Genomic DNA, 222,787 nt, shown 5'->3' with positions numbered 1-222,787 from the left:
TGCGGCGATGCCCCGGTCTTTCCGGGCGACATCATCGTGGGCGATGCGGATTGCGTGATCGTCATTCCGGCCGAAATGGCCGACGAGATCGCCGACGAGGCCGTCGAGATGACCGCCTATGAGGATTTCGTGGTCGAACGGGTCAAGGACGGCGCGGCGATCATCGGGCTTTATCCCTGCACCAAGGATGAGCATCGAGAGGCGTTCGAGCGTTGGCGCAAGGAAAACAACCGCTAGGACGCGTTTCTTTTCGCCCGCCCGAATGCACCGGCCGGCTTGGCGTCAAGCCCGCCAGAAATCCCTTCGCAAATCCCCGGCATTTGTTAACCTGTCTGCCGGGGAGTGGAATCATGGCGCGGAAATCTCACGCCGACTTCGTGGCCGAACAGTCACAATCCGCAAGTGCGGCCTCGTCGCTGGTGTCATCCTGGCGGCGCTCGCTGGTGAAATATGGGCTCGACCCGGCAGAGACCCGGTTGCCCGGACGGGCCACGGCTGCCGAGTTATCTGATCGGATCGCGGCGATGGAATGGGTGGTGAACCTCGCCGCACCGCAGCTCGACCAGCTTTATGATCTGGTCGGCTTGTCGGGTTGCAATGTGCTGCTGACCGATGCGCGGGGGCTGGTTCTGGCACAGCGCGTGCGCGACGGCGACGCCATGCAGTTCCGCGAGTGGGGGCTGTCGGAGGGCTTTGACTGGTCCGAGGCCGCTCAGGGCACGAACGGCATCGGCACCTGCCTTGCCGAGGGCCGCGCCCTGACCATCGCCGGCGAGGAACATTTTCATACCCGTAATACCGCGATGACCTGCATGGATGCGCCGATCTTCGGTCCCGACGGGCATCTTATCGCCGCGCTCGATGTCAGCTCGGCGCGGGCTGGCGGGGACGAGTTCCACCGCCTGATCGAGGCACATGTTGCCCGCACGGCATCCGCCATCGAGGCGATGCTGTTCCGCGCCAGCTTTCCTGCCGCGCGGATCATCGTTGCGGGCGAAGATCGCGGCGGCGCGGCCGCGCTGATCGCCGTTGACAGGGATGACCTGACCATCGGCGCCACTCGCGCCGCCCGCAAGGTGCTGGGTCTGCCGCGAGAGGGCGATATCCCGGCCCGCCCTGCCGTCGATCTGTTGCAGTGGGATGATGAGATGCGTGGCTTCGACAAGGGCGAGCGCGCCGCGATTGCGCGCGCTCTCGCCCGCAGCGGTGGCAATGTTTCTGCCGCGGCGCGGGCGCTGAAGATTGGGCGCGCAACGCTGTATCGGCGCATGGCGCGGCTCGGTCTCGACCAGAAATAGGGCCGGACTGTCTCGCCGCTGAGACAATTTCCGGGACACACTGCCTTCCGGCTGATTGAGCGAATCCCGGCCCGTCCCCATCCTTGATCCGGACCCGGCCTGAAACCCGCCGGGATATGAGGAGGAGGACTGAACATGGCCAATGACCAGCCAAAGAACATGACCGGCGAAAGCGCCGTTCCATTCGCCAGCCGCTATAACAATTTCATCGGCGGCGAATTCGTGGCCCCGCGCTCGGGAAAATACTTCAACAACGTCACACCCGTCACCGGCGCCGAAATCGGAGAGATCGCGCGGTCTAACGCGGATGATGTGGAACTTGCGCTCGACGCCGCCCACAAGGCGCGCGAGGGCTGGGGCAACAGCTCTGCGACCGAGCGCAGCAACATGCTGCTCAAGATCGCCGATCGGATGGAACAGAACCTGGAAAAGCTCGCCACCGCCGAGACCTGGGACAACGGCAAACCGATCCGCGAGACCATGGCTGCCGACATCCCGCTGGCGATCGACCATTTCCGCTATTTCGCCGGCGCGATCCGCGCGCAGGAGGGTGGCATCTCGGAAATCGATCATGACACGCTGGCCTATCATTATCATGAGCCGTTGGGCGTGGTCGGCCAGATCATCCCGTGGAACTTCCCGATCCTGATGGCGACATGGAAGCTCGCACCCGCGCTTGCAGCGGGGAACTGCGTGGTGCTGAAGCCGGCCGAACAGACGCCCGCCAGCATCATGGTTCTGGCCGAGCTGATCGCCGATATCCTGCCGCCGGGTGTGCTGAACATCGTCAACGGTTTCGGGCTGGAGGCCGGCAAGCCGCTCGCCTCGAACCCGCGCATCGCCAAGATCGCCTTCACCGGCGAAACGACGACGGGCCGGCTGATCATGCAATACGCCGCCGAAAACCTGATCCCGGTGACGCTGGAACTGGGCGGGAAATCCCCGAATATCTTTTTTGAGGACGTGGCCCGCGAGGATGACGACTTCTTCGACAAGGCGCTTGAGGGCTTCGCCATGTTCGCGCTGAACCAGGGCGAGGTCTGCACCTGCCCGTCCCGCGCGCTGATCCAGGAATCGATCTATGACCGGTTCATGGAAAAGGCCGTGAAGCGTGTCGAGGCCATACAGCAAGGCGATCCGCGCGCCGAAGGCACGATGATCGGCGCTCAGGCGTCTTCGGAGCAGCAAGAGAAAATCCTGTCCTATCTCGACATTGGCAAGAAGGAGGGTGCCGAGGTGCTGACCGGCGGCGAGGCTGCCGATCTGGGGGGCGAGCTGTCGAATGGCTATTACGTCAAGCCGACGATCTTCAAGGGAAACAACAAGATGCGTGTTTTCCAGGAAGAAATCTTCGGCCCCGTCGTATCCGTTGCGACCTTCAAGACCAAGGAAGAGGCGATCGAGATCGCCAATGACACGCTTTACGGCCTCGGCGCCGGGGTGTGGAGCCGTGAGGCCAATACCTGCTATCGCGCAGGCCGTGCGATCAAGGCGGGCCGCGTCTGGACCAATTGCTATCACGCCTATCCGGCCCATGCGGCCTTCGGAGGCTATAAGCAGTCCGGCATCGGGCGCGAAAATCACCGGATGATGCTGGATCACTATCAGCAGACCAAGAATCTTCTGGTCAGCTATAGCCCCAAGAAGCTGGGGTTCTTCTGATGCAGCTTTCGGGGCGGGCCTTTGCGCTCGCCCCGGTTACGGCAACTCTTGCGGGTCCTGCGACGTTATTCAGGGTTAAGGCAGCATTGCGGGTCAAAGCCATGCCCAAGGATCAGGACAGTTCCATCGTCGATGCAGAGGACGCGGCGGTCAGCGCCGGCCTGCTGTATGTGAATGACGACATGCCGGGCATCACGCGTGTCCGGGCCGGGAAGGGGTTTTCCTATCGCGACGCGAAGGGCAACACGATCCGTGACAAGGCCGAGCGCAAGCGGCTGGCCGCGCTTGCCATTCCGCCGGCCTATGAGGATGTCTGGATCTGCCCCGATCCGCGTGGCCATATCCAGGCCACCGGGCGTGACGCGAAGGGTCGCAAGCAGTATCGCTATCACCCGGAATTCCGCGAGCTGCGCGACTCGGCCAAATACGATCACATGCTGGATTTCGCGGCGGCGCTGCCCAAGATCCGCAGCAAGGTCCGCGACGACATGGGAAAGCGTGGCCTGCCGGCTGAAAAGATGCTCGCGACCATCGTGTGGCTTTTGGAAAACACCATGATCCGCGTCGGCAATACCGGCTATGCCAAGGACAACAAGTCACACGGTCTGACCACGCTGCGTGACCGGCATGTCAGCTTTGACGGCTCGGAAATCCGGTTTCGCTTCAAGGGCAAGGGCGGCAAGGAATGGGATCTGGATATCCGCAACAAGCGTGTCGCCAAGATCGTCCGCGCCGCGCAGGATATTCCCGGCCAGCATCTGTTCCAGTATCTCGACGAGGATGGCGCGCGCCACGAGATCGACTCCGGCGACGTGAATGATTACCTGCGCGAGGTGTCGGGACGTGAGGTCACGGCGAAGGACTTCCGCACCTGGACGGGCACGGTGCTGGCGGCGCTCGCCCTGTCCGAATTTGAAAAAGCCGACAGCGAGACCGCCGCCAAGGCCAATGTCCGCGATGCCATCGAGGACGTTGCGGCACGGCTTGGCAACACGCCCGCGATCTGCCGGAAATGCTATGTCCACCCCCAGATTATCGACGCCTATATGGCGCAAGAACTGAAGCTCGAACTGCGCGACAAGATCGCTGACGACCTGAAAAAGCCCGGACTGCGGCCCGAGGAAAAGCAGGTTCTCAAATTCCTGAAGCAGAGGTTGAAGACATGAGCACCGTCACCGCCACCGAAGCCGCGCTTGAATTGCTGGATGAGATCATCGCCGAGCACGGCCCGGTCCTGTTTCACCAGTCGGGCGGCTGCTGCGACGGCTCGTCGCCGATGTGCTATCCGGCGGGCGATTTCAAGATTGGCGAGCGGGATGTGAAGATCGGCGATATCGGCGGCATGCCTTTCTATATCTCGGCGTCGCAATACGAGACCTGGAAGCACACCGATCTGATCATCGACGTGGTGGCGGGGCGCGGCGGCATGTTCAGCCTTGATAACGGGCGTGAGAAACGGTTTCTCACCCGCTCGGAAGTCTGCGCCGTGCCGGATCAGCCCGCCGAGCGATAGCTCGCGCGATCCGCACAACGAAAAACTCGCCTTATCCGCCGGTTATCCGATATCGCCAGCCGCGCCGACGCTTGACCCCACCGGCGCCGGGAACTAACCCGAGGCTGACGCTTCGCCAGCATCCCTCCGGTTTCAGCCCGAAAAGGCCCGACAGATGGACAGCCCAATTCGCGGCATCATCCTCAAATGCATGAGCGTGACCGTCTTCACCGTCATGGCGGCCCTCGTCAAGGCTACGTCGGAGGGTGGTCTCGGCGTGCCGCCGGGGCAGCAGGTGTTTTTCCGGTCCTTCTTCGCGATCCCGGTCATTCTGCTGTGGCTCGTCTGGCGGGGCGACCTGTCGGTCGGGCTGCGCACCCGTCGGCCGATGGGGCATTTCTATCGCGGCATCGCAGGCACCGCGGCAATGGGATGCAATTTCTGGGCGCTCGGGCTGTTGGCCTTTCCAGAGGCCATCGCCATCGGCTATGCCGCGCCGCTTTTGGTGGTCATCTTTGCGGCGATGTTTCTGGGCGAGAATGTGCGGCTGTTCCGGCTGTCCATGGTGGCGCTCGGGCTCAGCGGCGTGCTGATCGTGCTGAGCCCGCAGCTCGGTCTAGGCGACAGCGCGCGCGACGTGACCCGCACGCTTGGCGCGGTGCTGGCGCTCAGCGGGGCGGGCTGCGCGGCCCTGGCGCAGATCTTCATTCGCAGGATGGTCCACGAGGAACAGACCTCTGCCATCGTGTTCTGGTTTTCGGTGACCTCGTCGCTGCTTGCTCTGACGACATTGCCTTTCGGCTGGGTCATGCCCGACGCGCAGACCGCGGCACTTCTGGTGACGACAGGGATACTCGGCGGTCTTGGACAGATCTTCCTCACCTCGGCTTACCGCTTCGGCGAGGCGTCGCTGATCGCGCCGTTCGAATATGTCTCGATGCTTCTGTCGGTGGCGATCGGCTGGGTGTTCTTTGACGAGATCGCGACGCCCACCATGCTGGCGGGGGCCTCGCTGGTGATCCTTGCCGGGATCATCATCATCTGGCGCGAGCGGCAACTGGGGCTGGAACGGGATCGTCAGCGCAAGGCAATGACGCCCTGAGCCGCCTGCCGCCGCATACTGCCACAACGCACCGGCCTACGCCCCTTCATCCCAGAGCCGCACCAGCTCGGCCGCACGTTCGGAGACGGTCTCGGCGGTGTCTCCGGGACGATACAGCCCCGAGCCGACGCCGATCCCGGCAGCCCCGGCGGCACGCCAATCGGGCAGGGTCTCGGCATTGACGCCGCCCACCGCATAGCAGGCCGTGCCTGCGGGCAGCACCGCCTTCATCGCCTTCAGCCCGGCCGGGCCGATCAGCTCTCCGGGGAACAGCTTCAACCCGGTGGCGCCCGCGTCGAGCGCGGCGAACGCCTCGGTCGGGGTCATGATGCCGGGCCAGCTTGCCATCCCCGCAGCGACGGTGGCGCGGATCACCGCGGGATTGCAGTTGGGCGAGACAGCCAGATGACCGCCAAGCCCGGCCAGCCGCGCAACCTCGTCGGTGGTCAGAACCGTCCCCGCCCCGATCCGCGCCTCGGTCCCGTGCGTCCGCAGCATCCGCGCAATGCTGTCAAAGGCATCGGGAGAGTTCAGCGGCACCTCGATCGTGGTCACGCCTGCCGCGATCAGCGCGCCGGCGACGGGCAGCGCTTCCTCCGGGGTGATGCCGCGCAGAATGGCGATGATGGGGCGGGTCATGTCATGTCCTCTTGCTGACGCCAGGCGGCCAGAAGCCCGGCGCGGGTTGCGGTGTCGGCATCGCCCACCACCGGGGCGGCGCCCTGCGCGGTCAGCGCGGTCTCATACAGCCTCGCAAGCCCCGAATTGCCAAGGATCAGCACCTGCTGGCCCAGCCAATGCGGCCGGGCGGCACCCAGATCCAGCCCGATCAGCGTGCCTGACAGGTGGGCCGAGGCCTCTGCCGGGTTGGCCGTGCCGATCAGCCCCGCGGCGCGCAGCCGGAACAGCCGTGCCCAGGCCTGATGCGGCTGGCTGAGCGCGGTGGCGACCGCATCGGCAAAGGCGGTGCCGTCATCCTCGCCCCCGGTGCCGTCGAGGCTGTGTCGCAGCACCGATTGCCGCGACAGCAGCGCGAAGATCTCGCCGGTCATGACGGTCTGGAAATGCACGATCTCGCCGGCCGAGATCCGCGCCCATTTGGTATGGGTGCCGGGCAGGCAGATCACCCCATCGAAATCGGGTTTGGCGGCGAGAAGGCCGGCGATCTGGGTTTCCTCGCCGCGCATCACATCGGGCGGGTCGCTTTGCATGACCCCGCTGGCGATCAGAACCTTTCGTCCGCCCGGATCGCCGGGCACGGCGTTCAAGGCGGGGATGGCGGGGCAGGGTACGGCGCGATAAGGCGCCTCGATCCAGCCTTGCCGCGCGCCGACCATGCCACAGGCGAGGACGGGCACGGAAGGCCAGCCCTCGCTCAGCCGGGCCAGCTCGGCCGCGAATTGATCCGCGCCGCTCAGCGTGCCCATGCCCTTGTCCGAGCCACGCGCCTCGAGCATATCGGCGCCGCGCATCGCCCAGATCCGCAGATTCGAGGTGCCCCAATCGGCGGCGATCCACTCTGCTTCAGCCGCATTCACAGCAGCACCTGCGGCTCCGCCAGCCCCGGCACATCGGCGCGGACCAGATAGGTCAGCCCCTCATCCGGGCCGGGATCACTCATCTTCTCGGTCGCTGTGGTGACCAGCAGATCCCGCATGTCTGCGCCGCCGAATGCCGGGCAAGAGGACTGGCTTCCGGCCACTGCGATCCGGTTCAGCTCGTGCCCTGCCGCATCGAAGCGGATCACCGCCGCAGCCCCCCAGCAGGCGACGCAGAACGCGCCCTCGCTGTCGATCATCGCGCCGTCAGGCCGCAGGCTCTGCCCGGACAGGTCCAGGTAAAGCTCGGGCGCGCCATCGGGCCAGCCGTCCTTGTCCAATGCCACGCGCCAGACCTTGCCCTCGGACGTGTCCGAGAAATGCGCCGTCCCCCCATCAGCCGTAAAACACATCGCGTTGGTGGTGCTGATCCCCGAATAAAGCTTGCGCAGCTCGCCCCGATAATAGCGATAGATACTGCCCTGCTTCTTCTGCCCGGCCCGGCCCATTGTGCCGATCCAGAAACCGCCCTGTCGGTCGGCGCGGCCATCATTGCAGCGATTATCGGGACGGTCCGCCTCCAGATCGACGACATGGCTCAGCGCGCCGTCGCGCAGATCGAGCACCGAGAGGTCGGTCTCGGTCGCCACCAGAAGCCGGTCGCGGTCCACCCAGCCCGCCGCCGATGCGATGCGATCGAAGCGCCATTCCAGCGGGTTGTCCTCCTCTCGCGACAAAAGCCGCTGTCCGAGGATGTCGAACCAGAAGAATTGCCGCCGCTCGGGATGCCAGAGCGGCCCCTCGCCAAGTGTGCAGACCCGGTCATCATAAACCGCCATGCGCGTGTCTCCTGTCGGTTGTCGGTCCAGAAAAGTGGTAGCGCTTTGGCGGTAGGGTGCAACCCCGACGTTCATCAGCCCGCCGAAGCGACCATCCGCAATTCGATCCCGCCAGCCAGCGTCTCGCCCGGAGCGAGCACCCGCATCCCCTTGGCCCCTTGCAGGCGCAGCGCGTCGGGAAGATGGGACATCGGTTCAAGACAGAAAAAGCTGCGATCCTCTTCGGGCGCATAGACCATCAGCGTGGAAAACACTGGATCCGCCGCGATCCGCAGTGAGATGTTGCGTTCTGGCCAGTCGATCCGGGCCTGCCCGTCCCAGCCTTCGAAAGCATTATCCAGCGGCGTGTCGGGCAGGGGTTTCGGCGCTGAAAAATCGAAATCGGCTGGGATTGCCGTCCGTGTTTCCGGCGTCTTGTCGGCTCCCTGCGTCCAGAAGGTGCGCGCATCGAACCCGATCCGCGCGCCGTCATTCGGGAAATAGGGGTGAAACCCGATCCCGAATGGCAGGGCGACCGGTCCCTCGTTGCGCAGGCTCAGCGACAGGCGCAGAGCGGGGCCGTCCAGCTCGATCCGCTGCTCGGCATGATAGTGATGCGGACCGTGCTGCGGGTGGAGATGGTCGAGGGTCAGGCGCAGCTCTTTGCTATCTACCTCCTGTGCGCTCCACTCCTCCAGCCAGCCATCCCCGTGCAGGTAGAGAGGCTCGTCCGTGTTGGGCCGCATGACGTAATCCACCCCGTCATGATGGAAAAGGTTACCGCCGATCCGGTTGCCAAGCGGCACCAGCGGAAAACAGGCGGCACGGCGCACATCGAACGGGCCACTCAAACCACGCAGGAGCGGCTCGCCCGAGGCGGTCAGCAATTCGGTCAGCGCGCCGCCCCTGCGCGAGACATGGAGGACGAGATCGTCATTGCGCAGAACAAGCATGGGCTGGCCCTCCTTTGATCGGGCTGCGGTCTCTCTGCCGCGTCCCTCAGCGGGGCTGCGCCTGTGGCTGCGGCGTCGGCTCGTCGTCGAATTTATCCTTCCGCCCGAGCAGACGGCGCATCAGCACGTAAAAGAGCGGCGCGAAGAGAATGCCGAACACCGTCGCCATCAGCGTCCCGCCCAGCACGGTCGAGCCGATCGCGTTGCGGCCCGCCGCCCCCGCGCCCGAGGACAGGACCAGCGGTGTCACCCCGAGCGAGAAGGCGATCGAGGTCATCAGGATCGGCCGGAAACGCTGCCGCGCGGCCTCGACAACCGCCTTGAACAGCGGCTTGCCGGCAACGGATTGCTCGCGCGCAAATTCCACGATCAGGATCGCGTTCTTGCCGGTTAGACCGATCACGGTCAGAAGCCCGACCTGGAAGAACACACCATTGTCGAACCCGCCCAGATACGCCCCCAGAAGTGCGCCCAGAACCCCGATGGGCATGACCAGGATGACGGCGAGCGGGATCGACCAGCTTTCGTAAAGCGCGGCCAGGCATAGGAACACCGCTGCCAGCGACAGCGCATAGAGCAGCATGGTCTGGTCGCCGGATTCGCGTTCCTCCAGTGACAGCCCGGTCCAGGCGACGTCGAACCCGGTCGGAAGCTGCCCGGCCAGCCGCTCGATCTCGGCCATGGCGTCGCCGGTGCTTACGCCCGGCATCGGGCTGCCCTGTATCTGCATCGAGGGCACGCCGTTATAGCGGTTCAGCCCCTGCGGTCCGAAGGTCCACTCGCCTTCCGCGAAATTCGAGAACGGCACCAGACCGCCGGTCGCGTTGCGCACCCGCCATTTGTCCAGATCCGACGGCGTGGCCCGGCTTGTCGCCTCACCCTGCACATAGACTTTCTTGATCCGCCCGCGATCCACGAAGTCGTTCACATATGATCCGGTCCAGGCCACTTGCAGCAGATTGGCCACATCGGTGGCGCTGATCCCCATCGCCCCGGCCTTGCGCCAGTCGATATTCAACTGGAACTGGCTCGCGTCTTCCAGCCCCGAGGGGCGGGTCTGGGTGATCATCTCGCTCTGTGCGGCCATGCCCAGCATCTGGTTCCGCGCTTCCAGCAACTGCTCGTGGCTCTGACCGCCTCGCGCCTGAAGATAGAAATCGAAGCCTGACACGTTCCCCAGCTCGATCACCGCAGGCGGCACGACCGGGAACACCATGGCGTCGCGGATCTGGCTGAGGGCGCCATAGGCTCGCCCGGCTATGGCCTGCACGGACTGGGCGGGATCGGTGCGTTCCTCCCAATCCTTCAGCCGCACGAAGGCCATGCCGACATTCTGTCCCTGTCCGGCAAAGCTGAACCCGACCACGCCGAACATCGAATCTACCGATTCCGCCTCTGCGTTCAGGAAATAATCCTGCACCTGGTCGAGCACGTCACCGGTGCGCTCGGCAGTGGCGCCGGTCGGTGCCTGGATCAGCACGAACATGATGCCCTGATCCTCTTCGGGCAGGAAGCCCTGCGGCGTGCGCAGGAACAGCAGCACCATCACCGCCGCCATGCCGATATAGACGAGAAGCATCCGCAGCGGGCGGCGGACCAGCCAGCCAACCGCCGAGGTATAGCCGTTGGTGGTCGAATCGAAGCCGCGATTGAACAGCCCGAACAGCCCACCGCGCTTGCCATGGCTGGGTTTCAGCATCGATGCGCACAGCGCCGGCGTCAGCGTCAGCGCGACCACCACCGACAAAGCCATGGCCGAGACGATGGTGATCGCGAATTGCTGATAGATCACCCCCGTCGAGCCACCGAAAAACGCCATCGGCACGAATACTGCCGAGAGGACGAGCGCGATGCCGATCAGCGCCCCTGTGATCTGACCCATCGACTTGCGCGTCGCCTCGCGCGGGTCGAGCCCTTCTTCCTCCATGATGCGCTCGACATTTTCCACCACCACGATGGCATCATCGACCAGCAGACCGATTGCCAGCACCATGGCCAGCATGGTCAGCGTGTTGATGGTAAATCCGAACACCGCCATGATGCCGAATGTCCCAAGCAGCACGATGGGCACGGCCAGCGTCGGGATCAGCGTCGCGCGCCAGTTCTGCAGGAACACATACATCACCAGGAAGACCAGCACGATCGCCTCGATCAGCGTCTTGACCACCTCCTCGATCGAGATCTCGACGAAGGGCGAAGTGTCAAAGGGGATCACGTATTCGACACCCTCGGGGAAGAACTCGGCGAATTCCTCCATCCGGTCCTTGACCAGCTCTGCCGTGTCGAGCGCGTTGGCCCCCGGCGCGAGGCTCAGCGCCATGCCGGAAGAGGGGCGGCCGTTATAGGTCGCGTTGGCGACATAGGATTCAGCCCCGATCTCGACCCGCGCCACGTCCTGCAACAGCACCAGACCGCCATCTTCCTGCGCACGCAGCACGATCTGGCGGAACTCCTCGGGTGTCGACAGCAGTGACTGGGCCGTCACCGTCGCGTTGAGTTGCTGGCCCTCGACGGTGGGCAGCGCCCCGAACGCCCCCGCGGAAATCTGGGTATTCTGCGCCGAGACCGCCGCAACCACGTCCGAGGGCGTCATCTCATAGGCGGCCAGCTTGGACGGGTCCAGCCAGATCCGCATCGCATATTGCGCGCCGAAAACCTGAACCGAGCCGATCCCCTCGATCCGGCTCAGATCGTCGACGAGATTGGTCACCATGTAATCGGCAAGATCCGCGTCGTCGTAATCCTCGTTCCCGATCAGACCGATCACCATCAGAAAGCCCGAGGTGGCCTTTTCGACCGAGATTCCCTGACGCTGAACGGGTTCCGGCAGAAGCGAGGTCGCCTGGCTCAGCTTGTTCTGCACCTGCACCTGCGCGATATCGACATCGGTGCCGGTCTCGAAGGTCAGCGTCGTCGAAGACGTGCCCGCCGAGGTCGAGCTGGAGGACATGTAGCGCATCCCGTCCAGCCCGGTCATTTGCTGCTCGATGATCTGGGTCACCGTATTCGACACGGTCTCGGCCGAGGCACCGGGGTAATTCGCGCGGATCGAGACGGAGGGCGGCGCGATCTGCGGATATTGCGCCACCGGAAGCGACAGGATCGAGAGCACCCCGATCCCCATGATGATAATCGAGATGACCCAAGCGAAAACCGGGCGGTCGATAAAGAAACGGGCCATGATCTTGCCTTCGATGATCCGGGCGGACCCGGCTTAATTTGCGCTTTCAGCGTCGGCGTCGTCGGTCTCGGTGGCTGTGCCGTCATCGGTCTGCGCCGGCTCTTCCGGCGCCGTCTCAGCCGGAGTTTCCTCCGCAGGTTCTGCCTCGGCTCGGCCCTCGCTCGCCGCATTCTCGGCAGGGGCCTCCGCCGCAGAGGCTTCCCCTTCTGTCTCGGCGCGCTCTTCCGGGGTCACGGTCATGCCCGCGCCGATGCGCTGAAACCCGGCAACCACCACCCGGTCGCCCTCGGCCAGCCCCTCGCGCACGACCCAATCGCTGCCGCGATCCTGCACGATGTCCAGCATCCGCTCCTCAATGACGTTCTCGGCATTGACCACATAGGCGACGGGGCGGCCGCGCCGGTCGCGCGTCACCGCCTCTTGCGGGGCGAGGATCACGCCCCGAAGCTCGGCCTGGGGGATCACGGCCTGCACATACATCCCGGGCAGCAACAGCCTGTCGGGATTGTCGAATTCCATGCGCAGCGTGACCACGCCCGTGGTCTCATCCACGCGCGGCTCGGCGGCGGTCAGCGAGCCCGTATGTTCGTAATCCGTCCCGTCGGCCAGTTGCAGCGTGACCGTCCGGTCGGATTGGCTGGACAGCGCTGCCTGTGCGCCCTGGCGCTGCCAGCGGACGATCTCGGCGGCGGACTGGGTCACATCGACCTTCACCGGGTCGATCCGGCGGATCACCGCCAGCGGCGTCGCTTGGCTGGCGGTCACGAGCGCCCCCTGCGAGGCCTGAGCCAGACCGATCACCCCATCCAGAGGCGCGGTGATCGTGGTCCGGTCCAGGTCGATCTCGGCTGCCTGAAGCTGCGCCTCGGCGGCACTCACCTGCGCCTGCGCCGCGTCGCGTGCCGCGATGGCGCTGTCTTCATTCTGCTGGCTGGCGACATTCCGGTCTCGCAGCGAGCCGATACGCTCGGCCTCACGGGTAGCTTCATCGGCATTGGCCTGCGCCTGCGCCAGCGCCGCCTCGGCCTGCGCCACGGCGGCCTCATAGCTGCGCGGATCGATGCGATACAGCGGGTCACCCGCCGCGACGACGCTGCCTTCCTCGAACAGTCGCTCGGTAATGAGGCCATTGACCTGAGGCCGCAGCTCTGCCTCGGCAGAGGCGATCACCCGCCCAGGCAGGGAGGAGGTCAACGTCACATCCTGCGCCGAGAGCGTGACGATGGTGACGGCGGGCGGCGGCGCTTCGCCTCCCGGTTGTTCCTGCGCCGTGGCGGCACCGGCCAATATCGCGCCGACAAAAACCGCGGCGCTCAGAGAATTCTGGAGAAATGTCATACTGTCACAACCGATGCCGAGGACTGGAACCGGACAGCGACTGGCGGGTTTTCGCCTCACGGCACCATCACGGTCATGTGCAATCTATTCTGGCGAGCGGGCAGGCGCAATCCGATTTGCCCGACGGATTTTTCAATCAAATCAAGCCTGAATATAAATAGGGTTAACTTTCGCCGATTATGTGGGTGAACGAGCGCCGCAGAAGAATGTTGTATATTTGGTTAGGTTTATCGCATAGGTTGTAAGGACGACGTGACAGGTCGTATAGCGCCTGCTAATAGAGAATCGTTGTTATGGGCGCTGTCCCGTCGATTCGACCGTCACCACGGTTTGCAGTCTGAAGAACGCAACTCCTCGCGGGCCCGATCCTGTCCGCGTCTCTGACGGGACCCCGTCGGGAGCCGGAATTCTTCATCTGCCGTCGGCTGTTGTTTTGCCCGAGTTAGGTTTGTTTGGAGGAAGGTTTTCATGGCCTCGACGACGTATCAGATGCTGTATCTCGGCCAGTTGGCCGATATGGACCCGACAGAGACGACGACCTTCCTCGGATACACAATTCCGAGCTATATCGCTGAAGACGCGGCTGAGGTACTTGGCGGGCAGAGCTTCGGGACGCCCAGCAATCCGCTTTTCAGTGAGAGCACTCAAGTCACGCTGAACGACAATGATGACAGTGGCCGGGTCGAGTTCAATCACAATGACGGCGGCGATACGCTCGAGAACATCACCTATGAGCGTGATGGCCAGCCAATCACTTCGCAGATCGATTCCGGCGTTCTCGTCAATAATGTCACTGTGGTGCAGGCCATCGGCGGGGGCAGAACTCGGACCATCGAGGTGGATGTTCGTATTATTCAGGACGTCAACGGCAATCTCTTCCTGACGCCACCCATTGCCGAAGGCGCGAATGCCAACGAAGTCGATCTGACCGAGTTTCCGATTATCTCACTAAGCATTCCCGAGAATCCGGTCGTCACGTCGAATTTCCGCGGCGTATCCTCAGACCGCGAGGCGCTGCCCTTCAAGGATGGCTATGTCGACGGCACTGATAATGATGACCTGATTGACGCGAATTACGAAGACGCAGACGGCGACAAGGTCGATTCCAACGACGCGATCCTTCCCGGCGATGTGGATGACGAGGATTACATCCGCGCCGGTGCCGGGAACGATACCGTCTATGCGGGCAATGACAACGACACCGTGCTCGGCGGCAGCGGGGATGACGATCTCTACGGCCAGGGCGGCGATGACACCATTCTGGGTGGCACCGGGGACGACCTTCTGGATGGCGGCGCCGGCAACGACACGCTGGAAGGCCAGGATGGCAGCGACACGCTGCAAGGCGGCGACGGCACCGACAGCCTGCTGGGCGGCGCCGATGACGACTCGCTTTCCGGCGGGGCAGGGGCAGACAGCCTCGATGGGGGCGACGGGAATGACACGCTGGATGGCGGCGACGGGGCGGATTCGCTCTATGGCGGCTATGGCTACGATACCTTCGTGGCGGGCGACGGTGACACGATCCAGGATTTCCGCACCGGAGATGAGCACGACATCACCAACGGCGACCAGACCGACAACGATTTCGTCGATCTGAGCGGTTACTACAACGAGGACAATCTCGCCCTCATCAATGCCGAGCGCGAGGCGAACGGGCTGGAGCCCTATCGCAACCCGCTGCAATGGCTGCGCGCAGATCAGGACGATGACGGCGTTCTGAACGATCTCGCTGGTCAGACCGTGGGCGGCACGACGCTGCCCGAGCTTGAGCTGACCATCGTGCAGGGCGAAGACGACGTCCCCGGCCACGAGCTGACCTATGACAATACCAGTGTCGTCTGCTTCAGTGCGGATGCCGCGATTTCGACCTCGCGCGGCGACCGCCGTGCCGGAGATCTGAAGATCGGCGATATCGTCCACACCAGCGACGCCGGACCGCAGCCGATCCGCTGGATCGGCAAGCGCCATCTCGGCGCGGGCGAGCTTGCCGAAAACCCGCATCTCCGCCCGATCCGCATCCGCAAGGGCGCTTTGGGCCAGGGGCTGCCCCATAACGATCTGTGCCTGTCGCCGCAGCACCGCGTCCTTGTCCGCTCGAAGATCGCGCATCGCATGTTCGGCGCGCGCGAGGTTCTTGTGGCGGCCAAGCAGCTTTGCCAGATCGACGGGATCGATATTGCCGAGGATATGGAAGAGGTCACCTATGTCCATTTCCTCTTCGACGATCACCAGATCGTGCTGGCCAACGGTGCCGAGGCGGAATCGCTGCATACCGGCCCCGAGGCGCTGAAATCCATCGGTCCTGCGGCGGTGGAAGAGGTCTTTGCCATCTTCCCAGAGCTACGTCATGGCAGCGAAAGGGACGCGGCGCGGATCCTCGCATCGGGCCGCAAGGGCCGCAAGCTAGCCGTGCGCCATGCCGAACATAATCAGCCGCTGCTGCACTGACGCCGCGCGAGTGTATGTTGGAAAAGGCCGGGGTTTGCTTCCGGCCTTTTCGCTTTGCCAGGCTCAGCCGGTGGCGGCCCCGTCCAGAAGTCTGTCCAGCGTCGCAATCTCTTCATCGCTCAGCGTGATGCCGTCCCGCTCCGAAATCTCTCGTGCGGCAAATCGCCGTTCCGAAGGCAGACGCGCCCCCTGATCGGAAATCGCCCGCAGCAGCGTTTCGGCCCGAGCAAAGGGATCGCCAGGCCGACCGGCGGCAAAACGTTCGGGCGACATGGCGAGGATCAGCTCGCCGTGATGTGGGAGCAAGCTGGTCGTGCCGCCCAGCCAGTCCAGAGCCTCGGGGCTGGTCAGATCGCCGATCATCGCCCCGGCCAGCAGTTCGATCATGATCGAGATGGCCGAGCCCTTATGCGCACCGAAAGGCAGCATCGCCCCATCAAGCGCGGCCTCGGGGTCGGTGGTGGGCCGCCCGTCTCGATCGACAGCCCAGCCTTCCGGCAGTGGCTTGCCATCCTGCCGGTGCAACTCGACCTCGCCGCGCGCGACGATCGAGGTGGCGAAGTCGAAAACGAAGGGCGGGCGGCCGGGGCGCGGCCAGCCGAAGGCGAAGGGGTTGGTCCCTAATACAGGCGCGCTCCCGCCCGCGGGTGCGACGGTCGCATAGCTGGGACACATCGCCATTGCCGCCAGCCCCTGCGCCGTCAGCGCCTCGATTTCGGGCCAGAGCGCCGAAAAATGCGTGCAGTCATTGATGACGAGCGCGGCGATCCCCTGCGCCTTCGCGCGCTCGGCGAGGATCGGCGCGCCGATTGCGAAAGAGGCGGGCGAAAAGCCCCCGCCGGCATTGACGCGGATCACCGCGCTTCCATCATCGACCAGCTCGGGCGCGGCATCGGGATCGACCTTGCCCGCCTTCAGCGTCTTCAGGCATCCGGCAATGCGATAAACACCGTGCGACTTGCAGTTGTCCCGCTCTCCGGCGGTGATGACGGCGGCAACGCTTTTGGCCTGAATTGGCGAAAGACCGGCGCGGCGGAAGATCTCCGTGACTTTGCCGTTCAGCGTCTCGATGGTCAGGGTCTGACTCATGCGGTGGCTCCGGTTCCGGGCAGGGTGCGCCTCATCTAAAGCCGCGGCACGGGGACAGGCAACCATGCCACGCATTTTCTGCATACATATTGTATTTTGAGATTGCTTCGTGCTGTCGCTGGGCGGATAAATCTCACAAGGCCCGTTCCGGGCCACGAGGCGACAGGGAAGTCCATGGCGCAGCCGGATGTCATCGTGATCGGAGCCGGAGTGATCGGCCTGTCCGCCGCGCTTAAATTGCAGGCGCGGGGGCGGGCCGTCATGGTGATCGACCGCGAGGGTCCGGCGGCAGGTGCCTCTGCCGGGAATGCCGGGGCGTTTGCCTTCAGTGACATCCTGCCGCTTGCCTCGCCGGGCATCCTTCGGCAGGCCCCGAAATGGCTGCTCGATCCGCTTGGGCCGCTGAGCGTGCCGCCGGGCTATGCGCTGCGCATCGCGCCGTGGATGTTCCGCTTCTGGCGGGCCTGCGCCCCGCACCGGGTGGCCGCATCCACCGCCGCGCAGACCGCGTTGATGGATCTGTCGCGCGACGCGCTGCGCCCCTTCCTCGCTGCGACCGGCACCGCGCATATGCTGCACCGGCGCGGCAATCTTCAGCTCTACGAGACCGAGGCCGAGTTCCGCGCCTCGTTGCCCGGCTGGCGAGCGCGCGACGATCACGGCATTGCCTATCGGCACATGACCCCGGAAGAGATGGCCGAACTGCAACCCGGTATCTCGCCGCGTTTCACCCGCGGGACCTTCATCCCGGAATGGTATTCGATCTCGGACCCGAAAGACTATGTGCTGCGTCTCGCCGAGCGCTTCCGCGACAATGGCGGCCAAATCGCGCGGGCAGAGATCACCGTGCTGCATGTGGACCCCGATGCGATTCGTGCCGGAGACCATCGCGCCGCCCATATCGTCATCGCCGCGGGCGCGCATTCGCATCATCTCGCCCGGAGCCTTGGCGAAGGCATCCCCTTGGAAACCGAGCGCGGCTATAACACCACATTGCCGCCCGGCGCATTCGATCTGCGCACGCAGCTGACCTTCGGCGGGCACGGCTTTGTCGTCTCGCCTCTGGAAACCGGCATCCGCGTCGGTGGGGCGGTCGAACTCGGCGGGCTGTCCGCCCCGCCGAACTTCAAGCGCGCCGAGGGGATGCTGGCCCGCGCCCGTTCCTTCCTGCCCGGTCTGGCTATCGAGGGCGGACGGCAATGGATGGGGTTCCGCCCCTCGCTGCCCGACAGCCTGCCCGTGATCGGCAATTCCCCGGCGACGCCGCGCGTGACATATGCGTTCGGTCACGGCCATCTGGGCCTGACCCAATCGGCCGGCACCGCCCGGCTGGTCGCCGATCTGGTCACCGGCCAGCCCGCCGCGATTGACCTCGCCCCGTTCTCTCCTGCACGGTTCTGACCCATGACCAACTACAGCTTTTCCTGCATCGACGGCCATACCTGCGGCAATCCGGTCCGCCTTGTCTCGGGCGGCGCACCCAGGCTGGACGGCGCCGACATGCTGGAAAAACGCGCCCATTTCCTGCGCGAATTCGACTGGATCCGCACCGGTCTGATGTTCGAGCCGCGCGGCCATGACATGATGTCGGGCAGCATCCTTTATCCGCCGACGCGGCCCGATTGCGACGTGGCGGTGCTGTTCATCGAAACCTCGGGCTGCCTGCCCATGTGCGGCCACGGCACCATCGGCACCATCACCATGGGGATCGAGAACGGCCTGATCCAGCCCCGCGAGCCGGGGCGGCTGTCCATCGAGACCCCGGCGGGCAAGGTGGATATCGCCTATACCCAGCAGGGCCGTTTCGTTGAAGAGGTGCGGCTGACCAATGTCCCCGCATTCCTCTATGCCGAGGGGCTGACGGCCGAGCTTGACGGTCTGGGGGAAATCACCGTCGATGTCGCCTATGGCGGCAATTTCTACGCCATTGTCGAGCCGCAGACCCTGTATCGCGACATGGCCGATTTCACCGCCGGGGAACTGGTCGGGCTGTCGCCGAAGCTGCGCGCGGCGCTGAACGCGAGATACGATTTCAGCCATCCCGAGGATCCCCGCATTCACGGGCTGTCCCATATCCTCTGGACCGGCGCGCCGCGGACCGAGGGCGCCCATGCCCGAAACGCGGTGTTCTATGGCGACAAGGCGATCGACCGCTCGCCCTGTGGCACCGGCACCTCGGCGCGGATGGCACAGCTTGCCGCGAAGGGAAGGCTGAAACCGGGCGACGAATTCCACCACGAATCCATCATCGGCTCAATCTTCAAGGGCCGGATCGAGGCTGAAACCGAAATCGCGGGCCGCCCCGCCATCATCCCTTCGGTCGCCGGATGGGCGCGGATGACGGGCTATAACACCATCTTTATCGACGACCGCGACCCCTTCGCTCACGGCTTCGTGGTCGTCTGAGCCTCTGCCGCCGAAAGGAACCCCCGATGCGCAGCAGCAAGACCATTCACGTCATCTCGGCCCATGCCGAGAGAGAGGTTGGCGACGTGATCGTGGGCGGCGTACTGCCCCCTCCGGGAGACACGGTCTGGCAACAGTCGCGTTGGATCGCGCGCGATGCGACGCTGCGCAATTTCATGCTGAACGAACCGCGCGGCGGCGTCTTCCGCCATGTGAACCTGCTGGTGCCGCCCAAACATCCCGAGGCCGACGCGGCGTTTATCATCATGGAGCCGGAGGATACCCCGCCCATGTCGGGTTCCAACTCGATCTGCGTTGCCACGGTGCTGCTCGATGCCGGGCTGATCCCGATGACCGAGCCCGAAACCCGGCTGACGCTGGAAGCGCCTGGCGGCCTCGTGCGGGTGCGGGCCGAATGCCGTGACGGCAAGGCACAGCGGATCTTCGTTGAGAATCTGCCCAGCTTCGCCGCGTCGCTGGATCAGGTGCTGGAGGTCGAGGGCGTCGGCAGCCTCGGTGTCGATACCGCCTTTGGCGGCGACAGCTTCGTGGTGGTGGACGCCGCGTCGATGGGCTTTGCGATGACGCCGGACGAGGCGCATGATATCGCGCGGCTCGGCGTGCGGATCACGGATGCGGCGAATGAACAGATGCAGTTCCGCCATCCGACCCTCGCGGACTGGACGCATTTCAGCTTCTGCCTGTTCGCCGGAGCGCTGAGCCGTGACGAGACCGGGCTCAGGGCCGCGTCTGCCGTGGCAATCCAGCCGGGCAAGGTAGACCGCTCACCGACCGGCACGGCGCTGTCGGCGCGCATGGCGCTTCTGCATGCGCGCGGCCAGATGGCAGAGGGCGACCGCCTGACCGCTGTGTCGCTGATCGGCTCTCGCTTCGGCGGGCGGATCACGGGCACCACGACGCTCGGCGACCGGCCGGCGATCATCCCGGAAATCGCGGGTCGCGGCTGGATCACCGGCACGCATCAGCACATGCTGGACCCTGACGATCCCTGGCCCGAGGGCTATCGGCTCAGCGACACATGGGGCGCGAGATGAGCCGCCGCGATTGCAGAAGGACCGACCGATGACACAGAAACAGCCGCCCCGCCCCGAGCGCCGTCGCGGCGAAGGCGTCCGCTATGTCTACGAGATCCTCCGCGATGAGATCATCGACCTGACGCTGGAACCCGGCAGCCCCATCGACGAGATCCAGCTTTCGGAACGGCTCGCCATGTCGCGCACCCCGATCCGAGAGGCGCTCGTGCGGCTGGCGGCGGACGGGCTTGTGACGACACTGCCCAACCGCTCGACGGTGGTGTCGAATATCGATTTTCTGAACATGCATCATTTCTTCGATGCGCTCACGCTGATGTATCGCGTGACGACGCGGCTCGCCGCCGAGAACCGGAGCGAGGCCGACCTGACCGCAATCCGCGCCCATCAAGCAGAATTCGCGCAGGCGCTCGCGGATCGCGACGCGTTGCGGATGATCGCCACCAATCGCGATTTCCATGCCGCCATCGCCGAGGCTGGGCGCAACCCTTACTATACCGGGCTGTTCTGCCGCTTGCTGGATGAAGGGCGGCGGATCTTGCGGCTGTATTACTCCTCCTATGGTGACGCGCCCCCGCAAAGCGACACCGAGGGCCACGATGCCATGATCGCCGCCATCGCCGCGCATGACGTGGCAGAGGCGGACCGGCTGGCCGGCCGCCATGCCGACCTGATCGTCGGTCAGATCCGCTCGCTTCTGGCGCAGGATCGGCGGCAGCATATCGCGCTGTAAGCAAGGCCGCGTTCCGTTTCAACTTGTCGACACATAAAATACAAGTTGTATGATATTCAGAGGCACCAGTGATTCCCCCACTCCGCCAACCCGCCAGATCAGGAGCGACCCGATGACTGCAAACATCTTTTCAGGCACCGTTCCGGCCCTGATGACCCCCTGCAAACCGGATCGTTCGCCCGATTTCGACGCGCTCCTTCGCGAGGCCGAGACGCTGATCGCGGCAGGGATGTCGGCGGTGGTCTATTGCGGCTCGATGGGCGACTGGCCCCTTCTCAGCGACGCGCAGCGGATGGAAGGGGTCGAGCTTCTGGTCAAGGCGGGTATCCCCACCATCGTCGGCACCGGCGCCATCAACACCGCCAGCGCCGTCGCCCACGCCGAGCACGCGCAGGGCGTCGGGGCGCAGGGGTTGATGGTGATTCCGCGGGTTTTGTCGCGGGGGTCGGTGATTTCGGCGCAGCGGGCGCATTTCGAGGCGATCCTTTCGGCGGCGCCGGATCTGCCGGCGGTGATCTATAACAGCCCCTATTACGGGTTCGCCACGCGGGCGGATTTGTTCTTTGCCTTGCGGGAAAACCATCCGAACCTGATTGGCTTCAAGGAGTTCGGCGGGGAGGCGGATCTGAGCTATGCGGCGGAGAACATCACCAGCCGCGACGACAATGTGACGCTGATGATCGGCGTGGATACGGCCGTCTATCATGGCTTCGTCAATTGCGGGGCGACGGGGGCAATCACTGGGATCGGCTGTGTCTTACCAAAGGAGGTGCTGCATCTCGTCAGCCTCTGCCAGGCGGCGGCCAGGGGCGATGCCGAGGCCCGCGCACTTGCCAGGGAGCTGGAAGAGGCCTTTTCGGTGCTGTCGAAATTCGACGAAGGACCGGATCTGGTCCTGTTTTTCAAGCATATGATGGTGCTGAAGGGCCATGCCGAGTTCGAGTTACATTTTAACCAATCCGACGCGCTGACGGAGAGCCAGAAGGGCTTTGTCGAGGCTCAGCTCAAGCTGTTCGACGCCTGGTACGCCGAATGGTCGCAGCAGAACGGCGCGCAGAAATACGCGGTCTGAGGGCGCACAGCGCGTAGACAGGCCGTACACCGGGCGTGCGTCCGATTTTCGTCTTATGCGGTTTAGTCAGAGCAGGAGTGTGCCAGAGTCGTCTTGGAAGATGACATTCTGGCGGAGGTTCATTCTGCATTGCAGAAGGTCGGCATCGAGCCCTCTCGCGCCATTGCTTGACCATTATAGGGCAGGCGAAGTCCACATAGACTTTGAAGCTAAGCGCTGAAACGGAAGTATGATGAGAGCGCTGGTTGTCAGGGCACGCGTTCCATCGGTGCGTATGTCGTGGCGCAATTTTCCGAAGTTGGGCACGATGTCATCGAGGCGCCACTAAACTCGTTCTGGCGCTGCCGCACGATGGGCTGCTGGATCATCCGGTTTCTTCCTGCGCAGCTTTTCGACGCTGAAGCTGGCGGTATCCATAGGTTGCGTTGCGCACCGTCTCGTCACTTTCCAACCCCGACCCAAGCGCGCCCGCGATCGTAGCTACGGACGTCGCAAGCCAAGCCAGCTTCACATAGTCGAGCAGCCCGATGGCATGGCTTAATCGGGATTCGAGCAGATCAGGGGGCACAAACAAGACCACCGCAATCACGAAAAGCGCCAGGAGCACGCCATAATAGAGAACAACGGCGACACTAAGCGTCAGCACCGTAGCCGCGTTATATAGCCTCATTAACAGGGGCGAGCCCTCCGCTTGAGGCTTCTCCCATAGATCGTGTGAGATGATCAGCCAGAACACCATGGCCACCATCGACGTCGCCATCAGGGCGACCAAACGGATCGGGTCGTAGGCATCGCTCAGTTGCCAGAGCGTCGGGAAAATCAGCCCGTATGCGCCGGTGGCGAAAGCCACGGCCACCACGCTCTTGAAGGCTGGAAAGATGGTCCAGGGCTGGTTCGCCCTCATCATTCCCGTTAACAGGCGCAGCCACGCGTAAGGCCTCGGCGCAGAAACGAATCGCACATCGACGGCCATGTCCGGATCCTGCGGTACGATTCGGCGTATGGGCGCCAAGTATCGCAACGGCCATCGATCAGTTCGCCCCGTCACGGACTTGCGGGATTGGGGCCGCTCCGGATCGCCAGCAGCTTGATCGTGTGACTTCGGTTCCTTGGATACGAGCTCTCTGAGCACAAGGACGGCGGCGCGCTCTGACCGACGGTACATGAGCATTCCGCCAGTGGCGGGCACCGAAATACTGCCGACGCCTTTTTCCAGAACAGCGTCGGCGACCACGACATGGTGCTGACGGAGGATGGGCAGATCGGTGATGCTGATCGCAAAATCCCAACCGTGCTGGTGTTTGCGTTTTTCGGCTTCATCGAGAATTTCCGCGGGATCGCCAGCGCCGCCGGTCAAGGGATCGCAGACGATTTCCACGTACCAGTCGTTACGTTCATCGACTTCGCTGCGAAGAAGGTCGGGTAATATCTTAGCCAGATGCGCGGCCACCTTTTCGGGAAGCTCCGGCGCCGGGAGCAGCCCTATCACCCATCCGTACGACGCTGCATCCATCGGTCTCACATGCGAACCGCGCCTCGCTTCGCTTTGCGGGGTAGTCTCGTCATCGACCGATTTCTGGCTTTCCAACTTGCACATGAGAACCTCCCAGTTCGGTCTCTCACGGACCTTGCTATGTGATAAAGCCTCAACTGGCGACCCAACGCGCGTTATTCATGCTGTCATGAGGCAGTCGCTCGATCCTCAACTTCGGGCGCCGGCCTGTACCGTGCTGCGTGGAGACCACAGCCCACGTTGAGCATTTGGACGAAACGGCGACTGACCGAACGCCCGTTTTGTCCGCATAGCTGTCGTCAATGCATCTTGTGCAACAAAGCCATTGGCCAGCAGGGACTTTGCCCCTTGATTCCGGGCTGCCCTAAGGGCAGGGCAGCTTACCCCGCCAGAAGCGCCGCGTTGCCGCCTGCGGCGGTCGTGTCCACGCAGAGATGGCGCTCATGCGCGACATGGGCGAGGTCGGGCAGCGCGGTGATCAGGGCCTTGATCTCTCCGTCGCGGGAGGCGAGGGCCTGTGCATAGGCGCGGGCCTGATCGGCGTCGCCCCACCAGATCGCGGCGGAGAAGCCGGTGAGGGTGGTCAGCGCCTCGGGTGCGAGATCGCCGTTGACTGGCACCGTGTGGCCGCCAAGGGTCTGCACCGCCTTCACCTGCGCGGCGACGGCCTCGCGTCCCGGGCCGAGGCAGAGAAGCGGCGGGCGGGTGACGGTCATCAGGCGGTTCAGCTCTCCGGTCGGGCCGGGCATGAGGGTTTCCGAAATGTCGGCCTCTGCCGCGTCGTTCAGCGCCTTCTGCACGGCTTTCGCATCCGCCTTGCCTCCGAAACCGCCGGGCTGGGCGTCAGGCTGGGCCGGGGCGTAGAAGCGCGGCAGATAATTCGGGCCGCCCGCCTTGGGGCCGGTGCCTGACAGCCCCTCGCCGCCGAAGGGCTGGCTGCCGACAATGGCGCCGATCTGGTTGCGGTTCACATAGATATTGCCGACATGGATCGCATCCGCGACCTCTTGCACGCGGCTGTCGATGCGGGTGTGCAGGCCGAAGGTCAGCCCGAAACCGCGCGCGTTCACATCGGCGATCACCTTGTCCAGATCGCGGTTCTTGAAGGTGGCGAGATGCAGGACGGGGCCGAACACCTCTCGCTCCAGATCGTCGATGCCGTTCACTTTCAGCAAGGTCGGCGGGACGAAGCTGCCTTCGGCGGGCACCTCGCGCTTGTGGAGGAGATTGGTTTTCTGCGCCTCGATATAGCCAGTGATGTCATCCTGCGCCTCGCCGTCAATGACCGGACCGACATCGGTGGACAGCTCACGCGGATCGCCGATGCCGAGCTGGTCCATCGCGCCTTTCAGCATCTCGATCATCTGGGGCGCAACGTCTTCCTGCACATAGAGGCAACGCAGGGCCGAGCATCGCTGGCCCGCCGACTGGAAGCTGGAGGCGACGATGTCGCGCACCGCCTGTTCGGGCAGGGCGGTGGAATCGACGATCATGGCGTTCAGCCCGCCGGTTTCCGCGATCAGCGGGGTGCCGGGGGCAAGGTTTTCGGCCATGGTTCTGGCGATGATCTGCGCCGTGTCGGTCGAGCCGGTGAAGACGACGCCGTTGATCCTTGCGTCAGATGTCAGCGCCGCGCCAACCGTACCGCCATCGCCGGGCAGAAGTTGCAGCGCATGGGCCGGGACGCCTGCCTGATGCAGCAGCCGGGTGGCGACGGCAGCGATCAGCGGGGTCTGTTCGGCGGGTTTCGCCAGCACCGCGTTGCCCGCCATCAGGGCTGCGGCGATCTGGCCCGTAAAGATCGCCAGCGGGAAGTTCCACGGGCTGATCGCGGTGAAGACGCCGCGCGGGGCGTCGTCGCGGGACTCGCCTTGCAGCGCGTAGTAACGCAGGAAATCCACCGCCTCGCGCAGCTCGGCCACAGCGTCGGGCAGGGATTTGCCGCCCTCGGCGTGGAGCGTGGCGAAGATCTCGCCGTGATATTCTTCGTACAGATCGGCGGCGCGGCGCAGCGTCTCGGCGCGCTCGGTCGCCGGGGCGTCCCAGATCGCCGCATCGGCAATGGCGCGGGCGGCGGTGTCGGCATCGGCCTCGGTCACCTGCGCCACGGTTTCGCCGGTGGCGGGGTTGGTGATGGGTCGCGTGTTGCCGCTCGGCTCGGAGACGGTGAGGGGGGCGGCATCCGCGATGCGCTCAGGCGCGGCGGCGCGGATGCGGTCGAGCGTCGCCTGATCGGTCAGGTCATAGCCCTGCGAGTTGCGCCGCTCGGGACCGAAGATGTTTTCGGGACGGTCGAGCAGGGCGGGCGCCTCGGCGCTGTCCAGCAGGGCAAAGGGGTCCTGCGCGATCTCTTCCGGCGGCACGTCCTCATCGACGATCTGATGCACGAAAGAGGAGTTCGCGCCGTTTTCCAGCAGGCGGCGGACCAGATAGGCCAGCAGGTCGCGATGCGCGCCGACCGGGGCATAGATGCGGCAGCGGCGGTCATTGCGTTCCTTGAGCACGATCTCGTGCAGCCGCTCGCCCATGCCATGCAGGCGCTGGAATTCAAATTCGATGTCGCCGACCATATCGAGGATTGCCGCGACGGTATGGGCGTTATGGGTGGCGAATTGCGGATAGATGCGGTCGGCATAGCCGATCAGCTTGCGGGCATTGGCGATATAGGACACGTCGGTTTCCACCTTGCGGGTGAACAGGGTGAAGCCCGGCAGACCCTGGACCTGCGCGTGTTTCATCTCGGTATCCCAATAGGCGCCCTTGACCAGCCGGACCATGATGCGGCGGTCATGGCGTTCGGCCAGATCGTGCAGCCAGTCGATGACCAGCCCGGCGCGCTTGCCGTAAGCCTGCACCACGACGCCGAACCCGTCCCAGCCGGCCAGCGACGGGTCGGACAACACCGCCTCGATGATCTTCAGCGAGATCACCAGCCGGTCCTGTTCCTCGGCGTCGATATTCATGCCCATATTCGCGGCCTTGGCGGCACGGGCGAGGTCCAGCACCACCGGCACGAGATCGGCGATGGCGCGGTCTTCATGCGCGACCTCATAGCGCGGATGCAGCGCCGAAAGCTTGATCGAGATGCCGGGATTGTCGCGGACGGTCTTCTTGTCGCAGGACTTTGCGATGGACTTGATCGCATTGGCGTATTCGCTGGCATAGCGATCCGCATCGGCGCGGGTCATCGCGGCCTCGCCCAGCATGTCGTAGCTGTAGCTGTAGCCCTGACCCTCCAGCTCACGCGCGTTTTTCAGCGCCTCATCTATGGTCTGGCCCAGGACGAATTGCTTGCCCATCTCGCGCATGGCGCGGTTGACGGCGGTGCGGATCACCGGCTCGCCCAGACGCTTGATCGCGCCGCGCAGCGTGCCGACCACGCCGGGCTGATCGTCATCCAGCACCTTGCCGGTCAGCATCAGCGCCCAGGTCGAGGCGTTGACGAGGCTGGAGGAGGCCTCGCCCAGATGTTTGCCCCAGTCCGAGGGCGCGATCTTGTCCTCGATCAACGCATCCATGGTGATCTTGTCGGGGACGCGCAGCATCGCCTCGGCCAGGCACATCAGCGCGATGCCTTCGCGAGTGGACAGCTCGTATTCCGATAGGAAATGCTCCATCAGCGTGGGCTTGTCCTCGGCCCGGATGCGCCGGACCAGATCGCCGGCGCGGTCCGAGATCCGGGCGCGATCCGCGGCAGAAAGCGCGGCCTGACCGATCAGCTCGTCCAGAAGTTGGTCCGCGGGGCGGAACTTGGCTTCGGTCGTGAATGCGGTGAGATCGGTCGCGCTCATATCCATCCTCCTGTTGAAGCTGCCAGTTTATCCGATAGAGAATAGGCGTGGCGGCTGAATTCGAGCCGGTTGGCAGGCGAATGGACTTATTTTGAGAGGATGCGCGCGATGAAGGAACTCGATAGCACCAATCGCCGGATCCTCGCCGAGCTTGTCGCCAATGCCCGCATCCCGGTGAGCGAGCTGGCCCGCAAGGTCGGGCTGTCGAAGACCCCGGTCACGCAGCGCATTCGCCAGATGGAGGAGATGGGGCTGATCACCGGATATCGCGCGATCCTGTCGCCGCTTCAGCTTGGGCTGACCCATGTCACCTATATGGAGGTGCGGCTGTCGGATACGCGCAAGAAGGCTCTGGAAGAGTTCAACGCCCATGTCCGCGGGATTTCCGAGATCGAGGAATGCTATATGATCGCCGGCGGATTCGACTATCTGCTGAAGATCCGCTCACGCGATATGATGCATTTCCGCGAGATCATGGCGGACCGGATTTCCACCCTGCCGCATGTCTCGGCCACGAGCAGCTTCGTCGCGATGGAGGCGGTGGTCGAGCAGAGCTGGACAGAGGTTTAGGTCGGTATCGGCTGCGGGGCCTTGTCGATCCGAAGGACGCGAAAGCTGGGTCGCGGGCGACAGGGCCGCCAGCGAGTCTGTCGTCTTGTCGCGCCACAACTCTTTCGGCGCGGTCGGATCAATCCTTGCCGAGCCGGATCACCCGCTTGCCGAAATTCTCGCCGCGCAGAAGACCCGCAAAGGCATTTGGCGCGTTTTCGAGACCGTCAATGACCTCTTCGCGGTAATGCAGCTTTCCATCCCGGATCCAGCCGCCGACTTCGCTGGCGAACTCGTTGTAATACTGGCCGAATTCTTCGAATACGATGAAGCCGCGCAGGGTCATGCGCTTGATGAGGATCTGGCTCATCAGCCAGTTGAGCCGGTCCGGCCCGTCGGGCAGCGAGGTGGCGTTGTACTGCGAGACCAGACCACAGACCGGGATGCGGGCGTGGTCGTTCAGCCGGGGCAGCACCGCGTTCAGAACTTTGCCACCGACATTCTCGAAATACACGTCGATGCCGTCCGGGGTGGCCTCGGCTAGGTTTTCCTTCAGGTTGTCGGCCTTGTGGTCGATGCAGGCGTCGAAGCCCAGCGTCTCAACCGCGTAACTGCATTTCTCGGGCCCGCCAGCGATGCCCACGACGCGGCAGCCGAGGATCTTGCCGATCTGGCCCACGGTTGCGCCGACGGGGCCGGTGGCGGCGGCGACGGCGATGGTCTCGCCCGGTTTCGGCTGGCCGATCTTGGTCAGCCCGGCCCATGCGGTCAGTCCCGGCATGCCGAGCGCGCCTAGCGCCCAGGACGGGTTGTCGGGGTTTTTGCCGAGATTGGTCACCTCGGTCCCGTCAGAGAGGGTGTAATCCTGCCAGCCCCCGAAATTCAGCACCCAGTCGCCCTCCGCGAAACCGTCGAGCTGCGAGGCGACAACGCGGCTGACCGTGCCGCCGACCATGACGCCGCCGATCTCGACCGGTTCGGCATAGGAGGGGGCATCGCTCATCCGGCCACGCATATAAGGGTCCAGCGAGAGATATTCGGCGCGCAGCAACATCTCGCCAGGGCCGGGCTGCGGCACATCCGTTTCGATCAGCTTGAGCGTGTCCGCATCCGGCTCGCCCTTGGGGCGGCGGTTGAGGATCCACTGGCGGTTGACGGTATCGGATTGCGGCATGTTGGACTCCGGTGGTTGAGGGGATGGCCGCGCCGAAGAGGCGCTGCGCTTAGTTCAGCGGATGAAACGCATGTACCCGGCGCCGGGTTCGATCTCCATCCCGGATGACGGAGGGTCAGCAGCGATCCAGGTGGGGTGGGGTATGCTGTAAGGGCGCGGCGCTCAGCATTCTGGCAGGTTCACGGCGATGCCACCCTGCGAGGTTTCCTTGTATTTGTCGCTCATGTCGCGGCCGGTTTGCAGCATCACCCGGATGCAATTGTCGAGCGGCATGAAATGCTGCCCGTCCCCGCGCAGAGACAGGCTGGCCGCCGACACCGCCTTGATCGCGCCGAGCGCGTTGCGTTCGATGCAGGGCACCTGCACCAGCCCCGCTGCCGGGTCGCAGGTCATGCCGAGATGATGCTCCAGCGCGATCTCGGCGGCGTTTTCCACCTGTTCATTCGTGCCGCCCAGCACCGCGCACAGCCCCGCCGCCGCCATCGCCGCAGCCGAGCCGACCTCGCCCTGGCAGCCGACCTCGGCGCCCGAGATCGAGGCGTTATGCTTGATCAGCCCGCCGATCGCCGCCGCGACCAGCAGGAAATCCCGCATCCCCGCTTTGGTCGCGCCGTTGGCGTGGTCGCGGTAATAGCGCATGACGGCGGGCACCACCCCCGCCGCGCCATTGGTGGGGGCGGTGACGACGCGCCCTCCCGCGGCGTTTTCCTCGTTCACCGCCATGGCATAGACGCTCATCCAGTCGTTGATCGTGTGGGGCTGCGGCATGTTCATGCCGCGCTCGGCCTGAAGGCTCTCATGGATCGCCTTCGCCCGGCGGCGCACCTTCAGCCCGCCCGGAAGGATACCCTCCTGGCTCAGGCCGCGATCGATGCAGTCATCCATCGCCTCGAGGATCGCGTCCAGCCGGGCATCCACACCACCGCCATGCACGGCGCGTTCGTTTTCGCGCTTCATCCGGGCGATGGACTTGCCCGAGGCGCGGCCCATCTCCAGCATTTCCGCCGCCGAGCCGAAGGGGTGCGGGCAGTTCAGTGCCTCCTTGCGCTCGGAGAGCGAGGCGTCGCGGCCGGCGTCTTCCATTTCGGCCTCGGTCACGATGAAGCCGCCGCCGACCGAGTAATAGGTCTGGGCGTAGAACAGATTGCCGTCGGCGTCATGGCCGCGCAGCACCATGCCGTTGGCGTGGCCGGGCAGAGGCGGGCCGTAATCGAAGACCAGATCCGTCTCGGGATCAAAGCGCAGCGTGCCGAGGCCTTCGGGCGAGACGGTCTTCTCCCTGCGCACGCGCGCCTCGATCCCCTCTGCCGCGTCCGGGTCAAGCGTCCGGGGCACCAGCCCGCAAAGCCCGAGGATCACCGCGCGGTCGGTGGCGTGACCCTTGCCGGTGAAAGCCAGCGAACCATGCAGCGTTGCACTGAGCCGCGCCAGAGGGCCGCAGCCGGGATAGGCCCCGCGGCCCTGCCGCAAATCCTCGATGAAGCGCGCGGCGGCGATCATCGGGCCCATCGTGTGCGACGAGGAGGGTCCGATCCCGATCTTGAAGATGTCGTCAACTGACAGGAACATGCCCATCCCTTACGCAATTTCCGCGCCGCCGGCCAGATGCCGCCTGCTTAGCGCGCGGCTTCGGCGGCGAGTTCGCGGCAGCCCCGGCGAAGCGTCTGCGCGAGAAACGGGGCGAAGCTGTTCCAGACATCCATGCGGTATCGGCCAGGCGCGTCGTGCCAGAGCGTGACGGTCGCGCCGTCGAACACGGTGCGCCGCGCGGCCCCTTCGGGGATCGAGGCGAGGTCGCGCGGGCAGCCAATGGAAAGCAGCCCGGCCGCAAGCCGGCCGTCGATCAGGAAGGTGATCTCTCTTCCCGAAAGATCGACGGCGCTATGTGGGTGGCTGTCATAGACGCCGGAAAGCGCGGCCAGCGTCGCCGCGACCGCATCGACATGCAGCAGCAGCAGCCATTCATCGGGGCCGAGTTTCAGCGCCTCGATCCTGTCGCGGGCCTGACGCTGGCCGATGCGGTCGGGCAGCGGAAGACCAAGCGGGGCCTCGAAGGCGGCAAGATCGCCCCGCGCGCGCAGCGAGATGCGGCCATGCGGACCCAGTGTCTCGACCCGCAGCCCCTCGGTTTCGGCGATGATCCGGGGGTGCAGCGCAGAGAGTTGTTGCGCCATGTTCAGCCCTCCGCCCCGATTTTCAGCCGCGCATTCTCTGGGTCATGGAACACGGTCGGCACGATCTTCGCCGCGATCACCCGGTCGGGCATGGGGATATGCACCCTCTCGCCCATCCGGTCATGCCCGCCCTCGATCAGCGCCAGAGCGATGGGCCGCCCGGTCGTGCCCTGATCGTAGGATGAGGTGACATGGCCCACCATCTTCATCGGCACCGGCTGATCCGGGTCGAGCACGATCTGAGCGCCCTCTTCCAGCTTGCTGCGATCCTCGGTCAGCAGCCCGACAAGCTGCTTGCGCCCCTCGGCCACCAGATCGGGACGCATCAGCCCGCGCATGCCGACGAAATCGGGCTTCTTCTTGCCGACCGCCCAGCCCATACCGGCATCGTAAGGCGTGACCGTGCCGTCCGTGTCCTGCCCGACGATGATATAGCCTTTCTCGGCGCGCAGCACATGCATCGTCTCGGTCCCATAGGCGCAGATGCCGTGCTTCTGCCCGGCCTGCCACAGCGTCTCCCACAGCTGGCGGCCATAGGGTGCTGCGACGTTGATCTCGAACCCGACCTCGCCGGTGAAGCTGAGCCGGAAGAGCCGCGCGGGCAGTCCCGCAACCACGCACTCGGCGCAGGACATATGCGGGAAGTCATCGTCGCTCAGCGTGACAGCTTCGACCAGCGGTTGCAGCAGCGCGGCGGCGCGGGGGCCGTTCAGCGCGATGGTCGAGAACTGTTCGGTGGTCGAGGTCAGCCAGACATCCAGATCGGGCCATTCGGTCTGAAGGTAATCCTCCATCATGTTCATCACCCGCGCCGCCCCGCCGGTGGTAGTGGTGACGTGGAACCGGTCCTGCGACAGCCGCCCGATCACCCCGTCATCGCGGATGAAGCCGTCATCGCCAAGCAGCAGCCCATAGCGGCAGCGGCCCGGCGCGAGCTTGGTCCAGGGGTTGGTATAGATGCGATTCATGAATTCGACCGCATCCGGGCCGACCACCTCGATCTTGCCGAGGGTCGAGGCGTCGAAGATCCCGACCCCGCCCCGCGTCGCTGCACATTCGCGGCGCACGGCAGCGTCCATGTCTTCGCCCGGCTGCGGGAAATAGCGCGCCCGCCGCCACTGGCCGACATTCTCGAACACCGCGCCCTTTTCCTCGGCCCAGGGGTCGATCTGGGTCTTGCGGGTGAGCTCGAAATGATCGCCGCGATGATAGCCGGCGAAGGCGCCGAAGCTGGTCGGCGTATAGGGCGGGCGGAACGTGGTCAGCCCGACCTGCGGCTGCGGCTTGCCAAGCGCGTCTGCAGCGATGTTCAGCCCGTTGATATTGGACATCTTGCCCTGATCGGTCGCCATGCCATTGGTGGTATAGCGCTTCACATGCTCGATCGAGCGCATCCCCTCGCGCACCGCCAGCCGCAGATCCTTGGCGGTCACGTCATTCTGGAAGTCGACGAAGGCCTTGACGCGGGATGGGTCGCGGTCGGTGGGAAGCTCTCGCATGGTCTCGCCGCTGCCGGTGCGGTCGTGATCGACGGCATAGCGCCGCGCGCCGCCCGCGCCCCCGAGCGCCTGCACCGCCGCCCGGCCCTGTTCGGCGCCGTCATTCAGCGCCGCCTCGATCCCCCAGAGACCGCGCCCGGCGCCCGCGATCACGCAATCTTCGGGCGTGTCTTTCGGCAGGAAGGTGGTCAGGTCGTCATCCCATTGCAGGCTGCCCTTCGTATGCGAGAAGAGATGCAGCGAGGGCGTCCAGCCCCCGGACATCAGCAGGCAGTCGCAATAGATCCGCTCACCCGCGCCGACCGTGCCGCCCTGAACCGGGTTCACCGTCACATGCGCGACACGCAGCCGCCCGCCAGTCGCGGTGACGCTGTGGGACAGGCGGACATGGATGCCCCGCAGCCTTGCCGCCGATGCCAGATCCTCCGAGACCTGCTGCCGTGTGTCGATGATCGCCTTGACCCGCGTGCCCGCATCGCTCAGATCGAAGGCCGCGTGCCAGGCGCTGTCATGGCTGGTGACGACCACCGCCTCATTGCCGACCCGCACGCCGAAGCGGTGCAGATAGCTCTGCGCAGATCCCGCCAGCATCACGCCGGGCCGGTCATTGCCACTGAACACGAGGGGCTTTTCCAAGGCCCCCTGCGCCAGCACCACCTGTCGCGCCCTGACCCGCCACAGCCGTTCGCGCGGCAGATCGGGGTTCGGTTCGGGCAAATGGTCGGTCAGCCGCTCGACCATGCCGATCATGTTCTGGTGGTAATAGCCGATCGCCGTGGTCCGGGTCATCACCCGCACCCCTGCCGCGCGCAGTCGGTCAAGCGCAGCCGCCAGCCAGTTCCATGCGGGCCGCCCGTCGATCACGGCTTGAGGTTCAGACAGCAGCGTGCCGCCGGCCTCGGCATTCTCATCGACGATCACGACCGAGAGGCCCTGTTCCGACGCCGCCTCTGCCGCCGCCAGCCCCGCCGGACCGGCGCCGACGATCAGCAGATCGCAATGCAGATAGCGCGAAGCGTAGTGATCGGGGTCTTCGTGATCCGGCGCGGTGCCCAGACCGGCGGCGGCGCGGATGAAGGGTTCATAGACGCGGTGCCAGAAGCTTTGCGGCCATTTGAAGGTCTTGTAATAAAACCCCGCCGAAAACAGCGGCGAGACCGCGTCATTCGCCGCGCCGATGTCGAATGTCAGGCCTGGATAGCGGTTCTGCGACACCGACCGCAGCCCGGGCCAGATTTCCTGCATGGTGGCGCGGGTATTGGGCTCGGCCCGGCCCGGCCCGCGGCTTGTGCCGATCAGCGCATTGGGTTCCTCGGACCCTGCCGCGACCGGGCCGCGCGGGCGATGATACTTGAAGGACCGCCCCATCAGATGGACGCCATTGGCCAGCAGCGCCGAGGCGACCGTGTCGCCCGCGAGGCCCTGATACTCCACGCCGTCGAAGTGGAAACCGACTGGCTGCGCGTGATCGACACGGCCCTTGCCGGGGATGCGAAAACTCATGCCCGATCCTCCGGCTCTGGCAGGTCGGGCCGAGGCTCGCCCGCCTTGTAGGTGGTCAGGAAACGGTCGCTGACCGTGTCGCGCACGGCGTTGAAAAAGCGCCCGCAGCCGTGAAAATGTCGCCAGCGTTCGTCATGCGGACCGCGACGGTTCTCGCGGATGAACAGGAACGCCTCCCAGTCCTCGTCGGACTGTGCCGAGGGAAGCTCGGGCCGGACCACATGGGCCTGGCCGGCATAGGTGAATTCCGCCTCAGGCAGGATTTCCTCGCAATAAGGGCAATGGATCAGCAACATGGCAGCCTCAATGCGCGACGGCGGCGGCGGCGGCTTCGTCGATCAGACGACCGCTGCGGAACCGCTCCATCGTAAAGGGGGCGTTGATCGGATGCGGCTCGTCGCGCGCGATGGTCCATGCGAAGGTGTGGGCGGCGCCGGGGGTCGCCTTGAACCCGCCCGTCCCCCAGCCGCAATTGACGTAAAGCCCCGGCACTGGCGTTTTCGAGATGATCGCCGAGCGGTCCGGCGTCACATCCACGATGCCGCCCCATTTCCTGAGCATCCGCATCCGGGTGAAGATCGGGAAGATCTCGCAGATCGCGGCGACGGTGTGTTCGATCAGCGGCAGCCCGCCCCGCTGGCTGTAGCTGGTATATTGGTCGGTGCCCGAGCCGATCACCAGCTCGCCCTTGTCGGACTGGCTGATATAGGCATGGACCGTGTTCGACATGACCACGCAGGGCAGGACCGGCTTCACCGGCTCTGACACGAGCGCCTGTAGGGGATAGCTTTCCAGCGGCAACCTTACCCCCGCGCTTTGCATCACCACCGAGCTATGCCCGGCTGCCGATACCGCGACCCTCTTCGCCTTGATGAAGCCCCTGCCGGTCTCGACCCCGGCGACCGAGCCGTCCGGGTTGCGCCGGATCTCCGTCACCGGGCAGTTCTGGATGATGTCCACGCCGCGCGCCGCCGCGCCGCGCGCATAGCCCCAGGCCACGGCATCATGCCGCGCCGTCCCGGCCCGTTCCTGCAACGCACCGCCCAGCACGGGATGGCGCGCGGTCGGCGAGATGTTCAGCGGCGGACAATACGCCTTGCATTCCTGCGGCGTGAGCCAGCGATTATCCACCCCGTTCAGCCGGTTGGCGTGGATATGGCGCTGCGCGCTTTGAACGTCATGCACGTTATGCGCCAGCATCAGCACACCGCGCCGCGAATACATCACGTTATAGTTCAGCTCCTGGCTCAGCCCCTCCCAGAGATCGACCGAGTGATCGTAAAGCCGCGCGCTTTCGTCATAGAGATAATTCGAGCGGATGATCGTCGTGTTCCGCCCGGTATTGCCGCCGCCGAGCCAGCCCTTGTCGATCACCGCGATATTGGTGATGCCGTGCTGCTTCGCGAGGTAATAGGCCGTGCCCAGACCATGCCCGCCCGCGCCGACGATGACGACGTCATATTCGGTCCTGGGCTGCGCCTCGGGCCACTGCGCATCCCAGTTCCTGTTGCCGGTCAGGGCATTGGCCAGCAGGGTCAGGGCGTTGAATCGGGTCATCGGCGGGGCCTGTTCGCGAGAGCTCTGGACAGAATCATAGAATCTGCCAGAATTTTCCGAGGGAAGAATCACGACATCTCGGATGTAGGATTGCGTCATGGCCTCGCGCGACACTCCACCCCGGAAGCGGCTGCGTGTGGGGTTTCTGCTGGCCGATGGGTTTACCCTCTCCGCCTTCGCGAATTTCGTCGATGTGCTGCGGCTGGCCGCGGATGAGGCCGATAAGTCCCGCCCGATCCTCTGCGACTGGGAGGTGCTGTCCGAACGGCTGGAGACGGTCCGGTCAAGCTGCGGGGTGCGTGTCCAGCCCGACCGGCGGCTGCGCGAGGCGGGGCGCTATGATTACCTGGTCGTGGTTGGCGGTGTGATGCGCGACGAGGCAATGCTGGATGCCGAGGCTGTGGGTTTCCTTCAGCGCGCGGCGGCGGCGGGCGCGCCGCTGATCGGGCTGTGCACCGGGGTGTTCATCCTTCAGGATGCGGGGCTGCTGAAGGGTTATCGCTGCTGTGTGAGCTGGTTTCACCATCAGGACTTCGTGGATCGTTTCGACAGCGCGCGGCCGGTCTCGGATCAGATTTTCGTCGTGGATCGCGACCGGCTGACCTGCTCGGGCGGGCACAGCGCGGCGCATCTGGCGGCGTTTCTGGTGTCGCGCCATATCGGTGCCTCGGCGGCGGTGAAAAGCCTGAACATCATGATGATCGACGACCCGCTGAGCGGAGAGCGCCCGCAGCCCGGCCCGCAATTCGCCCATCGGCCCAACGATGCCCTGGTGAAACGGGCGGTCCTGCGGATGCAGCAGAATATCGAGACGCCGCTCTCGGTGGATCAGATCGCCGAGGGGCTGGAAGTCGGGCGCCGCACGCTGGAACGCAGGTTTCTGGGGGATCTGGGGCGGACGCCGCATCAGGTTTATCTGGACCTGCGGCTGGATCAGGTTCTGCACAAGCTGCGGAGCACGGCGCTGCCGATCACGGATATCGCCCATTGCTGCGGTTTCTGCGACGCGCCGCATCTGACCCGCACCCTGCGCCGACAGCGGGGGATCACCCCCGCCGATTATCGCCGCGCGCAGTCGGCAGCGGCGTAGGGTGCGCCGGCGAGCGGGTCTGCCCTGCCTTCGGTCTGAGAGCGGGTGCCTCCTTCACGGTGGTCCTGCCCCCTGACACCGGCCCGGGTTGATTGCGAATTTTTGGGTAGATGTCTTGCCACGGAGAAGTGTACCGATGCCGAAGAAAAGATGCGGCGGCGAGCAGATTGCTTTTGCGTCAAGGGAAGCAGAGTCCGGAACCACGGTCGGCGAGACCTACACTTAGATGGGATCGCGTCAGCGGCAGCTTATCGCTGGAACACGGTCTATGAAGGCGTGGGCCTGTTTGAGATCCGGCGGCTGAAGCATCGTGACCACGAGAATGGCAAGCTGAAGCGTCGGATCGCGGATCTGACATCGGACAAGATCATGCGTCAGGATGCGCTCTCCGCCGGGACTACCTGAACGCATCATGGTTCGTATCGATGAACGACGACCGAAAAAGGATCGACAACCGGCAAACTGACCGCGATGAGACCAGGCCGCAGCCCTCGCTCGGCAAATTGAGGCCCCGCAAGTTTGCAGCACAACCAGGCGAGTCCCGGAAGATCGCAGGAAGGCCAGAACAGAAACGGGGTGAGTTTCAGCGGTCGAGAGGACTCTCCGTCAAAGTGAGGGAGGTTCCGGGGGGGCAGATCATTCGGAACCGACAGTCCGGCGGCTGGCGAAAATCATCGGGCGGAATAACGCGGCTTTGATGCAGTAAAAAGACGCGTAGCGACAATAGACGAAGAATACCGTGGCAATCCAGGATCGGGAAAATGGTCGGAGCGAGAGGATTCGAACCTCCGACCCCCTGCTCCCGAAGCAGGTGCGCTACCAGGCTGCGCTACGCTCCGACCGTGGAGGGGCAGGTAACGCGCAGCGGTCGGGAATGCAAGGGGATTCGGCGTGATTCGGTTGGCTCAGTGATTTGCCGGGCCGCGGCCGGTCAGGATGCGCAGGATCAGGCTAGAGCGCGGGGCGGTAACGCTTTCGGCACGGACCCGCGACGCCGTCACCGGGCTCGTCGACTCGCTGCCGCGGGCGCGTTCGCGGGCGACGATATAGATGCCGGAGCAGATAATCACCGCAGCGCCGATCAGGGTCGGTCGATCAAGTGTCTCTCCGAAGACGAACCAGCCATAGATCGTGGCCCAGATCATCTGCGAATACTGCATCGGCGCGATGATCGCGGCCTCGCCGTTGCGATAGGCCAGGATCGACAGGAAGCCGCCGGTCAGTCCCAGCACCGCAATCAGCCCGGCCATGCCCAGATGCGGAAGCTGCATCGGCGTATAGTTCAGCGTCAGCCCGGCACCCGTCAGCAACAGATTGCCCAGCATCGGCCACATCAGCAGCACAAGCGGACGCTCGGAACTGCCGAGCTTGCGGGTGATGACGGCGGCGGTTGCCGTGCAGGCTGCGCCCATGAGCGCGGCGAGATGCCCGAGAGACAGCGCCTGCCCGGCACCCGGCCTCAGCACGATCAGCACACCGCACAGCCCGAGCGCCACGGCCAGCCAGCGATGGATGCCGACCCGCTCGCCCAGGATCGGGATCGACAGCAGCGTGATCAGCAGCGGGGCCGAGAACAGAATCGCATAGACCTGCGCCAGAGGCAGGGTCGAAAAGGCGTAGAACCCGCCGACCCCCGCCATCATCCCGCAAAGCGACCGCGCCGCCACCCAGCCGGGCCGGTTCGGACGCAATGTCCCGGGCGTGCGCTCCTGCATCAGGATCAGCGAGACCAGCGGGAAGGACAGGAGCGATGAAAAGAACAGCACCTGCAAAGAAGGGTAGTGCGCGCCGAGCATCTTGATGATGACGTCATGCGTGGCAAAGACGCCCATCGACAAGAGCGCGAAGCCGATGCCTTTCAGATTGCTCGACGCGGCCATGTTCAGCGGTCGGAGAGGGCGGCGACGATCTTGTCACCCATCTCGGAGGTCGAAATCGGCGTGCCGCCATCGGGGCCCATCAGATCGGCAGTGCGCGCGCCCTCGGCCAACACCTTTTCGACGGCTGCTTCCAGCTGGTCTGCGGCCTCGCCCTCGCCGAAGGAATAGCGCAGCGCCATGGCGAAGCTGAGGATGCAGGCAATCGGGTTGGCCTTGCCCTGACCGGCAATGTCGGGGGCCGAGCCGTGAACGGGTTCATACAGCGCCTTGGGGCGGCCATTTTCCATCGGGGCGCCGAGACTTGCCGAGGGCAGCATCCCGAGACTGCCGGTCAGCATCGCCGCCAGATCCGACAGCAGGTCGCCGAACAGGTTGTCGGTCACGATCACGTCGAACTGGCGCGGCGCGCGGGTCAGCTGCATCGCGCCGGCATCGGCATACATATGGCTGAGTTCGACATCGGGGTATTCATTGTCATGCACCCACTGGACTTCTTCGCGCCAGAGAATGCCCGATTCCATCACATTGGCCTTCTCCATCGAGCAGACCTTGTTGCCGCGCTGTTTCGCCAGTTCGAAGGCCGAGCGGGCGACGCGGCGGATCTCGCCGCTGGTATAACGCTGCGTGTTGATGCCGACGCGACCGCCTTCGTTTTCGGGGTTGTTGCCGTCATCGTGAATGCCGCGCGGCTCGCCGAAATAGACGCCCGAGGTCAGCTCACGCACGATCAGGATATCGAGACCGGCAACGATCTCGCGCTTCAGCGACGAGAAATCGGCCAGCGCGTCGAAACATTGCGCCGGGCGGAGATTGGCATAGAGGTCCATCTCTTTGCGAAGCCGCAGCAGACCGCGCTCGGGCTTGACGCTGAAATCGAGCGAATCGTATTTCGGTCCGCCCACCGCGCCGAGAAGCACCGCGTCGACGGATTGTGCCTTTTCCATGGTTTCGTCGGTCAGCGGGATGCCATGCGCGTCATAGGCGCAGCCTCCGACCAGCCCTTCCGAGAGGTTGAAACGCATGTCGCGATTGGTCTGAAACCAGTCGATGACCTTGCGCACCTCGGTCATGACTTCGGGGCCGATCCCGTCACCGGGCAGGATCAGAAGCGAATAATCGGACATGGATTTCCTCGTTTTTGCAGGGGTTGCGTTGGGGTAACGCTCGGGGGTGATCTGGTCAAGTTCACGCGTAATTGGGTTGCGGTTCGCGGTCGGATGGGGACTCTCTGGACCAACTCGACGCAACCGGAGGATGTTCTATGCCCCGACCGATCCGCATGATTCTTGCCGCTGTGCTGGCCGTGTTCACGGCTGGCGGCGCTGCCGTGGCAGAGGGCAAGGTGGTGGTGGATCTGCCGAACCTCTCGGGCATGTCCGACGCCGATGCCGAAAAGCTGATCGCCGCTTTGGCGCAGGTCAATGTCATTGCCTCGAACTGCCCCGATTACAGCATCACGGATGGCGAATGGCTGTTGCTGATGGGCACCGGCGACATGCTGGCGAAAGAGCTTGGGATGGACCCCGAAGCTTATGATGAACGGTTTTACGGCCCGGCCTTCCAGATGCTGGACGATCCTGGTGCCTGCGACCGGATCGGTCCCAGAGCCCGCCCGATCATCGACGATCTGATCGAGAGGGGCGGCGGGACCGAGCCGGTGGCCGAATAGCTTACTGCCGCAATTCGACATCGACCCAGACCATGCGGTGGTCCGAGGCGCGCGCCACCGTTTCGGCGGCGCGCGTGCCGGGGGCGGGCCAGACCGTCGCGGCCCCGCTAAGGCGCAGATCGGCCGAGGGCAGCACATAGCTCACCCGCAGATTTCCGGGCGCGCCATCGGGCCAGTCCACCGTGTCCAGCGCCGGGTCGCCGCGGTGATCCGGGTCTGATGCCGCCGAGGCTCCTGCACTGCGCGGCACCGGGTCCTGTAGTCGCGGATCGGCCAGCAATTCGCGGATCGCCTTGTGACGGCCTTCTCCGTCCAGAGGGTCGAGATTGGCATTTCCGGCCAGAACAAAGGGCTGCGACGGCAGATGATCCTTCCAGAAGGCGATCTCATCGTGATTGCGGCGGCCATTGCGGTCCTCGGGGCCGTCGAAGACCGGCGGCGCGGCCGAGAATGCCAGCAGATACAGGGGGGGCTCGGTCAGGATTTCGACAGCCCAGTGGCCGCTATCCGAGAGCCGCTGCACCTGGGCGGCCGAGGGCGACAGCGCATCGCCCATCAGGTTGCCGGGCAGATCGCGCCACAGCAGATCGCTGTAATCCGTGACCTCACCGAGAGGAAATCGCGACAGCAGCGCCATGGCGTTTTGCCCGGTAAAACTGCCCCATCCCTGCGCATCCTCTGCCTCTCCCAGCCGCCCGTCACCATCCAGATCGGCGCCGCTCGGCAGGCCGCTATTGGGTCGCAGCGCCAGAAGATGCGGGTAGTCCGCGCCACTTTCGCGCAGCAGAGCCGCAAATTCGCTGAGCGCTGCGCGCTCGTGATCCCAGTCGATCCCGGTCAGCAGCAGGATATCGGGACGGGCTCCGGTGATCACCGATACGACGGCTCCAATCTGGGAGTCATCGCCGCTGCGAAGATCGCGCAGCAGCAGACCCGGCCCCTTGCGCGTCAGCCCCGGATCATAGCTGGCGACACGGATCGTCTCGGAGCACGCCGCGCCGCAAAGGAAAAGCGGCGCCAGAAGCGCCGCTGCCCATGCCGCTGTCAGACCCAAGGCCGCGACTGGCCGGCCTGTGCCTCGAACGCATCGATAGCGGCGCTTTTTTCAAGCGTCTGCCCGATATCGTCCAGCCCGTTCAGCAGGTTATGCTTGCGCGTCTGGTCGATCTCGAAGCCATACTCGGTCCCGTCTGGCGAGGTCACTGTCTGCGCTGCCAGATCCACGGTAAGTTTCGCATTTGCCCCGTTGCGGGCGTCGTCCATCAGCGCGTCCACGGCCTCTTGCGGCAGCTTGATCGGCAGGATGCCGTTCTTGAAGCAGTTGTTATAGAAAATATCCGCGAAGCTGGTCGAGATCACGCAGCGAATGCCGAAATCCAGCAACGCCCAGGGCGCATGTTCCCGCGATGAACCGCAGCCGAAGTTGTCGCCCGCGACGATGATCTCGGCATTGCGATAGGCAGGCTGGTTGAGGACGAAATCCTCGATCTCGTTGCCTTCGCGGTCATAGCGCATCTCGTCGAACAGGTTCTTGCCGAGACCCGAGCGGTGGATCGTTTTCAGAAACTGTTTGGGGATGATCATATCGGTGTCGATATTCACAAGCGGCATGGGCGCCGCGACGCCGGTGAGGGTGGTGAAGGGTGGCATTTTACATTCTCGCTTCTTGACTTTGTCGGATAAGAACCACATTTTGTACGTCAAATGGGCTGGAGTTTTTCGGTCGGCGGCGGGTTGCTGGGGTCACTCGGCAGCCCGTCTGCTTTTCTACGGGAAAGACTTGAAGCGTCCGTTGCATAATTTTGTCCTCAAGATTTCGGCGGCACGATTTGTCTGATCGGGGCGAAGATAGCTTAGGCCTAGGGGTCTGGCCGCTAGATCGGCCAATTGAAGCCCGGATGAGTTGCAGCGTTTGTCGCAGAAACGGGGCTTCCAATCGATTTGCTGTACCGAAGTTAACGGGCGTCCAATTCGTGGGCTTCCCCTAGCCACGCGCGCCATTTCCAGTTCAAGTTGGCGATCCTCATTGTTCCCACGCGCTTCCAGAACTACTGTAGTTTCCCTTGCGTGCTGGCCGTAGCGACTAAGGCGCAGTGCAGCTTCCTCCATGCAGAAAGTGATCGCGAGCGCATAGGGATCCCACGGGTCGGAATACCGGCTCCGCAGCTTGGCCTTGTCGATGACCGCACAGCATATCTCGATATCAGCCCTTTGGATAATGTCATTGGTGCGCTGTAAGAAGTTTTCTCGCTCGCCCACATCCCGTTGCAGAAAGGCAAAATCCTTTGACTGACGACGGATATCGCGCTCGTGTAGGATCAACTGATCATGACCAACAAAGTCGAATTTCAGCCTTTGAAGTGCGGGGACCACTGCGCTTATGTAGTGATCCTTTTTCACCAGTACGAAAACCAGAACGAAAATGGGAAAATCGTCCTGATCCGCACCAAGAACGGGCGAGCCGCTCTCGTCAGCATATATGATGTAATCCGAGAAGCTCACGCCGTTTCGTTCATCACCTCGCGCACATCGACCAGATGGCCGGCGACCGCCGCCGCTGCCGCCATGACCGGCGACATCAGATGCGTCCGGCCGCGATAGCCCTGACGGCCTTCGAAATTGCGGTTCGAGGTCGCGGCGCAGCGTTCTTCGGGCGCGAGCTGGTCGGGGTTCATGCCAAGGCACATCGAACAGCCGGCCATGCGCCATTCGAAACCGGCATCGGTGAAGATCCTGTCCAGACCCTCTTCCTCGGCCTGCGCGCGCACAAGGCCGGAACCGGGCACGACCATGCCGCGCACCCCGTCCGCAAGCTTCTTGCCCTTGAGGATGGAAGCGGCGGCGCGCAGATCTTCGATCCGGCCATTCGTGCAGGAGCCGATGAACACCGCGTCGATGGCGATATCGGTCAGCTTCGTGCCGGGCTTGAGCCCCATGTAATCCAGCGAGCGCCGCGCGGCCTCGACCTTGCCGCCGGAGAAATCTTCCGGCGCGGGCACCGTCCCGGTGATCGGCAGCACATCTTCGGGAGAGGTGCCCCAGGTCACGACCGGCGCGATCTCTTCGGCCCGGATGGTGACGACCTTGTCGTAATGCGCGCCTTCATCGGTTTTCAGCGTCTTCCACCAGTTCAGCGCAGCTTCCCACGCGGCGCCTTTCGGTGCATGGGGGCGGCCCTTCACATATTCGAAGGTCTTTTCATCGGGCGCGATCAGACCGGCGCGGGCGCCGCCTTCGATGGCCATATTGCAGACCGTCATGCGGCCTTCCATGGACAGATCGCGGATCGCCTCTCCGCAATATTCGATGACATGGCCATTGCCGCCTGCCGTGCCGGTCTTGCCGATCACCGCGAGCGTGATGTCCTTGGCCGTCACGCCGGGGCGCAGCTTGCCGGTGATTTCCACCTTCATGTTCTTCGACTTGGACTGGATCAGCGTCTGGGTGGCCAGAACATGTTCCACCTCGGAGGTGCCGATCCCGTGGGCGAGCGCGCCGAAGGCGCCATGGGTCGCGGTATGGCTGTCGCCGCAGACGACGGTCATGCCGGGCAGGGTCCAGCCCTGTTCGGGGCCGACGATATGGACGATGCCCTGACGGATATCGTTCATCGAATAGTAGTTCGGCAGGCCGAATTCGCGGGCATTCTTGTCCAGCTCGGCCACCTGAATGCGGCCCTCGGGGTTTTCGATGCCGTTCACCCGGTCGGGGGTGGTCGGCACGTTATGGTCGGGAACCGCGATGGTCTGGTCCGGGCGGCGGACCTTGCGGCCCGACATGCGCAGCCCTTCGAAGGCCTGCGGTGAGGTCACCTCATGGACCAGATGGCGGTCGATATAAAGGATCGTGGTGCCGTCATCGGTGACATCGACGACATGGGCGTCCCAGATTTTATCGTAGAGCGTGCGGGGCGCGCCCGCGTTGGTGGTGCCGGTCATGGCTGTTCTCTTGTCAAGGAGTGGCTTTTTGGGGTGATCGGAGGGCACCGGATCACAGTCGTGCAGTCACGGACAGGCTTTCGCCATAGAAGCGGCCCGGCAGGCGGGCGCGGTCGTGAATGTTGAAATAGCGCATCATCGGCGCAGAGACTAAGCCCGTGACGCTGCGTAGGCAAGGGATTCGCGGCGGCTATCAGCTGCGCACTGTCGCGCCAATCGCGCAGGAGGCGCTTTGGCGCATCCGCCCCGCCACCCTTGCCCCGGCGTCTCGACCTTGCGACAACCCGGCCATGCTGATCCTCCTGAACAAACCTTTTGGCGTGCTGCCGCAATTCACCGATAATTCGGCCAATCCGCGCCCGACTCTGGGCGATTATGTCGCGGTGAAGGGCGTTTATCCTGCCGGGCGGCTGGATATGGACAGCGAAGGACTCATGCTGCTGACCGATGATGGCAGGCTTCAGGCACGGATCGCGGACCCGAAGCACAAGATGGAGAAGACCTATCTCGTGCAGGTCGAGGGGGTGCCGGAGGACGATCAGCTGGCCTTGCTGCGCAACGGCGTCACGCTGAAGGACGGCCCGACCCGGCCCGCCGGGGCCGAGGTGATCGCGCCGCCCGATCTGTGGCCGCGCGATCCGCCGATCCGGGAACGGAAATCCGTCCCCGACAGCTGGCTTCGCCTGACCCTGCGCGAGGGCCGGAACCGGCAGGTGCGGCGCATGACGGCTGCGGTGGGGCTGCCCACGCTGCGGCTCGTGCGCTGGCAGGTCGGTATCTGGAGCGTCGACGGGCTGGCCCCCGGCGCGTGGCGCGAGGTTCAGGCGCGTTAACTCTCTGTTAGCAAAGCGCTTCGGCAGGGGCCGCGTTTGCGCTATGTTCCTCACCGGTGGGTGAGGTGTGATATGTTGATGTTGGCGGGGTTCATGGCCGCGCTCGCGGCGGGTGCCGCGATGCAGTTTCTGGAAGGCGGCGAGGAAGAGGCGATCGGGCCGGACGCTGACGAGTCCGATCCCGAACAGCCGAGGGTGGATCGTTCCGATGGGGCCGACACATCATCAGAACATGACCCCTTCGGCATGACCCTGACCGGCGGCGGCATTCTGGTCGGCGGAGCTGGCGACGATCTGCTGACCGGCAGCGACATGGCGGACGATCTGGCCGGAGGAGATGGCGACGACACGCTTCTGGGGATGGCCGGCGACGACTATCTTTACGGCGACGACGCGCCAGAGGCCGAGGGCGACGATCTGTTGCGCGGCGGCGCGGGCGACGACACGCTTGCCGGGAATGGCGGCGATGACCGGGTCCGGGGCGGCTCGGGCGCGGATCGGGTTTACGGAGGGGATGGCAACGATACGTTGTCGGGCGGCGCAGGAGACGACTGGCTCTTGGGCAATGCGGGCGATGACATTCTGTCGGGCGGCGCGGGTGACGACGATCTGGCAGGCGGGGACGGGGCCGACAGCCTGTCGGGCGGCGCGGGTGCGGATTCGCTGCATGGCGGGGAAGGTGAGGACATTCTGACCGGCGGCGCTGCGGATGTGCTGGACGGCAATGAGGGCGACGATCTGTTTCTGATCGTGCCGGACGGGTCCGGCGTGACGGAGATCACCGATTACGAGCCCGGCGAGCGGATCGAGATTGCGCTGGATCGCGACGACGCGCTGCTGGAGATCGGCACCGACGAGGACGGCGCTACGGTGATCCGCGTCGGCGGCGCGCCGGTGCTGCGCGTGACCGGCCCGGCGGTGCCGACCGCGAAGGATATCGCGCTGCGCTGCGATCGGTAAGGCGCTGACAGGGCTTTCTTTTTATGAGGAAATTGCGTATAGGCGCCCGTCCGCTGGTCGAATCCGGCGGGCGCACTCCACGGGCCTGAGCTGGACGACATCCCGGCCTGCGCCATAACCCCTTGTTTTCGAAAGGAGACCCCGATGTCGATCACTGTCGAAGAAAAGAATCGCCTGATGAAGGAATATGCGACCAAAGAAGGCGACACCGGCTCGCCCGAAGTGCAGGTCGCGATCCTGACCTCGCGCATTTCCACCCTGACCGAGCATTTCAAGACCCACAAGAAGGACAACCACAGCCGTCGTGGCCTTCTGAAACTGGTGGCGCAGCGGCGCAAGCTGCTGGACTATCTGCGCGGCAAGGATGAGGGCCGTTACCGCGACCTGATCAAGAGCCTGGGCATCCGCCGCTAAGCGCGGACCGGTTCCGGCATTTCGGCGCCCGTGACCCGGATGGGTCGCGGGCGTTTTCTTTTGGCGCGGGGCCGGGTCACCATGCGGGATCGGCGCGCTTGCCGGGTGTCGCAACATCGCCCGAATGGGCAGCCCCATGGCCAGTCGACAGGGTTTCGCGACCAGCCAGCCTCGGCTTCGGAATACCTCTCGCAGGAGGGACATATGCCCGAGCAGATCGACGAAATCATTGCAGCACCGAGTCCCGATTGGCGCGGTGTGGCAAGGGGTTGAAAACGTTGAAAGGTGCGGAGGTCGAAGTGATAAGCGGCCCGGAAGGGTCTTCGTGACATCGCAAGATAGCAGCCACATATTTGCCGCGAGCAACCGGAACAACTCTTATAAAACACTGCGCTGACAGTCACGGAGATGTTCGGCGCCCGCCGGCGTGACCATGACCCGCGACGTCGCAGAGCAATTCAAGAAGGCTCGATATGGCGGAAGGGGGCGTCCGGCTGACCTCCCCCCAAAGGCCGCTTGGTCACTCGGCGTCTCGGCCCAGCCTGTGGGTCAGACCGGCGCGCACGGCGGGCCAGTCAGGGGCGGTGATGCTGTAGACGCAGCTGTCGCGGAGGGTGCCGTTGGGCATCCGCATATGGTGACGCAAAATGCCGTCGAGCTTTGCGCCCAGACGCTCGATGGCGCGGCGGCTTTGCTGGTTCAGGAAATGGGTGCGGAACTCGACCGCGATGCAGCCCAGCATTTCGAATGCGTGGGTCAGCAGCATCAGCTTGGCCTCGGTGTTGAGCGGTGTGCGCTGGACGCGGGCAGCATACCAGGTCGAGCCGATTTCGAGCCGCGGGGTGGCGGCGTCGATATTCATGTAGCTGGTCATGCCGACCGGCAAACCGCGAGAGGGTTCGATCACGGTAAATGGCAGCATGCTGCCGCTGGCTTGAAGGTTCAGACGGCGGTCGATCTCTGCCGCCATGCTCTCGGGGTTGGGCACGGTGGTATACCACAGCTCCCAAAGCCGCCCGTCGCGCGCAGCCTCGCAGAGCGCATCGTGATGGTCATGAGAGAGCGGCACCAGCTCGACATGCTGGCCGCAAAGATGGATGGTCGCGATATGGGTCATGGCGTGGTTCGGGATGCTGTGCTGACGGGCTAGCGGTCGTGCATGCCCTTGCCGGCGAGAATTTTCGGGGCGGCTTTCTCGATCCGCGAGATTCGGGTCTTCGACTGTTTCGCCCCCGAGACATGCAGCACCCAACCGCGGCGGCGGCCGGGGGTGAGGGAATCGAAGGCGGTGCGGAGCTCTTCGTCGCGATCGAGCCGTGCGAGGAGTTCCTCGGGATAGGCGAGATCGTCTTTCGGCAGATCGACCGTCGCGCCGGATTTTTCGAGCGCGATGGCCTCGGCGATATAGGCCTCGATGATGGGGCGCTGTTGGACAATGGCATCAGGATCGGTGAAATTCATCACCCGCGATGAGCGTGAGTTCTCGCCGGGGGAATCGAGCACGGCTTCGGGATCGCTCAGCAGCACGCCCTTGAAGAAGCCGAGCGTGGCGCGGTCCTTGAAGCCCCAGATGATCGCGATATTGCCGCCGTCATGGGTGTAAACCGGCGAGGACCATTTGAACTCTTCGGTCAGATCGCAGCCGCGGAGGATCTTTCGAAGCAGATGCATCTCGTCCCGCCATCGGGTGAGGCGGGAAAAGAACGCGTCGGCGCGGATCTGGGCAGAGACCATCGGACATAGCTCCATCGGTGCGGGCGGGGATGCCCGGCGCGGCCATGCTGGCGCGGGCGCGCGGGGCTGTCCAGACTGCGGGCGTATCGCTGGCGCGGCGGGGCAGAGCCGGCGCTGGCTGGGGGAATCCGCGGCGAAATCGCGGCAAATGCTGGCTTTCGGGCGTGGGGGCGGCTGAATGGCGCTAGTGAAATTGGCTGAAATCCGCGTATGAGCGGGCGGATGGCACGTCTGAGACAATGTTTTGGGCGAATCGACCAAATTTGCTGCGCTGGCGCGGGATTTTCTTGTTTTTTCTTCGTTTCGGGGCGCTTCTGTGACAGAAGGCGGTTCACATTTTCTTGAAGGAGGAGCTTATGGCGACAGGGATCTGGATCAGTCTAACCGCCTATTTCGCGCTGATGCTCGGCATCGGCGTTTATGCATATCGCAAGTCCACCTCGAATTCCGAGGAATACATGCTTGGCGGGCGCAGCCTGCCGCCGGCGGTCGCGGCGCTGTCCGCCGGGGCATCTGACATGAGCGGCTGGCTGCTGCTGGGGCTGCCCGGCGCGCTGTTCGCCACCGGACTGGCGCAGAGTTGGATCGGGATCGGGCTGTTCGTCGGCGCGTTCCTGAACTGGATCATCGTCGCACCGCGGTTGCGCGCGCAGACCGAGCAATATGACAACAGCCTGACGATTCCAGGCTTTCTCGGCGCGCGCTTCCCGAGCCGGGCACGGTTGCTGCGGATCGTCTCGGCCATCGTGATCGTGGTGTTCTTTGCGGTCTACACGGCATCGGGCCTGGTCGGTGGCGGCAAGCTGTTCGTCAGCGCCTTCGACGGCGGCTATATGACCGGCGTGCTGCTGACGCTGGGCATCGTGCTGGTCTATACCGTAATGGGTGGATTCCTGGCGGTGTCTCTGACCGATTTCGTGCAGGGCTGCATCATGATGCTGGCGCTGGTGGTGATGCCGATCGTGATCCTGACCACCGGGCAGGGCGACGGCGTCGGCGCGGCGGCAGAGCGGCTGCGCAGCGAGGTCGATCCGAACTTCCTGTCGCTGACGGCGGGCCTGACCTTCCTTGGCTGGATCTCGGCCGTGGCCTGGGGTCTGGGCTATTTCGGCCAGCCGCATATCATCGTCCGCTTTATGGCCGTGCGCAGCGTCGAGGAAGTTCCTGCTGCCCGTAATATCGGGATGAGCTGGATGGCCGTCTCGCTGATTGGCGCGATAGCCGTGGGCATTTTCGGGCGCGCCTATGCGCAGCGCAACGGTCTGGATATCGCCGATTCCGAGACGATCTTCATCGTGCTGTCGGATCTGCTGTTCCATCCGCTGGTGACCGGCTTCCTGTATGCCGCTCTGCTGGCTGCGATCATGTCCACCGTGTCGAGCCAGCTTCTGGTGGCCTCGTCCTCGCTGACCGAGGATATCTATCACACGCTGTTCAAGCGCGATGCGACGGATGGCGAGCTGGTGACGATCGGTCGGATCGCGGTGCTGGTGGTCGGTCTGGTTGCGGTGCTGATCGCGCGCGACCCGGATTCGCAGGTGCTGGGGCTGGTGTCGAACGCCTGGGCCGGGTTCGGTGCCGCGTTCGGGCCGCTGATCATCCTGTCGCTGACCTGGAAGCGGATGAACGGCATGGGCGCCGTCGCCGGGCTGATCGTGGGAGCGGTCACTGTCGGGCTGTGGATCATGCTGGGGCTGAGCAGCACGCTTTACGAGATCGTGCCGGGCTTCATCGCCGCAACCATCGCGATTGTCGCGGTGAGCCTCGCCACCGCCGATCAGGGCGAATACCGCGAAGCCGAGACCGTCTGAGCCGGTCCGCTTCGTGGGATGAAATGGCGTCCGCTCCAATGACGGGGCGGGCGCTTTTCTTATGGCAGGCGCGGTCCTGCGCGATCCGGCCGTCCGTGGCGCTAATCGCTTCCCAATGCGCAGCTTTTGCTGTAAGCCCCGCCTCATCTGAGACGTGAGGCCCGCGCCCCGGGGCTACGCAGAGGATTCGGGGGCGGCGGCAATGGGGCCGCCATATATCAAGGGGATGACCGGAGGGCCGGCACATCCCGAGAGGAAACCGCATGTTTGATGAAGTGAAGAAATCGATCCAGTGGGGGCAGGAAACGCTTACCCTGGAAACCGGCAAGGTTGCGCGTCAGGCCGACGGCAGCGTCATCGCCACACTGGGCGAAACCAGCGTCATGGCCAACGTCACCTTTGCCAAGGAACCGAAGCCGGGTCAGGACTTTTTCCCGCTGACGGTCCATTATCAGGAGAAATATTATGCCGCCGGTAAAATCCCGGGTGGCTTCTTCAAGCGCGAGGCGCGCCCGACCGAGAAAGAGACGCTGACCGCGCGTCTGATCGACCGTCCCTGCCGCCCGCTGTTCGCGCCGGGCTTCAAGAATGAAGTTCTGGTCATGTGCACCGTGCTGAGCCACGATCTCGTCAACGATCCCGATATCGTCGCCATGATCGCCGCCAGTGCCGCGCTGACCATTTCCGGCGTGCCCTTCATGGGCCCGATTGCCGCCGCGCGCGTCGGCTTTGCCGATGGCGAATACGTGCTGAACCCCGAAGTTCAGGACATGGACCAGCTGCGCAACAACCCGGAACAGCGTCTGGACCTTGTCGTCGCGGGCACCAAGGACGCCGTGATGATGGTCGAATCGGAAGCCTATGAGCTGACCGAGGAAGAAATGCTGGGCGCGGTGAAATTCGGCCATGAGCAGATGCAGCCGGTGATCGACCTGATCATCCAGCTGGCCGAGATTGCCGCGAAAGAGCCCTTCGATTTCCAGTCGCCGGAATATGGCGCGCTGGCCGACCGCGTGAAATCGCTCGGCGAGAGCGGGATGCGCGATGCCTACCAGATCAAGGACAAGAGCGAGCGCCGCGATGCGATCCAGGTGGTCCGCGAGAAAGTCGTCGCAGAGCTGTCCGAGGAAGAGCTGGAAGACCCGAATCTGGGATCGGCCCTGAAGAAGCTGGAATCCGACATTCTGCGCGGTGACATCATCGCCGGCGGTTCGCGGATCGACGGTCGCGACACCAAAACGGTGCGCCCGATCGATTGCGAAGTGGGCTTCCTGCCGCGCACACACGGTTCGGCCCTGTTCACCCGTGGCGAGACGCAGGCCGTCGCCGTCACCACGCTGGGCACCGGCGATGACGAACAGATCATCGACGCGCTGCATGGCAATTTCCGTTCGAACTTCCTGCTGCACTATAACTTCCCGCCCTATTCGGTCGGCGAGGTTGGCCGCGTCGGCTCGCCCGGTCGCCGCGAAATCGGTCACGGCAAGCTGGCATGGCGTGCGTTGCAGGCCGTTCTGCCTGCCGCGACGGATTTCCCCTATACCATCCGCGTCGTGTCCGAGATCACGGAATCGAACGGCTCGTCCTCCATGGCTTCGGTCTGCGGCGGCTCGCTGTCGATGATGGATGCGGGCGTGCCGCTGAAAGCGCCTGTCGCGGGTGTGGCCATGGGTCTGATCCTGCAGGATGACGGCAAATATGCCGTTCTGACCGATATTCTGGGCGACGAGGATCACCTCGGCGATATGGACTTCAAGGTCGCGGGCACCGAAAGCGGCATCACCTCGCTGCAGATGGACATCAAGGTCGCGGGCATTACCCCGGCGATCATGGAACAGGCTCTGTCGCAGGCGAAAGACGGCCGGATGCACATCCTCGCCGAAATGGGCAAGGCCCTGTCCGAAGGCCGCCGCGAGTTCTCCGAACACGCGCCGCGCATCGAGACAATGCAGATCCCGACCGACAAGATCCGCGAAGTGATCGGCTCGGGCGGCAAGGTCATCCGCGAAATCGTCGAGGTTTCGGGTGCCAAGGTCGACATCAACGACGATGGCGTGATCAAGATCGCCTCGGCCAATGGTGAATCGATCAAGAAAGCCTATGAGATGATCCATTCGATCGTCGCCGAACCCGAAGAGGGCCAGATCTACACCGGCAAGGTGGTGAAGCTGGTCGATTTCGGTGCTTTCGTGAACTTCTTCGGCAAGCGCGACGGGCTGGTCCATGTCAGCCAGATCGCCAATAAGCGTCTGGGCCATCCCTCGGATGTGCTGAAGGAAGGCCAGGAAGTGAAGGTCAAGCTGCTGGGCTTCGACGACCGTGGCAAGGTGCGCCTCGGCATGAAGATGGTCGATCAGGAGACCGGCGAGGAAATCACCGAGAAGCGCGAAGAAACCGCCGAGTGATCGGGGTTACCGAGTAAGATCGCAGGCCGGTCCGGGGATGCCCGGGCCGGCTTTTTTTGTCCGTTGGACGATCAGTTGCGGCGCTGCAATCGCCGGTTTCGCCTCGCCCTTTTCCACGACTTCAGCTTCTTGCGCAGGGTTTCGATCCGGCCGCTCGGCGGAGTAAGATATTTGCGAAGGGCGGGATTGGCTTCCACCTCGATTGCGTCAGCGAAGAGCTGGTCAAAGCCGGACAGCGAAGAGACCGCCTTTTCACGGATCAGCGCTGCCTGCCGCCGTGCCTCGGGTGAGAGGCAGCGGGACAAGGCGTCTGACAGTTCTTCCGCGCTGATCTGATCGGCGGCAAAGACTTCAGGCCAACCCAGAATCCTGGCCTGCCGCGTCACTTTGTCCCCACCTGCCACCGGGTCGATGGCGATGACCGGCACAGCGTTCTTCAGTGCCAGCACCATTCCGTGGAGACGCGTCGTCAGCATGACATCAAGCCTGCTGCAGATCGCCTCGAACTCGGCACCGCTCGACAGTCCGAAGCGGTTGGTCTCTGCGGGGACCGAGGTATCCATCTCGATAAAGGCAGCGCCTGAACTGGCGATAAGGCGGCGCAGCTTTTCAGCCGCCAGATCGCCGCGGCGACGGTCGCCATATTCACGCTGAGCACTGGCGAGGCACAGGCCAACCACCGGCACGCGCTTGGTGTCTTCCCGAAAGCTGAGGTCAGCTCGGACAATCCGATCGCTGTCGCGTTCCAGAAGAACTTCGAAAGGGTTGAACTGGGCGGTGTTTGCAACCATCGTCAGGTTGACGCCAATATGAACGCAATGCTGGAACCGACCGAAAATTGCGTCGTGCTGAATGGCCATCTCGGGGGTAAACGGTCCGCAAATGACGATCAGATGCGTGTAGCGCTGCGGGTCAAGCGTGTGTTTGTCCAGCCATGACTCGTCAACGGCGAGGCGAGCATCGGTGTATGGCGACACATCATAGCTGATGCCCATGGCTTCCAGCTTGCGCTGGATCTGATGAAGAACCTCGACATCCCCGACGGTGGAAAAATGCCCGACCAGCAGCGCATGGCGGTTCGGGACGGTGGACGCGATCTTTTGGGTTTCTGTCACATCGGGTTCCTGCTTGCGCGATTCGAGACGAGGATAAGTCTTGGGGCGTCAGATCGGCATGAGTTCGGGATACTGTTCACCAAAGCGCCGTAGAGCGCGGCGGTAAATCAGCGTTGCGCGACCGCGGGAGGACAACAAGCCGGCCCGAGCATCGCGCCAGGGCTTTTCGGGGCCGTGATAATGCAGAATTTCGGTATTCCCCGGCATTGCCCCTTCGGCGCGAGCGCCGCATCGGCTGAGATGTTTGCGATGCTTGCCAAGTCTGCCCCAAGAGGCATTCCAGACCGGATCGAGCTGGACCAGCTTCTCATGAAAAAGAGCGTTGAGGTGGTCCTGATCTCCGTGGCTTCGCGCCGAAGCCTCTGCCACGTCACAGACGCGCTTGAGCAGCTCTGGCTCCGCTCGAATGGCGTCGCAGTTGAAGAGCATCACACCGGCATTAAAATAATCGCTTGGCGGGGTCGGGTGCATGAACGCCCCGATCTCTGACAGCCGGGTTGCGCGGGCCTGGGTCAGCCCTTTGCGGTCGGCAAGCCAATGGGTGACCGTGTAATCACGGACAACGCCAGCATAGGCGTCGCCAATATCCAGCTCGAACAGGCGGGCGACATTGCCGGTCACAAGCGTATCACCGTCGATATAAAGGACGTATCCGTCGATGAGACTGGGAATGAAAAGCCTGCCCATGGTGGCGGCAGAAATATAGTCCTGCGGGCCATATGCACCCTCAAGATAGCCGCTGCTGATATCCTTGCAGATCAGATCGAGCTGAGGGTTCTTGCTAACGACCCTTCTGACGGTCGCCCAGTCGTCTTCTTGCAGACCATTTCCCCAGAAATGCAGCTCGGCAGGTCCGCTGAGATTTTCCTGCAAGCTCCACGCAGAAACCAGCGTCGGGCCCAGAAACCCCCGGTCCGTGACGTAGGCGATCTTGACCGGGCGCTGCATCTTCAATTCGCATCCATTGGCATCGTGGCGCTGCGGAGTGAGGATCTACCGATGTCGCGCTCGACCGGCACCACAGTTGTGAAAGGGAACGGGCCACGCGCTGGCGGGCGCGGCCCGTCAAGCGGGCTCAGCCGTGCTTCGGGTCCTTCGCAAAGCGCAGATAGGGCAGCTTCTTGTCCAGCTTGCCGTATTTTTCCTCGGCGGCGGCATCGTCCAGCGCGCTGGCGACGATCACGTCCTGGCCGGGTACCCAGTTCGCCGGAGTGGCCAGCGGCTGGCCATCGGTTTCCTGCACGGCGTCGAGCGCGCGGATGATTTCGGCGAAGTTGCGGCCCACCGACATCGGATAGGTCATGGTCAGCCGGACCTTCTTGTCGGGGCCGATGATGAACACGGTGCGCACAGTGGCCGAATGCTGCGGCGTGCGGCCCTCGGTCGGGAGATAGTGATCCGCCGGCAGCATGTCATAAGCCTTGGCGACGTTCAGATCCATGTCGTCGATCATGGCGAAATCGGCGGGAACGCCGGCGACCTTTTCGATATCGGCCTTCCATTTGCCGTGATCTTCGACCGAATCGACCGAGACGCCGAGCACCTTGGTATTCCGCTTCTCGAATTCGGGCACGAGTTGCGCGACGGCACCGAACTCGGTGGTGCAAACCGGGGTGAAGTCGCGGGGATGGGAAAACATCACGACATAGTCGTCGCCCGCCCAGTCGTGGAAGCTGATCTCGCCCTCGGTGGAATTTGCGGTGAAATCCGGGGCGGTGTCATTGATGCGCAAGGTCATCGGAGATCCTTTCGGTTTGTCTTGTGGGCAACATAAGCGGTAAGGGCGAAGTTCCAAGGCTTATTCGGTTCGGCAAGTTGCTCGGCGGTGCTAACATAACGTGGCCCGAAGCCAGGAGGAGTCCATCCGAGAGCGGAGGCTGGCGATGTGTCGCACGGCGCGGGTCAGGTGTGACGACTCGGCTTGCGTGGCCCGGCGCCAGATGCGACCATTCGGTCAACGAATGGAGGACTCATCGATGAGCGATATTCTCGACAAGCGGCAATTCTATATCGACGGCAAATGGGTGGACCCCAAGGCGGCGAATGATCTGGAGGTGATCGACCCTTCGACCGAGGAACCGGTGGCGGTGATCTCGCTTGGCGGGCAGGCGGATACGGATGCGGCGGTGGCCGCGGCCAAGCGCGCTTTCCCGGACTGGTCCGCAACCAGCCCCGAGGATCGGCTCGGCTATGCAGAAAAAATCCTGGACGTTTATCAGAAGCGCGCTGACGATATGGCCTGGGCAATCACCCACGAGATGGGCGCACCGGCGGATATGTCGGCGGAATCGCAGGTGATGGCGGGTGTCGGCCACACCAAGAACTTCATCCGCGCGTTCAGGGATTTCGAGTTCGTGCGGCCTCTGGGACCGCATGCGCCGACCACGATGATCTCGTGGGAGCCGGTGGGCGTGGTCGGGCTGATCACGCCGTGGAACTGGCCGATGAACCAGGTCACGCTGAAGGTGATCCCGGCGCTTCTGGCGGGGAATACGATAGTGCTGAAACCGTCCGAGATCGCGCCGCTCTCTTCGATGCTGTTCACCGAAATCATGGACGAAGCCGGGGTGCCGGCGGGTGTGTTCAACATGGTCAACGGCGATGGCGAGGGCGTGGGCAGCCAGCTTTCGGTGCATCCGGATGTGGACATGATCAGCTTCACCGGCTCGACGCGCGCCGGGATCGCGATCACCAAAGCCGCCGCCGACAGCATGAAGAAGGTCGCTCTGGAACTGGGCGGCAAGGGTGCCAACGTGATCTTTGCCGATGCCGACGACAAGGCGGTGGTGCGCGGGGCGCGGCATTGCTTCAACAACTCAGGCCAAAGCTGCAACGCGCCGACGCGGATGCTGGTGCAGCGCGAGATCTATGATCAGGCGGTAGAGACCGCGAAAGAGGTGGCCGAAAAGACTAGGGTCGCCAGCGGTCACGACAGCGGCCGTCATATCGGGCCGGTGGTGTCGAAGAAACAGTGGGACCAGATCCAGGGGCTGATCGAGAAGGGGATCGAGGAAGGCGCGCGGCTGGTCGCGGGCGGTCCGGGCCTGCCCGAGGGCGTCAATCGCGGCTATTTCGTGCGGCCCACCGTCTTTGCCGATGTGACCAACGACATGACCATCGCCCAGCAGGAGATCTTTGGCCCGGTTCTGTCGATCATTCCCTTCGAGAACGAGGAAGACGCCGTCCGCATCGCCAATGACACCGAATACGGGCTGACCAACTATGTCCAGACGCAGGACGGCGCCAAGCGCAACCGCATGGCGCGCAAGCTGCGCTCTGGCATGGTCGAGATGAATGGCGAGAGCCGCGGTCCCGGCGCGTTCTTCGGCGGTGTCGGCCGTTCGGGGCGCGCCCGAGAAGGCGGCATCTGGGGGATCGAGGAATTCATGGATTCCAAGGCGATCAGCGGCTGGGATCCCGAAGCCTGAGCCCCTGACCCGCTGTGACGACATGGCCCGCGCCGCATTGCCGGGGCGGGTCTTTTCGTTGCCGGGATCAGCCCCAGCCGACCTCGGCGAGGAAGATATACCCCGCGCCGTAAATCGTCTTGATGAGCTGGGGATTCCTCGGATCCTCACCCAGCTTGCTGCGCAGCCGCGAGATGCGCACATCCATCGCCCTGTCGAAGCTTTCGCCGCCCGCGCCGCCGAGTGTCTCCAGCATCTGCCCGCGTGAGATCAGACGCCTTGGATTGTCCAGAAACATGCGCAGCATCTCGGCCTCGGCATGGCTGATCGGGGTTTCGTGATCCTCGGGCGAGACCAGCACATAGCGGTCGAAATCCGCCCGCCAGCCGGCGAAGCGGGCGAGGCTGCGCTGGCCCGGCGATGGCTGCGCATTGGGGCGGCGCAGCCGGGCGCGCAGCCGGGCGACGAGTTCGGCCGGTTCGAAGGGTTTGATGATATAATCATCCGCGCCAAGTTCGAGCCCGGTAATACGGTCCTGCACCTGTGCGCGGCCCGAGACGATGATGATTGCCGCGCCGGATTCGGTCGCCAGCCGGTGCACGAGGGCCAGCCCGTCGCGATCCGGCAGGCCGAGATCGACCAGGCAGGCATCGGGGGTGATGCGGCGCAGCGCGGCCTCGAACTCGGTGGCGCGGGCAAATCCCATGGTGCGAAACCCGGCGGCTTCGAGCGTGTCGGACATCACGCGGCGGATCTCGGGTTCATCTTCGAGAATGGCGATGAGCGGCGGCTCAGTCATGGATCACCTGCTGAAGCGTTTCGGTCAAGGTCGCCGCGTCGAAGGGTTTCGACAGGACAGGGCAGGGCGCCGCGTCACGCAGCCCGTCCCCCTGCGGCAGCGCGGTCATCAGGATCAGCGGCGGGCCGTCTGCGCTGGCGAGATCCGATCCCAGCCCGTCGCCCAGTTGCAGATCCGACAGGATCACCGTCAGGCCGGGCAGGTCGGTGAGGCCCCGCGCCTCGGCCAGCGAGGCGGATTCGATGACCGAATGCCCCAACCGGATCAGCATTTCGCGCAGCATCTCGCGCAGGCTGTCGTCATCCTCGACGAGCAGGATCATCTGCGGGCGGACCGGGCGCAGCGGCAGGCGCAGCCGGACCTTCGCGCCGGGACGGTCGCTGCGATTGCCGACATGGAGCGTGCCCCCGGCGAGCTTGGCCTGATCGAAGACCATCGCCAGACCGAGGCCCGAGCCTTGGCCCGGCTTGGTCGAAAAGAACGGCTCGGTCGCCCGCGCCAGCGCCTCGGCGGTGAAGCCGGGCCCGGTATCGGTAAGTTCGAGTTCCAGCCAGGGCGGCGCGGCGCGCGCGCTCAGCGTGATGTCGCCGCCCGGCGGGCCGAGCGCGTCGCGGGCGTTGAGGATCAGGTTGAGCAGCGAATCCTGAAGATGGCCTGGATCGAGCAGCAGCGGTTCGTCGGGCAGGTCGGATTCGAGATGCAGCGTGACACTGTCGCCCAGCGTGGGTCGGGCAAGTGCGCAGAGATCGCGCAGCAGGGCCGCGAGCCTGACCGGCTCGCGTGCGGTGCCGCGCGGAGCAGCGATCTGGCCGATCCGTTCCAGCAACTGCACCCCGCGCCTTGTCGCGGCCAGCGTGGCCTGCACATCGGCCTTCGCGGCCTCGGGTAGCGCGCCGCGGGCCAGCCGGTCCTGAAGCCCGAGGATCACGGTCAGCAGATTGCCGAAATCATGGGCCAGGCCGGAGGTGATTTTGGCGGCGAGCTCGCGCCGCGAGGCATGGGTCAGCGCCTCACGCACCTCGACCTCGGCGGTCACATCGGTGGAGAGGATATAGACACCATTGCCGCTCCGGTCCGGGGTCAGGGCGATGCGGATACGGCGCCCCGATTCGGCATGGGTGATTTCAAAGACCTGATGCCGCCCGGCAAGTGCGCGCTCCATATGGGGTTCCACTTCGGCATAGGTGCGCGGTCCCAGCAACTCAGCGACGGTCATGCCGAGAATATCGGTCCGCGTGCCGGGAAAAACCTGTGGCAATTGCCGGTTCGAGAAGACATAGCGCTGATCCCGGTCGATATGGGCGATATGGGCCGGGATCATCTCGGTCACCTGCCGGGTGCGCGCCTGTGTCTCGGTTACGACGCGCGTGGCTTCCTGAAGCGCGGTGATGGTGGAAGCGAGTTCGCGGTTCGCGGCGGCGAGACGTTCGGCATTCTCCAGCACCTGCCCCGACAATTCCTCCGATCGGGCGCGCAACAGCGTTTCCTGCTGCTTGGCCTCGGTGATGTCGGTATACACCGCGACCCAGCCCCCCTGGCTGAGCGGCGCCCCCTCGACCGAGATCCAGCGCCCGTTCGGCCGCAGGCGCTCGAGATAATGCGGCTGGAAGGTGCGGGCCTGGTCGACGCGCAGCCGCACGGCCTCGTCAGGGTCTTCGTCCGGGCCGTATTCGCCGCGCAGGGCGAGAAAGCGCACCGTATCCTCGAAGAACGTGCCCGGACGGGTGAGCGCGTCGGGAAAGTCGAACATCGCCTGATATTGCCGGTTGGCCACCGCAAGGCGCAGATCCGAATCGAAAATCGACAGCGCCTGACCGATCAGGTTCAGCCCCGATTGCATCAGCTCGGCGCGTGAATTCTCGACAATCATTTCGTCCTCCCTCCGGGTCGTTAGCATGTTCCGACCGTCACCGGGAAGCGCGTTAGAATTCGTTAGGATCGGGTAAAACTCCGGTAAGAGTTGCCGTAGAGTTTCTCCGTATTGCCAACGGGGCGGAGGAGCCGCGGCGGCGATCAACCGGCCAATCAGCCAATCTGGCCGGACAGGGAGGAGACATGGCGACACTTGCCGCGCCCGCCGATGCGGGTCTGCAATCCATACCCGCCTTGCTGGCGCGGAACGCCAAGACGCTGGCCAACCGTCCCGCCTACCGGGAAAAGGAATTCGGCATCTGGCAGAGCTGGACCTGGCACGAGGCCGCCGAGGAAATCCGCGCCTTGGCGCTGGGGATGCTCGTTCTGGGGCTGAAGCCGGGCGACCATGTCGCGGTGATCGGGCGCAACCGGCCGGCGCATTACTGGTCGATGATCGCCGCGCAAATGTGCGGTGCGATCCCTGTGCCTCTGTATCAGGATGCGGTCGCCGAAGAGATGGCCTATGTGCTGGGCCATTGCGGCGCGCGTTTCGTCGTTTGCGGCGATCAGGAACAGGTCGACAAGGTGCTGGAGGTGCAGGGCATGCCCGACGCGCCACGTAATGTCGAACAGATCATCTATACCGACAAGCGTGGCATGCGGAAATACGACCACAGCCAGATGAACGCGCTGTCCGACGTGCAGGATGAGGGGCGGGCCGCCGCGACCCGGCTGGGCGCGGAACTCGACCGGCTGATTGCGGGGCTGGATTACGACAGCACCTGCGTGATGCTGTATACCTCGGGCACAACCGGCAAGCCCAAGGGCGTCGTCCTGTCCAACCGCAATATCATCGAGACCGCGAAGAACACCTCGGAATTCGACGGGCTGAACCATCGCGACGAGGTTCTGGCCTATCTGCCGATGGCCTGGGTGGGCGATTTCATCTTTTCGATGGGGCAGGCGATGTGGACGGGCTTCACCGTGAATTGCCCGGAAAGCGCCGCCACCATGATGACCGATCTGCGCGAGATCGGGCCGACCTATTTCTTCGCGCCGCCGCGGGTTTTCGAGGGGCAGCTGACCAACGTAATGATCCGCATGGAAGATGCGGGGCGGATCAAGAAATGGCTGTTCCACCGTTACATGAAGGTCGCCAACCGCGTCGGTCCGAAGCTGCTGGACGGCAAATCCGTGGGCTTTGGCGACCGGGTGGCATACGGGCTTGGCAACATCCTCGTCTATGGCCCGCTGAAGAATACGCTGGGCTATAGCCGTATCCGCGTCGGCTATACCGCCGGCGAAGCCATCGGCCCGGAAATCTTCGATTTCTACCGCTCGCTCGGGATCAATCTCAAACAGCTCTATGGCCAGACCGAAGCGTCTGTGTTCATCACCCAGCAGCCCGACGGCGAGGTGCGTTCCGACACGGTCGGGGTGCCCTCGCCAGGGGTTGAGGTGAAGATTGCCGAGAGTGGCGAGGTCTATTATCGCAGCCCCGGCACCTTCGTGGAATATTACCAGAACGCAGAAAGCACCGCGTCGACGAAGGATGCGCAGGGCTGGGTGGCCACCGGCGACGCCGGTTTCATCGAGGACGCCAGCGGGCATCTGCGCATCATCGACCGCGCCAAGGATGTCGGAAAAATGGCCGATGGCAGCATGTTCGCGCCCAAATACGTCGAGAACAAGCTGAAATTCTATCCGAACATCCTCGAAGCCGTGGTGATCGGCAATGGCCGCGAGGAATGCACCGCGATGATCAATATCGATCTGAACGCGGTCGGCAACTGGGCCGAGCGGAACAATATCGCCTATGCCTCCTATCAGGAACTGGCCGGTCATCCGCAGGTCTATGCCACCATCAAGGAGCATGTAGAGGCGGTGAACGCCTCGGTCGCCGAGGATGAGATGCTGGCCGGCTGCCAGATCCATCGCTTCCTTGTGCTGCACAAGGAGCTGGACCCCGATGATGGCGAGATGACCCGGACCCGCAAGGTCCGCCGCGCCGTCATCAACGAAAAATTCGCCGAGCTGGTAACCGCGCTCTATGACGGCTCGGACAGCGTCTATACCGAGACCGAAGTCACCTATGAGGACGGTCGCAAGGGCAAGATCAAGGCGACGCTGAAGATCGAAGAGGTGCAGACCTTCGGCACGGCACAGCAGAAAGTGGCGGCGGAATGACTCAGTTGCAGACCGATATTCCCGATCAGGGCTATACCACCGCGGATGGACGCCAGATCGGCGGCGTGCTGATGGATCTGCGTAATATCACGCTGCGTTTCGGCGGGGTCGAGGCGATCAAGGATATCAGCTTCGACGTGCGCGGCGGCGAGATCCGCGCGATCATCGGGCCGAACGGCGCCGGGAAATCCTCGATGCTGAACGTGATCTCGGGCTTCTACATCCCGCAAGAGGGCGAAGTCTGGTTTAAGGGTTATAAGCGCGGACCGATGAAACCCTATGAGGTGGCGCGTCTGGGCATCGCCCGCACCTTCCAGAACATTGCGCTGTTCGACGGCATGACGGTGCTGGACAACATCATGACCGGCCGGCTGAACAAGACGAAAAGCGGTTTCCTATCGCAGGCGCTGTGGTGGGGCCCGGCCGAGCGGGAAGAGATCGAAAACCGTGAGCAGGTCGAAAGGATCATCGATTTTCTCGAGATCCAGAATATCCGCAAGACGCCGGTCGGACGTCTGCCCTATGGGCTGAAGAAGCGGGTCGAACTGGCCCGGGCGCTTGCCGCCGAGCCGCAGATCCTGCTGCTCGACGAACCGATGGCGGGCATGAATGTCGAGGAAAAAGAGGACATGTCGCGTTTCGTTCTCGACGTGAACGATGAATTCGGCACCACCATTGTGCTGATCGAGCATGACATGGGCGTGGTGATGGATCTCTCCGACAGGGTCGTGGTCATGGATTACGGTCGCAAGATCGGCGACGGCACCCCGGATGAGGTGCGCAACAATCAGGAAGTGATCGACGCCTATCTGGGGGTCTCCCATGACTGATATTTCCCGAAGCCACCTGACAGGAGCCTTCTGATGGACCAGCTCATCTTCTCTGCCGAGGTGCTCCTGAACGGTCTGATGACCGGGGTGATGTATTCGCTGGTCGCGCTCGGCTTTGTGCTGATTTTCAAGGCGTCGGGCGTATTCAACTACGCGCAGGGCGTGCTGGCGCTGTTCGCGGCGCTGACGCTGGTCGGCATCATGGAAGGGCAGGTGCCCTTCCGCCACCTGATCAACGCCGCCTTCGGCACTCATCTGGAGAATTTCGGCTGGACCGTCGGACCCGTCATGGCGATCCTGCTGACCGCCGGGGTGATGGTGATCCTCGCCATCGCGATCGAAAAGCTGGTGCTGCAACATCTTGTCGGGCAGGAGCCCATCATCCTGTTCATGGCGACCATCGGGCTGGCCTATTTCCTCGAAGGTCTGGGCGACGTGATGTGGGGCGCCGACATCAAGACGCTGGATGTCGGGCTGCCGCAGGGGATTTCCGACAGTATCGAGCAGACGACCGCCAATTGGTTCGGATACGGGTTCTTCATCGACCGGCTGGATATATGGGCCACGATCATCGCGGCACTACTGGTCGCCGCCCTCGTCGCCTTTTCGCAATATACCAAGCAGGGCCGGGCAATGCGCGCCGTGGCGGATGATCACCAGGCAGCGCTGTCGGTCGGTATAAGCCTGCAATTCATCTGGATCATGGTCTGGTCCATCGCCGGTTTCGTCGCGCTTGTCGCCGGCATCATGTGGGGCACCAAGTCCGGCGTGCAGTTCTCGCTGAGCCTCATCGCGCTGAAGGCGCTGCCGGTGCTGATGCTGGGCGGCTTCACCTCGATCCCCGGCGCGATTGTCGGCGGGCTGATCATCGGGGTGGGCGAGAAGCTCTTCGAATTCTGGGTCGGCCCGCTGGTCGGTGGCGCGACCGAGAACTGGTTCGCCTATGTTCTGGCGCTGATCTTCCTCGTCTTCCGCCCGCAGGGGCTGTTCGGCGAGCGCATCATCGAGAGGGTGTGACGATGACGGTTGCCATGCCTCCGGCGGGGATATTGGGATCAGGGCGAACCCCGCTCGCCGCTTTCACCCTGACGCAAATATCCTCCGGGGGTCCGGGGGTGGAAAACCCCCGCTTCGGCGGCAGCAATCCGGAGGACCGGCATGTTCTATCGTGAGGCGGGCGACTTCAAGACGAGCTATCAGGATGATGGCCAGACCTTCCCGATCAAGCTGGACCGATTTTCCTATTACGTGATTCTCGGCCTCGCGGCGATGGTGGTGCCGTTCGTCATCAACGATTACTGGGCCAGCGCGGTGCTGCTGCCCTTCCTGATCTATGCGATTGCAGCGATCGGGCTAAATATCCTGACCGGCTATGCCGGGCAAGTGAGCCTCGGCACGGGCGGCTTCATGGCCGTGGGGGCCTATTCGGTCTATAAGCTGATGACGTCCTTCCCGGATGTCAGCATCCTGCTTCATATTCTTCTGGCTGGCGGCATTACGGCCTTGGTCGGCATCGCATTCGGCCTGCCGAGCCTGCGGATCAAGGGCTTCTATCTCGCCGTGGCGACGCTGGCGGCGCAGTTCTTCCTTGTCTGGCTGTTCAACAAGGTGCCGTGGTTCTATAACTATTCGGCTTCGGGCCAGATCACTGCGCCCGAGCGCAGCGTGCTGGGCTGGGCGGTGACCGGCCCGGCGGCGAGCCCGGCGGCGAAATATCTGGTCTGCCTGCTGTTCGTCTTCCTCGCCGCATGGGTGGCGCGTAACCTGACCCGCGGCATGATCGGGCGGAAATGGATGGCGATCCGTGACATGGATATCGCCGCCGAGATCATCGGGGTGAATCCGCTGACGGCGAAGCTTTCGGCCTTCGGGGTCAGCTCGTTCTTCGTGGGCATCGCCGGTGCACTGCTATTCGCCGTCTATCTTGGCGCGGCGGAGGTGGGAGAGGCGTTCGGCATCAATAAAAGCTTCCTGGTGCTGTTCATGGTCATCATCGGGGGGCTGGGTTCCATCTTCGGCAGCTTCGCGGGTGCTGCCTTCATGGTGCTGATGCCGGTTGTGCTGAAGAACATTCTCGTCGGCACGCTGGGCTGGCCGACCGACCTTGCCGCCCATATCGAGCTGATGATCGTGGGCGCGCTGATCATTTTCTTCCTGATTGTCGAGCCGCATGGCCTGGCCCGGCTCTGGCAGCTTGTGAAGGAAAAACTGCGGCTGTGGCCGTTCCCGCATTAACAACCAGAACCGGGGCAGCCGGCGCAATCAACCTCTGGGAGGAGAAAGACGATGAAAACCAAACTTGTGGCTCTGACGGCGGGGGCGATGATGGCCGCCGCACCGGCGATGGCCGATCTGGTGGTCCCGAACCTGTCCTATCGCACCGGCGCCTATGGCGCGGGCGGCACGCAATACGCGGACGGGTTCAACGATTATTTCACCCTGCTCAATGAACGCGATGGCGGCATCGGCGGCGAGATGATCCAGGTCCCGGAATGCGAGACGGCCTATAACACCGAGAAGGGCGTGGAATGCTATGAATCGCTCAAGGCGGAGGGGCTGGTCTTCAACCCGCTTTCGACCGGGATCACCTATCAGCTGATCCCCAAGGTCTCGGTGGATGAGCGGGTGTTATACACGCCCGGCTATGGCCGCACCTCGGCCAAGAACGGCCAGATCTTCGATTGGGTGTTCAACGCGCCGGCGAATTACTGGGACGGGGCCTCGGTCGCGATCAAGTATCTGCTGGACGAAAATGGCGGCGATCTGAGCGGCAAGAAGATCGCGCTCGTCTATCACAACTCCGCCTATGGCAAAGAGCCGATCCGCACCCTGACCGATCTTGGCGAAAAGCACGGCTTCGAGCTGATCGAAGTGCCGGTCGAGGCGCCCGGGCAGGAGCAGAAATCGCAATGGCTGCAAATCCGCCGCGATCAGCCGGATTACGTGCTGATGTGGGGCTGGGGCGTGATGAACCAGGTCGCGGTTCAGGAAGCCGCCAATATCCGCTTCCCGATGGAGAATTTCATCGGCATCTGGTGGACCGGCTCGGAAATCGACGTAGAGCCTGCGGGCGATGGGTCCGACGGTTACAAGGCGCTGACCTTTAACGGGGTGGGTACGGACTATCCGCTTTACGAAGATCTCCAGACCCATGTGATCGAGCCGGGGCTGGCCAGCCAGGGCGGCGAGCATGTCGGTTCGGCGGTGTATTCGCGCGGCATGTATGCGGCGGTGGTCATCGCCGAGGCGATCCGAAACGCGCAGGAGATCGCGGGCACTTCTGCCATTGACGCGACGCAGCTGCGTGAGGGTTTCGAGACGCTGAACATGACCGATGAGCGGCTGGCAGAGATCGGTCTGCCCGATTTCGGCCCGGCTTTCGAGCTGAGCTGTTCCAACCATGGCGGCAATGGCAAGGCGCGCATCCAGCAATGGGACGCCAGCGCGCAGCAATGGAACCTCATCACCGACTTCATCGAGCCGGATAACGAGATCCTGCAGCCGCTGATCGAAGCCGACTCGACCGCCTATGCGGAAGAGAACGGCATTACGCCGAAGGATTGCTGAGCATCCTCCCGTCCCGGCGGCGATCCTGTCGCCGGGACATTTCAAGACCGGGGACCGATCATGCTGGACGCCACGCAGACTCAGGAAAAGCTTCTCGAAGTGAACAATATCGAGGTGATCTATAATCACGTGATCCTCGTGCTGAAGGGGGTCAGCCTGTCGGTGCCGAAAGGCAGCATCACCGCGCTTCTCGGCGGCAACGGGGCCGGAAAGACCACCACGTTGAAGGCGATTTCCAACCTGCTGGCCAGCGAGCGCGGCGAGGTCACCAAGGGCAGCATCATCTATCGCGGCGAGCGTGTGGCCGATCAGAACCCGGCGGCGCTGGTGAAGAAAGGTGTGATCCAGGTGATGGAGGGCCGCCACTGCTTCGAGCATCTGACGGTCGAAGAAAACCTGCTGACCGGCGCCTATACCCGCAGCGACGGTGCGGCGATCAAGCAGGACCTCGAAATGGTCTATGAGTACTTCCCCCGCCTGCGCGAGCGTCGTAAGTCTCAGGCCGGCTATACTTCGGGCGGCGAGCAGCAGATGGTGGCGATGGGCCGCGCGCTGATGTCGCGCCCCGAGACGATCCTGCTGGATGAACCGTCAATGGGCCTCGCGCCGCAGCTGGTCGAACAGATCTTCGATATCGTCAAGGCGGTGAACGAGGGCGAGGGTGTGACCTTCCTGCTGGCCGAACAGAACACCAATGTCGCCCTGCGTTTCGCGCATTACGGATATATCCTCGAAAACGGCCGGGTGGTGATGGATGGCGAGGCGAAGGCGCTGCGCGAGAATCCGGATGTGAAGGAATTCTATCTCGGCATGTCGGATGAGGGCCGCAAGAGCTTCCGCGACGTGCGGTCATATCGTCGCCGCAAGCGTTGGCTGTCCTGAAGCTGCGCGGGCAGACTGGGGGCGGGAACTGAAACGGAAAGGGTGGAGCGATGGCCGGATTTTATGACGAGCTGGAAACCCGTGACGCCGAAGAGCGGGCGGATTGGCTGGAAACGGCGCTGCCCGCCGCGATCGGCCGGGCCAAGACGGCACCGGCTCTGGCCCGGTTGCTGCGCGATGTCGAGCCAGAGGAGATCCGGAACCGCGAGGCGCTGGCGTCGCTGCCGGTGATCCGCAAATCCGAGCTGACGGAGGCGCAAGCCAAGAACCCGCCTTTCGGAGGCTTCGCGACACGGCTTGCTTCGGAATTCGATCATATCTTCCAGTCGCCCGGCCCGATCTATGAACCAGGTCGGCGCGAGGGTGACTGGTGGCGGCTCGGTCGGTTTCTTCACGCCTGCGGGGTCGGGCGGGGCGATATTGTGCAGAACTGCTTCGGCTATCACCTGACGCCCGCGGGAATGATGTTCGAATCCGGCGCCCGCGCGGTCGATGCGGCGGTGCTGCCCGCCGGGACCGGGCAGACCGATCTTCAGGTTCGTGCTGCCGTCGATGCGGGCTCGACTGTCTATGCCGGCACGCCGGATTTTCTGCGCATCATCCTCGACCGTGCCGATGAGCTGGGCGAGACGCTTTCGATCACCCGCGCGGCGGTGGGCGGCGGTGCGCTGTTCCCCTCGCTTCGCCGCGATTACGCCGAGCGTGGCATCCAGACGCTGCAATGCTATGCAACGGCGGATCTGGGCAATATCGCCTATGAATCCGAGGCGATGGACGGGATGATCGTCGATGAGGGCGTGATCGTCGAAATCGTGCGTCCCGGCACCGGCGATCCGGTGGCCGAGGGCGAGGTGGGCGAGGTGGTGGTCACAACGCTGAACCCCGATTATCCGCTGGTGCGCTTTGCGACCGGCGATCTCTCGGCGGTGCTGCCGGGCGGCTCACCCTGCGGGCGGACGAATATGCGCATCAAGGGCTGGCTGGGCCGGGCCGATCAGACGACCAAGATCAAGGGCATGTTCGTGCGCCCCGAGCAGGTCGCCTCGCTGGTGGCGCGCCACCCCGAGATCACCCGGGCGCGCGTCATCGCCGATCGCGAGGGCGAGATGGACAGCATGACCGTTCAGATCGAGAGCCCACGCTCTGCCGATGCCGAATATGCGGGTTCGGTGATCGAGACGCTGAAAATGAAGGGCAGAGTGGAAATCGTCGCGCCGAACAGCTTGCCCAATGACGGTCTGGTGATCGAGGATCGGCGCCGCTACGATTGAGGGAAGCTGAAAATCTTAGACTCACCTGGCCCTGTCCGGGTGCTTCCTGCGGCACCCCGTCTGTTCAGTTTCAGTACGGGTGCGCTCGCCGAAATGCCGTTCCTGCAAAGAAAAAAGGCGCCGGAACCATGTTCCGACGCCCGGAGAGATCCATGACCGGATCAGCGCAGAAATACGTCGCCCCTCAGCTGACTGGCTTGCCGCGATAGGTTTTAGTGCCGACCCGGACCTCGATATTTCCATCCGCGATACTGCGTTCGAAAACACCCTGAACCGAGATATGGCTGCCGATTGTGATGGTGCGAATCATAAAGGCTCCTGCGCTACAGTCGCGACTATCGCCAGAAATGATTGCGAAAAGGTTAACGCGGCGACGCCGAGGCTGTCACAGCCAGGATTGCAGGATGGGGATCAGCGGCAAATCCGCCGGCGGCATCTCATAGCTGCGAAGCTCGCCAGCCCTTGCCCAGGCCAGACGCTGCCCCTCCAGAGGTTGCGGCACGCCCTGCCATTTCCGGCAGGCGAACAGCGGCATCAGCAGGTGAAAATCATCATATGCGTGGCTCGCGAAGGTCAGCGGCGCGAGGCACGAGGCGTGTGTATCAACCGCCAGCTCTTCCTTCAACTCGCGGATCAGCGCGGCCTCCGGTGTCTCGCCGGGTTCGACCTTCCCGCCGGGAAATTCCCACAGACCGGCCATGGATTTCCCCTTTGGGCGCTGCGCCAGCAACACCCGCCCATCCTTGTCGATCAGCGCCACGGCGGCGACCAGCACCATCTTCATGCGTTCGGCTTCATCCTGATGAAAATATCCTGCGGGGTGCGGGGGCGCACAGCCCCCGCTGCGGCGTCACGACCTGTAATCGGCATTGATGTCGATGTAGCGATGGGTGAGATCGCAGGTCCAGACCGTGCGCGACCCCTCGCCGATGCCCAGATCCACCCCCAGAACCAGGCGGTCATTCTTCATATAGGCGCTCGCCTCGGCCTCGTCATAGCCCGGTGCACGCCAGCCATTCTCGGCCACCACCATGTCACCGAAGCGGATCGTCAGCCGGTCGCGGTCGGCCTCTGCGCCGGATTTGCCCACGGCCATCACCACGCGGCCCCAATTTGCGTCCTCGCCCGCAATCGCGGTCTTCACCAGCGGCGAGTTGGCAATGGCCATGGCAACCTGATGGGCGTCAGCGCGGCTTTTAGCGCCCGTCACCTGCACCTCGACGAATTTCGAGGCGCCCTCGCCGTCCATCACCACCTGCTGCGCCAGATCCAACATCACGGCACCGAGCGCATCGGCAAAGCGCCGCGCCTCTTTCGAGCGCAGATCGGTGATTTCATCGCTGTCCGACTGCCCGGTGGCGGCGAGGAGGAGCGCGTCGGATGTCGAGGTGTCGCTGTCGACGGTGATCGCATTGAAGCTCTCATCGACTTGCCTGGATAGGATCTTCTGGAGATTTTCTGCCGAGATCTTCGCGTCGGTGAAAATATAGACGAGCATCGTCGCCATATCCGGCGCGACCATGCCTGAACCCTTCGCGATCCCGGCGATGCGGATCTGGCCGCGCCCGGCGTCGAGGATCATCCCCGCGCCTTTCGGAAAGGTGTCGGTGGTCATGATCGCCCGCGCGGCGTCTTCGGCGCCGTCCGGATCCAGCCTGCCGCGCACCTCATCCAGCACGGCTGCGATGCGCTCCCACGGCAATGGCTCCCCGATGACACCGGTCGAAGAGGAAAACACCCGGCTGGCCGGCATCGACAGTTTCTCGGCCACTGCACCGGTCAGCCGGTCCACCGCCTCGCGGCCCGCCTTGCCGGTAAAGGCGTTGGCATTGCCGGAATTCACGATGATGGCCGCGCCATGCGAAGTATCTGCGGGCGCGGCGAGCTTTTCTTGACAGTCCAGAACGCAGGCGGCCCGAGTCGATGAACGGGTGAACACGGCTGCGACGGATGTGCCTGGCGCCAGCCGGGCCAGCATCACGTCAGTGCGGCCTTTGTATTTCACCCCCGCCGCAGCGGAGGCGAATTCGACGCCGGGAATGACCGGCAGATCGGGAAAGTTGTCAGGCGCAAGGGGCGAGACTGGCGGCGCAGAGCTTGAAGGCATCGCCGCCCGGGCCAGCTTTGCCGCCTTGCGGGTCAGCTTTTGGGCTTTGGACGGTTTGCCCTTCTTCGCTTTTTTCTTATCAGCGCCGGCCTTTTTCTCGCCCTTTGCCATCACTCCACTCCGAGAATGTTCTGCTCCAGCAGGGCCGGGTCCAGATCTTCGCTACGCTCGACCGTGGCTTCCGACGTCACCTTCTCGACCTCGGATTCGAGCCGCTCGCGACGGACCTGTTCGACAAGCTGGGGGCGAATCTCTTCGAGCGCCGGCGGCTCCATCACCCGGGTCTCGTTCAACTTGATGATATGCCAGCCGAATTGCGATTGCACCGGTTCGCTGGACGTGCTGCCCGGCTCCATCCCTTCGACGGCGGTGCTGAATTCGGGGACCATGCGGTCCAGCGTGAACCAGCCCAGATCGCCACCGTTCTGCGCCGAACCGGTGTCAGTCGAACGTTCGGCCGCCAGCTCGGCGAAATCGGCGCCGCCTTCGAGTTCTTCGATGATGGCGTTGGCGGCCTCTTCGGTTTCGACGAGAATGTGATCCGCGTCATATTCGTTGATCGGATCATCCTCGGGGAAGGCTTCGGCATAGGCCGCCTGGATTTCGTCATCGGACGGCTCGAAATCGACGATCTGAGCCATCGCGGCGCGGGTCAGATAGTCGCGCCGCAGGTTGACCAGGGCCGCCTGGTCGAGCGGCGTCTGATCGCTTTCCCCAAGCTGCGCCAGCGCGGCCTGGCGGATCATCTCGTCCAGCATGGCGTCCCATAGCTCTTCCGCTGGCATCTGTGCCATCTCGGGCGGCATGCGCAGCTGCATGGCCGCCATCTGGCCAAGCGTGATGTCTTCGCCGTTGACGGTGGCAACGACCGTGGCGGGGTCGGCATTGGCAGCGGGCGCTTCCGATTGTGCGACGCCATCCTGCGCGGCGCTGTCCGCGCTGTCCGCGTCGGCACTGCTATCTGCACTGTCCGCAGCCTCGTCTTCGCCCCCAGTCTCGGCGGTGGCCGGTCCGCTTTCCGTCGCGGCCCCGCTATCGGCAGGCGCTTCGCTGGCTTCGGTGGCGGTGGTCTCGGTCGAGTCGGTCTCAGTGTCCTGCGCCAGGGCAGGCGCGGCAGAGAGCGCGGCGATCAGCGCGGCGGTAGAGGCGGTAAGCTTGAACATGAAGTCTCCCTTGGAATGAGGCCCGCGCACGCAATGGTGCGGGGAGCAAGCGTTGACACGGCATGGGCGCGGGCCTAAATCCGGCGCAACCGAAAAGGCGCGCCCGCGCCGTTTATTTCCTGCACTGATATGGCAGGTCGGACGGTCCGGGCAAGGGGCCGATCCCCGCAGCCTTCCCGAAACAACACGGCCGGAGTGACGATGCTGGGTCTAGGCAATATGGCGAAGAAGGTCTTTGGTACGCCCAACGACCGCAAGGTGAAATCGGCACGCCCGCTGGTGGCGAAGATCAACGGATTGGAGCCTGATAGCCAGGCCCGCTCTGACGAAGAGTTGATTTCCAAGACCCGCGAATTGCAGAAACGTTTCCAGAACGGCGAGGATCTCGACGCGCTTCTGCCCGAGGCTTTCGCCAATTGCCGTGAAGCCGCGCGCCGCGCGCTCGGCCTGCGGGCCTTCGACACCCAGCTTCTCGGCGGAATTTTCCTGCATCAGGGCAATATCGCCGAGATGAAGACGGGCGAAGGCAAGACGCTTGTTGCGACTTTTCCCGCCTATCTGAACGCGCTGTCGGGCCGTGGTGTGCATATCGTGACCGTCAACGACTATCTGGCCAAGCGCGACGCGGAATGGATGGGCAAGGTCTTCGCCGCGCTCGGCATGAAGACCGGGGTGGTCTATCCCTACCAGCCGGATGAGGAAAAGCGCGCCGCCTATCAGGCCGATGTGACATATGCGACGAATAACGAGCTGGGCTTCGACTATCTGCGCGACAATATGAAATCCAGCGTCGACCAGATGGTGCAGCGCGATCATGCCTTTGCCATCGTCGATGAGGTCGACTCGATCCTCATCGACGAGGCGCGGACGCCGCTGATCATCTCGGGCCCTTCGCAGGACCGCAGCGAGCTGTACAAGACGCTGAACCAGTTCATTCCTCAGCTGACCGAGGAAGACTACAAGCTCGACGAAAAGACCCGCAATGCGACCTTCACCGAAGAGGGCAACGAAAAGCTGGAGCAGCTTCTCTCCGATGCCGGGGTGCTGCCCGAGGGCCAGACGCTGTACGACCCGGAATCGACCACCATCGTGCACCACGCCAATCAGGCTCTGCGGGCGCATAAGCTGTTCCAGCGGGACCAGAATTATATCGTCCAGAATGACGAGGTGGTGCTGATCGACGAATTCACCGGCCGGATGATGAAGGGCCGGCGCCTGTCCGATGGTCTGCACCAGGCGATCGAGGCGAAAGAGGGCGTGGCGATTCAGCCCGAGAACGTGACGCTGGCCTCGGTCACCTTCCAGAATTATTTTCGCCTTTACGACAAGCTGGCCGGCATGACCGGCACCGCGGCCACCGAGGCCGAGGAATTCGCCGATATCTACAAGCTCGGCGTGGTCGAAGTGCCGACCAACAAGCCTATCGCGCGGGTCGATGAACATGACCGCGTCTATCGCACCGGGACCGAGAAATACGCCGCCGTGATCGAGGCTATTCAAGAGGCGCATGGCAAGGGCCAGCCGATCCTCGTCGGCACGACCAGCATCGAGAAATCCGAGATGCTGTCGCAGATGCTCGACAAGGCGGGGATCAAGCATAATGTGCTGAACGCCCGCCAGCACGAGCAGGAAGCGTATATCGTGGCCGAGGCGGGCAAGCCCGGCGCGGTGACCATTGCGACCAACATGGCCGGTCGTGGCACCGATATTCAGCTCGGCGGCAATGTCGATATGAAGGTGATGCAGGCGCTCGACGCAGACCCCGAAGCCAATCCCGACGAATTGCGCGCAAAGATCGAGGCCGGGCACGCTGCTGACAAGGACAAGGTGCTGGGCGCAGGCGGGCTGTTCGTGCTGGCCACCGAGCGCCACGAATCCCGCCGGATCGACAACCAGCTCCGGGGCCGTTCGGGCCGTCAGGGCGATCCCGGGCGCTCGCTGTTCTTTCTGTCGCTGGAAGACGATCTGATGCGGATCTTCGGGTCCGAACGTCTGGATTCCGTGCTGTCGAAACTCGGCATGAAAGAGGGCGAAGCCATCGTCCACCCGTGGGTCAACAAGTCGCTGGAGCGGGCGCAGGGCAAGGTTGAAGGCCGCAACTTCGACATCCGCAAGCAGCTGCTGAAATTCGACGATGTCATGAACGATCAGCGCAAGGCGATCTTCAGCCAGCGGCGCGAGATCATGGACAGCGAAGAGGTCGGCGAAATCGCCGCCGATATGCGCCATCAGGTGATCGACGATCTGGTGGACGAATATCTGCCGCCGCGCGCCTATGCCGAACAATGGGATGCGGCGGGATTGCAGAAGGCGGCCGTCGAGACATTGAATATGAACCTTCCCATCGAGGACTGGGCCGCCGAAGATGGTGTCGATCAGGATGTGGTGCGCGAACGCCTTGTCGAGGCCACCGACAGATATATGGCCGAGAAAGAGCAGAACTTCGGTCCCGAGACGATGCGCCAGATCGAGAAGCAGATCCTGCTGCAAGCCATCGACCAGAAATGGCGCGACCATCTGTTGACGCTGGAACATCTGCGCTCGGTTGTCGGCTTCCGCGGCTATGCGCAGCGTGATCCGCTATCGGAATATAAGACCGAGAGTTTCCAGCTCTTCGAAAGTCTGCTCGACGGGCTGCGCTCAGACGTGACCCAGCAACTCGCCCGGATCCGCCCGCTGACCGATGAAGAGCGGGAACAGATGATGCGCCAGCATCAGGATCAACAGAAAGCGCAGCAGAGCCAGATGACGCCGGAACATGAAGAGACACGGGGTGGGGCTGCCTCTGCCGCGGCGCCGGGCTTTGACGAAAACGATCCGGCGACCTGGGGCAATCCATCGCGCAACGATCCCTGCCCCTGCGGCTCGGGCTCGAAATTCAAGCATTGCCACGGTCGGCTCACCTGATCCCGCAAGATCGAAGCGACGCGCCATGTCGTGACTTGAGATGGATATTTTGGTCAGGGTGAGAAGGCGATGGTTCATCCTGACGGAAATATCCCGGGGTCCGGGGCAGCGCCCCGGTCAGCACGTGGGTATCAACGCCTTGCGCATCAGAATTGCGTCGATCCCGGGCGCGTAATAGCGCGGGCGACGTCCGACCTGCACCCAATCGGCCCGCAGATAAAGGGCGAGGGCGGGGCGGTTGTCGCTGGCCACTTCCAGAAACCCGGTGACGGCTCCGCGCTGGCACGCTTGGTCCTCGAATTCTGCGAGCAAACTTCCGCCCAGCCCGGCGCGGCGGGATTCAGGTGCGACGGCAAGGGTCAGCAGTTCGGCTTCGTCCAGAACCACCCGTCCCATCGCGAAACCATCTGCCTCGGCACAGAGGAAGACGCCGCGCTCAGCCAGAAGCGAAGCAAACTCTGCTTCACGCCAGGGTCGCGGGATGTGGAAGCAGGCGGCGTGCAGCCGGGTCAAGGCCGCTGGTGTCACGGCAGCATCACCGGCCCAGCGTCCCGTGCCGGAGCTGCGTCGGCGGCGCGCAGATAGATCGGCGCGGGGCGCGGCTGCTCGCCATTGTCACGGGCACGGGCCAGCAGCGCCGTACCATGGGCGATGCCGCGGATCGGGGTCAGCACCGGCGGGCCCGGCGGCAGCGTCTCGGCCGGCATTTGGCGCGGCCCGGCTCCGCTGCTGCCGAAATCTTCCCAGATGATCATACCGCGCCTGCCGGGTATCACGATCCGGCACGGGCGCGGCAGCCCCGAGGCGAGCGCCTCGGTCGCAGAAATGCCAATGGCCGGGATCTGCAATGACAGCGCCAGCCCCCGAGCGGCCGCGACAGCGATGCGGATACCGGTGAAATTGCCCGGTCCGATTCCGACGCCGATACGTGCCAGATCGGTCCAGGCTACACCGGCACTTTCCAGCAGATCGTTAATCATGGGAAACAGTCGCTCGGCCTGACCCCTCGACATCTCTTCGTGGCGTTCTGCGATCAGCGCGTCACCCGACAGTAAAGCGGCCGCGCAATGCGCGGCCGAACTGTCGAAGCCAAGTGTAAGATCGTCAGGCAATCGGACGCACCTCGGTCACCTCGGGGATATAGTGGCGCAGCAGGTTCTCGATCCCCATCTTCAGCGTCATGGTCGAGGAGGGGCAGCCCGCGCAGGCGCCTTGCATATGAAGATAGACCACGCCGCGATCGAAGCCGTGGAAGGTGATGTCGCCACCATCCTGCGCCACGGCCGGGCGGACGCGCGTGTCGAGCAGTTCCTTGATCTGAGTCACGACCTCTTCGTCTTCGCCGCTATGTTCGGCATGGCCGACCTTTTCGGCTGTTCCTTCCATGACCGGCGCGCCGGATTGATAATGTTCCATGATTGCACCAAGCAGGGCCGGCTTGATGTGATCCCACTGACTGTCATCGGATTTGGTCACTGTCACGAAATCGGTGCCGAGAAAGACGCCAGTGACGCCGCTCACAGCGAAGACGCGCTGCGCCAAAGGCGACGCCGCTGCGGATTCGGCGGTGGTGAAATCGGCTGTGCCCTCGTCCAGCACCGGCTGGCCGGGCAGGAATTTCAGCGTGGCGGGGTTCGGCGTGGTTTCGGTCTGGATGAACATGGGCTGGCTCCTTTGGGTGTCATATGGGCTGTGCGCCGGCTTCGGTCAAGCCATGCAGACCGGCGCGCCGCGGCTCAGGAGATCGCGGCCAGCCGGTCTCGGGACAGATCTCCGGGGATAAGTGTGACGGGGCAGGGAAGGCCCGACAGATCTCGTAGGAGACGGCTGACAAGCGGTCCCGGCCCGTCCTTTCCGGCGCTCGCCCCCAGAACCAGCACGCCGATATCCGGGTCGCTGCCGAGATGGGCCAGAAGCTGCGCGGTCATGTCACCTTCCCGGATCACCAGCTCGGGATCTATGCCCTGGCTGTCCCGCATCCATTTGGCGAAGACCTGGTACTGGGACGTGATTCGATCCTCGGCCTCCTGCCGCATCAGCTCGGCGACGCCGATGCCATGCTGGATCGCGTCGGGCGGGATGATGGCCAGCACGACCACGCCCCCGGATGTGCGAGAGGCCCGCATCGCCGCGAAACGCATCGCATTCTGGCATTCCGGAGATTCGTCAAGTATTACCAGAAACTTACGCATACTCAGCCATCCGATCGGCAGCAAATTCTCGGCATCAATCTGCCGCATTTGAGCCAAACCGGCAACAGGTTGCGATGTTTCGATAACAACGCATGTTACAACGCTAATGCCTTTGTGTTAAAGAAAATTTAGGTAACTATAGAAGTTGAGCGGGGTCCGATCGTTGACGCTTTACCAGAATTGGGAAATGGTCGAGCACCGCCAAGCCGTAACCGAGGCAGAGTTATGGCAACTGGACAGTTCTTCCCATGATAACAGCTTTTATCGTCGCCGTGTGAAGCGCGTCGTCGATGTGTCGCTTGCAATCGTAATGTTGGCCGTGCTTGCCTTGCCGATGATCATCGTGGCTTTGCTTCTCCTGATCACTCAGGGTCGCCCGATCATCTATAGCGGCGCGCGGATGAAGGCCCCCGGAGAGCCGTTCAAGCAGTTCAAGTTCCGCACGATGGTTCGCGTGACCGAGGATGGCGGCGCGACAGGTGCACATAAGAACTGGCGGATCACTCCGCTTGGCCGGATTCTGCGGCGCACCCGTCTGGATGAGCTGCCGCAGCTGTTCAATATCCTCATCGGCGATATGAGCTTCGTCGGTCCCCGGCCACCACTACCGGAATATGTTGCACGCTTTCCGTCACTTTACGGGGCGGTGCTGACGACGCGGCCCGGCGTGACCGGGCTTGCGACGCTGATCTATCATCGCCATGAGGACCGGATCATGGCAGGCTGCAAAACCGCCGAACAGACCGAGCGCGCCTATTATGCGCGCTGCCTGCCGACAAAGCTGCGGATCGAGCTGGTTTACCAGCGCGCCGCGTCGCCCTGGCTGGACGCCTGGATCATGTGGAAGACATTCCTCGCGCTTATTCCCGGTTTCGACCGTCCGCGCAAGAAACGCGGGTCCGAGGCTACTCGGCAGCGTTCGCGGCGGCCCGGATCGGCACCGTCGAAATAGCCATCTTGGCCGAGCCCTCGGTCACCTCATTGGCATGCGCCAGATAGATCAGCACCTGGTTCTTCTCGTCATAGATCCGCTTCACCCGCAGCGACTTGAAAACCAGCGAGCGGCCCTCTGAAAACACGTTCTCTCCATCGCTGCTGTTAGAGACTTCGTCCATCGTGATCGGTCCGGTCTGGCTGCATTCGATGGCGCTGTTTGAAGGGTCCTCGAACCAGTTGCCCTGGCTGAGCCGGTCGATCACCGAACGTGAGAAATAGGAAAGATGGCAGGTCACGCCGCTGATCTCAGGGTCCTGAAACGCCTCTATGACGATGTCGTTTCCGACCCAGTCCACTCCGATCTCGGCGACCTCTTCGGCGGCAAGCGGGGTAGCGGTCAGGGCAAGGGCGGCGATTAGCTTCTTCAACATCTTTCTCCTCTGGGGCGGTTGGCGAGCCGGCGTGTCGGTCACGAACGACAAATGCGTATTGTCTGTGGGCTTTCAACCGCACAGCCTCGGGCTTCGTTCCGTTCCAGCCCTCAGAAATCACGGTCGATTTTTGCGGCGATCAGCCAGCGACCGGCTCAGCGCGGCTGCGGAGCCACAGGGATCGGACCATCCCTGGTCAGAAGACGTATATCCGTCCCGTCCAATCGAACGATCGAAACCGGCCCGCCAAAGGCCGCGCCGGTATCGAGATTCAGCCGGTTGCCGTAATGCGTCACGCGCTTCACCGGCGTGTGCCCATGAACGATCAGCGCGCCATGATCGGCTGCGGAATCGTGGAACGGCTTGCGGATCCACATCAGATCGGTCGGAGACTGCTGATCCAGGGGGATACCGGGCCTGATGCCCGCATGCACGAAGACCAGCCCGCCGGGTTCGGTCCGGTACAGCGGCAGCTCGTCAAGCCAGGAAGCGTGCTCGGCGGGGATCGCGGCCTCCGCGAGCCGATGCAACTCATCGAGATCCATCTCGTCAGCACCCTCGATCCCGTAGGACGCAAAGGTCGCGGCAGCGCCGTTATTGCGGTCGGCGGTCCAGAACTGCGGACGCGAAGGGCCCGGGTCCAGCCAGCGCGGATCTTCGAGAAAACGGGGCAGCTTGTGATCGTGATTGCCCTTCACCACCAGCCAATCCCGCCCAATCGCCTGCCCTTCCATCAGATACTCGATGACCCCGCGCGAATCCGGGCCGCGGTCGATCAGATCGCCAAGATGGATGATCCGGGCCGCCGCGCCGCCATCCATCTCTGCCAGGCGATGGGCTTCTTTCAGCAGCTCAAGCTGACCGTGCACATCGCCAAGCGCATACACCGGAGGATGATCGTCCTGCTGCATGAGATCCGCCCCGCAAAAAGGCCCGGCGGATCGACCGCCGGGCGCGTGAACCTGACCGGACGCTGACGCCTCAGAGTTCGAAACGCAAGGCCCGCGCCTGCAGGAATTTTCCGGTCTTGTCCAGCGCTGCCAAAGCTTCGTCCGACATCGCCTCGTCGAGATACAGGATCGCGATCGCATCCTCACCCGAGCTGGTGCGGCCCAGCTGGAAATTGGCGATGTTGACACCCAGCTCACCCAGGGTCGAGCCGAGCGCGCCGATCACCCCCGGCACGTCCTTGTTGCGCGTATACAGCATATGCTCGCCGATCTCGGCATCGACATTGATCCCGCGGATCTGGATGAAGCGCGGCTTGCCGTCGCTGAACACCGTGCCCGCGATGGACCGCTCGCGTTCATCGGTGACGACAGTAACCTTGATATAGCCATCATACACGCCGCCCGCCTCTTGCCGCGTGGTGGCGACCTGGATGCCGCGCTCCTTTGCGATGGCGGGGGCCGAAACCATGTTCACATCCGGGTTCGCAGCCTTCATCACCCCTGCAATGACCGCGGCGTTCAGCGCATTGACGTTCATTTCAGAGACGACACCGTCATAAAGCACATTGATCGACTTGATCGGCTCATCCGTCATCTGGCCGATGAAGCTTCCCAGATGCCCGGCCAGCTTGATCCACGGCCCCATGATCTTGGCTTCCTCGGCGGTGACCGAGGGCATGTTCAGCGCGTTGGTCACGGCGCCGGTCAGCAGGTAATCCGACATCTGTTCGGCCACCTGAAGCGCCACATTCTCCTGCGCCTCGGTGGTCGAGGCGCCTAGATGCGGTGTCACGACCACGTTGGGCAAATTGAACAGCGGGCTTTCCGTCGCCGGTTCGGTCGCGAAAACATCCAGAGCAGCCCCGGCAACATGGCCCGATTGCAGCGCTTCGGCCAGCGCCTCTTCGTCGATCAGCCCGCCGCGCGCCGCGTTCACGATGCGCACGCCTTTCTTCGTCTTGGCGATATTCTCGCGCGAGAGAATATTACGGGTCTTGTCGGTCAGCGGCACATGCATGGTGATGAAATCTGCGCGGCCGAGCAGTTCGTCCAGTTCGACCTTCTTCACGCCCATCTGGTCGGCGCGCTCCTCTGATAGGAACGGGTCATAGGCCAGCACCTTCATCTTCAGCCCAAGCGCGCGATCCGCGACGATCGAGCCGATGTTGCCCGCGCCGATCAGCCCGAGCGTCTTGTTGAACAGCTCGACACCCATGAATCGGTTCTTTTCCCATTTCCCGGCATGGGTAGAAAGGCTCGCCTCGGGCAGTTGGCGGGCGACAGCGAACATCAGCGCGATGGCATGCTCAGCTGTGGTGACGCTGTTACCGAAAGGCGTGTTCATCACGATCACGCCTTTCTTCGAGGCAGCGGGAATATCGACATTGTCGACGCCGATTCCGGCGCGTCCGATCACCTTGAGATTATCGGCCTTTTCAAGCAGCTTCTCGGTGGCCTTCGTCGCAGACCGGATAGCCAGCCCGTCATATTGGCCGATCACCTCGGCCAGCTTTTCCTTATCCTTGCCCAGCTCGGGCATGAAATCGACCTCGATCCCGCGGTCGCGGAAGATCTGGACGGCGGTTTCCGACAGCTTGTCAGATACGAGAACCTTGGGCATGTGATGCTCCTTTAGCGGATGCGCGGGGCACGCGGCCGCGGCGCGTTTCATCCTGATTGAAATATCCTGGGGGTCCGGGGGCGACGCCCCCGGTCCGGCATGTCAGCTCTGCGCCGCGATCTCTTCGTGGAAGGCCCACTCGATCCAGGGCAGCAGCGCCTCGACATCGGTGGTTTCCACCGTCGAGCCGCACCAGATCCGCAGACCGGGCGGCGCGTCGCGATAGGCGCCCATATCCAGCCCGACGCCTTCTTTCTCCAACCGCTTGGCGACGGCTTTCGCGAAGGCGGCGCCGTCCACGATGCGGTCATCGCTGAATTTCAGGCAGACACTGGTCGTCGATGCCGTCGCCGGATCCTCGGCCAGATTGGCGATCCAGTCGCGGCTGTCACAGAAATCCCAGACCGCTTGCGCATTGGCCGTGGCACGGTCGATCAAACCCTGCCGCCCGCCGACAGACTTTGCCCAGTTCAGCGCAACCAGATAGTCTTCGACGCAGAGCATCGAGGGCGTGTTTATCGTTTCGCCGCGGAAAATGCCTTCGATCAGCTTGCCGCCCTTGGTCAGCCGGAAAATCTTGGGCAGAGGCCATGCGGGGGTATAGCTCTCAAGCCGCTCGACGGCGCGGGGCGACAGGATCAGCACGCCATGCCCGCCTTCGCCGCCCAGCACTTTCTGCCAGGAGAAGGTGACAACATCCAGCTTGTCGAACGGCAGCTCCATCGCGAAGGCTGCCGAGGTCGCGTCGCAGATGGTCAGCCCGGCGCGGTCTGCGGGGATCGCGTCGCCACCGGGCAGCCTTACGCCCGAGGTCGTGCCGTTCCAGGTGAACACCACGTCGCGGTCGAAATCCACCGATCCGAAATCCACGATCTTGCCGTAATCGGCGGTCTGCACCTTGGCATCCAGCTTCAGTTGCTTGACCACATCGGTGACCCAGCCGGCGCCGAAGCTTTCCCAGGCCAGCATCTCGACCGGGCGTTCGCCCAGCAGTGACCACATCGCCATCTCGACCGCGCCGGTATCCGAGGCGGGCACGATGCCGATCCGATAATCCTCCGGGACCCCGAGCACCTCGCGCGTCAGCTCGATCGCCTCTGCCAGCTTCGCCTTGCCGATGGCGGCACGGTGCGAGCGGCCCAGAGGCGCGTCAGAGAGCATGTCCAGATTGTAATTGGGGATCTTGGCGCAGGGGCCAGAAGAAAAGCGCGGGTTTTCCGGCCGCGCAGCCGGTTGCGTATTCGCCATGATGTTACCCTTCCAGGCAAAAGCCCCTCGTTGGGGAGGGGTGTCCCGCTGCCGGGAATACGCGCGGCGCGGGACGATTGCAAAGGCTTTAGCGTAATTTTTTTCTAAACAGCGCTGTCAGGGTCTGGCTCTGACTAAGACGGCATCCTCGCCGCGAAGCCGATGCGACCTTCTGCGCAGACAACCCTTCCCAAGGCTGTGCACCTTTCCGATCCTATCGAAGCAGCGGCAAGAGTTCCTTCAGCTCTCTGATATCCGCATCGGACAGATCCAGCGTGGGCATTGAGGTGCCGGGCGCAAAATTCTGCGGCGCGCGGAGAAACGCTTCGAGGGATTCGATATCCCAGGTTTCGGGACGTTTCGCGGACAGACCTTCGCTATAGCGGTCGTAATCGCTGGCCGAGGCTATTTCCCGTCCAACGATATTATGCAGATGCGGCGCCGAGTTCGTCGAGACAGGGTTGCTGACATTGTGGCAGGAACCGCAGCTTTCGAGCGCAGTCATGTTGTTGATCAGCCCGGTTGCGGACCGTGCCAGCTCCAGATCCTCGATCGCGGTCAGGATGATGATCTTGCCGCCATCGGTTACCAGCACCATATCCTCGCCGATCACGTCCAGATCACGGATCCGGTCGCCGATATAGATCTGCTCGGTGTAACCACCGCCCGGCCAGCGCCGCACGCGCATCAGCGATTGCCCGCGAAGCGTGGCGACCATCAGATCCCCGTCCCATGCCTCGTGAAAACCCTCGACATGGATCACCGCGCTGATGCCCGGATTGGGCATATAGGCAAACAGCGGCGCTGTATAACCGCCATGCGGCTCGCCTTCCTTCACCGGCTGCTGCGGGAAGGTATACTCGTTATAAAGCGTGCCCATCGACACATAGGGCCAGCCGTAATTATTGCCCTCTTCGATCAGGTTGATTTCGTCGCCGCCCTTCGGCCCGTGCTCGGTCGCGATCAACTCTCCGTCCTGCGAGATGGACAGGCCCTGGGGGTTGCGGTGGCCCATGGCGATGATCCGCGCCTCACCGGTTTCGAGGTCGACGCGTAACGTCTTTCCCAGGTGCGTATCGGGATCTTGCGATGGGGGGATCGGACCCTCGAAGACGTTGCTGATCCCGTTCAGGCTGTAATCCCCGACGGTGATGACGATGTCGCCGACCTGCGGATCATAGACCATCGCCCCGCCGCCCGAACGCTTCGAATGTTCGTTCCGAAGCGAAAAGCTGGTCGAGCGGAAGAACGGATCCTCGACCGTCACCAGCTGATCGGGGTCGCCGTCCTGAGGCGGGGTAAAGCGGCTGATGACAAGCTGTTTGGAAAATCCGTCGCGTGCCTCCTGACCATAGGAAATATACCATTCCCGAGTGCCGTCGGTTTCGATGGGAAGAATGTCATAACTGTCATTCATCGATGTGCCGTCGGGCCGAACCAGCCGACCAACCTGACGGACGCAATCGCTGCTGTCGCAACTCTTCGCATTCATGCGGAGCATCGTGCCGTCTACGGTGACAATCAGCGTCTCCGATTCCCCCGCCGGAGCCACACCGATAAGCTGCATGGGCATGCCTTGCGCATTCGAAACGACGATTTCGCGCTGGTGAACCGGGAGGATGGTGGAGTCGAGAAACTTCCGGTCCGACATATCCAGTTGCACGAGCGGCGCGGTTTCAACCTCGTCCAGAGGTTTCAGCAGCCGGAACGACTTGACAACGAATTCGAATGGCGGCGTTTTCCTGAGCCCGGTCTGAAAGCCGAACGCAAAGGCGAGGACCGAGAAAATCAGCAGTGCAGACACTAGCAGCAGGATACGGCGCATTGAAAAAACCACTCGTTTGGACAGGTAATACTCGCCCCAATCTAAGCGAAAATCCGCTTATGAAACAACGAAAAATGCTGATTAATAACGGAAAAACCCTGAAAATTTGACCAGACCCTATCTAAATCGTCAGGTCGGGCGCGGTCAAGTCGCGGCGTGGCCAGCGTTACGCGGCGCTCATATCCGTGAACTGCAATCGCGCCAGCCGCGCATATAGCCCGCCATGCGCGACCAACTCGTCATGGCTACCTTCAGCGACGATCCGGCCCTCATCGAAGACGACGATCCGGTCGGCTTTCTTCACCGTCGCCAGACGATGCGCAATGATGATCGTCGTGCGGCCTTGGGCAAGCGTCTCGACCGCGTGCTGCACCGCCTGTTCGGATTGTGCGTCGAGCGCCGAGGTCGCCTCGTCCAGCAACAGAATCGGCGCGTCACGCAGAATGGCCCGGGCAATCGCAATGCGCTGCTTCTGCCCGCCCGACAGCATCACGCCACGCTCGCCCAGCTCGGTGTCGTAACCATGGGGTAGCGCGCTCAGGAAGTCATGGGCGCTCGCGGCGCGTGCGGCGGCTTCGATCTCGGTATCGGAGGCGTCGGGGCGGCCAAAGCGGATATTGGCCCGGGCCGAGGTCGCGAAGATCACCGGATCCTGCGGGACGAGCGCGATCTCGGCACGGAAATCGGCGCGGCGCATCTGTCGCAGATCGATCCCGTCCAGCGTGACGGAACCGGCAAGCGGATCCCAGAACCGCTGTATCAGCTGGATCACCGTCGTCTTGCCGGCCCCCGAGGGGCCAACCAAAGCCACCGTCTCGCCGGGGCGAATTGTCAGGGTCACATCGCGCAGCGTCGGCAGGTCCTGCCGCGACGGGTAGGCGAATGAGACATCACGCAACGCGATCTCGCCGCGAATGGGGCGGGACAGGGGCACCGGCTGCGCCGGATCGTTGATGCTGTCCTCCGCCGCCAGCAGCTCTGCCAGTCGCTCGGTGGCGCCGGCCGCGCGCTGAAGCTCGCCCCAGACTTCGGACAGCGCCGCAACCGCGCCCGCGACTAGCACGGCATAAATGACGAACTGGACCAGCTCGCCCACGCTCATCGCCCCAGTCTGCACATCGCGCGCGCCGATCCACAGCACGCCGAGGATTCCGGTGCAGATCAGGAAAATCACGATCACCGTCAATGCGGCGCGGGTGGCGATGCGCCGCCGTGCCGAGAGATAGCTTTCCTCGGTCACGCGGGCGAAGTCCGAACGTGTCAGGCGTTCATGGGTGAAGGCCTGAACGGTCTGGGCGGCCTGAAGCGATTGCGATGCTGCGCCAGAACCGGCCGCGATCCAGTCCTGATTCTCGCGCGCGAGTCCCCTTAGCCGACGCCCAAGTCCGATGATCGGCACAAGGATCACCGGCACTAGCAGCAGCACCAGCCCGGTCAGCTTGGCCGAGGTCAGGAACAGCATCGCAAGCCCCCCTGCCATCAGCAGCATATTGCGCAGCGCCACCGATACGGACGAACCGATGACCGACTGGATTACTGTGGTGTCGGTGGTGATCCGGCTGAGGATCTCGCCGGTGACGATGCGCTCGAAAAAGGCGGGGGAAAGGCCGACGACCCGGTCGAACACGGCTTTCCGGATATCGGCGACGACGCGCTCGCCAAGCCGGGTCACGAGATAATAGCGCAATCCGCTGCCGAGGGCCAAGGCCGCGACGATCAGCAGCGCGGCGCCAAAATATTCGTCGAGCAGCCCCGAGCCATCACCGAACCCGTCGACAACGCGCCGCACGGCAAGCGGCAGTATCAGGCTGATTGTTGCCGTAAGGATCAGCGCCAGCACCGCCGACAGCACCATCCCGCGATACGGTCTCAGAAACGGCCAGAGCGCCGAGAGCGCGCCGATCCTGCGGCTCGAGGGGCGGTCAGTCTGTGCCTTTGGTGCGCGGGCCATACGTGCCTTCTGTCGTGCTTCGCGCTCGGTTTAGGCGCAGCGCCGCCGCGCGGCAACCGTCAAAGCCGCAGCGCGCCGGATGACAAAGCGTCGCGCATCGCGTCGACAGCCGCGGCCAGCTTTTCATCGACGACATGCAGGTAGCGCGTCCAGTCGTCGATCTGCGACAGCTCCTCGACGCCATCAGAGATCCCGCGCAGCGCGATCAGCTTCAACCCGAAACGCTGGCAGGCGCGCAGTACCGCGAAGCTTTCCATATCGACCATGTCTTCGGGGATCGCATCGTAGGCCGCGCCCGAAACGACATCCGCCCCAGTCGAGAGCGTCGCCGTGGGGATTCCCGGAATGCGCAGCGGGAGTGACAGCGTCGCAGGCTGGCCCAGAAGCGGGGTCACGCCTTTCTCGAAGCCAAGCGCCGAGGCGTCCATATCGCGCCACGACACCGAGCTTGCCTGATAGATCCCGGCCTGCTCCAGCCGCGCCGATCCCGCCGAGCCAAGGCTGACGATCAGGTCGGGCAATTCCCCCTCGCAGGCGCATCGGCTCAGCACCATACCCATGGCGAGCGCCGCTTCGATCGGGCCGATGCCGGTCATGAGCGGGACGAAGCGCTGCCGAAGGGCGGCGCCATATTCTGCCTCGGCGGCCATGACGAACAGCACGCGGGTGCCGGCCAGATCGGTGATGGGCGCGGGATCGAACATGGCAACGCTCATATCCGGCGGAAAATGGTGCGGGCCGCGGGACTCGAACCCGCACGGCCTTGCGGCCCAGAGATTTTAAGTCTCATGCGTCTACCATTCCGCCACGCCCGCAACTGTCTGGAAAAAAGGCCGAAACCTTCCCGAACCCCGTGAAATTAGCAGCTATGACAGCGGTGACAAGACAAAGCGGCCCGGGCCGACCGGGCCGCGTGAAAGCTCACTGCGCGAGATATTCGTTGCTGAACCAGTCCGATACGTCCGGTGCGGCGCTCAGCGGTTGCCCGCTCGCGTCGCGCAGCGCGCCTGCCTCGAAGAGGAAGCCGTTGATCGCCGACATCATCTGACCATCGATCAGCCCGACCGGCTCGCCGTCGTCCCGAAGGTAACCGCCGTCGACAAGAGCTTGCATCGAAGCGCGCACCAGCTCGGGGTTGGACAGCATCCCCGCCGTGCCTTCGATAAGCATATCGGCCGCCGCGTCGGGGTTGTCGGCGGCGAAGGCATAGCCGCGCTGAGCGGCCTCGACGAAGGCACGGGTCTGTTCGGGGTTGGCCTTCATCCAGCTGCCATTGCCGCCGAGGAAGGTCGTCTGCTGATCCGGCACGCCATAATCCGCATAGGCAAAGCTGCGCTGCGGGCGGTCGAGCAGTTCCGAATTCACCCCTTCCCAGGTGCTGACCTCCAACGTGAAATCCACCGTGCCATTGGCGAGCGCCTCATAGGCCGAGGTGCCGAGCGTCACCGTCTCGAAATCGCCCTTGCCGCCATCGTTGCGGATGATGGTCGAGATCAGCGCGTTTTCCCAGTCGGTGCCGAAGCCGGCATAGGTCAGCCCGTCCAGGTCGGAGGGCCGCTGGATATCCTCGCGCTCGCCATTGAACACCAGCCTTCCGGTTTCGTGCTGCACCACTGCGAGAACGACTTTCAGATCCGCCCCGGCGGCGCGTTGCGTGTGAAAGCTGACCGCGCTGAGAATGCCGAATTCGGCGACGCCCGATGCCACCAATGTCCCGGAGGAGGTGTCCGTATAGGGCAGAATCTCGACCTCCAGCCCGGCCTCTTTGAACCAGCCCTGAGCCTGCGCGACATAGAGCCCGACATGGTTGGTGTTCGGTGTCCAGTCGAGCGCGACGGACAGCTTGTCTTGCGCAGCGGCGGGCAGGGCCAGCACCAGAAGGCTGACGGCAAGCGATGTGATGGATGTCTTCATGGGTCAGTCTCCGTTTGGGGAAAGAAGCGTGTCGAGAAGCGCGGCCTCCACGTCGCGCGCGGCACGTGGCAATGGCCGACCGAGGCGGGGGCGTGGCGCATCGACGGCGATTTCGCGAAGCACAGTGGCGGGCCGGGCGGAGAACACATAGATGCGATCCGACAGCGCCACGGCCTCGCGCACGTCATGTGTGACCAGCAGGCTCGTCCAGCCCGACGCGCGCCAGCGGCGCTCCAGCCAGCGTTGCAGTTCGGCGCGGGTCAGCGCATCGAGCGCGCCGAACGGTTCATCCAGAAGCTGGATCGGGCGCCCCTGAAGCACGGTGCGCAGCAACGCGGCACGCTGCCGCATGCCGCCGGACAACTGCGAGGGGTAATACTGCTCGAACCCCGCAAGACCGAATTCCGGGATCAGTGGCGCGGCGAGGTCACGGGCCTCGGCGCGGGTGACGCCCTGCACCTCGAGCCCGAGCGTGATATTGTCGATGATCCGCCGCCACGGCAGCAGCGCATCGCGTTGCGGCATGAAAGCAAAGGCTGCCCCCTGATCGCGCGGCGCGTCGCCCTCCAGCACGATGCTGCCCTGATCGGGTCGCAACTCGCCGATGAGCAGGCGGAACAGGGTCGATTTCCCGCAGCCCGAGGGACCGAGGATCGACACGAACTCGCCCGCTTTGACGCGCAAAGAAATGTCGCGAAGCACCTCGGACTCGCCGAGCGTCAGAGCAAGCCGGTTGATGCTTAACGCGGTCATCGGGCGGCTCCGGCGCGGCGCCAGCCGGTCATAGCGCGCTGCAGCAACGCCGTTGCGCCGAACAGGCTGAGCGTCAGCGCCGAGCTGACCGCGACAGCGGCCAGCATCAGGTCGGGGCGGAAGCTGTTCTTGGCGTTCAAGATCACGATCCCGAGCCCCGCCCGCGCTCCGGCATATTCCGCGAAGATCGCTGCGACGACAGCATATGTGATGGAAATCCGCAGCCCGGCAAAGAAATAGGGCAGCGCCGAGGGCAAACGCGCCAGCCGGAACCGGGTGACATGCGAGGCGCCCATCGAGCGCAGCAGCGCCTCGATCTCGGGCTCGGTCGCGCCATAGCCATCGACCAGAGCGATCAGCATCGGAAAGAACGTGACGAGCGCGACCAGAAGGATCTTCGGGGTCAGGTCGAAGCCGAACCACAGCACCATCAGCGGCGCGATGGCGACCAGCGGCAAGGTCTGGCTGATGACGAAGACCGGAAACAACGCCCGCCGCAATGCCGGTAGGAAATCCAACAGTACCGACAGAAGAAAGGCCACCGAAACCGAGAAGCCGAACCCCAGAAGCGTCGCCCGGATCGTCGGCACGGTGTTGTCCCAAAGCAGCCCGCGGCTCGCCCAGATCTGCCAGGCGACCTGCGTCGGCGCGGGAAGCATCTGTGACGAAATGCCGGTCAGCCGGACATAGCTTTCCCACAGGGCGAGCGTGGCGGCAACGCTGAGACAGGCGGGCAGGGCGCGCGACAGCGTTCCGCGAGATGACGGCGGCGAGGGGGGCATCTGTCAGCCGGTGATCGAGGGGCTGTTTGCGGAAACTGTCAGATCCATCGTGACATGGCCCTCTGGCGGACCGAAGCGGCAGAAAGCCTGTTCCAGTGTCGTGAAAACCGGGCCGGCATCACCGATGACGCGGGTGCAGAAATTCTTCGCCCGGTCGAAACAGCCGCTGTTCTTCAGAAACTCGATGCAGCCATAGATCTCGGCCATATGGTCGCCGCCGCCCATCACGTAGAGCGAGAATTGCGCGCGGGCGGTCTCTCCGGTTTCGGACGCAGCGGCAACCTGGGCAATGGCGGCGTTCTGGCGATCCTTCAGCGGTTCTTCGGGATTGGCCAGCGCATTGGTACTGCAGATCGCGTCATCCGGCTCACCCGGGCAGCCCCGCGACAGCGTGCAGCGCAGCACGACGTGGTGACGTGTTGATGCCGCCGCGACATACAGATCGCGCAGCGCAGGAAACAGGATTTCGGGCGGTCCGACAATAAGTGTCGAGATATCGTCGGTTTCGATCCTCAGCCGGTCGCGCCACGGATCGAGCGCCGCGAGCGACGAGGTGATGACCCCGACGAAATCATCCGTCATCGGGTAGAGAGAAATTTGCGCGCCTGCGAACATGATGTCCTCCTTGCTCCGCTGGCATGACCCAGATCAGCTTGAAGGGTCCGGAGGATTGCACCTCCATCTCAGCCGCGGCATGACGCGGCACCCCTGTGGATGCGCGCAACCGATCACAGCGAGAGGCCGCTGTCAACGAAGTATCGGCCAAGGGCGAAGAAATTCCCGCAAACGCGGCGAAAACCGGATTCTTCGCCCGGCCCCTCGCAAATGACTGATCGCGTGGCTAGTTTGAGTGCCAACCAAAACGAGACAGAGGTCCCGACGATGAAATTCGCTCCGCACATCGCCCTTGCCATCGGGGCGGCGATTGCACCCTTCGCGACGCCCGCCCTGGCCCAGTCCGATCCGGATGCGATCATCCGCATCGGCTCGCTCTATGAGCCGCAGAACCTCGACAACACCGCCGGTGCCGGGCAGGGCATCAACGAGGCATTCAACGACAATGTCTATGAGGGCCTGTTCCGCCTGACCGACGAGGGCGATGTCGAGCCGGTGCTGGCTGCCGATCACACGATCTCGGATGACGGGCTGACGCATCGGTTCACGCTTGAGGATGGGGTGACATTCCACTCCGGTGACCCGCTGACTGCCGAGGATGTGAAATACTCGATCGAGCGGGTGATCGCCGAGGATTCGCAGTCCTCCCGCAAAAGCAGCCTGGCCCCGATCGAGAGCATCGAGACGCCGGATGACAGGACCGTGGTGGTCAATCTGTCCGAGAAATCCATCTCGCTGCCTTACAATCTCACCTATGTCTGGATCGTGAACGATGCCGCCGGGGATATCTCGTCCAGCGAGGACGGGACCGGGCCCTATACGCTTGCCGACTGGCGGCGCGGCTCGGCGCTCTCGCTGGAGCGCTTCGACGATTACTGGGGCGAGGCGCCGAAAAATGGCGGAGCGCTGTTCAACTATTTCACCGAGGCCGCCGCGCTGGACAACGCGCTGCTCACCGACGCGGTGGATCTGATCACCTCGGTGCAGAGCCCGGATGCGCTGGCTCTGTTCGAGGATACCGACGAATTCACCATCTCCGAGGGGAATTCGACCACGAAGCAGCTCATGGCCTATAACGACCGTGTCGAGCCGTTCAGTGATCCCCTGGTGCGCAAGGCGCTGGCGCGTGCGATCAACAAGGAACAGCTTCTGCAGGCAATCTGGGACGATCGTGGCATGGTGCTTGGCAGCTTCGTGCCGCCGACCGACCCGTGGTATGAGGATCTGACCGATGTCGATCCCTACGATCCCGAGGCCGCGCAGGAGATGCTGGCCGAGGCAGGCTATGCGGATGGTTTCAGCTTTACGCTGGAAACGCCGAATTACGACCCGCATCCGATCACGGCCGAGTTCATCAAATCCGAGCTGGCGAAGATCGGCGTCACGGTGAACATCAACATCATCACCGCGAATGAGTGGTATACCAAGGTTTATCAGGCCAAGGATTTCGAGGCGACGCTTCAGGAACATGTCAACCACCGCGACATCGTGTTCTACGGCAACCCGGATTTCTATTGGGGCTATGACAACCCCGAGGTCGTGGAACTGATCGCCTCGGCCGAAAAATCCGACTCAGTCGAGGAACAGCACGAGAAACTGCGCGAGGCAAACCGCATCATCGCCGAGGAAGCCGCTTCGAACTGGTTTTTCCTCTACCCGCAGCTGGTCGTGTCGAACGGAGATGTCAGCGGCTATCCGGTCAACGGTCTGAACGCGCAGTTCTTCTTGCGCGATATCGAAAAGTCCGACTGAGACCTTATCGATGGGCCGCTATCTTCTGCGCCGCACAATCGTGCTGGCCCTGTCGCTGATTGTGGCGGGGCTGGTGCTGTTCGTACTGCTGCGGCTGCTGCCAGGGGACCCGGCGGCGGCGTTGCTGTCGGTGGGCGCGGATGAGGAACAGATCGCGGCGGCGCGAAGACAGGTTGGCTCCGACCAGCCGCTTCTCGTGCAGCTTGGCCAGTTCATGTCGGATCTGGCGCGGTTCGATCTCGGCGATTCCTTCGTGTCGAACCAGCCGGTGCTCCCAGAAATCATCGAGCGGCTTGCGGTGACACTGCCGCTGACCGTCGCCGCCTTTCTGCTGGCCATCGCCATCGCCGTCCCGCTGGGCATCATCGCCGCAGTGCGGGCGGATCGCTGGTATGGGACGCTGCTGTCCGGCGTCTCGCAGCTTGGGCTCGCCGTGCCTGTGTTCTGGATCGGCATCCTGCTCGTCTGGCTCGTCGCCGTCGAATGGCGCCTGCTGCCCGCGTCTGGTTTCCCGATCCGAGGCTGGTCGGACCCGCTCGAGGCCATCCAGTCGCTGATCCTGCCGGTCGTCACCATCGCCATCGTGATGAGCGCCTCGCTGATGCGCTATGTGCGCTCGGCAACGCTGGACGTGCTCGGCGCCGACTATCTGCGCAATGCCCGCGCGCTTGGCGAGTCCTTCCCGCAGGCGCTGATCCGACATGGCATCCGTAACGGCGCGGTGCCGGTGATCTCGATCCTGGGGATCGAACTGGCCTCGACGCTGCTTGGCGCTGTGGTGGTCGAGAGGGTCTTTTCGCTGCCCGGGCTGGGCTCGATGCTGCTTCTGGGGATTGAGCAACGAGATTATCCGAGCGTGCAGGGCGTGCTTCTGATCACGACACTGATGGTGCTTCTGATCGGGTTCGCAGCCGATATCGTGCAGCGGTTCATCGACCCGCGGCTGCGTGACAATCGTGGAGGCGCGCGGTGAAGCGGAGCACGCTGTGGATCGGGATCGTGCTGGTCGGGCTGAATGCGGGGATCGCGCTGCTGACCCTGTTCTGGCTGCCCTATTCGCCGACGGAGATGGCCGGCGGAAGGTTGCAACCGCCAAGCTGGGCCCACCCCGCCGGCACCGACCGGCTGGGGCAGGACTACCTGACAAAGGTGATGATCGGTGCGCGCATCGCGATGACAGTCGGGATCGGGGCGGCGGCGCTTGGCGGGGTGATCGGAACAGTTCTGGGGGTGATCTCGGCATTTGCACGGCGCAGCCTCGACGACGGTCTCGCCGCGACGCTGGACATCCTGATCGCCTTCCCGACCCTGCTGCTTGCCATGCTTGTCGTCGCGGCCAGCGAGGGGGCGAGCCTCGGCACCGCGATCCTCGCCATCGGTCTGGCCATGTCCGCCATCATCGCACGGCTGGTGCGTATCCTGACCAAGCGGGTGCTGGCGCAGGATTACATCACCGCCGCGCGCTGCTCGGGCCTTGGCTGGGGGCGTATCGTGTTCAGCCATGTGCTGCCGAATATCCTGCCCACGGTGATGGTCGCCGTCGCGCTGCAATTCGGGCTTGCCGTGATTGCCGAGGCGTCCTTGTCTTTCCTTGGTCTTGGCACTCCGCCGCCCAATGCTTCCTGGGGCCAACTGCTGCAACAGGCGCAGTCCACCGTGTTCCGAGCGCCGATGGGCGTGATTGCACCCGGTCTTGCGCTGATCTCTCTTGTGCTCGGCATCAACTTCCTCGCCGATGGGCTGCGCGAATTGCTGGATGCCGAGGTCGAGATGGAGGAGGCGCGATGAGTCTGCTGACCGTGCGCGACCTGACCGTCACCGCTGGCAGCCGTGAATTGGTTCACGGTGTGAGTTTCGGCCTTGAGCCCGGCGAGCGGTTGGGTCTCGTAGGCGAAAGCGGCTCTGGCAAATCGCTGACGGCGATGGCGACGATGGGGCTGCTGCCGCCGGGTCTGAGTGCGGGCGGCTCGGTCCTGCTGGACGGGCAAGAGGTGATCGGGCGTCGCGACCGCGAGCTGGTGCCGTTGCGTGGCGCGACAGCCGCGGTGATTTTTCAGGACCCGCGCGCCGCTCTCGATCCGCTGATGAAGCTTGGCGATCAGCTTGCCGCACCGATCAGGCGGCGGGCAAGGCGCGAGGGGCGGCGGCTGTCTTCTGGCGATCTGCGGGCTGCCCAGATCCACTGGCTTGATCGGGTCTCGATCAACGATCCCCCGCGCATTCTATCGGCATGGCCGCACGAGGTCTCTGGCGGTCAGCGTCAGCGTGTCGCTATTGCAATGGCGCTCGCCTGCGCTCCAAAGTTGCTGATCGCGGACGAGCCGACCACCGCGCTCGACGTCTCGACGCAGGCCGAGGTGCTTACCCTGCTCGACGATCTGGTGCGTGACGAGGGGCTGGCGCTTCTGTTCATCAGCCACGACCTCCCGGTGGTGTCGCGCATTTCCGATCAGGTGATCGTCATGGAGAAAGGCCGCGCGGTCGAAAAAGGCTCTGCGACGCAGATTTTCACGGCCCCGCGCCACGCCTATACGCAAGGCCTGGTCCGCGCCGCACGCCGGCTTGAGGCGGCGCTTCATCCGGGGGAGGGCGCGCGATGAGCCTCTTCGATCTGCGCAATGTTTCCTACGCCTATAGTCGCGGAGAGACCGTGCTCCACGACATATCGCTGCGACTCGAGGAAGGTAAAAATCTGGGCATTCTCGGCGAAAGCGGGTCGGGCAAGTCGACATTGCTGCGGCTGATGCTCGGTCTGGCTGAACCCGACCAAGGCGTTCTGGAAGCGAATGCTGCGCCTTTGGACATCAGATCGCGCAGCCGGATGCAGGCACATCGCCGTTTTGCCCAGCCGGTGTTTCAGGATCCCTATAGCTCGCTCGATCCGAGGATGCGGATCGGCAAGGCCCTGGCGGAGCCACATGCCGCGCTCGGGCTGGGTGGCGACGCCCGGCAGGAGATTGCGCGGGTTCTGGCCGAGGTCGGATTGCCCGAGGACAGCGTTGATCGCCGACCCCGAGCATTTTCGGGCGGGCAGCGCCAGCGCATCGCCATCGCGCGCGCCCTGATCGCGCGACCGCGTGTCCTGCTCGCTGATGAGCCGGTCAGCGCGCTCGACCTCTCGACGCGGGTGCGGGTGATCGACCTGCTCGACCGGCTGTCGAAGGACATCACCCTCGTGCTCGTCTCGCATGACGTGGCCATCGTCGCCGCGTTATGTCCGCGGCTTGTGGTCTTGCAGAATGGACATATCGTCGAGGCGGGCGAAACGCGGCGCATCCTCGACGACCCGCAGCACGACTATACGCGGATGCTGCTGTCCAGCCTGCCGCGCCTGCCCGATCCTGCAAAGGAGCCAGCATGACCATCGATCCGTCCTATGAAGCCGAGATTCTGAAATGGCGGGCCGAACGGCTGGCCGCGCTGACGGCCGAGGATGGTTGGCTGAACCTGACCGACCGTGTCGAGATCGCGCCCGGTCGGATGACCGTCGGCCGCGCCGCGTCGAGTGACGTGGTGATCTCTGCCGGTCCCGACCATCTGGGGACCCTGGATCTCGACCCGTCCGGCGCGGCGACGCTTGACAGCGGCGCGGGCCCCCAGATCTTTCAGCCGGTCCCGGACAACCCGCCCCGGCTTCGCACGGGCGATCTGCTTCTGGAACTCACCGAGGTCGAGGGAACCCATGCGCTGCGTGTCCGCGACATCGCCTCGCCCGCCCGGTCGGCCCTGACGGCGCTTGATTACTTTCCTATCGATCCAGCCTGGCGCATCGTCGCGTCCTGGCACGCACTGCCCGCGACCCGCGAGCTCGAGATCGACCTCGTCACCGGCGCGGCCGCCAGCGTGCGGCTGACGCATGAGGCCCGGTTCAGCATGGACGGGGAAGAGGTCACGCTGCTGCCGACACATCGCAAAGCAGGCAAGCCGATGTTCGTCATCCGCGACCGGACGGCGGGCAGGGAAACCTATGGCGCGGCGCGCTTCCTGATCGGAGACGAGCAGGGCGACAATCTGGTGCTCGACTTCAACAAAGCCTTCAGCCCGCCCTGCGCCTTCACCGATTTCGCGGTGTGCCCCCTGCCGCCACCGCAGAACAGGCTGAGTTTCGACATCCGGGCCGGCGAAAAGAAGCCGCCAAACCACTGAGCGTCATGGTTACGTGCTTCGCGAATTGAGTGGAGCGGGTGATGGGAATCGAACCCACGTATTCAGCTTGGAAGGCTGCTGCTCTACCATTGAGCTACACCCGCGACGTAACCTCTTTAGAGGATGCGCGAAGGCGTCGCAAGCCGGGGATCGCCCCTAGCCAAGCCGCCCCGGCAGGTACATGCCGCGCAGGATCTCATCCGCTGTCATCGGCCGCTTCCCGGCGCGCTGCGCCTCGAGTATCTCGATCGCGCCGCTGCCGCAGGCCACACGGAAGCCGCCCAGCACCTCGCCCGGCTCGCCATGACCAGCCGCGAGACGCGAGCGGAGCAGCTTGACCCGCTCGCCGCTGATCTCGCACCAGGCACCGGGAAAGGGAGAAAGCCCGCGAATTTGCCGGTCGATCTCGGCAGCAGGGCGACTCCAGTCGATGCGCGCCTCGGATTTGTCGATCTTGCTCGCATAGGTCACGCCGGTGTCGGGCTGGGGCGTAGCGGGCAGCGGCAGTTGGTCCAGCACCTCGGCGATCAGATTCGCCCCCATCTCAGAAAGCCGGTCATGAAGATCGCCGGTGGTGTCCTCCGCGCCGATGACGGTCCGCGCCTCGGCCAGTACCGGGCCGGTATCCAGCCCAGCCGCCATCTGCATGATCGCCACACCGGTCTCTGTATCGCCGGCAAGGATCGCCCGGTGGATCGGTGCCGCGCCGCGCCATCGCGGTAGGATCGAGGCGTGAATGTTCAGGCATCCCAGCCTTGGCGCATCAAGCACCTGCTGCGGCAGGATCAGCCCATAGGCCACCACCACCGCCACATCCGCGTTCAGCGCCGCAAGATCCGCCTGAGCGGCTGCGTCCCTCAGCGACCGCGGATGCCGCACCTCCAGCCCCAGCTCTTCCGCCACGCGGTGCACGGCGGTCGGTCGTAGTTTCTGACCGCGCCCGGCCTCGCGCGGGGGCTGGGTATATACGGCAATAACGTCATGCGCGTGAGCAAGCGCACGGAGCGCGGGGACCGAAAAATCCGGTGTGCCCATGAAAATCACCCGCATCGCCCACTCCTTCATCCTGACCCAAATATCCCGCGGGGTTCGGGGGCGCGCAGCCCCCGCTGCCGTCATTTCCGCTTAGCGAGCTTCGCCGATTTCGCGACAAGCATCTTGCGGCGCAGCGGGCTGAGATGATCGACATACATCTTCCCGTTCAGATGGTCGATCTGGTGCTGCACCGAGGTCGCCCACAGCCCGACGAAGTCCCGTTCTTCAACCTCGCCAAGCTCATTGAGAAACCGCACCGTGACCGCGCGCGGTCTGGTGATGCGGGCGAAGACGCCGGGCAGGTTCGGGCTGGCCTCGTCATGGCTGCGATCCTGAACGGATTCGTGCAATATTTCCGGGTTCGCCATCCGCACCGCCTGCCCGCGCTTATCTGACGCATCGACGACGGCCAGCCGCAACATGATCCCGATCTGCGGCGCGGCCAGACCCACCCCCGGCATCGCCTCCATCGTGTCGATCATGTCATCCCACACCATCCGAACCGTCTCGTTGACGGACTCGACCGGCTGTGCGGGCATATGCAGACGCTTGTCCGTATAGGGCAGGAACGGGCGGACGGCCATCAGGCCTGCTCGCGCGCTCGTTCGCGCTTCAGCTTGACCATCTTGCGGGTGATCATCTGGCGGCGCATGGCGCTGATATGGTCGATGAACAGCACCCCGTCGAGGTGATCCAGCTCGTGCTGCGCGCAGGTGGCCCAGAGCCCGTCGAATTCCTGCTGATGCGTCTTACCGTCGAGGCCGAGCCAGCGGAATTTCACCTGAGACGGGCGCGTCACTTCGGCATATTGATCCGGGATGGACAGGCAGCCTTCCTCATAGACATTCTGATCCTCGGATTCCCAGCTCAGCTCGGGATTGATCAGCACCATTGGCTGGCGTTCCGCTTCGGGATCGCGCTGCGCGTCCATCACGAAGATGCGGCGCAGCACGCCGACTTGCGGGGCAGCGAGGCCCACGCCGGGCGCGTCATACATCGTCGCCAGCATATCCGCAGCGAGCGTTTCGATCTCGGGCGTGATCTTCGCGACAGGCTCACAGCTTTTCTTGAGCCGCGGGTCGGGATGGATGAGGATCGGGCGAATTGTCATGCGATGTGATCTAGGGCAAGGCTTGGCGCGGTGCAACAAGCCGCTTATGGCTTGCGGGACAGGAGACGGATATGAGCACACCCGATTTCGACGAGATCATCGAGCGCCGCGGCACAAACTGCAACAAATGGGACGATATGCAGGCGGTTTATGGCGTCTCGCCCGATGACGGGCTGGCGATGTGGGTGGCCGATATGGATTTCCGCCCGCCTGCCGCCGTCCAGCGCGCGATCAAGGGTCTGGCGGCGCACGGTGTCTATGGCTACCCGTCGCAGCATCCCGATTACCTGCCTTCGATCCAGTGGTGGATGAAAGAGCGCCACGGTTGGGAGATCGAGCCCGACTGGATCCTCACCGCGCACGGCCTGGTGAACGGCACCGCGCTCGCCGTGAGTGCTTTCACCGAGCCCGGAGACAGGGTAATCCTGATGACGCCGGTCTATCACGCATTTTCCCGCGTGATCCGTGCGCAGGGCCGGGAGGTGGCGGAGTTCCCGCTCGCCCGCGACGATGGCCGCTATGTCTTCGACTGGGACGGCTGGTCGGCTCTGTTGACCGGAGGCGAGAAAATGCTGATCCTGTGCAGCCCGCATAACCCCGGCGGTCGGGTCTGGACCGGCGACGAGCTGCGCGAGGTGGCCGAATTCTGCATCGCTCACGATCTTCTGCTGGTCAGCGACGAGATTCACCATGACCTTGTGATGCCCGGTCACAGCCATAGCGTTATGGCCAAGGCGGCGCCGCAGATCTGCGACCGGTTGATCACCCTGACGGCCGCCACCAAGACCTTCAACATCGCCGGGGCTCATGTCGGGAACGCGATCATCTCGGATCCCGGTCTGCGCCGCATCTATAAGGGTCTGATGGCGGGTCTGGGCCTGTCTACCGGCATGTTCGGCGTCGATATGGTCACGGCGGCTTACTCGCCGGAAGGCGCCGAGTGGGTCGATGCGCTGACCCGCTATCTCGACGGCAATCGCCGGATCTTCGATGAGGGGGTGAACGCCATCCCGGGGCTTCGCTCGATGCCGCTCGAGGCGACCTATCTCTCCTGGGTGGATTTCGAGGGGACCGGCATGACCCCAGAAGAGACCAAACGCCGCGTTGCGAAGGGTGCGAAGATCGCTGCGAATGCCGGCGAAACCTTCGGGAAGGGCGGTGAGAACTTCATGCGATTCAATATCGCCACGCCGCGAGCCAATGTCGAAAAGGCGATCTCGCGTCTGCAAGAGGCCTTTTCCGATCTGCAATGAAATGGCGTCGTACCGCATTGCTGCGCCTGACATTTCTGCTGACCCTGCTCTGCCTCGGCTGGCTGATATTCGCACCGCTTTGGGACCCGCCGCGAACCCCGGATGCGCCCGACATTACCGGCCCGCTGCCCGGCCCCGAGCCTGCCGCTACGGGGTCGCAAAAGCCGCTGCAGGGACGGATCGATCGTATCGTGATCGAAAAAGCTGCCCGGCGGCTGAGCGTCTTTCAGGGCGAATCTCTGGTCCGCGAATATCGCATCGGCCTCGGTTTCGCGCCTGAAGGCGACAAAGAACGCCAGGGCGACGGCCGCACGCCGGAAGGCGTGTTCCGCGTTGACCGGCTCAATGATCGCAGCAAATATCACCTCTCCATCGGGCTGGACTATCCGCTGCCGGAGGACCGCGCCCGCGCTGCGGCAGGGGGTTATGATCCCGGCGGGGATATTTTCATCCATGGCCAGCCAAATCAGATCGAGAAGGGCTATCGCGTGCCAGGAGACTGGACGGCGGGCTGCATCGCAATCGATAATCACCAGATCGCCGAACTTTTCGCGGCGACCCGAATCGGCACCGAGGTGGAGATCAGGCCATGATCGATGTGATGCCGCCAGTCACCCTGCGAACCGCGCGGATCGGTGACGCTGCCGGCATGGCTGCGGTTCAAAACGCCATATACAGCGCCGGGTTGCGCGACAGCCCGGTGACGACACCGCAGATGACGAATATCTACCTGACCAATCCGAACAGGATTTCCTGCGTGGTCGCCACGGAAGGCGACAGGATCATCGGGTTTCAGGTCCTCAGCCTTGCACGGTCGGGTAATGAGTATGGCGTGCCGCCGGGATGGGGGATCGTGGGCACGCATATCCACCCGGACGTGGCGCGGCAGGGTGTCGGCGGAAAGCTGTTCGAACTCAGCCTCACCGCCGCACGCCGTGCCGGCCTGCGCCACATAGATGCCCCCATCGCTGCCGAAAATCGCCCGGCGCTTGCCTATTACCAGAGCCTTGGCTTCCGGCCCTATCGCGAGGCCGAAGGGCGCATCCCGCATCGTCTTGATCTGTGACCCCTTCCCGCCGGAGAGCCAAGGCACTAGGTTGCGCACATGACCTGGACCGTGCCCAATATCCTGACGATCCTGCGACTTTTCGCAGCCCCCGGCGTGCCGGTGATGTTTCTCTATTTTCACCGGCCCTGGGCGGATTGGGCGGCGCTGACGCTCTTTCTCGTTGCGGCGATCACCGACTGGTTCGACGGCTATCTCGCCCGCGCCTGGAATCAGCAAAGCCGGTTCGGCGCCGCGATGGATCCGATTGCCGACAAGGCGATGGTGGTCATCGCTTTGGTCGTCATCACCGGATATTCCGGCATGAACCCCTGGCTGATCCTGCCTGCAACCGTGATCCTCTTCCGCGAGGTATTTGTCTCGGGCCTGCGCGAATCGCTTGGCGACAAGGCAAGCGATCTGGCGGTGACCAAGATCGCCAAGTGGAAGACCACAACCCAGATGGTTGCCATCGCCGTGCTGTTTCTGGGCACCGGGCTGGCCTATGTCGAGCACGGCCACCCTCCGCTTCTGGGTGAGGCCACATTGCCGGGCGGCGCCACCTGGTCGGATCTGGCCACGATACTGGGCCTGCTGCTGATCTGGGTCGCGGCGGCACTGACGGCCTGGACCGGCTGGGATTATTTCCGCAAGGCGATGCCGTATCTGAGAGGGCCGAAATGACGCTGGATGTGCTTTATTTCGCTTGGCTCCGCGAGCGGATCGGCGAGCCGAAGGAACGGATCGAAACCTCTGCCGGGACGGTGCGCGAACTGGTGAGCGAACTGGCCGCACGCGGTGATCGCCACGCCGCTGCGCTTTCCGATTTGTCGGCGGTTCGGGTCGCGGTCGATCAGGAACTGGCCGATCTGGACGCGCCCTTGCAGGGCGTGCGCGAGGTCGCCTTCTTCCCGCCCATGACAGGCGGCTGATGCGGATCGAGGTGCAGTCCGCGCCCTTCGATCTGGCGGCGCTGCTAAACGGGTTCGGCGCCGGGGCCGGGGCCGTGGTGACATTTTCGGGCATCGTGCGCGACGATACAGGGCAGATGGTGGCGCTCGAGCTCGAGCATTATCCCGGTATGACCGAAAAAGCGCTGACCGAGATCGCCGTGCGTGCGCGACACCGCTGGAATCTGCTCGATGTTGCAGTGATCCATCGTCATGGCCGCCTGTCGGTGGGCGAGCCGATCATGTGTGTTGCCACCGCGGCCCGGCACCGTGCCGAGGCCTTCGCAGCCGCTGAATATCTGATGGATTACCTGAAATCCCGCGCGCCGTTCTGGAAGCGAGAGATCGGTCCGGATGGTGCAGGGGCCTGGGTCGAGGCGAAGGGCTCGGACGAGGATGCGCTGTCGCGATGGGACTGATCCGTCCTGAACTCGCCGCATGGATAGCGCCGCGCCGCGAATTGCTGGCGGCGATTGGCGGCGCGGTGTTTGGCGGCTGGCTGGCGACATGGGGCGGGTGGTTCTATCTGGGACTCGGCGCGCTGATCTTTGCGGTCTGCGCGGTATTGACTGTCGGCGCCTGGCGGCGGCTTGCCTTTCATCGCGACATCGCCGCGCCGGGCGTGGTCGAGCTTGTCGAAGGCGAGATCCGTTACTACGCCGCCCGTGCGCTCGGCGGGACGGTCGCGCTGCGGCATCTGACCGAGATCCGGCTGATCCGGTTGAACGGGCATGACCATTGGCGACTGAAATCGCGCGATGGTCAGGCCTTGCTGATCCCGGTCGAGGCAAAGGGCGCCGAGACGCTGGCAGACGCCTTTGCTGTGCTGCCGGGTTTGGATATGGGGCGGATCTCGGCGGCGCTGTCTCGGCAAGACGGGCCGTCGCTGCGCATTGTCTGGACGGCGCCCGATGCGGGTTGACTTGGTCTCTCTGCCACGCCACCTCTGAGCGAAAGCAAGAGAGGGGCCGAGATGTCCATTCCCCAGCAGGGCGGCGGCCCGATCGAACGGCGCGAACAGCTCGCCGAATATATCGCGGCGGGCGAGAAGCCCCGCGAGGCGTGGCGCATCGGCACCGAGCACGAGAAATTCGGCTATTGCAAGGACAAGCGCCTGCCGCTGCCTTACGAGGGCGAGTGCTCGATCCAGTCCATGCTGAACGGGCTGCGCGCGCGGTTCGGCTGGACCCCGGTGCTTGAAGGCGACAACATCATCGGGCTGGAGCGTGACGGCGCCAATGTCAGCCTTGAACCCGGCGGTCAGCTGGAACTGTCTGGCGCGGCGCTGGAAAATATCCATCAGACCTGCGACGAGGTGAACCAGCATCTGGCCGAGGTGAAATCGGTGGCCGACGATATCGGCGCGGGCTTCATGGGGCTTGGCGCGGCACCGATCTGGTCGCAGGAACAGATGCCGATGATGCCAAAGGGGCGTTACGCGCTGATGACACCCTATATGCAGAAGGTCGGCACGCTCGGCACGCAGATGATGTATCGCACCTGCACCGTGCAGGTGAATCTCGATTTCGGGTCGGAAGCGGATATGGTGCAGAAGCTGCGCGTTTCGCTGGCCTTGCAGCCGGTGGCTACAGCGCTGTTCGCCAATTCCCCCTTCCTTGACGGCAAGCCGAACGGGATGAAGTCGTGGCGCAGCCATATCTGGCAGAACCTCGACGCGGCGCGGACCGGCATGCTGCCCTTCGTTTTCGACGAGGGGTTCGGCTATGAGCAATGGGTGGACTATGTGCTCGATGTGCCGATGTATTTCGTCTATCGCGACGGAAAATATATCGATGCGCTCGGTCAGAATTTCCGCGACTTCATGGAAGGCAAGCTGCCCGCCCTGCCCGGAGAGGTGCCGACCCTGTCCGACTGGGCCGATCACCTGACCACAGTGTTCCCCGAGGCCCGCGTCAAGAAATTCATTGAGATGCGCGGGGCCGATGGCGGTCCCTGGCGCAGGCTCTGCGCGCTGCCGGCGCTGTGGGTCGGGCTGCTCTATGACCAGACGGCGCAGGATGCAGCCTGGGATCTGGTCAAGGGTCTGGACGCCGAGACCCGCGAGGGGCTCCGCGTTGCAGCGGCACGTGACGGCTTGCAGGGCGAGGCGGGCGGTGTGAAACTGCATGATCTCGCGCGTGAGGCCGTGGCCATCGCCGAGACCGGGCTGAAGAACCGAGCCCGCCCGGGTGCGGGCGGGCTGGTGCCGGATGAGACGCATTTCCTCAACGCGCTTCAGGAAAGCGTCGAAAGCGGGCGCGTGCCCGCCGATGAGTTGCTCGAGAAATATCACGGCGAATGGCACGGAGATTTGACTCGCATCTATGACGAGTATTCGTATTGATCGCGGCATGACCTCGACCTTGCGCTATCGCCTGATTCAGATCTTGGAACTCCTCCTCTGGCTCGGCTTCTTGGCCGGGCTGCTTCGCATCGGCTTGCAGATGATCGAGATGCGGCCCGAGGGATGGCGCGCGATGCTGAGCACCGCCGGAGTTGAGATGCTTGGCCTTGGTGCTGGCATGGCCGGGCTGATCGTGCTGATCGGGATCTATCACAATTCCCGCCGCAATGCTGACGCGCTCGAAAAACTGGCGCGACAGGGTGCGGGGGGTGTGCGCCGCTTGCAAGCCGCGACGCGCGGCGATGCGCCAGCTACGCCTGTTCAGCAGCCACAGCCCCAACAGGCCGAGGCTGCGCACGCGGATCCGCCGCGCTTCGCGCCCGCGCCGTCTCTCAGCCAGCCCGCGTCGGTTTCGGTCCAGGACAGTGCTGCCGCGCGACTGGGTCAGCGCAGGCTCGGCCCGGCAAGCTGAGCCGGGCTGGTGATGCCGGGTCGCCGCCTAAAGCCCTAGCCGGTCCGCCAGAGACAGCAGATCCGCCCAGGCTTCGCGCTTCGCGACCGGGTTGCGCAGCAGATAGGCCGGGTGGGTCATCGGCAATGCCGGTCGTCCAAATGCCTCGGTCCAGTTGCCGCGCAGGCGCAGAATGCCCTCGCGGTTCAGCGCGGCAGCGCAGGGCGTGTTGCCCATCAGAACAATGATTTCCGGTTCGGCCAACTCGACCTGACGGGTCAGAAACGGCAGCGACAGCGCGATCTCGTCGGCATTGGGGCGGCGATTGCCAGGCGGACGCCATTTCAGCACATTGGCGATATAGACCGCCCGTGTGGCGTCCGGCAGATCACGGCCCATGCCGATGGCTGACAGCATCCGGTCCAGCAACTGACCGGCGCGTCCGACGAAGGGCAGCCCTTTCGCGTCTTCTTCCTCTCCGGGTGCCTCGCCGATAATCATGACGCGTGCCGCAGGGTTGCCATCGGCGAAAACGAAATTCCGCGCGCCGCGTTTCAGGTCGAGCCCGTCAAAGCCCGCCTGCGCCTCGGCGAGCTGATCCAGCGTGGCCACCCTCTGCGCAAGCGCCTTTGCCTGTGCAATTGCATCGGCCGCCGCCTCGGCCGGAGAAGCTGCCTTTGGCGGCGCCGCCTCTTGCCGCGCGATGGCGGGCGCGATGGCCTGTTTCGGCGGTGTAGGCAGGTCGGTGCGGTCGAGCGGCGCATCGAGGACCGGCTCGTCCACGCCCATTTCGCGCTGCCATTCCAGCAGGGCGATCGCCGTCCAGCCGTCAATCTCGACGCCGCGCCATGTCAGATCCGATTCCATCGCCGAAGAACCTAGGGACAAGGCGGCGCTGCGACAAGCCCGGCCCTTGCCGTGCGCGCCCCGGTTTGCGATAGAAGGACCACGTTCGAGAGGGGAATAAAGATGACGTTTCGCGCCCGCCATCTTCTGGGGATCGAACAGCTATCCCCCCCGGAAATCACCTCTATTCTCGATCTCGCCGAAACCTATGTGGATCTGAACCGGCGCACGGTCAAACATGCCGATGCGCTTGAGGGCATGACCCAGATCAACATGTTCTTCGAGAATTCGACCCGCACGCAGTCCAGCTTTGAACTGGCCGGTAAGCGGCTTGGGGCGGATGTGATGAACATGGCGGTGGCGCAGTCCTCGGTAAAGAAGGGCGAGACGCTGATCGACACCGCGCTGACGCTGAACGCGATGCATCCCGATCTTCTGGTTGTGCGCCATCCGCAGTCGGGCGCGGCGAATCTGCTGGCGGAAAAGGTCAATTGCGCAGTGCTCAATGCCGGGGACGGGCGGCACGAACATCCGACACAGGCATTGTTGGATGCGCTGACCATCCGTCGCAGCAAGGGTCGTTTGCAGCGTCTGACCGTAGCGATCTGCGGCGATATCGTGCATAGCCGCGTGGCGCGATCGAACCTGATCCTGCTCGGCAAGATGGAGAATCGCGTCCGCTTGGTCGGTCCCGCAACGCTGATGCCTGCCGCCGCCGCCGAGATGGGCGTCGAGGTCTATGAGGATATGCGCGAAGGGCTGGCCGGCGCGGATGTGGTGATGATGCTGCGGCTTCAGAAAGAAAGGATGGATGGCGGCTTCATCCCGTCGGAACGGGAATACTACCATCGTTGGGGGCTGGATGGCGAAAAGCTGTCCCATGCCAAGGATGACGCGATCGTCATGCATCCCGGCCCGATGAACCGCGGCGTCGAGATCGACGGCACCATCGCCGACGATATCAACCGCAGTGTGATACAGGCTCAGGTCGAGATGGGCGTCGCTGTGCGCATGGCCGCGATGGACCTGCTCGCCCGCAATCTCCGGGCCGAGCGCGGCGCGCGTGCTGCCGAGGATGTCGATGCCTGACCGGCGTGAAAACAGCGCCAATGCGGCACCTGGCTCTTCCGTGGTGCCAGGCTGGCAGGGGCTGTTGCAGGAGGATGAGCAGATTCTGTGGCAGGGTCAGCCCCATGCCGAGTTTCGGATCAGGTTCACCGAAATCCTGCGCGGTGTGCCTGGCATGATCCCTGTGCTGATCGTCAGTGTTCTGATGTATAATTTTGCGAAAGAACATGTGCTGCTCGCACTCTGTCCGCTGTTTATGCTGATGAATTTCCTTCGCCTGATGATCGAGCCGGTGCTTACCCCGGCATATCAACGTTCGCGGAGTTGGTATGCTCTGACAAACCACCGTGCCATCGTCGCGACTCACGTGCCGTTCAAGGGCAGACGCGTCTATACCCGTGCGATCGACGCCGGAGCCCCGGTCGAGCTGGTCCAGAGCGATCCGCCCTCGGTCATGTTCGGCCTGAAACCGCGTGTCGGGTTCGAATTCATCCCGGAGGCTGAAAAGGTGATGTCGATGGTCCGTGAGATACAGGGTGCCAAGCCCGAAGCGACAGAAGGCACCGATCACGGGAACCGCGAAAAATGATCCTGCATTTCGAAGACGCAATCCTGATCGACCCCGAAGCGCGCACCGAAGCGCACGGCAGTCTCACGGTCGAGAACGGCGTGATTTCTGCGCGCGACAAGCCTGCGCCGGATGGGGCCAAGATTGTCGCCTGCCGCGGCAAATGTCTGGGTCCCGGGATCATAGATTGGGGCGTGAAGGTCGGAGAGCCGGGTGAGCGTCACAAGGAATCCTATGCAAGCGCCGGTCGCGCTGCTGCCGCCGGCGGTGTCACGACGATGATCGTGCGCCCTGATACGCAGCCGCCTGTCGACAGTCCCGAAAGCCTTGATTTCGTGGCCAAGCGTGCGCAGGACTCCATCGTCCGGGTGCGGCATATGTCCGCGCTGACCAAGCAGCGCGCGGGGCGTGAGATGGTCGAGATGGCCTTTCTTCAGGACAGCGGCGCGGTTGCCTTCACCGATGGGGTGCGGGTCATCAGCGATACGCGCTTGATGACACGTTGCCTGACCTATGCGCGCGGTCTCGGCGCGCTGATCATCGGCCACCCGCAAGAGCCGATCCTCTCGAAAGGCGCGGCTGCGACCAAGGGAAAATTCGCGTCGCTTTATGGCATTCCCGATGTATCTCCCGTGGCCGAGCTGATGGGATTGCAGCATGATCTGGCGCTCGTTTCGATGACCGGCGGACGTTACCATGCTGACCAGATCACGACCGCAGCCGCGCTGCCGGCCTTGCGGCGGGCGCGCGAGGCCGGGCTGGATGTGACGGCGGGGATCTCGATCCACCACCTGACGCTGAACGAATTCGACGTTGGCGATTACCGGACCTTTTTCCGCTTCACCCCGCCGCTGCGGGCCGAAGAGGACCGGCTGGCCATGGTCGAGGCGGTGGCCGAAGGTCTGATCGATGTGATCGCTTCATTCCACACCCCGCAGGACGAAGAGAGCAAGCGCCTGCCCTTTGCGGAAGCCGCACCGGGCGCGGTCGGGCTGCAAACCCTGCTGCCGGCGGCGCTGCGACTTTATCATCAGGGCGGGCTCAGCCTCGCGCAGCTCTTCCGGGCGCTGTCGCTGAACCCGGCGCGGCGGCTTGGGATTGAAGGCGGGCGTATCTCGGACGGCGCTGCCGCCGATCTCGTTCTGTTCGACCCCGATACGCCGTTCGTGCTGGATCGGTTCTCGCTGGAATCCAAGTCGAAGAACACGCCGTTTGACGAAGCCCGCATGCAGGGCCGCGTTCTCGGGAGTTGGGTCGGCGGGCGGAGGGTGTTCGGATGAGCCTGCTGATTTGGGGAATCGTTGGATATCTGCTCGGCTCGGTGCCCTTTGGCATCGTCATCACCCGCGCGCTGGGGCTTGGTGACCTGCGTCGCATCGGATCGGGCAATATTGGTGCCACCAACGTGCTACGCACCGGGAACAAGGGCGCTGCGCTGGCGACGCTGTTGCTGGATAGCGGCAAAGGCGCAATGGCGGTTCTGTTGGCGCGGTATCTGACTGGCGAAGGGGCGGGCATCATTGCCGGGGCGGCAGCCTTTCTGGGCCATTGCTTTCCGGTCTGGCTGGGGTTTCGTGGCGGCAAGGGGGTTGCGACCTTTCTTGGCACACTGATTGCGCTGCACTGGCCGCTTGGGCTGATCGCCTGCGCGACTTGGGTAGCGGTCGCCGCCGCATCGCGGATCAGCTCGCTTTCCGCGCTTGTCGCGGCGGTGTCCTCGCCCGTCGTCGCTCTGGCGCTTGGCCGTTCTGATGTGGCTGCGGCCGCCGCGATGATGGCGCTGCTGATCGTCGTCCGGCATCGTGCCAATATCCAGCGACTGCTTGCCGGGACAGAGCCCCGGATCGGCGGCGGCCGCTAAGGGGAACCGCCCGCGCCGAAGAGCCGTTGTGATCTTGGAGCGCTAGGGAGGTTCGTCATGAAATTCATCGCAGCAGGTATTGCCATCGGCATCGCCGGTTCGGCGGCAGCCGCCGGCGAAGCTGTCGTGTACAACGCAGAGGACCGGGAGTTCGAAGGCTATGTTGCCAAGGCTGAGAATCCAAAAGGTTCGGTCATCATCGTTCATGACTGGGACGGTCTGACCGATTACGAGCGGCAGCGGGCGGATATGCTGGCCGAGCAAGGCTATAACGCCTTCGCCGTCGATCTCTACGGCAAGGGGGTGCGCCCGCAATCGGTCGAGGAAAACCGGGCCGAGACCGAGAAGCTTTACAGTGACCGCGAGACGATGCGCGCGCTGATGACGGCCAGCCTGGAAACCGCGGCCGCCGAGGATGTGACATCGCCGGTGATCGCGGGCTATTGTTTTGGGGGCGCGGTCGCGCTGGAAGTGGCGCGGATGCAGCCGGAAGGTGTTACCGGCTATGCGAGTTTCCACGGCACGATCGAAACGCCGGAGGGTCAGGATTACAGCAGCGCCGAGGCGCCGATGCGGATCTATCATGGCGGCGCCGACACCGGCCCGGACATGATGGCATTCGCCACCTTCATCAACGAGCTGGAAGAGGCCGGCACGCCCTACAAGGCCGAGATTTATGCCGGCGCGCCGCATGCCTTTACCGTATTCGGTTCGGACCGATATCGCGAAGAGGCAGATCAACGCAGTTGGGCGGACTTCCTCGCCTTCCTCGGTGAGACCAATCCGGGGCCATAATACTTTTGTCCTGTGAAAGATCCGGGCTGTCGCAGCAATGCGGCGGACCGACTCACCGGGTCAACTCTCGCGGAATGCGCGGATGAAGTAATCGGTGAAGGGTTTCACCAGATATGAGGCCGGGCTGCGCTCGCCGGTCTGGATATAGACCTCCACCGGCATGCCCGGCACGAGGGCCAGATCGCCGAGACGGTCGCGCTGATCGGGGGGGATCCTGACCTCCGCGCGGTAATAGGAGCTCTGAGTCGCCTCGTCGACCACGGCATCTGCCGAGACACGTTCCAGAACTCCGTCGATCTCGGGCGTGGTGCGGGCGTTGAAGGCGGCGAAGCGGAGCTTGACGGCCTGGCCCGGCAACACCTCGTCGATATTGATCGGCGCCACCCTCGCGCCGATCAGAAGCGGACGATCCTGCGGAACGATATAGAGGATCGGATCGGCTGCGCGTATCACCGCGCGCGGCGTTGTCACTTGCAGCTCATGCACGATCCCCGAGACCGGCGCGGTGACGTCCAGACGCTCAAGCTGCTCGATCAGGGAACGGCGTCGCTCGGCAAGCTCCAACTCACGGTCGCCAAGATCCCGAAGCTCGGTTTCGGCTTGCTCGCGGCGCTCGCTTTTTTGCTGGAGAATGGTGATGTCGATTTCGCTCTGCTTCGTTTCGGCCTGCGCGCGCGCGGCCTGCATCTCGCCGATCTGACCGTCGATCGAAGCAGCCTCGCGTTCCAGCGCCAGCACGCGCGAGGCCTGGGCAAGACCCTTGTCCAGCAGTGACTGCTGGTCGGTCAGTTCCCTGCCGATCAGTTCTCGCTGCGTGGTCAGCGCCGCTTCCTGCGCCCTGATGCCTTCGATCTGTGCCCCGACCTGGCGGGTCTGCGTTTCAAGCTGGTCAAGCGATTGCTGCAATGTGCTGCGCCTTGTCTCGAACAGGCTACGCTGTCCCTCCATCAGCGCCGCGATCTTGGGGTTGTCGGCTGCGGCATCGGTGAGGATCTCGGAAAATTCGATCGCGTCGCTTTCGTCACGCTCTGCCTCGAGCCGGCCTCGACGAGACAGGATCTCGTAATACTGGCCTTCGACAATCGCGAATTCCGTGCGCAGCAAGGCTCCGTCGAGCCGGATCAGCGTATCGCCTGCTGAGACGCTCTGACCTTCGCGGATTTCGATCCCTTCGACGACGCCGCCATCGGGATGCTGGACAACTTGCCGGTGCTGTTCGACCTCAACCTGACCTGACGCCACGACTGCGCCCGCAATACGCGTGCCGACCGCCCAGGCCCCGAAGCCCGCGAACAGCACGAGAATTCCCGCGAGACCCAACATGAGCGGGCCTCGTGCCGACCACTCCCGACGCTGTCCCGGCGCGCTATTGCCTTTCATGAGACGCCTCCGCGGTTCTGCGATTGCTGTATTTCCCGCGCGTTGCTGACCGTGGACCGGAGCACTTCGTCCCGCTTTCCAAAGCGCCGCTGCACGCCCCCATCCAGCACCAAAAGATGCTCGCATTCGGCGATAGCGGCGGGGCGATGGGCCATGATGATGACCGCGCCGCCCTGAGACTTGATGCGTTTGATAGCAAGGTTCAGCGCCTGCGAGCCCTCATTGTCGAGATTGGCGTTGGGCTCATCCAGTACCAGCATGACCGGGTTGGTATAAAGCGCCCGCGCCAGACCGATCCGTTGGAGCTGCCCGCCCGAAAGCTGCCCACCCGCCTGTGCGAGCGGCGTGTCATAGCCCTGCGACAGGTTCAGAATCATCTGATGCGCCGCCGCGGCGGTCGCGGCCTGAACCACGCGCGCCGAATCTGGCTGCGGATCGAGCCGCGCAATATTCTCGGCCACGGTGCCGTCAAAAAGCGTGACCTTCTGCGGCAGATACCCGATCAGACGCCCCAGCTCATCGGGCGGGAACTGATCCAGCGTCGCGCCGCCCAGCCGAATTGCTCCCGCAGTTGCCGGCCATGCGCCGATGAGCGCCCGCGCGAGGGTGGATTTCCCGGCACCTGAGGGGCCGATCACCCCCACAGCCTCGCCCGGGCTGACGACCATGTTCACGCCGCGCAGTGTCGGTGCGCGATGGCCCGGCGGCACTATAGAGAGCTGGTTCACCTCAAGCCGCGCCTCGGGGCGGGGCAGGGCGGTGCGTTCCGGCGCGGCAGGCCGACGCGAGAGCAGATCGCCAAGCCGCTTCCAGCCATCCTGTGCGCGCTGCACGAGCGCCCATTGCCCGATCAGCACCTCGATCGGCTGCAACGCGCGGCCCATTACGATCGATGAGGCGATCATCGCACCCGGCGTCAGCTCTTGCTTGAGCACAAGCCACGCGCCTGCCGCCAACATCGCGCTTTGCAGAAACAGCCGAAAGCTGCGCGAGAATACGGTGTAAAGCTGGCTGTTATCGGCACCGGCGAGCCCTGCGGTGGCGGCCTCGGTGCGCGCTGAGCTCCAGCGCGAAAACGTGGCGTCCCGCATCCCGAGCGAGCCGATCAGTTCACCCTCGTCGCGGAACATATCGGACATGCGTTCGGCGGCTTGTGCGGTCACCGCACTCTTCTGAAGCGAGCGCTTCCCGGAGATCTGGTTCAAAAGCGCCGCGCAGATCAGGATCAGGCCGCCCACCGTGGCAACGACGCCCAGCATAGGGTGGAAGATATAGACGGCCGCCAGATAGACGGGCGCAAAGGGCAGGTCGAACAAGGCCAGGCTTACGGGCGAAGCGATCAGCCCGCGCAATGCCTCCAGATCGCGCATCCCGCCGCGGGCGACAGCGTCCGAGCCGGTGGCAATGCCGTCTTCGAGCCCGGCAGAGAACACACGCCGGTCCAGCCTTTGCTGAAATCTGAGAGCCACGCGTTGCATGATGCGCCCGCGCGCCAGATCGACGACACCCATGATCGCGAATAGAAACATCACCAGCAGGAAGAGCGCCGCGAGCGTCTCGACCGAGCGCGAGCCGAGCACGCGGTCATAAACCTGCAACATGAAAAGCGGTCCGGTCAGCATCAGCACGTTGACCGCAAAGGAAAACACCGCAACCGCGATCAGCAATCCGGTCGCACCGCCCCGTGCGGCGCGCAATTCTGCGAATCCCTGTCCGCTGCCCGGCGATCCTGCCATGTTCAGTCCGTATCTTCGGGTGCCCGGATGTTCGGGGACCATGTGGTGCGATCCGATCTGGACGTCGTAAAGCGCGCCGAATCGGGGTATGCCGGTGTATAGCAGCGCCGGGTTATAAAATCCTTCATCGCCCTCAGATCCGGAAAAGCGCGCCGCAAGTGGCGCGCTTTTGCCAGTTTACCATAAGCGACAGGATCAATTCAGCCCTTCGATGCCGCGCAGGACATCGCTGAGCGGATCGCTCTCGTCGGCATCCGGCGCATTGGTTACACCGCGCGAGCCGCTGGAGCTGACCGTGCGCTCGGGGCTGCGCGGTGCGGTTTCTGACTGGCCGGATGCGCCTTGGTTGCCAGCGGGCTGACCGAGCGCCTCGGACAGAGCATCGGCCAGCGGCTCGCCCGAGCCTTCGACAAGCGGTTGACCGGGGGGCGCCGCGGCCGATCCGCCCTGCATGTTGCTGAGCGCCGCGCTCAGCGCACCGGCAAGCGCATCATCGCCGCGCACCGACGGTGCCACGCCGTCGCCAATCCGCGAGCCCTCGTCGCCGACAAACCGGCCCAGAGGTTGCATCGGCAAGCCGTCATGGATCTCGGTCATTACTGCCTGCCAGATTTCAGCAGGCAGCCCGCCGCCGGTCACGCCGGTCAGCGGCGTGTTGTCGTCATAGCCCATCCAGACCCCGGTCACGAACTGATCGGTAAAGCCGATGAACCATGCGTCGCGATAAGAAGAGGTTGTCCCGGTCTTGCCCGCCGCATCGCGTTCGCCCAGCTTCGCCCGGCCGCCAGTGCCGTTCTGGATCACCTCGCGCATCATCGAGATCAGCCCCGCAGCCGCATGCTGCGAGATCACGCGCTGTCCCATGCCGCCGGTCTTGGCGATCATCGGGCTGTCCTCGCCGCTGATGCGCAGCTCGACCACGCCGTAGGGGCTGACGGCACGGCCGCCATTGCGGATACCGGCATAGGCGCCGGTCATTTCCAGCAGCGTCGAATCGAACACGCCAAGGCCGAGAGACGGCACGTTAGGCAGCTCGTTGCCGACGCCAAATTCCTCGGCGATGCGCAGCACCGATTCCCGCCCCGCACGTTCCTGAAGCCGGATCGTGGCGGTGTTCAGCGATTTGGACAGCGCCGTTGTCAGCGTCACATCGCCGTAGAAGCGCCGTGTGTAGTTCTGCGGAGACCAGTTGCGGATCGTCAGCGGGCCGTCATGGACATAATCCTGCGGCGCCATGCCCTGATCGAGCGCGGCAGCGTAAACGAAGGGCTTGAAGCTCGACCCGGTCTGACGCTTGGCCTGGGTGGCGCGGTTGAAAACGCCCTGAACGATGGTGTCGCGCCCGCCGATCATCGCGCGCACCGCACCATCTGCGGACAGCACGACCACGGCAGCCTCTGCCTTAGAGCTATCCTTTACCTTCTCATCGAAAACCTTCTTCAGCGCAGCTTCGGCGGCGCGCTGCACCTTCTGGTCGAAGGTGGTCAGGATCGTCACATCCTCGGTGGTTTCCGTGGTCAGGAAGCCCGGCCCCGATTCCATCAGCCAGTCAGCGAAGTAACCGCCCGCGCGGGCCTGAGCAGCCTGCGAGAGAACCGCCGGGTTGGCCCGTGCCTGCTCGAATTCAGCATCGGAGATCCGGTCCTGATCATGCATCAGCTGGAGCACGACGGCGGCGCGGTCTCGGGCGCGTTCGATATTCGAAGTCGGCGCAAAATAGCTCGGCGCCTTCAGCAGTCCGGCCAGCATTGCCGCCTCGGCCACCGAGACCTCGCTCGCATGCTTGCCGAAATAGCGTTCGGACGCCGCCTCGAAACCGCGCGCGCCGCCGCCGAGATAAGAGCGGTTCATGTAAATATTGAGGATTTCGTCCTTGGAGTATTTCATCTCCATCGCGAAGGAGAAGGGCACCTCCTTGACCTTCCGCCACAGGGTCGTGGCGCGGCAATCCTGTTCGTATTCGGCCTCGTCGCTCCACTGGGTCGGATCGAAGGTCTCGCCGAGGCAGAGCAGTTTCGCCACCTGTTGGGTAATGGTCGAGCCGCCGTGACCCTCCAGCGGGCCGCGCCCCTCCGACATGTTGATCTTGACCGCGCTCGCGATGCCGCGCGGGTCGATGCCCAGATGGCTGTAGAAGCGCCGGTCCTCGGTCGCCACCACCGCATCCCGCAGGGCGGGCGAGATCTGGTCGGGCATCACGGTCCCGAATGTCTCGCCGCGCCAGGCAAAGACCTTGCCTTCGCGGTCCAGCATGGTCACCCCGCCGCGCGCCCGGCCGTCGAACAGTGCCGAGGGTTCGGGTAGCTGCGAGTAGTAGAAGAAGGTCGACATGGCGATGATGAGGAACACAGCCAGAGCCGAGAACCACACCGTACGGAAGATCGCCTTCCATATCAGCGAAAAGAATCCGGTCACGCCCCGGGTGATCGCGTTGCCTCGCCTGACGGGCGCGCGCCGACCGCGCTTGCCCCTCGGCGTGGTGCCGGAGGGCTTTTTCGGATTTGCGTATCGCCGTTCGGCCACCACGGGGCGGCGCTTGCGGGGAGGTTGTGCCATGGCCTGTATTCCTGCGCGACCGGTTCCTCCGGCCTGATTAAAGTCAGTCTACACGACGCCGCAGGTGATGCGAAGTCAAATGACCGATCTGTGAAATGCCCATGTCGCAGGCATCCCGACAGATCGCTGCCCACAGATTCGGCGTGCCGCGCTTTCATGCACCATATCGGAGCCAAATTCTTGAGGATCAGCGATTTGGACCGCTTCGTGGGCGAGATATCGCTCGCGCTGCGCCGCGGGCGGCTGGCTCGAACAGAGGTAAATTCATGCCAAAAACGATCCCGATAATAGCGATGCCCGTGGCACTGACGGCACTTCCGGCGATGGCTCAGGAGGCCGCCATCTCTGCCGCCGAAGCCGCCCCTGCGGTAACGGTGGAGGTCGCCTATATCTTCAACACGCTGCTGTTTCTGATCGGCGGCTTTCTGGTCATGTGGATGGCTGCGGGATTTGCCATGCTGGAGGCCGGGCTCGTCCGCTCGAAAAACGTCACCACCCAGCTGTTCAAGAATATCTCGCTGTTTTCCATCGCCGGGATCATGTTCTGGCTTGTGGGCTATAATCTCATGTATCCGGCAGACTGGACCATCGGGGGCTGGATCGGGGAGCTTTTTGCGCCCAAATCCATCGAGCCGGTGGCAGGGGGCGATGCCGCGGACGGCTATTCCGCTGGTTCGGATTTCTTCTTTCAGCTGATGTTCTGCGCAACCACGGCGTCGATCGTGTCCGGCACACTTGCCGAGCGGGTCAGACTTTGGCCCTTCATGATCTTCACCGTCGTGCTCACCGGGGTGATCTATCCGATCGAGGCCTCATGGGAATGGGGCGCGGGCTGGCTGGATCAGCGTGGCTTCTCGGATTTCGCCGGCTCGACGCTCGTTCATGCGGCGGGTGGCTTCGCGGCGCTTGCCGGCGCCATCGTCCTTGGTCCGAGGCTCGGAAAATATCGCCCGGATGGGCGGATGCAGCCGATGCCGGGTTCCAATCTCGCGCTGGCGACGCTCGGCACCTTCATCCTCTGGCTCGGCTGGTTCGGCTTCAACGGCGCCTCGCAGCTGGCGCTCGGCAGCGTGAGCGACGCGGCCGATGTCAGCCGTATCTTCGTGAATACCAATGCCGCCGCCTCGGCAGGGGTGATCGCGGCCATCGTCACCACCCAGCTTATGTTTGGCAAGATTGACCTGACCATGGTGCTGAACGGCGCGCTTGCCGGGCTGGTGGCGATCACCGCCGAGCCGCTGACCCCGTCGATCTTTGCCTCGCTTCTGATCGGCGGCGTCGGCGGCGTCATCGCCGTTGTGGTTGTGCCGATGCTGGACCGGATGAGGATCGACGATGTGGTCGGCGCGATTCCGGTCCATCTCTGCGCCGGGATCTGGGGCACACTGATCGTGCCTGCGACCAATGCAGATACCAGCTTCGCCGTGCAAGCGCTGGGCGTCGGCGCGATCGGGTTCTTCGTCTTCGGGGTCAGCTTTCTCGTCTGGACGGTGCTGAAGGCAACAATGGGCATTCGCGTCGATCAGGAGGCCGAGATCACCGGGCTGGATGTCAGCGAGATGGGGATGGAGGCCTATCCGGATTTCGTGCAGGCCAAATAGGCGCGGCCACGCTTGACGTGAAAGGCCCGGCAGAGCGCCGGGCCTTATTGCGCCAAGATCACGCGATGCGGGCGACGACGAACTCTGCCAGATCGTCAAGCGTCTCGCGCAGGGGACCTTCGGGAAGCGGTGCGAGCGCTGCCCGCGCCCGCGACGCCCAGCCGAGCGCATCTCTGCGGGCTTCGTCCATGGCGCCGTGATGCTGCAAAAGCCGTAGCGCCTCTTCCAGATCGCCGTCCCGCTGATCGCCCTTTTCGATCACCCGCTCCCAGAAGCCACGCTCTTTGGCATCTGCCTTGGACACGGCCTTGATGACCGGCAGTGTCAGCTTCCGTTCGCGGAAATCATCTCCGACATTCTTGCCGATCACGGCCGCCTTGCCGCCGTAATCCAGCAGATCATCGGCGATCTGGAAGGCGATGCCGAGCGCGTCTCCGTAATCGAACAGCGCCCTGACATGATCTTCGGGCGCGCTCGCGATGACGGCGCCGACCTCGGTCGCGGCTGAAAACAGCGCTGCCGTCTTGCCCCGCACGACCTGAAGATAGATCTCTTCATCGGTGCGCAAATCCTGAGCCGCGGATAGCTGCAACACCTCGCCCTCCGAGATGGTTGCCGAAGCGCCCGACAGAATCTTCAGCACCCGCATCACGCCAGTATCTGTCATCAGCTGGAAGGCGCGTGCCAGCAGGTAATCACCGACCAGAACGCTGGATTTATTGTCCCAGAGCAGGTTCGCCGTGGGCCTGCCGCGCCTCTGCTGGCTCTCATCGACTACATCATCATGCAGCAGGGTCGCGGTGTGAATGAATTCGACCGTCGCGGCCAGATGGATGTGATACGGGCCGCTGTAACCGCAGATCTTCGCCGCGGCCAAGGTCAGCAAAGGGCGCAGCCGTTTCCCCCCGGCCTCGACCAGATGCGCGGTGACCTCGGGAATGCGCGGCGCATGACGTGACGCCATACGCTCACGAATCAGCGTATTCACCGCCTCCATCTCGGGCGCAAGCGCGTCCATGAGGCGATCCATCGGGGTCTGTGCTATGGCAGCGTCCATGGTCTACACCTTTCCTTGACTGCAATTGCCACGCGATGGACAGCCGCGCAACCGCTGGATACCGTTCCCGTCATGAAAGAACTGCTCAGAACCACCGACCCGTTGCGGCTGATGCGCGCGCAGGATGTCCTCCGCTCGGACGGGATCGAGACCTATGCGCTCGATCAGCATATGAGCGTGCTGGAAGGCTCGCTCGGGATCCTGCCGCGACGGCTGATGGTGGCGGACCGCGATCATTTCATGGCCAGCGCGATCCTGCGGGACCACGGTCTGGATGAGTAACACGCGCATCGACGCGTTTCTTGGCGGCAGACTGCACATAGAGCAGCCGGCCAAGGGTTATCGCGCCGGAGCCGATGCGGTGATGCTGGCGGCCGCGTGCCCGGCAATTGGCGCGCAGACGGTGCTGGAACTGGGCTGCGGGGTCGGGGTGGCATCGCTGTGCCTGCTGTCGCGCCAGCCCGGACTGCGAGTGACCGGGGTCGAGCGAGAGGCTGGCACGGCAGCTCTGGCGCGTCAGAATGCCGCGCGGAACGCGGTGGCGATGAGTGTGATCACAGCCGATCTGGCGGCGCGTCCAGCAGAGCTGCGCGCGCAAAGCTTCGATCACGTCATCATGAACCCGCCTTATTTCGACAGCGGCACCGCCGCGCCCTCCGCCGACCGTGCAGCAGCACGGCATGAAGAGACGCCGCTCGACGAGTGGATCACAGTCGCTCTGCGGCGGCTGCGGCCGGGCGGGGTCCTGACGATGGTTCATCTGGCTTCGCGGCTCGATGCGATTCTGGCCGGTCTGATGGCGCGGGCAGGGGATGTGACCGTCCTGCCGATTGCAGCGCGTGCCGGGCGCGATGCAGGTCGCGTCATCTTGACTGCGAAAAAAGGCGCGAGAGGTCCGCTTTCCCTGCGTGCGCCCTTCATCATGCATGAATCCGGACAGCATCTGCGCGATGGAGAGGATCTGACGCAGGCGGCGCAGGCAGTTCTGCGGTTCGGTCAAATGCTCAGCGTCTGAGCGCGCGTTTCACCGTGACAGAATCGGGATTCTGTGATGAAATTGTCATGTTCGACATCACAGAGGAGGACGATAATGTCAGTCGATTCCCACATCGAGAAACTCCGCGAGAAGCATGAGCATCTCTCGAAAGCAGTGGAACAGGCGCAGCGCGCCCCAGGCACATCGGACTTCGAAATCGCTGAAATGAAACGGGAAAAGCTCCGGCTCAAAGAAGAAATTTCAAGACTTAATCATTGATGATCCAATTTGACGAGAAAGGCCCGCGCGATCCGCGCGGGCCTTTTTCATATCCGTTCTCGACGTTGCTGATGGTTCAGCTAAAGAACTGAGCGCCATTTGCCGAGATCGTCGAGCCCGAGATAAAGCCGGAATCCTCCGACGCCAGGAAAGCAACGCAACGTGCGATCTCTTCCGGCTCGCCCAGACGGCCGACCGGGATCTGTGGAATGATACGCTCATTCAGAACTTTTTCGTCAATGGCGCGCACCATTTCGGTCCCGATATAACCCGGAGCGATGGCGTTGACCGTGATCCCGGCGCGGGCACCCTCCTGCGCGAGGGCGCGGGTAAAGCCGATATCGCCAGCCTTTGCCGCCGAATAATTCGCCTGACCCGCCTGACCCTTCTGGCCGTTCACCGAGCTGATATTGATGACGCGGCCGAATTTCCGCTCACGCATACCGCCCCAGACCACATGGGTCATGTTGAACAGGCCGGTCAGATTGGTGTCGATCACCTCGTTCCACTGCTGCGGCGTCATCTTGTGGAACATGGCGTCGCGTGTGATGCCGGCATTATTGACCAGGATGGCGACGGGGCCGAGCTCTTCCTCGACCTTCCTCACACCCTCAGCGCAGGCATCGTAATCAGCGACAGACCACTTGAACGTCTTGATGCCGGTCTCGTCGCTGAAGGACTTCGCGGCCTCGTCGTTCCCGGCGTAATTCGCCGCGACGCTATAGCCCGCCTCTTTCAGCGCCTTCGAAATCGCCGCGCCGATACCGCGCGAGCCTCCGGTCACGATCGCTGTCTTGGACATAGTTCCCCCCATCTACTGAATTATATTGAAATATTGCTAACTTCACGTGCTTGTGGCGCAAGGTCATTGCGCGCCATTACGGATCAGCGTTCCACGCAGAGCGCGACGCCCATGCCGCCGCCGATGCACAGCGTCGCCAGACCCTTTTTCGCGTCGCGACGCTTCATCTCGAACAGCAGCGTGTTCAGGATGCGCGCACCGGAAGCGCCGATCGGGTGGCCAATGGCAATGGCGCCGCCATTGACGTTTACGATGGCCGGGTCCCAGCCCATATCCTTGTTCACGGCGCAGGCCTGTGCGGCAAAGGCCTCGTTCGCCTCGACCAGATCCAGATCGCCGACCTTCCAGCCGGCTTTTTCCAGCGCCTTGCGGCTCGACGGGATCGGGCCGGTGCCCATGATCGCCGGATCCAGCCCGGCAGTGGCATAGGAGGCAATGCGCGCCAGCGGGGTCAGACCGCGGCGATTCGCCTCTTCCTCGGTCATGACCATCACCGCGGCGGCGCCGTCATTGAGACCCGACGCGTTGCCGGCGGTCACGCTGCCTTCCTTGGTGAAGGCCGGGCGCAGCTTCTGCATCCCTTCGAGATTGGCACCGTGGCGAATATATTCGTCTTCTTCCACAACCGTTTCGCCCTTCCGGCCCTTCACGGTGTAGGCCACGATCTCATCCTGGAAGCGGCCTTCTTTCTGGGCAGCTTCGGCCTTGTTCTGGCTGCCAACCGCGAATTCGTCCTGTTGGTCGCGGGTGATCTCCCACTGGTCGGCGACGTTTTCAGCGGTCTGGCCCATGTGGTAATTGTTGAACGCGTCCCACAAACCATCGCGGATCATCGTATCGATCAGCTTCATGTCGCCCATCTTCTGACCGGCGCGCAGATAGGCAGCGTGGGTCGAGAGCGACATCGATTCCTGTCCACCGGCCAGCACGACCTGCGCATCCCCGAGAATGACCTGTTGCGCCGCGAGCGCGACCGCACGCAGTCCAGAGCCACAGACCTGATTCAGCAGCCAGGCCGGCGCTTCTTTGGGGAGCCCGGCATTGATATGCGCCTGTCGGGCCGGGTTCTGGCCCTGACCGGCAGTGAGAACCTGGCCAAGGATCGTCTCGCTCACCTCGGCGGGATCGACGCCGGCGCGCTTGACCACCTCGGCGAGCACGGCAGCGCCCAGATCATGCGCGGGCACATTGGCGAAGGCGCCGAGAAAACTGCCTACCGGGGTGCGGGCGGCAGAGACGATTACGGCATTGGTCATGAGATCATCCTTTCGGGTATGCAATCCTGGCGGGCTCGAGGCCGTTCTCTTCACCATGCCGAACTCAGACGCAGCGTCAAGGCGCTCTGCTTATAGGAGCCGAAAAGGCGAGCCGGGGTCTGGCGTCCATGAAGGAGGTTGCCGAAAATGCATTTCGGATGAAATGCTTGGTCGGTTACCGGCCCTTGACTGTGCGACGCCCAAGAAACTCAGCGCGCGGCAGCGTTCGGTGTGGACCAAGGCGGCGTGATCGTCGGCGCGCCGAAATAGAAGCCCTGGAGGCAATCAATGCCCATCTCGATCAGATATGCTGCCTCATCGGCAGTTTCGACCGATTCGGCGACGGTGAACATGTCGAAATGATGGGCAATCGCCTGCAAGGCAGCGGTCAGCACCTGGTTGTCGGGCTGATCTGCGATCTTGCGAATGAACTGGCCGTCGATCTTGATCATGTCGAAGCTGAATTCGCGAAGATAGCGGAAAGACGTATGGCCCGCGCCGAAATCGTCGAGCGCGAAGCTGACACCGCGCTGTTGCAGGTCGCGCATGAAGGGCACGACCAATTCGGGCATATCCATGGCAGAGCTTTCGGTCACTTCGAGAATCAGCCGCTCAGCCAGAAGGGCATCGCCTGCGAGACCGAGCCGGAGCGTTTCGATCCAGACAGGGTTGCCAATCGAACGGGCGGACATGTTGATCGACAGCCGCATAGACGGGTCCTGCCGCAACGCATTCAGCCCGAGCGCCAGCGAAATGCAGTCGATTCGCCGCCCGAGTTCGGTCGTTTCGGCCTTAGGTAGAAAGTCGCGCAGCGGTACGAAGCGCCCTGTATCGTCGATGACCCGGAACAGCCCTTCGAAGAAAGCGGGCTGCGCGGGCCGGTCCGCCTGGACGATGGGCTGAAACGCCAACACCACATCGCCGCGCGAGATCGCCCTTTCGACCACCGCCATGGTCTGACGGCTGCGCTGATCGATTACGTAATCCAGCGGCGAGACCGCCGCATCTTCGCCCAATTGCCCGCTATCCTTCATGCCCGCATCCTTGCTGTTCGGGTTTATTGTCGGGATGATGTCTTAAGCTCCGGTGAAGTCCGAGAGGATCTTCGGTTAAGGATTAACGCTATGGTAGAACGCTGCGAATGGTGTGGAACCGATCCGCTCTATGTCGAATATCACGATACGGAATGGGGCGTCCCCGAGCGCGATCCGGGCGCGCTCTGGGAAAAACTCGTGCTGGACGGGTTTCAGGCCGGGCTGAGCTGGATCACCATCCTGCGCAAACGAGACACGTTCCGCGAGGTTTTCGAAGGGTTCGATCCCGAAAGGGTTGCTCGTTGGGACGAAAAAAATATCGAAAATGCTCTGCAAAATCCCGGCATCATTCGGCATCGCGGCAAGATCGATGCGACCGTTCGCGGCGCGCGGCTGTTCCTGGAGATCGAATCGACGGAAGGCTTCACGCCTTGGCTCTGGCAGTTCGTCGGCGGCGACCCGATCCAGAACAGCCCGCGGACCCTTGCAGACGTACCGACCTCAACTCCCGAGTCGGTGGCCATGTCGAAGGCGCTGAAAAAGCGTGGCTTCAATTTCTGCGGCCCGGTGATCTGCTATGCCTTCATGCAGGCGGTCGGGATGGTGAACGATCATGTCGTCACCTGCCACCGCCACGCGCCGGTCAGGGCGCTGTCAGCTGGGTGACGATGTCGCGCCCTGCCTCTGACGCCCATTCCGCGGGCCCCATCAGGCGTGCCACCTGTTTGCCCTCGGCGTTGATCAGGATCGTCGCGGGCATCGCCAGCACACCGAATTCCCGCGCGAGCTTCTGGCGCGGATCGAGCAGAACGGGCAGCGCATCGAGTTCGGCCTCGGCGTAGAATTTGTCGATCGCCTTGGGCGGATTGCGGCCCGTCGCGATGGTGACGACCTGGAAATCCTCGCCACCGTAATCCTTTTGCAGCGTGTTCAGCGCCGGCATCTCTTCGCGGCAGGGTGCGCACCAGGTGGCCCAGAAATTCAGCAGCACCGCCTGACCCTCGTAGTCGCTGAGCCGACGTTCGCCTCCCTCGGGGTCGGTGAATGTCAGATCCGGCAGAGCCTCATCCTCGACAGCGACCAGATCGATTCCCCCCGCTTTCGCGGCCTCAAGGTCGATCTCTCCGGCGAGCGCCGTGTTTGCACCGGCAGCAAGCGCCGTATAAAGGATCAGCAGACGAAGCATGTTCAACCTCTCGGACCTTAACTGATGACCGACGCCAAGACGCCCGATCACACAGCCAATGCCATGTGGGGCGGGCGCTTCGCCTCCGGTCCCGATGCGATCATGACGGCGATCAACGCCTCGATCGCCTATGACCGGCGGCTCTACGCCCAGGACATCCGGGGCAGCCGGGCCCATGCCGCGATGCTCGCGGCGCAGGGCATCATCACGGATAACGATGCCGAGGCGATCCGGGAAGGGCTGCTCACGGTCATGTCAGAGATCGAGGGCGGAAATTTCCCGTTCAGCGAGGCGCTTGAGGATATTCACATGAATGTCGAGGCGCGGCTGAAGGAGATCATCGGCGAGCCCGCGGGCCGCTTACATACGGGCCGGTCGCGCAACGATCAGGTGGCGACGGATTTCAGGCTCTGGGTCCGCGATCAGTGCGATGCGGCGATCCAGGCGCTGCGGGCGCTGATCGGCTCGGCGCTCGGTCAGGCCGAAGCCGGGGCGGATTGGGTCATGCCCGGTTTCACCCATCTTCAGACGGCGCAGCCGGTGACATGGGGGCATCACATGATGGCCTATGTCGAGATGTTCGGCCGCGATCTGTCCCGCTTTCACGACGCGCGCAAGCGGATGAACGAATCGCCCCTTGGTGCGGCGGCGCTTGCCGGGACGGGCTATCCCATCGACCGCGAGGCGACCGCAAAGGCGCTCGATTTCGACCGGCCGATGGCAAACAGCCTCGACGCGGTCAGCGACCGGGATTTTGCGCTCGAATTCCTCTCGGCGGCGTCGATCTGCGCGGTGCATCTGTCGCGGCTGGCCGAGGAGTTGGTGATCTGGTCCTCTGCCCAGTTCCGCTTCGTGTCGATGTCCGACAAATGGTCCACCGGCTCCAGCATCATGCCGCAGAAGCGCAACCCCGACGCGGCAGAGCTGATCCGCGCCAAGATCGGGCGGATCCTCGGCGCGAATGTGGCGCTGTTCACGGTGATGAAGGGGCTGCCGCTGGCCTATTCCAAGGATATGCAGGAGGACAAGGAGCAGGTCTTCGACGCTGCCGACAACCTGATGCTGGCGCTTGCCGCCATGACCGGGATGCTGGCCGATCTGACCGCGAATCGCGAGAAGATGGAGGCGGCGGCCTCGGCGGGGTTCTCGACCGCAACCGATCTCGCCGACTGGCTGGTGCGCGAGGCCGGGCTGCCTTTCCGCGATGCCCACCACGCGACCGGCTCTCTGGTCGCGCTTGCCGAGAAGAAGGGCTGCGATCTGGATGCGCTGTCGCTTGAAGACATGCAGTCGGTCAATCCGGCTATCGACCAGTCTGTCTATTCGGTGCTGGGGGTGCATAACTCGGTCGCTTCGCGGCAAAGCTATGGTGGCACCGCGCCGGACCAGGTGCGCGCGCAGATCGCCCGCTGGCGGGAGAGGCTGGCATGACAAGGTATTGGCTCGCGGCTGTTCTGCTTCTGTCGGCCTGCGGTGTCGATGGCCCCCCCGAACGGCCGGAGCCGCCCGGGCTCCGCGTTTCGGGCGAGGCGACGCTGGGCGTGCGCGTGAATGATCTCTGATCTGACACCGCTGCGGCTCTGCTGGCTGGGGCTTGCGCTGCTCGGCGCGGTTTTCGCGCGCGCGCTTGAAGCGCCGCAGGGCTCGGAAGCGGTCGCGATGGTCACGCTGGCGCTCTGGTGCCTGATCGAGACGACCCTGCGCCGCAACTGGTGGGCGCTCGCGACGCTGCTGGCCTTGACGTTCGGGATTGGCTGCGCGCTGCCGCTTTATCTTTTCTTCCGCTCGGGCAGGATTTCCTGATGGATCACTTCAACTACCGCGATTCAATCCTGCATGCCGAGGATGTGCCGCTGACCCGCATCGCCACGGAGATAGGCACGCCGGCCTATATCTATTCCACGGCGACACTGACCCGGCATTTCAACGTGTTTCAGGAGGCGCTGTCCTGGGCGCCAGAATATCTCATCTGCTATGCGGTGAAGGCGAATTCCAATATTGCCGTGCTGAAACTGCTCGGCGATCTTGGTGCAGGGATGGATGTGGTCTCTATCGGCGAATATGCCCGTGCCCGCGCCGCCGGGGTTCCCGGCAATCGGATCGTCTTTTCCGGCGTCGGCAAGACCCGTGACGAGATGCGGCTGGCGCTCGAAGGCGGGATCCGTCAGTTCAATGTGGAATCCGAACCTGAATTGCTGGCTCTGTCCGAGGTTGCGGCCAGCATGGATACCATCGCGCCCATCGCACTCCGGGTGAATCCGGATGTTGATGCACGGACACATGAAAAGATCGCCACCGGCAAATCCGAAAACAAGTTCGGCATCCCCATCGCCCGCGCCCGCGCCGCCTACGCGCAGGCAGCGGCACTTCCGGGGATCGAGGTGGTGGGCGTGGACATGCATATCGGCAGCCAGCTGACCGATCTGCTGCCCTATCGTCAGGCGTACAGCAAGATGGCCGAGCTGACGCGGGCCCTGCGCTCGGACGGGCACCAGATCCGACGGCTCGACCTGGGCGGAGGGCTTGGCATCCCCTATAAGCGCGACAACAGCGCGCCGCCCCTGCCCATCGAATATGGTCAGGTGGTGCGCGAGACAGTGGGCGATCTGGGCTGCGAGATCGAGATCGAGCCCGGTCGCAACATCGCCGGGAACTCCGGCATCCTGCTGAGCTCGGTCATCTATGTGAAGCAGGGTGAGGGCCGCGATTTCCTGATCCTCGATGCGGCGATGAACGACCTGATCCGCCCTGCCATGTATGGCGCGCATCACGACATCGTGCCGGTCGCCGAGCCAGCAACGGGGGCCGAACTCAGCGCCTATGACGTCGTCGGCCCGGTCTGCGAGACGGGCGACACCTTCCAGAAAGGCAGCCAGCTTCCTGCGCTGGCCGATGGCGATCTCGTCGCCTTCCGCTCTGCCGGGGCCTATGGGGCGGTGATGGCGTCGGAATACAACACGCGGCCCTTGATCCCAGAGGTGCTCGTCGATGGCGACCGTTTCGCCGTGATCCGGCCCCGGCCTTCGCTGGAAGAGATTCTCGCGCGCGAAGCCCTGCCCGATTGGCTCTGAGGCGCAGGAATCCCTTGCCCGCGCGACCCGCGCGCCGCAGGATGGATGCGATGAGCCCGCCCATGCCAGATGACCCTTACACACCGCGCGTGAACCGCGCCCTGCGCATGACACGCGCCGGGCTGTGGTGGGAATCGCTGGCCCGCGCGTTCTGGCCGCTGGCGACGCTGATCTTTCTGGTTCTGGCCTGCCTTGGCTTCGGTGCTGTGGAGGCCGTGCCCAACGAGGCGCGTCCCTATGTGGGCGGTGGGCTGCTGCTGCTGATCCTGTCTGCGCTGATCTGGGGTGCGCTGCGCTTCCGCAAACCCGCAAGCGATGCTGCCGAACGCAGACTTGATGCGACGCTGCCGGGCCGCCCCCTTTCTGCGCTGAGGGACAGCCCGGCGATCGGTGGCGATGGTGCGCTTTGGCAGGCGCATCGCGCGCAGATGGCCGAGCATCTCCTTGGTGCCCGCGCCGTCGCACCGGATGCAGAGCTGTCGCGCCGTGATCCCTTTGCGCTGCGCCTCGCGGGGCTGACCGCACTGGCCATGGCGCTGCTGTTCGGCAGCGCGGCGCAGCTCGGTCAGGGGCTTGCCGCCCTCGCGCCGGCCCGGCCTCTGTCGGAAACCGCCGATGGCCCGGCCATGACCGGTTTGGGCTGGGAAGGCTGGGCAGAGCCCCCGGCCTATACGCGCAAGCCAACCATCTATCTGAACGACCACCCGCCAGAGCAGACGCTAGAGCTTCCCGAGGGCAGCATCATCAGCCTGCGGCTCTATGGCGGGTCCCGCGAGGTCACACAGAGTATCGGCACCGCCACCGCAGAGACCGAGACCCAGGCGCCGGAATTCCGGGTCGAGCGGGACGGCACCCTGGCCGTCGACGACCGCGAGATCCGCATTACGGTCCGGCCCGACGACCCGCCGCGCATCGCGCTCGGCCCGCCGGCGGAACGGCGCGCCGATGGCCAGCTCATCCAGCCGTTCACGGCAATCGACGATTTCGGAGTCGTTGAGGGACATGCTGAGATCTCGCTCGATATGGGCGGGATCGACCGCCGCTTCGGGCTGGAAATTGCGCCTGAGCCGCGTGACCCGCTGCGGATCCGCCTGCCCCTGCGCGGGGCGCGGGCCGAGGTGGAAGGCCAGCTATCGGCGGATCTCAAGAAACATGCCTGGGCCAATCTGCCGGTGCGCATCAGGCTCGATGCGCAGGACGGTATCGGGCAGAGCGCGAGTTCGGATGTGTTGCAGATGGAACTGCCGGGACGCAGGTTCTTCGACCCGTTCGCGGCCGCGCTGATCGAGCTGCGGCGCGATATTCTGTGGAACCGCAGCAACGCTGTTGTCGCGGCAGAAATTTTGCGCGCGATCACCTGGCAGCCAGAGGGGTTTATCCAACCTCAGATCCTCACCGATCTCCGCGCAGTCATCGCCGGGCTGGAGACCGAGGATCTGACCGACACGCAGCGCGATGCCCTTGCCGAGGCGCTGTGGCGCACGGCGATCCAGCTCGAAGATGGCGGTCTGGCCGATGCGCTCGAACGGATGCGGCGTGCGCAGGAAAGGCTCGCCCAGGCCATGCGGCGCGGTGCCTCGCCGGACGAGATCAGAGAGCTGATGGACGAGCTGCGCCGGGCCACGGATGATTATCTGGACCGGCTGGCCGAGCAGGGCGAAGACCCCGCCTCGCGATTCGACCGCTCGCCGATGCAAAGCATGAGCGGCGACCAGATTCAGGAGATGATGGATGAAATCCAGCGGCTGATGAACGAAGGCCGCATGGCCGAGGCGCAGGCTCTGTTGGAACAATTCAACCGGATGATGGAGAACATGCAGGTCCGCCGTGGCGAGGGCGGTGAGGGCGGGGGCCGCGACTCGACCGGACGCATGGCCGAGACATTGCGTGAGCAGCAGGATCTGGCCGACGATGCATTCCGCCAGATGCAGGATGAATGGATGGGGCTGGATGGTGAGCAGCGCGGCGGCGAGGGCGAGGGGGCAAACCCGCAATCTCTCGCGGATCGTCAGCAGCAGTTGCGCGACGATCTGGGGATGCAGCGCGGGCTGATGCCGGAACGTGGCACACCCGAGGGCGAGGCGGCAGGCGAGGCCATGGATCGCGCCGGTCGGGCGATGCGGGATGCCGAACAGGCGCTGCGCGGCGGCGACACGGCGGGCGCGCTTGACCGGCAGGCCGAGGCGATCGAGGCGCTGCGTGACGGCATCCGGGCCCTGGATCAGGGGCGCCAGCCCGGAGAGGCTGAACAGCAGGCCCAGCGGGGCGAAGGCCAGGAAGGTCAGGAAGCTCAGCAGGGCGGTGGCCAGGACGGCGATCAGGGTCAGCGCGGCATCTCGCCGCCGCGTCGCGATCCGCTTGGTCGGGCGATGCAGGGCTCGGGCGGAGGCGTCGCGACGGACGAGCAGATGGCAGATGGCCAGAGCGATGACAGCCGTGCCCGCGATCTTCAGGACGAGATCCGTCGCCGGCTGGGCGAGCGCGACCGTCCGCAGGACGAGCGGGATTATCTCGACCGGCTGATTGAGCAGTTTTGAACGCTGCTATCTTGCTGACAAATTGGCCCCTCGCTGCCAGTCCTCAGCCAGAATATTAATCCGTGCCTTTAGCCTGCTCTTATGGGGGCGCCGTCAGCTTTCTGGTTGCAGTGTGCTTTATCAGACCCACCATGACCGATCAGTTGTCATGATGTTACGTTACACTTGATTTATGTGAAGAATGCTTTAGGCGCCGCTACCGAGTGCGCGAACGAGGAAAGGTTAAACGCATGATCAAAGAGTTCAAGGAATTCATTGCCCGCGGCAATGTCATGGACATGGCGGTCGGTATCATCATCGGTGCCGCTTTCACTGCAATCGTCACCTCGCTGGTGGCCGACATGATCAACCCGATCATCGGTCTCATCTTCGGCGGGATGGACTTCTCGGACAAATACTGGGTCCTTTCGGGCGATGTCGCGGACGGCGTCTCGCTGGAAGCCGCGCGGGAAGCCGGGGCCAACGTCTTCGCCTGGGGCGCATTCCTCTCGGCGATCATCAATTTCCTGATCATCGCATTCGTCGTCTTCCTGCTGGTCAAGGCCGTGAACCGTGCGAAGGATTCGGTCGTCGGCCGGGAAGAGGAAGCCCCGGCCGAAGAGCCCGGTCCGACCACGGAAGAGCTGCTGGCCCAGATCCGTGACGAGCTGCGCGCACGCCCCCAGGTCTGATCCGCGAATGTCATGAATGATTAAGGCCGGGAGGGGCGAACCCTCCCGGCCTTTTCTGTTTTGGCTGTGATGCCGGTCAGAGCACGGATTCCGGCGCGACCGATTCGATACCCAGAGCCGCACCAACCGGGGCCGAGGTCAGCTTGCCCTCATGGGTCGACAATCCGGCCAGAAGATGCGGGTTCTCGCTCACCGCCTGACGCCAGCCCTTGTCGGCGATGGCGAGCGTAAAGGGCAGCGTCGCATTGCCAAGCGCCTGCGTCGATGTGCGCGGTACGGCGCCGGGCATGTTGGCGACGCAGTAATGCACGATTCCGTCCACCTCGTAGATCGGATCCTGATGCGTCGTGGCCTTCGAGGTCTCGAAGCAGCCGCCCTGGTCGATGGCGACATCCACCAGCACCGCGCCCGGCTTCATGGTGGAAAGCTGATCGCGGGTGACCAGCTTCGGCGCGGCGGCACCGGGGACCAGCACCGCGCCGACCACCATATCCGCTGTCGGCAGCAGCTCTGCGGTGGCAGCGGCGGTGGCGTATTGAGTGGTCAGCCGTCCCATGAAGATATCGTCCAGATAGGACAGACGCGGGATCGAACGGTCGAGCACGGTGACATTCGCCCCCATCCCCGCTGCGACACGCGCTGCTGCCGTGCCGACGACACCGCCGCCGATGATGACGACATTGGCAGGACGCACGCCCGGCACACCGCCCAGCAGGACGCCTTCACCGCCATTGGCCTTTTGCAACGCCCAGGACCCGGCCTGCGGTGCCAGTCGCCCGGCCACTTCGGACATGGGCGCCAGCAGGGGCAGACCGCCGCGCGCATCGGTGACGGTCTCATAGGCAATCGCCGTCACGCCGGAATCCAAAAGATCGCGCGTTTGATCCGGGTCGGGCGCGAGATGCAGATAGGTGAACAGGATCTGCCCGCGCCGCAGCATCTTCCGCTCCGCCGGCTGCGGCTCTTTCACCTTGACGATCATGTCGGCGCTGTCGAAGACGGTTTTCGCATCCGGCGCGACTTCCGCACCTGCCGCGACATAGTCGTCATCCGTGTAGCCCGAGCCAAGTCCGGCACCGGATTGCACAACCACCTTGTGCCCGCGAGAGATCGCCTCGGCGGCGGCATCGGGGCGCAGACCCACGCGATATTCCTGCGGTTTCACCTCTGTCGGGCAACCTATCAGCATCCTGTCCTCCATCTCCAATGCTGGCCGAGAGCGGCCTTGTCGCAAGGCTGACATGAAATCGCCGAAAAATCCTACCGAACTTACCCTTGAGCAAATGGTCCACTTCGAAGATTATTGCAGCAAAGTTCACTTTACTCGAAGATATTTGATCATTGACCGAGATCGACGCCACAGACCGCCGGATTCTGAAGATTATCCAGAAGGATGGGCGAATCACGAATGCCGATCTGGCGGCTCGGGTGAATCTGTCTGCCTCGGCCTGTCATCGTCGTGTGCAGCGGCTGGAACAGCAGGGGGTGATCCGGGGCTTCGCGGCGCTGCTCGACCGCCGCAAGCTGGCCCGACAGACCACGGTATTCGTCGAGATAACCCTGTCGAGCCAAGCGACCGAGCTGCTCGAATCCTTCGAGCGCGCGGTCCGGTCGATGCCGGATGTGCTGGAATGCCACCTGATGGCGGGTACGGCGGATTATCTGCTGAAGCTGGTGGTCGAGGATACGGATGACTTTGCCCGCATCCATCGGCAATATCTCACCCGCTTGCCTGGTGTGGCGCAGATGCATTCATCCTTTGCGCTCAGGACCGTGGCCGAAACCACGGCCCTGCCGCTTTGATTTACTGAACCGCGGATTCCACCGGCGAAACCGCAGCTGCGGTGGCACTGACCGGCGTCGGGGTCACGGTCTCGGTGGCGGTGTTGGCATTCGGGTTCAGGTTGCGCCCGATGATCCCGTCGCGCGAGGCGAGGCGGCCATATTCGAAGGTCAGCGTGTCGGGACCGCCCGCGATGCGCATCACGCCGTCCTCGTAGGTTATCCGATTGGCGGCGCGGAGCGCGTTGAAGAACGCGTTTTCCTGCGCGCTCCAGCGGCAGGTCCGGCCAGCGGTCTGGATGTCGCCCACGACGATTTCCGGCGGCGTCCCCGAGATCGGTGCAGCGAAGCTGTTGCAGCCGGTGCGGCCGCTGATCTGCGTGGGCGAGATGGTCATGGTGGTGTGCCGCACGCTAAGCACGTCGCCGCCGATGTTGAACAGCACATAGTCGCCGGTCGGAACGGTGGAAAATGGCTCATCAGGCGTTGCAGTGGCGGTCGGCTCGCAGGCGGCAAGCGCGAGGGTCGCAAGCGCGGCGGCGGTGAGTTGGCGGAACATGGCAGCGTCTCCGGGTTAACGAATCATTAGTGATTGAGCCGGGATTGCACTGTGGAGTTCAAGGGTCAACTCACTGATATGTCAGCCAAGAGCGTGCACAACGCGGCTTTTCCACCGGTTTTCGTGGCGGTGGCTTGGATAATCAAGGCGCTGCGCAGATGACGGTTCTTCGGCGTCGTCGCCTCCACATGTTGCCGCAAAACGCAGATCCCGGGGAACATGTTGCCGACATGCCACGGTTTGACGGCGCTTTACCGTTGCGGCGAGACGTCGCGGCCCTAAGCTGCCACGCATGTTCGGCCTCGATCCCGCCCTGTTCTGGTTTGTCTTTGCCGTGACCGCCTTCTCGGGCTTCGTGAAGGGGGCCGTGGGCTTCGCCATGCCGATGATCATGATGTCGGCCTTTGCCTCGGTGATGCCGCCGGAACAGGCGCTTGCCGCGCTCATCATGCCGACACTGGTCACGAATACGCTTCAGGCCGGGCGTCAGGGGGTCGGCAAGGCGCTGGGTTCCGTACGGCAGTTCCGCTGGCATATCGGCGCGGTGGTTCTGTTCATCGCCGTCTCCGCCGCCTTTGTCGGACGCGTCCCTGAAAGCCTCATGCTGCTGCTACTCGGCCTGCCAATCGTGGGCTTTGCGCTCTGGCAGCTATCGGGGCGGCCGCTGAAACTGCCCATCCACCATGCCCGGCGGGCCGAGATCGTTTCGGGGGTGATCGGCGGTCTTTATGGTGGCATCTCGGGGATCTGGGGGCCGCCGCTCATCGTCTATCTGCTGTCGGTCGGGGTTTCGAAGACCGATCAGATGCGCGTGCAGGGCGTGGTGTTCCTGCTTGGCTCCGTGGTGCTGATGACGGCGCATCTGGTATCGGGCGTGCTGAATGCCGACACATTGCCGCTTTCGGCGCTTCTGGTCCTGCCGGGCATGGCCGGGATGCTGGTCGGGCTGCAAGTCCATGACCGGCTGGACGTTTCGCAGTTCCGGCGCTGGACGCTTGTGTTGCTGGTCATCACCGGGCTGAACCTGGTGCGGCGCGGGGTGGAAATTCTGCTCGGCGGAGGGTAATTCCGAGCCATGTCGAAGGGAGTGGAGATGGACGCCGCCGAACTGACCGCCAGATTGATCCGCTGCCCTTCGGTCACACCGGAAGAGGCGGGGGCCCTGACCCTGCTCTCGGATCTGCTGACCGAGGCCGGCTTCGAATGCACGCGTGTGGACCGGAACGGCGTGCCGAACCTGTTCGCGCGATGGGGTGAGAAAGGGGCTGCCCGAAGCTTCGGTTTCAACGGCCATACGGATGTCGTGCCGCCTGGCGACCTGGCAAGCTGGACCCATCCGCCCTTTTCCGGCCATCTCGACGAGGCAGGCACCATCTGGGGGCGCGGCGCGACGGACATGAAATCCGGCGTGGCCGCCTTCACCGCCGCCGCGATCGAGCTGGTCGGCAAGGCTCCGCCCGACGGTGCCATCATCCTCACCATCACCGGCGATGAGGAGGGGCCGGGACGTGACGGCACGCGCGCGCTGCTCGACTGGATGGATGCTCAGGGCGAGCGGATGGAGGTTTGCCTCGTGGGCGAGCCGACCAATCCCGAAGAATTCGGCGAGATGATGAAGATCGGGCGGCGCGGGTCGCTCAGCTATCGGATCACCGCGCGCGGGGTGCAGGGCCATGCCGCCTATCCCCACAAAGTGCGCAATCCGCTGCACGCGCTGTGCCGGTTTCTCGACCGCATCGCCTCTGAACCGCTGGATGAGGGCTCGGATCATTTCGACCCGTCCACATTGCAGGTCACCACGATCGATTGCGGCAACCCGGCCGGGAACGTGGTGCCCGAGACCGCCACGGCGCAATTCAACATTCGTTTCAACGATCTGCATGACGCGGGCAGCCTCGACGCGCGGATGCGAGGCGTTGCCGAAGAAATCTCTGCCGCGACCGGGGTGTCGCTGACGTTTGTACCCAGTCTCTCGGGAGACAGCTTCCTGACCGCACCGGGCCCTTTCGTCGATCTGGTGCGCGATGTGGTCGAGGCCGAGACCGGTCGCCGGCCCGTTCTGTCCACCTCGGGCGGCACCTCCGATGCGCGCTTCGTCAAGGATCACTGCCCTGTGGTAGAGTTCGGTCTGGTCGGTCGCTTCATGCATGAGGTCGATGAGCGTGTCCCCTCGGATGAGGTTCGGGCGCTGCAAAATGTCTATCGCCGCATCCTCGAGGCGTATTTCGCATGAGGACCGAACTCACCACCGATCTCGAAACCTGCCGGCAGCTGCGCCGCGTGGTTTTCATCGAAGAGCAGGGCGTTTCGGAAGCCGAGGAATGGGACGGGCGCGATGGCGAGGCGCTGCATGTGCTGGGCTGGATCGGCGATCGGCCGGTCGGCACGGCGCGGATGCTGATCGACGGAGAGGCTGGCAAGATCGGCCGCGTCTGTGTGCTTCCTGCGGCGCGGGGCACCGGGGCTGGCGCCGCTATCATGCGTGAGGCGCTCGATATTCTGCGGGCGCGCGGTGTAAAGAAGGCAAAGCTGGCCTCGCAGAAAAGCGCCATCGGCTTTTACGAGAAGCTCGGCTTCACCGCTTATGGGCCGGAATTTCTTGACGCGAATATTCCGCATCGCGACATGGTTCTGGAACTTGGCCCCTCCGCCGCGGATTGAGCCAGCGCAAGACCGGCATGGCCGGGGAAAGGGCCAGCATGGCATTGCCGAGCAAGCAGCAGATCCTCGATTGGGTGGCCGAGAACCCCGACGCGGCGTCGAAACGAGATATTGCGAAAGCCTTCAACGTGAAGGGCTCTGACAAGATCGAGCTGAAGCGGCTGCTGAAAGAACTCGCCGAAGATGGCCGGCTCGAGCGTCGCCGCAAATCTTATCGAGATGCCGAGCGGCTGCCGCCGGTCACGGTGCTGCAATTGCAGGGGCCGGACGAGGATGGCGATATCTTCGCCCGCCCGCTGGAATATCGCGGCGAAGGTCCGGTGCCGCGGATTCTTTATCAGCCGCGACAGGCCGACCCGGCGCTTGGTCAGGGTGACAGGATCCTTGCCCGGCTGATCGAGGTGAAGGGCGAGGATCACGATTATATTGCCCGCCTCATCCGCCGCATCGGCGAAACCCGCAACCGCATTGTCGGCATCTACCGCAAACGCACCGAGGGCGGGCGTATCCTGCCGATCGACAAGGGCTCTGACCGCGAATGGCAGGTGCGCGACGGTGACAGCCAGGGTGCCGAGGATGGCGAGCTGGTCGAGGCAGAGCAATCAGGCCCGAAGGGTCGGCTGGGCCTGCCGCAGGCGCGCGTGCTGGAGGTGCTGGGCGATCCGTCCGCGCCGAAATCGGTGAGCCTGATCGCCATCCACCAGCACGGTATCCCCGACGAATTTCCCGAAGAGGTCATCGCCGAGGCCGAGGCCGCAGAGCCCGCAGGGATGAAGGGCCGCGAGGATCTGCGCGACCTGCCTCTGCTGACCATCGACCCGGCCGATGCGCGAGATCACGACGATGCGGTGGCGGCGATGCCCGATACCGACCCGAAAAACCCCGGCGGCATGGTGATCTGGGTCGCGATTGCCGATGTGGCGCATTACGTCACCCCGGGCAGCGCGCTCGACCGCGAGGCGCGGCGGCGTGGCAATTCCTCGTATTTCCCCGACCGCGTGGTGCCGATGCTGCCCGACGCGCTATCGGGCGATCTGTGCAGCCTGCATGAGGGGGTGGACCGCGCGGTAATCGCCGTGCGCATGCGGCTCGACGGGCAGGGCAACAAGATCAGCCATAAATTCCATCGCGGCATGATGAACTCCCGCGCCAGCCTGACCTATGAGCAGGCGCAGGCCGGTGCCGACGACAAACCCGACGCGCAGACCGAGCCGCTGATGGACAGCGCGATCACCCCGCTCTGGCAGGCATATGAGCTGTTGAAATCGGCCCGAAAGCGCCGTCAGCCATTGGATCTGGACCTGCCTGAGCGTCAGATCGTGCTGGGCGATGATGGCCGCGTGAAATCTGTCGAGTTCAAGGAGCGTTTCGACGCCCATAAGCTGATCGAAGAGTTCATGGTGCTGGCCAATGTCGCCGCCGCTGAGGAGCTGACCCGGCTCGACCGGCCGCTGCTGTTCCGCGTCCATGAAGAACCAAGCCTCGAAAAGATGGAGGCGTTGCGCGAGGTTGCGCAGGCCTCTGGCTTCAATCTGGCGAAGGGTCAGGTGCTGCATACCAGCCATTTGAACCGGCTTCTGGCGCAGGCCGAGGAATCCGACTTCGCCGAGCTGATCAATATCTCGACCCTGCGTTCCATGACGCAGGCCTATTACCATCCCGAAAATTACGGCCATTTCGGGCTGGCGCTCAAGTCCTACGCTCATTTCACCTCGCCCATTCGCCGTTACTCCGACCTGATCGTGCATCGCGCGCTGATCTCGGGTCACAACTGGGGCAGGGACGGGTTGTCGGAATGGGATATCGAGAATCTGTCTGAAACTGCGACGCAGATCTCGAATACCGAACGCCGCAGCATGGAGGCCGAACGGGACACGACGGACCGCTATCTCGCCGCCTATCTGGCCGAGCGGGTCGGCAATGAGATGACCGGACGGATCAGCGGCGTGCAGAAATTCGGCGCTTTCGTGAAGCTGGACGAGACCGGCGCGGACGGACTCCTCCCGATCCGCGAGATCGGGAACGAGTATTTCCACTTCGACCGCGACGCGCAGATGCTGATCGGTTCGGAAACAGGGCTCGAGATCGGCATTGGTCAGCGGGTCAAGGTGCGACTGGCCGAGGCCTCGCCATTGACCGGCGGGCTGACGCTGGAATTGCTGGAACTGGAGGGCGACAGCGTCGCGCGCGGTCCCAAGGACAGGCGCGGCCGCCGCCCGCTGCGTCGCCGCCCGGCCTCATCGAAGGCGAAAGCCAAGGCTGCGGCCAAGAAGGCCAGGCGCAAGCGGCGGCAGGGCTGAGCTTTACGTGTCGGACCAGACGGCCATGGCAGTGCCGCCCGGCTCGGTGAACTCGAAACGACGCCCGCCGGGGAAGTCATAGATGGGCCGGGTGATCTTTCCCCCGGCTTGCTCAACCTTGACCAATGCAGCCTCGAGATCGTTGCTGCGCAGGATGATCAGCGGTGCTGCGGCCTCGCCTGCCGCTATCCCGCCAGAGATCCCTGCACCGGTCAGCTCTTGATATTCGGGGCCGTAATCGTTGAACCCCCAGCCAAAGGCCGAGGCGAAGAAATCCGTGGTCTTCGCCATATTCGGCGAGGAGAATTCGACATAATCGATCTTCATGCTACGCTCCCAAAATGTTCACTTTATGTTCTGGTGCAATTCGCGTCTTAGCGCAAGGCCGGAGGCCCGTCTTTCGGCTGTCTCGCGGTTTGGACGCCCATGCGCAGACCGGCCCCGATGCGATGCGCGAGCGCCGACCAGGCTGCCGCCTGCGGTTCGGTCAGGGTCCGTCGCAGCGTTTCGTCGAACAGTGCCAGCCATCGCGCAAAATGCTCTGGTCGCACGTTACCGGCTTGCACATGAACCCGCTGCGGACTGCCCTCATAGCTGCGCTCGTGAAGGATCGCATTGCGCCAGAACCGAGCTATCTTTTCCTCATGGGCAGGCCAGTCCGTCACATGATTGGCAAAGACCGGGCCGAGCACCGGCTCCGCCCGGACCGCCTTGTAGAAGATCTGCACGACGCGGTCGATCTGGTCCGCGCTGATCTCGAAGCGTGGCGGAAGGGTCATGTCACGGCTCTCGGTTGGCGCGTGCGGGAATGCGGTGAAAAGCCGCCTTCGCAGGGCAACATATCCGAGAGATGACGCCTGCCTGCGGGCGATGCAAGAGATACAAGGTCGCACGCTTTGCTTGCGGCAGCATGCTCAGCCCGCCACCCTTGGCCGCGGCGGGGTCATCACCAGGACCCCTGCGACGGTGATCGCAATGATCCCCAGCCAGCCCGCCGCGCCCGGCAATGTCGCAAACAGAACCAGGTCGAACAGAACCGCCCAGACAAGCCCGGTGAAGTCGAAAGGGGCAAGCACCGAAACCGGCGCCCGTGCCATTGCCTCGGTGGCGGCGATATGGGCCAGCCCGCCAAGAATGCCCGCGCCAATCAGGACGCAGCTCGTATAGAAATCTGTCTCGTTCCAGCCGAAGGGCAGGGTTGCGAGCCCGACAACCGTGGTGAAGGCCGCGAAATAGAACGAAATCGTCGCCGCGCTTTCGGTGCGGGTCATCGCCTTGACATAGACCCGATAGATCGCCGTCAGCCCGGCAAAGGCCAGCCCCGCCGCAATGCCGATCATCGCGCCTTCGCCGGGCATGGTCATCCCCTCCCACAGCATGGCGATGACCCCGCCAAAGCCGATGGCCACCGCGCAGATCAATCGCGGCGAAATCGTCTCGCGCAGCAGCAGCGCGGCGGCGGGCAGGACCAGGACGGGGCCGAGAAAGCCAAGCGCCTCGGCATGAGCCACCGGCAGATAGGTCAGCGATATGAACGACATGCCCATCGCCACCGCGCCGATGACACCGCGTAGGAAATGCGCGCCGGGACGGCGGGTGCGGAATGCGCCGGGGAAGTCCCCGCGCAGGGCCATGTAGATGCAGATTGGCAGCATCGCCAGCGCCGAGCGCCAGAAGATGATCTGCCCGAGCGTGGCCTGATCGGAGGCCTCTCGGACCAGCGCGGACATGGCGGTAATCAGGAACGCAGCCGCCAGCCGCAACCAGATACCATCATTCTGATTTTGCATGCACCGCTCCGAGGCAATCGGCGTTAATGCCGCCGGCGAGAGAGCAGTTTTGCAATCTCGGGCGCTCCCCGCAACGCGATTTTGACGCGGTGCCGACGCGCTGCTATGCCCCGCGCACCGGTCGCAGTCCACCCGGTCAAAACAGGAGCTTCGAATGTCCCACTACACTGACGGTCTGACCCAGCTTGGCCAGAACGCCGGACTGCCCGCCAGTCCCGACGAGGCCGTGTTGGAGCGCGTGCCCAACCCGCAGGCGGGTGAAGCCTATGTGGTGCGCTTCACCCAGCCCGAGTTCACCAGCCTCTGTCCGATGACAGGCCAGCCCGATTTCGCGCATCTGGTGATCGACTACCTTCCCGGAGACTGGCTGATCGAATCGAAGTCGCTGAAGCTGTTTCTCGGCAGTTTCCGCAACCACGGCGCATTTCATGAAGATTGCACCGTGACGATCGGCAAGCGGCTGGCCGGGACGCTGGATCCGCGATGGCTGCGGATCGGCGGCTACTGGTATCCGCGCGGTGGCATGCCGATCGACGTGTTCTGGCAGACCGGCCCGGCACCGGATGGGGTCTGGCTGCCGGATCAGGGCGTTGCACCCTATCGCGGACGCGGATAGGGGCGCTGCCCCGTCGCCGTGCCGGCGACTCGCCGGGATATTTGGCTCAGGGTGAGGGCAGCGCTTGCAGCTTGGTGGCGGCGTTCCTATAGAGGCGGGCATGAGTTTTCAGGCGTTCGGCATACGAATTAGCGGCCCGGCGGTGTGAGGTTTCGCGCCGTCGGGATGAATTCTGCCGAAACGACCGACCCAGAGGACCGCCCAGATGAGCGACCAGACCCCCGATTACCGCGATACCGTTTTCCTGCCGCAGACCGAATTTCCGATGCGCGCCGGCCTTCCTGCCCGAGAGCCCGAATGGCTGGAGCGTTGGGCCCGGCTGGAGATCTATGACACGCTGCGCGCCCGTGCCGAAGGGCGCAAGCCCTTTATCCTGCATGACGGTCCTCCTTACGCGAACGGGAACCTGCATATCGGCCACGCGCTGAACAAGGTGCTGAAGGATTTCATCACCCGCTCGCAGCAGATGATGGGACGGGATGCGCGCTACGTGCCGGGCTGGGACTGCCACGGCCTGCCGATCGAATGGAAGATCGAAGAGCAGTATCGCCAGAAGGGCATGGACAAGGACGCGGTGGATACGGTCGAGTTCCGCCGCGAATGTCGCAACTTTGCCGATCACTGGATCGACGTGCAGCGCGAAGAGTTCAAGCGGCTCGGCGTCACTGGCAAATGGGACGATCCCTATCTGACGATGAATTATCACGCCGAGGCGGTCATCGCCGAGGAGTTCATGAAGCTGTTGATGAACGGCTCTCTATACCAGGGGTCGAAGCCGGTGATGTGGTCTCCGGTCGAGAAGACCGCTTTGGCCGAGGCGGAGGTCGAGTATCACGACCATACCAGCCATACGATCTGGGTGCGGTTCACGCCCGTCAACGCTGAGTTGGACGGGGCTTCGGTGGTGATCTGGACCACGACACCCTGGACCATCCCGCAGAACCGCGCCGTCGCCTTCAATCCCGAGATCGCCTATGGCCTCTATGAGGTCAAAGAGGCGGCCGAGAACGCAACGGCACAGCCGGGCGAGAAGCTGGTTCTGGCCGATGCGCTCGCCGCGCAGGTGATGCAGGCGGCGAAGGTCGAACGTCATGAGCGCCTGCGCGATGTGGCAGTGTCCGAGTTGGAAGGGCTGACCCTCGCCCACCCGTTCCGCGGCGTCGAAAATGCCGAGGGCGAATGGGATTACGATGTCCCCATGCTGCCCGGCGATCACGTCACCGACGAGGCCGGGACCGGCTTCGTGCACACCGCGCCCAGCCACGGTGACGACGACTATCAGCTTGGCCTGAAGCACGGGCTGAAGATGACCTATAATGTCGAGCCCGACGGGACCTACCGCGCCGATCTGCCGATCTTCGGTGGGGAGGCGATCATCCAGCCGGATGGCAAGGACGGTCCGGCCAATGTCAGCGTCATCAAGAACCTCGCCTGGGCGGGCAAGCTGCTGGCCAAGGGCAAGATCAAACACAGCTATCCGCATAGCTGGCGCTCGAAGGCGCCGCTGATCTATCGCAACACGGCGCAGTGGTTCGCCGCGATCGACAAGCCGCTGGATGACGGGTTGGGCGAGTATGGCGACTCGATCCGTGCCCGTGCGCTGACCAGCATCGATGAGTTGGTGAAATGGACGCCGCAGACGGGGCGGAACCGCATTCACTCGATGGTCGAAAACCGCCCCGACTGGGTGCTGTCGCGGCAGCGCGCCTGGGGGGTGCCGCTGACCTGTTTCGTGAAGTCGGGCGCAAAGCCGGATGCCGAGGGCTTCCTGCTGCGCGACGAACGGGTCAACGCCCGCATCGTCGAGGCCTTCGAAAAGGACGGCGCAGATGCATGGTATGCCGAGGGCTTCAAGGAAAAGATGCTCGGCGGCATCGTGGATCCCGGGGAATACGAGCAGGTCATGGACGTGCTGGATGTCTGGTTCGACTCTGGCTCGACCCATGCCTTCGTGATCCGCGACCGCGAGGATGGCGCAACCGACGGGATCGCCGATCTGTATCTGGAAGGCACCGACCAGCATCGCGGCTGGTTCCAGTCATCGCTGTTGCAGGCGAGCGCGACCAAGGGTCGTGCGCCCTATCGCGGCGTGCTCACCCACGGGTTCACGCTCGACGAGAAGGGCATGAAAATGTCCAAATCGCTTGGCAACACCATCGTTCCGGCGGAGGTCATCAAGCAATATGGGGCCGATATCCTGCGGCTCTGGGTGGCGCAGGTGGATTACACCTCAGATCAGCGTATCGGGCCGGAGATTCTGAAAGGCACCGCGGACAGCTATCGGCGTCTGCGCAACACGCTGCGCTTCATGCTGGGGAATCTCTCGGGCTTCAGCGATGCTGAGCGGGTCGAGCCCGCCGAGATGCCCGAGCTGGAGCAATGGGTGCTGCATCGGCTCGCGCAGTTCGATCACAAGGTCCGGCAAGGCTACGATGCCTATGATTTTCAGGGTGTCTTCCAGGCGCTGTTCCAGTTCGCGACCGTCGATCTGTCGTCCTTCTATTTCGACATTCGCAAGGACGCGCTGTATTGCGACGCGGCGGACAGCCTGCGCCGCCGCTCGGCGCGGACGGTTCTGGATCTGCTGTTCCATCGCCTCGTGACATGGCTCGCGCCGATCCTGCCCTTCACAATGGAGGATGTCTGGCTGTCGCGCTTCCCGTCCGACGATGACAGCGTGCATCTGCATGATTTCCCGGCAACCTCTGCCGACTGGCTGAACGAGCCGCTCGCCGCCAAATGGGACGGCGTGCGGCGCGCCCGGCGGGTGGTGACGGCGGCGCTGGAACTCAAGCGGACCGACAAGACCATCGGGGCCAGCCTGGAAGCCGCGCCGGTGGTCCATATCCGCGATGATCAGATGCTCAAAGCGCTGAAATCGGTGAATTTCGAAGATATCTGCATCACTTCGGATCTGTATCTGACCGCCGACCCGATCCCTGCCGAAGCATTCCGCATGCCCGACATTCAGGGCGTCGGCGTGGTGTTCGAGCGGGCCGAGGGCGAGAAATGCCAGCGTTGCTGGAAGATACTGCCCGATGTCGGCACGCATGATCATCCCGGTCTCTGCGCGCGCTGCGACGCAGTGCTGTCGGCATGATCCTGTCTGACGCGGCGCGCACAGTCTTCCGCGTCAGACCACCCACCAACCGGCGCGCTTGATCTCCTGCCGGATCGGCTGCTCGAAACCGGGCAGCCTTTCGCGGTCGAAGGCCGGACGGATCAGCTCGGCACCGATGCGCTGATAGATCAGACGCAGCGCAGGTTCCCAGTGTTCCAGAACCGCGCGGATGTCGGGTTGATGCGCCGCCTCTGCAAGCGCAGCGACGACCCCATCGCTTTCTCGCGCGTATAACAGTGGCAGATTGCGATAATGGCAGCTTACATCGCCATCCAGACCGGCAAGTTCCGGGCCGGGGCGTCCGCCGCCGAAGCTGTGGATCACCAGAGGCAGCGCGATCTGATCGAGCCAGGGCCGCAGCTCCTGACACGCAAGCGCCTCGCCGGGCTCGCGCTTGATTTGCCGCGACCAATCCAGAAAGCGGCGGCGGAACTCGACCGGATCGCTGCCGAAGAACCAGCCAGCGTTGAAGTAGAGATACCGCTCCCAATGCTCATCCGGCTGGTCGAGGTCGAGAGAGGACGTGAAGTCGAGCCCGAAACGTTCATAGAGCGATTGCCAGATCTGGCCATAGCCGGGGCCGTAAAGCGGCGGTTCGGGCCATGTCCCCTCGCGTCGCATCGAAGCAGAGGGGCGGTTGAAATCGAAGCCTACCCGCTCGATTGGACCGGTGAACAAGGTGTCGCTGTCGAAGAACACGAAATTTTCGCCGGTTGGCAGGGTAGACAACGCCTCGATCTTGTTGCCATGCGGGTAATCGGCGCCGAAATGCCGCGCGATGAACGGTCTGATCTTTGCCCCGCGCGCTTCCAGAAGATCGCGGACCGGCGCTGAAATCCGCGTCTCGTGACCGGCCCAGGCGGCCTCGGGCTTGGGCTCCGCCACGATGAGGCGGCCTTTCCAGCCTGGCGCGGCGCGGCGCAGCGTCTCGGTGAAGATCAGCGCCTCATATTCCAGCCGGCCGGCCTGAGCGACGATCATGATGTTGAAGCGATCGCTGCGGCTGCCATCCTGCCGCGCGGCGACCGTGGCGGCTTCGCCTGAGCCGCGCTGCGCAGCCTTGTCGCGTGCGGCCTTCGCTTCGCGCTTCGCACGGTTTGCCGCATTTTTTGCGCGCCGCGCCGCCTTCTCGGCATCGCTGAGTTCTGGCGTGTTCGCAGTCTTTTTCGGCATCCGTCCTCACCAGGCACAGGCCTGCTGTGCAAAGGCTAACTGCGATCGCCGCGAAGCGCCAGTTGTGATACCGGATTAGAGAGAGGGAATGGTGGGCGACCCTGGAATCGAACCAGGCATGGGTCTCCCCGGCGGAGTTACAGTCCGCTGCCGCACCTTGCAGCACGTCGCCCGCCGAGCCTTCGGCGTGGGGGGTGGAATAAGGGCGGTGGCGCGGGGCGTCAAGCGGGAATCCGGCCAAATCCGCGACGGGCTTGCGCGCGGCCGGGGGGATGGCGCAGAAGGGCGGGCAAAAGGGGAATGACATGGCCGACCGCAAGACCCGCAAGCCCGACTGGGTGATCGCCAAGGAGCGCGCGAAGAAAGCATCCGCCGCCGAGACCATCTGGCTCTTCGGGCTGCATGCCGTGCGCGATGCGCTCGCCAACCCGGCGCGCGAAAAGCTGCGGCTTGTGGTGACGCAGAATGCGCTCGACCGGCTTGGCGATCACGGCGGTCTGACGCCCGAGATCACCGATGCGCGCGTCTTCGATCGCACGGTCGGGCTGCCGCCGGACAGCGTGCATCAGGGCTGCGCGCTCGAAGTCCGCCCGCTCAGCTGGGGAAATCTTGACGAGATCGCCATAGCCGGGGCCGGGCGACCGCTCCTGGTGGCCCTCGACCGGGTCACCGATCCGCATAATGTCGGCGCCATTCTGCGTTCCGCCGAGGTATTCGGCGCCCGGGCCGTGATCGCGCCAGCCCGTCACACAGCGCCCGAAACCGGAGCTTTGGCCAAGACAGCCTCGGGTGCCCTGGAGCGGCAGCCCTATCTGCGCATCGGCAATCTCGCCGACGCGCTCGAGACGCTGAAAGCGGCGGGTTATGTGACCGTCGGTCTGGCGGGCGAAGCGACCGAGAGCCTGGACATGGTGCTGGATGGGCTCGGGGACCGCCCGGTCTGCCTCGTGCTTGGCGCCGAAGGGCCGGGGCTGCGGGAACGGACCCGCGACACCTGCGACCATCTCGCCCGGATCGAGGTCGCAGGGACGTTTGGCTCGTTGAATGTCTCGAATGCGGCGGCTGTGGCGCTTTACGCCGCTGCACGACGTTTCACATGGGCTTGAGCCGCAAGGTCGAATCATGGACAGCAGAGGGGGCGGATGCCATGTGTAAGGCGAATAAAGTGCCGAGCCATGTCCCTGAAGCTGCTGAAACCTCTGATTTTCGTCCTTCTCGCGTCGCTGCCCTCTGCGTCGCTTGCGCAGAAATGGGCACTTGGCGGCTATGACCCGGTCGCCTATGTGACGCGCGATCAGGCGGTGCCGGGGCGGGGTGACATCTCGACCAAGTGGCGCGGCAAGGATTACCACTTCGCCTCGAACGAGAATCGCGCCCTTTTTGAATCGAATCCCCGTGCCTATACGCCGGGTTTCGACGGTCTCTGCGTAGTGGCTTTGGCCGAGGGCCGCGCGGAACCCGGCGATCCGCGCCAGTTCGTGACCATCGGCCAGCGGGTCTATCTGACGGGATCGTCTGCGCGAAAACGCGAATTGCTGGAGAGGCCGCGGAAAATCCTGATGGAAGCCAAGGGTATGTGGGTCAAGCTTCGCCCGTGACGGTTGCGATCACAAATCCGCGACTCGCCTTGGATTCTGCGAATCACCACCCATATCCATAGCACGAGCGCGCAGCCACGGAACGGCCGCGCTCAGATCACTGTCCCTCGTTCCGCACTTGCGCCCGGCCTTCTGGACCGGGCGCTTTTTATATGAAATGGTCTGGCGAAGGAGGCCCAGATGTCCGAAACCGAGACCATTCGCAGGATCAGAGACGAAGCCAGCACCATCGCGGTTGTCGGCTTGTCACCGCGCAGCGAGCGGCCAAGCTGGGGCGTCGCCCGGTTTCTTCAGGCGCAGGGTTATCGCGTGATCCCGGTCAATCCCGGCCATGCCGGCGAGGAGATCCTCGGTGAGATAGTGTATCCGGACCTGTCTTCGATCCCGGACGATGCGGGTGTGGACATGGTCGATATTTTTCGGCGCTCCGACGCCGTGCCGTCTGTGGTCGACGAGGCCCTGACTGCGCTGCCCGATCTGAAATTCATCTGGATGCAGCTTGGCGTCACTCATCGGCAAGCGGCAGAAAAGGCCGAGGCCGCGGGCAAGATCGTCGTTCAGGACCGCTGCCCCAAGATCGAATTTCCGCGCATCGGCTGAGGTCTTCGGAGCAAGCGCTACCGCAGGGTTCGGGGCCGCGCCCACTCTGGCTGCTCAGATTCCCAGGCGATCACGCAGCGCAAACCAGCTCATTCCGGCCACAAGCAGCGGCCAGCGCAGCATCTGTCCGCCGGGAAAGCGCGGTGTCGGCAGCGTTGCCATCGTGTCGAATCCTTCCGCCTGGCCGGCCACCGCTTGCGCCATCTGCCGCCCCGCCAATGTCGCGAGAGCGACGCCGTGACCGGAAAACCCGCTTGCCGACAGAGCGTTGGGCGCCGGACGCGCGAAACAGGGCAGGCGGTTCATGGTAATGGCAAGCGTGCCACCCCAGGCATGAGTAAAGGGAATATCGGCAAGCGCGGGATAGATCTCGGCCAGCGGCTTGCGAACCTTGGCAGCGATATCCTTGGGAAAGCGATAGCTCACATTTTCGCCGCCGCCGAAGATCAACCGGTCGTCCTCGTCCACGCGCCAATAGTTCACCACGAACTTGGTATCATGCACGGCGATGTCACGGCGCAGCACATCGGCCTTGCGCGGGCCCAAAGGCGCGGTTGCGGCGATGAAATTGTTGATCGGCATGACGCGCGCCGCAATCTTGTCTGACAGCCCGCCCAGATAGCCATTCCCCGCCAGGATCACATGGTCGCACTGAACCGCCCCCGACCCGGTGCGCAGGATGGTCTTGCCATTGGCGCTTGTCGCGAAATCGATGCGGTGCACATGGCTCATTTCATGAATAATCGCCCCCGCATCGCGGGCCAGCCGGGCCATGCCGAGCGCCAGCGCCAGCGGGTTCAGATGCCCCGCACCCGAGTCGATCTCACCGCCGCAATAGGCCGGGGAGGGGAGAATTTCGCGAAATGCCTCGGCCGAGAAGGTTTCTAGCTGATCGTAACCGTAATAGGTGGCCAGATGGTCGCTGTGATGCCGCGCCTCGTCCAGCTCTGCGGGTTTGCGGAAAGCGTGTGCCACGCCGTCGCGGACGGACACGCCGGAGCGTGCGGCCAGATCGCGGGTCAGCCGCTTGGCATCCTCGGCCATATCCCACAGGCGACGCGCCATCTCTCGCCCGACCACCGGCTCCAGCTCGTCAGGGCCGAGCCGCTGGCCCGAGCCGAGCTGCCCGCCATTGCGCCCCGACGCCCCGAATCCGACCCGATGCGCTTCGAGCAGCATCACGTCGAACCCGGCCTCGGCCAGATGCAGCGCCGCCGACAGCCCGGTATAGCCCGCACCGACCACGCAGATATCCGCCCGCGCCTCGCCGCGCAGCGGGGCAAAGGGTGGCAGCATCTCGACCTGATCGGCGTAGAGCGAGGGCGGGTACTCCCCGCGACGGTCATTCGAGAAAAGCAGGTCCATCAACGGTGCTCCAGCGACGGCATGAGGACGCGGCCAGTTTCCGAACGGGCATACGGCCTCTCAGACATTCAGCAAAAGATGCTCGCGCTCCCAGGGTGAGATCACCTGGAGGAATTCCTTGTATTCGTTGCGCTTCACCGCCTCGTAGACGGCTACGAACTCCTCACCCAGAACCATCCGCATCGGGTCGCTATCGACCATGAGATCGAGCGCATCGCCAAGCGTAAGCGGCAGCTCGTCTTCCGAGATATAGGCGTCGCCGATACATTCGGGACGCGGATCGCGCTTTTCTGTCAGCCCGAGATAGCCGCACGCCAGAGAGGCGGCGAGGCCGAGATAGGGGTTGCAATCCATCCCCGCGAGCCGGTTTTCCACCCGCCGCGCCTCGGGACCGGAGATCGGTACGCGCAGCCCTGTGGTGCGGTTGTCACGGCCCCATTCCAGATTGATGGGCGCTGCGAAGTCCGGGATATAGCGGCGATAGGAATTCACATAGGGCGCAAGCAGCGCGATTGCCGCAGGCAGGTGCGCCTGCATCCCGGCGATGAAATTCAGGAAGGGCGGTGCCTCGCGGCCTCGCTCATCCGAAAAGATGTTCTGCCCGGTCCGATTGTCGATCACCGAGTGGTGGATATGCATCGCCGAGCCCGGCTCGCCCTCGATGGGCTTGGCCATGAAGGTCGCATAGCAGTCGTGCCGCAGCGCCGCCTCGCGGATCAGGCGTTTGAAATAAAAGATTTCGTCGGCGAGCTTGACCGGATCGCCATGGGCGAGATTGATCTCGATCTGTCCGGCCCCGCCTTCCTGAAGGATGCCGTCGATCTCGAAACCCTGGGCTTCGGCGAAATCATAGATATCGTCGATGACCTTGCCGTATTCATCGACCGCCGACAGCGAATAGGCCTGTTTCGCGGCGGCACGACGACCCGTGCGACCCATCGGAGGGATGATGGGCTGGTTCGGGTCGGTGTTGCGCGCGACGAGAAAGAACTCCATCTCGGGGGCGACGACCGGCGTCCAGCCCTGCTCGTCAAAAAGCCCGACCACGCGCTTGAGCACGTTACGCGGCGCAACCGGCACCGGGTCGCCGTTCTGGTCGAACACGTCGTGGATCACCTGCAACGTGTAATCAGCGGTCCAGGGCGCGGCAGAGGTGGTGCTGTAATCCGGCGCCAGCACCATGTCGGGTTCGGTAAAGGCCCCCGCGGGATTATCGGCCCATTCCCCGGTGATGGTTTGCAGGAAGATCGAGTTCGGCAGATAGAATTTCTCCTGCCGGGCAAATTTCGACGCGGGCATCGCCTTGCCCCGCGCGACGCCGGCAATGTCCGAAACGATGCATTCCACCTCGTCCAGCCGGCGGTCCGCCACGTAATCCTGCGCCGGTTGCGGCGCTTTTTTCAGCCATTCCGGCGTCATCTGTCCTCCAATACGGCCGCGCCCTGCCTGTCCGAGACCGCGGCGCGGAAAAATGCCTCGATCCGGTCGGCGATGCGGTCGCTGTCGCGTTTGCCGCCCATCCGGGACCGTGCCGTATCCAGCAACGCGTCGGGGACCACGCCCTTGGCGCGGGTCTCGATCAGCCCCTCGACGAAGTCATCCTTGAACTCGGGATGGGCCTGCACCGTATAGGCGCGGCCGGGATAGATCAGCGCCGCATTCTCGCAGAATTCATTCTGCCCGGCGATCTCGGCGCCATCGGGACGCTGCGTCACCTGATCCTGATGCCACGCATTGAGCGTCAGCGTTTCGCCCGCGAAATCGTAATCCTGCGCGCCAACTGACCAACCGCGCGCATATTTTTCCACCTTCCCGCCCAGCGCCTGCGCGATGATCTGGTGACCGAAGCAGATCCCCACCAGAGGCACCGATGCGGCATAGGCATTACGGATGAAGTCTTCCAGCGGGGGAATCCAGTCATGAGGCTCGTAGGCGCCATGACGCGACCCAGTCAGAAGCCAGCCCTCGGCGTCATGGACGGAGCCCGGAAACTGCATGTTTTCAACGTGATAATTCTCGAATTCCAGCCCTCTCCCGGCGAGGAGCCGCATGAACATGTCCGGATAGTCCCCGAGCCCGTCCTTGAGCGTCTCCGGGGCCTGTCCGCATTGAAGTATGCCGATCTGCATGATTTCCCGCAAATTTGTCCCGCGCACAGATTACGGGGCGCATCAGGCCGTTGCAATCCGCATCGGAATCGCGCCAGATACGCGTCACGATGAATGATGCTGCCAGTGATAATCCGGTCATAGAGATCCGCGACCTCCACAAAGCCTATGGCGAGTTGGAGGTGCTGAAGGGCGTCTCGCTCTCAGCGCCGCGCGGCCATGTGCTCAGCCTGATCGGCTCGTCCGGCTCGGGCAAGTCCACGTTGTTGCGCTGCTGCAACCTGCTGGAAAACAGCCAGCAAGGAGAGATCCTGTTCGCCGGCGATCCGGTCCGCTGGAAAGGGCAGGGCGGGACGCGCATGCCGGCCGATCGCGGCCAGGTCACGCGGATGCGCACGCAGCTTGCGATGGTGTTCCAGCAGTTCAATCTATGGGCGCATATGAGCGTTCTGCAAAACGTGATGGAGGCGCCGGTCACGGTTCTGGGCCAGAGCCGGGCCGAGGTCGAGCCGCGCGCCCGGGCCCTGCTGGACAAGGTCGGTATCGGGGACAAGGCGGATGCTTGGCCCGCCCAGCTTTCGGGTGGTCAGCAGCAGCGCGCAGCCATCGCGCGCGCGCTCTGCATGGAGCCGCGGGCGCTGCTGTTTGATGAACCGACAAGCGCGCTGGACCCCGAATTGCAACAGGAGGTGGTGAAGGTCATCAAGGACCTCGCCGCCGAGCATCGCACCATGATCCTCGTGACGCATGACATGCGGCTGGCGGCCGATGTCAGCGATCACGTCGTTTTCCTGCATCAGGGACGGATCGAGGAAGAAGGCCCGCCCGGGCAGGTATTTGGTGCACCGAAGACGGATCGGCTGCGCCAATTTCTCAGCGCCACGATGGTGGCCTGACCAACCAACAGGAGAGACATAATGAAAAAGATGTTCATCGCTGCCGCGACGCTGGCGCTCACCGCCGGCACCGCCTTCGCCGCGCCGGTGCGGATCGCATCCGAGGGCGCCTATCCTCCCTACAACCTTGTCAATGACAGCGGCGATCTGGACGGCTTCGACATCGCCGTGGGCAATGAGGTCTGCAAGCGGGCCGAACTGGAATGCGTCTGGGTCAAGAATGACTGGGATTCGATCCTGCCGAATCTGAAATCGTCGAATTACGATGCAATCATGGCCGGCATGTCGATCACCGAAGAGCGTCAGCAGGAAATCCAGTTCACCCAGAACTATTTCCCGCCCGCCGCTTCGGCCTATGCCGCGCTGTCGGCAGATACCAGCGTTGCCGAGGATGCGGTCGTCGCCGCGCAGACCGCCACGATCCAGGCCGCCCATGTCGCCGAATCCGGCGCGACCCTGCTGGAATTTGCCACCCCCGACGAAACCGTCTCGGCGGTGCGCAACGGCGAGGCGGATGCCGTCTTTGCCGACAAGGATTTCCTTGAACCCATCGTGACCGAATCCAACGGCGAACTGTCCTGGGTGGGCGACGATGTGCCGCTTGGCGGAGGGATCGGCATCGGCCTGCGGCAGTCCGATACCGAACTGCGCGACCAGATGAACGCGGCGCTGACCGAGATGAAAGAGGACGGCACGCTGAATGCGCTGATCGAGGAATGGTTCATCGAAGGCGCGATGTATTTCGGCCCTGACGGTGAGGCGGTCGAAAAAGCCGATGCCGAAATCGGCGAGCTTCCCGCCGCCGAATGAGGATGACGCCCCGCCGCCTATCGTGACGGCGGGGCGCGACACCGATGTTCGAATATTGCGCCGATCCGAAATCGCTGGAAGGTCTGACCTGGCTGTCATGCTATCTGACATCCGGCACGCATATGATGTTCTATGCGAGCTTCGGCACGGTGCTGTTCCTTCTTGCCGTGACCGCGCCCGTCGCTCTGCTTTTCGGTTTCGGGGGCGCATTGGCGGCGCGCTCGCATATCGCGCCGCTGCGCTGGTTCGGCAAGACATACACCGCGATGGTGCGCGGCGTGCCGGATGTAATCTTCTTCATGTTCGTGCCGATCGCGCTTGATCAGTTTTTTGAATATCTCCGATCGCGGGTGTCCTGCGATACGTCCGTTCCGGTCCGGCAAGGCAATGACTTCATCGTCTGCGAGGCCGCGAAGCTGCCTCGCGCCGCAAGCCCGGAATGGGTGCATGATTCCTACGGCATGTTTCTTGCGATCCTTGCCTTCTCGATCGTCTTCGGCGCATTCGCGGCGAACGTGCTCTATGGTGCGATGAACGCGGTGCCTCGCAGCCAGCTGGAAACGGCCGAGGCTTACGGCATGTCGCGGCGTCAGGTGAACCGGCGCGTGTTGATCCCGCAAATGTGGTCCTATGCGGTTCCGGGCCTGTCCAATCTTTGGATGATCCTCATCAAGGCGACACCGCTTCTGTTCCTGCTGGGTGTCGAGGATATCGTCTATTGGGCGCGCGAACTGGGCGGGTCGAAAACCAGCGCCTTCACCTATCCGCATCCCGACTGGAGGCTCTATTACTTCCTCGCCATCCTCGTCTTCTACCTGTTCATGACCTGGATCTCCGAGCGGATCCTGCGCCGGGTCAGACGGCGGCTTTCGCTGGGTCAGTCGACCATGGCGGGCGAAGCACTGCGGAAGGCGGCCGCATGAGCTGTGTGCAGATCCTGAGCGATTACGGGCTGCGCGCGATCGGCATCGGCGAGCGTTTGCTGCCACGGACCGAGTTCGATCTGTGCACACAGTTCACGCTGATCGGCTCGGGGCTGATCTGGAATATCTATTTCGGCGTCCTCGCCCTGCTCATCGGTTTCTGCCTAGCCAACGGGCTGGCCGTCGCGAAAGCCGCCGATTCGCCCTGGCTGCGCAAACCGGCAGAGCTGTTCATCTTCGTTTTCCGGGGCAGCCCGCTGTTTATCCAGTTTTTCCTCGCCTATCAGCTTTTCGTGCTGTTGCCGCGCGCGGGGATCGAGATCTTCGGCATCACCGTGGCAACCGGCTGGCTGACCAAGGCCTGGGCCGGGGCGCTGATTGTGCTGATCCTGAACACCGCCGCCTATTCCGCCGAGATCTTCTTCGGCGCGCTGCAATCCGTCCCGAAGGGCGATCTGGAGGCGGCGGATGCCTATGGGCTGACCGGTTGGCATCGCTTTCGCCGCGTGGTCTGGCCGACGATGATGAGGCTGGCCTGGCCCGCCTATACGAACGAGGCGATCTTTCTGTTTCATGCCACGACGCTGGTGTTTTTTTCGGGTTTCCCGGCATTCGCGCAGCAGGGCGACGCGCTGTATTACGCGAATTTCTTTGCCGACAAGACCTTCAACCCCTTCGTGGCCTATCCCATCGCGGCGGCCTATTTCATCCTTCTGACGCTGCTTCTGATTTCGCTGTTCGGGCTGGTCAACCGCCGCCTGAACCGGCATCTTCCGGGGGCCGCGCGGCGTCTCCGCTATCGGCCTCAACTGATCAGGTGACATGTGAGCTGGCTTGCCGAACACCCCGAAATGCGCACCATCCGCGTCGCCGCGGCCGATCTGAACGGCGTGCCGCGCGGCAAGCGCGTTCCGGCGCGCTTTGCTTCGAAATTGCTCACCGAGGGGACGAAGTTCCCCTATTCGGTGCTGAACATGGATATCTGGGGCGAGGATATCGAGGACAGCCCGCTGGTCTTCGAAACCGGCGATCCCGATGCGCTGCTGATGCCGACCGAACGCGGCTTCATGCCGATGCCGTGGCTGGCAGCGCCCTCGGCCCTGCTGCCGATCTGGATGTTCCACCCCGATGGCCGCCCCTATGAGGGCGATCCGCGTCAGGCGCTGGCCCGTGTGGTGGACCGTTACAAGGCGGCCGGGCTGACCCCTGTCGTCGCCACCGAGATGGAATTCTTCATCATCGACGATTCAGGCAAGACGCTGCGCGTGCCGCCCTCTCCGCGATCCGGCAAGCGCCGCACCGGGGCCGAGACGTTGTCGCTGCGCGCCCTGGATGCGTTCGACCAGTTTTTCACCCGGCTCTACGATTCCTGCGAAGAGATGGACATCCCGGCCGACACCGCGATTTCCGAGGCCGCGCTCGGGCAGTTCGAGATCAACATGATGCATCAGGACGACCCGCTGAAGGCCGCGGATGATGCCTGGCTGTTCAAGATGCTGACCAAGGGCGTGGCGCGGCAATTCGGCTTTGCCGCCAGCTTCATGGCCAAGCCCTATGATGTCTGGTCGGGATCGGGGCTGCACATGCATTTCTCGCTGCTCGACTCCGAGGGGCGCAATGTCTTCGATGATGGCGGCCCCAGGGGGTCGGACACGCTGCGGCACGCCGTGGCCGGGCTGACCCGTGCCATGCCCGGCTCGACCCTGATCTTTGCACCGCATGAAAACAGCTATGACCGGCTGGTGCCGAATGCCCATGCGCCGACCGGGATCGGCTGGGCCTATGAGAACCGGACCGCGGCGATCCGCATCCCGGCCTCCGGACCGAAGGCACGCCGGATCGAGCATCGCGTGGCTGGGGGCGATGTGAACCCCTATCTGATGATCGCGGCGATACTCGGCGCGGCGCTGAACGGGATCGAAGACGCGCAGGAGCCGCCGCCCCCATTCGAGGGCAACGCCTATGACAAGGGTCTGGAACAGCTTCCCGGCACCTGGTCCGAAGCAATCACCGCATTCGAGCGCTGCGACGAGATCAAACGCATCTTCCCGCAACATCTCATCGACAACTACGTCATGACCAAGCGGCAAGAGCTGCATTACATGGCCGAGCTGACCGATGAAGAAACGATCGAGCTTTATCTCGACACGGTGTGACCTGCCGCAAGGCGCTGCGCGGTCGTCGCGCAGCGCGATGCCAAGATCTTAGCTGTTCATCTCCATGTAATCCGTCGTCAGCGTGACCAGGGTGCGCACCCCAACCAGCAATGCACCCTCGTCGATCTGGAAAAGCGGCGAATGGTTCGGCGCCACTTCTGACGGATCGGCATCGGGCGGCGTGGCGCCCAGCATCATGAACAGCCCCGGCACTTCCTGCGCATAGAACGAGAAATCCTCGGACGGTGTCTGCTGTCCGATCTCCAGCGGAGTCGCGCCCTCTACCTTGTCCAGCGAAGGGAGCATCGCGGCTGTCAGCTCCGGGTCGTTGATCGTGGTCGCATAGGCGTCCGGCTCGAAGTTCAGCTCGGCAGAGCCGCCATTGGCCTCGGCGATCTGCGTGGCGATCTGGTCCATACGTTCCTTGATAAAGCTGCGCATCTCTTCGTCATAGGTGCGCACCGTGCCGGTCAGCACCGCCTCGCCCGGCACGATATTATAGCGCGTGCCGGCGTCGAATGTGCCAACCGTGACCACGGCAGGTTGCAGCGTCAGGTCGATCTGGCGGCTGACGATGGTCTGGAAGCCCATGACGATCTGCGACGCGATGACAATGGGATCGACCCCGCCCCAGGGCACCGCGCCGTGAGTCTGCTGGCCGGTAACCGTCAGATCATAGGTATCCGACGATGCGAGGATCGGGCCGGCACGATAGCCGAGTGTCCCCGTCGGGGTCGCGGTGCCGACATGCAGCGCAAAAATGGCGTCCGGCTTCGGGTTCTCCAGCGCGCCCTCGGACATCATCGCGCGGGCACCGGCCTCGTCCGGGCCGGGGATGCCTTCCTCGGCGGGTTGGAAGATCAGCTTCACAGTGCCTTTCAGGTCCTCCTGCATCCCGGCAAAGACCTCGGCCGCGCCCATCAGCATGGCCACATGGGCGTCATGGCCGCAGGCATGCATGACGCCGACCTCTTCGCCGTTCCATTCGGTCTTCACGGATGATGCAAAGGGCAATCCGGTCTGCTCCTCCACCGGCAGCGCGTCCATATCGGCGCGCAGCGCGACGACCGGACCCGGCTGGCCGCCTTGCAGCACGGCAACGACGCCGGTCACGCCGACATTTTCGGTGACCTCGTAACCCAGCGCCTTCAGGTGTTCGGCAACCAGCCCCGCAGTGCGGGTCTCCTGATTGCCGAGTTCGGGATTCTGGTGAATGTCGCGGCGCCAGTCGATGACCTTCTGCTCGATCTCCGCGGAGAGCGTGTTGATGCGTTCGCTATCCTGCGCAGAGGCGGGGTGCGTGGCGAAGAGGGCCAGCGCCACACCGCAAAGAAGGGCTGCGTGTCTTGGGGTTTTCATGGTTTTCATGTCTCTCTCCAATGCTGCGGATAAATATGCGGCAGATCACAATCGGGCGCGCTGCGCGGCGGTGGCAGATTACAGGGAAAGGTTTGCACCGTGCGCGAGGTCGGGCAAGAGGGTTGTGCCGGAGGGCTTTTGCGCACGGCGAGCGAGAGCCGCGGCGGCTGCGATTACTGGCGCCGAGGGGTGGAACGGATCGGCTGCTTTTCGCCGATCTCCGCCTAAGCGGCCGGAAGCAAACGGAAGAATGCGGCGATTCGTCGGGTTTGCCGTATAATGTTTGTATTGGATGAGTCGCATTGAACAGTCGGTTCATGGCTTTGGGAATGCCGCATCCGGAATCTGACGGCGCTGCCCGGAACACTGGGTGAATGCCCTGAGGAAAGGCCGCGCTTAGGGCGTGTGGAAGTTGGCAAACCCCTCTGAGCGGGATCGGGATCGCACCCGGTTCGCGAGGGGTCCCGGAGCTGCGCGGAAAATTGGCCCAGTCGGCAACACCGGAAATGTTGCAGCCCGAACCCGGTGCAGACGATCTGGCGACCGCGCAGCTCACGGCATTTTTGGCGCAGTGACATGCGTGCACCGCGCGTCAACAGATCACGACAGGCCGGTTGCGCTGGGATTGGTGCGATGGCCGACCGGCCAGAGCAGACCCGGCCTTTCCGTCACTGCGCGGAAATGGTGCTGCCAGCGGCAGAAAACCGCATAAGACACGGAAAAGATTTGATGATATGATCATCTATCTCTATGAGGGCGGAAAGATCCAGATCGACATCCAAATCCGGCATGCGGCATCCTTGGTGCCTCGCGTTGCGCGGGCATCCGGGCCAAGGCGGCCTTGCCGGGTGTGGATCTTGCCGGGGTCCGGCTCGTGCGTCGTGACGATGGTCGCCGCGCGGCCGCGGTTTGAGGGAGCTGCGGCGAGCCGAACTCCGGCAAGGCTCAGGATGGCGTGAGTATAGCGGTTTCTATTCGGTTTCAAAACTGAACAAAGCGACACTTCGTTCCAGTTCGTTGACCGCGAGGTTGCGGTTGATCGGTGCCTGCGCCCGCGAGGCGCAGTTCTGGCGTTCGCAGAGGAAGCAGTTCAGCCCGATATCGGTTGGTTCGGCGCGTTCCAGATCGATGCTGTCGGCATAGATAAGACGCGGCGCAAAGGTCACGTCGCAGCCGAGCCCGACCGCAAGACGCGGTGCCGGTGCCTGGGCGCTGCCCCCTGCACGGGTCACAGTGCGCGCGACCGAGAAATAGCGCGTTCCCTCTGGCATCCGGATGAGTTGGGTGTGAATGCGGCCAGGCGTTTCAAAGGCCGCATGGATATTCCAGAGCGGGCAGGTCCCCCCGAAGCGCGAGAATGGGAAGCGCCCGGCGCTGAAGCGTTTCGAGACATTGCCCGCCCGGTCGATCCGCACGAAGAAAAACGGGATGCCGCGCGCCTCTTGCCGTTGCAGCGTGGTCATGCGGTGCGTGGTCTGCTCGAAGCTGGTCCCGAAGCGATGGCTGACCACCTCGATGTCGTAGCGCTCGGATTCGCAGGCGGCGAGGAAGGGCTGATAGGGCATCAGAAGCGCGGCGGCGAAGTAGTTCGCCAGGCTGACGCGGGCAAGGCTGCGCGAGGCGTCGCCTTCCAGCTCGGCGTCGGACATGACCTGCTCGATCAGATCCTGATGGTTCAGCCGCGCCAGCAGCACCGCGATCTGAAATCTGCGGCTGGCGGCGTCGAGCAGCTCGGACAGCAGCAACTCCTTGCGGTGCGGATCATAGCGGCGCAGCGTGCCGCCCATCACCGCGGCGGGCAGGCGGCGCACGCGGATGCTATGCGCGGCGAGCATCTTGTGCAGCCCCATCCCGCTTTCGTCGCGATGGATCCGGTTGTACATCGCCACTTTCTCGGCCTCGCGGTCGAGCGCGTCGATATAGTTGCGGTTCTCGTAAAACCAGTCATGGACCTGCTCGACCGGTTTTGCCACCTGCGCCAGCGCCTCGACCTTGTTGCGATCGGTGAGCGGATTGCTTTCCGCCTGACCGCGCATCATCGCGTCCCGCAGCCGGCCTTGCAGCCGGACCAGCGCGGAGGCGACGCGGGGCGAGGCTTGCAGCACCGCCTCGATCTCGGCCCGGCTGACCCCGTCCGTGTCCAGCGATGGGTCTTTGAGCGCCGCCTCGAAATCGGCGGCGAGCTGGGCGTCGGTGCCCGGTGCCAGCTCGGCCACGTTCAGGTCATAGACCTGCGCCAGCCGCATCAGCAGCTTGGCCGAAGCGGGGCGCTGATCGGATTCGATCAGGGTGATGTAACTTGGCGACACGTCGAGCTGTTCGGCCATCTGAGCCTGTGTCAGCCCCAACGTCGTGCGCAGCACTTTCAGCCGCTTGCCGATGATGAGCTTTTCGCCTCGCACCATGTTACATTCCTTACATTACAAACGTAACTAAACTTACAAATGTGACAGAATGACCTCATTCCCGTAACAGACTAATGCATATGCAGCATGACATTACTAGAGTGACAATTGTAGGGACGGGGGAATCACCCGCGAAACGAAACACTGCCTGTCACGAAGGGGCGCCAGCATGACCACGGGCCAGACCACCGCAAACCGCCGCATCGCGCTTGCCGCGCCGTGCCGCCGGGATCGGTTTCGCCCGGTTGAAGCAGGGCCTGTGCCGACGCGTCGTGACCGGCCACGCGATCCCGATTTCCGGATTATGTCATGAAAGGAGAGACCATGACGCACCGCAAGAGCTATGCCGAACTGCGCGCTGATGTCGAAAAGCGCTTCCCCAAGGGTCAGACCGCCGGCGGGGTGAGCGTCGACGACATCGTGCAGCTGAAGCTCCAGAACAGCTATGACACCCATCTCGACATTGCGCGCCACATGGCGAGTGTGATGCGCGAGGATATGGCGGCCTATGATGCCGATCCGACGCTGTCCACCCAGTCGCTGGGCTGCTGGTCGGGCTTTCACGCGCAGCAGATGATCAAGTCGGTCAAGCGCCTGCGCGGCACCACAAAGCGCGCCTATGTCTATCTGTCGGGCTGGATGGTTGCCGGTCTGCGCAACACCTGGGGCCATCTGCCCGACCAGTCGATGCACGAAAAGACCGCCGTCGCCGATCTGATCCGCGAGATCTATGTCTCGCTGCGTCAGGCCGATGAAGTGGCCATGAACGACCTGTTCAAGGAGCTGAAGACCGCCGGAAATGACGAGGCGCGCAACGCTGTCATCGAGAAGATCGACAATTTCGAATCCCATGTCGTGCCGATCATCGCCGATATCGACGCGGGCTTCGGCAATGAGCACGCGACCTATCTGCTGGCGAAGGAACTCATCCAGGCCGGTGCCTGCTGCCTTCAGATCGAAAACCAGGTGTCCGACGCCAAGCAGTGCGGCCACCAGGACGGCAAGGTCACCGTGCCGCGCGAGGACTTCATCGAGAAGCTGCGCGCCTGCCGTCTGGCCTTTGAAGAGCTGGGCGTGGATGACGGTGTGATCGTGGCGCGGACCGACAGTCTCGGCGCGGGTCTGACCCAGAAGGTTCCGGTCAGCCAGCAGCCGGGCGATCTGGCGGCGGAATACATCAAATGGCTCAAGACCGAGCCGATCACCGATCAGAACCCGATGCAGGAAGGCGAGCTGGCTCTGTTCCAAAACGGCGAATTCGTGAAGCCGCAGCGTCTGGCGAACGGGCTGTTTCCGTTCAAGGAAGGCTCGGGCCGTGATCGCGTGATCGAGGATTGCATCGTTAACCTGACCGAAGGTGGCGCCGATATGGTCTGGATCGAGACCGATACCCCGAATGTCGATGAAATCGCCGGCATGGTGAATGCGGTCCGCGAGGTCGTGCCGAATGCCAAGCTGACCTATAACAACTCGCCCAGCTTCAACTGGACGCTGAACCTGCGCAAACAGGTCCGCGACCAGTGGATCGAGGAAGGCAAGATCCAGGCCGGTGACTATCCGGAAGGGAACGAGCTGATGAAGCCGGAATTTGACGATACCGAGCTGGGTCAGGAAGCCGACGCGCGTCTGCAGAACTTCCAGCACGATATCTCGACCCGTGCCGGCGTGTTCCACAACCTCATCACCCTGCCGACCTTCCACCTGACCGCAAAGTCCATGGACGAGCTGTCGCGCGGTTACTTCGGCGAGGACAAGATGCTCGCTTACGTCAAGACGGTGCAGCGCGAGGAAATCCGCCGCGGCATCTCGGCGGTCAAGCACCAGCACGAGGTGGGTTCCGATCTGGGCGACACGTTCAAGGAAATGGTCGGCGGCGACCGTGCGCTGAAAGCGGGCGGCGAGGCCAACACGATGAACCAGTTCGCGGCCGAATAAGGCTCTGTAAACTACCGGTTCCCGCCGCTATGGTGGCGGGGACTCTGAACCGGAGGACCGAGACATGAACGCAGATACCGAATTCCAGCGCGTCGACCTTCCCGAAGCCGACCGCGAAACCCGCGCCATCCACCGCGTGGCCGAGGCCGTCCACCGCGTCAACGAGGCGGTGCAGCGCGCCGTCAACGAGGGCGTGTCGGTGGAACTGATCCGCGTCTCGCGCTTCCACAATGGTGCCGGCGCCTGGGGTGATCAGATCGTGCCGACGATCCGCGGCACCGGCGACAAGGCCGAGGGCGACGCCAAGGGCTGAGCGCTTGATGAACTAATGAAAAAAGCGGGTCCGGGCGGCCCGCTTTTTTGGTTTTGCGTATATCACAGAAGGCAGCATGTGGCCCTTCTCGACCATCGCCCTACGACAAACTCCCAGATGGCGACTATGTCCCGCCGAACCGCCATCCACGTACCCACCACCTCTTTCACGAAGCGCGATTTCACGCTACATACCGCATTTGACCCCGCGACCCCGCAAGGTGACGCCATGACGACCGATCTCGACCGCCCCGTGCTGACCCCGCCCAATGGCGAAAAGAAAGTGCTGCTGCATAGCTGCTGCGCGCCCTGTTCGGGTGAGGTGATGGAGGCGATGACCGCGTCGGGGATCGACTACACGATCTTTTTCTACAACCCGAACATCCATCCGCATGAGGAATATCTGCTTCGCAAGGATGAGAATATCCGCTTTGCCGAAGAACATGACGTGCCTTTCATCGACGCGGATTACGACAGCGACAACTGGTTCGCCCGCGCCAGAGGGATGGAGTGGGAGCCAGAGCGCGGCATTCGCTGTACGATGTGCTTCGACATGCGTTTCGAGCGGACAGCGCTTTACGCGCATGAGCATGGGTTTCCGGTGATGACCTCCAGCCTCGGGATTTCGCGCTGGAAGGACATGAAGCAGATCAATGGCTGCGGGGAACGCGCGGTGAAGCCCTATGACGGCCTCGAATACTGGGATTTCAACTGGCGCAAGGGCGGCGGCGCGAACCGCATGATCGAGATTTCCAAGCGCGAGGAATTCTACATGCAGGAATATTGCGGCTGCGTGTATTCGCTGCGCGACACCAATCGCCACCGCCGGGAGGTCGGGCGAGGCCCGATCGAAATCGGCAAGATGTTCTACGGACGCGACGACCAGACCGGCTAGCGCGGTCCGGCGACGGTCGAATAGGGGGCGAAGCGACTGCTGGTCGGCTCGGCCGCGACCGGGCTGCCGATCATCGGGAAGGCGCGCTGCGGGCAGGCGTCGCGCTCGCACAGCTTGCAGCCCGGCCCGATGGGCGTGGCGGCGTCGGGGCCGTGCAGATCCATCCCGTCGGCATAGACCAAGCGCTCGGCATGGGCGATGTCGCAGCCCAGCGCCACGGCGAAATGCTTGACCGGCGCGCCGAAGCGCCCGCCGCCCTGGCTGACCGTCCGCGCCATCCACAGATAGCGCCGCCCATCCGGCATCTGCGCGAGCTGGCGTAACAGCGTGCCCGGCCGCGAGAACGCGTCATAGATCGTCCAAAGCGGGCAGGAACCGCCGAAGCGCGAGAAATGGAAATCCGTGGCGGATTGTCTTTTCGAGATATTCCCGGCCCGATCCACCCGGATGAAGAAGAACGGCACCCCCTCGGCGCCGGGGCGTTGCAGAGTCGACAGCCGGTGGCAGGCGGTTTCGAAGCCGATATCGAACCGGCGCGACAGCCGCTCGATGTCATAGCGCAGCGCCTCGGCGGTGGCGCGAAACGCGCCATAGGGCAGGATCAGCGCGCCGGCGAAATAATTGGCCAGCCCGATCCGAAGCAGCGGCAGAGCGTCGGCAGGCAGGCCCGAGGCATCGCAGAGCCGGTCGATGGTCGGGCTTTCCTCGAGCAGGGCAAGCTGGGTGCCGATCTGGAAACTGCGCTGAGCGTCGCTGAGATCTTCCGAGACCTGCAACAGCCGCTGCGCCGGATCGAAGCGGCGCTGCATGCCTTTGGCGGCGCGCATCTCGACGCGGATGCCGTGGCGATCACGCAGATAGGTGGTCAGCGCGTCAGCCCGCCCGGCGATGGGCAGCAGGTTGCCAAGCGGCTCGGCGGCGCGGTCCAGCTCTGCGATATGGTTGCGGCGTGTGTAGAAATAGTCGCGCACCGCCTCGAACCCGGTTGCCGCGGGCATGTCGGGCTGGCCCGAGATCTGTTCGGCCAAGAGATCAGCCCTTTCAGTCGCATTGCGCAGGCGGCGGCGCATGTCGAGGATCAGCTTGGCCAGGCCGGGCGCGTTATCGGCGAGATCATGCAGCTCGGCGGTGCTGATCGACGCGCCCTGATCGGCGAAAGCCGCGCGCAACCGAGATGTCAGCCGCCCGTCCCCGGCCTCTTGGAATGGCTGCGCCTCGGCTCCGAATTGCGTGTCCAGACGTTGCAGCACGCGCAGGGTCAGCGGGCGCTGATTCCGCTCGATCTGGTTGAGATAGCTGGGCGACAATTCGAGCGCGCGGGCCAGTGCCGCCTGTGTCATGCCGTGGCTTTCGCGCAAACGGCGAAGCTGCCTGCCGAGATAAGCATTCTTCATCGTCTCACCTTTGCAAAATTTGCACGCTGTGCTGAGCGGCTTCGCAACTCTGTGCAACTTCTGTCTTTACTGCGATTGCCGTCGCATGGGAAGTTGCGACCAGCAAATCTTGCGAAGACCCGGCGGACCGCGATCCGCCCCGGACCGCCCGCGCCAGCCAGGCGCTGCCTCGCAAGGGTCAACTGACAGGAGAGATGTCGATGAAAACCCATGAAGTGCGCACATATAAATCGGCCGAGAACCTCGCCCGCGAGGATCAGCTTGGCTGGAAGATCGCCGAGGTTGCCGCCGATGATGTAGCGGTGGACGCCGACGTCACCGAGATGATCATCAACCGGATCATCGACAACGCCTCGGTCGCTGCCGCATCTGTCGCGCGGCGCCCGGTCGCCTCGGCCCGCGCGCAGGCGATGGCCCATCCTTACAGCCCAGGCGCGACGGTGTTCGGCGTCGACAGCGGTAAGACGATCTCGCCGGAATGGGCGGCCTATGCCAATGGCGTGGCGGTGCGCGAGCTGGATTTCCACGACACTTATCTGGCGGCGGATTATTCGCATCCCGGCGACAATATCCCGCCGATCCTCGCCGTGGCGCAGCATACCGGCAAATCCGGCGCCGATCTGATCCGCGGTCTTGCAACGGGTTACGAAATTCAGGTCGATCTGGTCACCGGCATCTGCCTGCATGAGCACAAGATCGACCATATCGCCCATCTCGGCCCGTCAGCGGCCGCTGGCATCGGCACGCTTCTGGGCCTGCCGACCGAGGTGATCTTTCAGGCCGTCCAGCAGGCGCTGCATGTCACCACCACCACCCGCCAGTCGCGCAAGGGCGAGATCTCGTCCTGGAAAGCCTATGCTCCGGCCTTCGCGGGCAAGATGGCGATCGAAGCCGTAGACCGGGTGATGCGCGGTGAAGGCGCGCCATCCCCCGCATGGGAGGGTGAGGACGGCTTTATCGCCTATCTGCTGTCGGGGCCGGGCACGGTCTATCACGTGCCGCTGCCCGAGAAGGGCGAGGCGAAGCGCGCAATCCTGGACACCTATACCAAGGAGCATTCGGCGGAATACCAGTCTCAGGCGCTGATTGACCTGGCCCGCCGCATGGGGCGGAAGATCGGCGATCTGAGCCAGATCGACAATATCGTGATTCACACCAGCCATCACACCCATTACGTGATCGGCACCGGCGCGGGCGACCCGCAGAAGATGGATCCCAAGGCCAGCCGCGAGACGCTGGACCATTCGATCATGTATATCTTCGCGGTCGCGCTAGAGGATGGCGGCTGGCACCACGAGAAATCCTATGCGCCGGAGCGTGCCAACCGTCCCGAGACGGTCGAATTGTGGCACAAGATCTCGACCACCGAGGACAAGGAATGGACGCGGCGCTATCACTCCAAGGACCCGAAAGAAAAGGCCTTTGGCGGGCGCGTCGTCGTGACGATGAAAGATGGCAGCGTGGTCGAGGATGAGCTGGCGCTGGCCGACGCCCACCCCGATGGCGCGCGGCCCTTCATCCGCGAGAACTACAAGAAGAAATTCCTGACCCTGTCGGACGGTATCATCGCCGCCGCCGAGCAGGAGCGCTTCCTGCAGGCGGTCGAGGCTCTGGCTGATCTGAAGGCCGGCGATCTGGCGGCGCTGAACTTCATCGTCGAGGCCGGAAAACTGGGCGAGCAGCGCCCGACGGGGATTTTCGACTTCGGAAAATAAGGGAGGACAACATGGCCAAGAAAGCCAAGAAATCCGTGGCGCTGTCGGGGGTCGAGGCCGGGAATACTGCGCTTTGCACCGTGGGCGAGACCGGCAACGACCTGCATTACCGGGGCTATGACATTCTCGACATCGCCGAGGCCGCGACATTCGAGGAGATCGCGCATCTGCTGGTCCATGGCGAATTGCCGACCAAGGCGCAGCTTGCCGCCTATGAGGCCAAGCTTGCGCGGCTGCGCGGGCTGCCTGCCTCGGTCAAGGCGGTGCTGGAACAGCTGCCCGCCGCCGCCCATCCGATGGATGTGATGCGCACCGGGGTCTCGGCACTTGGCTGTGCGCTGCCCGAGGCGCATGACCATAATCTGGCGGGCGCGCGCGACATTATCGACCGTCTGATGGCGTCGCTGGGGTCGATGCTACTGTATTGGTATCATTACAGCCAGAATGGCCGCCGGATCGAGGTCGAGGGCGATGAAGCTTCGATCGCCGAACATTTCCTGCGGCTGTTGCATGGCAAGACGCCAAGCGACAGCCAGATCCGGGCGATGCAGACCTCTCTGATCCTCTATGCGGAACATGAATTCAACGCCTCGACCTTCACCGGGCGCATGGTCGCGGGGACGGGCGCGGATATGTATTCCGCGATCACCGCCGCCATCGGTGCGCTGCGTGGACCGAAACATGGCGGCGCGAATGAGGTCGCTTTCGACATCCAGTCCCGCTATGGCTCGCCCGACGAGGCGGCCGAAGATATTCGCCGGCGCGTCGCTGAAAAACAGATCGTGATCGGCTTCGGCCATCCGGTATATACCGTGGCCGATCCGCGCAACGAGGTCATCAAGCGGGTGGCGAAGCAGCTGTCCGAGGAATCGGGCGATACGCGGATGTTCGACATTGCCGAGCGGATCGAGACGGTGATGGCGGAAGAACGCAAGATGTTCCCCAATCTCGACTGGTTCAGCGCGGTGTCCTATTACCAGATGGGCGTGCCGACGGCGATGTTCACGCCCCTCTTCGTGATCTCGCGCAGCTCCGGCTGGGGGGCGCATGTGATCGAGCAGCGCGAGGACGGAAAGATCATCCGACCCTCGGCGCATTATACCGGACCGGAGAACCGGGAATTTGTGCCGCTCGCGAAGCGGGGATGATCCAAGCGGCGGCGGTGCTGAGCGGTGAGCGTTCGCACCGTTGGGCGCGGAACGCGCCCGCCATGGGGCGGGCGTACGCGTGGCTGCCGCTGGCGCGACAGCCGGGGCGAGGCGGATCTCGGCGCAGAGCTTTGAAGAACAAGAAGGATGGAACACATGCCATATCTCATCGGATCCGATTATCCCGACCGCCCTGCGGGCGAGCGCTTTCAGGAATTGCTGGATGCGCCCGGCATCCTGCGCTTGCCCGGCGCGCATAACGGCCAGTCGGCGCTGCAGGCCAAGGCGGCGGGGTTCGAGGCGCTGTATCTGTCGGGCGCGGCGATGACGGCCTCGATGGGGCTGCCGGATCTGGGGATCATCACCGTGGATGAGGTCGCATTCTTCATCCGCCAGATCGCGCGGGCCAGCCAGTTGCCGCTGCTGGTGGACGGCGATACCGGCTATGGCGAGGCGTTGAATGTCATGCATATGGTGCGCAGCTTCGAGGATGCGGGCGCCGGCGCGGTGCATCTGGAAGACCAGCTTCTGCCGAAGAAATGCGGCCATCTGAACGACAAGAAACTGGCAAGGGCCGAGGATATGGCCGCCAAGGTCGCCGCCGCCGCCAGGGCCCGCCGCCATCTGCGCATCATCGCCCGCACCGACGCCGCCGCCAGCGAGGGGATCGAAGGCGCGGTCGCGCGAGCCAAACTCTATGTCGAGGCCGGTGCCGATGCGATCTTCCCCGAGGCGCTGACCTCGGTCGAGATGTTCAAGGAGGTCCGCGCCGCGCTGCCCGGTGTGAAACTTCTGGCCAACATGACCGAATTCGGGCGCACCCCGGCGTTGACGGCGCAGGAATTCGAGGATCTGGGTTACGATATGGTGATCTGGCCGGTCTCGTCGCTGCGGGTCGCGAACAAGGCGCAGGAAAAGCTTTATGCGACGCTGGCGCGCGACGGGGCTACCACGGCGATGCTGGACGAGATGCAGACGAGGCAGGAGCTTTACGAGACCATCAAGCTCGGCGAATTCGAGGCGCTTGACGCAACCATCGCCGCCTCGGTGGCGCCGGACTGGCAAGCCTGACCGCCTTGTGACCCGCCGCCGATAAATCAGCGCCGCACCCTTTCGGGAGCGACGTTTTTCGTGGCGGTGCTCATCCGGCTCACGCCGCCCGCGGCCGGACCCGTGTGCCGAAGATTGTCAAAGCAGCAATTCGGCCTCGCTGCCGGCCATTTCGGCGCTGTATTCGGGCGGTGCTCTGGCCGGGCCGATCAGAGGCGCGCGCACCGGACCAAGCAGCGCGCTTCCCTGTCCCAGCAGCGAGCCGCGCTCGCCGCCGATCACCGCGAGCGAGCCGGGCATGCCGGTGCGCCCGGTCCCTTTCGGCGCGCCGAGCAGCATGCGGTTGTCAACGATACGCACTCTCTGCGCTGCGCGGGGCGGTATCGCAAGCTGCGCCGGATCGGCCGCGGCGAATCGATTATAGGTTGCCGACATGTCCCGCATCCCCTCGAAGCCCCGCGCCTGCAAGCCTGCCCGAAGCTCATCGAAACGTGCCAGATAACGAGTCGCATGGACTTGCGTGCGCGAATGAAACGCACCCGCCGCCTTGCGCCAGTCGCCGAATTCGGCCTGAAGTTCGCTGACGAAGCGCGCCGCATAGCGGGCATTGTTCAGAGGGTCGAACATCTCGGCCACCGAGGCGAAATGCATGCCGTGCCACCGGTAATTCAGCTGGAAACAGCCGATATCGAGGTTCAGCCGGCCACGCGCGACCCGATCCTCGGCAAAGGCGAGCGCACTGCCGGGATCGTCGAACCAGCTTCCCTTGCCCTCTGCATTTACGCTCCAGGCCCAGGGGCGGACGACGCCGTCGCGATTGCGCCCGGTCTCGGTCAGGGTCAGCGCGCCAAGAATATCTGGCGGCACCCCGGCCTCGGCCGCGGCGGTCTGCGATGCCCATTCGCATAGCGCTGCCGGCTGTTCCGGCGCGGCGCGCGCAAGCTGCGGCAGAAGCAGAAGCAGAAGGAATACGAATCGCATGACGCTCAGCCTAGCCGAGGTGCATTAACGCGTGGTTGATCTCTGAATCAGACGTGGCGTTTTGCATTCTTCGCGCCGATGACTTACATCGCCCGGAGCCGTGCGAAGCGCATCAGAGCCTGCGCGGCGGATCGGGTTTAACGCGAGCAGATGCGGATGAATGTCACCGAACAGGCAAGGCTCTCGGTCGCGCCGATGATGGACTGGACCGACAGGTTCTGCCGTGGGTTTCACCGGATCCTCTCGCGGGAGGCCCTGCTTTACACCGAGATGGTGACCGCCGCCGCGATCATCCATGGCCCCCGTGCGCGGCTGTTGCGTCGGGACGCGCCCGAGAACCCGGTGGCCTTGCAGATCGGCGGCTCGGACCCCGAAGAGCTGCGCCGGGCCACCGCGCTGGCCGCGCCCTTCGGATATGACGAGGTCAACCTGAATGTCGGCTGCCCCTCGGATCGGGTGCAGTCGGGTTGTTTCGGCGCCGTGCTGATGAAGACGCCGGGGCTGGTGGCGGAATGCGTCCGCGCCATGATCGCCGAAAGCGCGGTCGAGGTGACGGTGAAATGCCGCATCGGCGTGGACGATCAGGACCCTGACACGGTGCTGCCCGATTTCCTGAACCAGATGCAGGATGCCGGGGTGCGGCGGATCACCATCCACGCGCGCAAGGCCTGGCTGGAGGGGCTGAGCCCCAAGGACAACCGCGAGATTCCGCCGCTGGATTATCCGCTGGTGCATCGCATGAAGACCCGGTTCCCGGAACTGCATCTGTCGATCAATGGCGGCATCGCGCCGGGCATGATCGAGGACCAGCTCTGGCTGATGGACGGGGTGATGGTGGGCCGCGCCGCCTATCATCAGCCCTGGGACATCCTTGGCGAAGCGGACCGGCTCTGGAACCGCGAGCCGCCCTGCAAAGGCCCCGTGGAGGCGGCGCTGGCGATGCGCCCGCAGATCGTGGCCTGGCTGGAGGAGGGCGCGCGGATCCATCAGATCACGCGGCATATGCTGGGGCTGTTTCATGGCCGACCCGGTGCGCGACTGTGGCGGAGAGTGCTCAGCGAGGGTGCGCATAAGGCGCAGAGCCCGGCCGAGGGGCTGGCGCTCTACGATGCGGCGCTCGACCAGATCCGCGGCGCGATGGCAGCGGCATGACCGCAACGCTGCTGATGCCCCTGCTCACGCTGACCGCGGCCGGTGCCTTTGCCGGGGTGCTCGCGGGGCTTTTGGGCGTTGGCGGCGGGATCGTTCTGGTGCCGGTCCTGCTGTCGGTGTTCGGCCAGATGGGTTACGGCTCGCCCGATCTGATGCAGATTTGCCTGGCCACCTCGCTGGCGACGATCATCGTGACCTCGGCGCGCTCGGTCATGGCCCATCACCGCCGAGGCGCGGTCGACTGGCCGATCTTGCGGGACTGGGCGCCGGGCATCGCGCTTGGCGCCGGGATCGGGGTGCTGACCGTAGCGCAGCTGCGCAGCGAGACGCTTCAGGTTATCTTTGCCGTGCTGGTCATCGTCATCGCCAGCTATATGCTGCTCGGTCGCGCGGATTGGCGTCTGGCCGAGACCATGCCGCGGGGTCCGGTGAAATATGTCTATGCGGGGATCACCGGCTTCTGCTCTGTGCTTCTGGGGATCGGTGGCGGCTCAATGGGGGTGCCGCTGATGACGCTGCACGGGCGGCCGATCCATCGCGCCGTGGCCACGGCGGCAGGGTTTGGCGGGCTGATCGCGCTGCCATCGACGGCGCTGTTCCTTTTGACCCCGGCCGACAACCCGCCGCCCGGCACATTCGGCGCGGTGAACCTGCCTGCCTTTCTCATCATCATCGCCATGACGTTGCTGACCGCGCCGCTCGGCGCGGCGCTGGCGCATCGCAGCGATCCGCGGCGGCTGAAGCGGATCTTCGCGTTGTTCCTTGCCCTGGTTGCGGTCAATATGCTGCGCAAATCGCTTTTCTGAAAGGATCCCGCAATGTCTCACGGCCCCGCCCAACCGATCTCGGCTCGTCCGGGCAATGCGCTGCGCGGCGAGGCTGTGATCCCCGGCGACAAGTCGATCAGTCACAGGGCGCTGATCCTGGGCGCGATGGCGGTGGGGCGCAGCCATATCACAGGTCTTCTCGAAGGTCAGGATGTGCTGGACACCGCCAAGGCGATGCAGGCTTTCGGTGCAAAGGTCGAGCGCCTCGGGCCGGGTGAATGGATCGTCGATGGCGTCGGCGTCGGCGGTTTCGCGGAACCCGAGAGCGTGATCGATTGCGGCAATTCCGGTACCGGGGTGCGGCTGATCATGGGGGCGATGGCGACCACGCCGATCACGGCCACCTTCACCGGCGATGCCAGCCTCTCGAAGCGCCCGATGCGCCGCATCACCGACCCGCTGAGCCTGTTCGGCGCCGAGATCACCTCGCGCGAGGGCGGGCTGCTGCCGGTGACCATCAAGGGGGCCGTGGACGCGCTGCCGGTGCGCTATCGGACCCCGGTGGCCTCGGCGCAGATCAAGTCGGCAGTGCTGCTCGCCGGGCTGAACGCGCCGGGCGAGACCGTGGTGATCGAGGCCGAGCCGACGCGGGATCATTCCGAACGGATGTTGGCCGGATTTGGCGCGATCATCACCACCGAGACGACGGAAGAGGGCCGCGTCATCACGCTGAAAGGTCAGCCCGAGCTTGTCGCCCAGAAGGTCGCCGTGCCGCGCGACCCGTCTTCCGCGGCCTTCCCTGTCGCGGCGGCGCTGATCGTGCCGGGGTCCGTGATCCGGGTGAATGGAATCAGCCGCAACCCGACGCGGGACGGGCTTTACGTGACGCTGGCCGAGATGGGTGCGAATCTCACCTGGGAAAACGACCGCGAGGAGGGCGGCGAGCCGGTCGCCGATCTGATCGTCCGTCATTCGGCACTGCGCGGGGTCTGTGTCCCGCCGGAACGGGCGGCCTCGATGATCGACGAATTCCCGATCCTCTCGGTGATCGCGGCGATGGCCGATGGCGACACGGTGATGAATGGCGTGGCCGAGCTGAGGGTCAAGGAATCCGACCGGATCGATGCCATGGCCAAGGGGCTGCGCGCCAATGGCGTCGAGGTTTCCGAGACAGGCGACAGCATGACCGTCCACGGCAAGGGGATCATTCCAGGAGGGGGGGCGCCGGTCGAGACCTATCTGGACCACCGCATCGCGATGTCATTCCTTGTCGCAGGTCTGGCTGCGCAAGCCGCGATCGCCGTCGATGACGGCGCCGCCATCGCGACCTCTTTCCCGGATTTCGTGCCGCTCATGCGCGGGCTCGGGGCCGCGTTGGGTTAATCCGTATCGATCCTGATGTCCGGGGATGAGCGTCTGCTGACGCGCTCATCGCATTTCGCCTCGATATTGTTGCCGTCGGGATCGAGAACAAAGGCCGCGTAATATCCCGGATGGTAATCGCGGGGACCGGGGGCGCCGTTATCCCTGCCGCCCGCGCCGAGTGCCGCGGCATAGAAGCGCTTCACGGCATTCCGGTCGCTGGCCTGAAAGCACAGATGCACCCTGCTGGGGGCCTCGCCGGGGGCGATCTGGTCGATCATCAGCTCGTCGCACTCCATCCAGTCCCGCCCGCGCCCGCTGCAATCCCCGCGGCCAAGCGCATCGAGCACCGCCTGGTAGAACTCTCGCGCACGGCCGAAGTCCGACACGCGCAGATGGATATGGTCGATCAATCGTCCCTGATAATAGCTCATCAATACGCTCCCTCGGGCGCAACGCCCCGTTTGCTGACAGGTTCCGCCAACCTCTGGACCCGGCGCGTGCTTTGCGGCATAGACAGGGCAGGAACGGCAAAGGAGCTTGCCCATGTGGATCGTTGACCGCATTCTGACCTGGTGGCGAGGGCAGACGCTGAACACTCAGATCTGGACCGCGCTGCATGGCGATAAGGTCGGCGAAGACGATCAGGGTAACATCTATTACCAGTCAAAGAACGGAAAACGTCGCTGGGTGATCTATCACGGCGAATCCGAGGCCAGCCGGGTGCCGGTCGAATGGCATGGCTGGCTGCACCACACCTATAAGGAACCGCCGACGAAGAATCCGCTGCCGCGCCGCGAGTGGGAGCTTCCGCATCAGATGAACATGACCGGAACCCCGCAGGCCTATCGCCCGAAATCCTCGCTTTATCTCGCCGATCCGAAAGAGCGCAGCGATTACGACGCCTGGCAGCCCGAGTAATACCGCCAAGCTGCCGGTTTCGTGAACCCGAGGGATGGGCTCGGGACTTGCCCGACGCCCTGCGGATCGGGCATGTAACTGCGGCAGGCGCTGATGACCCCGCGCCGCAACACCGCCGACATCTGGAATGAACCGCCATGATCCGCAACAGTATCGCCGCCACCCTCGCCCTGCTCGCCAGTGCCGCGGCGCTGCCCGCTTCGGCGCAGAGCGGGGTCGAGACCAGCCGTGGTAGTGGCGCGGTGCTGCGTGCGCTCGACAAGGTGACCAGCCAGCTCACCGACCTGGAACTCGCGCCCGGCGAGGCGGCGGATATCGGGCGGCTGAATGTCCGTCTGGGAGAGTGCCGCTATCCCTCTGCGGACCCGAATTCGGATGCGTTCGCGCAGCTTGTCATCACCGACCGCAACAGCAGCGCGACCTTGTTTGACGGCTGGATGATCGCGTCTTCCCCGGCCCTCTCTGCGCTCGACGATGCGCGTTACGATGTCTGGGTGCTGGGCTGCCAAAGCGCCTGACGTTCGGGAAGGGGCAGGGCGGCAAGATCTGCGTCAAGCCTGATCGCGGCTGACAGGCGTCGATGATATTCGACCCGCGGAATGGTCTGACCGCCCATCGAGACCAGATGCCCGGTCGGATACTGCGTATCGAACAGCGCAAAGCCGCATTGCGCCAGATGCGCCGACAGCCAGATCAACGCCGCTTTCGACGCATTGTCGCGCTGCGAGAACATGCTTTCGCCGAAAAACGCCCCGCCGATGCTCAGCCCGAACACACCGCCGATCAGCGCGCCAGCACCGTCGCGGATCTCCAGCGAATGGGCATGGCCCTTGGCATGCAGCGCGGCGTAAAGCCGGGAGAGCGGCTCGTTGATCCAGGTTTCGTCGCGATCCGCGCAGCCCCGCACCACCGCCATGAAGTCCCGGTTCAGCGTGGCCTGCCAGTCGCAACGCCGCAGATGCCGCCGCATCGAGCGCGAAACATGGACCCTACCCACCGGCAGCACGCCTCGCTCGGGCGGATCGAACCAGTGCAACGCCGGATCGCTCGCCGAAACCGCCATGGGGAAGATGCCATTGGCATAGCCCCACAGCATCTGTTCCGGTGTGATCAAGCGGGCGCGTTCTCCGATAGCCATTTCTCGAGCCAATGGATCGAGTAATCGCCGGACTGGATATCTGGCTCCTGCAACAGAGCGGTAAAGAGCGGCATGGTGGTGTCCACCCCGTCCACGATCAGTTCGGACAGCGCGCGGGACAGCCGCGCCAGCGCCTCGGGCCGGTCGCGGCCATGCACGATCAGCTTGCCGATCAGGCTGTCGTAATAGGGTGGGATGACATAGCCGTCATAAATCGCGCTATCCATCCGCACGCCAAGCCCGCCCGGCGCGTGAAACTGCGTGATCTTGCCCGGAGAGGGGCTGAAATTCGGCAGTTTCTCGGCGTTGATCCGAACCTCGATGGCATGGCCGCCGATGTTCAGATCGTCCTGCGACAGCTCCATCTGCTCACCGGCGGCGACGCGGATCTGTTCGCGCACGAGATCGACGCCGAAAATGGCTTCGGTCACCGGGTGTTCGACCTGAAGCCGCGTGTTCATCTCGATGAAATAGAACTCGCCGTCCTCATAGAGAAACTCGATCGTGCCCGCGCCGATATAGCCCAGCTTCTGCATCGCGTCAGAGCAGATCTTGCCGATACGCGCCCGCTCTGCCGGGCTGATCGACGGGCCGGGGGCTTCCTCCAGCACCTTCTGGTGACGGCGTTGCAGGGAGCAATCCCGCTCGGCCAGATGCACTGCATTGCCCTTGCCGTCGCCAAAGACCTGGATCTCGATATGGCGCGGCCTTTGCAGGTATTTTTCGATATAGACATCGGGGTTGCCGAAGGCGGCCTTGGCTTCCGAACGGGCCGTGCGGAAGGCGACTTCCAGCCCCTTTTCGTCATGCGCGACCTTCATGCCGCGCCCGCCGCCACCGGCGGTAGCCTTGATGATGACCGGATAGCCGATTTCAGCGGCGACCCGCTTGGCGTCATCGACCTCGTTCACCCCGCCTTCTGATCCGGGAACAACCGGGATGCCCAGATCCTTCGCGGTTTCCTTGGCGGTGATCTTGTCGCCCATGATGCGGATATGTTCGGCCTTGGGGCCGATGAAGGTGATGCCGTGATCTTCCAGCATCTGCGCGAAGGCGGCGTTTTCGGACAGGAACCCGTATCCCGGATGAACGGCCTGAGCGCCGGTGATCTCGCAGGCGGCGATGATCGCGGCGGGGTTCAGATAGCTGTCAGTTGAAGAGGGCGGGCCGATGGCGACCGACTCGTCGGCCATGCGGACATGCATCGCATTGGCGTCGGCGGTCGAGTGGACGGCGACGGAGCGGATGCCCATCTCGCGCGCGGCGCGAATGACGCGCAGCGCGATCTCGCCGCGATTGGCGATCAGGATCTTGTCGAACATCCCGGCCTCATTCCACGACCATCAGGGGCGCGCCATATTCGACCGGCGTGCCGTCATCGACCAGAATGCGCTTTACCGTTCCAGATTTGGGCGACGGGATGTGGTTCATCGTCTTCATCGCCTCGACGATCAGCAGCGTGTCACCCTCGGCGACCTTCTGGCCAACGCTGACGAAGGGCGCAGCACCCGGTTCGGCCGAGAGGTAGGCCGTGCCGACCATGGGCGAGGTCACAGCGCCGGGCAGATCCGCCGGATCGGCATCGCCGCCGGTTGCGCCGGGCGTTGCCGTCGGCGTGGCCGGGGCCTGAGGTGCCGCAGCGGGGGCAGGGGCGAGTGCGGCCGGCGCCATAGCGGGCGCGGCCTGCACGATCTGCTGCTTGCCATGTTTGGACAGGCTGACCGTCAGCCGGTCATTCTCGCCATATTCGCGCTTGACGCTGAGTTCCGAAAGCTCGCTGCTGTTCAGAAGCTCTGCCAGCGACTGAATGAACGCGACGTCGCTTTCATGATTCTTGCCGGATTTCCCGAATGCGGTCATGAGGATCCTCTGCCTTCTGTGCCCGCGTCTCACGCGCGGTAATCAATTGGCGGCTTATACCGCGTATTAACCACCAAGTGAACGGAAATTGGCGGCGAATCAAGCCCGTCCGGCGCGACTTGGCGGTGATTTCACCCGATAATATGGGCGCCGATGCGGCGCGGCCACAAGAGATGGTATCTGCCGGACGACATGCGCGGGATGCTGCGGCCAGAACCGCGCCCCGCGCGCGGTGACGCGGCGCTCAGCCTCGCCCCGCCTTTTCAGCCACGCCCGAAAGCCCCTCGCGTCGCGTTAGCTCGTCTGCGACATCGGCCAGCGACAGGCCCCGCGAGGCCAGCATGACGGCGAGGTGATAGACCACGTCCGCCGCCTCCGAGCCCAGCCGGTCACGGTCGCCCTTGACCGCCTCGATGATCGCCTCGACGGCCTCTTCGCCGAATTTTTCGGCGCATTTCTCGGGGCCTTTGGCCAGCAGCTTCGCGGTCCAGCTTTCCTCGGGATCGGCGGACTTGCGGGCGGCGATGGTCGCGTCCAGCCGGCCGAAGGCGTCGTAATCGCTCATGTCAGCCTCACGGGGATGCCGGCAGAGGCCATATGGGCCTTGGCCTCGCCGATGGTGTAGGTGCCGAAATGGAAGATCGAGGCGGCCAGCACCGCGCTTGCCCCGCCCTCGACCACGCCCTCGACAAGGTGATCCAGCGTCCCGACCCCGCCCGACGCGATCACCGGCACATCCACAGCGTCCGCAATGGCGCGGGTCAGCGGCAGGTTGAATCCGGATTTCGTGCCGTCGCGGTCCATCGAGGTCAGCAGGATTTCTCCGGCACCTTTCTCAGCCACGAGCCGGGCGAACGCCACCGCGTCGATGCCGGTCGGCCTGCGCCCGCCATGGGTGAAGATCTCCCAGCGCCCGTCTTCGGTGGTCTTGGCGTCGATGGCGCAGACGATGCACTGGCTGCCGAAACGGTCAGCGGCCTCGGCGATCACGTCAGGATTTGCCACCGCAGCCGAATTGAACGACACCTTGTCCGCCCCCGCCAAGAGCAGCGCGCGCACATCGCGATGCGTGCGCACGCCCCCGCCCACGGTCAGCGGCACGAAACATTGCTCTGCCGTGCGCGTGACCACATCGAACATGGTCCCGCGATTCTCATGAGTGGCGTGAATATCCAGAAAACAGATCTCGTCGGCGCCCGCCGCGTCGTAGGCCTTGGCGGCCTCGACCGGGTCGCCGGCATCGACCAGATCGACGAAATTCACGCCCTTGACCACGCGGCCATCGGCAACATCGAGACAGGGAATGATGCGGGTCTTCAGCATGGGGTGACAGATAGCCTTCCCGGAACGGCGAGGGAAGGGCTCAGCGAGCCGGACCGTCATCGTCGTCCGGCCCCTTCAGGATCAGCGCGTGAAACAGCGCCGCCGCCGCCCCGCCGAACAGGATCGCCCAGAAGATATTGCTTTGCGACAGCTCGAAGACGGCCCAGCCCAATGGCAGCACGACACAGGCCACACGGACCCAGAGCTTGCGGAAGAATGGGTGGTTCGGGTCGATCAGCATAATCCTGTCATAGCCGCGGATCCAAGGCGCGGGAAGGGGGCGCTGCCCCCTCGCCAGCCGGTGCTGGCTCACCCCCGGGATATTTCGCTCAGGGTGAGATCAGCCGCGCAGCGCCGCCAGCGCCGCGCCGAGATCCAGCGCGCCATCGTAAAGGGCCCGGCCCGAGATCGCCCCGGCGATCACCCCGGTGTCGCGCAAGGCGGTCAGATCCTCCATCGAGGAGACCCCGCCCGAGGCGATGACCGGGATCGAGACGGCGCGGGCCAGCGCCTCGGTCGCGGCGATGTTCGGCCCGCCCATCGCGCCGTCGCGATCGATATCCGTATAGATGATCGCCGCCACCCCGGCATCCTCGAAGCTGCGCGCGAGATCGGCGGCTTCGACGGTGGTGTCCTCGGCCCAGCCTTTTGTCGCGACATAGCCCTTGCGGGCGTCGATGCCGACCGCGACCTGACCGGGGAAGGCGGAAGCGGCCTGTCGCACCAGATCCGGGTTCTCGACCGCCACGGTGCCAAGGATCACGCGGCGCAGCCCCTTGCCGAGCCACATCTCGATCGTCGCCATGTCGCGGATTCCGCCGCCGAGCTGGGCCGGGATGCCGGTCGCCGACAGGATCGCCTCGACCGCCGCCGCGTTCACCGGCTGGCCGGCGAAGGCGCCGTTCAGATCGACCAGATGCAGCCACTCTGCGCCAGCCTCCTGGAAGGCTTGTGCCTGCGCCGCCGGATCGGTGCCGAACACCGTCGCGGCCTCCATGTCGCCGCGCAGCAGGCGCACGCAATTTCCATCCTTCAGGTCGATGGCAGGGTAGAGGATCATCGCGCGGGCTCCGGTCTCGTGTTGCGCCGGGCTTTGCCACAGGGGCGGGTCAGGGGCAAGCACGGCCTCCGTCGCGTCAAGCAGCTTTGGGACCCTACGTCAGACTTGCGTGAATCGCCGCCCTGGCCTTTCATCCCCGAAAGCGATGATCTCAGGGAGGAGACCATGAAGACGTTTGCACTGGCCGCCGCGCTCGGCCTGCTGGCCGGGGCCGCATCCGCCGATCCGATCGAGGGGCTGTGGCAGACCCAGCCCGATGAGGGCGCCTTTGCCTATGTCCAGATCGGGCCTTGCGGCGACGCCTATTGCGGGACCATCACCCGCAGCTTCAAGGGCACCTCGGAGTATCAGTCGCCAAATATCGGCAAGCAGATCGTCATCGGCATGGCCCCTCAGGGGGGCGGCGATTACAAGGGCAAGGTGCTGCGCCCGGCCGACGGCAAGATCTATAACGGCAAGGCGAGCGTCAACGGCGACCGCATGAATCTTGCGGGTTGCGTGGCCGGTGGCCTGATCTGCAAGAACCAGACCTGGGCAAGGATCCAGTAAGCCGGCCGAGGGAATTTCAGAGGCAGCCATGCGGGCGGTCCCGGTTGGACCGCCCGCTTTTTTCAGGCTCAGGGATTCCAGCTCAGGAAATTCGCGATCAGCCGCAGCCCGACCTCCTGCGATTTCTCGGGATGGAACTGGGTGCCGATGATGTTGTCGCGCCCGACAATCGCCGTCACCGGTCCGCCGTATTCGACATCGGCCAGCAGATGCGCGGTGTCGGCAGGGTGGAACTGCCAACCATGCACGAAATAGGCGTGATCCCCGTCCGCGATCCCGTCCAGCACCGGATGCGCGCCGCGAAGCCGCAGATCGTTCCAGCCCATATGCGGCACTTTCAGCGCCGGATCGGCCGGGCGGATCGCGCCGATCTCGCCGCCGATCCAGCCGAGTCCCGGCGTCTCGCGATACTCATGCCCGGTCGTTGCCAGCATCTGCATCCCCACGCAGATCCCCATGAACGGCACCGCGCGGTTCTCGACCGCCTCGCGCAGCGCCTCGACCATGCCCGGCACCGCGTCCAAAGCCGCCTTGCAGGACGGAAACGCCCCGTCACCCGGCAGCACGATCCGGTCGGCCCGCGCCACGGTTTCGGGGTCCGAGGTCACCGTCACCTCTGCCCCCGCCGCGCGGCCCATCCGTGTAAAGGCCTTTTCAGCCGAGTGAAGATTGCCGCTGTCGTAATCGACAAGCGCCACGCGCATCACAGCGCCCCTTTTGTCGAGGGCAGCACGCCGGCCATGCGCGGATCGGGCTCGACCGCCTCGCGCAGCGCCCGGGCCACCGCCTTGAAGGCGGCCTCGGCGATATGGTGGCTGTTGATCCCGTGCAGCGCATCGACATGCAGCGTGATGCCGCCATGCGTGGCCAGCGCCTGGAAGAACTCGCGCACCAGCTCGGTGTCGAACCGCCCGATCTGCTGGGTCGGGAAATCGACATTCCACACCAGATAGGGCCGTCCCGAAAGATCCAGCGCGGCGCGGACCAGCGCGTCATCCATCGCCAGCAGGAAGGCGCCATAGCGCCGGATGCCGGTCTTGTCGCCCAGAGCCTCGCGCAGAGCCTGGCCGATGGCGATGCCGCAATCCTCGACCGTGTGGTGATCGTCGATATGGGTATCGCCCTTCGCATTGACGTCCAGATCGATCAGCGCATGGCGCGAGAGCTGATCCAGCATGTGATCGAAGAAGCCGACGCCGGTGCGGTTCTCGTACACCCCGCTTCCGTCGAGATTCACCCGCACCTCGATCTGCGTCTCTGCCGTGTTCCGGCTGATGCTCGCCTCGCGCATAGGACTGACCCTTCAGCAAAATCTCACGCCTTATACGCCGCCGCAGCCGGAAGCCCAATGCTTCCGCTCACCTTCCGCGGCGGAGCGGGTGGCCAAGCCAACGCGGATGTGACATAAGCGCCACCCTCAATTGCATCTGTGCCGTAAAAGTTAACCAACGAAAGGATTTACATGTCCGATCCGAACGATCCGCAGGCGCGGCATCCGGGAGATCCGCATCGCGATCATCCCGGATATCCCGGCGATCCTGCCCGCGAGAACCCCATTCTCGAGGGGCGCGAGCCCGAAACCGAGGAAGAACCGATCCCGGTGCCGGAAGGCCCGACCGAGGTGATCGACACCGATTACGAGATCGGTCAGGACAATCTCAGCCATAGCTTCCGGCTGGAATTCGATGTCCACAAGCCGGTCTTCACCATCTCGGCGCTCTCGGTGATCGCGGTCACGCTCGCCGCGCTGATCTTCCAGACGCAGCTCGACCCGTTCTTTGCCGGGATGCGCGACTGGCTGACCGGCAATCTCGCCTGGTTCTTCATCTTCGCCGGCAATATCTTCGTGTTGCTCTGCGTCGGGCTGATCCTGTCACCGCTTGGCAATGTCCGTCTCGGCGGACCCGAAGCCACTCCCGATTTCACCCTAACCGGGTGGTTCGCGATGCTGTTCGCGGCCGGGATGGGGATCGGGCTGATGTTTTACGGCGTCTCCGAACCGATGAGCCATTTCGACAGCTCGCTGGCCGGTATCACCGTCGAAAACGGTGTGCGCACCGACTGGGCGCCGCTTGGCGGGGCCGAGGGCGACGAGCTGGGCGCGCGCCGTCTGGGCATGGCCGCGACGATCTATCACTGGGGGCTGCACCCCTGGGCGATCTATGCCGTGGTGGCGCTCGCGCTGGCGTTGTTCAGCTATAACAAGGGGCTTCCGCTGACCATGCGTTCGGTGTTCTATCCGATGCTGGGCGAGCGTGTGTGGGGCTGGCCGGGTCATGTCATCGACATCATGGCGGTGTTCGCGACCATCTTCGGGCTTGCGACCTCGCTGGGCTTCGGCGCGCAGCAGGCGACGGCAGGGCTGGATTTCCTCTTCGGAATCACCGCGTCGAACACCAATATGGTGATCCTGATCCTGGCGATCACGGCCGTGGCGATGTTCTCGGTCGTGGCCGGGGTCGACAAGGGCGTGAAGCGGCTCTCCGAGATCAACATGATTCTCGCCTTCCTGCTCCTGATCTTCGTGATCGTGGTCGGGCCGACCATGGCGATCGTGAGCGGCTTCTTCGGCAATCTGAAAGCCTATGCGCAGGAATTCATCCCGCTTTCCAACCCGTTCGGGCGCGAGGATGACAATTTCCGCCACGGCTGGACGGCCTTCTACTGGGCCTGGTGGATCAGCTGGTCACCCTTTGTGGGCATGTTCATCGCGCGGGTCTCGCGCGGGCGGACGGTGCGCCAGTTCCTGATTGCGGTGCTGCTCGTGCCGGCGCTGATCTCGGTGCTGTGGATGACCACCTTCGGCGGCACGGCGATCTCGATGACGCTGGCGGGCTTCGAAGGGATCTCGGATGCGACGCTGGAACTGAAGCTGTTCCAGATGTTGTCTCAGCTTCCGCTGACCCAGATCACCTCCTTCATCGGTATCGTGCTGGTGTTGGTGTTCTTCATCACCTCGTCCGATTCGGGCTCGCTGGTGATCGACACCATCGCGGCAGGCGGCAAGGTCAACGCCCCGGTGCCGCAGCGCGTGTTCTGGTGCACCATCGAAGGCCTCGTTGCCATCGCGCTGTTGCTGGCAGGTGGTCTCGGCGCCTTGCAGGCCATGGCGGTATCGACGGGCTTCCCCTTCACCATCGTGCTGCTCGGAGCCTGCTGGGCCATCGTCAGCGGGCTGATCGCCGAACGCCGCGAGGCGCGCGGCTGACCCATTGCGCAGCGCCACTGCGCAGCCAGGTGCCGGACGGGCGGGGATTTCCCCGCCCGTTCTTGTTTTTCGGACACAGTGCTGTAAGAAGATTGCTGATGTTTTTTCGTCGGGATCGCCCATGACAAGTTTTGCGGACAGCGAAAAGCGCCTCATCGCAGCGCTCGCCCGGATCGAGCAGGCGCTCGACCGGGGCCCCGGGCCGCAAGCCCAGTCCGATGCGCCGCAGCCCGGCGAAGCCGCCGCGCAGGACAGCGCCGAGCTGACCCGGCTGCAATCCGAAAACACCGCGCTGAAACGCCGTCTCGCCGAAACCGGCGAGGAATTGGCCCGGCTCGCCGCCGCGAATGAGGCGTTATCGCAGGCCAATGCCGATCTGACCGCGGACAAAGAGCACGGTTCCGACCCGGCGCTGCGTGCCGAGATCGAGGCGCTGAAAGCCGCCCGCGCCGCCGAGATGGCCGCGCTCGACGACATCATGGCCGGGCTGGAAGGGCTGATCGCGCAGGCCCCGCGCGCCTCGGATGCGCCTTTCGCGGAGGATGTCAGCCCGGCGTCCGGTCATGTCGTTGCATTCGACCAGAACGAGGGCTGAGACATGGATGTGAATTTCACCATCGGCCACAAGGAATACACGCTCCAGGCCCAGGACGGGGAAGAGCGTCTGCTTCGCCGCGCCGCCGCGCTGCTCGATGAAGAGGCCGGAAAGATCACCGAACAGGCCGGTCGCATGCCGGAACCCCGGCTGCTGCTGCTGGCCGGTTTGATGCTAGCCGACCGCTTCAATGCGATGGAAGATCGCGCGCTGACCGCCGAGCGCGAACTGGCCCGGACCCGCTCGGCCGCATCCGGCACCAGCACGGCGGACGTGCTCGACAAGATGGCCGACCTCGCCGCCCGCGCCGAGGATATCGCCCAGCAAGCCGAAAACCGGGGCTGAACCCCGCCGCCGCCCGCTTCGCGGAGGATATTTGGATCAGGGTGAATTCATCCTGACGGAAATATCCCCGCCGGAGGCTCCTGCCCGTGCCGTCACTCGGCCGCGTGGGTCTGTTCCGTCTCGGATCCGGCTTTCATGCGGAAGCCGCGTTCAAGCTGGTCGAACGGGGCCACCGGGTAGTCTCCCGAGAAACACGCATCGCAATATTGCGGGCAGGCGCCGTTGCGGCCCTTCGCCTCGCCGGCGGCGCGATACAGCCCGTCCAGCGACACGAAGGACAGGCTGTCCACCCCGATCCATTCCCGCATCTCCTCGGGCGTCATCTGCGCCGCCAGAAGCTTGTCGCGGTCGGGCGTATCGACGCCGTAGAAACAGGGCCACGCCGTCGGCGGAGAGGCGATGCGGAAATGCACCTCCTTCGCGCCGGCGTCGATGATCATATCCTTGATCTTGCGGCTGGTCGTGCCGCGCACCACCGAATCATCGACCAGCACCACACGCTTCCCCGCGATCAGCGAGCGGTTCACGTTCAACTTGAGCCGCACGCCCATATTGCGGATCTGGTCCGTCGGCTCGATGAAGGTCCGGCCCATATACTGGTTGCGGATGATCCCCATCCCATAGGGAATCCCCGATTCCTGCGCATAGCCGATCGCCGCCGGAGTCCCCGAATCGGGCACCGGGCAGACCAGATCGGCCTCGACCGGGGCTTCGCGCGCCAGTTCGACCCCGATCTGGCGTCGGGTTTCGTAAACCGAGCGCCCGCCAATGATCGAATCGGGGCGCGAGAAATACACATGCTCGAAGATGCAGAAGCGCGAGCCGGTCGGCTGAAAGGGCCGCGAGCTTTCGATCTTGCCCTTTGAAATCACCACCATCTCGCCCGGTTCGACCTCGCGCAGAAACTCGGCGCCGATGATGTCCAGCCCGCAGGTCTCAGATGACAGCGCAAAGCCGTCATCGCCCAGCTTGCCGATGACCAGAGGCCGCACGCCCAACGGATCGCGCACCCCGATCAGCTTTGTGCGTGTCATCGCGATGACCGAGAACGCCCCCTCGACCCGGCGCAGCGCATCCTTCATCCGCTCGGGGATGTTGCGCTGGATCGAGCGCGCCATCAGATGGATGATGCATTCCGAATCGCTGCCCGACTGAAAGATTGACCCCCGCTCGATCAGCTCGCGCCGAAGCGAATCGGCGTTGGTAATATTCCCATTATGCGCGATCGCGCAGCCGCCCATGCTGAATTCGCCGAAGAAGGGCTGCACATCGCGGATATGCGCGGCTTTCGCGCCTGCCGTGGAATAGCGCACATGACCGATGGCCAACGGCCCCGGCAGCGTCTCCATCAGCGACTGCTTGGTGAAATTGTCGCGCACATAGCCGAAACGATGGGCGCTGTTGAAGCCACGCTCGCCGTCATGGCTGATGATGCCGCCGGCCTCCTGCCCGCGATGCTGCAGGGCATGCAGGCCGAGCGCCACGAAATTCGCCGCCTCGGCCACGCCGATCACGCCGAAGACACCGCATTCCTCGTGCAGACGGTCATCGTCGAAAGGATGCGCGAGAAAGGGCTGCATGGAGGCTCACCTGCGTGTCTGGGGTCGGGTCCTAGATAGGCGCAAACTTGCCCAAAGTCACGCCCCCGGGCCGGGGGCATGACGTGAAAATGTCACAAAAGACAGGCCGCGCGGGTCAGTTCGCGGGCGCACTCTCGGTGGCTGCACTGGCACCGGCCGCATCGGTTTCGGGCGCGACGGCCTCGTCCGGGGTGATTCCGGCGCCCGCGCAACCTGAGACGAGCTGGTTGTAGCGGTTGGTGATCCAGCCCGGCGCATCCTGCGGGATCTCGGCGTCGAGCTGCCCGGTCATGCGCTGGAAGACCTTGGCCGAGCGCGAATTATCGACCATCGGCACCGGCGTCGTCGCCATCACCCGGTCATAGACGATAAGTGCAATAGCCACCAGCAGGATGCCCCGCGCGACCCCGAACAGGAACCCCATGCCCTGATCGACCCCGCCCAGCGCCGAGCGCTGCACGACCGAGGAAAACAGCGGCGTGATGATCGAGAACAGGACCAGCGCCAGCGCGAACACCACCGCAAAGGCGGCAATCGTCGCCAGTTCGCAGCTTTCGCCAAGGAATTGTTCCAGAACCGGGATCTGCGCGATCATCGGGCGCACGGTCCCCGCGAAGATGAATGCCAGCACCGCCGCCCCGATCCAGCCCAGAATCGCGAGTGATTCGCGCACGAAGCCGCGCGCATAGGCCAGAATCGCCGACAGGATGATGACGGCAGCGACAACGCCGTCAATGATGGTAAAGCCGTCCATATACCCACCTTTTCGCGGCAGATATGGCCGCATTTCCCTCGTTCAGCCGGCGCCGAAGATCTCGCCGACAAAGCCTGTCAGGTCGGAAATCCGGTCCAGCCGCATGGTGCCCGCCCCGTCGAGTTTCTGCGAAGCAGGGATGATGGCTTGTGAAAAACCAAGTTTCTGCGCTTCTTTCAACCTGTTTTCGGCCTGAGCGACGGGACGTAGTGCGCCGGACAGGCTGATTTCGCCGAAAGTGACACATTCCGCGGGCAGGGCGCTGTCCTCGCGCGCGCTCAGCAGTGCTGCGGCGATGGCCAGATCGGCGGCGGGCTCCATCACCCGCATTCCGCCTGCCACGTTCAGGAACACATCCAGCCCGGCGAAGGGGATGCCGCAGCGCGATTCCAGAACTGCGAGGATCGTGCTCACCCGCCCCGAATCCAGCCCGACGACCGTCCGGCGCGGGCTGGCCAGCGTCGAGGGTGCGACCAGCGCCTGGATTTCGGTCAGCACCGGGCGGGTGCCCTCGATCCCCGCGAAGACCGCGCTGCCGGGCGAAGGCTGGCCGCGTTCAGACAGAAACAGCGCCGAGGGGTTCGCCACCTCGGCCAGCCCGCCGCCGGTCATCTCGAACACACCGATCTCGTCGGCGGGGCCGAACCGGTTCTTGACCGCGCGCAGGATGCGGAACTGGTGGCCGCGCTCTCCCTCGAAATACAGAACCGTATCGACCATATGCTCGACCACGCGGGGACCGGCAATCTGGCCTTCTTTGGTGACGTGGCCGACCAGGATCACCGCCACGCCGCGTTTCTTGGCAAAGGTGACCAGCTCATGCGCGGCGGCGCGGACCTGGCTGACGCTACCCGGCGCGGACTCGACATTGTCCGACCACAGCGTCTGGATCGAATCGATCACAGCCAGGTCGGGTCGCTCGGCATCCAGCGTCGTCAGAATGTCGCGCAGCGCCGTCTCGGCCCCCAGCCGCACCGGCGCCTCGGCCAGCCCCAGACGCTGCGCCCGCATCCGCACCTGCGCGCTGGCTTCCTCGCCGGAAATATAGATGGCCTCGACTCCGCGCTTCGCGAAATGGGCGGCGGCCTGCAACAGCAGCGTCGATTTCCCGATCCCCGGATCGCCCCCGACCAGCAGCGCCGAGCCGGGCACCAGCCCGCCGCCCAGCACCCGGTCGAATTCCGCCATCCCGGATTCGTGGCGCGGCGGCGGCGGCTCATGGGTGGATAGCGCGCTCAGCGGCACGGTCTTGCCCTTGGCCGAGCCAAGCCCGCGCCCCGGCCCCTGGCTCAGCGGCGCCTCCTCGACGATGCTGTTCCATGCCCCGCAGGCCTCGCAGCGCCCGGCCCATTTCCGATGCGCCGCGCCGCAGTCCTGACAGATAAAGGAAGTGACAGATTTCGCCATGCGCCGCTTGTGGCAGAGCCGCCCCTTCCGGGCAAGGCTCTGCTGCCCGCCTCTGCAACGCCGCTCACGCCGCCGCTCACGCCAATGTCGGCTTGCGCTTTTCGGCGTTTCCCATCAGGTTCCGCGCGCAAGCCGAGGATCTCAGATGCCGACCCCCAGACCCTTCTCCCGCTACGAATTCCTCATCGCCTGGCGCTATCTCCGCGCCCGCCGCGCCGAGGGTGGGGTGTCGGTGATGACCTGGATCAGCCTGATCGGAATTGCGCTCGGCGTGGCCGCGCTGATCGTGACGCTGGCCGTGCGAACAGGGTTCCGGGCCGAGTTTGTCGACACCATACTTGGTGCCAACGCTCACACCACTGTCTATATGTCGCCAACCAGCTTTGAAAACGAACTGACTGGCGAGATCTATACACAGGCCGGTCGCATCACCGATTACGACGAAATGGCCGCGCGTCTCGCCGCCATCGACGGTGTTACCCGCACCGCGCCGGTCGTCAAGGGACAGGTCATGGCGACGGCCAATGACGGCGCCAATGTGGCCGAGGTTTTCGGCATCAGCGCCGCCAATCTGGAGGCCATTCCGCGCATCGCCGACCCCGAGACCGGTATCGGCGACATCGCCGATTTCGAGAACGGCATCGCCATCGGCTCCGGCATCGCGCGTGAACTCGGCGTCACCATCGGCGACCGCATCCGCCTGATCGCCCCGGAAGGCGCGCAGACCGCGTTCGGCACGACGCCTCGCGTAAATGCCTATGAGGTAACGTATATTTTCACCGCCGGGCGCTACGACATTGACCGTACACGGGTCTATCTGCCGCTGGCCGAGGCGCAGAGCTATTTCAACCGCGAGGGTGCCGCCGACGAGATCGAGGTCTATGTCGGCGACCCCGAGCGCATCCAGGACTGGACCCTGCCGCTGCTCGACGCCGCTGGGGAAGGGGCGCAGATCTGGACCTGGAAGGACAGCTCGGGCAGCTTCCTGCGGGCGCTCGACATAGAGGATGACGTGATGTTCATCATCCTCTCGGTCCTCGTGCTGATCGCCACGATGAACATCACCTCGGGCCTCATCATGCTGGTGAAAAACAAGGGCCGCGATATCGGCATCCTGCGCACGATGGGGCTGACCGAAGGCTCGGTGCTGCGGGTGTTCTTCCTCTGCGGCGCCTTCACCGGCATCATTGGCACCATTGCCGGGGTGATCCTCGGCGTGCTGGTGTCGCTGAATGTCGATCACATCATGTCGCTTCTGGGCAGCGGCGCCTGGGATGCCTCGGTGCGCGGCATCTATGAACTGCCCGCCAAGCTGCGCGCCATCGACATCGCCAAGGCCGTCGCGCTGTCGCTTTCGCTGAGCTTCCTTGTCACCATCTTCCCCGCCTCGCGCGCGGCGAGGATGAACCCGGTGGAGGCGCTGCGCTATGAGTGACGTGCTGCAACTGAGCGCCATCGGGAAAAGCTATAACAAGGGCCAGCCCGGAGAAATCGCAGTGCTGCGCGGGCTGGATCTGCGCGTCGGCAAGGGCGAGGTGGTCGCCCTTGTCGCGCCGTCCGGAGCGGGGAAATCGACATTGCTGCATATCGCGGGGCTGCTCGACACGCCTGACAGCGGCTCGGTGACCCTGAACGGCGCCGATCTGACCGGCGAAGCCGACCGGGTGCGCACCACCGCGCGCCGCCGGGATCTGGGCTTTATCTACCAGTTCCACCATCTTCTGCCCGAATTCAGCGCCGCCGAGAACATCATCCTGCCGCAGCTTGCCAACGCGGTGGCGGAGGCCGAGGCCAGGGCCCGTGCAGCGGAACTGCTGGACCGGGTCGGGCTGAAGGACCGCGCCGGCCACCGCCCGGCTGCGCTGTCCGGTGGGGAACAGCAGCGTGTCGCCTTCTGTCGTGCGCTCGCGAACCGTCCGGCCCTGTTGCTGGCGGATGAACCGACCGGCAATCTCGATCCCGAGACCTCGGATCGGGTGTTTGCGGTGCTGATGGATCTGGTCCGGGGCACCGGGCTTTCGGCCCTGATCGCAACCCATAACCTCGAACTTGCCGGGCGGATGGATCGCGTGGTTCGGCTGGAACAGGGGCGGGTCACGCCGGTCTAGGCATGTTCCTCGGCGGCGTTGTCGGACAGCGCCTGATTCAGCGCCTGCAACGCATCGACATGGTAAAGCGCCCCGATGATCTCGGGCGGGGCGGGAGGGCCGATGGCCTCGGGCGGGCGCGGCTCGGCCGGGCGGATGACGGGCAGGAAGGCACCGCCGAGGCGCTTGAACTCGGCCAGTGCCAGATCCAGCGTTGCCCCATCAACCAGTGTCCGCCCGGACATCGCAAGGTTGCGCACCAGATCCGGAGCGGGGGCGTTTTCTGCATCCGGCGCGCGCATCAGCGAGTTGATCCGCATCTTCTGAGGCAGCCAGACCTGCGGGCCTTCCGCGACATGGATGCCGCGCAGCTCGAGCTGGGTCAGGAAGAAGGACCGGTGGAGCAGCCGCGAGGCAAGCGCAGATGACAGCGACACCGCCGCCATTACCGCAATCCCGGTCTGAAAGTCGCCCGTCATCTCGAAGATGATGAGCGCGGTCGAGATCGGCGCGCCAAGAACCGCCGCCGCCACTGCGCCCATGCCGGCCATGGCGTAGATGGTGGTCCCGCCGGAAAGTTCGGGCAGGGCCGAGGTCGCGATCATCCCGAAGGCCAGCCCGGTCAGCGCGCCGAGGACAAGCGCGGGTGAGAACACCCCGCCGCCCATCCGCCCGCCCAGTGTGATCGCGACGGCAAGCACCTTGACCACGGCAAAGACCACGACCTCGCCCAGCCCGAACGCTCCGCTGAGCGCCGCGAAAGTGGTCTGATAGCCGACGCCGATGATATGGGGGAAGGGAATAGCGATGACCCCCAGCAGGCTGCCGGCGATCATCGGGCGCATCCAGCGGGGCCAGCCGCTGCGCTGCATCAGCGCCGTCGCAGTGTTGTCGGCGCGCAGGATTGCCCAGACAAGCGCCGCGGCAACAAGCGCCGAGACCAGGCCAAGCAGCATAAAGGCGGGCAGTTCCACATAGAATCCCAGACCAGGTTCGCGCGGGAGCGAGAATTCCGTCGCGCCGCCGAAGGCCTGTCGGTTGATGACCGTCCCCGCCACGGCTGAAATGGCGATGGGTGCGAAGGCATGGGCCGAGAAATGCCGCAGGATCACCTCATGCGCGAAAAGCGCACCGGCGATGGGGGCGTTGAAACTGGCCGCGACCGCGCCGGATACGGCGCAACCCAGAAGCTCGCGGCCCGTCATCGGGCTGGCATTGATCCGCGCCGCAAACCATGTCGAGATCACCCCGGCCAGATGCACGACCGGCCCTTCCCGCCCGGAAGATCCGCCGGTGCCGAGCGTGATGAGCGAGGCCGCTGCCGAGGCCAGACCCTCGCGCTGCTCGACCCGGCCGCCTTCCAGCGCGGCATCCTCGATCACGTCGCTGACGGTGCGGGCGCGGTTGTCGGTGGTGAAGCGGTCGAGGATCAGCCCGACGGCCAGCCCGCCCAGGGTCGGTACCGCGATCAGCCACCACCAGGGCAGACGATGTGCGTCATTGCGCAGCGCCTGATCGTCGATCCCGTATGCCGTGCGCTGCAACAGGTCGATCCCGAGCCGGAAGAACAGCGCCGCCAGCCCGGCGCCAATCCCGATCAGCAAGGCCAGCACCCAGAACTGCATCTGGCTGGGGCCGCGCGTGCGCAGGATATGCATCGCACGCCCCGCATGATTGCGCATCTGCGGGAATCCTCCGGTCAGCCAGTGGCCGGTGGGTGCGTCGTTCTTGGGCTTTCGCGGCGGCGTTGCTTGGGCCATGCTGGCATCAAGCAAAAGGGGACAGCCATGGTCAACCATCAGTCCGCATTCGACGAAATTCGCGCGGTGATTGGGGATCGCCTGTCACAGAAGGATTCCGACCGCGACCAGCACGGCCAGTCCGAAACCTGGCACCGGGCGCCGCCGCCCGATGCGGTGGCATGGCCCGAAACCACCGGCGAGGTCTCTCAGATCCTGGCCATCTGCCATCGTCATCGCTGCCCGGTGATCGGCTGGGGCACCGGGACCTCGCTGGAAGGGCATGCGCTTGCCACGCGCGGCGGGCTGGTGCTGGATCTGATGCGCATGGATCGGGTGCTGGAGGTCCGGCCGGAAGATATGCTGGCCGTCGTCCAGCCCGGCGTCACCCGCGAGGCGCTGAACACCGATCTGCGCGCGACGGGGCTGTTCTTTCCGATCGATCCCGGAGCGAATGCATCGCTTGGCGGAATGGCTGCGACGCGGGCCTCAGGCACGATGGCGGTGCGTTACGGCACGATGCGCGACGCGGTGCTGGCGCTCGAGGCGGTTCTGGCGGACGGCACGGTGATCCGCACCGGCACCAAGGCTGCGAAATCGAGCGCGGGCTATGACCTCACCGGGCTTATGGTCGGCTCGGAAGGGACGCTCGGCATCATCACCGAACTGACGCTGCGGCTGCATGGCCAGCCCGAGGATGTCTCGGCCGCGGTCTGCACATTCGGCACGATGCAGGACGCGGTGAACTGCGTGACGATGACCATGCAGAGCGGCATTCCGATGGCCCGGATCGAGTTCATGGACGCGGTCGCGATGCGTGCGGTGAATCTTCATTCCGGCAGCGATTACCCCGAGCAGCCGCATCTGATGGTCGAGTTCAACGGCTCTCCCGATGGGGTGCGCGCCAATGCCGAGGCTTTCGGAGAAATCGCGGGGGACTGCGGCGGGCAGGGCTTTCACTGGGCCGCGACGCCAGAGGACCGCCACAGGCTGTGGGAGGCACGCCACGCTGCCTATTGGGCGACGCTCAAGCTGCGGCCCGGCGCGACCGGGGTGGTCACAGATGTCTGCGTGCCGATGTCCGAACTGCCCGGCGCGGTCGAGGCTGCGGCAGCGGATATGGAGGAGGCCGGGCTTCTCGGCAATATCGTCGGCCATGTCGGCGACGGCAATTTCCATACGCTGATGCTGGTCGAACCGGGCAATGAGGCCGAGCTTTCCCGTGCCAAGAAAGCCGCCGATGCCATGGCGCGCCGCGCGCTTGAGGTCGGCGGCACGGTCAGCGGCGAACACGGCATCGGCATCGGCAAGCGCGGCTTCATGGCGTCGCAGCACGGGGCGGCTCTGTCGGTGATGGGCGCGATCAAGTCGGCTCTCGATCCGCATGACATTCTCAACCCCGGCAAGATGCTGCCCGATCGCAACTGACGCGCGGAACCGCCGCGCTGCGGGCGGGTTGTTATCCACATATCCAGACAGGAGAGTTCAATGTCCGAAGGCCCCGACGCGCCCGTCGAAAAGCAAGCCCGCAACCACGCCCCCGCGCTGATCGGCATGGTTGTCGCCGTGCTTGTCGTCATTTTGGCGCTGTTCATATTCGGCGTGTTCGACTCCGAGGATGTGAGCGATGAGGAAACCGTGACCACCTCGGAACCTGTCGCTGATGCCGAAGTCACCGAAGAGAACGCCGAAGAGGTGGAATGACCCCCACCGCCGGAGGCGGTCTGTTTCGTGACGCGACGTCGCGTTGCTTCTGGCGGTCCGCGCGCACAGCCACGGCCACCCGGCATGCAGGAGCGCTGACAGATTCGTGACCGTCGCCATATCGTGACTTTGCCCCCGCCCGCTGCGATAACGGCAAAAAGTTAAACGGGGGTTTCATGTCGCGCATCGCTACCATTCTGTCAGCCATCGCCCTGCTGCTGCTCGCAGCATGTGGCGGCGGTCAGAGACAGGTCGTCGTTCCAGGAGGAGATCCGGGTTGGGTCGGCGGAGCGGTGCCAAGGCTCGGGGACAATAAACCGCATACCTGGAGAAACGGACATCCCTACAACCTCCCGGTTCACGGGATCGATATCTCGCGCTGGCAGGGGGATATCAACTGGGGTCAGGTGCGCGGCTCTGGCGTCAGCTTCGCGTTTATCAAGGCGACAGAGGGCGGCGATCACAGCGATCCGAATTTCCAGCGTTACTGGCGCGAGGCCGCCGCGGCCCGTATTCCGCGCGGCGCCTATCACTATTATTATTTCTGCCGCTCGGGGGCCGAGCAGGCGCGCTGGTTCATCCGCAATGTCCCGCGCGAGGCAGGCTCGCTGCCGCCGGTGCTGGATATCGAATGGACAAATTCGCGAACCTGCCCGCGCCGTCCCGGTTCGGCCGAGATCCTGCGCGAAGCAAATGTGTTCCTGTCGATCCTTCAGCAGCATTACGGGCAGCGGCCGGTCGTCTACACCACGGTGGATTTCTACCGCGAGACCGGAATCGGGCGGTTGAATGCCGAATTCTGGCTGCGCTCGGTCGCGGATCATCCGCGCAACATCTATCCGGGTCAGAACTGGACCTTCTGGCAATATAGCGGCACGGGCAGCGTTCCCGGCATTCGCGGCGACGCGGATCTGAACGCCTTCGCCGGCAGCGTGGGGCAATGGCGGCAATGGCTGAACCGGCGAATGGTGCGCTGAGGCGTCGCTTTGTCTGGCGCCGCCCGGGAGAGGGTGGGCGGCTCTGGCTGACGGTCGAATTCGCCGCGTTGTTCATCGCGATTCCGGTGGCCATCGCCCTGTTCCTGCCACCATCCGAGCTGTTCGAGGCGCTGTTCCTGTTCTCGCTCGCCGGGCTGGCGCTGCTGTGGTTCACCGGCGGTTTCGACTGGCGCGCGCTGCTGCGCGGTTGGGGCCGGTTCGACTGGCGGCTGTTCCTGGGCTTCGCGGCGATTACCTTCACGGCCTCGGTCGCGGTGATGTATATCACCCGGCCCGAGGCGCTGTTTTCCTTCCTGCGCAGCAATCCGAAATTCCTGCTGGTGATCTGGCTGTTCTACCCGCTGCTTTCCGCGCTCCCGCAGGAGCTGATTTTCCGGGTGCTGTTCTTTCATCGCTACGGGCGCATCTTCAACGGCCCGCAGCAGGCGGTGCTGGCGAATGCCGCGATCTTCAGCCTCGCCCATCTGATGTATTGGAGCTGGATCGTCGCCGTGTTCACCTTCTTTGGCGGGATGGCCTTCGCCGTCGGCTATCTGAAGCGCGGCTTCCCCTGGGTCTGGGCGCTGCATGCGATTGCGGGCAACATCCTCTTCGCGGTGGGGATGGGGGTGTATTTCTACTCGGGCAATGCGGTGCGGCCCTTCTGAGTGTGAGGGATGGTTAGCTGGCCCGGAAACCCCTCGGCCCGGCTTGACTTCCGCCCCCTTGCGCTGTTCATGCGGGGGCTGAACGAAAGAGGTCCGCCATGCACGCTTATCGCAGCCACACCTGCGCCGATCTGAGAGCCGAGAACGCCGGGGAAACCGTCCGCCTGTCGGGCTGGGTCCACCGGGTCCGCGACCACGGGGGCGTGCTCTTCGTCGATCTGCGCGACCATTACGGCATGACGCAGGTGCTGGCCGACAGCGATTCCCCGGCCTTCGGCGCGATGGAAAAGCTGCGCGCCGAGACCGTGATCCGCATCGATGGCCGCGTGAAGATGCGCGACGAGGCGTTGCGCAACCCCAAGCTGCCGACCGGCGATATCGAGGTTTACGCGACCGAACTGGAAGTGCTCGGCCCTGCCGACGAACTGCCGCTGCCGGTTTTCGGCGATCAGGATTACCCCGAGGAAACCCGGCTGACCTATCGCTTCCTCGACCTGCGTCGCGAGAGCCTGCACAACAACATCATGCTGCGCTCGAAGGTGATCCGCAGCTTGCGCAACCGGATGTGGGATACCGGCTTCACGGAATTCCAGACGCCGATCATCACGGCCAGCAGCCCAGAAGGGGCGCGCGACTTCCTTGTGCCGTCGCGGCTGCATCCGGGTAAGTTCTATGCGCTGCCGCAGGCCCCGCAGCAGTTCAAGCAGCTGATCATGGTGGCGGGTTTCGACCGCTATTTCCAGATTGCGCCCTGTTTCCGCGACGAAGACCCCCGCGCCGACCGCTCGCCCACGGATTTCTATCAGCTTGATGTCGAAATGTCCTTTGTCGAGCAGGAGGACGTCTTCAACGCCATCCAGCCCGTCATTCAGGGCCTGTTCGAGGAATTCGGCAATGGCCGCCCGGTCGATGCCGACTGGCCGCGCATCCCCTATGCCGAGGCGATGCTGAAATACGGCAGCGATAAGCCGGACCTGCGCAACCCGATCGAGATGCAGGTGGTCTCGGACCATTTCCACGGCTCGGGCTTTGCGATCTTCGCCAAGCTGCTGGAGCAGGACGGCACCGAGGTGCGCGCCATTCCCGCGCCGACGGGCGGCAGCCGCAAGTTTGCCGATCGGATGAACGCCTTTGCGCAGAAGGAAGGCCTGCCGGGGATGGGGTATATCTTCTGGCGCAAGGCGGATGACGGCAGCACCGAGGCCGCTGGCCCCATCGCCAAGAATATCGGCCCCGAGCGCACCGAGGCGATCCGCCAGCAGCTTGGTCTGGGCGCGGGCGACGCGGCCTTCTTCCTTGGTGGCAAGCCCGAAACCTTTGAAGCCGTCGCCGGTCGTGCCCGCAATGAAATTGGGCGCGAGTTGGGTCTGACCGACGAAAACCAGTTCAAATTCGCCTGGATCGTCGATTTCCCGATGTATGAGAAGACGGATGAGGGCAAGATCGACTTCTCGCACAACCCGTTCTCGATGCCGCAGGGCGGGATGGAGGCGCTGTCGGGCGATCCGCTGGCGGTGAAGGGCTATCAATATGACCTCGCCTGCAACGGATATGAGCTGATCTCGGGCGCGATCCGGAACCACAAGCCGGAAATCATGTTCAAGGCCTTCGAACTGGCGGGCTATCCGGCGTCAGAGGTCGAGGATCGCTTTGGCGGGATGGTCAAGGCGTTCCGCTATGGCGCACCGCCGCACGGGGGATGCGCGGCCGGGATCGACCGGATCGTGATGCTGCTCGCGGATGAGCAGAATATCCGCGAGGTCATCATGTTCCCGATGAACCAGCGCGCCGAGGATCTGATGATGAATGCCCCGTCAGAGCCGACCAACGAACAGCTTCGCGAGCTTCGCCTGAGAGTATTGCCTAAGGAGTGACCCCGCCGCCCGGTCACGCGCTTGATGCGTCGAAGGACCGGGAGGCGCAAAAGCCGCTCAGGCCGAGGCGACCGCCGCCAGCCTGTCATGCACCAGACCGCTGATCCGTGTCAGATCGGTGGCAACCCCGCGCCCCGCCTGATGGTCGCGGGCAAGCGCCGCCGCAGCCTCGGCGAGTTTCGCGTCATGCGCCGAGCGTGCCACGCCGGTCAGGAAGCGCGCGATATAGCCGATCGCCTCGCCATCCTCTGCCGCGGCGAGAACCTGGGCCACATGGGTCAGATCCTGCCGCAGGGCGGTCTTGTCCGGGGCCACGATATCGTTGGGCAGGACACGCAACCCCTTGGGCAATTCGTGACTGGGCAGGGCTGCGAGCAGGGTCTGCTGAAATACCGCCAGATTTTCGATGGGTTTGATCATGAAGCCCGCCGCACCGGCCGCAAGCGCCGCGTCCTCGGTGTCGGGATTGCCCGATATGGCCAGAACTACCGGAGATTGCGTCCCCAGCGCGCGGATCTTGCCGATCAGATCGGCACCGTTGCCATCGGGCAGTCCCATATCGACGATCACCACGCTTGGCCGGTAGGTTTGCAGGTGGCGCATGGCAGTGCGCAGGCTGTCGGCGCGGCGAATCCGCGCACCCGACCGCAGGCAGAGAAGGCGCATCGCCTCGGACGCGATCCGGGAATCCTCAACGACGAGCACGGTCAGCCCTGACAGAGGCCGCCCGGGAAGCTGCGCCTGCCAGAGCTGTGGCTGGGCCGCGTGTGAATTTGTTTCAGTCTGCATTCATCCATCCCCTCATGGAATCATCTGAACCCCAAGGCTAGTGCGCGAATCGCTAAGGGAGCGTTAATACCCCCGGTTTTCCTTGGCTTTCCGGCGCGATATGCCTAGATAACGCGGTGAAACGCGGGGCCGCGCGGCATCATTGCCCCACGCCATCCCGCTCGATCCAGGAGCGATCAGATGAATCTCACCGGCGGCATCGTGCTTTACGCAGTCCTATGGTTCCTCACCCTGTTCATCCTGCTGCCTATCGGTCTTGTCAGTCAGGAGGAAGCAGGCGAGGTTGTGCCCGGCACCCATGCCGGTGCGCCGCATCGCGCCGATCTCGGCCGAAAGATGCTGTGGAGCACGGTGATCTCCGCCGTCCTTTGGGGCGGATGTGCGTGGCTGATCCTGGGCGGTGTGTTCACCCGCGAGGATGTGATGAACTGGGACCAGCTCGTCCGCTGAGCAGGTGGAACAGATGCGTGAACGCCGCCGAAGCCAGCACCGGCACAGCGATATTCACCAATGGAACGGTCAGCCCGAAGGCGATCATCACCCCCAGCAAGGTGACGCTGAGGCTTCGGCTTTGGCGAAGTGCAGTCGCCTCTGAGGCGCGCAAATGACGCCGCGCGGCGGTCTGGAAGAATTCACGCCCGAGCAGCCAGCCATTCGCACCGTAGAACAGCACTGGCGCGAAGGGGCCGAGAAAAGGCGTTGCCAAAAGCGACACGATCCCCACAAGAAGCACCGCGCCCATCACCGGGAGCGCTTCGAGCAGCCCGTCCCAGAAATCCGGCTCGGCCCCAATGCGCTGCGGGTAATGGACGGCTTCGACCCGGCTGGCGACACGTTCGGTATACAGACCCGAGAAGGCGGCGGCGACCGGCGCCATCAGGAAAAAGCCGAGAATCGGGAACAACGCCAGGCTGCCCCAGCTCAGAGCCGGGCCGAGCGTGATGTCGCCCCAGATCGGCAAGGTGACGCTGCCCTCGACAAACAGCCGCAGCGCCCAGAACAATCCGATCTGAAGCGCCAAGAACAGCCCGATGGTCAGAGCCATACCGCGCAGCACAAGCCCGAAGATCTGCGGGCGCAGCATATCGGCCCACCCGCGCAGAAGGGCCTGGGTGGAGATCATTCCAGCACCGTGGTCTTGGCGGCGATATCGGGGCGCGGGCGCTCGGGCGGTGGGTTGGGACCGGGCGAGCCGATATGAATCAGCCCTGCGATACGCTCGCCCGGCTGAAGCCCAAGATGCCGCCGCGCAAAGTCATCTTGCGAGGCCATGCCGGTCAGCCAGCTTGCGCCAAAGCCCGAGGCCAGCGCCGCATTGACCAGCCCCAGACACACTGCGCCCGCCGAAAGAAACTGCTCCCATTCCGGAACCTTGTCGCTATCGACGGGCGAAAACACCACCGCCACCACGACGGGGACCCGCATCGCGTTGCCATGTTTCGCGGCCTTCTCGGGCGGGTTCCCGGCGGCGGCGCTGTCGGCTTCGACCAGAGGGGCGAGCCTTTCCAGCACGGCGCCGCGCATCACCACGAATCGCCACGGCTCCAGCTTGCCGTGATCGGGCGCGCGCGCCGCAAGCGTCAGTATGTCGGTCAACTCGTCGGGCGATGGGCCGGGCGGACGCAACAGGGCAGGCGGGTGCGAGCGGCGGGTGCGCAGGAAGTCGAGTGCGCTGATCTTGGCTTGGTCCATGGTCGGATCTCCTTCGCCGGTAGATCTAGTGGACAGACCCGACCCCGCCAAGGCTTGACGCCGGCATCGCTTCGGCAGAGGCATCGTCACATGCTCCGGAACCTCCCCGATCTGCGCCATCTCGCCGTGCCGGGTGCGATTCTGGATCTGCGCGTCACGCCGGGTGCATCGGCGGACAGGATCGCGGTCGCGGAAAGCGGCTTGATCCGCGTGTCAGTGACCGCGGTGCCGGAAAAGGGCAGGGCGACGGCTTCGGTGGTCAAGCTGCTCGCCAAGGCGCTCGGGATCCCCGCATCGCGGCTGAGCCTGATCCGCGGAGCGACGTCGCGGGACAAGTCTATCCAGGTGCTGCCCTAGCGCCGATCCAGCCGATACCCGCCCTCGGGCAGATTCAACGCCGCGCGCAGCTCGTCGAGCTGGCGGGCGCTCAGGGTGATCTCGCTGTAGCGGTCGCCATCCGGTTCATCCTGACGCAGCACGACGCGATCATCGAAGGCGGTGATGATGACATCGCCTTGCAACGGCGCCTGCTCGGGCTCGTCGATCAGGGTGATGACCGTGGCGTCGAAATCGTGTTCGATGGTGAACATGGGCCCTCTCATCCTGAACTTTCCGCCAGCGTGACCGGAAGTGGTTTGCCTCGCAAGGGGGGCTTGTCTATTCTTTCCGAGACCCGTCAGCCGAGAGTGAACATGTTATCCAGAAATCTCCGCCTCGCCGCCCTCAGCCTGATCGGCGCGGCCGCGCTGTCCGCCTGTGCCCCTGTCGAGGTGTCGGACAGACCACCCGTTCCCGCGCCGACCCGCAACACGGCAGAGACCACTGTCACCCGGCCCTCCGCGACGACGCCGCAGTCGCCGCGCCAGGCGGCCAATAACTTCCTCAGCGTGATCCGCAAGATGGAGCCTGCGGTCGAGCGGGAATGCGCGGCGCGGCGGACATCGAATATCAACTGCGACTATCAGTTCGTCGTCGATGACCGGCTGGATCTCGAACCCAACGCGTTCCAGACGCTCGACCGTTCGGGCCGTCCGATCATCGGCTTCACCGTCTCGCTGATCGCGGCGGCGCAGAATGCGGATGAACTCGCCTTCGTTGTCGGTCACGAGGCCAGCCACCACATCCTGAACCATCTAGACCGCAAGGCGAGCTCGGCCACGGCGGGGGCGGTCATCCTGGGCGGGCTGGCTGCCGCGGCCGGCGCCGATTCCAACACGGTGAGCTCGATCCAGCGTGTCGGCGCCTCGGTCGGTTCGCGAGTCTATTCCCGCGACTGGGAGCTTCAGGCCGACTATATGGGCGCGATCGTCACGATGAATGCCGGCTATGATCCGGTGAACGGGGCCGAGTTCTTCCGCCGCATGCCCGATCCGGGTGATCGCATTCTTGGCTCGCATCCGTCGCGCGCCTCACGCATGGCCCAAGTGCGCAGGGCCGTCGAGGATGTCAGGGCAGGACGGACGCGGTAACGCGAGGTGAGCTGGTCCAAACTCTCATTCCGCCTGCAAGAGCTGATCGGGCGGATCTGGGTTCGGGTGCTGGCTTTCGCGGTCATGGGCGTGGCGACGGCTCTGGTCGCTTTGCTGCTGCGGCCCTTCATCCCCGACTGGATGGCCTATCGTCTTGGTACAGAGGCGGTTGGCACCATGCTTCAGATCATCGCCACGACGATGCTGGCGGTGACGATCTTTTCGCTCTCGACACTGGTCAATGCCTGGACGAACGCGCAGCAGAACGCGACACCGCGCGCGCTGCCGCTGATCGTTGGCGATTCGGCCAGTCAGACGGTGCTGTCGACCTTTATCGGCGCCTTTGTCTTTAGCCTGGTCGGAATCATCATGTTGCAGACCGGGGTCTATGGCGGCTCTGGCCGGGTGGTGGTGTTTGCGGCGACCGGGATCGTCGTGGTGCTGGTCATCGTGGCGCTGATGAACTGGATCGAGGTTCTCAGCGATCTCGGCCAGATCCGCGATGTGCTGGACCGGCTTGAGGCAGCGGCGCTTCGCGCGGTGGAGAACCGCGAGGATTACCCCTGGCTCGGGGGGCAGCCCTGGACCGGCGCGCCGCCGGAAGAGGCCGAGATGCTGCTGACGCCGGATGTCGGCAGGGTCCGGCATGTCGACGCGGGCACGCTGCAATCCTTGGCTGAGCAGCACGGGCTGACCATCTATCTGGACGCCATTCCGGGCACGCGCGTTCATGCCGCGCGGCCGGTGATGCATGTGGTTGGCCTCGGCGAGGCGGAAGATCGTGAGACGCTGATGAAGCGGCTGATGAATTGCCTGACCATCGGACAGACCAACAGCTTCGAGCAGGACCCGATCCACGGCATCGAGGCGATGACCGAGGTGGCGCAGCGCGCCCTGTCTCCTGCGGTCAACGATCCCGGCACGGCGCGTGATGTGATCCAGCGCCAGTTGCGGCTTCTGACCCGCACCGGTCCGGTCGCGACGGATCACGAAGCTCGCCGACCGCTGCTGCATGTGCGTGAAATCAGCGCCGCCGATATGGTCCGTGCCGCCTTTGCCCCGCTGGCTCGCGATGCTGGCGGCATGTTCGAGGTGCAGAGCGCGCTTATCGACGCGCTTCATGCGCTCACCAAGCTAAAACCGGAATATTATGGCACCGCAGCGGCAGAGATCGTAGAGCTTGTTGCTTATCACGCGGAAAGGTCAGGAATGCAGCCATTACAACTTGACACACTCTCGAAAAAAATGGTTCATATCCGCAATCGGAAGTTGCACACGGCTTTGTGATGTGACGCCGCGTCACTTATGGGAACTAATTTGCATGTCGTTGCGAATTGCCTTCCGCGATCGGCGAAAATCCGCTATGTAGCAAGGTAATCATAAGTGGATCTGCTTATACTCGGTTCACTGGATGGGAGCGGTTGAATGATCGGAGTCGTGATCTGGAGCAGCGAATGCAGCCAAAAGGCGGTCATCTGGTGCGAGGATCAGGGACCGCTCGCTTATCTTCGCGGTGGTGATTGCCTGGCCGGCGACGCGGAATGGCCGGTCCCCGGCGATCTGCTACGGCTGGAATGCGAGACGGTCGGAAATCTTCGTCACGCCCGGTCGGTCAGTGTCATCGCGTCGAATGTCTGCCCCAACATCCCCAACGCACTCTTGGGACAGACCAGCCGCCCGGCACCGCATCTTCACGTGGTATCGCGCAACAAGGTCCCGCCCCTGCGCGTCGTGGCCGATCATCCCGAAGAAATGCTGTCTTCTGCCGTGAATTCCTGAAACAGCTTTGAGAAGGCGCCCGGCCGATCAGACCCCTCGCGCCAAGGCCGCAACGCCGGTGCGCGCCTGATCGCTGAGCCCCAGGGGCCGCATCAGATCGGCAAAGGCATCCAGCTTTTCCGGCGTGCCGGTGATCTCAAAGACGAAACTGGTCAGCGTCGAATCCACGACATTCGCCCGGAAAATTTCGGCGATACGAAGCGCCTCGACCCGGTGATCGCCCGACCCGGCGACCTTGAACAGCCCCAGCTCCCGTTCGACGCTAGGTCCCTCGGCGGTTAAATCATGAACGTCGCGCACCGGGACGATGCGGCCAAGCTGCGCCTTGATTTGTTCGATCACCGCAGGCGTGCCGCGGGTCACGATGGTGATCCGAGACAGATGACCCTCGTGGTCGGTCTCTGCCACGGTCAGGCTGTCAATGTTGTAGCCTCGTCCCGAAAAAAGCCCGATCACCCGCGCCAGAACGCCCGGCTCGTTCTCGACCAGGACCGCGAGCGTGTGCCGCTCGACGATATCGGCATTCGGGTCGCGCAGATCATAGGCCGAATGGCTTGTCGCGCCTTGCCTGATATTGAGTGCCGCCATGATCTCGCTCCTTACACCAGTGCCGCGCCGCCGCTGAACGCCTCGGCTTCGGGCGACAACAGCATTTCGTTATGCGGCTTGCCCGAGGGGATCATCGGGAAGCAGTTCTCGTGCTTCTCGACCAGCACGTCGAGGATGAACGGGCCATCATAATCGATCATCTCCCGGATCGCGTCGTCGAGCTCGGCCGGATCGCTGACCTGGCGGCCCTTGCAGCCGAATGCCTCGGCCATCTTCACGAAATCGGGCAGGCTTTCGGACCAGCTCTGGCTGTAACGTTCGCCATGCAGCAGCTCCTGCCACTGACGGACCATGCCGAGCCGTTCATTGTTCAGGATGAATTGCTTGACCGGGGCACGGAACTGCACGGCGGTGCCCATTTCCTGCATGTTCATCAGCCAGGAGGCATCGCCCGCCACGTTGATGACAAGCGCGTCGGGATGCGCGACCTGCACGCCGATCGACGCGGGCAGCCCGTAGCCCATTGTCCCCAGACCGCCCGAGGTCATCCAGCGGTTCGGTTCCTCGAATCCCATGAACTGCGCGGCCCACATCTGGTGCTGGCCCACCTCGGTCGTGATATAGCGGTCATGCCCCTTGGTCAGCGCTTCCAGCCGCTCGACCGCGTATTGCGGTTTGATGATGCTGTCGGAATTCGTATAGGCGAGGCAGTTTGCCGCCCGCCATTGCTCGATCTGCACCCACCATTGCCGCAGCTCGTCAGAGCGGGTCTTACGGCCGCGCGATGTCCAGACCTTCAGCATGTCTTCGAGCACATGACCGACATCGCCCTGGATCGGGATGTCAACATGAATGACCTTGTTCACGCTTGACGGGTCAATGTCGATCTGCGCCTTCAGCGAGCCGGGGCTGAAATCATTGACGCGCCCAGTGATGCGGTCATCGAAGCGCGCGCCGACGGCGATCATCAGGTCGCAGCCATGCATCGCGAGATTGGCCTCGTAGGTGCCGTGCATCCCCAGCATCCCAAGCCATTTCTCGCCCGAGGCCGGATAGGCGCCAAGCCCCATGAGGGTCGAGGTGATCGGAAAGCCGGTCGCCTCGACCAATTCACGCAGAAGCTGGCTCGCCGCCGGGCCGGAGTTGATCACGCCACCGCCGGTATAAAAGATCGGACGCTCTGCCCGCTCCATCTCTTCGACCAGCCGGGTGATGGCGTCGATATCGCCCTTCTTCCGCGGCTGATAGGGGCCGGTCTCGACCTGTTTGGGCGAGAGATATTCGGCCTCGGCAAATTGCACATCCTTGGGAATGTCGATCAGCACCGGGCCGGGGCGGCCCGATGTGGCAACGCGGAATCCCTGATGGATCGTCTTGGCGAGCTGGGAAGGTTCCTTCACCAGCCAGTTATGCTTGGTGCAGGGGCGCGTGATGCCGACCGTGTCAGCCTCCTGAAACCCGTCCGTGCCGATGAGAAAGGTCGGCACTTGGCCCGACAGCACCACCAGAGGGATGGAGTCGAGCAGCGCATCGGTCAGCCCGGTCACCGCATTCGTCGCGCCGGGGCCCGAGGTCACAAGCACGACGCCCGGCTTGCCGGTCGAGCGGGCATAGCCCTCGGCCATATGCACCGCGCCCTGTTCATGCCGCACCAGAACATGCTTGATGTCGTTCTGCTGAAAGATCTCGTCATAGATCGGCAGCACCGCCCCACCCGGATAGCCGAATACCGTGTCGACGCCCTGATCGCGCAGCGCTTCGACAACCATTTTCGCACCCGTCATCTTTCGGGACATCTGACCCATCCTCATCCTGTGATTGCAGCACCCCGCGCACTGCAGAATATTGCAGCATTTGCTGTGCCGCGCCGCCGCAAACTAGGAGGGCCGCGCCGAAGCGTCAATGCCAAAATTTCACGAAAGTGACCCGAAATCGCCGTGTGGCGCAATAATATTGCGCGCTCAGGGAAGGTCGATCCGCGCCACCTGTTCGACGATCGGATCTACCGCCAGTGGATGCGCTTCATCACAGTGATCGGCGGGATTGCCGATGTCCTGCCAGACCCCGCCCTTATAGATCTCGAGCGCGCCGAAACGGGCTTTGTAATCCATCTTGCGGCTGCCGGGCACCCAATAACCCAGATAGACATAGGGCAGACCGCTCTCCCGCGCGAGATCGACGTGATCGAGGATGATATGCGTGCCAAGGCTGCGCGCACTCAGCCGCGGGTCGAAAAAGCTGTAGACCAGGGACAACCCGTCATCCAGAACGTCTGTCAGGCAAACCGCGCCCAGATCAGGATCGGACATCACCGGATCGGCCTCGTCCGAATCGCCTTCGAAGAGATCGGCGCCGCGATACTCGATCACCCGCGTCCGCACGGCGGTTTCCTCGATCATGGCGGCGAACTCGAAGATATCCATATCCGCCATCCCGCCATCGGCATGGCGCTGATCGAGATAGCGGCGGAACAGATCGAACTGCTCTTCCGTGGCCCAGGCTGTGGTGGTCAGCCGGTTCAGATCGGCGTTGCGCCGCGCGACCCGGCGCTGCGTGCGCGAAGGTGCGAAATCCTTCACCCGAATGCGCGCCGACATGCAGGCCACGCAGCTTTCGCAGCTCGGCCGGTACAGCACATTCTGCGAGCGGCGAAAGCCCTGCCGCGACAGCGCGTTGTTCAGCTCTTGCGCGTTGCCGGGATGCAGCGCCGTGAACAGCTTCCGCTCGGCCCGGCCATGCAGATAGGGGCAGGGCTGCGGTGCGGTGACGTAGAATTGCGGGGCATGAGTCAGCGTATGGCGCATCGCACACTCCGCTCGGTCGCGCCTTGTGCCCGTCCAAAACGGGCCAGTTTGCCGCTATCTGACGTCATTCATCCCTGCAAATGCCATTATCCCTTCAAGACGGTAGCAACAGACTGGCTCCGCGCCAAGCGGGATATTCCGCAGCCCCGAGACGCATCGCGGCGATTGACCTCGGAAACGGGAATTGCCTTACTCCGCCCATGAGCTTTGCCGACGCCATCACCCGCCAGCCGATCCCGCATGACGCCGACCGTGCGCAAGAGGCGCGCGCGATGTTCGGCGGGCTGGATGCGGGTCTGGTCGATCTGATCGGAGGCACCGCAGGATGCAGCCCCTATCTGTGGTCGCTGATGCAGAAGGAACGCGAGTGGCTGCCGGACGCGCTTGCGGCCGCCGCCGACGATCCGGTCGCATCGGAGCTGGAGGGCTGCGACGATCTCGGCGCAGAGGATCTGGGCGTTGCGCTGCGGCGGGCGAAGCGACGGGTGGCATTGCTGGCAGGGCTGGCCGATCTCGGCGGGGTCTGGGCGCTGGAGCGAGTCACCGGGACGCTGACAGACCTGGCCGACCGGGCCACGGATCTGGCGCTGCGCGTCCATCTCCGGCGTGAACAAGAGCGCGGCAAGCTGCCCGAAACCGATGCGGAGGCGGGCGGCATCTTTGCCATGGCGATGGGAAAGATGGGCGCGGGCGAGCTGAATTACAGCTCGGATATCGATCTCATCATGCTCTTTGACGACGAGGCCTATGACGAGGCCGACCGCCAAGAGGCCCGCGCCGCGCTGATCCGGGTCACCCGCAAGGCAGCGGCGACACTTTCGGACAATACCGCCCATGGCTATGTGTTCCGCACCGATCTCAGGCTGCGCCCCGATGCGGCGGTGACGCCGGTCTGCCTCTCGGCTTCGGCGGCGCTCTCATATTATGAGGCCGAGGGTCGCACATGGGAACGCGCGGCCTTTATTAAGGCCCGACCCTGCGCGGGCGATATCGACGCCGGCACGCGCTTCCTCGCCGATCTGCGGCCCTTCGTGTGGCGCAAGCATCTCGACTTCGCGGCGATCGAGGATGCGCATAATATGCGTTTGCGGATACGTGATCACAAAAGTCTGGGCGGCAAGATCGCCGTGCCCGGCCATAACATGAAACTCGGCCAGGGCGGCATTCGCGAGATTGAATTCTTCACCCAGACCCGCCAGCTCATCGCCGGGGGGCGTGATCCGGATCTGCGGCTGCGGGGCACGGTGGAGGCGCTCGCCGCGCTTGCCGCCAAGGAATGGGTTCCGCAGGACATCGCCGAGGAACTGTCGGATCACTATCGCCGGCATCGCGATATCGAGCATCGCATACAGATGGTGAACGACGCCCAGACCCACGAGCTTCCGAAGGATCGCGAGGGGCTGGAGGTGATCTCGCAGATGATGGGCGAAGCCGATACCGACGCGTGGAGTGCCGCTTTGCGAACCCGGCTTGAGCGCGTCGAGACGCTGACAGACGCGTTTTTTGCGCCCTCCGACGGCGCGCCGCTACCGGAAATTTCCGAACAATCCCAGACTATCATCGACCGCTGGGACAGCTATCCGGCGCTGCGCAGTGCCCGCGCCCAGCAGATCTTTCGCCGCATCAAGCCCGATCTTCTCGGCCGGATGAGCCGCGCCGCGCATTCCGAAGACGCGCTGTCGCGTTTCGACGGTTTCCTGCAGAAACTTCCGGCGGGGGTGCAGCTCTTCTCGCTTTTCGAGGCGAACCCCTCACTGATCGACCTGATCGTCGATATCTGCGCCACCGCGCCGGGGCTGGCGGCGTATCTCGGGCGGCATCCCGACGTGCTCGACGCGGTGCTCGGCGGCACTTTCTTCGCGCCCTGGCCCGGATACGAGACGATGCGTGCGGATCTGGCGCAGCGGCTCGACCAGCAGATGAACGCGCGCGATGGCGGCTATGAGCGCGCGCTCGACGAGGCGCGGCGTTGGGCGCATGAATGGCAGTTCCGGGTCGGCGTGCATCATCTGCGCGGTCTCTCGGATGCGGCGCAGGTGGGGCAGGAATATGCCGATATCGCCGACGCCGCGATCGCCTCGCTTCTGCCGCTCGTGGTGGATGAGCTGGCGGCGCGGCATGGCGGCCCGCCGGGACGGGGCGCGGTGGTGATGGGCATGGGGTCTCTGGGGGCGCGGCGGCTGAACGCGGCCTCGGATCTCGATCTGATCGTAATCTATGACGATGACGGGGTCGAGGAATCCGACGGGCGCAAGCCGCTCGCGCCACGCGCCTGGTATTCGCGTTTCACTCAGGCGATGATCACGGCGCTTTCCGCGCAGACCGCGAATGGCAGGCTTTACGAGGTCGATATGCGGCTGCGCCCCTCGGGACGGCAAGGGCCGGTGGCGACGTCGCTGCAGTCTTTCCGCAACTACCAGATGACCGAAGCCTGGACATGGGAGCATCTGGCCCTGACTCGCGCCCGCGTGGTTGCCGCCTGCGGATCGGATGCGGATGCGCTCGCCGACGAGGTCGAGGCTAGTCGTGTTGACGTGTTGTCCGAACGCGGCAGCGATGCGCGGGTGCTGCCGGATCTGGCAGAGATGCGCGACAAAATCTTTGCCGCAAAGGCGCCTGACGGCGCGTGGGAGGCCAAGATCGGGCGCGGTCGCCTTCAGGATATCGAGCTGCTCGCACAAAGCTTCGCCCTGCGCGGCGGCGATCCGGCGCGCAGTCCCGAGGCGCAGATCCGGGCCGGGAAGCGGCATGATTTTGTCACTGCCGACGAAGCCGAAACATTGCTATCTGCGCAGCGTTTCCTGTGGAGGCTTCAGGCGGCAGGCCGGCTGATCAGCGAGAAGCCCATCAGCATGGAAGAGCTTGGGGCGGGCGGACAGGATTTTCTCCTGCGCGAAACCGACACCGAGGATCTCGACGCCTTGCGGGCAAGGCTCGATAAGATGGTCGAGGCGGCGGGGCAGATCGTCGATAGCGGCCTGCCCGCGACGGGCGGAGAAGCCGTCAGCAGCGACAGCGACTAGGCACGGCCGCGCGCGAATTCTTCTGTCGTGAGGGTCTGCGCATTGCCAACACCGCAAATATCCCCCGCGCCGCTGTTTTCCTCGTGACCGCACGTCGAGCCACTGGTTTCATGGCTGTCCAAAACGGCGCTGCAGCTCTCCCGCGCGTGGTGGACATGGTCATTTGCGGCGCGCGCGGTCGTCTCGTCGGCGATGATCCCGAGCACCGGAATGCGGGTGAAATCGCCGGTCTCCGCCCTTTCGGGCTCGTTTTCCTCGAATACCCCGTGCGCGGTCTTGTCCCAGTAGAACGGGTTGGTCACCACCTCATAGATCGCCTTCCACCCGGCCAGGCAGCCGAGCGGGAAATAGAGATGCATCAGCGGCACCCAGGAGATCAGATGGCGATGCTTTCGACCGCGCACCGCCCAGAGATTAACCGCCATTCCGATCGTTTCTGAGGCCAGGAAGATCGCAAACACGGCCGGTATCGCATAGCCCGACCAGAGCTGGGACAGCGGCTCGCGCAGCGGATGCGGCAGGCCGAGCGTCAGCAGCCAGAAGCTCCACAGAACCGGGGCGAGAAGATATTGCGACATCGTCCCGAGGAACTGCACCTGAAAACCGACGAAGCGCCGTGCCCCGAGGTCGCGCCACAACCTCAGCGGGTTGCGCATATGCACCGCCCAGGTCATCGCATAGCCCTTGAGCCAGCGGGATCGCTGCTTGATCCAGGGCAAGGCGCGGCAATTCGCCTCTTCATCCGTTGTGGTGTCGATCAGTTCCGTGCGCCAGCCGTGCCGGACAAGCCGCACCCCCAGATCGGCATCTTCGGTGACGTTCCACGCATCCCATCCGCCGAGCTTTTCCAGCACGTCTCGCCGGAAAAACAGCGTCGTTCCGCCAAGCGGCACCACGAGACCCAACCGCGCGATGCCCGGCAGATTGGCGCGGAACCAGCTCGCATATTCGATGGTGAAGCAGCGGGCGAGCCAGTTGCTGCGTGGGTTGAAGTAATCAAGCTGACCTTGCAGGCAGGCCACGTCCGGCGCCGCTGCCGCGAATCCGCGCGCGATCTTGTGCAGCTGATCGCTAGCCGGGCGATCCTCGGCATCCCAGACCCCGACGATGTCACCGCGGCAGAAGTTCAGGGCATAGTTCAAGGCGCGGGGCTTGGTCTTCAACGGTCCCGGCGGCACCGTCACAACCCGCATCCATCGCGGCAGCCGGGTTGCGGAGAGCGCCTTGAGGGTCACATCGTCATCCGCCTCGACCGCCAAGAGGATGTCGGTCAGCTCGCGCGGGTAATCCAGCCGGGACAGCCGCATCACCAGCCGGTCGGCGATATCGCTTTCCTGAAGAAGCGGCACGATCACCGAGATCACCGGCAGGGCGCCACGCATCTCGGCGCGCGGCTTGGTGACAGTGGCGATCAGGCGGTTTTCGGCACGCGACGACGCCTGCTGGCGCAGCACGGCGCAGAAGGCCGCGACCCGCAGCGCGGTCCCGGCAAGCAGCGTCAGCAACGCCCAGGCGGTGACAGCCGCGAGCGCGCTGATCGGGGCGAGAACCGCTGCGCCGAGTCCGATGAGCACGAGCGACAGAGCGACGCGCGCCGCGCGGGCTTCGCTGCGCCCGCGGCAGCTTTCCTCCGGCGCGACACTATGCTCGGCATGGCGGGTCAGCGCGGTGGCACGGCTGTCGATGACAGCCGCGTGGATCGCTGTTTCAGTGGCCAACAGCATCCGCACTGGCCCGAGATCAGCCGGCAGGCTGGCCCGCAATGCCGCAAAGGCTTCCGGGCGGGAAGTGGCGATAAAGGTCACGCCGCCGGCCCGGCGCCATGGCAGGATGCCGTTCTTCACGCAAAAACGCGCGCCAAGCTGGTCTATCAGCCGCGGATCGGGCGGCATCTGCACCGGATCGACCGACGCGCAACGCCATTGCCGGGTCAGCGCGTGCGTGAGTGCGGCTTCGGTGACCCAGCCCTGTGCCAGCAGGATCTGCCCGAGGGGCACATCCTGACGCCGCCGCATCACCGTGGCCTTCAGCAGATGCGCCGGGGTGACCGCATTCTCTTCCAGCAGAATCTGGCCCAATGGCCGCATGTCGCGTTCAGAAAGCGATCTTATTTCCGCCTGCGGCGCGATTGGCAGGCGAAGCGGATCACTGGCCGAGGCGTCCGTGCGGACGATTTGAACCGACATGGCGAATCCCCAATGGTTTCACCATGCTTGACACGCAGGATCTTAAATTTTCGTTAAGTGACTGTTGTGGCTATATTTTCAGCCTTCGCGACGGGTCCGCATCGCATCGGCAAAGCGGGTGAACAGATAGGCCGAGTCCTGCGGGCCGGGGCTCGCCTCGGGGTGATACTGCACCGAAAATACCGGCTTGTCCGCGACGGCGAGCCCGCAATTCGAGCCGTCGAAGAGGCTGATATGCGTTTCCCGCACGCCGCTCGGGAAGGTTTGCGCATCGACCGCGAAGCCATGATTCATCGAGGTGATTTCCACCTTGCCCGTATCGACGTCGCGCACCGGATGGTTGGCGCCGTGATGACCGTGGCCCATCTTGACCGTCTTGGCGCCTAGGGCCAGAGCCAGCATCTGATGGCCGAGGCAGATACCGAAGATCGGCATGTCCCGATCGAGAAGCTGCTGAATCATCGGTACGGCATAGCTGCCGGTCGCTGCGGGGTCGCCGGGGCCATTCGACAGGAAAACACCCTCGGGGTCATGCGACAGAACCTCTTCGGCGGTCGCGGTGGCCGGCAGGACCGTCACATCCGCCCCGGAAGCCACCAGCGAGCGCAGGATGTTGCGTTTGGCACCGTAATCGAGCGCCACCACCTTGAACGGCCTTTCCTCGCCATTGCCGGCAAACTCCCCCGGCCAGCTCCACAGCCCGGTATCCCAGCGATAGCTCTGCCGGGTCGAAACCTCTTTCGCGAGATCCAGCCCGACAAGACCCTGCCATTCGCGAGCCCGTGTCACCATTGCCTGAATGTCGAAATTCCCGTCAGGATCATGGGCCAGCACCACATGCGGGCTGCCTTGCTGGCGGATCGCGCGGGTGAGGCGCCGCGTGTCGACGCCGCCGATTCCCACGCGCCCGCGGCGGCGCATCCAGTCCTGCAGATCCGAAGTCGCGCGCCAGTTCGACGGCTCGGTCGGGTCCCATTTGACGACGATGCCGCTGGCGACCGGATCGGGGGCCTCGTCATCTTCCTCGGTGATGCCGGTATTGCCGATATGCGGGAAGGTGAAGGTAACGACCTGACTCGCATAGGAGGGATCGGTCATGATCTCCTGATAGCCGGTCATCGCCGTGTTAAAGACCAGTTCTGCGACCACCTCGCCGGTTGCGCCGAAGCCCTGGCCGGTAAAAATCGTGCCGTCCGCGAGGGCAAGGCAGGCGGTCGGTTTCGCGGCTTGCGCGTTCATGATGCGGGCTCCGTATCAGCTGATCGCGCGGAACCTAGTCAAGCGCCGCCGCGCGGTCAAGCGAGGGCGGGCTTGAACCGGGGGCTTGCTGCCCCTATTTCACAGCGCTTGAGCCATACATGGGGATGACCATGGATCTGAAGACGAAAATCCAGAGCGCGACCAAAGATGCGATGAAGGCAAGGGATCAGCTGCGGCTGTCGACGCTGCGTCTGATCTCGGCTGCGATCAAGGACCGTGAGATCGCCGCCCGCACCGGCGAAGGCGAGGGCGGTGTGATGAGCGATGCCGATCTGGTTGCGATCCTGTCCAAGATGGTCAAGCAGCGCCAGGAATCCGCGCGCAGCTATGAAGAGGGTGGTCGGCTGGAACTGGCGGAAAAGGAAAACGCCGAAATCGCGGTAATCGAGGAGTTCCTGCCCCGACGCATGTCCGAGGAAGAGGCGCGTGCAGCGGTTGACGGCGTCATAGCCGAGCTAAATGCCGAGTCCGTCCGCGATATGGGCCGCGTCATGGGTGAGCTGAAGACCCGCTATGCCGGTCAGATGGATTTCGGAGCGGTCGGCCAGATGGTGAAACAGAAGCTGCTCTGACCTTGCGCAGCATGCTGGTCCTTGGCAGCGTCGTCGTGGCGGTGGTTCATGCGACAGTGCAGAAGGATCGCAGCATCGCGAAAATGCCCTGCACTCAAGGCTGAGATATTCCGGCTATGCCCTGCCGCTGTGCCGCGCGAGGGCGCGGTTCAGCTCTGATAGCAGGGCGACGCGCTCTTCGGGGGCGAGGAACGCGCCGAACTCGATCTCGCGGCCCGATTCGTGGTCACCGACGAGGACGAGATAGCTTTCTACCGGGCCGGGGCGGATAATGGCGCGGATCCAATAGGCTTTGGCCCTCCACTCGCGCACGGGCTTGCCGGGTTCGTGGCGGGTCAGCGCGATGCAGCCGCCAGCAAACCGCAGCTCTTCCAGCGTGGAGCCGGTGCGATAGCTGTGGCTGATCGCCCACCAGACCGCCGCAATGGCGCCGAGCATGAATGGCAGCAGCGCCCACATCACGACACTGCCCAGCACCGCCATCAGCGGCAGGGTCAGCAGAGCTGCGGTGATGCCGATAAACCAGACGAAGCCCCGGCGCGGCAAAGAGCGGTGGGGCCAAGCGAGCAGCAGCTCTTCTTTTCCGGTCTTGCTCCACTGATAGGGCATGAGGTGACCTCGTGGCAGTGATACGGGCGGGCCGCATTTTCGATGCCGGACATGAAAACGGCCCCGGATCGCTCCGGGGCCGCTGTTCGTCATCGGGCGGTATCAGTGCGCCGGGCTGCGGTCCCAGTCCTCACGCTTCGGCAGCTGCTCGAATGTGTGTTCGGGCGGCGGCGAGGGCAGGGTCCATTCCAGCGTGTCCGCATATTCGTTCCAGTAATTATTCTCGGTCACGCGCTTGCCTGCAAACAGGGTGTAGAACACGATCCCGATGAAGAAAAGGAACGACGCAAAGGCGATATAGGCGCCGATCGACGAGACATTGTTCCAGAAAGCGAAGGCCTCCGGATAGTCGATATAGCGGCGCGGCATGCCCTGACGGCCCAGGAAGTGCTGCGGGAAGAAGATCAGGTTCGACCCGATGAACATCGCCCAGAAATGCAGCTTGCCGGCCCATTCGGGATATTGACGGCCCGACATCTTGCCGATCCAGAAATAGATCCCGGCAAAGATGGCGTAAACCGCGCCCAGCGACATCACATAGTGGAAATGCGCCACGACGTAATAGGTGTCGTGATAGACCCGGTCCAGCGGTGCCTGGCTGAGCACCACGCCGGTCACGCCGCCGACGGTGAACAGGAACAGGAAACCGAAGGCCCAGAGCATCGGCGTCTTGAACTCGATCGAGCCGCCCCACATCGTCGCGATCCATGAAAACACCTTGATGCCGGTCGGCACCGCGATGGTCATGGTGGCCAGCATGAAATAGCTCTGCTGGGTCAGCGACATGCCGACCGTATACATGTGGTGCGCCCACACGACGAAGCCCAAAATCCCGATCGCGGCCATGGCCAGCACCATCGGCAGATAGCCGAAGATCGGCTTGCGCGAGAAGGTGGCGATGACATGGCTGATGATGCCGAAGCCGGGGAGGATGATGATATACACCTCCGGATGGCCGAAGAACCACAGGATGTGCTGATACAGGATCGGGTCGCCGCCACCAGCCGGGTTGAAGAAGTTGGTGCCGAAATTGCGATCCATCAGCAGCATGGTGATCGCGCCGGCCAGCACCGGCAGGGCCAGCAGGATCAGCCATGCGGTGATAAAGACCGACCAGGCGAACAGCGGCACCTTGAAGAGCGTCATGCCGGGGGCGCGCATGTTCAGGAAGGTGGTGATGATGTTGATCGCGCCCAGGATCGACGATGCGCCCGACACGTGCACGGCGAAGATCGCCAGATCCATGGAGGAGCCCGCCTCGGTCGTCGAAAGCGGCGGATAAAGCACCCAGCCCACGCCGGAGCCCAGCTGAGAGTTGCCGCCCGGCGCCAGCAGCGATGCGATCCCCAGGGCGGTGCCGCAGACATAGAGCCAGTATGACAGGTTGTTCAGCCGCGGGAACGCCATATCCGGCGCGCCGATCTGAAGCGGCATGAAAAAGTTGCCGAACCCGCCGAACAGCGCGGGGATCACGACGAAGAACATCATCAGCACGCCGTGATAGGTGATCATCACGTTCCAGAGATGGCCGTTCGGCGTGCATTCCTCGGAGCTCGGGAACAGCCGCGCGCCTTCCATGCACATATACTGCACACCCGGAAACTGCAGCTCCATCCGCATATAGACGGTGAAACAGACCGAGATCAGGCCGACGATGCCGGCCGTGAACAGATAAAGGATACCGATATCCTTGTGGTTGGTGGACATAAACCAACGGGTGAAGAACCCGCGATCGTCGTGATGTCCGCCGGATTCGTGAACGGCTGCGTCGGCCATTGCGCGATCTCCCTGGGTTGATCCTGAGGCGGCCGGCATGGCCGGCAGATGACCGCACAATAGCCATACTGGCCGGGTGCGGCAATGCGGGCAGCATGGGAAACTATGCGGGAAACACGGGTTTTTTTGCCAGAACACAGCCGGCGCAACACTGTGTCGCAGGCGGCTGTGTCAATCTTGCGACATTCTGTCGCAATTCATCCGCGATTTACTGCGGCGCCCCATCGCCGGATGCAGGCTGCTCGGGCGCATCGGGCGAGACGCTCAGCAGAAAGGCGACCAGATCGTCCTGATTCTTGTTCAGCTTGAAGGTCATCATCGAACGCGCGCCGTCATCGCCGGAATGCGCTTTCAGATAGGCCGTCGGATCGGTGACATAGGCCTTCAGCGAGTTCACATCCCAGCTCGCTCCGGGATTTTTCTCGGCGAGCGCCCTGATCCCGTCGCCATAGCGGAAACCCTCGACCGAGGCGATTTCCCGCCCGACGATCCCGTAGAGATTCGGACCGGTTCGCCCGCCGCGCACGATATCCTCGCCAGAATCATCGCGGATCATGTGGCACGCCTTGCATTTGTTGAATTCTTTCTCGCCGGCGGCAATGTCGCCCTCCTGGGCGAGCGCGGGTGCGGCGAGGCTGAGCACGGAAAACATGGCGATCAGGCTGGTCTTCATCCTCGTATTCCTTTGCTGTCGAACACCGGAAAAAGGCGTCGCAGGGATATGGTCACGCCGGAATGTGACGAATCGTCCGAGGCAAGGTCAACTCAATTCTCCGCGGCGAATCGTTGGGCGAAGGTGGCGCGCAGCGCATTGTCCAGATCCTCCATCCCAACCGGAAGGCCCAGATCGACGAGGCTGGTCACGCCATGTCCCGAAATGCCGCAGGGCACGATGCCGCCATAATGGCTCAGATCCGGTTCGACATTGATCGAGATGCCGTGAAAGCTGATCCAGCGACGCAGCTTTATCCCGATGGCGGCGATCTTGTCCTCGCGCATCGCGCCGTCGGGAAGCGCCGGTTTCTCGGGACGCGGCACCCAGACGCCGACGCGGCCTTCGCGGATTTCTCCGCTGATGCCGAATTCGGCCAATGTGTCGATCACCCAGCCTTCCAGCGACTTGACGAAACCGCGCACATCGCGGCCACGGCGGTTTAGATCGAGCATGGTATAGATGATGCGCTGTCCCGGCCCGTGATAGGTGTATTGACCGCCACGTCCAGTGGCGTGGACCGGAAACCTCGCATCCAGAAGATCCGCCGCCTTGGCCGAAGTGCCTGCCGTATAAAGGGGCGGGTGCTCGACGAGCCAGATCCGCTCGCCCGCGCGCCCCGCATGCATGTCTGCGACATGGGCCCCCATCTCCGCGACCGCGTCTTCATAGCCGGTCAGGCCGGAGCTGATGACCCATTCGGGTTCTGGGTGGGACATGCGTGATCTCCGCGGAGGGCGCGGCTTGCCCGAAGGCATGCCGCAATCTCGGCTGACCTAATCAGCCCTCCGCGAAAAGGGAAGCCTGCCAGTGGCCGTTGGCTGCACTATGGCCGGGCAGGTGCTTCTGGTCAGCCGAGATCCGCCTTGATCTTCATTTCACCGGTCGCTGCCTGTTCGCAGCCTTGCTTGGCGCGCAGGCCTGTCGCGCTCACTTCTTCGCCGGTGCCGACATATTGCGACACCACCTGGCCGTCCTTGATGCGCATGACAAAGGGCTCATAGCCGACATAGGCGCCGAAGGAGTTCTTGCCGTTCAGCTCGCCACACAGCACGCGCCCCTGTCCGCCGCTGAGCTCGTAGACGCGAAGATTGCGGAAAAGTGCCGCATCGGGATCCTTGAGCTGATCGGTGATCGAGCTTTGCAGAAAGCTGCGATCATCGCCCGTCATCTGTGTTGGCGTACTGCTGACCGGCGTGTCGTTCACATCGGCGCAGGCGGCCAGCAGCAGCGGCATGGCAGCGGCGAGAAGGGGCAGGGGGGAAGTCATCCGCGATCTCCGTTCATTGGCTCGCGGAGATGTTTGGAGAAAAAAGGTGAATCGGCGGTTAACGACGCCGGCAAAAAAATGAGCGGGCGCCCGCATTGTGCGACGTTTCGATATGAAATTGGATCAGAAGGCGCCGGGCAGGTCCGGCCAGGCTGATGGCGCATCGCTGCTGCCCTCATCTATGTCGATGGTGCGGTCGAGAAGACTCGAACTTCCACTCCGGTTAGGGAACAGCGACCTCAACGCTGCGCGTCTACCAATTCCGCCACGACCGCATCTCGCGACAAGCCGTGCAGATAACGACTCGGGGCGCGGTTGAAAAGGGGTATTCGACGCATCTGCACAGGAAATCGGCACAGCGTGCGTCGCGGGGCGCGATCATCACGGCGCTGTTGCAATCCTGACGCCGCCCCGCTTAACCTGCCGCCAGCGGAGACAAGAACCATAATCCACGACAGGGGACCGCGCTTGACGACCAAGACCCGCGACGGCGATTTCGTCGTCTTCGACCATGTGCAGAAAAGCTATGACGGGCAGACGCTTGTCGTCGAAGACCTGAATCTTTCCATTGGCCGGGGTGAGTTCCTGACCATGCTCGGCCCGTCAGGGTCAGGCAAGACCACCTGCCTGATGATGCTGGCCGGTTTCGAGACCGCAACTCATGGCGAGATCCGGCTCGACGATCGCAACATCAACCAGGTGCCGCCGCATAAGCGCGGGATCGGGATGGTGTTCCAGAATTACGCGCTTTTCCCGCATATGAGCGTGGGTGAAAATCTGGCCTTCCCGCTCGAGGTGAGGGGGCTGTCGAAGGCCGAGCGGACCGACCGCATCCGCCGTGCGCTCGACATGGTGCAGATGGGCGGTTTCGAGACCCGCCGCCCGGCGCAGCTTTCAGGCGGGCAGCAGCAGCGCATCGCGCTTGCCCGGGCCCTGGTCTTCGATCCGAAGCTGGTGCTGATGGACGAACCGCTTGGCGCGCTCGACAAGCAACTGCGCGAGCATATGCAGTTCGAGATCAAGGAGCTGCACGAGCGGCTGGGCATCACGGTGGTCTATGTCACCCATGATCAGTCCGAGGCGCTGACCATGTCGGACCGCATCGCCGTCTTCAACGACGGCCGAATCCAGCAACTGGCCGAGCCCGCGGCGCTGTATGAGCGCCCCGAAAACAGCTTCGTTGCCGGGTTCATCGGGGAAAACAACGCGCTTGGCGGCACGATTTCCAGCCTTGACGGTGATCGGGCGACCGTCACGCTGTGGAATGGCGAGATCATCGACGCCACTGCGGTGAACATACGCGAGGTCGGCCAGCCCACCACCGTCTCGATCAGGCCGGAGCGGGTCGAGTTCAAGCCGGGAATGATGGCGGATGGCGCGCATAGGATCGACGCCGAGGTGGCCGAGGTGGTCTATATGGGCGACATTCTGCGGGCGCGGCTGAAGGTCGCCGGACAGGATGATTTCGTGATGAAGTTCCGCAACACGCACGGCCAGACCCGGTTGAATCCCGGCGAACATATCCGCATCGGCTGGCATCCGCAGGATGCCCGCGCGCTCGATCCGGTCTGACAGGAGGCCGGCCTGACGCAGATCCGCGTCCAATGATAACGGCCAATGCGCCGACCCAAACCCAACAGGAGATTTCGAATGAAAAAGACCCTGATCACGACCACCACGCTCTGCACGATGGCATTCGGAGCCTCGGCGCAGGAGGTGAACTTGCTGTCCTGGGGCGGCGCCTACGGCAATTCGCATCTCGAAGCCTATGCCAAGCCCTTTACAGAAGAGACCGGCATCGCTGTGAACATCGCCGATGCCGACAACCCCGCCACCCCGATCAAGGCGATGGTCGAGGCGGGGAACGTGACCTCCGATGTGGCCTCGGTCGAATATGCCGACGCGGTGCGCCTGTGCGACGAAGGTCTGTTGGAAGAGATCGACGCCTCGGCCCTGGAAGCGGCAGAGGACGGCACCGCCGCGACGGATGACTATATCGAGGGCGGCGTGACCGATTGTTTCGTCGGCACTGACGTCTATTCGATGGTCCTGGTTTATAACGACGAGCAATTCGCCGATGCCAAGCCTTCCGCCCCGGCGGATTTCTTTGATCTCGAGGCTTTTCCGGGCAAGCGCACCATGCGCAAGGGGGCGAAGTTCAACTTGGAACTCGCGCTGATGGCTGATGGCGTGCCCGCCGATGAAGTCTATGCGACGCTGGAAACGCCCGAAGGGGTGGACCGTGCCTTCGCCAAGCTGGACAGCATAAAGGATGAGGTTGTCTGGTGGGAAGCCGGTGCGCAGCCGCCGCAGCTTCTGGCCGATGGCGAGGTCAGCATGGCCTATGCGTTCAATGGCCGGATCTTCGACGCGGTTCAGCAGGACGACCAGCCCTTCGAAATCATCTGGGACGGTCAGATCTACGAGATGGAAGGCTGGGTCATCCCGCAGGGCGCGCCGAACATGGAAGAAGCGATGCAGTTCATCGCCTTCTCCACCGCGCCGGCGAATCAGGCCCGCGCTGCCGAGTTCATCAGCTATGGCCCGCCCCGCCGCTCGGCTGCCGCGATGGTCGGCAATATCGAAGGCAGCGAAGAGCCGATGGGTCCGAATCTTCCGACCTCGGAAGAGAACATGACCAATGCGCTTGGCTCTAACCTCGATTTCTGGGTCGATTACGACTCCGAACTCAATGAGCGCTTCAACGCCTGGCTCGCAGGCTGAGGACCACATCCGGCCGCGGCGCTGCGCGCTGCGGCCGGAGCTTGCAGGATAGCGATATGGCAACTCCGCTCGATCCCCACGCGGCCATCGTCACCGAGGCTGGCGGCGCGCCGGATGGGAAGCTGACCACTGCGGATGGTCAGCCGCTTCAGAAGGCATTGGCCAGATCGTCGCGCGCAGCACGGCGGCGGGCGTTTTTCCTCGTCGCACCGCTGCTTGCCTTTATCGTCTTCACCTTCGTGGTCCCGATCGGTCAGCTGCTCTATCGCTCGGCGCATAATGACGGCTTCTCGGCGAATATGCCCGAGATCTCTGCCTGGTTCGCTGAAAATCCGCCCGGAACCACGCCAGACGAGGCCGCCTTTGCCGCGCTCGCCCGCGATCTTCTCGCATCTGCCGAGGAACGCAGCATCGGCACGGTCGGCACGCGGATCAATTACGAGGTTCCCGGCACCCGGTCGCTTTTCACCTCGACCGGTCGCCAGGTCCGTCGCGGCATCGAGCCGCCCTATCAGCAGGCCCTGCTGGAGATCGACGAGGAATGGGCCGATGCCGAGATTTGGGCGGCGATGCGCGGTGCCTCGACGGCCTACACGGACAGTTTCTATCTCGCCTCGGTGGACCGCACGCGCGATATCGACGGAAACATCACACCTGTCGCCGAACACCGGCAGGTCTATGTGATGCTGTTCCTGCGCACATTGTGGCTGTCCGGCCTGATCACCGCGCTGACCTTTCTGCTGGGTTTTCCCGTCGCGCATCTGCTGGCGACGCTGCCGATGCGCAAATCCAACCTGCTGATGATCCTCGTCCTGCTGCCCTTCTGGACCTCGCTGCTCGTGCGGACGAGCTCATGGATGGTGTTGCTGCAACAGCAGGGCGTTGTGAACGACACGCTCGTCTGGCTCGGCGTGATCGACAGCAATGGCCGGCTCGAGATGATGTATAATCAGGTCGGCACCATCGTGGCGATGACCCATATCCTGCTGCCCTTCATGATCCTGCCGCTTTATTCGGTGATGCGGACAATCAACCCGGCCTATGTCCGCGCGGCGCGCTCGCTCGGGGCGACGAGCTGGACCGCGTTCCGCCGGGTCTATTTCCCGCAGACCCTGCCGGGGCTGGGGGCCGGCGCGCTGCTCGTCTTCATTCTCGCTGTGGGATACTACATCACCCCGGCGCTTGTCGGCGGCTCGTCCGGGCAGCTCATCTCCAACATGATTGCCGAACATATGACCGGAACGCTGAACTGGTCGATGGCCGCCGCGCTGGCGGCGATCCTGCTGGCCGGAGTTCTGATCCTCTACTGGGTCTATGACCGCCTCGTCGGCATCGATAATCTGAAGCTGGGATAGATCATGGCGCTTCCGAGTTACGCATCGCCGCTGGAACGGCTCTGGCACCGGAGCTATCTGCTGCTATGCGCGTTGATCTTCTTCTTCCTGATCGCGCCGATCGTGGTCATCATCCCGCTCAGCTTTAACGCCGACCGTTTTTTCACCTTCACCCAAGAGATGCTGTCGCTCGACCCCGAGGGATATTCGCTGCAATGGTATGACCGGCTGGCGACCTTCGGCATGGCCCGGCCCGATGCACCGCGCGACGCGGCTTGGTTCGCGGATATGTGGGCCAATTCCAACTGGGTGAACGCGGCGAAGAACTCGCTTTTCGTGGGGGTTTTCTCGACCATCCTCGCCACGGTGCTGGGAACATTGGCGGCGCTCGGGCTGTCGCGTTCCGAGATGCCGTATCGCCGGCTCATCATGGCGACGCTGATCTCGCCCATGATCGTCCCGCTGATTATTACCGCAACCGGGCTGTTCTTCTTCTACTCCTCGGCCTGCGTGCCGCAGGGATCGTGGATGCAGGATCTGTTCAGCCCGGTCCTGTCCAATCGCGGCTGCCTGGCCAATACCTATCTGGGCGTGATCCTCGCCCATGCGACGCTCGGCGTGCCCTTTGTCATCATCACGGTGACGGCGACGCTGATCGGCTTCGACCAGTCGCTGAACCGGGCTGCGGCGAGCCTCGGGGCCAACCCGCGCACGACCTTCTTTCGCATCACCATGCCGCTGATCCTGCCCGGGGTGATTTCCGGCGCGCTGTTTGCCTTTGTCACCTCATTCGATGAGGTGGTGGTGGTGCTGTTCATCGCCGGACCCGAGCAGCAGACCATCCCGCGCCAGATGTGGATCGGCATCCGCGAACAGATCAGCCCGGCGATTCTCGCGGTGGCGACGCTGCTCGTCGGCTTTTCGATTGCGCTGCTGACCACGGTCGAACTGCTTCGCCGCCGGTCCGAGCGTATTCGCGGTGTCACCCCCGGCTAGGGCAGGATCATCACCCAGACCGAGACGCTGAGGATTGACAGCGCCGTCGCGATCAGCACCGCCGAGGCAGAGACCCGCTTTGCGACGCCATAGATCGAGGCAAAAAGATAGGCGTTCACCCCGGGCGCCATCGCCGCCGTCATCACCGCCGAGCGCATCGCCGGAACGTCAAGCGACAGCAAGCGCCCCAGCCCATAGGTGATCGCCGGGTGCAGGATCAGCGCCACGGCGCAGCACATGGCAATGACGCGGCTGTCACCCTCGGGTTTGTAGCGGAACAGGATCCCGCCAAGCGCGAACAGCGCCGAGGGCAGGGCGGCCCGCGCCATTAGCGCGACCCCGTCCCAGAAACTGCCCGGCAGCACCAGCCCGGCCTGAAGCATCAGGTTCATCGCCGCGCCCGACAGGATGCCGATCACCAGCGGGGTCCGCAGTGCCCCGGTCAGCGCCCGGATCGCCACCCGCCCGATCGAGAGATCCTGCCCGCTGGCGCGGGTGAACTCCATCACCGTGATACCGAAGGTGTAAAGCAGCGGAGAATGCAGCGCGATGATCGTCCAGTTCCCGGCCAGAGCCTCGGTGCCGTAAGCGCGCTCGGTGATCGGCACCCCGAGCAGCAGCGAATTCGAGAACAGGCAGACAAAGCCGATGGCGACCGCATCCTCGGGCGGGCGGCCCATCCAGCGCGCGCCGAACGCACCGATGGCGAATGAGACAAGCGCACCCGTATAGAAGGCCGCCAGCATCGGCAGGTTGAACTCGGCCGATAGATCGAGCCGGGCAATGGACTGGAAGAGCAGCACCGGCACCGCGAAATTTTGCGCGAAGCGCATCACGCCATCCACCGCGGATTCCGAGAACCATCCGCGCCAGCTGACGGCATAGCCAAAGCCGACCACCAGAAAGACCGGCAGCACCACGTCGAATAATGCGCTCAAGAGCGGGCCTCGAGCACCATGCCGTCATAGGCCGGCACGACATGATCCGGTGTTTCGTTCGCGACCTCGTCGTAATCGAGATCGATATGCATATTGGTCAGCACGCCCTGACGGGCGCGGGCAGAATTGATCCATTCCACCGCCAGCGCCAGATGCGCATGGCTCGGATGCGGCTTATAGCGCAGCGCGTCGCAGATAAAGATCTCCGGCGTGCCGATGATGTCCCATGCCTCGTCGGGAATATGCTGCACGTCTGGCAAGTAGATGATCCCGCCCGAGGCGGTCTCGATCCTCAGCCCGAGTGCGGTGATCGCCCCGTGCGGCACGGTAAAGGGGGTGACGCGGATATCGCCCCCTGCGCCGGTCACGGTGATCGGCCCGTCAAGCGGGTGCAGGTCGCAGATTGGCGGGTATTGCGAGCCGGGCGGGCTCTTGAACAGATAGCCGAACCGGCTTGTCAGCGCCTGCGTGGTCGGCGCATCGGCATAGCCCTTTACCCGCTCCTGCGCATTATAGGCAAGCTGGCGCAGATCGTCGATCCCGTGAATATGGTCGGCATGGGCATGGGTCCAGACCACCGCGTCAAGCGTCCGGATGCCCGAATCCAGAAGTTGCGGCACCATATCGGGCCCGGTATCGACGAGCAGGTTGGTCCGGCCATCCGTCCCAACCCGTTCGATCAGGATCGCGCAGCGGCGGCGGCGGTTTCTCGGGTTTTCCGGGTTGCAGGCTCCCCAATTGCCGCCGATCCGGGGCACGCCCCCGGAAGAGCCGCAGCCGAGGATGGTGACACGGATCATGCGGCGGCCTTGCTGAAGAGCCGGTCGAAATTCTCCGAGGTGCGCGCGGCGAAACCGGCATAGTCGAGACCGAAAACCTCCGCGCCCTTCGCCGCGGTGCGGGTGACGAATGCCGGCTCGTTCCGCTTGCCGCGATGGGGGGGCGGGGCAAGATAGGGCGCGTCGGTCTCGACCAGGATCCGGTCCAGAGGTGCTGCGGCAAAGATCTCGCGCAGCTCGGCCGAGCGCGGAAATGCCGCGATTCCCGACATGGACAGATAGAACCCCAGCTCAAGCGCCGCCTGCGCCAGCCCCGCCCCCGAGCTGAAACAATGCATCACGCAGTCATAGGCCCCGGCGCGATGTTCCTCGGTCAGTATCCGTGCCATGTCCTCATCCGCGTCGCGGGCATGGATGATCAGCGGCAGCCCGGTGCGGCGCGCGGCCTCGATATGGATCCGCAGGCTTTCCTGCTGCACAGCGGCGCTTTCGGCGGTGTAGTGGTAATCCAGCCCCGTCTCGCCGATGCCGACGAATTTCGGATGATCGGCAAGCGCGACCAGTTCCTCGACCGAAACCATCGGCTCGTCCGCGACGCTCATTGGATGGGTGCCGGCGGCGTAGAACACGCCCTCATGCGCTTCGGCGATGGCGCGCACGGCCGGTTCTTCGCGCAGCTTCGTGCAGATCGTCACCATGCGTGTGACGCCTGCGGCATTTGCGCGCGCGATCAGCGCGTCGCGATCCTCGTCGAAATTCTCGAAATCGAGATGGCAATGGCTGTCCACGATGGGGACCGCCTTGCCGGCTTCGGGTAAAGGCATGGGTCAGGCTTTCGCGTGCGCCGGGCCGAGCCCGGCAAGTTGGGTGAGCATATCCATGACAAGCGCCGCAGGGTCAAGGTTGACCGCCCGGCCGCTGCGGGCGCGCGCCGACAGATCGGCCTGCGCGCCGGCCCAGACCCGCGCCGCATCCGTATCCGGGCACAGCCGTGCCATCAGTGCCGCCTCTCCCGGCGCGGCTTCGGGGACGGGCGCGCCGAGCAGCCCGGCACGGGCGAGCCGGGTGAGGAAGAGATCCAGCAATGTCACCCTCAGATCAAAGGGGTCGCCATCGGCGGTGGCGCGTGCGCCCGCCGCCTCGGCCAGCGCGCGGGCCTTCATCCGGTCGAAGCGGGGCAGGGTCTCGAACAGCTCGATGATCTGGCGATAGACCTTCAGCCCCTCCTGCCCGGCCAGGCGCAGCGCCTCGCCGACAGAGCCGCCGGACAGCGCGGACAGCGCCTCGGCATCCTCGGTGACGCCAAGACCGGCAAGCACCGCCGTCATATCTTCGGGCGCAAGCGGAGACAGGCGCAGCTCGCGACAGCGCGAGCGGATCGTGGGCAAAAGCCGTGCCGGTTGGTGAGCGATCAGCAGGATGAGTCCGCCCTCGGGGGGTTCTTCCAGCAC

215 protein-coding genes, 5 tRNA genes and 1 riboswitch (2 of these 221 cut by a window edge) are annotated in these 222,787 nt (G+C 64.0%); of the genes, 110 read left to right on the top strand and 110 right to left on the bottom strand.

Going from position 1 to position 222,787, the window contains the following annotated elements; all coding sequences use genetic code 11:
* The 6 genes from PAF18_RS11315 to PAF18_RS11290 all read left to right on the top strand — a co-directional run.
* A protein-coding gene (locus tag PAF18_RS11315; protein WP_271115823.1) for a ribonuclease activity regulator RraA crosses the window boundary here: on the top strand, positions 1-237 show its 3' end. The gene continues 474 nt to the left of window position 1, outside the view; the window shows 237 of its 711 coding nt (coding positions 475-711); its start codon lies off the left edge, out of view; its stop codon occupies positions 235-237.
* Between the two features lie 113 nt (positions 238-350).
* Positions 351-1,298, top strand: a complete 948-nt coding sequence (locus PAF18_RS11310) for a GAF domain-containing protein (protein ID WP_271115822.1) — start codon at positions 351-353, stop codon at positions 1,296-1,298.
* A 135-nt stretch (positions 1,299-1,433) separates the two neighbouring features.
* Positions 1,434-2,960: an aldehyde dehydrogenase gene (gene adh, locus PAF18_RS11305; protein WP_271115821.1), complete on the top strand. Its 1,527-nt coding sequence runs from the start codon at positions 1,434-1,436 to the stop codon at positions 2,958-2,960.
* 101 nt (positions 2,961-3,061) lie between these two features.
* On the top strand, positions 3,062-4,126 hold the full coding sequence (locus PAF18_RS11300; protein WP_271115820.1) for a DNA topoisomerase IB: 1,065 nt from the start codon (positions 3,062-3,064) through the stop codon (positions 4,124-4,126).
* Positions 4,123-4,473: a DUF779 domain-containing protein gene (locus PAF18_RS11295; RefSeq protein WP_271115819.1), complete on the top strand. Its 351-nt coding sequence runs from the start codon at positions 4,123-4,125 to the stop codon at positions 4,471-4,473. Before PAF18_RS11300 ends, PAF18_RS11295 begins: the two co-directional genes overlap by 4 nt.
* Before the next feature lie 154 nt (positions 4,474-4,627).
* Complete coding sequence (locus tag PAF18_RS11290) at positions 4,628-5,554, top strand: DMT family transporter (RefSeq protein WP_271115818.1); 927 nt, start codon at positions 4,628-4,630, stop codon at positions 5,552-5,554.
* A gap of 36 nt (positions 5,555-5,590) precedes the next feature.
* On the opposite strand, the gene PAF18_RS11285 is transcribed toward PAF18_RS11290, so the two are convergent.
* The 6 genes from PAF18_RS11285 to PAF18_RS11260 all read right to left on the bottom strand — a co-directional run bounded on the left by PAF18_RS11285 (position 5,591) and on the right by PAF18_RS11260 (position 13,382).
* Positions 5,591-6,193 carry a 2-dehydro-3-deoxy-6-phosphogalactonate aldolase gene (locus tag PAF18_RS11285; RefSeq protein WP_271115817.1) on the bottom strand — a complete coding sequence of 201 codons (603 nt, stop codon included), beginning with the start codon at positions 6,191-6,193 and terminating at the stop codon, positions 5,591-5,593.
* On the bottom strand, positions 6,190-7,092 hold the full coding sequence (locus PAF18_RS11280) for a 2-dehydro-3-deoxygalactonokinase (protein ID WP_271115816.1): 903 nt from the start codon (positions 7,090-7,092) through the stop codon (positions 6,190-6,192). The genes PAF18_RS11285 and PAF18_RS11280 overlap by 4 nt, the downstream gene beginning before the upstream one ends.
* Positions 7,089-7,931: an SMP-30/gluconolactonase/LRE family protein gene (locus tag PAF18_RS11275; RefSeq protein ID WP_271115815.1), complete on the bottom strand. Its 843-nt coding sequence runs from the start codon at positions 7,929-7,931 to the stop codon at positions 7,089-7,091. The genes PAF18_RS11280 and PAF18_RS11275 overlap by 4 nt, the downstream gene beginning before the upstream one ends.
* A gap of 74 nt (positions 7,932-8,005) precedes the next feature.
* Entirely contained in the window at positions 8,006-8,863 is an 858-nt protein-coding gene (locus PAF18_RS11270) for an aldose 1-epimerase (protein ID WP_271115814.1), read from the bottom strand.
* Positions 8,864-8,909: 46 nt separating this feature from the next.
* Positions 8,910-12,044 carry an efflux RND transporter permease subunit gene (locus tag PAF18_RS11265; protein ID WP_271115813.1) on the bottom strand — a complete coding sequence of 1,045 codons (3,135 nt, stop codon included), beginning with the start codon at positions 12,042-12,044 and terminating at the stop codon, positions 8,910-8,912.
* A 33-nt stretch (positions 12,045-12,077) separates the two neighbouring features.
* Entirely contained in the window at positions 12,078-13,382 is a 1,305-nt protein-coding gene (locus tag PAF18_RS11260; protein ID WP_271115812.1) for an efflux RND transporter periplasmic adaptor subunit, read from the bottom strand.
* Positions 13,383-13,850: 468 nt separating this feature from the next.
* Between PAF18_RS11260 and PAF18_RS11255 the strand changes: the two genes are divergently transcribed.
* Positions 13,851-15,833 (top strand): Hint domain-containing protein, encoded by a 1,983-nt coding sequence (locus PAF18_RS11255; RefSeq protein WP_271115811.1) that lies wholly within the window; start codon positions 13,851-13,853, stop codon positions 15,831-15,833.
* A 63-nt stretch (positions 15,834-15,896) separates the two neighbouring features.
* Here the strand turns inward: PAF18_RS11255 and PAF18_RS11250 are convergent, their stop codons facing one another.
* A complete protein-coding gene (locus tag PAF18_RS11250; protein WP_271115810.1) occupies positions 15,897-16,922 on the bottom strand; it encodes an Ldh family oxidoreductase in 1,026 nt (341 codons plus the stop codon).
* 174 nt (positions 16,923-17,096) lie between these two features.
* On the opposite strand from PAF18_RS11250, the gene PAF18_RS11245 reads away from it, so the two are divergent.
* From PAF18_RS11245 to PAF18_RS11225, 5 genes are all read left to right on the top strand, one after another.
* The gene (locus PAF18_RS11245; RefSeq protein ID WP_271115809.1) at positions 17,097-18,323 is read left to right on the top strand and encodes an NAD(P)/FAD-dependent oxidoreductase; all 1,227 of its coding nucleotides are present in this window, start codon (positions 17,097-17,099) and stop codon (positions 18,321-18,323) included.
* 3 nt (positions 18,324-18,326) lie between these two features.
* Positions 18,327-19,328 (top strand): 4-hydroxyproline epimerase, encoded by a 1,002-nt coding sequence (locus tag PAF18_RS11240; RefSeq protein WP_271115808.1) that lies wholly within the window; start codon positions 18,327-18,329, stop codon positions 19,326-19,328.
* A gap of 26 nt (positions 19,329-19,354) precedes the next feature.
* Positions 19,355-20,383 carry a trans-3-hydroxy-L-proline dehydratase gene (locus PAF18_RS11235; protein WP_271115807.1) on the top strand — a complete coding sequence of 343 codons (1,029 nt, stop codon included), beginning with the start codon at positions 19,355-19,357 and terminating at the stop codon, positions 20,381-20,383.
* Between the two features lie 28 nt (positions 20,384-20,411).
* Positions 20,412-21,113 carry a GntR family transcriptional regulator gene (locus PAF18_RS11230; RefSeq protein WP_271115806.1) on the top strand — a complete coding sequence of 234 codons (702 nt, stop codon included), beginning with the start codon at positions 20,412-20,414 and terminating at the stop codon, positions 21,111-21,113.
* Between the two features lie 112 nt (positions 21,114-21,225).
* Positions 21,226-22,185 (top strand): dihydrodipicolinate synthase family protein, encoded by a 960-nt coding sequence (locus PAF18_RS11225; RefSeq protein ID WP_271115805.1) that lies wholly within the window; start codon positions 21,226-21,228, stop codon positions 22,183-22,185.
* Positions 22,186-22,549: 364 nt separating this feature from the next.
* Here PAF18_RS11225 and PAF18_RS11220 read toward each other — a convergent pair whose 3' ends face one another.
* Both PAF18_RS11220 and putA read right to left on the bottom strand, forming a co-directional pair.
* Entirely contained in the window at positions 22,550-23,782 is a 1,233-nt protein-coding gene (locus PAF18_RS11220) for a hypothetical protein (protein ID WP_271115804.1), read from the bottom strand.
* Between the two features lie 296 nt (positions 23,783-24,078).
* Positions 24,079-27,489: a bifunctional proline dehydrogenase/L-glutamate gamma-semialdehyde dehydrogenase PutA gene (gene putA, locus PAF18_RS11215; protein ID WP_271115803.1), complete on the bottom strand. Its 3,411-nt coding sequence runs from the start codon at positions 27,487-27,489 to the stop codon at positions 24,079-24,081.
* A gap of 108 nt (positions 27,490-27,597) precedes the next feature.
* On the opposite strand from putA, the gene PAF18_RS11210 reads away from it, so the two are divergent.
* A complete protein-coding gene (locus PAF18_RS11210) occupies positions 27,598-28,059 on the top strand; it encodes an Lrp/AsnC family transcriptional regulator (protein ID WP_271115802.1) in 462 nt (153 codons plus the stop codon).
* Positions 28,060-28,177: 118 nt separating this feature from the next.
* On the opposite strand, the gene curA is transcribed toward PAF18_RS11210, so the two are convergent.
* From curA to PAF18_RS11180, 6 genes are all read right to left on the bottom strand, one after another.
* The gene (gene curA, locus PAF18_RS11205) at positions 28,178-29,212 is read right to left on the bottom strand and encodes an NADPH-dependent curcumin/dihydrocurcumin reductase (RefSeq protein WP_271115801.1); all 1,035 of its coding nucleotides are present in this window, start codon (positions 29,210-29,212) and stop codon (positions 28,178-28,180) included.
* A gap of 162 nt (positions 29,213-29,374) precedes the next feature.
* A complete protein-coding gene (locus PAF18_RS11200; protein ID WP_271115800.1) occupies positions 29,375-30,781 on the bottom strand; it encodes an L-serine ammonia-lyase in 1,407 nt (468 codons plus the stop codon).
* 47 nt (positions 30,782-30,828) lie between these two features.
* On the bottom strand, positions 30,829-31,386 hold the full coding sequence (locus PAF18_RS11195; RefSeq protein ID WP_271115799.1) for a sarcosine oxidase subunit gamma: 558 nt from the start codon (positions 31,384-31,386) through the stop codon (positions 30,829-30,831).
* A 2-nt stretch (positions 31,387-31,388) separates the two neighbouring features.
* Positions 31,389-34,388 (bottom strand): sarcosine oxidase subunit alpha, encoded by a 3,000-nt coding sequence (locus PAF18_RS11190; protein ID WP_271115798.1) that lies wholly within the window; start codon positions 34,386-34,388, stop codon positions 31,389-31,391.
* Complete coding sequence (locus PAF18_RS11185) at positions 34,385-34,684, bottom strand: sarcosine oxidase subunit delta (protein ID WP_271115797.1); 300 nt, start codon at positions 34,682-34,684, stop codon at positions 34,385-34,387. Before PAF18_RS11185 ends, PAF18_RS11190 begins: the two co-directional genes overlap by 4 nt.
* Positions 34,685-34,691: 7 nt before the next feature.
* Positions 34,692-35,945: a sarcosine oxidase subunit beta family protein gene (locus PAF18_RS11180; RefSeq protein WP_271115796.1), complete on the bottom strand. Its 1,254-nt coding sequence runs from the start codon at positions 35,943-35,945 to the stop codon at positions 34,692-34,694.
* A gap of 97 nt (positions 35,946-36,042) precedes the next feature.
* Here PAF18_RS11180 and PAF18_RS11175 point away from each other — a divergent pair, with 97 nt between their 5' ends.
* Positions 36,043-37,035: a GlxA family transcriptional regulator gene (locus tag PAF18_RS11175; RefSeq protein ID WP_271115795.1), complete on the top strand. Its 993-nt coding sequence runs from the start codon at positions 36,043-36,045 to the stop codon at positions 37,033-37,035.
* A gap of 276 nt (positions 37,036-37,311) precedes the next feature.
* Positions 37,312-37,440: a hypothetical protein gene (locus PAF18_RS11170; RefSeq protein ID WP_271115794.1), complete on the top strand. Its 129-nt coding sequence runs from the start codon at positions 37,312-37,314 to the stop codon at positions 37,438-37,440.
* Positions 37,441-37,797: 357 nt separating this feature from the next.
* On the opposite strand, the gene PAF18_RS11165 is transcribed toward PAF18_RS11170, so the two are convergent.
* The 3 genes from PAF18_RS11165 to leuB form a co-directional block, all read right to left on the bottom strand.
* A tRNA-Pro gene (locus tag PAF18_RS11165) sits at positions 37,798-37,874 on the bottom strand.
* Between the two features lie 66 nt (positions 37,875-37,940).
* On the bottom strand, positions 37,941-38,915 hold the full coding sequence (locus PAF18_RS11160; protein WP_271115793.1) for a DMT family transporter: 975 nt from the start codon (positions 38,913-38,915) through the stop codon (positions 37,941-37,943).
* A 2-nt stretch (positions 38,916-38,917) separates the two neighbouring features.
* The gene (gene leuB, locus PAF18_RS11155) at positions 38,918-40,039 is read right to left on the bottom strand and encodes a 3-isopropylmalate dehydrogenase (RefSeq protein WP_271115792.1); all 1,122 of its coding nucleotides are present in this window, start codon (positions 40,037-40,039) and stop codon (positions 38,918-38,920) included.
* Positions 40,040-40,176: 137 nt separating this feature from the next.
* On the opposite strand from leuB, the gene PAF18_RS11150 reads away from it, so the two are divergent.
* Positions 40,177-40,584, top strand: a complete 408-nt coding sequence (locus PAF18_RS11150; RefSeq protein WP_271115791.1) for a hypothetical protein — start codon at positions 40,177-40,179, stop codon at positions 40,582-40,584.
* 1 nt (position 40,585) lies between these two features.
* On the opposite strand, the gene PAF18_RS11145 is transcribed toward PAF18_RS11150, so the two are convergent.
* From PAF18_RS11145 to leuC, 4 genes are all read right to left on the bottom strand, one after another.
* On the bottom strand, positions 40,586-41,638 hold the full coding sequence (locus PAF18_RS11145) for an endonuclease/exonuclease/phosphatase family protein (RefSeq protein WP_353620655.1): 1,053 nt from the start codon (positions 41,636-41,638) through the stop codon (positions 40,586-40,588).
* Complete coding sequence (leuD, locus tag PAF18_RS11140; RefSeq protein WP_271115790.1) at positions 41,629-42,234, bottom strand: 3-isopropylmalate dehydratase small subunit; 606 nt, start codon at positions 42,232-42,234, stop codon at positions 41,629-41,631. Before leuD ends, PAF18_RS11145 begins: the two co-directional genes overlap by 10 nt.
* 117 nt (positions 42,235-42,351) lie before the next feature.
* Positions 42,352-43,086 (bottom strand): DUF3800 domain-containing protein, encoded by a 735-nt coding sequence (locus PAF18_RS11135; protein ID WP_271115789.1) that lies wholly within the window; start codon positions 43,084-43,086, stop codon positions 42,352-42,354.
* Positions 43,083-44,522: a 3-isopropylmalate dehydratase large subunit gene (gene leuC / locus PAF18_RS11130; RefSeq protein WP_271115788.1), complete on the bottom strand. Its 1,440-nt coding sequence runs from the start codon at positions 44,520-44,522 to the stop codon at positions 43,083-43,085. The genes PAF18_RS11135 and leuC overlap by 4 nt, the downstream gene beginning before the upstream one ends.
* Before the next feature lie 290 nt (positions 44,523-44,812).
* Here leuC and PAF18_RS11125 point away from each other — a divergent pair, with 290 nt between their 5' ends.
* The 3 genes from PAF18_RS11125 (at position 44,813) to rpsO (ending at position 46,729) form a co-directional block, all read left to right on the top strand.
* Positions 44,813-45,355, top strand: coding sequence for a pseudouridine synthase (locus PAF18_RS11125; protein ID WP_271118116.1), 543 nt, complete (start codon positions 44,813-44,815; stop codon positions 45,353-45,355).
* A 72-nt stretch (positions 45,356-45,427) separates the two neighbouring features.
* The gene (locus PAF18_RS11120; RefSeq protein ID WP_271115787.1) at positions 45,428-46,315 is read left to right on the top strand and encodes a calcium-binding protein; all 888 of its coding nucleotides are present in this window, start codon (positions 45,428-45,430) and stop codon (positions 46,313-46,315) included.
* Positions 46,316-46,459: 144 nt separating this feature from the next.
* A complete protein-coding gene (rpsO, locus tag PAF18_RS11115) occupies positions 46,460-46,729 on the top strand; it encodes a 30S ribosomal protein S15 (protein ID WP_271115786.1) in 270 nt (89 codons plus the stop codon).
* 520 nt (positions 46,730-47,249) lie between these two features.
* Here rpsO and PAF18_RS11110 read toward each other — a convergent pair.
* Positions 47,250-47,846 (bottom strand): GNAT family N-acetyltransferase, encoded by a 597-nt coding sequence (locus PAF18_RS11110; RefSeq protein ID WP_271115785.1) that lies wholly within the window; start codon positions 47,844-47,846, stop codon positions 47,250-47,252.
* A 29-nt stretch (positions 47,847-47,875) separates the two neighbouring features.
* Entirely contained in the window at positions 47,876-48,463 is a 588-nt protein-coding gene (locus PAF18_RS11105; protein ID WP_271115784.1) for a YdeI/OmpD-associated family protein, read from the bottom strand.
* A gap of 356 nt (positions 48,464-48,819) precedes the next feature.
* Here PAF18_RS11105 and putP point away from each other — a divergent pair, with 356 nt between their 5' ends.
* The gene (gene putP / locus PAF18_RS11100) at positions 48,820-50,274 is read left to right on the top strand and encodes a sodium/proline symporter PutP (protein ID WP_271115783.1); all 1,455 of its coding nucleotides are present in this window, start codon (positions 48,820-48,822) and stop codon (positions 50,272-50,274) included.
* Positions 50,275-50,537: 263 nt separating this feature from the next.
* Positions 50,538-52,679 (top strand): polyribonucleotide nucleotidyltransferase, encoded by a 2,142-nt coding sequence (pnp, locus tag PAF18_RS11095; protein ID WP_271115782.1) that lies wholly within the window; start codon positions 50,538-50,540, stop codon positions 52,677-52,679.
* A 71-nt stretch (positions 52,680-52,750) separates the two neighbouring features.
* Here the strand turns inward: pnp and PAF18_RS11090 are convergent, their stop codons facing one another.
* The 3 genes from PAF18_RS11090 to PAF18_RS11080 form a co-directional block, all read right to left on the bottom strand.
* Positions 52,751-53,794, bottom strand: a complete 1,044-nt coding sequence (locus PAF18_RS11090) for a polysaccharide pyruvyl transferase family protein (protein WP_271115781.1) — start codon at positions 53,792-53,794, stop codon at positions 52,751-52,753.
* 48 nt (positions 53,795-53,842) lie between these two features.
* Positions 53,843-54,742 (bottom strand): glycosyltransferase family 8 protein, encoded by a 900-nt coding sequence (locus tag PAF18_RS11085; RefSeq protein ID WP_271115780.1) that lies wholly within the window; start codon positions 54,740-54,742, stop codon positions 53,843-53,845.
* Positions 54,743-54,869: 127 nt separating this feature from the next.
* Complete coding sequence (locus PAF18_RS11080) at positions 54,870-55,532, bottom strand: peroxiredoxin (RefSeq protein WP_271115779.1); 663 nt, start codon at positions 55,530-55,532, stop codon at positions 54,870-54,872.
* A 247-nt stretch (positions 55,533-55,779) separates the two neighbouring features.
* Between PAF18_RS11080 and PAF18_RS11075 the strand changes: the two genes are divergently transcribed.
* Entirely contained in the window at positions 55,780-57,222 is a 1,443-nt protein-coding gene (locus PAF18_RS11075) for an aldehyde dehydrogenase family protein (RefSeq protein WP_271118115.1), read from the top strand.
* Between the two features lie 67 nt (positions 57,223-57,289).
* On the opposite strand, the gene PAF18_RS11070 is transcribed toward PAF18_RS11075, so the two are convergent.
* Both PAF18_RS11070 and PAF18_RS11065 read right to left on the bottom strand, forming a co-directional pair.
* Positions 57,290-58,000: a response regulator transcription factor gene (locus PAF18_RS11070; RefSeq protein WP_271115778.1), complete on the bottom strand. Its 711-nt coding sequence runs from the start codon at positions 57,998-58,000 to the stop codon at positions 57,290-57,292.
* Positions 57,993-59,870: a PAS-domain containing protein gene (locus tag PAF18_RS11065; RefSeq protein ID WP_271115777.1), complete on the bottom strand. Its 1,878-nt coding sequence runs from the start codon at positions 59,868-59,870 to the stop codon at positions 57,993-57,995. Before PAF18_RS11065 ends, PAF18_RS11070 begins: the two co-directional genes overlap by 8 nt.
* A gap of 185 nt (positions 59,871-60,055) precedes the next feature.
* On the opposite strand from PAF18_RS11065, the gene PAF18_RS11060 reads away from it, so the two are divergent.
* The 7 genes from PAF18_RS11060 to PAF18_RS11030 all read left to right on the top strand — a co-directional run bounded on the left by PAF18_RS11060 (position 60,056) and on the right by PAF18_RS11030 (position 68,591).
* Entirely contained in the window at positions 60,056-62,041 is a 1,986-nt protein-coding gene (locus PAF18_RS11060) for an AMP-binding protein (RefSeq protein ID WP_271115776.1), read from the top strand.
* Positions 62,038-62,871, top strand: a complete 834-nt coding sequence (locus PAF18_RS11055; protein ID WP_271115775.1) for an ABC transporter ATP-binding protein — start codon at positions 62,038-62,040, stop codon at positions 62,869-62,871. Before PAF18_RS11060 ends, PAF18_RS11055 begins: the two co-directional genes overlap by 4 nt.
* Before the next feature lie 30 nt (positions 62,872-62,901).
* On the top strand, positions 62,902-63,888 hold the full coding sequence (locus tag PAF18_RS11050) for a branched-chain amino acid ABC transporter permease (RefSeq protein WP_271118114.1): 987 nt from the start codon (positions 62,902-62,904) through the stop codon (positions 63,886-63,888).
* Positions 63,889-64,029: 141 nt separating this feature from the next.
* Positions 64,030-65,106 carry a branched-chain amino acid ABC transporter permease gene (locus tag PAF18_RS11045; protein WP_271115774.1) on the top strand — a complete coding sequence of 359 codons (1,077 nt, stop codon included), beginning with the start codon at positions 64,030-64,032 and terminating at the stop codon, positions 65,104-65,106.
* A 51-nt stretch (positions 65,107-65,157) separates the two neighbouring features.
* The gene (locus PAF18_RS11040; RefSeq protein WP_271115773.1) at positions 65,158-66,438 is read left to right on the top strand and encodes an ABC transporter substrate-binding protein; all 1,281 of its coding nucleotides are present in this window, start codon (positions 65,158-65,160) and stop codon (positions 66,436-66,438) included.
* A gap of 60 nt (positions 66,439-66,498) precedes the next feature.
* Positions 66,499-67,320 (top strand): ABC transporter ATP-binding protein, encoded by an 822-nt coding sequence (locus PAF18_RS11035; RefSeq protein ID WP_271115772.1) that lies wholly within the window; start codon positions 66,499-66,501, stop codon positions 67,318-67,320.
* 50 nt (positions 67,321-67,370) lie between these two features.
* Positions 67,371-68,591: a phenylacetate--CoA ligase family protein gene (locus PAF18_RS11030; protein ID WP_271115771.1), complete on the top strand. Its 1,221-nt coding sequence runs from the start codon at positions 67,371-67,373 to the stop codon at positions 68,589-68,591.
* Positions 68,592-68,775: 184 nt separating this feature from the next.
* On the opposite strand, the gene PAF18_RS11025 is transcribed toward PAF18_RS11030, so the two are convergent.
* From PAF18_RS11025 to PAF18_RS11010, 4 genes are all read right to left on the bottom strand, one after another.
* On the bottom strand, positions 68,776-68,901 hold the full coding sequence (locus tag PAF18_RS11025) for a hypothetical protein (RefSeq protein ID WP_271115770.1): 126 nt from the start codon (positions 68,899-68,901) through the stop codon (positions 68,776-68,778).
* Positions 68,902-68,976: 75 nt separating this feature from the next.
* A complete protein-coding gene (locus tag PAF18_RS11020; protein WP_271115769.1) occupies positions 68,977-69,375 on the bottom strand; it encodes a (deoxy)nucleoside triphosphate pyrophosphohydrolase in 399 nt (132 codons plus the stop codon).
* Positions 69,376-69,441: 66 nt separating this feature from the next.
* Entirely contained in the window at positions 69,442-70,809 is a 1,368-nt protein-coding gene (gene argJ, locus PAF18_RS11015; protein ID WP_434802218.1) for a bifunctional glutamate N-acetyltransferase/amino-acid acetyltransferase ArgJ, read from the bottom strand.
* Entirely contained in the window at positions 70,809-71,861 is a 1,053-nt protein-coding gene (locus tag PAF18_RS11010) for a peptidylprolyl isomerase (protein WP_271115768.1), read from the bottom strand. Before PAF18_RS11010 ends, argJ begins: the two co-directional genes overlap by 1 nt.
* 201 nt (positions 71,862-72,062) lie before the next feature.
* Between PAF18_RS11010 and secA the strand changes: the two genes are divergently transcribed.
* Positions 72,063-74,768: a preprotein translocase subunit SecA gene (secA, locus tag PAF18_RS11005; protein WP_271115767.1), complete on the top strand. Its 2,706-nt coding sequence runs from the start codon at positions 72,063-72,065 to the stop codon at positions 74,766-74,768.
* 117 nt (positions 74,769-74,885) lie between these two features.
* Here secA and PAF18_RS11000 read toward each other — a convergent pair whose 3' ends face one another.
* The 4 genes from PAF18_RS11000 to PAF18_RS10985 all read right to left on the bottom strand — a co-directional run bounded on the left by PAF18_RS11000 (position 74,886) and on the right by PAF18_RS10985 (position 76,960).
* On the bottom strand, positions 74,886-75,281 hold the full coding sequence (locus tag PAF18_RS11000; protein ID WP_271115766.1) for a GNAT family N-acetyltransferase: 396 nt from the start codon (positions 75,279-75,281) through the stop codon (positions 74,886-74,888).
* An 11-nt stretch (positions 75,282-75,292) separates the two neighbouring features.
* The gene (gene tsaB / locus PAF18_RS10995) at positions 75,293-75,880 is read right to left on the bottom strand and encodes a tRNA (adenosine(37)-N6)-threonylcarbamoyltransferase complex dimerization subunit type 1 TsaB (RefSeq protein ID WP_271115765.1); all 588 of its coding nucleotides are present in this window, start codon (positions 75,878-75,880) and stop codon (positions 75,293-75,295) included.
* Positions 75,873-76,430 carry a NifU family protein gene (locus tag PAF18_RS10990; protein WP_271115764.1) on the bottom strand — a complete coding sequence of 186 codons (558 nt, stop codon included), beginning with the start codon at positions 76,428-76,430 and terminating at the stop codon, positions 75,873-75,875. The genes tsaB and PAF18_RS10990 overlap by 8 nt, the downstream gene beginning before the upstream one ends.
* A 74-nt stretch (positions 76,431-76,504) precedes the next feature.
* Positions 76,505-76,960 carry a universal stress protein gene (locus PAF18_RS10985; RefSeq protein WP_271118112.1) on the bottom strand — a complete coding sequence of 152 codons (456 nt, stop codon included), beginning with the start codon at positions 76,958-76,960 and terminating at the stop codon, positions 76,505-76,507.
* Positions 76,961-77,123: 163 nt separating this feature from the next.
* Between PAF18_RS10985 and PAF18_RS10980 the strand changes: the two genes are divergently transcribed.
* Entirely contained in the window at positions 77,124-77,912 is a 789-nt protein-coding gene (locus tag PAF18_RS10980; protein ID WP_271115763.1) for a sugar transferase, read from the top strand.
* Here PAF18_RS10980 and PAF18_RS10975 read toward each other — a convergent pair.
* The 12 genes from PAF18_RS10975 to PAF18_RS10920 form a co-directional block, all read right to left on the bottom strand.
* Positions 77,866-78,327, bottom strand: coding sequence for a CreA family protein (locus PAF18_RS10975; protein ID WP_434802217.1), 462 nt, complete (start codon positions 78,325-78,327; stop codon positions 77,866-77,868). The two genes, PAF18_RS10980 and PAF18_RS10975, sit on opposite strands and share 47 nt — an antisense overlap.
* A 155-nt stretch (positions 78,328-78,482) precedes the next feature.
* The gene (locus PAF18_RS10970) at positions 78,483-79,238 is read right to left on the bottom strand and encodes a metallophosphoesterase (RefSeq protein WP_271115762.1); all 756 of its coding nucleotides are present in this window, start codon (positions 79,236-79,238) and stop codon (positions 78,483-78,485) included.
* Between the two features lie 70 nt (positions 79,239-79,308).
* On the bottom strand, positions 79,309-80,898 hold the full coding sequence (gene serA, locus PAF18_RS10965; protein ID WP_271115761.1) for a phosphoglycerate dehydrogenase: 1,590 nt from the start codon (positions 80,896-80,898) through the stop codon (positions 79,309-79,311).
* 102 nt (positions 80,899-81,000) lie between these two features.
* Complete coding sequence (locus PAF18_RS10960) at positions 81,001-82,146, bottom strand: phosphoserine transaminase (RefSeq protein WP_271115760.1); 1,146 nt, start codon at positions 82,144-82,146, stop codon at positions 81,001-81,003.
* A gap of 214 nt (positions 82,147-82,360) precedes the next feature.
* Positions 82,361-83,971: a PQQ-dependent sugar dehydrogenase gene (locus tag PAF18_RS10955; protein ID WP_271115759.1), complete on the bottom strand. Its 1,611-nt coding sequence runs from the start codon at positions 83,969-83,971 to the stop codon at positions 82,361-82,363.
* Positions 83,972-84,137: 166 nt separating this feature from the next.
* Positions 84,138-85,922, bottom strand: a complete 1,785-nt coding sequence (locus PAF18_RS10950; RefSeq protein WP_271115758.1) for an ABC transporter transmembrane domain-containing protein — start codon at positions 85,920-85,922, stop codon at positions 84,138-84,140.
* A gap of 59 nt (positions 85,923-85,981) precedes the next feature.
* On the bottom strand, positions 85,982-86,626 hold the full coding sequence (locus tag PAF18_RS10945) for a 5'-methylthioadenosine/S-adenosylhomocysteine nucleosidase (RefSeq protein WP_271115757.1): 645 nt from the start codon (positions 86,624-86,626) through the stop codon (positions 85,982-85,984).
* 25 nt (positions 86,627-86,651) lie between these two features.
* Positions 86,652-86,737, bottom strand: a tRNA-Leu gene (locus PAF18_RS10940).
* A 106-nt stretch (positions 86,738-86,843) separates the two neighbouring features.
* Positions 86,844-87,836, bottom strand: a complete 993-nt coding sequence (locus PAF18_RS10935; RefSeq protein WP_271115756.1) for an ABC transporter substrate-binding protein — start codon at positions 87,834-87,836, stop codon at positions 86,844-86,846.
* A gap of 3 nt (positions 87,837-87,839) precedes the next feature.
* Positions 87,840-88,589 (bottom strand): ABC transporter ATP-binding protein, encoded by a 750-nt coding sequence (locus PAF18_RS10930; protein WP_271115755.1) that lies wholly within the window; start codon positions 88,587-88,589, stop codon positions 87,840-87,842.
* Positions 88,586-89,371: an ABC transporter permease gene (locus tag PAF18_RS10925; protein WP_271115754.1), complete on the bottom strand. Its 786-nt coding sequence runs from the start codon at positions 89,369-89,371 to the stop codon at positions 88,586-88,588. Before PAF18_RS10925 ends, PAF18_RS10930 begins: the two co-directional genes overlap by 4 nt.
* A gap of 3 nt (positions 89,372-89,374) precedes the next feature.
* The gene (locus PAF18_RS10920) at positions 89,375-89,986 is read right to left on the bottom strand and encodes a YkoF family thiamine/hydroxymethylpyrimidine-binding protein (RefSeq protein WP_271115753.1); all 612 of its coding nucleotides are present in this window, start codon (positions 89,984-89,986) and stop codon (positions 89,375-89,377) included.
* Positions 89,979-90,091: riboswitch (TPP riboswitch) on the bottom strand. Its footprint overlaps the gene before it by 8 nt.
* Positions 90,092-90,253: 162 nt before the next feature.
* Between PAF18_RS10920 and PAF18_RS10915 the strand changes: the two genes are divergently transcribed.
* From PAF18_RS10915 to PAF18_RS10890, 6 genes are read left to right on the top strand one after another with little or no spacing between them, the layout of a single operon-like run.
* Positions 90,254-91,738, top strand: a complete 1,485-nt coding sequence (locus PAF18_RS10915; RefSeq protein WP_271115752.1) for an ABC transporter substrate-binding protein — start codon at positions 90,254-90,256, stop codon at positions 91,736-91,738.
* Positions 91,739-91,748: 10 nt separating this feature from the next.
* Entirely contained in the window at positions 91,749-92,711 is a 963-nt protein-coding gene (locus PAF18_RS10910; RefSeq protein ID WP_271115751.1) for an ABC transporter permease, read from the top strand.
* Positions 92,708-93,526: an ABC transporter permease gene (locus PAF18_RS10905; protein WP_271115750.1), complete on the top strand. Its 819-nt coding sequence runs from the start codon at positions 92,708-92,710 to the stop codon at positions 93,524-93,526. The genes PAF18_RS10910 and PAF18_RS10905 overlap by 4 nt, the downstream gene beginning before the upstream one ends.
* Positions 93,523-94,338, top strand: a complete 816-nt coding sequence (locus tag PAF18_RS10900) for an ATP-binding cassette domain-containing protein (protein WP_271115749.1) — start codon at positions 93,523-93,525, stop codon at positions 94,336-94,338. The genes PAF18_RS10905 and PAF18_RS10900 overlap by 4 nt, the downstream gene beginning before the upstream one ends.
* Positions 94,335-95,099: an ABC transporter ATP-binding protein gene (locus PAF18_RS10895; RefSeq protein WP_271115748.1), complete on the top strand. Its 765-nt coding sequence runs from the start codon at positions 94,335-94,337 to the stop codon at positions 95,097-95,099. Before PAF18_RS10900 ends, PAF18_RS10895 begins: the two co-directional genes overlap by 4 nt.
* Complete coding sequence (locus PAF18_RS10890; RefSeq protein WP_271115747.1) at positions 95,096-95,884, top strand: DUF1684 domain-containing protein; 789 nt, start codon at positions 95,096-95,098, stop codon at positions 95,882-95,884. The genes PAF18_RS10895 and PAF18_RS10890 overlap by 4 nt, the downstream gene beginning before the upstream one ends.
* A gap of 30 nt (positions 95,885-95,914) precedes the next feature.
* On the opposite strand, the gene PAF18_RS10885 is transcribed toward PAF18_RS10890, so the two are convergent.
* The 4 genes from PAF18_RS10885 to def (PAF18_RS10870) all read right to left on the bottom strand — a co-directional run bounded on the left by PAF18_RS10885 (position 95,915) and on the right by def (PAF18_RS10870) (position 98,030).
* Positions 95,915-95,988 (bottom strand) — tRNA-Gly (locus tag PAF18_RS10885).
* 52 nt (positions 95,989-96,040) lie between these two features.
* On the bottom strand, positions 96,041-96,934 hold the full coding sequence (fmt, locus tag PAF18_RS10880) for a methionyl-tRNA formyltransferase (protein ID WP_271115746.1): 894 nt from the start codon (positions 96,932-96,934) through the stop codon (positions 96,041-96,043).
* A gap of 65 nt (positions 96,935-96,999) precedes the next feature.
* Complete coding sequence (gene def / locus PAF18_RS10875) at positions 97,000-97,503, bottom strand: peptide deformylase (RefSeq protein WP_271115745.1); 504 nt, start codon at positions 97,501-97,503, stop codon at positions 97,000-97,002.
* On the bottom strand, positions 97,503-98,030 hold the full coding sequence (gene def / locus PAF18_RS10870) for a peptide deformylase (protein WP_271115744.1): 528 nt from the start codon (positions 98,028-98,030) through the stop codon (positions 97,503-97,505). Before def (PAF18_RS10870) ends, def (PAF18_RS10875) begins: the two co-directional genes overlap by 1 nt.
* A 71-nt stretch (positions 98,031-98,101) precedes the next feature.
* On the opposite strand from def (PAF18_RS10870), the gene PAF18_RS10865 reads away from it, so the two are divergent.
* From PAF18_RS10865 to PAF18_RS10825, 9 genes are read left to right on the top strand one after another with little or no spacing between them, the layout of a single operon-like run.
* Positions 98,102-99,283, top strand: a complete 1,182-nt coding sequence (locus PAF18_RS10865; protein ID WP_271115743.1) for a MalY/PatB family protein — start codon at positions 98,102-98,104, stop codon at positions 99,281-99,283.
* Complete coding sequence (locus PAF18_RS10860) at positions 99,280-99,876, top strand: L,D-transpeptidase family protein (protein ID WP_271115742.1); 597 nt, start codon at positions 99,280-99,282, stop codon at positions 99,874-99,876. The genes PAF18_RS10865 and PAF18_RS10860 overlap by 4 nt, the downstream gene beginning before the upstream one ends.
* The gene (locus tag PAF18_RS10855; RefSeq protein ID WP_271115741.1) at positions 99,873-100,349 is read left to right on the top strand and encodes a GNAT family N-acetyltransferase; all 477 of its coding nucleotides are present in this window, start codon (positions 99,873-99,875) and stop codon (positions 100,347-100,349) included. The genes PAF18_RS10860 and PAF18_RS10855 overlap by 4 nt, the downstream gene beginning before the upstream one ends.
* 39 nt (positions 100,350-100,388) lie before the next feature.
* Positions 100,389-101,012 carry a CDP-diacylglycerol--glycerol-3-phosphate 3-phosphatidyltransferase gene (gene pgsA, locus PAF18_RS10850; RefSeq protein ID WP_271115740.1) on the top strand — a complete coding sequence of 208 codons (624 nt, stop codon included), beginning with the start codon at positions 100,389-100,391 and terminating at the stop codon, positions 101,010-101,012.
* Positions 101,013-101,014: 2 nt separating this feature from the next.
* Positions 101,015-101,260 carry a molybdopterin converting factor subunit 1 gene (moaD, locus tag PAF18_RS10845; RefSeq protein ID WP_271118110.1) on the top strand — a complete coding sequence of 82 codons (246 nt, stop codon included), beginning with the start codon at positions 101,015-101,017 and terminating at the stop codon, positions 101,258-101,260.
* A complete protein-coding gene (locus PAF18_RS10840; protein WP_271115739.1) occupies positions 101,260-101,697 on the top strand; it encodes a molybdenum cofactor biosynthesis protein MoaE in 438 nt (145 codons plus the stop codon). The genes moaD and PAF18_RS10840 overlap by 1 nt, the downstream gene beginning before the upstream one ends.
* Positions 101,688-102,200: a hypothetical protein gene (locus PAF18_RS10835; RefSeq protein WP_271115738.1), complete on the top strand. Its 513-nt coding sequence runs from the start codon at positions 101,688-101,690 to the stop codon at positions 102,198-102,200. The genes PAF18_RS10840 and PAF18_RS10835 overlap by 10 nt, the downstream gene beginning before the upstream one ends.
* A 51-nt stretch (positions 102,201-102,251) precedes the next feature.
* On the top strand, positions 102,252-103,622 hold the full coding sequence (locus PAF18_RS10830) for a glutamate--cysteine ligase (RefSeq protein ID WP_271115737.1): 1,371 nt from the start codon (positions 102,252-102,254) through the stop codon (positions 103,620-103,622).
* Between the two features lie 7 nt (positions 103,623-103,629).
* Complete coding sequence (locus PAF18_RS10825) at positions 103,630-104,094, top strand: hypothetical protein (protein WP_271115736.1); 465 nt, start codon at positions 103,630-103,632, stop codon at positions 104,092-104,094.
* A gap of 27 nt (positions 104,095-104,121) precedes the next feature.
* Here the strand turns inward: PAF18_RS10825 and PAF18_RS10820 are convergent, their stop codons facing one another.
* Positions 104,122-104,940: a uracil-DNA glycosylase gene (locus PAF18_RS10820; protein ID WP_271115735.1), complete on the bottom strand. Its 819-nt coding sequence runs from the start codon at positions 104,938-104,940 to the stop codon at positions 104,122-104,124.
* A gap of 102 nt (positions 104,941-105,042) precedes the next feature.
* Here PAF18_RS10820 and PAF18_RS10815 point away from each other — a divergent pair, with 102 nt between their 5' ends.
* From PAF18_RS10815 to PAF18_RS10795, 5 genes are read left to right on the top strand one after another with little or no spacing between them, the layout of a single operon-like run.
* Positions 105,043-106,008 (top strand): aspartate carbamoyltransferase catalytic subunit, encoded by a 966-nt coding sequence (locus PAF18_RS10815; RefSeq protein ID WP_271115734.1) that lies wholly within the window; start codon positions 105,043-105,045, stop codon positions 106,006-106,008.
* The gene (locus tag PAF18_RS10810; RefSeq protein WP_271115733.1) at positions 106,001-106,576 is read left to right on the top strand and encodes a hypothetical protein; all 576 of its coding nucleotides are present in this window, start codon (positions 106,001-106,003) and stop codon (positions 106,574-106,576) included. The genes PAF18_RS10815 and PAF18_RS10810 overlap by 8 nt, the downstream gene beginning before the upstream one ends.
* A complete protein-coding gene (gene pyrC, locus PAF18_RS10805; protein WP_271115732.1) occupies positions 106,573-107,835 on the top strand; it encodes a dihydroorotase in 1,263 nt (420 codons plus the stop codon). The genes PAF18_RS10810 and pyrC overlap by 4 nt, the downstream gene beginning before the upstream one ends.
* The gene (gene plsY, locus PAF18_RS10800; protein ID WP_271115731.1) at positions 107,832-108,416 is read left to right on the top strand and encodes a glycerol-3-phosphate 1-O-acyltransferase PlsY; all 585 of its coding nucleotides are present in this window, start codon (positions 107,832-107,834) and stop codon (positions 108,414-108,416) included. Before pyrC ends, plsY begins: the two co-directional genes overlap by 4 nt.
* A 57-nt stretch (positions 108,417-108,473) precedes the next feature.
* Entirely contained in the window at positions 108,474-109,211 is a 738-nt protein-coding gene (locus PAF18_RS10795) for a dienelactone hydrolase family protein (RefSeq protein WP_271115730.1), read from the top strand.
* A gap of 60 nt (positions 109,212-109,271) precedes the next feature.
* Here PAF18_RS10795 and PAF18_RS10790 read toward each other — a convergent pair whose 3' ends face one another.
* The 3 genes from PAF18_RS10790 to PAF18_RS10780 form a co-directional block, all read right to left on the bottom strand.
* Positions 109,272-110,591 (bottom strand): HlyD family type I secretion periplasmic adaptor subunit, encoded by a 1,320-nt coding sequence (locus PAF18_RS10790; protein ID WP_271115729.1) that lies wholly within the window; start codon positions 110,589-110,591, stop codon positions 109,272-109,274.
* Positions 110,588-112,327, bottom strand: a complete 1,740-nt coding sequence (locus PAF18_RS10785) for a type I secretion system permease/ATPase (RefSeq protein ID WP_271115728.1) — start codon at positions 112,325-112,327, stop codon at positions 110,588-110,590. Before PAF18_RS10785 ends, PAF18_RS10790 begins: the two co-directional genes overlap by 4 nt.
* A gap of 195 nt (positions 112,328-112,522) precedes the next feature.
* The gene (locus tag PAF18_RS10780) at positions 112,523-114,883 is read right to left on the bottom strand and encodes a transglycosylase domain-containing protein (protein WP_271115727.1); all 2,361 of its coding nucleotides are present in this window, start codon (positions 114,881-114,883) and stop codon (positions 112,523-112,525) included.
* A gap of 293 nt (positions 114,884-115,176) precedes the next feature.
* Here PAF18_RS10780 and PAF18_RS10775 point away from each other — a divergent pair, with 293 nt between their 5' ends.
* Positions 115,177-116,484 carry an ammonium transporter family protein gene (locus PAF18_RS10775; protein WP_353620654.1) on the top strand — a complete coding sequence of 436 codons (1,308 nt, stop codon included), beginning with the start codon at positions 115,177-115,179 and terminating at the stop codon, positions 116,482-116,484.
* Positions 116,485-116,542: 58 nt separating this feature from the next.
* On the opposite strand, the gene PAF18_RS10770 is transcribed toward PAF18_RS10775, so the two are convergent.
* A complete protein-coding gene (locus PAF18_RS10770) occupies positions 116,543-117,541 on the bottom strand; it encodes a polyprenyl synthetase family protein (RefSeq protein ID WP_271115725.1) in 999 nt (332 codons plus the stop codon).
* A 72-nt stretch (positions 117,542-117,613) separates the two neighbouring features.
* Between PAF18_RS10770 and PAF18_RS10765 the strand changes: the two genes are divergently transcribed.
* The 3 genes from PAF18_RS10765 to PAF18_RS10755 all read left to right on the top strand — a co-directional run bounded on the left by PAF18_RS10765 (position 117,614) and on the right by PAF18_RS10755 (position 118,796).
* Complete coding sequence (locus tag PAF18_RS10765) at positions 117,614-117,823, top strand: putative signal transducing protein (protein WP_271115724.1); 210 nt, start codon at positions 117,614-117,616, stop codon at positions 117,821-117,823.
* Positions 117,816-118,556, top strand: a complete 741-nt coding sequence (locus tag PAF18_RS10760; RefSeq protein WP_271115723.1) for a tRNA1(Val) (adenine(37)-N6)-methyltransferase — start codon at positions 117,816-117,818, stop codon at positions 118,554-118,556. Before PAF18_RS10765 ends, PAF18_RS10760 begins: the two co-directional genes overlap by 8 nt.
* A gap of 75 nt (positions 118,557-118,631) precedes the next feature.
* On the top strand, positions 118,632-118,796 hold the full coding sequence (locus PAF18_RS10755) for a YdcH family protein (RefSeq protein ID WP_271115722.1): 165 nt from the start codon (positions 118,632-118,634) through the stop codon (positions 118,794-118,796).
* A 76-nt stretch (positions 118,797-118,872) separates the two neighbouring features.
* On the opposite strand, the gene phbB is transcribed toward PAF18_RS10755, so the two are convergent.
* The 3 genes from phbB to PAF18_RS10740 form a co-directional block, all read right to left on the bottom strand.
* A complete protein-coding gene (phbB, locus tag PAF18_RS10750; protein WP_271115721.1) occupies positions 118,873-119,598 on the bottom strand; it encodes an acetoacetyl-CoA reductase in 726 nt (241 codons plus the stop codon).
* Between the two features lie 83 nt (positions 119,599-119,681).
* Complete coding sequence (locus PAF18_RS10745) at positions 119,682-120,854, bottom strand: acetyl-CoA C-acetyltransferase (protein WP_271115720.1); 1,173 nt, start codon at positions 120,852-120,854, stop codon at positions 119,682-119,684.
* A gap of 209 nt (positions 120,855-121,063) precedes the next feature.
* Entirely contained in the window at positions 121,064-121,888 is an 825-nt protein-coding gene (locus PAF18_RS10740; RefSeq protein ID WP_271115719.1) for an EAL domain-containing protein, read from the bottom strand.
* 90 nt (positions 121,889-121,978) lie between these two features.
* Here PAF18_RS10740 and PAF18_RS10735 point away from each other — a divergent pair, with 90 nt between their 5' ends.
* Positions 121,979-122,554 carry a DNA-3-methyladenine glycosylase I gene (locus tag PAF18_RS10735; protein ID WP_271115718.1) on the top strand — a complete coding sequence of 192 codons (576 nt, stop codon included), beginning with the start codon at positions 121,979-121,981 and terminating at the stop codon, positions 122,552-122,554.
* Here the strand turns inward: PAF18_RS10735 and PAF18_RS10730 are convergent.
* Complete coding sequence (locus PAF18_RS10730; protein WP_271115717.1) at positions 122,532-123,074, bottom strand: TlpA disulfide reductase family protein; 543 nt, start codon at positions 123,072-123,074, stop codon at positions 122,532-122,534. The genes PAF18_RS10735 and PAF18_RS10730 overlap by 23 nt on opposite strands.
* 24 nt (positions 123,075-123,098) lie before the next feature.
* On the opposite strand from PAF18_RS10730, the gene argH reads away from it, so the two are divergent.
* From argH to mscL, 6 genes are all read left to right on the top strand, one after another.
* On the top strand, positions 123,099-124,505 hold the full coding sequence (gene argH, locus PAF18_RS10725; RefSeq protein ID WP_271115716.1) for an argininosuccinate lyase: 1,407 nt from the start codon (positions 123,099-123,101) through the stop codon (positions 124,503-124,505).
* Entirely contained in the window at positions 124,502-124,636 is a 135-nt protein-coding gene (locus tag PAF18_RS10720; RefSeq protein ID WP_271115715.1) for a hypothetical protein, read from the top strand. Before argH ends, PAF18_RS10720 begins: the two co-directional genes overlap by 4 nt.
* The gene (locus PAF18_RS10715) at positions 124,626-124,877 is read left to right on the top strand and encodes a DUF2834 domain-containing protein (RefSeq protein WP_271115714.1); all 252 of its coding nucleotides are present in this window, start codon (positions 124,626-124,628) and stop codon (positions 124,875-124,877) included. The genes PAF18_RS10720 and PAF18_RS10715 overlap by 11 nt, the downstream gene beginning before the upstream one ends.
* Positions 124,877-126,145, top strand: a complete 1,269-nt coding sequence (gene lysA, locus PAF18_RS10710; RefSeq protein ID WP_271115713.1) for a diaminopimelate decarboxylase — start codon at positions 124,877-124,879, stop codon at positions 126,143-126,145. Before PAF18_RS10715 ends, lysA begins: the two co-directional genes overlap by 1 nt.
* Positions 126,146-126,207: 62 nt before the next feature.
* Positions 126,208-128,682, top strand: coding sequence for a DUF4175 domain-containing protein (locus PAF18_RS10705; RefSeq protein ID WP_271115712.1), 2,475 nt, complete (start codon positions 126,208-126,210; stop codon positions 128,680-128,682).
* A 230-nt stretch (positions 128,683-128,912) separates the two neighbouring features.
* Positions 128,913-129,353, top strand: coding sequence for a large conductance mechanosensitive channel protein MscL (gene mscL, locus PAF18_RS10700; RefSeq protein WP_271115711.1), 441 nt, complete (start codon positions 128,913-128,915; stop codon positions 129,351-129,353).
* 76 nt (positions 129,354-129,429) lie between these two features.
* Here the strand turns inward: mscL and ald are convergent, their stop codons facing one another.
* A complete protein-coding gene (gene ald, locus PAF18_RS10695) occupies positions 129,430-130,542 on the bottom strand; it encodes an alanine dehydrogenase (protein WP_271115710.1) in 1,113 nt (370 codons plus the stop codon).
* Positions 130,543-130,694: 152 nt separating this feature from the next.
* Between ald and PAF18_RS10690 the strand changes: the two genes are divergently transcribed.
* On the top strand, positions 130,695-131,156 hold the full coding sequence (locus PAF18_RS10690) for an Lrp/AsnC family transcriptional regulator (protein ID WP_271115709.1): 462 nt from the start codon (positions 130,695-130,697) through the stop codon (positions 131,154-131,156).
* Position 131,157: 1 nt separating this feature from the next.
* Here the strand turns inward: PAF18_RS10690 and PAF18_RS10685 are convergent, their stop codons facing one another.
* Positions 131,158-131,694 carry an META domain-containing protein gene (locus PAF18_RS10685; protein ID WP_271115708.1) on the bottom strand — a complete coding sequence of 179 codons (537 nt, stop codon included), beginning with the start codon at positions 131,692-131,694 and terminating at the stop codon, positions 131,158-131,160.
* 292 nt (positions 131,695-131,986) lie between these two features.
* On the opposite strand from PAF18_RS10685, the gene PAF18_RS10680 reads away from it, so the two are divergent.
* Genes PAF18_RS10680 through rnr form a run of 4 tightly spaced genes read left to right on the top strand, consistent with a single transcriptional unit; the run spans position 131,987 to position 136,655 of the window.
* Positions 131,987-132,760 carry a sulfite exporter TauE/SafE family protein gene (locus PAF18_RS10680; RefSeq protein WP_271115707.1) on the top strand — a complete coding sequence of 258 codons (774 nt, stop codon included), beginning with the start codon at positions 131,987-131,989 and terminating at the stop codon, positions 132,758-132,760.
* 21 nt (positions 132,761-132,781) lie between these two features.
* Entirely contained in the window at positions 132,782-133,927 is a 1,146-nt protein-coding gene (gene dapE, locus PAF18_RS10675) for a succinyl-diaminopimelate desuccinylase (protein WP_434802259.1), read from the top strand.
* Complete coding sequence (locus PAF18_RS10670; RefSeq protein WP_271115705.1) at positions 133,924-134,355, top strand: GNAT family N-acetyltransferase; 432 nt, start codon at positions 133,924-133,926, stop codon at positions 134,353-134,355. Before dapE ends, PAF18_RS10670 begins: the two co-directional genes overlap by 4 nt.
* A gap of 38 nt (positions 134,356-134,393) precedes the next feature.
* Positions 134,394-136,655, top strand: a complete 2,262-nt coding sequence (gene rnr, locus PAF18_RS10665) for a ribonuclease R (RefSeq protein WP_271115704.1) — start codon at positions 134,394-134,396, stop codon at positions 136,653-136,655.
* A 3-nt stretch (positions 136,656-136,658) separates the two neighbouring features.
* Here the strand turns inward: rnr and PAF18_RS10660 are convergent, their stop codons facing one another.
* The 3 genes from PAF18_RS10660 to PAF18_RS10650 form a co-directional block, all read right to left on the bottom strand.
* Positions 136,659-136,982: a VOC family protein gene (locus tag PAF18_RS10660; RefSeq protein WP_271115703.1), complete on the bottom strand. Its 324-nt coding sequence runs from the start codon at positions 136,980-136,982 to the stop codon at positions 136,659-136,661.
* A 47-nt stretch (positions 136,983-137,029) separates the two neighbouring features.
* Positions 137,030-137,434 carry a group III truncated hemoglobin gene (locus PAF18_RS10655; RefSeq protein WP_271115702.1) on the bottom strand — a complete coding sequence of 135 codons (405 nt, stop codon included), beginning with the start codon at positions 137,432-137,434 and terminating at the stop codon, positions 137,030-137,032.
* Positions 137,435-137,569: 135 nt separating this feature from the next.
* Positions 137,570-138,445 carry a DMT family transporter gene (locus tag PAF18_RS10650; protein WP_271115701.1) on the bottom strand — a complete coding sequence of 292 codons (876 nt, stop codon included), beginning with the start codon at positions 138,443-138,445 and terminating at the stop codon, positions 137,570-137,572.
* Positions 138,446-138,599: 154 nt separating this feature from the next.
* Between PAF18_RS10650 and queF the strand changes: the two genes are divergently transcribed.
* Together queF and ileS are read left to right on the top strand one after the other, a co-directional pair.
* Positions 138,600-139,061, top strand: coding sequence for a preQ(1) synthase (gene queF / locus PAF18_RS10645; RefSeq protein WP_271115700.1), 462 nt, complete (start codon positions 138,600-138,602; stop codon positions 139,059-139,061).
* Positions 139,062-139,266: 205 nt separating this feature from the next.
* The gene (gene ileS, locus PAF18_RS10640) at positions 139,267-142,161 is read left to right on the top strand and encodes an isoleucine--tRNA ligase (RefSeq protein ID WP_271115699.1); all 2,895 of its coding nucleotides are present in this window, start codon (positions 139,267-139,269) and stop codon (positions 142,159-142,161) included.
* 33 nt (positions 142,162-142,194) lie between these two features.
* Here ileS and PAF18_RS10635 read toward each other — a convergent pair whose 3' ends face one another.
* Entirely contained in the window at positions 142,195-143,355 is a 1,161-nt protein-coding gene (locus tag PAF18_RS10635; protein WP_271115698.1) for a GT-B fold glycosyltransferase domain-containing protein, read from the bottom strand.
* An 89-nt stretch (positions 143,356-143,444) separates the two neighbouring features.
* Positions 143,445-143,528 (bottom strand) — tRNA-Tyr (locus tag PAF18_RS10630).
* Positions 143,529-143,660: 132 nt separating this feature from the next.
* On the opposite strand from PAF18_RS10630, the gene PAF18_RS10625 reads away from it, so the two are divergent.
* From PAF18_RS10625 to PAF18_RS10615, 3 genes are all read left to right on the top strand, one after another.
* Positions 143,661-144,461, top strand: a complete 801-nt coding sequence (locus tag PAF18_RS10625) for a TrmH family RNA methyltransferase (protein ID WP_271115697.1) — start codon at positions 143,661-143,663, stop codon at positions 144,459-144,461.
* 69 nt (positions 144,462-144,530) lie between these two features.
* On the top strand, positions 144,531-144,953 hold the full coding sequence (locus PAF18_RS10620; RefSeq protein WP_271115696.1) for a YHS domain-containing (seleno)protein: 423 nt from the start codon (positions 144,531-144,533) through the stop codon (positions 144,951-144,953).
* A 180-nt stretch (positions 144,954-145,133) separates the two neighbouring features.
* Positions 145,134-145,553 (top strand): CoA-binding protein, encoded by a 420-nt coding sequence (locus PAF18_RS10615; RefSeq protein ID WP_271115695.1) that lies wholly within the window; start codon positions 145,134-145,136, stop codon positions 145,551-145,553.
* A gap of 54 nt (positions 145,554-145,607) precedes the next feature.
* On the opposite strand, the gene PAF18_RS10610 is transcribed toward PAF18_RS10615, so the two are convergent.
* From PAF18_RS10610 to PAF18_RS10600, 3 genes are read right to left on the bottom strand one after another with little or no spacing between them, the layout of a single operon-like run.
* Positions 145,608-146,918, bottom strand: coding sequence for an NAD(P)/FAD-dependent oxidoreductase (locus PAF18_RS10610; protein ID WP_271115694.1), 1,311 nt, complete (start codon positions 146,916-146,918; stop codon positions 145,608-145,610).
* Positions 146,919-146,978: 60 nt separating this feature from the next.
* On the bottom strand, positions 146,979-148,337 hold the full coding sequence (locus PAF18_RS10605; protein ID WP_271115693.1) for a glutamine synthetase family protein: 1,359 nt from the start codon (positions 148,335-148,337) through the stop codon (positions 146,979-146,981).
* Positions 148,334-149,047 carry a type 1 glutamine amidotransferase gene (locus PAF18_RS10600; protein WP_271115692.1) on the bottom strand — a complete coding sequence of 238 codons (714 nt, stop codon included), beginning with the start codon at positions 149,045-149,047 and terminating at the stop codon, positions 148,334-148,336. Before PAF18_RS10600 ends, PAF18_RS10605 begins: the two co-directional genes overlap by 4 nt.
* Before the next feature lie 89 nt (positions 149,048-149,136).
* Here PAF18_RS10600 and PAF18_RS10595 point away from each other — a divergent pair, with 89 nt between their 5' ends.
* The 5 genes from PAF18_RS10595 to PAF18_RS10575 are packed head-to-tail and all read left to right on the top strand — an operon-like array spanning position 149,137 to position 153,811.
* Positions 149,137-149,922 (top strand): ABC transporter ATP-binding protein, encoded by a 786-nt coding sequence (locus PAF18_RS10595; RefSeq protein ID WP_271115691.1) that lies wholly within the window; start codon positions 149,137-149,139, stop codon positions 149,920-149,922.
* A gap of 21 nt (positions 149,923-149,943) precedes the next feature.
* Entirely contained in the window at positions 149,944-150,732 is a 789-nt protein-coding gene (locus PAF18_RS10590; protein WP_271115690.1) for a transporter substrate-binding domain-containing protein, read from the top strand.
* Between the two features lie 44 nt (positions 150,733-150,776).
* On the top strand, positions 150,777-151,655 hold the full coding sequence (locus PAF18_RS10585; RefSeq protein WP_271115689.1) for an ABC transporter permease: 879 nt from the start codon (positions 150,777-150,779) through the stop codon (positions 151,653-151,655).
* Positions 151,652-152,476: an ABC transporter permease gene (locus PAF18_RS10580; protein WP_271115688.1), complete on the top strand. Its 825-nt coding sequence runs from the start codon at positions 151,652-151,654 to the stop codon at positions 152,474-152,476. Before PAF18_RS10585 ends, PAF18_RS10580 begins: the two co-directional genes overlap by 4 nt.
* Positions 152,477-152,506: 30 nt before the next feature.
* A complete protein-coding gene (locus tag PAF18_RS10575; protein ID WP_271118109.1) occupies positions 152,507-153,811 on the top strand; it encodes a glutamine synthetase family protein in 1,305 nt (434 codons plus the stop codon).
* A 48-nt stretch (positions 153,812-153,859) separates the two neighbouring features.
* On the opposite strand, the gene PAF18_RS10570 is transcribed toward PAF18_RS10575, so the two are convergent.
* The 3 genes from PAF18_RS10570 to PAF18_RS10560 form a co-directional block, all read right to left on the bottom strand.
* Complete coding sequence (locus tag PAF18_RS10570; RefSeq protein WP_271115687.1) at positions 153,860-155,179, bottom strand: amidohydrolase; 1,320 nt, start codon at positions 155,177-155,179, stop codon at positions 153,860-153,862.
* Positions 155,180-155,838: 659 nt separating this feature from the next.
* Positions 155,839-155,961 (bottom strand): hypothetical protein, encoded by a 123-nt coding sequence (locus PAF18_RS10565; protein ID WP_271115686.1) that lies wholly within the window; start codon positions 155,959-155,961, stop codon positions 155,839-155,841.
* 180 nt (positions 155,962-156,141) lie between these two features.
* Entirely contained in the window at positions 156,142-157,575 is a 1,434-nt protein-coding gene (locus PAF18_RS10560) for a helix-turn-helix domain-containing protein (protein WP_271115685.1), read from the bottom strand.
* A 324-nt stretch (positions 157,576-157,899) separates the two neighbouring features.
* Between PAF18_RS10560 and PAF18_RS10555 the strand changes: the two genes are divergently transcribed.
* The 3 genes from PAF18_RS10555 (at position 157,900) to PAF18_RS10545 (ending at position 160,717) form a co-directional block, all read left to right on the top strand.
* Entirely contained in the window at positions 157,900-159,510 is a 1,611-nt protein-coding gene (locus PAF18_RS10555) for an isocitrate lyase (protein ID WP_271115684.1), read from the top strand.
* A gap of 64 nt (positions 159,511-159,574) precedes the next feature.
* The gene (locus PAF18_RS10550) at positions 159,575-159,823 is read left to right on the top strand and encodes a hypothetical protein (RefSeq protein ID WP_271115683.1); all 249 of its coding nucleotides are present in this window, start codon (positions 159,575-159,577) and stop codon (positions 159,821-159,823) included.
* A 228-nt stretch (positions 159,824-160,051) separates the two neighbouring features.
* Positions 160,052-160,717 (top strand): epoxyqueuosine reductase QueH, encoded by a 666-nt coding sequence (locus PAF18_RS10545; RefSeq protein ID WP_271115682.1) that lies wholly within the window; start codon positions 160,052-160,054, stop codon positions 160,715-160,717.
* Here the strand turns inward: PAF18_RS10545 and PAF18_RS10540 are convergent.
* On the bottom strand, positions 160,714-162,111 hold the full coding sequence (locus PAF18_RS10540) for a short-chain fatty acyl-CoA regulator family protein (RefSeq protein WP_271115681.1): 1,398 nt from the start codon (positions 162,109-162,111) through the stop codon (positions 160,714-160,716). The two genes, PAF18_RS10545 and PAF18_RS10540, sit on opposite strands and share 4 nt — an antisense overlap.
* Before the next feature lie 200 nt (positions 162,112-162,311).
* Between PAF18_RS10540 and PAF18_RS10535 the strand changes: the two genes are divergently transcribed.
* The 3 genes from PAF18_RS10535 (at position 162,312) to prpB (ending at position 166,045) form a co-directional block, all read left to right on the top strand.
* On the top strand, positions 162,312-163,826 hold the full coding sequence (locus tag PAF18_RS10535) for an MmgE/PrpD family protein (RefSeq protein WP_271115680.1): 1,515 nt from the start codon (positions 162,312-162,314) through the stop codon (positions 163,824-163,826).
* An 11-nt stretch (positions 163,827-163,837) separates the two neighbouring features.
* A complete protein-coding gene (gene prpC / locus PAF18_RS10530; protein WP_271115679.1) occupies positions 163,838-164,974 on the top strand; it encodes a bifunctional 2-methylcitrate synthase/citrate synthase in 1,137 nt (378 codons plus the stop codon).
* A 156-nt stretch (positions 164,975-165,130) separates the two neighbouring features.
* The gene (gene prpB / locus PAF18_RS10525; protein ID WP_271115678.1) at positions 165,131-166,045 is read left to right on the top strand and encodes a methylisocitrate lyase; all 915 of its coding nucleotides are present in this window, start codon (positions 165,131-165,133) and stop codon (positions 166,043-166,045) included.
* A gap of 117 nt (positions 166,046-166,162) precedes the next feature.
* On the opposite strand, the gene PAF18_RS10520 is transcribed toward prpB, so the two are convergent.
* On the bottom strand, positions 166,163-167,005 hold the full coding sequence (locus PAF18_RS10520; RefSeq protein WP_271115677.1) for a lysozyme family protein: 843 nt from the start codon (positions 167,003-167,005) through the stop codon (positions 166,163-166,165).
* Positions 167,006-167,161: 156 nt separating this feature from the next.
* Between PAF18_RS10520 and dusA the strand changes: the two genes are divergently transcribed.
* Genes dusA through aroA form a run of 3 tightly spaced genes read left to right on the top strand, consistent with a single transcriptional unit; the run spans position 167,162 to position 170,307 of the window.
* Positions 167,162-168,157: a tRNA dihydrouridine(20/20a) synthase DusA gene (dusA, locus tag PAF18_RS10515; RefSeq protein WP_271115676.1), complete on the top strand. Its 996-nt coding sequence runs from the start codon at positions 167,162-167,164 to the stop codon at positions 168,155-168,157.
* The gene (locus PAF18_RS10510; protein ID WP_271115675.1) at positions 168,154-168,963 is read left to right on the top strand and encodes a sulfite exporter TauE/SafE family protein; all 810 of its coding nucleotides are present in this window, start codon (positions 168,154-168,156) and stop codon (positions 168,961-168,963) included. The genes dusA and PAF18_RS10510 overlap by 4 nt, the downstream gene beginning before the upstream one ends.
* A gap of 12 nt (positions 168,964-168,975) precedes the next feature.
* Positions 168,976-170,307: a 3-phosphoshikimate 1-carboxyvinyltransferase gene (gene aroA / locus PAF18_RS10505; protein ID WP_271115674.1), complete on the top strand. Its 1,332-nt coding sequence runs from the start codon at positions 168,976-168,978 to the stop codon at positions 170,305-170,307.
* Here aroA and PAF18_RS10500 read toward each other — a convergent pair.
* Entirely contained in the window at positions 170,304-170,720 is a 417-nt protein-coding gene (locus tag PAF18_RS10500) for a VOC family protein (RefSeq protein ID WP_271115673.1), read from the bottom strand. The two genes, aroA and PAF18_RS10500, sit on opposite strands and share 4 nt — an antisense overlap.
* A 112-nt stretch (positions 170,721-170,832) precedes the next feature.
* On the opposite strand from PAF18_RS10500, the gene PAF18_RS10495 reads away from it, so the two are divergent.
* The gene (locus tag PAF18_RS10495; RefSeq protein WP_271115672.1) at positions 170,833-171,207 is read left to right on the top strand and encodes an NADH:ubiquinone oxidoreductase subunit NDUFA12; all 375 of its coding nucleotides are present in this window, start codon (positions 170,833-170,835) and stop codon (positions 171,205-171,207) included.
* 137 nt (positions 171,208-171,344) lie between these two features.
* The gene (locus PAF18_RS10490) at positions 171,345-171,725 is read left to right on the top strand and encodes a DUF2155 domain-containing protein (protein WP_271115671.1); all 381 of its coding nucleotides are present in this window, start codon (positions 171,345-171,347) and stop codon (positions 171,723-171,725) included.
* Here PAF18_RS10490 and aat read toward each other — a convergent pair.
* From aat to hisA, 7 genes are all read right to left on the bottom strand, one after another.
* Positions 171,689-172,345, bottom strand: a complete 657-nt coding sequence (gene aat / locus PAF18_RS10485; RefSeq protein WP_271115670.1) for a leucyl/phenylalanyl-tRNA--protein transferase — start codon at positions 172,343-172,345, stop codon at positions 171,689-171,691. The genes PAF18_RS10490 and aat overlap by 37 nt on opposite strands.
* Complete coding sequence (gene accC, locus PAF18_RS10480) at positions 172,318-173,667, bottom strand: acetyl-CoA carboxylase biotin carboxylase subunit (protein ID WP_271115669.1); 1,350 nt, start codon at positions 173,665-173,667, stop codon at positions 172,318-172,320. Before accC ends, aat begins: the two co-directional genes overlap by 28 nt.
* A gap of 7 nt (positions 173,668-173,674) precedes the next feature.
* Positions 173,675-174,205: an acetyl-CoA carboxylase biotin carboxyl carrier protein gene (gene accB, locus PAF18_RS10475; protein ID WP_271115668.1), complete on the bottom strand. Its 531-nt coding sequence runs from the start codon at positions 174,203-174,205 to the stop codon at positions 173,675-173,677.
* A gap of 244 nt (positions 174,206-174,449) precedes the next feature.
* Positions 174,450-174,770: a phosphoribosyl-ATP diphosphatase gene (locus PAF18_RS10470; RefSeq protein WP_271115667.1), complete on the bottom strand. Its 321-nt coding sequence runs from the start codon at positions 174,768-174,770 to the stop codon at positions 174,450-174,452.
* Positions 174,767-175,528 carry an imidazole glycerol phosphate synthase subunit HisF gene (gene hisF, locus PAF18_RS10465; RefSeq protein WP_271115666.1) on the bottom strand — a complete coding sequence of 254 codons (762 nt, stop codon included), beginning with the start codon at positions 175,526-175,528 and terminating at the stop codon, positions 174,767-174,769. The genes PAF18_RS10470 and hisF overlap by 4 nt, the downstream gene beginning before the upstream one ends.
* A gap of 40 nt (positions 175,529-175,568) precedes the next feature.
* Positions 175,569-175,769 carry a hypothetical protein gene (locus tag PAF18_RS10460; RefSeq protein ID WP_271115665.1) on the bottom strand — a complete coding sequence of 67 codons (201 nt, stop codon included), beginning with the start codon at positions 175,767-175,769 and terminating at the stop codon, positions 175,569-175,571.
* A gap of 99 nt (positions 175,770-175,868) precedes the next feature.
* On the bottom strand, positions 175,869-176,588 hold the full coding sequence (hisA, locus tag PAF18_RS10455) for a 1-(5-phosphoribosyl)-5-[(5-phosphoribosylamino)methylideneamino]imidazole-4-carboxamide isomerase (protein ID WP_271115664.1): 720 nt from the start codon (positions 176,586-176,588) through the stop codon (positions 175,869-175,871).
* A gap of 165 nt (positions 176,589-176,753) precedes the next feature.
* On the opposite strand from hisA, the gene PAF18_RS10450 reads away from it, so the two are divergent.
* Positions 176,754-177,137: a DUF2147 domain-containing protein gene (locus tag PAF18_RS10450; RefSeq protein WP_271115663.1), complete on the top strand. Its 384-nt coding sequence runs from the start codon at positions 176,754-176,756 to the stop codon at positions 177,135-177,137.
* A gap of 68 nt (positions 177,138-177,205) precedes the next feature.
* Here the strand turns inward: PAF18_RS10450 and hisH are convergent, their stop codons facing one another.
* Positions 177,206-177,841, bottom strand: coding sequence for an imidazole glycerol phosphate synthase subunit HisH (gene hisH / locus PAF18_RS10445; RefSeq protein ID WP_271115662.1), 636 nt, complete (start codon positions 177,839-177,841; stop codon positions 177,206-177,208).
* Positions 177,841-178,428, bottom strand: coding sequence for an imidazoleglycerol-phosphate dehydratase HisB (hisB, locus tag PAF18_RS10440; protein ID WP_271115661.1), 588 nt, complete (start codon positions 178,426-178,428; stop codon positions 177,841-177,843). Before hisB ends, hisH begins: the two co-directional genes overlap by 1 nt.
* A gap of 264 nt (positions 178,429-178,692) precedes the next feature.
* Between hisB and PAF18_RS10435 the strand changes: the two genes are divergently transcribed.
* The 3 genes from PAF18_RS10435 (at position 178,693) to zapA (ending at position 181,285) form a co-directional block, all read left to right on the top strand.
* Positions 178,693-180,345, top strand: a complete 1,653-nt coding sequence (locus PAF18_RS10435) for a BCCT family transporter (protein ID WP_434802258.1) — start codon at positions 178,693-178,695, stop codon at positions 180,343-180,345.
* Between the two features lie 121 nt (positions 180,346-180,466).
* Positions 180,467-180,940 (top strand): hypothetical protein, encoded by a 474-nt coding sequence (locus tag PAF18_RS10430; protein WP_271115659.1) that lies wholly within the window; start codon positions 180,467-180,469, stop codon positions 180,938-180,940.
* 3 nt (positions 180,941-180,943) lie between these two features.
* A complete protein-coding gene (gene zapA / locus PAF18_RS10425) occupies positions 180,944-181,285 on the top strand; it encodes a cell division protein ZapA (protein ID WP_271115658.1) in 342 nt (113 codons plus the stop codon).
* A 92-nt stretch (positions 181,286-181,377) separates the two neighbouring features.
* On the opposite strand, the gene purF is transcribed toward zapA, so the two are convergent.
* The 3 genes from purF to radA all read right to left on the bottom strand — a co-directional run bounded on the left by purF (position 181,378) and on the right by radA (position 185,026).
* Complete coding sequence (gene purF, locus PAF18_RS10420) at positions 181,378-182,865, bottom strand: amidophosphoribosyltransferase (RefSeq protein WP_271115657.1); 1,488 nt, start codon at positions 182,863-182,865, stop codon at positions 181,378-181,380.
* 115 nt (positions 182,866-182,980) lie between these two features.
* Entirely contained in the window at positions 182,981-183,619 is a 639-nt protein-coding gene (locus PAF18_RS10415; RefSeq protein WP_271115656.1) for a CvpA family protein, read from the bottom strand.
* 42 nt (positions 183,620-183,661) lie between these two features.
* The gene (gene radA, locus PAF18_RS10410; RefSeq protein WP_271115655.1) at positions 183,662-185,026 is read right to left on the bottom strand and encodes a DNA repair protein RadA; all 1,365 of its coding nucleotides are present in this window, start codon (positions 185,024-185,026) and stop codon (positions 183,662-183,664) included.
* A 145-nt stretch (positions 185,027-185,171) separates the two neighbouring features.
* Here radA and PAF18_RS10405 point away from each other — a divergent pair, with 145 nt between their 5' ends.
* Positions 185,172-186,461 carry a lipoprotein-releasing ABC transporter permease subunit gene (locus tag PAF18_RS10405; protein WP_271115654.1) on the top strand — a complete coding sequence of 430 codons (1,290 nt, stop codon included), beginning with the start codon at positions 185,172-185,174 and terminating at the stop codon, positions 186,459-186,461.
* Complete coding sequence (locus tag PAF18_RS10400; RefSeq protein ID WP_271115653.1) at positions 186,454-187,134, top strand: ABC transporter ATP-binding protein; 681 nt, start codon at positions 186,454-186,456, stop codon at positions 187,132-187,134. The genes PAF18_RS10405 and PAF18_RS10400 overlap by 8 nt, the downstream gene beginning before the upstream one ends.
* Here PAF18_RS10400 and PAF18_RS10395 read toward each other — a convergent pair.
* Positions 187,131-188,873, bottom strand: a complete 1,743-nt coding sequence (locus PAF18_RS10395) for a chloride channel protein (protein ID WP_434802216.1) — start codon at positions 188,871-188,873, stop codon at positions 187,131-187,133. The two genes, PAF18_RS10400 and PAF18_RS10395, sit on opposite strands and share 4 nt — an antisense overlap.
* Before the next feature lie 27 nt (positions 188,874-188,900).
* Between PAF18_RS10395 and PAF18_RS10390 the strand changes: the two genes are divergently transcribed.
* The 5 genes from PAF18_RS10390 (at position 188,901) to aspS (ending at position 194,075) form a co-directional block, all read left to right on the top strand.
* Positions 188,901-190,280, top strand: a complete 1,380-nt coding sequence (locus tag PAF18_RS10390; protein WP_271115652.1) for an FAD-binding oxidoreductase — start codon at positions 188,901-188,903, stop codon at positions 190,278-190,280.
* Between the two features lie 60 nt (positions 190,281-190,340).
* Complete coding sequence (locus tag PAF18_RS10385; RefSeq protein ID WP_271115651.1) at positions 190,341-190,556, top strand: hypothetical protein; 216 nt, start codon at positions 190,341-190,343, stop codon at positions 190,554-190,556.
* A 176-nt stretch (positions 190,557-190,732) separates the two neighbouring features.
* On the top strand, positions 190,733-191,533 hold the full coding sequence (locus tag PAF18_RS10380) for a glycoside hydrolase family 25 protein (RefSeq protein WP_271115650.1): 801 nt from the start codon (positions 190,733-190,735) through the stop codon (positions 191,531-191,533).
* Positions 191,506-192,201: a CPBP family intramembrane glutamic endopeptidase gene (locus PAF18_RS10375; RefSeq protein ID WP_271115649.1), complete on the top strand. Its 696-nt coding sequence runs from the start codon at positions 191,506-191,508 to the stop codon at positions 192,199-192,201. Before PAF18_RS10380 ends, PAF18_RS10375 begins: the two co-directional genes overlap by 28 nt.
* 98 nt (positions 192,202-192,299) lie before the next feature.
* A complete protein-coding gene (gene aspS / locus PAF18_RS10370) occupies positions 192,300-194,075 on the top strand; it encodes an aspartate--tRNA ligase (protein WP_271115648.1) in 1,776 nt (591 codons plus the stop codon).
* A 57-nt stretch (positions 194,076-194,132) separates the two neighbouring features.
* Here aspS and PAF18_RS10365 read toward each other — a convergent pair whose 3' ends face one another.
* Entirely contained in the window at positions 194,133-194,864 is a 732-nt protein-coding gene (locus tag PAF18_RS10365; protein ID WP_271115647.1) for a response regulator, read from the bottom strand.
* A gap of 180 nt (positions 194,865-195,044) precedes the next feature.
* Here PAF18_RS10365 and PAF18_RS10360 point away from each other — a divergent pair, with 180 nt between their 5' ends.
* Complete coding sequence (locus PAF18_RS10360; protein WP_271115646.1) at positions 195,045-195,314, top strand: DUF1467 family protein; 270 nt, start codon at positions 195,045-195,047, stop codon at positions 195,312-195,314.
* Here the strand turns inward: PAF18_RS10360 and PAF18_RS10355 are convergent.
* Both PAF18_RS10355 and PAF18_RS10350 read right to left on the bottom strand, forming a co-directional pair.
* Positions 195,271-195,987, bottom strand: coding sequence for an EI24 domain-containing protein (locus tag PAF18_RS10355; RefSeq protein WP_271115645.1), 717 nt, complete (start codon positions 195,985-195,987; stop codon positions 195,271-195,273). The genes PAF18_RS10360 and PAF18_RS10355 overlap by 44 nt on opposite strands.
* Positions 195,984-196,556: a nitroreductase family protein gene (locus PAF18_RS10350; protein ID WP_271115644.1), complete on the bottom strand. Its 573-nt coding sequence runs from the start codon at positions 196,554-196,556 to the stop codon at positions 195,984-195,986. Before PAF18_RS10350 ends, PAF18_RS10355 begins: the two co-directional genes overlap by 4 nt.
* 90 nt (positions 196,557-196,646) lie before the next feature.
* Here PAF18_RS10350 and PAF18_RS10345 point away from each other — a divergent pair, with 90 nt between their 5' ends.
* Positions 196,647-196,913 carry a DUF167 domain-containing protein gene (locus tag PAF18_RS10345; RefSeq protein WP_271115643.1) on the top strand — a complete coding sequence of 89 codons (267 nt, stop codon included), beginning with the start codon at positions 196,647-196,649 and terminating at the stop codon, positions 196,911-196,913.
* Here the strand turns inward: PAF18_RS10345 and PAF18_RS10340 are convergent.
* Complete coding sequence (locus tag PAF18_RS10340; RefSeq protein ID WP_271115642.1) at positions 196,910-197,146, bottom strand: DUF8831 family protein; 237 nt, start codon at positions 197,144-197,146, stop codon at positions 196,910-196,912. The genes PAF18_RS10345 and PAF18_RS10340 overlap by 4 nt on opposite strands.
* A 102-nt stretch (positions 197,147-197,248) precedes the next feature.
* Here PAF18_RS10340 and PAF18_RS10335 point away from each other — a divergent pair, with 102 nt between their 5' ends.
* The 3 genes from PAF18_RS10335 (at position 197,249) to PAF18_RS10325 (ending at position 199,804) form a co-directional block, all read left to right on the top strand.
* A complete protein-coding gene (locus tag PAF18_RS10335) occupies positions 197,249-198,025 on the top strand; it encodes a M48 family metalloprotease (RefSeq protein WP_271115641.1) in 777 nt (258 codons plus the stop codon).
* A 6-nt stretch (positions 198,026-198,031) separates the two neighbouring features.
* Positions 198,032-199,312 (top strand): DUF2254 domain-containing protein, encoded by a 1,281-nt coding sequence (locus PAF18_RS10330; RefSeq protein WP_271115640.1) that lies wholly within the window; start codon positions 198,032-198,034, stop codon positions 199,310-199,312.
* 138 nt (positions 199,313-199,450) lie between these two features.
* The gene (locus tag PAF18_RS10325) at positions 199,451-199,804 is read left to right on the top strand and encodes a hypothetical protein (RefSeq protein ID WP_271115639.1); all 354 of its coding nucleotides are present in this window, start codon (positions 199,451-199,453) and stop codon (positions 199,802-199,804) included.
* Positions 199,805-199,831: 27 nt separating this feature from the next.
* Here PAF18_RS10325 and ilvN read toward each other — a convergent pair whose 3' ends face one another.
* The 3 genes from ilvN to PAF18_RS10310 all read right to left on the bottom strand — a co-directional run bounded on the left by ilvN (position 199,832) and on the right by PAF18_RS10310 (position 203,157).
* On the bottom strand, positions 199,832-200,392 hold the full coding sequence (ilvN, locus tag PAF18_RS10320) for an acetolactate synthase small subunit (RefSeq protein WP_271115638.1): 561 nt from the start codon (positions 200,390-200,392) through the stop codon (positions 199,832-199,834).
* Between the two features lie 11 nt (positions 200,393-200,403).
* Complete coding sequence (locus PAF18_RS10315) at positions 200,404-202,149, bottom strand: acetolactate synthase 3 large subunit (protein ID WP_271115637.1); 1,746 nt, start codon at positions 202,147-202,149, stop codon at positions 200,404-200,406.
* A gap of 165 nt (positions 202,150-202,314) precedes the next feature.
* Positions 202,315-203,157 (bottom strand): arginyltransferase, encoded by an 843-nt coding sequence (locus tag PAF18_RS10310; RefSeq protein ID WP_271115636.1) that lies wholly within the window; start codon positions 203,155-203,157, stop codon positions 202,315-202,317.
* Positions 203,158-203,357: 200 nt separating this feature from the next.
* On the opposite strand from PAF18_RS10310, the gene PAF18_RS10305 reads away from it, so the two are divergent.
* The gene (locus PAF18_RS10305; RefSeq protein WP_271115635.1) at positions 203,358-206,180 is read left to right on the top strand and encodes a [protein-PII] uridylyltransferase family protein; all 2,823 of its coding nucleotides are present in this window, start codon (positions 203,358-203,360) and stop codon (positions 206,178-206,180) included.
* Here the strand turns inward: PAF18_RS10305 and PAF18_RS10300 are convergent.
* Positions 206,177-208,366, bottom strand: coding sequence for a glycosyltransferase (locus tag PAF18_RS10300; protein ID WP_271115634.1), 2,190 nt, complete (start codon positions 208,364-208,366; stop codon positions 206,177-206,179). The genes PAF18_RS10305 and PAF18_RS10300 overlap by 4 nt on opposite strands.
* Before the next feature lie 78 nt (positions 208,367-208,444).
* Complete coding sequence (carA, locus tag PAF18_RS10295; RefSeq protein ID WP_271115633.1) at positions 208,445-209,605, bottom strand: glutamine-hydrolyzing carbamoyl-phosphate synthase small subunit; 1,161 nt, start codon at positions 209,603-209,605, stop codon at positions 208,445-208,447.
* A 131-nt stretch (positions 209,606-209,736) separates the two neighbouring features.
* Between carA and PAF18_RS10290 the strand changes: the two genes are divergently transcribed.
* Positions 209,737-210,198 (top strand): GatB/YqeY domain-containing protein, encoded by a 462-nt coding sequence (locus PAF18_RS10290; RefSeq protein ID WP_271115632.1) that lies wholly within the window; start codon positions 209,737-209,739, stop codon positions 210,196-210,198.
* Between the two features lie 114 nt (positions 210,199-210,312).
* Here the strand turns inward: PAF18_RS10290 and PAF18_RS10285 are convergent, their stop codons facing one another.
* The 6 genes from PAF18_RS10285 to PAF18_RS10260 all read right to left on the bottom strand — a co-directional run bounded on the left by PAF18_RS10285 (position 210,313) and on the right by PAF18_RS10260 (position 214,840).
* Entirely contained in the window at positions 210,313-210,807 is a 495-nt protein-coding gene (locus PAF18_RS10285) for a DUF2244 domain-containing protein (protein WP_271115631.1), read from the bottom strand.
* Between the two features lie 102 nt (positions 210,808-210,909).
* On the bottom strand, positions 210,910-212,583 hold the full coding sequence (gene ctaD, locus PAF18_RS10280) for a cytochrome c oxidase subunit I (RefSeq protein ID WP_271115630.1): 1,674 nt from the start codon (positions 212,581-212,583) through the stop codon (positions 210,910-210,912).
* A gap of 208 nt (positions 212,584-212,791) precedes the next feature.
* Complete coding sequence (locus tag PAF18_RS10275) at positions 212,792-213,256, bottom strand: c-type cytochrome (RefSeq protein ID WP_271115629.1); 465 nt, start codon at positions 213,254-213,256, stop codon at positions 212,792-212,794.
* Positions 213,257-213,348: 92 nt separating this feature from the next.
* Positions 213,349-214,014, bottom strand: coding sequence for a lipoyl(octanoyl) transferase LipB (lipB, locus tag PAF18_RS10270; RefSeq protein ID WP_271115628.1), 666 nt, complete (start codon positions 214,012-214,014; stop codon positions 213,349-213,351).
* A gap of 131 nt (positions 214,015-214,145) precedes the next feature.
* Positions 214,146-214,661 (bottom strand): hypothetical protein, encoded by a 516-nt coding sequence (locus PAF18_RS10265; RefSeq protein WP_271115627.1) that lies wholly within the window; start codon positions 214,659-214,661, stop codon positions 214,146-214,148.
* 92 nt (positions 214,662-214,753) lie between these two features.
* Positions 214,754-214,840, bottom strand: a tRNA-Leu gene (locus tag PAF18_RS10260).
* Positions 214,841-215,033: 193 nt separating this feature from the next.
* Here PAF18_RS10260 and PAF18_RS10255 point away from each other — a divergent pair.
* The 4 genes from PAF18_RS10255 to PAF18_RS10240 all read left to right on the top strand — a co-directional run bounded on the left by PAF18_RS10255 (position 215,034) and on the right by PAF18_RS10240 (position 219,619).
* Positions 215,034-216,137, top strand: coding sequence for an ABC transporter ATP-binding protein (locus PAF18_RS10255; RefSeq protein ID WP_271115626.1), 1,104 nt, complete (start codon positions 215,034-215,036; stop codon positions 216,135-216,137).
* A gap of 78 nt (positions 216,138-216,215) precedes the next feature.
* Positions 216,216-217,289: an ABC transporter substrate-binding protein gene (locus PAF18_RS10250; protein ID WP_271115625.1), complete on the top strand. Its 1,074-nt coding sequence runs from the start codon at positions 216,216-216,218 to the stop codon at positions 217,287-217,289.
* Between the two features lie 56 nt (positions 217,290-217,345).
* Positions 217,346-218,644: an ABC transporter permease gene (locus PAF18_RS10245; protein ID WP_271115624.1), complete on the top strand. Its 1,299-nt coding sequence runs from the start codon at positions 217,346-217,348 to the stop codon at positions 218,642-218,644.
* A gap of 3 nt (positions 218,645-218,647) precedes the next feature.
* On the top strand, positions 218,648-219,619 hold the full coding sequence (locus tag PAF18_RS10240) for an ABC transporter permease (RefSeq protein WP_271115623.1): 972 nt from the start codon (positions 218,648-218,650) through the stop codon (positions 219,617-219,619).
* Here the strand turns inward: PAF18_RS10240 and PAF18_RS10235 are convergent.
* The 4 genes in view from PAF18_RS10235 to PAF18_RS10220 are tightly spaced (at most 3 nt apart) and all read right to left on the bottom strand, a layout consistent with a single transcriptional unit that may run on beyond the window.
* Positions 219,616-220,557, bottom strand: coding sequence for an AEC family transporter (locus PAF18_RS10235; protein ID WP_271115622.1), 942 nt, complete (start codon positions 220,555-220,557; stop codon positions 219,616-219,618). The genes PAF18_RS10240 and PAF18_RS10235 overlap by 4 nt on opposite strands.
* Complete coding sequence (locus PAF18_RS10230) at positions 220,554-221,357, bottom strand: MBL fold metallo-hydrolase (RefSeq protein WP_271115621.1); 804 nt, start codon at positions 221,355-221,357, stop codon at positions 220,554-220,556. Before PAF18_RS10230 ends, PAF18_RS10235 begins: the two co-directional genes overlap by 4 nt.
* Positions 221,354-222,160 (bottom strand): TatD family hydrolase, encoded by an 807-nt coding sequence (locus PAF18_RS10225; RefSeq protein ID WP_271115620.1) that lies wholly within the window; start codon positions 222,158-222,160, stop codon positions 221,354-221,356. The genes PAF18_RS10230 and PAF18_RS10225 overlap by 4 nt, the downstream gene beginning before the upstream one ends.
* Before the next feature lie 3 nt (positions 222,161-222,163).
* Positions 222,164-222,787, bottom strand: the 3' portion of a protein-coding gene (locus PAF18_RS10220) for a DNA polymerase III subunit delta' (protein WP_271115619.1). Its footprint extends 468 nt past the window's final position; the window shows 624 of its 1,092 coding nt (coding positions 469-1,092); its start codon lies off the right edge, out of view; its stop codon occupies positions 222,164-222,166.

Origin of the sequence: Paracoccus sediminicola (assembly GCF_027912835.1) — a bacterium.
Taxonomy (GTDB): domain Bacteria; phylum Pseudomonadota; class Alphaproteobacteria; order Rhodobacterales; family Rhodobacteraceae; genus Paracoccus; species Paracoccus sediminicola.
This window is presented reverse-complemented; position numbering and strand designations above follow the sequence as displayed.

Excerpts from the sequence above, each read along its gene's own strand:
- PAF18_RS11310 (WP_271115822.1), top strand. The coding sequence starts at position 351 with ATGGCGCGGAAATCTCACGCCGACTTCGTGGCCGAACAGTCACAATCC.
- adh (WP_271115821.1), top strand. The coding sequence starts at position 1,434 with ATGGCCAATGACCAGCCAAAGAACATGACCGGCGAAAGCGCCGTTCCA.
- PAF18_RS11300 (WP_271115820.1), top strand. The coding sequence starts at position 3,062 with ATGCCCAAGGATCAGGACAGTTCCATCGTCGATGCAGAGGACGCGGCG.
- PAF18_RS11295 (WP_271115819.1), top strand. The coding sequence starts at position 4,123 with ATGAGCACCGTCACCGCCACCGAAGCCGCGCTTGAATTGCTGGATGAG.
- PAF18_RS11290 (WP_271115818.1), top strand. The coding sequence starts at position 4,628 with ATGGACAGCCCAATTCGCGGCATCATCCTCAAATGCATGAGCGTGACC.
- PAF18_RS11285 (WP_271115817.1), bottom strand. The coding sequence starts at position 6,193 with ATGACCCGCCCCATCATCGCCATTCTGCGCGGCATCACCCCGGAGGAA.
- PAF18_RS11275 (WP_271115815.1), bottom strand. The coding sequence starts at position 7,931 with ATGGCGGTTTATGATGACCGGGTCTGCACACTTGGCGAGGGGCCGCTC.
- PAF18_RS11270 (WP_271115814.1), bottom strand. The coding sequence starts at position 8,863 with ATGCTTGTTCTGCGCAATGACGATCTCGTCCTCCATGTCTCGCGCAGG.
- PAF18_RS11265 (WP_271115813.1), bottom strand. The coding sequence starts at position 12,044 with ATGGCCCGTTTCTTTATCGACCGCCCGGTTTTCGCTTGGGTCATCTCG.
- PAF18_RS11260 (WP_271115812.1), bottom strand. The coding sequence starts at position 13,382 with ATGACATTTCTCCAGAATTCTCTGAGCGCCGCGGTTTTTGTCGGCGCG.
- PAF18_RS11255 (WP_271115811.1), top strand. The coding sequence starts at position 13,851 with ATGGCCTCGACGACGTATCAGATGCTGTATCTCGGCCAGTTGGCCGAT.
- PAF18_RS11250 (WP_271115810.1), bottom strand. The coding sequence starts at position 16,922 with ATGAGTCAGACCCTGACCATCGAGACGCTGAACGGCAAAGTCACGGAG.
- PAF18_RS11245 (WP_271115809.1), top strand. The coding sequence starts at position 17,097 with ATGGCGCAGCCGGATGTCATCGTGATCGGAGCCGGAGTGATCGGCCTG.
- PAF18_RS11240 (WP_271115808.1), top strand. The coding sequence starts at position 18,327 with ATGACCAACTACAGCTTTTCCTGCATCGACGGCCATACCTGCGGCAAT.
- PAF18_RS11235 (WP_271115807.1), top strand. The coding sequence starts at position 19,355 with ATGCGCAGCAGCAAGACCATTCACGTCATCTCGGCCCATGCCGAGAGA.
- PAF18_RS11230 (WP_271115806.1), top strand. The coding sequence starts at position 20,412 with ATGACACAGAAACAGCCGCCCCGCCCCGAGCGCCGTCGCGGCGAAGGC.
- PAF18_RS11225 (WP_271115805.1), top strand. The coding sequence starts at position 21,226 with ATGACTGCAAACATCTTTTCAGGCACCGTTCCGGCCCTGATGACCCCC.
- PAF18_RS11220 (WP_271115804.1), bottom strand. The coding sequence starts at position 23,782 with ATGTGCAAGTTGGAAAGCCAGAAATCGGTCGATGACGAGACTACCCCG.
- putA (WP_271115803.1), bottom strand. The coding sequence starts at position 27,489 with ATGAGCGCGACCGATCTCACCGCATTCACGACCGAAGCCAAGTTCCGC.
- PAF18_RS11210 (WP_271115802.1), top strand. The coding sequence starts at position 27,598 with ATGAAGGAACTCGATAGCACCAATCGCCGGATCCTCGCCGAGCTTGTC.
- curA (WP_271115801.1), bottom strand. The coding sequence starts at position 29,212 with ATGCCGCAATCCGATACCGTCAACCGCCAGTGGATCCTCAACCGCCGC.
- PAF18_RS11200 (WP_271115800.1), bottom strand. The coding sequence starts at position 30,781 with ATGTTCCTGTCAGTTGACGACATCTTCAAGATCGGGATCGGACCCTCC.
- PAF18_RS11195 (WP_271115799.1), bottom strand. The coding sequence starts at position 31,386 with ATGGCGCAACAACTCTCTGCGCTGCACCCCCGGATCATCGCCGAAACC.
- PAF18_RS11190 (WP_271115798.1), bottom strand. The coding sequence starts at position 34,388 with ATGAGTTTTCGCATCCCCGGCAAGGGCCGTGTCGATCACGCGCAGCCA.
- PAF18_RS11185 (WP_271115797.1), bottom strand. The coding sequence starts at position 34,684 with ATGTTGCTGATCCATTGCCCTTATTGCGAGGAAATCCTGCCTGAGGCG.
- PAF18_RS11180 (WP_271115796.1), bottom strand. The coding sequence starts at position 35,945 with ATGACCCGATTCAACGCCCTGACCCTGCTGGCCAATGCCCTGACCGGC.
- PAF18_RS11175 (WP_271115795.1), top strand. The coding sequence starts at position 36,043 with ATGGCCTCGCGCGACACTCCACCCCGGAAGCGGCTGCGTGTGGGGTTT.
- PAF18_RS11160 (WP_271115793.1), bottom strand. The coding sequence starts at position 38,915 with ATGGCCGCGTCGAGCAATCTGAAAGGCATCGGCTTCGCGCTCTTGTCG.
- leuB (WP_271115792.1), bottom strand. The coding sequence starts at position 40,039 with ATGTCCGATTATTCGCTTCTGATCCTGCCCGGTGACGGGATCGGCCCC.
- PAF18_RS11150 (WP_271115791.1), top strand. The coding sequence starts at position 40,177 with ATGCCCCGACCGATCCGCATGATTCTTGCCGCTGTGCTGGCCGTGTTC.
- leuD (WP_271115790.1), bottom strand. The coding sequence starts at position 42,234 with ATGCCACCCTTCACCACCCTCACCGGCGTCGCGGCGCCCATGCCGCTT.
- leuC (WP_271115788.1), bottom strand. The coding sequence starts at position 44,522 with ATGACCGGCACCACCAACGCGGGCGCGCCCCGCACGCTCTACGATAAA.
- PAF18_RS11125 (WP_271118116.1), top strand. The coding sequence starts at position 44,813 with ATGCTGATCCTCCTGAACAAACCTTTTGGCGTGCTGCCGCAATTCACC.
- PAF18_RS11120 (WP_271115787.1), top strand. The coding sequence starts at position 45,428 with ATGTTGATGTTGGCGGGGTTCATGGCCGCGCTCGCGGCGGGTGCCGCG.
- rpsO (WP_271115786.1), top strand. The coding sequence starts at position 46,460 with ATGTCGATCACTGTCGAAGAAAAGAATCGCCTGATGAAGGAATATGCG.
- PAF18_RS11110 (WP_271115785.1), bottom strand. The coding sequence starts at position 47,846 with ATGACCCATATCGCGACCATCCATCTTTGCGGCCAGCATGTCGAGCTG.
- PAF18_RS11105 (WP_271115784.1), bottom strand. The coding sequence starts at position 48,463 with ATGGTCTCTGCCCAGATCCGCGCCGACGCGTTCTTTTCCCGCCTCACC.
- putP (WP_271115783.1), top strand. The coding sequence starts at position 48,820 with ATGGCGACAGGGATCTGGATCAGTCTAACCGCCTATTTCGCGCTGATG.
- pnp (WP_271115782.1), top strand. The coding sequence starts at position 50,538 with ATGTTTGATGAAGTGAAGAAATCGATCCAGTGGGGGCAGGAAACGCTT.
- PAF18_RS11085 (WP_271115780.1), bottom strand. The coding sequence starts at position 54,742 with ATGCAGCGCCCGGTCAAGATCGCCTACGTCACGGACCGGGGGTTTCTG.
- PAF18_RS11080 (WP_271115779.1), bottom strand. The coding sequence starts at position 55,532 with ATGACCTTGCGCATCAATGACACCGCCCCGGATTTCACCGCAAATTCC.
- PAF18_RS11070 (WP_271115778.1), bottom strand. The coding sequence starts at position 58,000 with ATGACTGAGCCGCCGCTCATCGCCATTCTCGAAGATGAACCCGAGATC.
- PAF18_RS11065 (WP_271115777.1), bottom strand. The coding sequence starts at position 59,870 with ATGATTGTCGAGAATTCACGCGCCGAGCTGATGCAATCGGGGCTGAAC.
- PAF18_RS11060 (WP_271115776.1), top strand. The coding sequence starts at position 60,056 with ATGGCGACACTTGCCGCGCCCGCCGATGCGGGTCTGCAATCCATACCC.
- PAF18_RS11055 (WP_271115775.1), top strand. The coding sequence starts at position 62,038 with ATGACTCAGTTGCAGACCGATATTCCCGATCAGGGCTATACCACCGCG.
- PAF18_RS11045 (WP_271115774.1), top strand. The coding sequence starts at position 64,030 with ATGTTCTATCGTGAGGCGGGCGACTTCAAGACGAGCTATCAGGATGAT.
- PAF18_RS11040 (WP_271115773.1), top strand. The coding sequence starts at position 65,158 with ATGAAAACCAAACTTGTGGCTCTGACGGCGGGGGCGATGATGGCCGCC.
- PAF18_RS11035 (WP_271115772.1), top strand. The coding sequence starts at position 66,499 with ATGCTGGACGCCACGCAGACTCAGGAAAAGCTTCTCGAAGTGAACAAT.
- PAF18_RS11030 (WP_271115771.1), top strand. The coding sequence starts at position 67,371 with ATGGCCGGATTTTATGACGAGCTGGAAACCCGTGACGCCGAAGAGCGG.
- PAF18_RS11025 (WP_271115770.1), bottom strand. The coding sequence starts at position 68,901 with ATGATTCGCACCATCACAATCGGCAGCCATATCTCGGTTCAGGGTGTT.
- PAF18_RS11020 (WP_271115769.1), bottom strand. The coding sequence starts at position 69,375 with ATGAAGATGGTGCTGGTCGCCGCCGTGGCGCTGATCGACAAGGATGGG.
- argJ (WP_434802218.1), bottom strand. The coding sequence starts at position 70,809 with ATGGCAAAGGGCGAGAAAAAGGCCGGCGCTGATAAGAAAAAAGCGAAG.
- PAF18_RS11010 (WP_271115768.1), bottom strand. The coding sequence starts at position 71,861 with ATGTTCAAGCTTACCGCCTCTACCGCCGCGCTGATCGCCGCGCTCTCT.
- secA (WP_271115767.1), top strand. The coding sequence starts at position 72,063 with ATGCTGGGTCTAGGCAATATGGCGAAGAAGGTCTTTGGTACGCCCAAC.
- PAF18_RS10990 (WP_271115764.1), bottom strand. The coding sequence starts at position 76,430 with ATGTTCATCCAGACCGAAACCACGCCGAACCCCGCCACGCTGAAATTC.
- PAF18_RS10985 (WP_271118112.1), bottom strand. The coding sequence starts at position 76,960 with ATGCGTAAGTTTCTGGTAATACTTGACGAATCTCCGGAATGCCAGAAT.
- PAF18_RS10975 (WP_434802217.1), bottom strand. The coding sequence starts at position 78,327 with ATGTTGAAGAAGCTAATCGCCGCCCTTGCCCTGACCGCTACCCCGCTT.
- PAF18_RS10970 (WP_271115762.1), bottom strand. The coding sequence starts at position 79,238 with ATGCAGCAGGACGATCATCCTCCGGTGTATGCGCTTGGCGATGTGCAC.
- serA (WP_271115761.1), bottom strand. The coding sequence starts at position 80,898 with ATGCCCAAGGTTCTCGTATCTGACAAGCTGTCGGAAACCGCCGTCCAG.
- PAF18_RS10960 (WP_271115760.1), bottom strand. The coding sequence starts at position 82,146 with ATGGCGAATACGCAACCGGCTGCGCGGCCGGAAAACCCGCGCTTTTCT.
- PAF18_RS10955 (WP_271115759.1), bottom strand. The coding sequence starts at position 83,971 with ATGCGCCGTATCCTGCTGCTAGTGTCTGCACTGCTGATTTTCTCGGTC.
- PAF18_RS10950 (WP_271115758.1), bottom strand. The coding sequence starts at position 85,922 with ATGGCCCGCGCACCAAAGGCACAGACTGACCGCCCCTCGAGCCGCAGG.
- PAF18_RS10945 (WP_271115757.1), bottom strand. The coding sequence starts at position 86,626 with ATGTTCGATCCCGCGCCCATCACCGATCTGGCCGGCACCCGCGTGCTG.
- PAF18_RS10935 (WP_271115756.1), bottom strand. The coding sequence starts at position 87,836 with ATGAAGACATCCATCACATCGCTTGCCGTCAGCCTTCTGGTGCTGGCC.
- PAF18_RS10930 (WP_271115755.1), bottom strand. The coding sequence starts at position 88,589 with ATGACCGCGTTAAGCATCAACCGGCTTGCTCTGACGCTCGGCGAGTCC.
- PAF18_RS10925 (WP_271115754.1), bottom strand. The coding sequence starts at position 89,371 with ATGCCCCCCTCGCCGCCGTCATCTCGCGGAACGCTGTCGCGCGCCCTG.
- PAF18_RS10920 (WP_271115753.1), bottom strand. The coding sequence starts at position 89,986 with ATGTTCGCAGGCGCGCAAATTTCTCTCTACCCGATGACGGATGATTTC.
- PAF18_RS10915 (WP_271115752.1), top strand. The coding sequence starts at position 90,254 with ATGAAATTCGCTCCGCACATCGCCCTTGCCATCGGGGCGGCGATTGCA.
- PAF18_RS10910 (WP_271115751.1), top strand. The coding sequence starts at position 91,749 with ATGGGCCGCTATCTTCTGCGCCGCACAATCGTGCTGGCCCTGTCGCTG.
- PAF18_RS10900 (WP_271115749.1), top strand. The coding sequence starts at position 93,523 with ATGAGTCTGCTGACCGTGCGCGACCTGACCGTCACCGCTGGCAGCCGT.
- PAF18_RS10895 (WP_271115748.1), top strand. The coding sequence starts at position 94,335 with ATGAGCCTCTTCGATCTGCGCAATGTTTCCTACGCCTATAGTCGCGGA.
- PAF18_RS10890 (WP_271115747.1), top strand. The coding sequence starts at position 95,096 with ATGACCATCGATCCGTCCTATGAAGCCGAGATTCTGAAATGGCGGGCC.
- fmt (WP_271115746.1), bottom strand. The coding sequence starts at position 96,934 with ATGCGGGTGATTTTCATGGGCACACCGGATTTTTCGGTCCCCGCGCTC.
- def (WP_271115745.1), bottom strand. The coding sequence starts at position 97,503 with ATGGCCGTCCGCCCGTTCCTGCCCTATACGGACAAGCGTCTGCATATG.
- def (WP_271115744.1), bottom strand. The coding sequence starts at position 98,030 with ATGACAATTCGCCCGATCCTCATCCATCCCGACCCGCGGCTCAAGAAA.
- PAF18_RS10865 (WP_271115743.1), top strand. The coding sequence starts at position 98,102 with ATGAGCACACCCGATTTCGACGAGATCATCGAGCGCCGCGGCACAAAC.
- PAF18_RS10860 (WP_271115742.1), top strand. The coding sequence starts at position 99,280 with ATGAAATGGCGTCGTACCGCATTGCTGCGCCTGACATTTCTGCTGACC.
- PAF18_RS10855 (WP_271115741.1), top strand. The coding sequence starts at position 99,873 with ATGATCGATGTGATGCCGCCAGTCACCCTGCGAACCGCGCGGATCGGT.
- pgsA (WP_271115740.1), top strand. The coding sequence starts at position 100,389 with ATGACCTGGACCGTGCCCAATATCCTGACGATCCTGCGACTTTTCGCA.
- PAF18_RS10840 (WP_271115739.1), top strand. The coding sequence starts at position 101,260 with ATGCGGATCGAGGTGCAGTCCGCGCCCTTCGATCTGGCGGCGCTGCTA.
- PAF18_RS10835 (WP_271115738.1), top strand. The coding sequence starts at position 101,688 with ATGGGACTGATCCGTCCTGAACTCGCCGCATGGATAGCGCCGCGCCGC.
- PAF18_RS10830 (WP_271115737.1), top strand. The coding sequence starts at position 102,252 with ATGTCCATTCCCCAGCAGGGCGGCGGCCCGATCGAACGGCGCGAACAG.
- PAF18_RS10825 (WP_271115736.1), top strand. The coding sequence starts at position 103,630 with ATGACCTCGACCTTGCGCTATCGCCTGATTCAGATCTTGGAACTCCTC.
- PAF18_RS10820 (WP_271115735.1), bottom strand. The coding sequence starts at position 104,940 with ATGGAATCGGATCTGACATGGCGCGGCGTCGAGATTGACGGCTGGACG.
- PAF18_RS10815 (WP_271115734.1), top strand. The coding sequence starts at position 105,043 with ATGACGTTTCGCGCCCGCCATCTTCTGGGGATCGAACAGCTATCCCCC.
- PAF18_RS10810 (WP_271115733.1), top strand. The coding sequence starts at position 106,001 with ATGCCTGACCGGCGTGAAAACAGCGCCAATGCGGCACCTGGCTCTTCC.
- pyrC (WP_271115732.1), top strand. The coding sequence starts at position 106,573 with ATGATCCTGCATTTCGAAGACGCAATCCTGATCGACCCCGAAGCGCGC.
- plsY (WP_271115731.1), top strand. The coding sequence starts at position 107,832 with ATGAGCCTGCTGATTTGGGGAATCGTTGGATATCTGCTCGGCTCGGTG.
- PAF18_RS10795 (WP_271115730.1), top strand. The coding sequence starts at position 108,474 with ATGAAATTCATCGCAGCAGGTATTGCCATCGGCATCGCCGGTTCGGCG.
- PAF18_RS10790 (WP_271115729.1), bottom strand. The coding sequence starts at position 110,591 with ATGAAAGGCAATAGCGCGCCGGGACAGCGTCGGGAGTGGTCGGCACGA.
- PAF18_RS10785 (WP_271115728.1), bottom strand. The coding sequence starts at position 112,327 with ATGGCAGGATCGCCGGGCAGCGGACAGGGATTCGCAGAATTGCGCGCC.
- PAF18_RS10780 (WP_271115727.1), bottom strand. The coding sequence starts at position 114,883 with ATGGCACAACCTCCCCGCAAGCGCCGCCCCGTGGTGGCCGAACGGCGA.
- PAF18_RS10775 (WP_353620654.1), top strand. The coding sequence starts at position 115,177 with ATGCCCGTGGCACTGACGGCACTTCCGGCGATGGCTCAGGAGGCCGCC.
- PAF18_RS10770 (WP_271115725.1), bottom strand. The coding sequence starts at position 117,541 with ATGGACGCTGCCATAGCACAGACCCCGATGGATCGCCTCATGGACGCG.
- PAF18_RS10765 (WP_271115724.1), top strand. The coding sequence starts at position 117,614 with ATGAAAGAACTGCTCAGAACCACCGACCCGTTGCGGCTGATGCGCGCG.
- PAF18_RS10760 (WP_271115723.1), top strand. The coding sequence starts at position 117,816 with ATGAGTAACACGCGCATCGACGCGTTTCTTGGCGGCAGACTGCACATA.
- PAF18_RS10755 (WP_271115722.1), top strand. The coding sequence starts at position 118,632 with ATGTCAGTCGATTCCCACATCGAGAAACTCCGCGAGAAGCATGAGCAT.
- phbB (WP_271115721.1), bottom strand. The coding sequence starts at position 119,598 with ATGTCCAAGACAGCGATCGTGACCGGAGGCTCGCGCGGTATCGGCGCG.
- PAF18_RS10745 (WP_271115720.1), bottom strand. The coding sequence starts at position 120,854 with ATGACCAATGCCGTAATCGTCTCTGCCGCCCGCACCCCGGTAGGCAGT.
- PAF18_RS10740 (WP_271115719.1), bottom strand. The coding sequence starts at position 121,888 with ATGAAGGATAGCGGGCAATTGGGCGAAGATGCGGCGGTCTCGCCGCTG.
- PAF18_RS10735 (WP_271115718.1), top strand. The coding sequence starts at position 121,979 with ATGGTAGAACGCTGCGAATGGTGTGGAACCGATCCGCTCTATGTCGAA.
- PAF18_RS10730 (WP_271115717.1), bottom strand. The coding sequence starts at position 123,074 with ATGCTTCGTCTGCTGATCCTTTATACGGCGCTTGCTGCCGGTGCAAAC.
- argH (WP_271115716.1), top strand. The coding sequence starts at position 123,099 with ATGACCGACGCCAAGACGCCCGATCACACAGCCAATGCCATGTGGGGC.
- PAF18_RS10720 (WP_271115715.1), top strand. The coding sequence starts at position 124,502 with ATGACAAGGTATTGGCTCGCGGCTGTTCTGCTTCTGTCGGCCTGCGGT.
- PAF18_RS10715 (WP_271115714.1), top strand. The coding sequence starts at position 124,626 with ATGATCTCTGATCTGACACCGCTGCGGCTCTGCTGGCTGGGGCTTGCG.
- lysA (WP_271115713.1), top strand. The coding sequence starts at position 124,877 with ATGGATCACTTCAACTACCGCGATTCAATCCTGCATGCCGAGGATGTG.
- PAF18_RS10705 (WP_271115712.1), top strand. The coding sequence starts at position 126,208 with ATGCCAGATGACCCTTACACACCGCGCGTGAACCGCGCCCTGCGCATG.
- mscL (WP_271115711.1), top strand. The coding sequence starts at position 128,913 with ATGATCAAAGAGTTCAAGGAATTCATTGCCCGCGGCAATGTCATGGAC.
- ald (WP_271115710.1), bottom strand. The coding sequence starts at position 130,542 with ATGCTGATAGGTTGCCCGACAGAGGTGAAACCGCAGGAATATCGCGTG.
- PAF18_RS10685 (WP_271115708.1), bottom strand. The coding sequence starts at position 131,694 with ATGTTCCGCCAACTCACCGCCGCCGCGCTTGCGACCCTCGCGCTTGCC.
- PAF18_RS10680 (WP_271115707.1), top strand. The coding sequence starts at position 131,987 with ATGTTCGGCCTCGATCCCGCCCTGTTCTGGTTTGTCTTTGCCGTGACC.
- PAF18_RS10670 (WP_271115705.1), top strand. The coding sequence starts at position 133,924 with ATGAGGACCGAACTCACCACCGATCTCGAAACCTGCCGGCAGCTGCGC.
- rnr (WP_271115704.1), top strand. The coding sequence starts at position 134,394 with ATGGCATTGCCGAGCAAGCAGCAGATCCTCGATTGGGTGGCCGAGAAC.
- PAF18_RS10660 (WP_271115703.1), bottom strand. The coding sequence starts at position 136,982 with ATGAAGATCGATTATGTCGAATTCTCCTCGCCGAATATGGCGAAGACC.
- PAF18_RS10655 (WP_271115702.1), bottom strand. The coding sequence starts at position 137,434 with ATGACCCTTCCGCCACGCTTCGAGATCAGCGCGGACCAGATCGACCGC.
- PAF18_RS10650 (WP_271115701.1), bottom strand. The coding sequence starts at position 138,445 with ATGCAAAATCAGAATGATGGTATCTGGTTGCGGCTGGCGGCTGCGTTC.
- queF (WP_271115700.1), top strand. The coding sequence starts at position 138,600 with ATGTCCCACTACACTGACGGTCTGACCCAGCTTGGCCAGAACGCCGGA.
- ileS (WP_271115699.1), top strand. The coding sequence starts at position 139,267 with ATGAGCGACCAGACCCCCGATTACCGCGATACCGTTTTCCTGCCGCAG.
- PAF18_RS10635 (WP_271115698.1), bottom strand. The coding sequence starts at position 143,355 with ATGCCGAAAAAGACTGCGAACACGCCAGAACTCAGCGATGCCGAGAAG.
- PAF18_RS10625 (WP_271115697.1), top strand. The coding sequence starts at position 143,661 with ATGGCCGACCGCAAGACCCGCAAGCCCGACTGGGTGATCGCCAAGGAG.
- PAF18_RS10620 (WP_271115696.1), top strand. The coding sequence starts at position 144,531 with ATGTCCCTGAAGCTGCTGAAACCTCTGATTTTCGTCCTTCTCGCGTCG.
- PAF18_RS10615 (WP_271115695.1), top strand. The coding sequence starts at position 145,134 with ATGTCCGAAACCGAGACCATTCGCAGGATCAGAGACGAAGCCAGCACC.
- PAF18_RS10610 (WP_271115694.1), bottom strand. The coding sequence starts at position 146,918 with ATGGACCTGCTTTTCTCGAATGACCGTCGCGGGGAGTACCCGCCCTCG.
- PAF18_RS10605 (WP_271115693.1), bottom strand. The coding sequence starts at position 148,337 with ATGACGCCGGAATGGCTGAAAAAAGCGCCGCAACCGGCGCAGGATTAC.
- PAF18_RS10600 (WP_271115692.1), bottom strand. The coding sequence starts at position 149,047 with ATGCAGATCGGCATACTTCAATGCGGACAGGCCCCGGAGACGCTCAAG.
- PAF18_RS10595 (WP_271115691.1), top strand. The coding sequence starts at position 149,137 with ATGAATGATGCTGCCAGTGATAATCCGGTCATAGAGATCCGCGACCTC.
- PAF18_RS10590 (WP_271115690.1), top strand. The coding sequence starts at position 149,944 with ATGAAAAAGATGTTCATCGCTGCCGCGACGCTGGCGCTCACCGCCGGC.
- PAF18_RS10585 (WP_271115689.1), top strand. The coding sequence starts at position 150,777 with ATGTTCGAATATTGCGCCGATCCGAAATCGCTGGAAGGTCTGACCTGG.
- PAF18_RS10580 (WP_271115688.1), top strand. The coding sequence starts at position 151,652 with ATGAGCTGTGTGCAGATCCTGAGCGATTACGGGCTGCGCGCGATCGGC.
- PAF18_RS10575 (WP_271118109.1), top strand. The coding sequence starts at position 152,507 with ATGCGCACCATCCGCGTCGCCGCGGCCGATCTGAACGGCGTGCCGCGC.
- PAF18_RS10570 (WP_271115687.1), bottom strand. The coding sequence starts at position 155,179 with ATGAAAACCATGAAAACCCCAAGACACGCAGCCCTTCTTTGCGGTGTG.
- PAF18_RS10565 (WP_271115686.1), bottom strand. The coding sequence starts at position 155,961 with ATGCCGGATTTGGATGTCGATCTGGATCTTTCCGCCCTCATAGAGATA.
- PAF18_RS10560 (WP_271115685.1), bottom strand. The coding sequence starts at position 157,575 with ATGGTGCGAGGCGAAAAGCTCATCATCGGCAAGCGGCTGAAAGTGCTG.
- PAF18_RS10555 (WP_271115684.1), top strand. The coding sequence starts at position 157,900 with ATGACGCACCGCAAGAGCTATGCCGAACTGCGCGCTGATGTCGAAAAG.
- PAF18_RS10550 (WP_271115683.1), top strand. The coding sequence starts at position 159,575 with ATGAACGCAGATACCGAATTCCAGCGCGTCGACCTTCCCGAAGCCGAC.
- PAF18_RS10545 (WP_271115682.1), top strand. The coding sequence starts at position 160,052 with ATGACGACCGATCTCGACCGCCCCGTGCTGACCCCGCCCAATGGCGAA.
- PAF18_RS10540 (WP_271115681.1), bottom strand. The coding sequence starts at position 162,111 with ATGAAGAATGCTTATCTCGGCAGGCAGCTTCGCCGTTTGCGCGAAAGC.
- PAF18_RS10535 (WP_271115680.1), top strand. The coding sequence starts at position 162,312 with ATGAAAACCCATGAAGTGCGCACATATAAATCGGCCGAGAACCTCGCC.
- prpC (WP_271115679.1), top strand. The coding sequence starts at position 163,838 with ATGGCCAAGAAAGCCAAGAAATCCGTGGCGCTGTCGGGGGTCGAGGCC.
- prpB (WP_271115678.1), top strand. The coding sequence starts at position 165,131 with ATGCCATATCTCATCGGATCCGATTATCCCGACCGCCCTGCGGGCGAG.
- PAF18_RS10520 (WP_271115677.1), bottom strand. The coding sequence starts at position 167,005 with ATGCGATTCGTATTCCTTCTGCTTCTGCTTCTGCCGCAGCTTGCGCGC.
- dusA (WP_271115676.1), top strand. The coding sequence starts at position 167,162 with ATGAATGTCACCGAACAGGCAAGGCTCTCGGTCGCGCCGATGATGGAC.
- PAF18_RS10510 (WP_271115675.1), top strand. The coding sequence starts at position 168,154 with ATGACCGCAACGCTGCTGATGCCCCTGCTCACGCTGACCGCGGCCGGT.
- aroA (WP_271115674.1), top strand. The coding sequence starts at position 168,976 with ATGTCTCACGGCCCCGCCCAACCGATCTCGGCTCGTCCGGGCAATGCG.
- PAF18_RS10500 (WP_271115673.1), bottom strand. The coding sequence starts at position 170,720 with ATGAGCTATTATCAGGGACGATTGATCGACCATATCCATCTGCGCGTG.
- PAF18_RS10495 (WP_271115672.1), top strand. The coding sequence starts at position 170,833 with ATGTGGATCGTTGACCGCATTCTGACCTGGTGGCGAGGGCAGACGCTG.
- PAF18_RS10490 (WP_271115671.1), top strand. The coding sequence starts at position 171,345 with ATGATCCGCAACAGTATCGCCGCCACCCTCGCCCTGCTCGCCAGTGCC.
- aat (WP_271115670.1), bottom strand. The coding sequence starts at position 172,345 with ATGGCTATCGGAGAACGCGCCCGCTTGATCACACCGGAACAGATGCTG.
- accC (WP_271115669.1), bottom strand. The coding sequence starts at position 173,667 with ATGTTCGACAAGATCCTGATCGCCAATCGCGGCGAGATCGCGCTGCGC.
- accB (WP_271115668.1), bottom strand. The coding sequence starts at position 174,205 with ATGACCGCATTCGGGAAATCCGGCAAGAATCATGAAAGCGACGTCGCG.
- PAF18_RS10470 (WP_271115667.1), bottom strand. The coding sequence starts at position 174,770 with ATGAGCGATTACGACGCCTTCGGCCGGCTGGACGCGACCATCGCCGCC.
- hisF (WP_271115666.1), bottom strand. The coding sequence starts at position 175,528 with ATGCTGAAGACCCGCATCATTCCCTGTCTCGATGTTGCCGATGGCCGC.
- PAF18_RS10460 (WP_271115665.1), bottom strand. The coding sequence starts at position 175,769 with ATGCTGATCGACCCGAACCACCCATTCTTCCGCAAGCTCTGGGTCCGT.
- hisA (WP_271115664.1), bottom strand. The coding sequence starts at position 176,588 with ATGATCCTCTACCCTGCCATCGACCTGAAGGATGGAAATTGCGTGCGC.
- PAF18_RS10450 (WP_271115663.1), top strand. The coding sequence starts at position 176,754 with ATGAAGACGTTTGCACTGGCCGCCGCGCTCGGCCTGCTGGCCGGGGCC.
- hisH (WP_271115662.1), bottom strand. The coding sequence starts at position 177,841 with ATGCGCGTGGCGCTTGTCGATTACGACAGCGGCAATCTTCACTCGGCT.
- hisB (WP_271115661.1), bottom strand. The coding sequence starts at position 178,428 with ATGCGCGAGGCGAGCATCAGCCGGAACACGGCAGAGACGCAGATCGAG.
- PAF18_RS10430 (WP_271115659.1), top strand. The coding sequence starts at position 180,467 with ATGACAAGTTTTGCGGACAGCGAAAAGCGCCTCATCGCAGCGCTCGCC.
- zapA (WP_271115658.1), top strand. The coding sequence starts at position 180,944 with ATGGATGTGAATTTCACCATCGGCCACAAGGAATACACGCTCCAGGCC.
- purF (WP_271115657.1), bottom strand. The coding sequence starts at position 182,865 with ATGCAGCCCTTTCTCGCGCATCCTTTCGACGATGACCGTCTGCACGAG.
- PAF18_RS10415 (WP_271115656.1), bottom strand. The coding sequence starts at position 183,619 with ATGGACGGCTTTACCATCATTGACGGCGTTGTCGCTGCCGTCATCATC.
- radA (WP_271115655.1), bottom strand. The coding sequence starts at position 185,026 with ATGGCGAAATCTGTCACTTCCTTTATCTGTCAGGACTGCGGCGCGGCG.
- PAF18_RS10405 (WP_271115654.1), top strand. The coding sequence starts at position 185,172 with ATGCCGACCCCCAGACCCTTCTCCCGCTACGAATTCCTCATCGCCTGG.
- PAF18_RS10400 (WP_271115653.1), top strand. The coding sequence starts at position 186,454 with ATGAGTGACGTGCTGCAACTGAGCGCCATCGGGAAAAGCTATAACAAG.
- PAF18_RS10395 (WP_434802216.1), bottom strand. The coding sequence starts at position 188,873 with ATGGCCCAAGCAACGCCGCCGCGAAAGCCCAAGAACGACGCACCCACC.
- PAF18_RS10390 (WP_271115652.1), top strand. The coding sequence starts at position 188,901 with ATGGTCAACCATCAGTCCGCATTCGACGAAATTCGCGCGGTGATTGGG.
- PAF18_RS10385 (WP_271115651.1), top strand. The coding sequence starts at position 190,341 with ATGTCCGAAGGCCCCGACGCGCCCGTCGAAAAGCAAGCCCGCAACCAC.
- PAF18_RS10380 (WP_271115650.1), top strand. The coding sequence starts at position 190,733 with ATGTCGCGCATCGCTACCATTCTGTCAGCCATCGCCCTGCTGCTGCTC.
- PAF18_RS10375 (WP_271115649.1), top strand. The coding sequence starts at position 191,506 with ATGGCTGAACCGGCGAATGGTGCGCTGAGGCGTCGCTTTGTCTGGCGC.
- aspS (WP_271115648.1), top strand. The coding sequence starts at position 192,300 with ATGCACGCTTATCGCAGCCACACCTGCGCCGATCTGAGAGCCGAGAAC.
- PAF18_RS10365 (WP_271115647.1), bottom strand. The coding sequence starts at position 194,864 with ATGCAGACTGAAACAAATTCACACGCGGCCCAGCCACAGCTCTGGCAG.
- PAF18_RS10360 (WP_271115646.1), top strand. The coding sequence starts at position 195,045 with ATGAATCTCACCGGCGGCATCGTGCTTTACGCAGTCCTATGGTTCCTC.
- PAF18_RS10355 (WP_271115645.1), bottom strand. The coding sequence starts at position 195,987 with ATGATCTCCACCCAGGCCCTTCTGCGCGGGTGGGCCGATATGCTGCGC.
- PAF18_RS10350 (WP_271115644.1), bottom strand. The coding sequence starts at position 196,556 with ATGGACCAAGCCAAGATCAGCGCACTCGACTTCCTGCGCACCCGCCGC.
- PAF18_RS10345 (WP_271115643.1), top strand. The coding sequence starts at position 196,647 with ATGCTCCGGAACCTCCCCGATCTGCGCCATCTCGCCGTGCCGGGTGCG.
- PAF18_RS10340 (WP_271115642.1), bottom strand. The coding sequence starts at position 197,146 with ATGTTCACCATCGAACACGATTTCGACGCCACGGTCATCACCCTGATC.
- PAF18_RS10335 (WP_271115641.1), top strand. The coding sequence starts at position 197,249 with ATGTTATCCAGAAATCTCCGCCTCGCCGCCCTCAGCCTGATCGGCGCG.
- PAF18_RS10325 (WP_271115639.1), top strand. The coding sequence starts at position 199,451 with ATGATCGGAGTCGTGATCTGGAGCAGCGAATGCAGCCAAAAGGCGGTC.
- ilvN (WP_271115638.1), bottom strand. The coding sequence starts at position 200,392 with ATGGCGGCACTCAATATCAGGCAAGGCGCGACAAGCCATTCGGCCTAT.
- PAF18_RS10315 (WP_271115637.1), bottom strand. The coding sequence starts at position 202,149 with ATGTCCCGAAAGATGACGGGTGCGAAAATGGTTGTCGAAGCGCTGCGC.
- PAF18_RS10310 (WP_271115636.1), bottom strand. The coding sequence starts at position 203,157 with ATGCGCCATACGCTGACTCATGCCCCGCAATTCTACGTCACCGCACCG.
- PAF18_RS10305 (WP_271115635.1), top strand. The coding sequence starts at position 203,358 with ATGAGCTTTGCCGACGCCATCACCCGCCAGCCGATCCCGCATGACGCC.
- PAF18_RS10300 (WP_271115634.1), bottom strand. The coding sequence starts at position 208,366 with ATGTCGGTTCAAATCGTCCGCACGGACGCCTCGGCCAGTGATCCGCTT.
- carA (WP_271115633.1), bottom strand. The coding sequence starts at position 209,605 with ATGAACGCGCAAGCCGCGAAACCGACCGCCTGCCTTGCCCTCGCGGAC.
- PAF18_RS10290 (WP_271115632.1), top strand. The coding sequence starts at position 209,737 with ATGGATCTGAAGACGAAAATCCAGAGCGCGACCAAAGATGCGATGAAG.
- PAF18_RS10285 (WP_271115631.1), bottom strand. The coding sequence starts at position 210,807 with ATGCCCTATCAGTGGAGCAAGACCGGAAAAGAAGAGCTGCTGCTCGCT.
- ctaD (WP_271115630.1), bottom strand. The coding sequence starts at position 212,583 with ATGGCCGACGCAGCCGTTCACGAATCCGGCGGACATCACGACGATCGC.
- PAF18_RS10275 (WP_271115629.1), bottom strand. The coding sequence starts at position 213,256 with ATGAAGACCAGCCTGATCGCCATGTTTTCCGTGCTCAGCCTCGCCGCA.
- lipB (WP_271115628.1), bottom strand. The coding sequence starts at position 214,014 with ATGTCCCACCCAGAACCCGAATGGGTCATCAGCTCCGGCCTGACCGGC.
- PAF18_RS10265 (WP_271115627.1), bottom strand. The coding sequence starts at position 214,661 with ATGCGGGCGCCCGCTCATTTTTTTGCCGGCGTCGTTAACCGCCGATTC.
- PAF18_RS10250 (WP_271115625.1), top strand. The coding sequence starts at position 216,216 with ATGAAAAAGACCCTGATCACGACCACCACGCTCTGCACGATGGCATTC.
- PAF18_RS10245 (WP_271115624.1), top strand. The coding sequence starts at position 217,346 with ATGGCAACTCCGCTCGATCCCCACGCGGCCATCGTCACCGAGGCTGGC.
- PAF18_RS10240 (WP_271115623.1), top strand. The coding sequence starts at position 218,648 with ATGGCGCTTCCGAGTTACGCATCGCCGCTGGAACGGCTCTGGCACCGG.
- PAF18_RS10230 (WP_271115621.1), bottom strand. The coding sequence starts at position 221,357 with ATGATCCGTGTCACCATCCTCGGCTGCGGCTCTTCCGGGGGCGTGCCC.
- PAF18_RS10225 (WP_271115620.1), bottom strand. The coding sequence starts at position 222,160 with ATGCCTTTACCCGAAGCCGGCAAGGCGGTCCCCATCGTGGACAGCCAT.